This window comes from Streptomyces sp. SID13666, assembly GCF_010548325.1.
Lineage (GTDB): Bacteria > Actinomycetota > Actinomycetes > Streptomycetales > Streptomycetaceae > Actinacidiphila > Actinacidiphila fildesensis.
Genome location: NZ_JAAGLX010000004.1, coordinates 56,597 through 287,282 on the forward strand (window position 1 = coordinate 56,597; position 230,686 = coordinate 287,282).

Annotated in this window: 199 protein-coding genes, 3 tRNA genes, 5 pseudogenes and 1 riboswitch (2 of these 208 cut by a window edge); of the genes and pseudogenes, 87 read left to right on the forward strand and 120 right to left on the reverse strand. The window is 70.9% G+C overall.

Going from position 1 to position 230,686, the window contains the following annotated elements; translation table 11 throughout:
• From G3I60_RS09240 to G3I60_RS09280, 9 genes are all read right to left on the reverse strand, one after another.
• Positions 1-244, reverse strand: the 5' end (the start) of a protein-coding gene (locus tag G3I60_RS09240; RefSeq protein WP_164296790.1) for a transglycosylase family protein. 455 nt of this gene lie to the left of the window's left edge; 244 of the gene's 699 nt are visible here — the first part of the coding sequence; the start codon lies at positions 242-244; its stop codon lies off the left edge, out of view.
• Positions 245-248: 4 nt separating this feature from the next.
• A riboswitch (cyclic di-AMP (ydaO/yuaA leader) is annotated at positions 249-421 on the reverse strand.
• Positions 422-681: 260 nt separating this feature from the next.
• Positions 682-1,644: a transglycosylase family protein gene (locus G3I60_RS46335; RefSeq protein WP_164296792.1), complete on the reverse strand. Its 963-nt coding sequence runs from the start codon at positions 1,642-1,644 to the stop codon at positions 682-684.
• Between the two features lie 209 nt (positions 1,645-1,853).
• On the reverse strand, positions 1,854-3,167 hold the full coding sequence (locus G3I60_RS09250; protein WP_164296794.1) for a cytochrome P450: 1,314 nt from the start codon (positions 3,165-3,167) through the stop codon (positions 1,854-1,856).
• On the reverse strand, positions 3,160-3,861 hold the full coding sequence (locus G3I60_RS09255) for an endonuclease V (RefSeq protein WP_138356093.1): 702 nt from the start codon (positions 3,859-3,861) through the stop codon (positions 3,160-3,162). Before G3I60_RS09255 ends, G3I60_RS09250 begins: the two co-directional genes overlap by 8 nt.
• A 77-nt stretch (positions 3,862-3,938) precedes the next feature.
• Positions 3,939-4,910, reverse strand: coding sequence for a nucleoside triphosphate pyrophosphohydrolase (locus G3I60_RS09260; RefSeq protein WP_138356092.1), 972 nt, complete (start codon positions 4,908-4,910; stop codon positions 3,939-3,941).
• Positions 4,911-5,026: 116 nt separating this feature from the next.
• The gene (locus tag G3I60_RS09265; protein WP_164296796.1) at positions 5,027-5,668 is read right to left on the reverse strand and encodes a SurA N-terminal domain-containing protein; all 642 of its coding nucleotides are present in this window, start codon (positions 5,666-5,668) and stop codon (positions 5,027-5,029) included.
• A gap of 125 nt (positions 5,669-5,793) precedes the next feature.
• Entirely contained in the window at positions 5,794-6,510 is a 717-nt protein-coding gene (locus tag G3I60_RS09270; protein WP_164296798.1) for an HNH endonuclease family protein, read from the reverse strand.
• Between the two features lie 68 nt (positions 6,511-6,578).
• Positions 6,579-8,138, reverse strand: coding sequence for a serine/threonine-protein kinase (locus G3I60_RS09275; RefSeq protein WP_138356089.1), 1,560 nt, complete (start codon positions 8,136-8,138; stop codon positions 6,579-6,581).
• On the reverse strand, positions 8,135-8,782 hold the full coding sequence (locus G3I60_RS09280; protein ID WP_164606975.1) for a hypothetical protein: 648 nt from the start codon (positions 8,780-8,782) through the stop codon (positions 8,135-8,137). Before G3I60_RS09280 ends, G3I60_RS09275 begins: the two co-directional genes overlap by 4 nt.
• A gap of 306 nt (positions 8,783-9,088) precedes the next feature.
• Here G3I60_RS09280 and G3I60_RS09285 point away from each other — a divergent pair, with 306 nt between their 5' ends.
• Complete coding sequence (locus G3I60_RS09285) at positions 9,089-10,519, forward strand: DUF2079 domain-containing protein (protein WP_164296801.1); 1,431 nt, start codon at positions 9,089-9,091, stop codon at positions 10,517-10,519.
• Here G3I60_RS09285 and G3I60_RS09290 read toward each other — a convergent pair.
• The 5 genes from G3I60_RS09290 to G3I60_RS09310 form a co-directional block, all read right to left on the reverse strand.
• Positions 10,500-10,928, reverse strand: a complete 429-nt coding sequence (locus G3I60_RS09290) for a GtrA family protein (protein WP_164296803.1) — start codon at positions 10,926-10,928, stop codon at positions 10,500-10,502. The genes G3I60_RS09285 and G3I60_RS09290 overlap by 20 nt on opposite strands.
• Positions 10,928-11,941, reverse strand: a complete 1,014-nt coding sequence (locus tag G3I60_RS09295; protein ID WP_164296805.1) for a glycosyltransferase family 2 protein — start codon at positions 11,939-11,941, stop codon at positions 10,928-10,930. Before G3I60_RS09295 ends, G3I60_RS09290 begins: the two co-directional genes overlap by 1 nt.
• Before the next feature lie 164 nt (positions 11,942-12,105).
• Positions 12,106-15,639 carry a transcription-repair coupling factor gene (gene mfd / locus G3I60_RS09300; RefSeq protein ID WP_164296807.1) on the reverse strand — a complete coding sequence of 1,178 codons (3,534 nt, stop codon included), beginning with the start codon at positions 15,637-15,639 and terminating at the stop codon, positions 12,106-12,108.
• A 197-nt stretch (positions 15,640-15,836) separates the two neighbouring features.
• Positions 15,837-18,404 carry an ABC transporter permease gene (locus G3I60_RS09305; protein ID WP_164606977.1) on the reverse strand — a complete coding sequence of 856 codons (2,568 nt, stop codon included), beginning with the start codon at positions 18,402-18,404 and terminating at the stop codon, positions 15,837-15,839.
• A complete protein-coding gene (locus G3I60_RS09310; RefSeq protein WP_138356083.1) occupies positions 18,401-19,192 on the reverse strand; it encodes an ABC transporter ATP-binding protein in 792 nt (263 codons plus the stop codon). The genes G3I60_RS09305 and G3I60_RS09310 overlap by 4 nt, the downstream gene beginning before the upstream one ends.
• Positions 19,193-19,621: 429 nt before the next feature.
• Here G3I60_RS09310 and G3I60_RS09315 point away from each other — a divergent pair, with 429 nt between their 5' ends.
• Positions 19,622-21,097 (forward strand): MFS transporter, encoded by a 1,476-nt coding sequence (locus G3I60_RS09315; RefSeq protein ID WP_244809832.1) that lies wholly within the window; start codon positions 19,622-19,624, stop codon positions 21,095-21,097.
• A gap of 43 nt (positions 21,098-21,140) precedes the next feature.
• Here the strand turns inward: G3I60_RS09315 and G3I60_RS09320 are convergent, their stop codons facing one another.
• The 4 genes from G3I60_RS09320 to G3I60_RS09335 form a co-directional block, all read right to left on the reverse strand.
• Positions 21,141-22,064: a cellulose-binding protein gene (locus tag G3I60_RS09320; RefSeq protein ID WP_138356081.1), complete on the reverse strand. Its 924-nt coding sequence runs from the start codon at positions 22,062-22,064 to the stop codon at positions 21,141-21,143.
• Between the two features lie 185 nt (positions 22,065-22,249).
• Positions 22,250-24,871: an SUKH-4 family immunity protein gene (locus G3I60_RS09325; protein ID WP_164606979.1), complete on the reverse strand. Its 2,622-nt coding sequence runs from the start codon at positions 24,869-24,871 to the stop codon at positions 22,250-22,252.
• A gap of 8 nt (positions 24,872-24,879) precedes the next feature.
• Entirely contained in the window at positions 24,880-25,905 is a 1,026-nt protein-coding gene (locus G3I60_RS09330; protein WP_164294437.1) for an SMI1/KNR4 family protein, read from the reverse strand.
• A 79-nt stretch (positions 25,906-25,984) separates the two neighbouring features.
• On the reverse strand, positions 25,985-26,782 hold the full coding sequence (locus G3I60_RS09335) for a sensor domain-containing protein (protein WP_164294436.1): 798 nt from the start codon (positions 26,780-26,782) through the stop codon (positions 25,985-25,987).
• A 253-nt stretch (positions 26,783-27,035) separates the two neighbouring features.
• Between G3I60_RS09335 and G3I60_RS09340 the strand changes: the two genes are divergently transcribed.
• Positions 27,036-27,536 carry a YwqJ-related putative deaminase gene (locus G3I60_RS09340; RefSeq protein WP_138354676.1) on the forward strand — a complete coding sequence of 167 codons (501 nt, stop codon included), beginning with the start codon at positions 27,036-27,038 and terminating at the stop codon, positions 27,534-27,536.
• 59 nt (positions 27,537-27,595) lie between these two features.
• Positions 27,596-28,087: an SUKH-3 domain-containing protein gene (locus tag G3I60_RS09345; RefSeq protein WP_164294451.1), complete on the forward strand. Its 492-nt coding sequence runs from the start codon at positions 27,596-27,598 to the stop codon at positions 28,085-28,087.
• A 32-nt stretch (positions 28,088-28,119) separates the two neighbouring features.
• Here the strand turns inward: G3I60_RS09345 and G3I60_RS09350 are convergent, their stop codons facing one another.
• Positions 28,120-29,517 (reverse strand): histidine kinase, encoded by a 1,398-nt coding sequence (locus tag G3I60_RS09350; RefSeq protein WP_164294435.1) that lies wholly within the window; start codon positions 29,515-29,517, stop codon positions 28,120-28,122.
• 227 nt (positions 29,518-29,744) lie between these two features.
• On the opposite strand from G3I60_RS09350, the gene ppc reads away from it, so the two are divergent.
• Positions 29,745-32,474: a phosphoenolpyruvate carboxylase gene (gene ppc / locus G3I60_RS09355; protein WP_138354678.1), complete on the forward strand. Its 2,730-nt coding sequence runs from the start codon at positions 29,745-29,747 to the stop codon at positions 32,472-32,474.
• Between the two features lie 68 nt (positions 32,475-32,542).
• Here ppc and G3I60_RS09360 read toward each other — a convergent pair whose 3' ends face one another.
• Both G3I60_RS09360 and G3I60_RS09365 read right to left on the reverse strand, forming a co-directional pair.
• Positions 32,543-33,148 (reverse strand): TetR/AcrR family transcriptional regulator, encoded by a 606-nt coding sequence (locus G3I60_RS09360; protein WP_138354766.1) that lies wholly within the window; start codon positions 33,146-33,148, stop codon positions 32,543-32,545.
• A gap of 88 nt (positions 33,149-33,236) precedes the next feature.
• On the reverse strand, positions 33,237-34,220 hold the full coding sequence (locus G3I60_RS09365) for a fatty acid desaturase (RefSeq protein ID WP_164294434.1): 984 nt from the start codon (positions 34,218-34,220) through the stop codon (positions 33,237-33,239).
• 200 nt (positions 34,221-34,420) lie between these two features.
• On the opposite strand from G3I60_RS09365, the gene G3I60_RS09370 reads away from it, so the two are divergent.
• The 6 genes from G3I60_RS09370 to G3I60_RS09395 all read left to right on the forward strand — a co-directional run bounded on the left by G3I60_RS09370 (position 34,421) and on the right by G3I60_RS09395 (position 39,243).
• Positions 34,421-34,492, forward strand: a tRNA-Gln gene (locus G3I60_RS09370).
• Between the two features lie 110 nt (positions 34,493-34,602).
• Complete coding sequence (gene glmU, locus G3I60_RS09375) at positions 34,603-36,045, forward strand: bifunctional UDP-N-acetylglucosamine diphosphorylase/glucosamine-1-phosphate N-acetyltransferase GlmU (RefSeq protein WP_164294433.1); 1,443 nt, start codon at positions 34,603-34,605, stop codon at positions 36,043-36,045.
• 168 nt (positions 36,046-36,213) lie between these two features.
• Entirely contained in the window at positions 36,214-37,194 is a 981-nt protein-coding gene (locus tag G3I60_RS09380; protein WP_164294432.1) for a ribose-phosphate diphosphokinase, read from the forward strand.
• Positions 37,195-37,400: 206 nt separating this feature from the next.
• Positions 37,401-38,000: a 50S ribosomal protein L25/general stress protein Ctc gene (locus tag G3I60_RS09385; RefSeq protein WP_138354682.1), complete on the forward strand. Its 600-nt coding sequence runs from the start codon at positions 37,401-37,403 to the stop codon at positions 37,998-38,000.
• Between the two features lie 101 nt (positions 38,001-38,101).
• Positions 38,102-38,686, forward strand: coding sequence for an aminoacyl-tRNA hydrolase (pth, locus tag G3I60_RS09390; RefSeq protein WP_164294431.1), 585 nt, complete (start codon positions 38,102-38,104; stop codon positions 38,684-38,686).
• A 62-nt stretch (positions 38,687-38,748) separates the two neighbouring features.
• Positions 38,749-39,243: a hypothetical protein gene (locus G3I60_RS09395; RefSeq protein WP_164606981.1), complete on the forward strand. Its 495-nt coding sequence runs from the start codon at positions 38,749-38,751 to the stop codon at positions 39,241-39,243.
• A 23-nt stretch (positions 39,244-39,266) separates the two neighbouring features.
• Here the strand turns inward: G3I60_RS09395 and G3I60_RS09400 are convergent, their stop codons facing one another.
• Together G3I60_RS09400 and G3I60_RS09405 are read right to left on the reverse strand one after the other, a co-directional pair.
• Positions 39,267-39,632, reverse strand: coding sequence for a VOC family protein (locus G3I60_RS09400; protein ID WP_164294429.1), 366 nt, complete (start codon positions 39,630-39,632; stop codon positions 39,267-39,269).
• Positions 39,629-40,453, reverse strand: coding sequence for a trans-aconitate 2-methyltransferase (locus G3I60_RS09405; protein WP_164294428.1), 825 nt, complete (start codon positions 40,451-40,453; stop codon positions 39,629-39,631). Before G3I60_RS09405 ends, G3I60_RS09400 begins: the two co-directional genes overlap by 4 nt.
• A 112-nt stretch (positions 40,454-40,565) precedes the next feature.
• On the opposite strand from G3I60_RS09405, the gene G3I60_RS09410 reads away from it, so the two are divergent.
• Positions 40,566-41,063 (forward strand): MarR family winged helix-turn-helix transcriptional regulator, encoded by a 498-nt coding sequence (locus G3I60_RS09410; RefSeq protein ID WP_138354687.1) that lies wholly within the window; start codon positions 40,566-40,568, stop codon positions 41,061-41,063.
• On the opposite strand, the gene G3I60_RS09415 is transcribed toward G3I60_RS09410, so the two are convergent.
• The 7 genes from G3I60_RS09415 to G3I60_RS09445 form a co-directional block, all read right to left on the reverse strand.
• Positions 41,022-41,867: a response regulator transcription factor gene (locus tag G3I60_RS09415; RefSeq protein WP_244809204.1), complete on the reverse strand. Its 846-nt coding sequence runs from the start codon at positions 41,865-41,867 to the stop codon at positions 41,022-41,024. The two genes, G3I60_RS09410 and G3I60_RS09415, sit on opposite strands and share 42 nt — an antisense overlap.
• A 409-nt stretch (positions 41,868-42,276) precedes the next feature.
• Positions 42,277-43,419 carry a galactokinase gene (gene galK / locus G3I60_RS09420; RefSeq protein WP_164294427.1) on the reverse strand — a complete coding sequence of 381 codons (1,143 nt, stop codon included), beginning with the start codon at positions 43,417-43,419 and terminating at the stop codon, positions 42,277-42,279.
• Positions 43,416-44,402, reverse strand: a complete 987-nt coding sequence (galE, locus tag G3I60_RS09425) for a UDP-glucose 4-epimerase GalE (RefSeq protein WP_164294450.1) — start codon at positions 44,400-44,402, stop codon at positions 43,416-43,418. Before galE ends, galK begins: the two co-directional genes overlap by 4 nt.
• An 8-nt stretch (positions 44,403-44,410) precedes the next feature.
• The gene (galT, locus tag G3I60_RS09430; RefSeq protein ID WP_164294426.1) at positions 44,411-45,454 is read right to left on the reverse strand and encodes a galactose-1-phosphate uridylyltransferase; all 1,044 of its coding nucleotides are present in this window, start codon (positions 45,452-45,454) and stop codon (positions 44,411-44,413) included.
• 240 nt (positions 45,455-45,694) lie between these two features.
• Positions 45,695-46,381 carry a LuxR C-terminal-related transcriptional regulator gene (locus G3I60_RS09435; protein WP_164294425.1) on the reverse strand — a complete coding sequence of 229 codons (687 nt, stop codon included), beginning with the start codon at positions 46,379-46,381 and terminating at the stop codon, positions 45,695-45,697.
• A gap of 491 nt (positions 46,382-46,872) precedes the next feature.
• On the reverse strand, positions 46,873-48,627 hold the full coding sequence (locus G3I60_RS09440; protein WP_164294424.1) for a hypothetical protein: 1,755 nt from the start codon (positions 48,625-48,627) through the stop codon (positions 46,873-46,875).
• Positions 48,628-48,794: 167 nt separating this feature from the next.
• Positions 48,795-50,600 carry an ABC-F family ATP-binding cassette domain-containing protein gene (locus G3I60_RS09445; RefSeq protein WP_138354695.1) on the reverse strand — a complete coding sequence of 602 codons (1,806 nt, stop codon included), beginning with the start codon at positions 50,598-50,600 and terminating at the stop codon, positions 48,795-48,797.
• 281 nt (positions 50,601-50,881) lie between these two features.
• Here G3I60_RS09445 and G3I60_RS09450 point away from each other — a divergent pair, with 281 nt between their 5' ends.
• From G3I60_RS09450 to G3I60_RS09470, 5 genes are all read left to right on the forward strand, one after another.
• Positions 50,882-51,109 (forward strand): hypothetical protein, encoded by a 228-nt coding sequence (locus G3I60_RS09450; RefSeq protein ID WP_164294423.1) that lies wholly within the window; start codon positions 50,882-50,884, stop codon positions 51,107-51,109.
• The gene (locus tag G3I60_RS09455) at positions 51,087-51,611 is read left to right on the forward strand and encodes a DUF6879 family protein (protein WP_164606983.1); all 525 of its coding nucleotides are present in this window, start codon (positions 51,087-51,089) and stop codon (positions 51,609-51,611) included. The genes G3I60_RS09450 and G3I60_RS09455 overlap by 23 nt, the downstream gene beginning before the upstream one ends.
• Positions 51,612-51,624: 13 nt before the next feature.
• Positions 51,625-52,473: a helix-turn-helix transcriptional regulator gene (locus G3I60_RS09460; RefSeq protein WP_164294421.1), complete on the forward strand. Its 849-nt coding sequence runs from the start codon at positions 51,625-51,627 to the stop codon at positions 52,471-52,473.
• 313 nt (positions 52,474-52,786) lie between these two features.
• Entirely contained in the window at positions 52,787-53,914 is a 1,128-nt protein-coding gene (locus G3I60_RS09465; RefSeq protein ID WP_164294420.1) for a methyltransferase domain-containing protein, read from the forward strand.
• Between the two features lie 94 nt (positions 53,915-54,008).
• Positions 54,009-54,347: a hypothetical protein gene (locus tag G3I60_RS09470; RefSeq protein WP_164294419.1), complete on the forward strand. Its 339-nt coding sequence runs from the start codon at positions 54,009-54,011 to the stop codon at positions 54,345-54,347.
• Here the strand turns inward: G3I60_RS09470 and G3I60_RS09475 are convergent.
• On the reverse strand, positions 54,344-54,532 hold the full coding sequence (locus tag G3I60_RS09475; RefSeq protein WP_164294418.1) for a DUF397 domain-containing protein: 189 nt from the start codon (positions 54,530-54,532) through the stop codon (positions 54,344-54,346). The two genes, G3I60_RS09470 and G3I60_RS09475, sit on opposite strands and share 4 nt — an antisense overlap.
• A 12-nt stretch (positions 54,533-54,544) precedes the next feature.
• Positions 54,545-55,396, reverse strand: a complete 852-nt coding sequence (locus G3I60_RS09480; RefSeq protein WP_164294417.1) for a helix-turn-helix transcriptional regulator — start codon at positions 55,394-55,396, stop codon at positions 54,545-54,547.
• Positions 55,397-55,539: 143 nt separating this feature from the next.
• Between G3I60_RS09480 and G3I60_RS09485 the strand changes: the two genes are divergently transcribed.
• Genes G3I60_RS09485 through G3I60_RS09495 form a run of 3 tightly spaced genes read left to right on the forward strand, consistent with a single transcriptional unit; the run spans position 55,540 to position 56,587 of the window.
• Positions 55,540-55,998, forward strand: a complete 459-nt coding sequence (locus tag G3I60_RS09485; protein ID WP_164294416.1) for an ATP-binding protein — start codon at positions 55,540-55,542, stop codon at positions 55,996-55,998.
• A complete protein-coding gene (locus tag G3I60_RS09490) occupies positions 55,998-56,213 on the forward strand; it encodes a hypothetical protein (protein WP_164294415.1) in 216 nt (71 codons plus the stop codon). The genes G3I60_RS09485 and G3I60_RS09490 overlap by 1 nt, the downstream gene beginning before the upstream one ends.
• Before the next feature lie 53 nt (positions 56,214-56,266).
• Complete coding sequence (locus G3I60_RS09495) at positions 56,267-56,587, forward strand: hypothetical protein (RefSeq protein WP_164294414.1); 321 nt, start codon at positions 56,267-56,269, stop codon at positions 56,585-56,587.
• 7 nt (positions 56,588-56,594) lie between these two features.
• Here G3I60_RS09495 and G3I60_RS09500 read toward each other — a convergent pair whose 3' ends face one another.
• From G3I60_RS09500 to G3I60_RS09535, 8 genes are all read right to left on the reverse strand, one after another.
• The gene (locus G3I60_RS09500) at positions 56,595-57,002 is read right to left on the reverse strand and encodes an STAS domain-containing protein (RefSeq protein WP_164294413.1); all 408 of its coding nucleotides are present in this window, start codon (positions 57,000-57,002) and stop codon (positions 56,595-56,597) included.
• Positions 57,003-57,127: 125 nt separating this feature from the next.
• Positions 57,128-57,757: a hypothetical protein gene (locus G3I60_RS09505; protein ID WP_164294412.1), complete on the reverse strand. Its 630-nt coding sequence runs from the start codon at positions 57,755-57,757 to the stop codon at positions 57,128-57,130.
• The gene (locus G3I60_RS09510; protein ID WP_244809205.1) at positions 57,754-58,332 is read right to left on the reverse strand and encodes an RNA polymerase sigma factor; all 579 of its coding nucleotides are present in this window, start codon (positions 58,330-58,332) and stop codon (positions 57,754-57,756) included. Before G3I60_RS09510 ends, G3I60_RS09505 begins: the two co-directional genes overlap by 4 nt.
• 107 nt (positions 58,333-58,439) lie before the next feature.
• Positions 58,440-59,384 carry a 4-(cytidine 5'-diphospho)-2-C-methyl-D-erythritol kinase gene (locus G3I60_RS09515; protein ID WP_138354704.1) on the reverse strand — a complete coding sequence of 315 codons (945 nt, stop codon included), beginning with the start codon at positions 59,382-59,384 and terminating at the stop codon, positions 58,440-58,442.
• Complete coding sequence (rsmA, locus tag G3I60_RS09520; RefSeq protein ID WP_164294411.1) at positions 59,381-60,298, reverse strand: 16S rRNA (adenine(1518)-N(6)/adenine(1519)-N(6))-dimethyltransferase RsmA; 918 nt, start codon at positions 60,296-60,298, stop codon at positions 59,381-59,383. The genes G3I60_RS09515 and rsmA overlap by 4 nt, the downstream gene beginning before the upstream one ends.
• 74 nt (positions 60,299-60,372) lie before the next feature.
• Positions 60,373-61,782, reverse strand: coding sequence for a ubiquitin-like domain-containing protein (locus G3I60_RS09525; protein ID WP_343241053.1), 1,410 nt, complete (start codon positions 61,780-61,782; stop codon positions 60,373-60,375).
• A gap of 183 nt (positions 61,783-61,965) precedes the next feature.
• Positions 61,966-62,844, reverse strand: a complete 879-nt coding sequence (locus G3I60_RS09530) for a TatD family hydrolase (protein WP_164294409.1) — start codon at positions 62,842-62,844, stop codon at positions 61,966-61,968.
• A gap of 123 nt (positions 62,845-62,967) precedes the next feature.
• Positions 62,968-63,318 carry a hypothetical protein gene (locus G3I60_RS09535; protein WP_138354708.1) on the reverse strand — a complete coding sequence of 117 codons (351 nt, stop codon included), beginning with the start codon at positions 63,316-63,318 and terminating at the stop codon, positions 62,968-62,970.
• 215 nt (positions 63,319-63,533) lie between these two features.
• On the opposite strand from G3I60_RS09535, the gene G3I60_RS09540 reads away from it, so the two are divergent.
• Both G3I60_RS09540 and G3I60_RS09545 read left to right on the forward strand, forming a co-directional pair.
• A complete protein-coding gene (locus tag G3I60_RS09540; protein ID WP_164294408.1) occupies positions 63,534-64,298 on the forward strand; it encodes a TetR/AcrR family transcriptional regulator in 765 nt (254 codons plus the stop codon).
• A gap of 2 nt (positions 64,299-64,300) precedes the next feature.
• On the forward strand, positions 64,301-65,065 hold the full coding sequence (locus tag G3I60_RS09545; RefSeq protein WP_164294407.1) for a glucose 1-dehydrogenase: 765 nt from the start codon (positions 64,301-64,303) through the stop codon (positions 65,063-65,065).
• Positions 65,066-65,093: 28 nt separating this feature from the next.
• On the opposite strand, the gene rsmI is transcribed toward G3I60_RS09545, so the two are convergent.
• The gene (gene rsmI, locus G3I60_RS09550; RefSeq protein ID WP_138354711.1) at positions 65,094-65,996 is read right to left on the reverse strand and encodes a 16S rRNA (cytidine(1402)-2'-O)-methyltransferase; all 903 of its coding nucleotides are present in this window, start codon (positions 65,994-65,996) and stop codon (positions 65,094-65,096) included.
• Between the two features lie 329 nt (positions 65,997-66,325).
• Here rsmI and G3I60_RS09555 point away from each other — a divergent pair, with 329 nt between their 5' ends.
• A complete protein-coding gene (locus G3I60_RS09555) occupies positions 66,326-68,110 on the forward strand; it encodes a dolichyl-phosphate-mannose--protein mannosyltransferase (RefSeq protein ID WP_244809207.1) in 1,785 nt (594 codons plus the stop codon).
• A gap of 172 nt (positions 68,111-68,282) precedes the next feature.
• Complete coding sequence (locus tag G3I60_RS09560; RefSeq protein WP_164294406.1) at positions 68,283-69,902, forward strand: penicillin-binding transpeptidase domain-containing protein; 1,620 nt, start codon at positions 68,283-68,285, stop codon at positions 69,900-69,902.
• A gap of 109 nt (positions 69,903-70,011) precedes the next feature.
• Here G3I60_RS09560 and G3I60_RS09565 read toward each other — a convergent pair whose 3' ends face one another.
• From G3I60_RS09565 to G3I60_RS09590, 6 genes are all read right to left on the reverse strand, one after another.
• Positions 70,012-71,211, reverse strand: a complete 1,200-nt coding sequence (locus G3I60_RS09565; RefSeq protein ID WP_164294405.1) for a serine hydrolase domain-containing protein — start codon at positions 71,209-71,211, stop codon at positions 70,012-70,014.
• 236 nt (positions 71,212-71,447) lie between these two features.
• Entirely contained in the window at positions 71,448-73,256 is a 1,809-nt protein-coding gene (locus tag G3I60_RS09570; protein ID WP_164606985.1) for a glycoside hydrolase family 6 protein, read from the reverse strand.
• A 229-nt stretch (positions 73,257-73,485) separates the two neighbouring features.
• Positions 73,486-75,141 (reverse strand): FAD-binding dehydrogenase, encoded by a 1,656-nt coding sequence (locus tag G3I60_RS09575; protein WP_164294403.1) that lies wholly within the window; start codon positions 75,139-75,141, stop codon positions 73,486-73,488.
• A gap of 35 nt (positions 75,142-75,176) precedes the next feature.
• Positions 75,177-75,971 carry an energy-coupling factor ABC transporter ATP-binding protein gene (locus tag G3I60_RS09580; RefSeq protein WP_203672589.1) on the reverse strand — a complete coding sequence of 265 codons (795 nt, stop codon included), beginning with the start codon at positions 75,969-75,971 and terminating at the stop codon, positions 75,177-75,179.
• On the reverse strand, positions 75,968-76,732 hold the full coding sequence (gene cbiQ, locus G3I60_RS09585; protein ID WP_164294402.1) for a cobalt ECF transporter T component CbiQ: 765 nt from the start codon (positions 76,730-76,732) through the stop codon (positions 75,968-75,970). Before cbiQ ends, G3I60_RS09580 begins: the two co-directional genes overlap by 4 nt.
• A 2-nt stretch (positions 76,733-76,734) precedes the next feature.
• Positions 76,735-77,835 (reverse strand): energy-coupling factor ABC transporter permease, encoded by a 1,101-nt coding sequence (locus tag G3I60_RS09590; protein WP_164294401.1) that lies wholly within the window; start codon positions 77,833-77,835, stop codon positions 76,735-76,737.
• 136 nt (positions 77,836-77,971) lie between these two features.
• On the opposite strand from G3I60_RS09590, the gene G3I60_RS09595 reads away from it, so the two are divergent.
• Positions 77,972-81,424 (forward strand): S41 family peptidase, encoded by a 3,453-nt coding sequence (locus G3I60_RS09595; protein WP_164294400.1) that lies wholly within the window; start codon positions 77,972-77,974, stop codon positions 81,422-81,424.
• A gap of 101 nt (positions 81,425-81,525) precedes the next feature.
• On the opposite strand, the gene G3I60_RS09600 is transcribed toward G3I60_RS09595, so the two are convergent.
• The 4 genes from G3I60_RS09600 to G3I60_RS09615 all read right to left on the reverse strand — a co-directional run bounded on the left by G3I60_RS09600 (position 81,526) and on the right by G3I60_RS09615 (position 85,182).
• The gene (locus tag G3I60_RS09600; RefSeq protein WP_164294399.1) at positions 81,526-81,717 is read right to left on the reverse strand and encodes a hypothetical protein; all 192 of its coding nucleotides are present in this window, start codon (positions 81,715-81,717) and stop codon (positions 81,526-81,528) included.
• Between the two features lie 104 nt (positions 81,718-81,821).
• Positions 81,822-82,718: an SDR family oxidoreductase gene (locus G3I60_RS09605; protein WP_138354720.1), complete on the reverse strand. Its 897-nt coding sequence runs from the start codon at positions 82,716-82,718 to the stop codon at positions 81,822-81,824.
• On the reverse strand, positions 82,715-83,677 hold the full coding sequence (locus G3I60_RS09610) for an alpha/beta fold hydrolase (RefSeq protein WP_164294398.1): 963 nt from the start codon (positions 83,675-83,677) through the stop codon (positions 82,715-82,717). Before G3I60_RS09610 ends, G3I60_RS09605 begins: the two co-directional genes overlap by 4 nt.
• Positions 83,674-85,182 carry an NAD(P)/FAD-dependent oxidoreductase gene (locus G3I60_RS09615; protein WP_164294397.1) on the reverse strand — a complete coding sequence of 503 codons (1,509 nt, stop codon included), beginning with the start codon at positions 85,180-85,182 and terminating at the stop codon, positions 83,674-83,676. The genes G3I60_RS09610 and G3I60_RS09615 overlap by 4 nt, the downstream gene beginning before the upstream one ends.
• Before the next feature lie 253 nt (positions 85,183-85,435).
• On the opposite strand from G3I60_RS09615, the gene G3I60_RS09620 reads away from it, so the two are divergent.
• From G3I60_RS09620 to G3I60_RS09635, 4 genes are all read left to right on the forward strand, one after another.
• Entirely contained in the window at positions 85,436-86,200 is a 765-nt protein-coding gene (locus G3I60_RS09620; protein ID WP_164294449.1) for a MerR family transcriptional regulator, read from the forward strand.
• A gap of 126 nt (positions 86,201-86,326) precedes the next feature.
• Positions 86,327-88,375, forward strand: coding sequence for an MDR family MFS transporter (locus G3I60_RS09625; protein ID WP_164294396.1), 2,049 nt, complete (start codon positions 86,327-86,329; stop codon positions 88,373-88,375).
• A gap of 98 nt (positions 88,376-88,473) precedes the next feature.
• Positions 88,474-88,740 (forward strand): DUF2630 family protein, encoded by a 267-nt coding sequence (locus G3I60_RS09630; RefSeq protein WP_138354724.1) that lies wholly within the window; start codon positions 88,474-88,476, stop codon positions 88,738-88,740.
• Positions 88,737-89,174 carry a (4Fe-4S)-binding protein gene (locus tag G3I60_RS09635; RefSeq protein WP_138354725.1) on the forward strand — a complete coding sequence of 146 codons (438 nt, stop codon included), beginning with the start codon at positions 88,737-88,739 and terminating at the stop codon, positions 89,172-89,174. Before G3I60_RS09630 ends, G3I60_RS09635 begins: the two co-directional genes overlap by 4 nt.
• Before the next feature lie 126 nt (positions 89,175-89,300).
• On the opposite strand, the gene G3I60_RS09640 is transcribed toward G3I60_RS09635, so the two are convergent.
• Positions 89,301-90,137, reverse strand: a complete 837-nt coding sequence (locus G3I60_RS09640) for an isocitrate lyase/phosphoenolpyruvate mutase family protein (RefSeq protein WP_138354726.1) — start codon at positions 90,135-90,137, stop codon at positions 89,301-89,303.
• Between the two features lie 152 nt (positions 90,138-90,289).
• Here G3I60_RS09640 and G3I60_RS09645 point away from each other — a divergent pair, with 152 nt between their 5' ends.
• Positions 90,290-91,771, forward strand: a complete 1,482-nt coding sequence (locus tag G3I60_RS09645) for an AlkA N-terminal domain-containing protein (RefSeq protein WP_138354727.1) — start codon at positions 90,290-90,292, stop codon at positions 91,769-91,771.
• A complete protein-coding gene (locus G3I60_RS09650; RefSeq protein ID WP_138354728.1) occupies positions 91,771-92,271 on the forward strand; it encodes a methylated-DNA--[protein]-cysteine S-methyltransferase in 501 nt (166 codons plus the stop codon). The genes G3I60_RS09645 and G3I60_RS09650 overlap by 1 nt, the downstream gene beginning before the upstream one ends.
• A 35-nt stretch (positions 92,272-92,306) precedes the next feature.
• On the opposite strand, the gene G3I60_RS09655 is transcribed toward G3I60_RS09650, so the two are convergent.
• Entirely contained in the window at positions 92,307-93,839 is a 1,533-nt protein-coding gene (locus G3I60_RS09655) for a PLP-dependent aminotransferase family protein (RefSeq protein ID WP_239069671.1), read from the reverse strand.
• Between the two features lie 119 nt (positions 93,840-93,958).
• Here G3I60_RS09655 and G3I60_RS09660 point away from each other — a divergent pair, with 119 nt between their 5' ends.
• Positions 93,959-94,129, forward strand: coding sequence for a hypothetical protein (locus tag G3I60_RS09660; RefSeq protein WP_164294393.1), 171 nt, complete (start codon positions 93,959-93,961; stop codon positions 94,127-94,129).
• A gap of 168 nt (positions 94,130-94,297) precedes the next feature.
• Here the strand turns inward: G3I60_RS09660 and G3I60_RS09665 are convergent, their stop codons facing one another.
• The 3 genes from G3I60_RS09665 to G3I60_RS09675 form a co-directional block, all read right to left on the reverse strand.
• Entirely contained in the window at positions 94,298-96,550 is a 2,253-nt protein-coding gene (locus G3I60_RS09665; protein ID WP_164294392.1) for an MMPL family transporter, read from the reverse strand.
• A 167-nt stretch (positions 96,551-96,717) separates the two neighbouring features.
• Positions 96,718-97,314 (reverse strand): TetR/AcrR family transcriptional regulator, encoded by a 597-nt coding sequence (locus G3I60_RS09670; protein WP_138354730.1) that lies wholly within the window; start codon positions 97,312-97,314, stop codon positions 96,718-96,720.
• Positions 97,315-97,500: 186 nt separating this feature from the next.
• Positions 97,501-98,196 carry an alpha/beta fold hydrolase gene (locus G3I60_RS09675; protein ID WP_138354731.1) on the reverse strand — a complete coding sequence of 232 codons (696 nt, stop codon included), beginning with the start codon at positions 98,194-98,196 and terminating at the stop codon, positions 97,501-97,503.
• Positions 98,197-98,376: 180 nt separating this feature from the next.
• Between G3I60_RS09675 and G3I60_RS09680 the strand changes: the two genes are divergently transcribed.
• Positions 98,377-99,411, forward strand: a complete 1,035-nt coding sequence (locus tag G3I60_RS09680) for a LacI family DNA-binding transcriptional regulator (protein WP_164294391.1) — start codon at positions 98,377-98,379, stop codon at positions 99,409-99,411.
• A gap of 131 nt (positions 99,412-99,542) precedes the next feature.
• Here the strand turns inward: G3I60_RS09680 and G3I60_RS09685 are convergent.
• From G3I60_RS09685 to galU, 7 genes are all read right to left on the reverse strand, one after another.
• Positions 99,543-99,616, reverse strand: a tRNA-Ala gene (locus G3I60_RS09685).
• Positions 99,617-99,687: 71 nt separating this feature from the next.
• Positions 99,688-100,734, reverse strand: a complete 1,047-nt coding sequence (glpR, locus tag G3I60_RS09690; RefSeq protein ID WP_164294390.1) for a gephyrin-like molybdotransferase receptor GlpR — start codon at positions 100,732-100,734, stop codon at positions 99,688-99,690.
• A 117-nt stretch (positions 100,735-100,851) separates the two neighbouring features.
• A complete protein-coding gene (locus G3I60_RS09695; protein WP_203672665.1) occupies positions 100,852-101,472 on the reverse strand; it encodes a GNAT family N-acetyltransferase in 621 nt (206 codons plus the stop codon).
• On the reverse strand, positions 101,469-101,975 hold the full coding sequence (locus tag G3I60_RS09700) for a molybdenum cofactor biosynthesis protein B (RefSeq protein WP_164294389.1): 507 nt from the start codon (positions 101,973-101,975) through the stop codon (positions 101,469-101,471). The genes G3I60_RS09695 and G3I60_RS09700 overlap by 4 nt, the downstream gene beginning before the upstream one ends.
• Positions 101,972-102,454, reverse strand: coding sequence for a cyclic pyranopterin monophosphate synthase MoaC (moaC, locus tag G3I60_RS09705; protein WP_138354735.1), 483 nt, complete (start codon positions 102,452-102,454; stop codon positions 101,972-101,974). Before moaC ends, G3I60_RS09700 begins: the two co-directional genes overlap by 4 nt.
• A 118-nt stretch (positions 102,455-102,572) precedes the next feature.
• The gene (glp, locus tag G3I60_RS09710; RefSeq protein WP_164294388.1) at positions 102,573-103,856 is read right to left on the reverse strand and encodes a gephyrin-like molybdotransferase Glp; all 1,284 of its coding nucleotides are present in this window, start codon (positions 103,854-103,856) and stop codon (positions 102,573-102,575) included.
• Between the two features lie 5 nt (positions 103,857-103,861).
• A complete protein-coding gene (gene galU / locus G3I60_RS09715) occupies positions 103,862-104,770 on the reverse strand; it encodes a UTP--glucose-1-phosphate uridylyltransferase GalU (RefSeq protein WP_164294387.1) in 909 nt (302 codons plus the stop codon).
• An 81-nt stretch (positions 104,771-104,851) separates the two neighbouring features.
• Here galU and G3I60_RS09720 point away from each other — a divergent pair, with 81 nt between their 5' ends.
• Positions 104,852-105,445, forward strand: a complete 594-nt coding sequence (locus tag G3I60_RS09720) for a 5-formyltetrahydrofolate cyclo-ligase (RefSeq protein WP_138354738.1) — start codon at positions 104,852-104,854, stop codon at positions 105,443-105,445.
• A 7-nt stretch (positions 105,446-105,452) separates the two neighbouring features.
• Here G3I60_RS09720 and G3I60_RS09725 read toward each other — a convergent pair whose 3' ends face one another.
• On the reverse strand, positions 105,453-108,155 hold the full coding sequence (locus G3I60_RS09725) for a penicillin acylase family protein (RefSeq protein ID WP_164294386.1): 2,703 nt from the start codon (positions 108,153-108,155) through the stop codon (positions 105,453-105,455).
• A gap of 215 nt (positions 108,156-108,370) precedes the next feature.
• Between G3I60_RS09725 and G3I60_RS09730 the strand changes: the two genes are divergently transcribed.
• The 6 genes from G3I60_RS09730 (at position 108,371) to mscL (ending at position 114,057) form a co-directional block, all read left to right on the forward strand.
• Positions 108,371-109,828: a potassium/proton antiporter gene (locus tag G3I60_RS09730; protein WP_239069672.1), complete on the forward strand. Its 1,458-nt coding sequence runs from the start codon at positions 108,371-108,373 to the stop codon at positions 109,826-109,828.
• Positions 109,829-110,068: 240 nt separating this feature from the next.
• Positions 110,069-111,364 (forward strand): MFS transporter, encoded by a 1,296-nt coding sequence (locus tag G3I60_RS09735; protein ID WP_244809209.1) that lies wholly within the window; start codon positions 110,069-110,071, stop codon positions 111,362-111,364.
• Between the two features lie 66 nt (positions 111,365-111,430).
• Complete coding sequence (locus G3I60_RS09740; RefSeq protein WP_138354742.1) at positions 111,431-111,745, forward strand: FmdB family zinc ribbon protein; 315 nt, start codon at positions 111,431-111,433, stop codon at positions 111,743-111,745.
• A gap of 116 nt (positions 111,746-111,861) precedes the next feature.
• Positions 111,862-112,710, forward strand: a complete 849-nt coding sequence (locus tag G3I60_RS09745) for an S-methyl-5'-thioadenosine phosphorylase (protein WP_164294385.1) — start codon at positions 111,862-111,864, stop codon at positions 112,708-112,710.
• 324 nt (positions 112,711-113,034) lie between these two features.
• Positions 113,035-113,499 carry a hypothetical protein gene (locus G3I60_RS09750; protein WP_343241933.1) on the forward strand — a complete coding sequence of 155 codons (465 nt, stop codon included), beginning with the start codon at positions 113,035-113,037 and terminating at the stop codon, positions 113,497-113,499.
• 102 nt (positions 113,500-113,601) lie between these two features.
• A complete protein-coding gene (mscL, locus tag G3I60_RS09755) occupies positions 113,602-114,057 on the forward strand; it encodes a large conductance mechanosensitive channel protein MscL (protein WP_138354745.1) in 456 nt (151 codons plus the stop codon).
• 10 nt (positions 114,058-114,067) lie between these two features.
• Here mscL and G3I60_RS09760 read toward each other — a convergent pair whose 3' ends face one another.
• Both G3I60_RS09760 and G3I60_RS09765 read right to left on the reverse strand, forming a co-directional pair.
• Entirely contained in the window at positions 114,068-114,280 is a 213-nt protein-coding gene (locus G3I60_RS09760) for a hypothetical protein (RefSeq protein ID WP_138354746.1), read from the reverse strand.
• A 79-nt stretch (positions 114,281-114,359) separates the two neighbouring features.
• A pseudogene (locus G3I60_RS09765) lies at positions 114,360-114,710 on the reverse strand (hypothetical protein).
• A gap of 111 nt (positions 114,711-114,821) precedes the next feature.
• On the opposite strand from G3I60_RS09765, the gene G3I60_RS09770 reads away from it, so the two are divergent.
• Complete coding sequence (locus G3I60_RS09770) at positions 114,822-115,967, forward strand: PLP-dependent cysteine synthase family protein (protein WP_164294383.1); 1,146 nt, start codon at positions 114,822-114,824, stop codon at positions 115,965-115,967.
• Positions 115,968-115,994: 27 nt separating this feature from the next.
• Here the strand turns inward: G3I60_RS09770 and G3I60_RS09775 are convergent, their stop codons facing one another.
• A complete protein-coding gene (locus G3I60_RS09775) occupies positions 115,995-116,447 on the reverse strand; it encodes a group III truncated hemoglobin (protein ID WP_164294382.1) in 453 nt (150 codons plus the stop codon).
• 109 nt (positions 116,448-116,556) lie between these two features.
• Between G3I60_RS09775 and G3I60_RS09780 the strand changes: the two are divergent.
• Positions 116,557-116,772 (forward strand): annotated as a pseudogene (locus tag G3I60_RS09780) (low temperature requirement protein A); the annotation flags it as partial.
• A 474-nt stretch (positions 116,773-117,246) separates the two neighbouring features.
• On the opposite strand, the gene G3I60_RS09790 reads toward G3I60_RS09780, so the two are convergent.
• The 7 genes from G3I60_RS09790 to G3I60_RS09820 form a co-directional block, all read right to left on the reverse strand.
• Positions 117,247-118,155, reverse strand: a complete 909-nt coding sequence (locus tag G3I60_RS09790; RefSeq protein ID WP_164606992.1) for a radical SAM protein — start codon at positions 118,153-118,155, stop codon at positions 117,247-117,249.
• A gap of 436 nt (positions 118,156-118,591) precedes the next feature.
• Positions 118,592-118,786, reverse strand: coding sequence for a hypothetical protein (locus tag G3I60_RS09795; RefSeq protein ID WP_164606994.1), 195 nt, complete (start codon positions 118,784-118,786; stop codon positions 118,592-118,594).
• Between the two features lie 92 nt (positions 118,787-118,878).
• A complete protein-coding gene (locus tag G3I60_RS09800; RefSeq protein WP_164606996.1) occupies positions 118,879-119,733 on the reverse strand; it encodes a helix-turn-helix transcriptional regulator in 855 nt (284 codons plus the stop codon).
• A 6-nt stretch (positions 119,734-119,739) separates the two neighbouring features.
• Positions 119,740-120,258 carry a DUF6879 family protein gene (locus G3I60_RS09805; RefSeq protein WP_164606998.1) on the reverse strand — a complete coding sequence of 173 codons (519 nt, stop codon included), beginning with the start codon at positions 120,256-120,258 and terminating at the stop codon, positions 119,740-119,742.
• On the reverse strand, positions 120,239-120,502 hold the full coding sequence (locus tag G3I60_RS09810) for a hypothetical protein (protein ID WP_164607000.1): 264 nt from the start codon (positions 120,500-120,502) through the stop codon (positions 120,239-120,241). The genes G3I60_RS09805 and G3I60_RS09810 overlap by 20 nt, the downstream gene beginning before the upstream one ends.
• Before the next feature lie 1,179 nt (positions 120,503-121,681).
• Positions 121,682-123,106, reverse strand: a complete 1,425-nt coding sequence (locus tag G3I60_RS09815; RefSeq protein ID WP_164607002.1) for an HK97 family phage prohead protease — start codon at positions 123,104-123,106, stop codon at positions 121,682-121,684.
• Positions 123,107-123,997: 891 nt separating this feature from the next.
• Positions 123,998-125,692 carry a recombinase family protein gene (locus tag G3I60_RS09820; protein WP_164607004.1) on the reverse strand — a complete coding sequence of 565 codons (1,695 nt, stop codon included), beginning with the start codon at positions 125,690-125,692 and terminating at the stop codon, positions 123,998-124,000.
• A 164-nt stretch (positions 125,693-125,856) separates the two neighbouring features.
• Here G3I60_RS09820 and G3I60_RS09825 point away from each other — a divergent pair.
• Positions 125,857-126,822 (forward strand): annotated as a pseudogene (locus tag G3I60_RS09825) (low temperature requirement protein A); the annotation flags it as partial.
• 138 nt (positions 126,823-126,960) lie between these two features.
• A complete protein-coding gene (locus G3I60_RS09830; protein ID WP_203672593.1) occupies positions 126,961-127,710 on the forward strand; it encodes a VC0807 family protein in 750 nt (249 codons plus the stop codon).
• Positions 127,711-127,748: 38 nt separating this feature from the next.
• Here G3I60_RS09830 and G3I60_RS09835 read toward each other — a convergent pair whose 3' ends face one another.
• The 5 genes from G3I60_RS09835 to G3I60_RS09855 all read right to left on the reverse strand — a co-directional run bounded on the left by G3I60_RS09835 (position 127,749) and on the right by G3I60_RS09855 (position 133,813).
• Entirely contained in the window at positions 127,749-128,618 is an 870-nt protein-coding gene (locus tag G3I60_RS09835) for a VIT family protein (RefSeq protein ID WP_239069673.1), read from the reverse strand.
• A gap of 36 nt (positions 128,619-128,654) precedes the next feature.
• Entirely contained in the window at positions 128,655-130,730 is a 2,076-nt protein-coding gene (locus G3I60_RS09840) for a fructose-specific PTS transporter subunit EIIC (protein ID WP_164607009.1), read from the reverse strand.
• A gap of 145 nt (positions 130,731-130,875) precedes the next feature.
• Complete coding sequence (pfkB, locus tag G3I60_RS09845) at positions 130,876-131,820, reverse strand: 1-phosphofructokinase (RefSeq protein WP_164294371.1); 945 nt, start codon at positions 131,818-131,820, stop codon at positions 130,876-130,878.
• Entirely contained in the window at positions 131,817-132,578 is a 762-nt protein-coding gene (locus G3I60_RS09850) for a DeoR/GlpR family DNA-binding transcription regulator (RefSeq protein WP_138354773.1), read from the reverse strand. The genes pfkB and G3I60_RS09850 overlap by 4 nt, the downstream gene beginning before the upstream one ends.
• 239 nt (positions 132,579-132,817) lie before the next feature.
• Positions 132,818-133,813 carry an RNA polymerase sigma factor RpoD/SigA gene (locus tag G3I60_RS09855; RefSeq protein WP_138354754.1) on the reverse strand — a complete coding sequence of 332 codons (996 nt, stop codon included), beginning with the start codon at positions 133,811-133,813 and terminating at the stop codon, positions 132,818-132,820.
• A gap of 515 nt (positions 133,814-134,328) precedes the next feature.
• Here G3I60_RS09855 and G3I60_RS09860 point away from each other — a divergent pair.
• Both G3I60_RS09860 and G3I60_RS09865 read left to right on the forward strand, forming a co-directional pair.
• Positions 134,329-135,516: a questin oxidase family protein gene (locus G3I60_RS09860; protein ID WP_164607011.1), complete on the forward strand. Its 1,188-nt coding sequence runs from the start codon at positions 134,329-134,331 to the stop codon at positions 135,514-135,516.
• 138 nt (positions 135,517-135,654) lie between these two features.
• A complete protein-coding gene (locus G3I60_RS09865) occupies positions 135,655-136,278 on the forward strand; it encodes a hypothetical protein (RefSeq protein WP_164294369.1) in 624 nt (207 codons plus the stop codon).
• Positions 136,279-136,440: 162 nt separating this feature from the next.
• On the opposite strand, the gene G3I60_RS09870 is transcribed toward G3I60_RS09865, so the two are convergent.
• Together G3I60_RS09870 and G3I60_RS09875 are read right to left on the reverse strand one after the other, a co-directional pair.
• Positions 136,441-137,967 (reverse strand): MFS transporter, encoded by a 1,527-nt coding sequence (locus G3I60_RS09870; protein WP_138354757.1) that lies wholly within the window; start codon positions 137,965-137,967, stop codon positions 136,441-136,443.
• Between the two features lie 57 nt (positions 137,968-138,024).
• Positions 138,025-138,669 carry a TetR/AcrR family transcriptional regulator gene (locus G3I60_RS09875; protein ID WP_164294368.1) on the reverse strand — a complete coding sequence of 215 codons (645 nt, stop codon included), beginning with the start codon at positions 138,667-138,669 and terminating at the stop codon, positions 138,025-138,027.
• A gap of 225 nt (positions 138,670-138,894) precedes the next feature.
• Here G3I60_RS09875 and G3I60_RS09880 point away from each other — a divergent pair, with 225 nt between their 5' ends.
• Positions 138,895-139,377 (forward strand): MarR family winged helix-turn-helix transcriptional regulator, encoded by a 483-nt coding sequence (locus G3I60_RS09880; protein WP_164294367.1) that lies wholly within the window; start codon positions 138,895-138,897, stop codon positions 139,375-139,377.
• A gap of 83 nt (positions 139,378-139,460) precedes the next feature.
• On the opposite strand, the gene G3I60_RS09885 is transcribed toward G3I60_RS09880, so the two are convergent.
• Positions 139,461-139,877, reverse strand: coding sequence for an organic hydroperoxide resistance protein (locus G3I60_RS09885; protein ID WP_138354760.1), 417 nt, complete (start codon positions 139,875-139,877; stop codon positions 139,461-139,463).
• Positions 139,878-139,983: 106 nt separating this feature from the next.
• On the opposite strand from G3I60_RS09885, the gene G3I60_RS09890 reads away from it, so the two are divergent.
• The 5 genes from G3I60_RS09890 (at position 139,984) to G3I60_RS09910 (ending at position 147,874) form a co-directional block, all read left to right on the forward strand.
• Positions 139,984-140,469, forward strand: coding sequence for a MarR family winged helix-turn-helix transcriptional regulator (locus tag G3I60_RS09890; protein WP_164294366.1), 486 nt, complete (start codon positions 139,984-139,986; stop codon positions 140,467-140,469).
• 92 nt (positions 140,470-140,561) lie between these two features.
• A tRNA-Arg gene (locus G3I60_RS09895) sits at positions 140,562-140,634 on the forward strand.
• Between the two features lie 208 nt (positions 140,635-140,842).
• Positions 140,843-143,137, forward strand: coding sequence for a right-handed parallel beta-helix repeat-containing protein (locus G3I60_RS09900; RefSeq protein ID WP_164294352.1), 2,295 nt, complete (start codon positions 140,843-140,845; stop codon positions 143,135-143,137).
• 72 nt (positions 143,138-143,209) lie between these two features.
• A complete protein-coding gene (locus G3I60_RS09905) occupies positions 143,210-145,519 on the forward strand; it encodes a right-handed parallel beta-helix repeat-containing protein (RefSeq protein ID WP_164294351.1) in 2,310 nt (769 codons plus the stop codon).
• A gap of 3 nt (positions 145,520-145,522) precedes the next feature.
• A complete protein-coding gene (locus G3I60_RS09910) occupies positions 145,523-147,874 on the forward strand; it encodes a right-handed parallel beta-helix repeat-containing protein (RefSeq protein ID WP_164294350.1) in 2,352 nt (783 codons plus the stop codon).
• A 76-nt stretch (positions 147,875-147,950) separates the two neighbouring features.
• On the opposite strand, the gene G3I60_RS09915 is transcribed toward G3I60_RS09910, so the two are convergent.
• The 4 genes from G3I60_RS09915 to G3I60_RS44525 all read right to left on the reverse strand — a co-directional run bounded on the left by G3I60_RS09915 (position 147,951) and on the right by G3I60_RS44525 (position 149,683).
• A complete protein-coding gene (locus tag G3I60_RS09915) occupies positions 147,951-148,385 on the reverse strand; it encodes a PRC-barrel domain-containing protein (RefSeq protein ID WP_138359353.1) in 435 nt (144 codons plus the stop codon).
• On the reverse strand, positions 148,385-148,996 hold the full coding sequence (locus tag G3I60_RS09920; RefSeq protein ID WP_239069675.1) for a PRC-barrel domain-containing protein: 612 nt from the start codon (positions 148,994-148,996) through the stop codon (positions 148,385-148,387). The genes G3I60_RS09915 and G3I60_RS09920 overlap by 1 nt, the downstream gene beginning before the upstream one ends.
• Positions 148,993-149,148 carry a hypothetical protein gene (locus G3I60_RS44520; RefSeq protein ID WP_187144907.1) on the reverse strand — a complete coding sequence of 52 codons (156 nt, stop codon included), beginning with the start codon at positions 149,146-149,148 and terminating at the stop codon, positions 148,993-148,995. The genes G3I60_RS09920 and G3I60_RS44520 overlap by 4 nt, the downstream gene beginning before the upstream one ends.
• Before the next feature lie 130 nt (positions 149,149-149,278).
• Positions 149,279-149,683, reverse strand: a complete 405-nt coding sequence (locus tag G3I60_RS44525) for a hypothetical protein (protein ID WP_187144908.1) — start codon at positions 149,681-149,683, stop codon at positions 149,279-149,281.
• 197 nt (positions 149,684-149,880) lie between these two features.
• Here G3I60_RS44525 and G3I60_RS09930 point away from each other — a divergent pair, with 197 nt between their 5' ends.
• Genes G3I60_RS09930 through G3I60_RS09940 form a run of 3 tightly spaced genes read left to right on the forward strand, consistent with a single transcriptional unit; the run spans position 149,881 to position 152,604 of the window.
• Entirely contained in the window at positions 149,881-150,156 is a 276-nt protein-coding gene (locus tag G3I60_RS09930) for a heavy-metal-associated domain-containing protein (RefSeq protein ID WP_187145296.1), read from the forward strand.
• Complete coding sequence (locus G3I60_RS09935; protein ID WP_164294349.1) at positions 150,153-150,299, forward strand: hypothetical protein; 147 nt, start codon at positions 150,153-150,155, stop codon at positions 150,297-150,299. Before G3I60_RS09930 ends, G3I60_RS09935 begins: the two co-directional genes overlap by 4 nt.
• Positions 150,300-150,357: 58 nt before the next feature.
• Positions 150,358-152,604: a cation-translocating P-type ATPase gene (locus tag G3I60_RS09940; protein WP_164294439.1), complete on the forward strand. Its 2,247-nt coding sequence runs from the start codon at positions 150,358-150,360 to the stop codon at positions 152,602-152,604.
• A gap of 62 nt (positions 152,605-152,666) precedes the next feature.
• On the opposite strand, the gene G3I60_RS09945 is transcribed toward G3I60_RS09940, so the two are convergent.
• Complete coding sequence (locus tag G3I60_RS09945; RefSeq protein ID WP_138359345.1) at positions 152,667-153,080, reverse strand: SsgA family sporulation/cell division regulator; 414 nt, start codon at positions 153,078-153,080, stop codon at positions 152,667-152,669.
• 148 nt (positions 153,081-153,228) lie between these two features.
• Between G3I60_RS09945 and G3I60_RS09950 the strand changes: the two genes are divergently transcribed.
• Together G3I60_RS09950 and G3I60_RS09955 are read left to right on the forward strand one after the other, a co-directional pair.
• Entirely contained in the window at positions 153,229-154,452 is a 1,224-nt protein-coding gene (locus tag G3I60_RS09950) for a winged helix DNA-binding domain-containing protein (RefSeq protein WP_164607013.1), read from the forward strand.
• Between the two features lie 105 nt (positions 154,453-154,557).
• Positions 154,558-155,247 (forward strand): rhomboid-like protein, encoded by a 690-nt coding sequence (locus G3I60_RS09955; RefSeq protein WP_164294347.1) that lies wholly within the window; start codon positions 154,558-154,560, stop codon positions 155,245-155,247.
• On the opposite strand, the gene G3I60_RS46745 is transcribed toward G3I60_RS09955, so the two are convergent.
• Complete coding sequence (locus G3I60_RS46745) at positions 155,231-157,603, reverse strand: D-alanyl-D-alanine carboxypeptidase (protein ID WP_164294346.1); 2,373 nt, start codon at positions 157,601-157,603, stop codon at positions 155,231-155,233. The genes G3I60_RS09955 and G3I60_RS46745 overlap by 17 nt on opposite strands.
• 260 nt (positions 157,604-157,863) lie before the next feature.
• On the opposite strand from G3I60_RS46745, the gene G3I60_RS09965 reads away from it, so the two are divergent.
• The 3 genes from G3I60_RS09965 (at position 157,864) to G3I60_RS09975 (ending at position 160,244) form a co-directional block, all read left to right on the forward strand.
• A complete protein-coding gene (locus G3I60_RS09965; RefSeq protein WP_164294345.1) occupies positions 157,864-158,577 on the forward strand; it encodes a GPP34 family phosphoprotein in 714 nt (237 codons plus the stop codon).
• Between the two features lie 391 nt (positions 158,578-158,968).
• Positions 158,969-159,826, forward strand: coding sequence for a helix-turn-helix transcriptional regulator (locus G3I60_RS09970; RefSeq protein ID WP_138353592.1), 858 nt, complete (start codon positions 158,969-158,971; stop codon positions 159,824-159,826).
• A 208-nt stretch (positions 159,827-160,034) separates the two neighbouring features.
• Positions 160,035-160,244, forward strand: a complete 210-nt coding sequence (locus tag G3I60_RS09975) for a DUF397 domain-containing protein (RefSeq protein ID WP_138353591.1) — start codon at positions 160,035-160,037, stop codon at positions 160,242-160,244.
• Between the two features lie 112 nt (positions 160,245-160,356).
• Here G3I60_RS09975 and G3I60_RS09980 read toward each other — a convergent pair whose 3' ends face one another.
• Positions 160,357-161,196, reverse strand: coding sequence for a hypothetical protein (locus tag G3I60_RS09980; protein ID WP_164294344.1), 840 nt, complete (start codon positions 161,194-161,196; stop codon positions 160,357-160,359).
• A gap of 172 nt (positions 161,197-161,368) precedes the next feature.
• Between G3I60_RS09980 and G3I60_RS09985 the strand changes: the two genes are divergently transcribed.
• The 3 genes from G3I60_RS09985 (at position 161,369) to G3I60_RS09995 (ending at position 165,557) form a co-directional block, all read left to right on the forward strand.
• The gene (locus G3I60_RS09985; RefSeq protein ID WP_239069676.1) at positions 161,369-162,610 is read left to right on the forward strand and encodes a PLP-dependent aminotransferase family protein; all 1,242 of its coding nucleotides are present in this window, start codon (positions 161,369-161,371) and stop codon (positions 162,608-162,610) included.
• Between the two features lie 196 nt (positions 162,611-162,806).
• Positions 162,807-163,589, forward strand: a complete 783-nt coding sequence (locus G3I60_RS09990; protein WP_138353588.1) for an SDR family oxidoreductase — start codon at positions 162,807-162,809, stop codon at positions 163,587-163,589.
• A gap of 387 nt (positions 163,590-163,976) precedes the next feature.
• Positions 163,977-165,557 (forward strand): sodium:solute symporter family protein, encoded by a 1,581-nt coding sequence (locus G3I60_RS09995; RefSeq protein ID WP_164294343.1) that lies wholly within the window; start codon positions 163,977-163,979, stop codon positions 165,555-165,557.
• Positions 165,558-165,603: 46 nt separating this feature from the next.
• Here the strand turns inward: G3I60_RS09995 and G3I60_RS10000 are convergent, their stop codons facing one another.
• The 3 genes from G3I60_RS10000 to G3I60_RS10010 form a co-directional block, all read right to left on the reverse strand.
• The gene (locus G3I60_RS10000) at positions 165,604-166,707 is read right to left on the reverse strand and encodes an ADP-ribosylglycohydrolase family protein (protein WP_138353586.1); all 1,104 of its coding nucleotides are present in this window, start codon (positions 166,705-166,707) and stop codon (positions 165,604-165,606) included.
• Positions 166,708-166,917: 210 nt separating this feature from the next.
• On the reverse strand, positions 166,918-169,512 hold the full coding sequence (locus G3I60_RS10005) for a bifunctional FO biosynthesis protein CofGH (RefSeq protein WP_164294342.1): 2,595 nt from the start codon (positions 169,510-169,512) through the stop codon (positions 166,918-166,920).
• Between the two features lie 112 nt (positions 169,513-169,624).
• Positions 169,625-170,449, reverse strand: a complete 825-nt coding sequence (locus G3I60_RS10010; protein WP_164294341.1) for a TIGR03619 family F420-dependent LLM class oxidoreductase — start codon at positions 170,447-170,449, stop codon at positions 169,625-169,627.
• 164 nt (positions 170,450-170,613) lie between these two features.
• Between G3I60_RS10010 and G3I60_RS10015 the strand changes: the two genes are divergently transcribed.
• A complete protein-coding gene (locus G3I60_RS10015; RefSeq protein ID WP_164294340.1) occupies positions 170,614-172,173 on the forward strand; it encodes a CehA/McbA family metallohydrolase in 1,560 nt (519 codons plus the stop codon).
• A gap of 363 nt (positions 172,174-172,536) precedes the next feature.
• On the opposite strand, the gene G3I60_RS10020 is transcribed toward G3I60_RS10015, so the two are convergent.
• From G3I60_RS10020 to G3I60_RS10035, 4 genes are all read right to left on the reverse strand, one after another.
• Positions 172,537-174,276 (reverse strand): amidohydrolase family protein, encoded by a 1,740-nt coding sequence (locus tag G3I60_RS10020; protein WP_138353582.1) that lies wholly within the window; start codon positions 174,274-174,276, stop codon positions 172,537-172,539.
• A gap of 144 nt (positions 174,277-174,420) precedes the next feature.
• Positions 174,421-175,548: an LLM class flavin-dependent oxidoreductase gene (locus tag G3I60_RS10025; RefSeq protein WP_138353581.1), complete on the reverse strand. Its 1,128-nt coding sequence runs from the start codon at positions 175,546-175,548 to the stop codon at positions 174,421-174,423.
• Positions 175,549-175,652: 104 nt separating this feature from the next.
• Positions 175,653-176,435, reverse strand: a complete 783-nt coding sequence (locus tag G3I60_RS10030) for an SDR family NAD(P)-dependent oxidoreductase (protein WP_138353580.1) — start codon at positions 176,433-176,435, stop codon at positions 175,653-175,655.
• Between the two features lie 34 nt (positions 176,436-176,469).
• Positions 176,470-177,378, reverse strand: coding sequence for a TIGR03619 family F420-dependent LLM class oxidoreductase (locus tag G3I60_RS10035; protein ID WP_239069707.1), 909 nt, complete (start codon positions 177,376-177,378; stop codon positions 176,470-176,472).
• A gap of 299 nt (positions 177,379-177,677) precedes the next feature.
• Here G3I60_RS10035 and G3I60_RS10040 point away from each other — a divergent pair, with 299 nt between their 5' ends.
• Complete coding sequence (locus G3I60_RS10040) at positions 177,678-179,102, forward strand: FG-GAP and VCBS repeat-containing protein (protein WP_164294338.1); 1,425 nt, start codon at positions 177,678-177,680, stop codon at positions 179,100-179,102.
• A gap of 50 nt (positions 179,103-179,152) precedes the next feature.
• On the opposite strand, the gene G3I60_RS10045 is transcribed toward G3I60_RS10040, so the two are convergent.
• Both G3I60_RS10045 and G3I60_RS10050 read right to left on the reverse strand, forming a co-directional pair.
• A complete protein-coding gene (locus G3I60_RS10045) occupies positions 179,153-180,370 on the reverse strand; it encodes an amidohydrolase family protein (RefSeq protein ID WP_164294337.1) in 1,218 nt (405 codons plus the stop codon).
• Between the two features lie 249 nt (positions 180,371-180,619).
• Positions 180,620-181,285, reverse strand: a complete 666-nt coding sequence (locus G3I60_RS10050; RefSeq protein ID WP_232485314.1) for an AMP-binding protein — start codon at positions 181,283-181,285, stop codon at positions 180,620-180,622.
• A gap of 499 nt (positions 181,286-181,784) precedes the next feature.
• On the opposite strand from G3I60_RS10050, the gene G3I60_RS10055 reads away from it, so the two are divergent.
• Both G3I60_RS10055 and G3I60_RS10060 read left to right on the forward strand, forming a co-directional pair.
• Positions 181,785-184,715: a BTAD domain-containing putative transcriptional regulator gene (locus G3I60_RS10055; protein WP_138353575.1), complete on the forward strand. Its 2,931-nt coding sequence runs from the start codon at positions 181,785-181,787 to the stop codon at positions 184,713-184,715.
• Positions 184,716-184,867: 152 nt separating this feature from the next.
• Positions 184,868-185,032 (forward strand): hypothetical protein, encoded by a 165-nt coding sequence (locus G3I60_RS10060; protein ID WP_164294336.1) that lies wholly within the window; start codon positions 184,868-184,870, stop codon positions 185,030-185,032.
• Positions 185,033-185,457: 425 nt separating this feature from the next.
• Here the strand turns inward: G3I60_RS10060 and G3I60_RS10065 are convergent, their stop codons facing one another.
• Positions 185,458-187,032 carry a FadD3 family acyl-CoA ligase gene (locus G3I60_RS10065; protein ID WP_164607018.1) on the reverse strand — a complete coding sequence of 525 codons (1,575 nt, stop codon included), beginning with the start codon at positions 187,030-187,032 and terminating at the stop codon, positions 185,458-185,460.
• A 146-nt stretch (positions 187,033-187,178) separates the two neighbouring features.
• Here G3I60_RS10065 and G3I60_RS10070 point away from each other — a divergent pair, with 146 nt between their 5' ends.
• Genes G3I60_RS10070 through G3I60_RS10080 form a run of 3 tightly spaced genes read left to right on the forward strand, consistent with a single transcriptional unit; the run spans position 187,179 to position 189,599 of the window.
• On the forward strand, positions 187,179-188,330 hold the full coding sequence (locus G3I60_RS10070; protein WP_164294334.1) for a lipid-transfer protein: 1,152 nt from the start codon (positions 187,179-187,181) through the stop codon (positions 188,328-188,330).
• A 13-nt stretch (positions 188,331-188,343) separates the two neighbouring features.
• Positions 188,344-188,838: a Zn-ribbon domain-containing OB-fold protein gene (locus G3I60_RS10075; protein ID WP_138353572.1), complete on the forward strand. Its 495-nt coding sequence runs from the start codon at positions 188,344-188,346 to the stop codon at positions 188,836-188,838.
• Positions 188,835-189,599 (forward strand): enoyl-CoA hydratase/isomerase family protein, encoded by a 765-nt coding sequence (locus G3I60_RS10080; protein ID WP_164294333.1) that lies wholly within the window; start codon positions 188,835-188,837, stop codon positions 189,597-189,599. The genes G3I60_RS10075 and G3I60_RS10080 overlap by 4 nt, the downstream gene beginning before the upstream one ends.
• A 19-nt stretch (positions 189,600-189,618) precedes the next feature.
• On the opposite strand, the gene G3I60_RS10085 is transcribed toward G3I60_RS10080, so the two are convergent.
• Entirely contained in the window at positions 189,619-189,894 is a 276-nt protein-coding gene (locus G3I60_RS10085; RefSeq protein WP_138353570.1) for a hypothetical protein, read from the reverse strand.
• Between the two features lie 377 nt (positions 189,895-190,271).
• A complete protein-coding gene (locus tag G3I60_RS10095) occupies positions 190,272-190,823 on the reverse strand; it encodes a hypothetical protein (protein ID WP_203672597.1) in 552 nt (183 codons plus the stop codon).
• Positions 190,824-190,954: 131 nt separating this feature from the next.
• On the opposite strand from G3I60_RS10095, the gene G3I60_RS10100 reads away from it, so the two are divergent.
• On the forward strand, positions 190,955-191,551 hold the full coding sequence (locus G3I60_RS10100) for a hypothetical protein (RefSeq protein ID WP_203672599.1): 597 nt from the start codon (positions 190,955-190,957) through the stop codon (positions 191,549-191,551).
• Between the two features lie 158 nt (positions 191,552-191,709).
• On the opposite strand, the gene G3I60_RS10105 is transcribed toward G3I60_RS10100, so the two are convergent.
• Positions 191,710-194,217 (reverse strand): PQQ-binding-like beta-propeller repeat protein, encoded by a 2,508-nt coding sequence (locus tag G3I60_RS10105; protein WP_164294332.1) that lies wholly within the window; start codon positions 194,215-194,217, stop codon positions 191,710-191,712.
• 663 nt (positions 194,218-194,880) lie between these two features.
• Here G3I60_RS10105 and G3I60_RS10110 point away from each other — a divergent pair.
• Positions 194,881-195,528, forward strand: coding sequence for a TetR family transcriptional regulator (locus G3I60_RS10110; protein WP_138353567.1), 648 nt, complete (start codon positions 194,881-194,883; stop codon positions 195,526-195,528).
• Between the two features lie 164 nt (positions 195,529-195,692).
• Here G3I60_RS10110 and G3I60_RS10115 read toward each other — a convergent pair whose 3' ends face one another.
• Both G3I60_RS10115 and G3I60_RS10120 read right to left on the reverse strand, forming a co-directional pair.
• The gene (locus G3I60_RS10115; RefSeq protein WP_232485315.1) at positions 195,693-196,199 is read right to left on the reverse strand and encodes a nitroreductase family deazaflavin-dependent oxidoreductase; all 507 of its coding nucleotides are present in this window, start codon (positions 196,197-196,199) and stop codon (positions 195,693-195,695) included.
• On the reverse strand, positions 196,196-197,482 hold the full coding sequence (locus G3I60_RS10120; protein ID WP_164607020.1) for an acyl-CoA dehydrogenase family protein: 1,287 nt from the start codon (positions 197,480-197,482) through the stop codon (positions 196,196-196,198). Before G3I60_RS10120 ends, G3I60_RS10115 begins: the two co-directional genes overlap by 4 nt.
• Before the next feature lie 107 nt (positions 197,483-197,589).
• On the opposite strand from G3I60_RS10120, the gene G3I60_RS10125 reads away from it, so the two are divergent.
• The 4 genes and pseudogenes from G3I60_RS10125 to G3I60_RS10140 form a co-directional block, all read left to right on the forward strand.
• Positions 197,590-197,868: a hypothetical protein gene (locus G3I60_RS10125; protein ID WP_138353565.1), complete on the forward strand. Its 279-nt coding sequence runs from the start codon at positions 197,590-197,592 to the stop codon at positions 197,866-197,868.
• A gap of 95 nt (positions 197,869-197,963) precedes the next feature.
• Positions 197,964-199,133, forward strand: a complete 1,170-nt coding sequence (locus G3I60_RS10130) for an acetyl-CoA acetyltransferase (RefSeq protein ID WP_164607022.1) — start codon at positions 197,964-197,966, stop codon at positions 199,131-199,133.
• A 197-nt stretch (positions 199,134-199,330) separates the two neighbouring features.
• A complete protein-coding gene (locus G3I60_RS10135; protein WP_244809211.1) occupies positions 199,331-200,230 on the forward strand; it encodes a serine protease in 900 nt (299 codons plus the stop codon).
• A gap of 64 nt (positions 200,231-200,294) precedes the next feature.
• Positions 200,295-200,846, forward strand: a pseudogene (locus G3I60_RS10140) (NADPH-dependent F420 reductase); the annotation flags it as partial.
• Here G3I60_RS10140 and G3I60_RS10145 read toward each other — a convergent pair.
• Together G3I60_RS10145 and G3I60_RS10150 are read right to left on the reverse strand one after the other, a co-directional pair.
• Positions 200,840-201,319, reverse strand: a complete 480-nt coding sequence (locus tag G3I60_RS10145; RefSeq protein ID WP_164296021.1) for a Zn-ribbon domain-containing OB-fold protein — start codon at positions 201,317-201,319, stop codon at positions 200,840-200,842. The pseudogene G3I60_RS10140 and the gene G3I60_RS10145 overlap by 7 nt on opposite strands.
• The gene (locus G3I60_RS10150; protein ID WP_138353562.1) at positions 201,316-201,768 is read right to left on the reverse strand and encodes a DoxX family protein; all 453 of its coding nucleotides are present in this window, start codon (positions 201,766-201,768) and stop codon (positions 201,316-201,318) included. The genes G3I60_RS10145 and G3I60_RS10150 overlap by 4 nt, the downstream gene beginning before the upstream one ends.
• Positions 201,769-201,952: 184 nt before the next feature.
• Between G3I60_RS10150 and G3I60_RS10155 the strand changes: the two genes are divergently transcribed.
• From G3I60_RS10155 to G3I60_RS10170, 4 genes are all read left to right on the forward strand, one after another.
• Positions 201,953-203,221, forward strand: coding sequence for an NAD(P)/FAD-dependent oxidoreductase (locus tag G3I60_RS10155; protein ID WP_164296019.1), 1,269 nt, complete (start codon positions 201,953-201,955; stop codon positions 203,219-203,221).
• A 260-nt stretch (positions 203,222-203,481) separates the two neighbouring features.
• On the forward strand, positions 203,482-205,659 hold the full coding sequence (locus G3I60_RS10160) for an acetate--CoA ligase family protein (RefSeq protein ID WP_138353560.1): 2,178 nt from the start codon (positions 203,482-203,484) through the stop codon (positions 205,657-205,659).
• A gap of 109 nt (positions 205,660-205,768) precedes the next feature.
• Positions 205,769-206,614 carry an enoyl-CoA hydratase/isomerase family protein gene (locus G3I60_RS10165; RefSeq protein ID WP_164296018.1) on the forward strand — a complete coding sequence of 282 codons (846 nt, stop codon included), beginning with the start codon at positions 205,769-205,771 and terminating at the stop codon, positions 206,612-206,614.
• 206 nt (positions 206,615-206,820) lie between these two features.
• Positions 206,821-207,453, forward strand: coding sequence for a flavin reductase family protein (locus G3I60_RS10170; RefSeq protein WP_232485316.1), 633 nt, complete (start codon positions 206,821-206,823; stop codon positions 207,451-207,453).
• A 71-nt stretch (positions 207,454-207,524) separates the two neighbouring features.
• Here G3I60_RS10170 and G3I60_RS10175 read toward each other — a convergent pair whose 3' ends face one another.
• Complete coding sequence (locus G3I60_RS10175; protein ID WP_164607039.1) at positions 207,525-208,817, reverse strand: MFS transporter; 1,293 nt, start codon at positions 208,815-208,817, stop codon at positions 207,525-207,527.
• 166 nt (positions 208,818-208,983) lie between these two features.
• Here G3I60_RS10175 and G3I60_RS10180 point away from each other — a divergent pair, with 166 nt between their 5' ends.
• Positions 208,984-210,078, forward strand: a complete 1,095-nt coding sequence (locus tag G3I60_RS10180; RefSeq protein WP_164296016.1) for a GlxA family transcriptional regulator — start codon at positions 208,984-208,986, stop codon at positions 210,076-210,078.
• 110 nt (positions 210,079-210,188) lie between these two features.
• Here G3I60_RS10180 and G3I60_RS10185 read toward each other — a convergent pair whose 3' ends face one another.
• Genes G3I60_RS10185 through G3I60_RS10200 form a run of 4 tightly spaced genes read right to left on the reverse strand, consistent with a single transcriptional unit; the run spans position 210,189 to position 214,869 of the window.
• Positions 210,189-211,256 carry a Zn-dependent alcohol dehydrogenase gene (locus tag G3I60_RS10185; protein ID WP_138353557.1) on the reverse strand — a complete coding sequence of 356 codons (1,068 nt, stop codon included), beginning with the start codon at positions 211,254-211,256 and terminating at the stop codon, positions 210,189-210,191.
• A 32-nt stretch (positions 211,257-211,288) separates the two neighbouring features.
• The gene (locus tag G3I60_RS10190; RefSeq protein WP_164296015.1) at positions 211,289-212,767 is read right to left on the reverse strand and encodes an aldehyde dehydrogenase family protein; all 1,479 of its coding nucleotides are present in this window, start codon (positions 212,765-212,767) and stop codon (positions 211,289-211,291) included.
• Complete coding sequence (locus G3I60_RS10195) at positions 212,764-213,906, reverse strand: acyl-CoA dehydrogenase family protein (RefSeq protein ID WP_164296014.1); 1,143 nt, start codon at positions 213,904-213,906, stop codon at positions 212,764-212,766. The genes G3I60_RS10190 and G3I60_RS10195 overlap by 4 nt, the downstream gene beginning before the upstream one ends.
• A 54-nt stretch (positions 213,907-213,960) precedes the next feature.
• Complete coding sequence (locus G3I60_RS10200) at positions 213,961-214,869, reverse strand: SDR family oxidoreductase (protein WP_138353554.1); 909 nt, start codon at positions 214,867-214,869, stop codon at positions 213,961-213,963.
• 90 nt (positions 214,870-214,959) lie between these two features.
• Here G3I60_RS10200 and G3I60_RS10205 point away from each other — a divergent pair, with 90 nt between their 5' ends.
• Complete coding sequence (locus G3I60_RS10205) at positions 214,960-215,886, forward strand: cyclase family protein (RefSeq protein ID WP_164296012.1); 927 nt, start codon at positions 214,960-214,962, stop codon at positions 215,884-215,886.
• Positions 215,887-216,069: 183 nt separating this feature from the next.
• On the opposite strand, the pseudogene G3I60_RS10210 reads toward G3I60_RS10205, so the two are convergent.
• The 4 genes and pseudogenes from G3I60_RS10210 to G3I60_RS10225 all read right to left on the reverse strand — a co-directional run.
• Positions 216,070-216,477, reverse strand: a pseudogene (locus G3I60_RS10210) (ATP-binding protein); the annotation flags it as partial.
• 374 nt (positions 216,478-216,851) lie between these two features.
• Positions 216,852-217,955 carry an acyl-CoA dehydrogenase family protein gene (locus G3I60_RS10215; RefSeq protein WP_164296011.1) on the reverse strand — a complete coding sequence of 368 codons (1,104 nt, stop codon included), beginning with the start codon at positions 217,953-217,955 and terminating at the stop codon, positions 216,852-216,854.
• Positions 217,956-217,985: 30 nt separating this feature from the next.
• Positions 217,986-219,152 (reverse strand): acyl-CoA dehydrogenase, encoded by a 1,167-nt coding sequence (locus tag G3I60_RS10220; RefSeq protein WP_138353551.1) that lies wholly within the window; start codon positions 219,150-219,152, stop codon positions 217,986-217,988.
• Between the two features lie 7 nt (positions 219,153-219,159).
• A complete protein-coding gene (locus tag G3I60_RS10225; RefSeq protein ID WP_232485317.1) occupies positions 219,160-220,419 on the reverse strand; it encodes an amidohydrolase family protein in 1,260 nt (419 codons plus the stop codon).
• A gap of 164 nt (positions 220,420-220,583) precedes the next feature.
• Here G3I60_RS10225 and G3I60_RS10230 point away from each other — a divergent pair, with 164 nt between their 5' ends.
• Positions 220,584-222,260 (forward strand): class I adenylate-forming enzyme family protein, encoded by a 1,677-nt coding sequence (locus G3I60_RS10230; RefSeq protein ID WP_164296009.1) that lies wholly within the window; start codon positions 220,584-220,586, stop codon positions 222,258-222,260.
• A 236-nt stretch (positions 222,261-222,496) separates the two neighbouring features.
• Positions 222,497-223,702: a transcriptional regulator gene (locus G3I60_RS10235; protein WP_164296008.1), complete on the forward strand. Its 1,206-nt coding sequence runs from the start codon at positions 222,497-222,499 to the stop codon at positions 223,700-223,702.
• A gap of 76 nt (positions 223,703-223,778) precedes the next feature.
• On the opposite strand, the gene G3I60_RS10240 is transcribed toward G3I60_RS10235, so the two are convergent.
• Entirely contained in the window at positions 223,779-224,150 is a 372-nt protein-coding gene (locus tag G3I60_RS10240; RefSeq protein ID WP_138353549.1) for an STAS domain-containing protein, read from the reverse strand.
• Between the two features lie 312 nt (positions 224,151-224,462).
• Between G3I60_RS10240 and G3I60_RS10245 the strand changes: the two genes are divergently transcribed.
• Complete coding sequence (locus G3I60_RS10245) at positions 224,463-225,020, forward strand: sigma-70 family RNA polymerase sigma factor (RefSeq protein WP_138353548.1); 558 nt, start codon at positions 224,463-224,465, stop codon at positions 225,018-225,020.
• Positions 225,017-226,150: a maleylpyruvate isomerase family mycothiol-dependent enzyme gene (locus G3I60_RS10250; RefSeq protein WP_164296007.1), complete on the forward strand. Its 1,134-nt coding sequence runs from the start codon at positions 225,017-225,019 to the stop codon at positions 226,148-226,150. Before G3I60_RS10245 ends, G3I60_RS10250 begins: the two co-directional genes overlap by 4 nt.
• Positions 226,151-226,174: 24 nt before the next feature.
• Here the strand turns inward: G3I60_RS10250 and G3I60_RS10255 are convergent, their stop codons facing one another.
• From G3I60_RS10255 to G3I60_RS10270, 4 genes are all read right to left on the reverse strand, one after another.
• Complete coding sequence (locus G3I60_RS10255; protein WP_164296005.1) at positions 226,175-227,845, reverse strand: hypothetical protein; 1,671 nt, start codon at positions 227,843-227,845, stop codon at positions 226,175-226,177.
• A 164-nt stretch (positions 227,846-228,009) separates the two neighbouring features.
• Positions 228,010-228,960: a glycosyltransferase family 2 protein gene (locus G3I60_RS10260; RefSeq protein WP_164296004.1), complete on the reverse strand. Its 951-nt coding sequence runs from the start codon at positions 228,958-228,960 to the stop codon at positions 228,010-228,012.
• Positions 228,957-229,694: a glycosyltransferase family 2 protein gene (locus G3I60_RS10265; protein WP_164296003.1), complete on the reverse strand. Its 738-nt coding sequence runs from the start codon at positions 229,692-229,694 to the stop codon at positions 228,957-228,959. Before G3I60_RS10265 ends, G3I60_RS10260 begins: the two co-directional genes overlap by 4 nt.
• Positions 229,691-230,107 carry a DUF2304 domain-containing protein gene (locus G3I60_RS10270; protein ID WP_198357789.1) on the reverse strand — a complete coding sequence of 139 codons (417 nt, stop codon included), beginning with the start codon at positions 230,105-230,107 and terminating at the stop codon, positions 229,691-229,693. Before G3I60_RS10270 ends, G3I60_RS10265 begins: the two co-directional genes overlap by 4 nt.
• A 306-nt stretch (positions 230,108-230,413) precedes the next feature.
• Between G3I60_RS10270 and G3I60_RS10275 the strand changes: the two genes are divergently transcribed.
• A protein-coding gene (locus G3I60_RS10275; RefSeq protein WP_164296001.1) for a lipopolysaccharide biosynthesis protein crosses the window boundary here: on the forward strand, positions 230,414-230,686 show its start. It continues 1,053 nt past the right edge of the window; 273 of the gene's 1,326 nt are visible here — the first part of the coding sequence; it begins with the start codon at positions 230,414-230,416; its stop codon lies off the right edge, out of view.

Sequence of the window (230,686 nt, forward strand, 5' to 3'; positions counted from 1 at the left end):
CGTACGCGGTGCCGCCGGCGGCTTCCCAGCTGGACTGCGAGAACTGCAGGCCGCCGTAGTAGCCGTTACCGGTGTTGATCGACCAGTTGCCGCCGGACTCGCACTGGGCGACAGCGTCCCAGGTGGCGACCGAAGCGGCGGAGGCGCCGGTGGCACCCAGCAGCGGAACGGCGATCGCGGCGGTGGTGACACCGGCAATCGCGGCAATTCGGGTGAACTTGGACGGGCGACGGTGCTTAGCCATGGTTGTTCATCCTCACCGACGCCTACGAGGTCAGCTGTCGGGTTCGGGCGTGAGTTGCCCGGCTGCGCGGCTCTCGCCGTGCTGCTTCACCCCAAGCCGGTCCGTCCCCCACGAGTTCGGGGCCGGGCCGGCGGAAGACCTTGGGTCCCCCGCTCCTGCCTACGGCGCTTTCGCGTCGACTGTTCCCGTCGGTCGGCGGCAGGACTCGGCGATCCTGACCGGCGGGGCCCGCTGTGGCGAGCAGTACGACGTTAAACACACGATCCCGGCGAGGACAAACATCCCGGGGTCGTACAGCAACTCCCCCATCCGGCTGAGCGGACCCACAGAACCGCAGGTCGGAAGGGAGAAAAGCGGTGCAGTGCGAGCGAGCCGTCACAGCCGCCACGGAGACCCTTGTCACAAGGTCCGGGGTGCCGGGATCGTGTTGAGCGGTCTCAGAAGCTCAAGTCCAGGTGCTGCCCAGGGAGAATCAGGTCGGGATTGTCCCCAACAATCTGGTCATTTGCCCCATAAAGCGCCTTCCATCCACCCTGCAGATGATGGTCGGCGGCGATGTCGCAGAGGTTGTCGCCCGGCACGACGACGTAGTCGCCGTTGGCCGCCACGTCGCCCTGACCGGTGTTCTGATCACCGTTCAGACCGTCGGCGGCACCCGCGGACCGGTCGGCGTCGCGCGAGGCGCGGTCGGCGCTCTGCCCGTCGGAGGAGTCCGGCGATCCGGGCTTCGCGTGCTTGCCCGGGGTCTTGCCCGCGGCTCCCGGCGTGGTGTCCGCCAGGTCCGAGGAGGGGCTCGGGGCGGTCGGCGTGGTGGCCGGCGTGGTGCCGTCCGAAGGATCGGCCGTCGGGTCGGTCGTCGGAGTGCCGGTCGGCGTCGACGGAGTCGTCGGCGTGGTGGACGCCGGAGGAGTCGTCGGCGTCGTGGGCGCCGCGGGTGTCGTCGGCGTCGTGGTGGGCGCCGTCGGCTTCGTGGTGACCAGCGGGGGCAGGATCGAGCCCGGGTCGATCTTCGGCGGCGCTCCGCCGGTCACGAGTCCCGCGGGTCCCGAGCAACCGGGCCAGGCGTCCGGCCCGAGTTCCTTGAGCAGCGTCTCGGCCACGGCTATCTGCTGCGAGCGGCTCGCCAGGTCGGGGCGCTCGGCGTAGACCGTGCCGCCGTACTGCTCCCAGGTGTCCTCGGTGATGGACAGACCACCGTAGAAGCCGTTGCCGGGGTTGGCACTCCACATGCCGCCGCTCTCACATACCGCCACCTTGTCCCAGACCGTGGCATCGGCCGCCTGCGCGGCGCCCGCACCGAGCAACGGGAGTGCGATCCCCGCTCCGGTCGCCGCGACCACCACGATGGCGGTCGGGGCCTGGCGCGGTCGGCGGTGTCTGCCGTTCCCGGACTTCAGCATGCGGTCACCCTTCTCCAAAAAACATCGACTACGGTCCTGCGTCATCTTCGAGAAGCCTGCGATGACCGCAGAACGTAGCGGTGTTGACCATCGCATCACAAGTCGGTGTAGCGGGCATCACGCTGAGGTCACGGTCGATTTCAGCCCTTACCTCTTGTACGGGACATTTTTGACGTCCCGTCAGGGTTTAACAGTGTGAAAGGCTGGACTCAGGACGTCGATTCGAGGATTCCGGTTTCGGGGGTGAAACCCACCGGCAGCGTCCGCAGCCCGCGCATGATGAGGCCGCCGCGCCACCGCAGGTCGTCCGGCTCGGCCGCCAGCCGCAGGTCCGGGAGCCGGGTCAGCAGCGTCGCGAGCGCGGACTGCGCCTCCAGGCGGGCCAGCGGGGCGCCCAGGCAGTAGTGGATGCCGTGCCCGTAGCCGACGTGCTGGTTGTCGCGGCGCGCCAGGTCCAACGTGTCGGGTCCGTCGAACCGGTCGGGGTCGCGGTCGGCCGCCGCCAGCACCACCAGCACCGGCTCGCCCTCCCCGATCCGCTGCCCGCCGATCGTCAGCGACTGCGTCGCGAACCGCCACGTCGCCAGCTCGACCGGCCCGTCGTACCGCAGCAGTTCCTCCACCGCGGTCTCCAGGAGGTCCGTCTCACCACGGGCGATGGACGCCTGGAGCTGGGCGCGTTGCTCGGGATGGCGCAGCAGCGTGTACACGCCGTTACCGATCAAGTTGACCGTAGTTTCAAAACCAGCAAAAAGGAGGATGAAGGCCATCGCGGCGGCCTCGTTCTCCGACAGGTGCTCACCGTGGTCGCTCGCCTTGATGAGCCCGGAGATCAGATCGTCGCCGGGGTCCGCGCGCTTGCGGTGGATCAGCTCCAGCAGATACGCCCGCATCTTCTTCACCGACCGGGCGACGCCGCCGCGCGGGCCGCCGCCGTGGCGGATCATCATGCCCGCCCAGTCCCGGAAGTCGTCCTGGTCCTCGGGCGGGACGCCCAGCAGATCGCAGATCGTGTAGATGGGGAGCGGGAACGCGAACTCGTGGATGAGGTCCGCCTCCGACTTCACCGCGCCCGCCTCGTCCACCTGCAGACCGTCGATGAGCCGGTCGGTCAGCTCCTGCACCCGCGGTGCGAACTCCGCGATCCGGCGCGGGGTGAACGCCTTGGAGACGAGCCGCCGCAGCCGGGTGTGGTCCGGCGGATCGATGTTCAGCAGGTGCGTCATCAGATCCGCGCCGCGCTCGCCGGGGATGCCCACCTTGTTCTTGGCGTTGGCGCCCTCGCTGTGATGACCCCGGTTCTTGCTGAGCCGCGCGTCCGCCAGCGCCTGCCGCGCGTCCGCGTACCGCGTCACCAGCCAGGCGTCGACGCCGCTGGGGAGCGTGGTCCTGTGCACCGGCGAGTGCTCGCGCAGCCAGGCGTACGCCGGGTACGGATCGGCGGCGAACTCCCAGGTGAAGAGGGTGGGGGCGGGAGGGGTGGCGGGGGTGGGCGCGGGGGTTGCGGCAGTCTCGTCAGGCACCCCCTGACGCTAGCGCGTCCCGGCAGAGCCGATCGGCGAGCCGGGTCGTCTGCGGCAGCCGGTACTCCGGCGCCAGCGCGAGGACGTGCCGGCACGCGGTGTCCAGGTCGATGCGGTGCCCTGTCGACACATAGACCGGTTTGACGCCCCGCTGGGTGCGCAGCACGCGGCCCACGGTCTCCCCGTCGTCGACGAGCGGTACGAACGCCCCGCGTTCCGGGCCCAGCGCGGCCGGGTCGTGGCGTCCGGTGAACGGTGTCTTCGCGACCCCGGCGGTCGGAATGCCGGTGATCACCCCGAGGTGGCAGGCGAGGCCGAACCGCCGGGGGTGCGCCAGCCCGTGACCGTCGCAGACCAGCAGATCCGGGACGGTGCTCAGCTTGCGCAGCGCCTCGACCAGGGCGGGCAGCTCGCGGAACGCGAACAGCCCCGGGACATAAGGGAACGAGGTCTCGGCGACGGCTGTCGCCTGCTCCACCGGCGCGAGCGTCCGCGCGTCCAGTACGACGACGGCCGCGGCCACCCGGTCGCCCGTGCCGTTCCCGTCGCCCGCGTACGCGACGTCCAGCCCGGCGACGAAGCGCGGCTCGCGCGGGCCTGGCCCGCGATGGTCCGCCCGCGCCCGCAGCCGGTCCTGGATCTCCAGCGCCTGCGCCTCACCGGCGGGCCACTCGTGCGGCACATCAATCTGCATGGCAGAACGCTACGTTGCGGCCCGGAGCCCGGTCGCCCCGGTTTCCGCGCCGGACATCCCCTGCCTGCTCCGTCGGTCTATTCGGCTGCGCGCAGGGTGTCGCGGTAGCGGCGGGCGGCGGCCCGCAGCGCGGATTCCGGGTCGAGCCCGGCGGCGGTGGCCGCGGAGGCCAGTGCCAGCAGCAGGTCGCCGAGCGCCGTCTGGTCCGACGGCACCTCGACGCCGGCGGCGTCCGGCACCGGCAGCCCGGCCCTGCGCGCCCGGCCGCTGAGCTGCGCGGCCAGCGCGAGCGCCGGCTGCCCGACGGGCACCCCGTCCGTCACCGAGTCGCGCTGCTTCTCCACGGCCTTGAGCCGGACCCAGTTCGCCTGGACGGCCTCGGGGGTCTCGGCGACCTCGTCCCCGAAGATGTGCGGGTGCCGGTGGATCAGCTTGTCGACGATCGTGCCGGCGACGTCGTCTACCGAGAACGGCTCCTCCGCGTCCTCCTCTGCGATCCGGGAGTGGAAGACGACCTGCAGCAGTACGTCCCCGAGCTCCTCGCGCAGCGACTCCCGGTCGCCCTCCTCGATCGCCTCGACCAGTTCGTACATCTCCTCGATGCCGTACTTGGCGAGGTCCGTGTGGGTCTGCTCACGGGTCCACGGGCACTCCGCGCGGATCCGGTCCATGACCTGCACGAGATCGAGCAGCCGCGCGCCCGGCAGGTCGTACGAGCCGGGCAGCAGTTCCAGGTCCGGCATCGCGACCCGCCCCGACCCGCCGAGGCGGGCCAGTTCGTCGGTGACCGCGGGGTCGTTGTCGGCGGCCGGCAGATAGACGACGGTCCGCTCACCGGCGGTGGCGTCCACCAGTTCCCGCCCGGTCGGCGCCGCGTGCACGACGCGTACGCCCGCCTCCCGCAGATACGGAAGCTGCGGATGCCCGGGGTCGGCGCAGATGACCTGGTCGGCACCGCGCAGCAGTTCCCACGCGGGCCACGACAGCAGACCGGGTGCCACACGGTGGCTGGTGGTGAGCAGTACGAGGCGGCCTGGCGCGGGGGTCATCAAGTCATCCACCGCTCGAACCTACCCCGCCCCGCGCCCCTGCTCCGCCCCGTCCCGGGAGCGGACCCCCGGGTCCGGCCCCGGGCGGCCGGGGTGGGCCGGCCGCCCGGTCGAGGTCAGGCGCCCTGGACGGGGGCGGCCGCCACGGGGACGAGCCACGGTTCGTGGGTGGCGCCCAGGCGGGCGTTCTGGACGTCCCAGGTGCCGTAGCGGGGATTCACGTCGATCTTCATGTCCTTGCCGGTCTTGGCGAGCAGCTGGTTCAGGGCCGCGCTTCCGCCGTCGCTGCCGGGCTCGACGCCGAGACTGGAGATGATCTTGCCCGCCTCGACCTGCAGCCGGCAGAAGGCGTCGATGTCGGAGGGCGCGACGTTGTACTTCTCCAGCAGCGCGGGCGCCAGCGCGTCCGGCCCGCCGGACTGGGCCTCCAGCGCCGTCCGCATCTGCCCGACGTCGGAGCGGGTGACCGTGACCCCCGCGTCCTTGGCGACGCGGTCCAGCAGCCGGGTCACCACCATCGTGCCGAGCGTCTGGCTGGTCAGGTCGCTGCTGCCCTCGATGAGGGCCGCCGCCTGGGGCGACTTCTCCTGCGCGGTGCGGACCGCGTTGACCTTCGACTGGAGGTCCGAGACGGAGATCGTCTCGTTCTCCACCACTGCGGCGGCCCCCGCGTGCGGGGTGCCGCACGCGCTGATCACAGGGGTCATCGCCACGAGTGCGGCGGCGGCGAGCGAGACGGCGGTGCGTCGGCGGACCATGGTGCCTCCCGGCATGGGATCGAGCGGCGGTGCTTCGACCTTGCGAAGATCGAGGATATGGAGCGGACCGCTTCGATATCCAGCACTCCGCCGAACTGGGCCGTGTCCGGCCGAACCCGAACGGCTCAGCTGGTGGGCAGCTTCTCGTTCGGGCAGGTGTTCAGCTGCTTGCGCATCGCGTCCTTCTCGGCGGCGGTGACCCACACCCCGTACTTCTTCTTCACCGCGACCTGCCGCGCCACGTACGCGCACCGGTAGCCCTTGTTCGGCGGCAGCCACGTCGCGGTGTCGCCGTCGCCCTTGGAGCGGTTGGCGGACGCGTCGGCGGCGATGAGGTTCATCGGGTCGTTGGCGAACTGCACCCGCTTGTCGGTCGTCCACTGCCCGGCGCCCTTCTGCCAGGCGTCGGAGAGCGCGACCGCGTGGTCGATGTCGATCGTGCTCTTGCCCCGGGTGTAGGTGAGCTGCTGCCCGGTGTACGGGTCGTCCAGCTTCCCCGAGGTGACGACGCAGTCGCCGCCCTTCTCCACGCGGAACGTTTCCGCGGTGAGGTCGCGCTTCAGTATGTCGTCGCGCGTCCCGCAGCCGTTGTGGTCGGTGTCGACCCAGGACTTGCCGAACTTCTCCCGCGTGTAACCGGTCTTCGGCGCTCGTCCCTTGACGGTCAGGGAGTCGACGGCGGCCAGCGCGCTGCCGCCGGGAGCCGACTTCCCCGGTCCGTTGCCGTTGCCGTTCCCGGCACCGCCCGCGGTGTCGGCCTTGCAGCCCGCCGCGCCGAGCAGTCCGGCGACCGCCAGCCCGCAGAGGAGTATGTGTGGTGCCCGTGCCCCGCGTTTGACCATGCTCGCACCTTATGGCGTTGACAGCCCGGCGTCCGGAGCGGCCCGGTCGGACCACCCATCTGCTCGCCTCATGCCCGCACTTGGCCCAGCCATGCCAGGGTGCGGCGCAACTCGACGCAGAACGGATGGTGCGGTCCGTGCACGCGGTCGGCGTCGTAGAGGAGCCGTGCGAGCACCTCCCGGGCGGTGGCGCGGTCGCCGACGGAGAGCAGGAGGTTGCCGATCCGGCGGCGGATCTCCAGCGGGACGACCGGGTCGGTGGCCGCGTACCGCTCGAAGTACGGCAGCAGGGTGCGGTATTCGCCGAGGGCGGCGCCGGCCTCGCCGAGCTGTTCGAGGCACTGCGCCGCCTCGTAGCGGAACTGCAGGACCTGCCGGTCGGCCGGACCGCTCTGGGTGGCGAACTCGTCCGCCAGCCGCCGCAGTTCGGGGAACGCGCGGCGGAACTGGCCGTCCTCCATGAGCGTGGCGGCGTACTGCTTGCGCAGCATGCGCACGATCGGTGAGTGCTCGCCGTGCTTCGCGGCGGCGGCGGGCAGCACGCCCCCGAGGATGTCGACGGCCTGCGTGATGCGGCCCGCGTCGAGCAGCCGTCTGACCTCGTCGACCGCGGCGGCGATGTCCGGCCCCGCCGGCGGCGTCGGCGTGGTGGAAGGCGGCGTCGACGGCATGGCCGGCACCTGGACACCTTCCTGGCCGGTACCGGGCCGGTCCGGCCAGGGGGCGTGCGGGCGCAGGAACGGGCGGGTGGGGTCCATCGGCCCGGGCGGGCGCTGCGCGTGCGCGGTCCCGGCGGACGGGAGCATTGACGCGAGTTCACCGTAGACGCGCTGGGCGTCGGCGGGCCGGTGCTGCGGGTCCTTGGCGAGCAGCCGCAGGACGAGGGACTCCAGCGGCGCGGGCACCTCGGGCCGCAGCTGGCGCAGCGCGACCGGGGCCTCGTAGAGATGGCGGTGCAGGACGCCGAGCGCGGTGGAGCCGTGGAACGGGACGTTGCCGCTGAGCAGTTCGTGCAGGACCACCCCGAGCGCGTACAGGTCGGTGCGCGGTCCGACGGCGCCGCCCATCGCCTGTTCCGGCGCCATGTACGCGGGGCTGCCGATCGGGGTGCCGGTGTGGGTGAGGCGGGTGGTGTCGGTGTCCATGACGGACGCGACGCCGAGGTCGAGCACGACGACGGTGCCGTCGGGGCGCACCATCACATTGCTCGGCTTCAGGTCGCGGTGCACGATCGGCACCGCGTGGACGGCGGAGAGCGCCGCGCACAACTGGGCGGCGACCGCCACCGCCCAGGGCCACGGGTAGGGGTCGTGCTCGGCGAGGTGGTCCGCCAGGTCCTGGCCCTCGACGTGCTGCATGACGAGGTACAGCTCGTCGCCGTCGGTGCCCGCGTCATGGACGGTGACCAGGCCGGGGTGGTCGACCTGGGCGGTGACCCGGCACTCGCGGTCGAACCGCTGGCGCAGCTCGGCGACGTTCTCGCCGCCCGCGACCTTGTCGGGGCGCAGCAGCTTCACCGCGACCCGGCGGTCCAGTCGGCGGTCGTACGCCGTCCAGACCTGGCCCATGCCGCCCTGGCCGAGAACGGTGGCCAGCTCGTACCGCCCCGCGACGAGCCGGCCGTTCACCGGCCTTCTTCCTTGCGGAGGTAGTCACTCAGCTCGTCCAGCTCGGCGCGGACCTGGTCGATGCGCGGCGCGGGCGTGCCGGCCGGTCCCGGGGTCGGCGTCGCGGCCGGGTCCGGGGCCACCGGAGCGGTGGGAGCCGGGGTGGAGGTGGGGGTGTCCCGGTACGGGTTGTAGTCGGCGCGCGGGGTCGGCAGCTGCGTCTGGTGCACCTGCGGCTGCACCTGCCGGCGCGGCGGCTGCGGGGCGGCGTAGGGGAACTGCTGCTGCCCGTACGCCCTGGACGCGTTCTGCGCGTCCACCTCCCGGAAGTGCCGGATGTCGGAGACCAGGTAGTACACCGCCACCGCGATGGCCTGGATCACCAGGATGGAGACCACCGCGTTGTCCCGCGGGCTGTTCCTGTTGCCGCTCTCGCCGCTGTCGCCGCCGTTGCCGAGGAGCGCCACCAGTACGACGGTCAGGACGAAGCTGGCGCCGCAGAGCACCCAGTCCACGGCGTTGCGCCGGCGCAGCAGGGCGACGCGCAGCAGCGGCGCCCAGGCGAGCATTCCGCACGACAGCACCGCGAGCAGCACGAACAGGACTCGCAGCCCGGAACGTGTGCCGTCACTCGGCTGGGGCGGCACGATGCCTGGGCCGTTCATGGCTGCTCCTGAACAAAAGTCTCGGCTGGAAGAGCGAGCGTATCGGCAGGGGCGGACGAGCGGTCTGGCGATGCCACAACAATTCGGACCGGACCACACCCCGCACGAACACCGTGCACCCCCGCCACCGTCCGGCCGACGGTCCGGCCGCTGTCACCAAGAGCGACGCAGACTGCGATACGAGTGGTTGCGGTGACCGGAGAACGGCCGGCCGAACCACATACCCGCGCCACTCACGTATCTTTTCGTGGCGGGCGTGCACCGGCCGAGGGTGCCGCGCGTCTTCCCGTGCGAAAGGAACGCAGCATGGACATGGCTACCGCGGCCATCCCCGCCCAGCACGGGAACAGCTCCTCTCCCGGCAGCCGCTTGCAGCGCCTCTTCCGCCCCCGGCTCGACCCGTACTGGCTGGCCGGCGCGCTCTTCGTCGCGTACGCCACCCTGTCGGTGTGCCGGTTCCGGCGGATGGCGACGATGTCCTGGGACCTCGGGATCTTCGAGCAGGCGATCAAGTCCTATGCGCACTTCCAGGCGCCGGTCGCCGATCTCAAGGGCCCCGGGACCAATATCCTCGGCGATCACTTCAGCCCCATCACGGCCCTCGTCGCCCCCTTCTACCGGGTCTTTCCCACCCCGGTCACCCTCCTCGTGGTGCAGGCCTTCCTCTTCGCGCTCTCCGTCGTCCCGGTCACCCGGGTCGCTGCGCACTTCCTCGGCCGCGGCCGGGGGCTGGCCGTCGGTGTCGCCTACGGCCTGTCGTGGGGGGTGCAGCGGGCGATCGAGTTCGACTTCCACGAGATCGCCTTCGCCATGCCGATGCTCGCCTTCTCCCTGGAGGCCGTGCTGCGCAAGCGGTGGAAGACCGCCATGTGGTGGGCGCTGCCGCTGATCCTCGTCAAGGAGGACATGGGCGCGACCGTCGCCGCCATCGGTGTCGTCGTGCTGCTGCGGACCCGGCGCGAGGATCCGCGGACCGCGTCGTACGCGATCTGGCTCATCGGTTTCGGTATCGCCTTCGCCGCCATCGCCTTCGGCGTCCTCATCCCCGCCTTCAACAACAGCGGCGGCTACGACTACTGGAACAAGCTCGGCGGCAGCGGCGCGCCCGTCGCCGGCACCATTCCGCCGGACACCGCGCTGCGCACCCTGTTGTGGATCCTGCTGCCGACCAGCGGGCTGCTCGCGCTGCGCTCCCCGCTGCTGATCGCCGCGCTGCCCACCATCGGCTGGCGCTTCATCTCCCACGACGACCACTACTGGGGCCTGGACTGGCACTACAGCGCCGTGCTGATGCCCGTCGTCCTCCTCGCCCTCGTCGACGCCGTCAACGAGTCGCGCAACAGCCCGCGGGGCTGGCTGCGCTCCTACGCCTCGCAGGTGCCGGCCGCCGTGGCGGCCGCGGCCCTGGCGCTGAGCACCACCCTCCCGCTGGCGGATCTCACGCACACCGCCACGTACCAGCCCGGCGAACACGTCAAGGCCGTCGAGAAGCTGCTGCGGCAGATCCCGGACGGTGCGAGCGTCGAGGCCAACGTCGGGCCGATCAGCAGGCTCGTCAACCGCTGCACCGTCTACTGGGTCGGCGGGGCCAAGAACGTCGTCCCCGACTACATCGCGATCGACAACGGGGACGGCTGGGTCCCCGACCCGGTCGAGTACGCCCACCAGCTCCATCCGTCGGCGGCCTACACCCAGATCGCCAACAGCGAGGGCTACGTCATCCTGCGTCGCGCGTAGCCGGGGTGAGGGCGGGCTCCTGGGCGGGGGCCGGCTGCTCGCGGGTCAGCAGGATCCGCCGGGAGAGCAGGAACGTCACGGGGATCGCGGCGGCCGCCGCGATCAGCGGGGCGGGCTTCTCCCCCACCCCGCACCACTCCACCAGGACGTACATGCCGACCGAGGTGACGGTGAAGTTCGTCAGGTTGGTCAGCGGGAAGAACAGGAACTTCCGCCAGGTCGGCCGGGTCCGGTAGGTGAAGTACGTGTTGAGGAAGAACGAGCCGATCATGCTCAGCACGAACGCCACGACATACGCCGGGTAGTAGGGCATCCAGCGGTGCAGGAGCAGGTAGCAGCCGTAGAAGGTGCCGGTGTTCACCACACCCACCAGGCCGAAGCGCACCACCTGGAGGAGACGTACGGGCATCAGCGCCGGCCCTCCGACGCGGGCGCCGGGCGCTCCGCCAGCAGCGCCGCACCGCTGGCGGGGGCGCTGTCCGGGCCGCCGAAGGTGGCGGGCGGCACGTTGGTCTCCTTCACGAGGAAGTGCGGCCGCCGCTTGGACTCGTAGTAGATACGGCCGATGTACTCGCCCATCAGCCCCAGCATCATCATCTGCAGCCCGCCGAGCCCGACGATGGCGACGATCAGTGTCACATAGCCGGGCGCGGTCACCCCGCCGACCACCGCGGCGACCGTGACCCAGGCGGCGTACAGCCCGGCCAGGCCCGCCAGCGCGAGGCCGAGGTGGATCCCCATCCGCAGCGGGCGGTTGTTGAAGGAGATCAGCCCGTCGATCCCGTAGTTGAGCAGCGCCCCGAACCGCCACTTGGTCTCCCCCGCGGCGCGGGCGGCGTTGCGGTAGTCGAAGGTGACGGTGTCGAAGCCGATCCAGGAGAACAGCCCCTTGGAGAAGCGGTTGTACTCCGGCATCGACAGCAGCGCGTCGACCGCGCGGCGGGAGAGCAGCCGGAAGTCACCGACCCCGTCGGTCAGTTCGACGTCGACCCACTTGTTGACCATCCGGTAGTACAGCCGGCTCACGGTGCTGCGGACGAACTTGTCGCCCTCCCTGGTGCGGCGCGCTATCACCTGGTCGTGGCCGCGGCTGAACAGCTCCAGCATCCGCACGATCAGCTCCGGCGGATGCTGCAGATCGGCGTCCATCAGCACGACGGCGTCGCCGGTGGCCTCGCGGAGCCCCGCGAGCATGCCGGCCTCCTTGCCGAAGTTCCGGCTGAACGAGACGTACCGGGTGCTGCCCACATGCTGCTCGGCCAGGCGCCGCAGGCGTTCCAGCGTCGCGTCCGAGCTGCCGTCGTCCACGTAGCAGAGCTCGTACTCGACGGGGAGGAGGTCCAGGGTCTCCCGGATCTTCGCGTCGAAAAGCTCTACACCGGATTCCTCGTTGTAACAGGGAACGACAACGGACAGGCGCATGGATTCACTTTCCGTGGGATACACGGAAATGCTGCCCGCGGTACACGACCCCCGCGCGGCCGCCGCGCAAGGGCCACATGACGGCGATCTGAACGCCACGTGACTCACGGCGCGGCGGCGCCGGTTGTGTATCGGTTACCCCTCGGAAACCCGTCGGTCGGGTCTCAGTTGTCGAGAATCGTGGTCAGGAACTCCGACGTCCAGAGCAGGAGTTCCCGTCCGACGACCGGTGTGCCGCCGATCTTGGCGGTGGTCGGGCGCGGTACGAGGACCTGACGGGCCGCGTTCTTCAGGACCGTGCGCGGGTAGAGCCGGTTCAGCCGCAGTTCCTGCGACTCGCGCAGCTCGACCGGGCCGAACCGGACGTTGCTGCCCGCCAGGGTGATGTCGCTGACCCCGACCTTGCGGGCGAGCAGCCGCAGCCCGGCCACCAGCAGCAGGTTCTCCACCGGCTCCGGCAGCTTGCCGTATCGGTCGGTCAGCTCCTCGCGGACCGCGGTGATGTCCTCGTGGCTGTTGGCGGCGGCGATGGCGCGGTACGCCTGCAGGCGCAGCCGCTCCCCCGGTGCGTAGTCGTGCGGGACATGCGCGTCCACCGGCAGTTCGATCTTGACGTCGAGCAGTGTCTCGTCGGGCTCGCCGCCGTCCTCCAGGGCCGAGCGGTAGTCCGCGACCGCCTCGCCGACCATCCGGATGTAGAGGTCGAAGCCGACGCCCGCGATGTGCCCGGACTGCTCGCCGCCGAGCAGGTTGCCCGCCCCGCGGATCTCCAGGTCCTTCATCGCCACGTACATGCCCGCGCCCATCTCGGTGTGCTGCGCGATGGTCGCCAGCCGCTCGTGCGCGGTCTCGGTGAGCGGCTTCTCCGGCGGGTACAGGAAGTAGGCGTAGCCGCGCTCGCGTGACCGGCCGACGCGGCCGCGCAGCTGGTGCAGCTGCGAGAGACCGAAGTTGTCACCGCGCTCCACGATGAGGGTGTTCGCGTTGGAGATGTCGATGCCGGACTCCACGATCGTCGTGGAGACCAGCACGTCGAAGCGTTTCTCCCAGAAGTCGACGACGACCTGCTCCAGCGCGTTCTCGCCCATCTGCCCGTGCGCGGTGGCGATCCGCGCCTCCGGCACGATCTCGCGCAGCCGCGCCGCCGCCCGGTCGATCGACTCGACCCGGTTGTGGATGTAGAAGACCTGGCCCTCGCGCAGCAGTTCACGCCGGACCGCGGCGCCGATCTGCTTCTCCTCGTACGGTCCGACGAAGGTCAGCACCGGATGCCGCTCCTCCGGCGGGGTGGTGATCGTCGACATCTCGCGGATGCCGGTGACCGCCATCTCCAGCGTGCGGGGAATGGGGGTGGCGGACATCGTCAGCACGTCCACGTTGGCCCGCAGCTTCTTCAGCTGCTCCTTGTGCTCGACGCCGAACCGCTGCTCCTCGTCGACGATGACCAGGCCCAGGTCCTTGAACTTCGTCTCGGACGAGAACAGCCGGTGGGTGCCGATGACGACGTCGACCGTGCCGTCGCGCAGCCCCTCCAGGACGGCCTTGGCCTCGCTGTCGGACTGGAAGCGCGACAGCGCCTTCACCGTCACGGGGAACTGGGCGTAGCGCTCGGAGAAGGTCGTGAAGTGCTGCTGCACCAGCAGCGTGGTCGGGACCAGCACCGCGACCTGCTTGCTGTCCTGGACCGCCTTGAAGGCGGCGCGGACCGCGATCTCGGTCTTGCCGTAGCCGACGTCGCCGCAGATCAGCCGGTCCATCGGGACCGACTTCTCCATGTCCTCCTTGACCTCGGCGATGGTGGTCAGCTGGTCGGGCGTCTCCACGTACGGGAAGGCGTCCTCCAGCTCGCGCTGCCACGGGGTGTCGGGCCCGAAGGTGTAGCCGGGGGCCGCCATCCGCGCCGAGTAGAGCTTGATGAGGTCGGCGGCGATCTCCTTGACCGCCTTCTTGGCGCGCGCCTTGGTCTTCGTCCAGTCGGCGCCGCCGAGCCGGTGCAGCGTCGGGGCCTCGCCGCCGACGTACTTGGTGATCTGCTCCAGCTGGTCGGTCGGCACGAAGAGCCGGTCGCCGGGCTGTCCCTTCTTCGCCGGCGCGTACTCGACGAGCAGGTACTCGCGGGTGGCGCCCTGGACGGTGCGCTGCACCATCTCGACGTAGCGGCCCACGCCGTGCTGCTCGTGCACGATGTAGTCGCCGGGCTGCAGGGTCAGCGGGTCGATGGTCTTGCGGCGCCGCGACGGCATCCGCCCCATGTCCTTGGTGGAGGACTTCTGCCCGGTGAGGTCGGACTCCGTCAGCACGGCCAGCTTGAGCCCCGCGTCGATGAAGCCGTGCTCGATCGAACCGGTCGAGACATGGACGACGGACGGCTCCAGATCGGCCAGGTCCATGTCCAGGCGGGCCGCGATGCCCTCGCCGCCCAACACCTCCACGATGCGGGCGGCCGGGCCGTGGCCCTCGGTGACATAGACCGTGCGCCAGCCGTCGGCCAGCCAGCCCTTGGTGTCGGCGAGCGCGCGGGCGGTGTCCCCCCGGTACAGCTCGGGCGCGCGCATGCCCAGCTGCAGGGTGTCCTCGTCCAGCTCGGCATCCGCGGCGAACTGGCTGATCGACCACCAGGGCGTGCCCAGCTGCCGGGCGTGGTCACGCACATCGGCGATCGACCACAGCGAGGCCGCGCCCAGGTCCACCGGCGCCACCCCGCCACCGGCGGAGGCCGCCCAGGACGCCTCAAGGAACTCCTGCGACGTGGCGACCAGGTCGGAGGCGCGCGTCCTGACCCGCTCCGGGTCGCAGACGACCGTCATGCTCCCGGCCGGCAGCACGTCCAGCAGCAGCTCCATATCGTCCACCAGGACCGGAGCCAGCGATTCCATGCCCTCGACGGCGATGCCCTCGGCGATCTTGTCGAGCAGTTCGTTCAGCTCGGGGTGCCGGATCGCCAGCTCGGCCGCGCGCGCCCGCACCTCGTCGGTGAGCAGCAGCTCCCGGCACGGCGGTGCCCACAGGCCGTGCTCGGCGATCTCCAGCGAGCGCTGGTCGGCGACCTTGAAGTACCGGATCTCCTCGACGTCGTCGCCCCAGAACTCCACCCGCAGCGGGTGTTCCTCGGTCGGCGGGAAGACATCGAGGATCCCGCCGCGCACCGCGAACTCGCCACGCTTCTCGACCAGCTCCACCCGGGCGTACGCGGCGGCCGCCAGGCCGTCCACGACCTCGCCGAGATCCGCGCTCTGTCCGCTGCGCAGGGACACCGGCTCCAGCTCGCCCAGCCCCTTGACCTGCGGCTGCAGCACGGAACGGATCGGCGCGACGACGATCTTCACGGGCCCGGCCGTCGGGTCGTCCGCCCGCGGGTGTGCGAGCCTGCGCAGCACGGCGAGCCGGCGGCCGACGGTGTCGGAGCGCGGCGACAGCCGCTCGTGCGGCAGCGTCTCCCACGCCGGGTACTCCACGACGGAGTCCGGCGGCAGCAGCGACCGCAACGCCGCGACCAGGTCCTCGCTCTCCCGGCCGGTGGCCGTCACGGCCAGGACCGTACGGCCGGTGCGGGCGGCGAGGGCCGCCAGCACGAGCGGCCGGGCGGCGGCAGGCCCCACCAGGTCGACGTACGGGCGATTGCCGTCGGTACCGGCCTTGACCGCTTCGGCGAGGGCCGGATCGTTCACGACGACGTCGAGCAGACCGTTCAGACTCATGAAGGGGTTTCCGTCCCAGGGCTGGACAACGCGAACGCCCGACACGTCAAACGGGCCGGGGTTCTTCCAGCGTACGACGCCCCACCGACAGTCGCTGCCGCTCGATCACATGTGACGCACCGAGCGACGACAAACGGCGGCCCCGGAACGCGGGGGGTTGCGTTCCGGGGCCGCCTGGTAGGCAGTGGGGAGACTGCCTAGTCGGAGGCGATCGCGTTGAGCACGTTCATCCGGCCCGCCCGGAAGGCGGGGACCAGCGCGGCCACCAGGCCGACGAGGGCCGATCCGAAGAAGACGATGATGATCGTCCCCCACGGGATCTCCAGGACTCCGAAGCCCACGGTGGCCATCAGCCGCTGCGCCGAGATGCCCCAGCCCATGCCCAGGCCGAGGCCGACCAGGGCGCCGAAGAGGGCGATGACCACGGACTCCAGCCGGACCATCCGCCGCAGCTGGCGCCGCGACATTCCGATCGCCCGCATCAGGCCGATCTCACGGGTCCGCTCGACGACCGACAGGGCCAGCGTGTTCACGACGCCGAGGATGGCGACGACGATCGCGAGGCCGAGCAGCCCGTAGATCATGTAGAGCAGCTGGTTGACCTGGCTCTTGATGAGGTCCTTGTAGTCGGTCTGGTCCCGGACGGTGAGCTGCGGGTAGTCCTTGACCGCTTCCTTGAGGGACGCGGCCGCCTCCTTCGCCTGGCCGTCGACGGCCTTGGCGAACATGATCTGGTCGGGCGGGAACTTGTCGGCCGGCAGGAACCGCTTCGCGGTGGCGATGTTCGTGTACATCGCGCCCTTGTCGAACGTGGTGTCGTCCGACGTGATCGCGGCGACCTTCAGCTTCGCGGTCTCGCCGCCGACGAAGGCGACGGTCAGCTCGCTGCCGATCTTGATGCCGTGATCCGTGGCGAAGCCTTCGTTGACCGACATCGAGTTGTCGCCGTAGGCGTCGGACAGCTTGCCCTGGACGGCCTCGACGCGCAGGTCCCGCGCGTAGGTGGGGCTGGCGGCCGTCAGCTGCTTGGTGGAGACCTTGCCGTCCGGGGTGGTCAGCTTGGCGTTGGTGCCCGTGTAGTCGGTGACGTGCTCCAGGTGACCGGCCGAGTGGATGGCCTTGGCCAGCGAGGGGCTCAGCGGCTGCTGGTTGTCGGTCTGCAGGATGAAGTCCGCGCCGACCGACTTGTCGAGCTGGTCGGTGGCCGAGGCCACCATCGAGGTGCCGACCACGGACAGTCCGGCGACCAGCGCGAGGCCGATCATCAGCGCCGAGGCGGTGGCGCCGGTACGCCGCGGGTTGCGCAGCGCGTTGCGCTCCGCGAGGCGGCCGACCGGTCCGAAGAACCGCAGCGAGACGGTGCTGAGGGCGCGGACGAGCACGCCGGCCAGCAGCGGGCCGACGATCACGAAGCCGATCAGCGTGAGGAGCACGCCGAAGCCGAGGAACGAGGAGCCCTGGGACGCCTTGTCCGCCTTGCCCGCCGCGACCAGGGCGGCGCCGCCGGCCAGGGCCACCAGCACACCGATGGTGGCGCGGACCTTGCCGGCCTTGCCGTCCGCCGGAGTTCCGGCGTCCCGCATGGCGGCCATCGGGGAGATCTTGCCCGCCCGCCGGGCAGGCAGCGCGGCGGCCAGCATGGTGACGATGACGCCGATCCCCAGCCCGATGATCGGAGTGGCTGCCTTGATCGTCAGCTCGGAGGTGTCGAGGTGCATGCCGAGCTTGCCCATGAGCTTCATGAGCAGGACGGCGAGGCCGATGCCGCCGCCGATGCCGAGGATCGAGCCGGTCACGCCGAGCAGCAGTGCCTCGAACTGCACGGACTGGTTGATCTGCTTGCGGCTGGAGCCGATGGCCCGCATCAGGCCGATCTCGCGGGTCCGCTGGGCGACCAGCATCGAGAAGGTGTTGATGATGAGGAAGATGCCGACGATCACCGAGATGAAGGCGAAGCCGAGCATGACGTACTTCATCGGGTTCAGGAACGAACCGATGCTGTCCTTGGCCTCGGCGTTGGCCTCGGCGGCCGTCTGGATCTTGTAGTCGGTGCCGACCGCGGCCGTGACGTCCTTCTTCAGCTGCTCGTCGCTGACGCCGCTCTTGGCGGTCAGGCCGAAGTTCGTGAACGCGTCCGTGGTGCCGAGCAGCTTGCTCTGCGCGGTCGGGGTGTCGAGGTAGATGAGCGCGGCACCGGGGTTGGTGGTCTTGAAGGTCGCGATGCCGACGATCCGGGTGCTGAAGTCACCGGGGGTGGCGATGACCCGGAGCGAGTCGCCGATCTTCAGGTCCTTCTTGGCGGCGGTGTCGGCGTCGATCAGCGATTCGGTCGGGCCGCGCGGCGCGTGGCCGGAGGTGAGCTCCACCGACTTCTTGCTGTCGCGCTCGTCCCAGTTGATGGCGATGGTGGGCGCACCGGTCTTGGAGCCGACGTTCTCGTTCTTGCTGTTGACGACGGTGATCTTGTCGCTGACCACCTGCGTCTCGACCTGCTGCACCCCGGCGGTCTGCTGCAGCTTCGCCAGCAGCGAGGCCGGAACGGTCTCCGGCTTGCCGGTCTCCTGGGCGTCGTCGACCTTCTTGGCGCTGACCGAGACGTCCGACGCCGTGGAGGCGAAGAGCTTGTCGAAGGTCGCGGTCATGGTGTCGGTGAAGACGAGGGTGCCGCAGACGAACGCCACCGAAAGGAGCACGGCGACGGCGCTGAGCACCATCCGGCCCTTGTGCGCGACAAAGTTGCGCATCGATGTCTTGAAGACGGTCACGACACCCTCCCACGGGCGTCGAAGGACTTCATGCGCTCGAGAACGGAGTCGGCCGTCGGGTTCGCCATGTCGTCGACGATGCGGCCGTCGGCCAGGTAGATGACGCGGTCCGCGTAGGAGGCGGCGACCGGGTCGTGGGTCACGATGACGATGGTCTGGCCGAGCTCGTCGACCGAGCGGCGCAGGAAGCCCAGCACCTCGGCGCCGGCGCGCGAGTCCAGGTTTCCGGTCGGCTCGTCACCGAAGATGATCTCGGGGCGGGCGGCGAGGGCGCGGGCGACCGCGACACGCTGCTGCTGGCCACCGGAGAGCTGGTTCGGGCGGTGCTTGAGACGCCCGGCCAGGCCGACGGTCTCGATGACGCGGTCCAGCCACTCGCGGTCGGGCTTGCGGCCCGCGATGTCCATCGGCAGCGTGATGTTCTCCAGCGCGTTGAGCGTCGGGAGCAGGTTGAACGCCTGGAAGATGAAGCCGATCTGGTCCCGGCGGAGCTGGGTGAGCTTCTTGTCCTTCAGCTTGGTGATCTCCGTGTCACCGACCCAGATCTGTCCGCTGGTGACCGAGTCCAGGCCCGCCAGGCAGTGCATCAGGGTCGACTTGCCGGAACCGGACGGGCCCATGATCGCGGTGAAACCGCTGCGGGCGATGTCCACGTCCACCGCGTCCAGCGCGACCACGCGCGTGTCCTCGGTGGTGCCGTACGACTTGGTGACCTGACGTGCACGGGCGGCAACAGCCGAACGCTCTCCGCTGCCCCCGGACTTGGGAATCGTTACAGCCGTTGTCACTGCTATCTCCTGAAATCTCGTGTGTTTCGTCGGGCTCCTGCGGAACCTGGTGGTCCCTGTCCCGCGTTATCAGAGTGCTGGTCAGCCTGGGGTCGCGGCGATGGGGCAGGTCTCCGTCTTGCTGGTGGGGTTAGCCCCACCACGTCCCACTGATGACCCTAAGGAGCACCAGGCCTCCCGAACGTCCTCCGCCAGTACGAACATCGAGTAGGCGGAAGTGAGTACTTTCCCCTAAGGGTCGCCGACATCCAACCGTCCGCGACCTCGGGGTCGATGATCTGCCCTCACGCCACGTGAGGTGCAAGAACCTTGTTTCACCTGCGGCGATGCCGCCGATACCGGCTGTCGCGACCCCGGTCCCGCATGGAATGGTGCGGTGTACACACACTGCTGTGCACGCCAGGGGAGGGAGCCGCCGTGAGCGGTCCTGTGGAACGTACGGCCCGGTCATCGGCCGCGGCGGAGCCCGCGCGCCCACCCCGGCGCGGCCGGATCGTGGCCGCGCTGATGCTCGCCATGGCGCTCGCCGCGATGGACTCCACGATCATCTCGACGGCCGTCCCGCAGATCGTCGGCGACCTCGGCGGCCTCTCGGTGTTCTCCTGGCTCTTCTCCGGCTATCTGCTGGCCGTGACGGTGACGCTGCCGGTGTACGGCAAGCTCGCCGACACCTTCGGCCGCAAGCCGGTGCTGCTGGCCGGCATCGCGCTCTTCCTGCTCGGATCGCTGCTGTGCGCGGGCGCCTGGAACATGGCGAGCCTGATCGCCTTCCGGATCGTCCAGGGGCTGGGCGGCGGCGCGATCCAGGGCACTGTGCAGACCGTGGCCGCCGATCTGTACGGGCTGAAGGAACGCGGCCGCATACAGGCGGCGCTCTCCACCGTGTGGGCGGTCTCCGCCATCGCGGGACCGCTGGCCGGCGGCTTCCTCGCCGGATACGGCGACTGGCGCTGGATCTTCCTCATCAACCTGCCGGTCGGCGCGGCCGCCCTCGTCCTCATCCTCCGCCACCTGCACGAGAACATCACCCGCACCCGCCACCGCATCGACTGGCCCGGCGCGGTCGCGCTCTTCCTCGCCGGCGGGCTGCTGCTCCTCGCCCTCGTCCAGGGCGGCATCGCGTGGTCCTGGCTGTCCTGGCAGTCCCTCACCCTGTTCGCCGCCAGCGCCGTCTGCACCGCCGGCACGGTGGTGATCGAACGGCGCGCCGCCGAGCCGATCATCCCGGGCTGGGTGTGGCGGCGGCGGGTCATCGTCTCCGTGAACCTGGCGCTCGGCGCGCTCGGGCTGCTCATGATCGCGCCGACGGTCTTCCTGCCGACCTACGCCCAGACGGTCCTGGGGCTCGGGCCGGTCGCCGCCGGGTTCGTGCTGTCCGTCATGACGCTGAGCTGGCCGCTGTCGGCGGCCCTGAGCAGTCGCGTCTATCTGCGGATCGGCTTCCGCAACAGCGCCGTCATCGGCATGAGCTGCGCCACCGCGATCCTCGCCGCGTTCCCGCTGCTGCCCTACGGCGGGCCGGCCTGGCAGCCCGCGTTGCTGATGCTGCTGCTCGGCGGCGCGCTGGGGCTCTTCCAACTGCCGCTGATCGTCGGTGTGCAGTCCACTGTCGGGTGGGCGGAACGGGCGACGACGACCTCGTCGGTGCTCTTCTGCCGCCAGGTCGGGCAGAGCGTGGGCGCGGCGGTCTTCGGCGCCGTCGCCAACCACACGCTGGTGGCCCGGCTGGGCGCGGCGCCGGCTTCGCTGACGCCGCCGGGCGGGGCGGCCGAGCCGGTGCGCCGGGCGGTGGCGGCCGCGGTCGACCACGTCTACGTGGGCGCCGCGGCGGCGGCCGGGGCGGCCGTGCTGGTGCTGCTGTTCGTCGCCCCGCGCCGCTTCCCCGTCCTGACGGACGGGGACTGACGGACGGGGACCGACGGACGGGGACGGACGGCCGCCCGTTCCGCTACTCCGGGGCCGGGCCCGGTTCCGGGACCGAGGGATCGTCGTCGGGCAGCGGGCGGCCGGTGAGGGCCGCGAGGCTGCTGCGGACGTGGGCGAGGTGGGCGCGGATCTCCTCGCGGCGCTCCTCGTGCTCGCGCAGTTCCCGCTCGCTCTCGCGCCGGATGCGCTCCTCCCGCATGCGGGCCTCCGCGAGCAGGGCGGCCGCCCGGGCCTCGGCGTCCTCCTGCCCGTGCCGCGCGAACTCCTCGGCCTCGGCGCGCGCCGTCCTGGCGTCCTCGAAGCGGCGCTCCGCGTAGCCGGTCAGCTCGCCGATCCGGCTGTCGACGCCGGCCTCGCGCTCGGCCATCTCGTGCTCGAAGGCGTCCAGCCGCTCGCGCTGTTCCTTGTCGAGATCGGTGAGGGTGCGCGTGGTGTCCTGCCGGGTGGCCTCCAGGGCCTGCTCGGCCTCGCCGCGCACCAGGCCGGCCTCGGTCTGCGCTTCCGTGAGGATCTCGCCGGCGCGGCCGCGTGCCACGTCGAGCACCCGTCCTGCCTGGTCCTCCGCGACCGCGCGCCGCTCGGCGGCGGCGGCCCTGGCCTCGTCCTGGAGGGCGCGGCGGGCGGTCTCCGCGGCGTCGTGGGCGTACTGGATCTCGTTCTCGGCGCGCTCCCTGACCGCCGCGGCCTCTTCCTGCACGAGGCGCAGCAGTTCCTGCGCGCTCGCGCTCAGCGTCTCGTAACTCGCCGGGCCGAGCGCGTCGACGGATTCCCGCAGCGCCTTGGCCTCGGTGTCCATCTCGTTCGCGAGAACAGTGAGCCGGGCGGCCCGCTCCCAGGCCGCGTCGCGGTCCTCGGACAGTTCCTCGAGGAAGCGTTCGACCTGTTCCACCCGGTAGCCGCGCCCGCGAACGGTGTCGAAGCCGTGAGGTGTTGCCGTGCTGCTCATGCGCTGCCCCTCGCCGTCCTTCCGAACCGTACTCTGTAATCCATTTTTGTCGATATGTCCGAATTATGTATACCGCGACACTCCGACCTACCCCTACCCAACCCATCGCCCGTACATAGCGCGGCGGCCCGGGTCCGGATAATCCGGACCCGGGCCGCCCGGGGATCAGGACACAGCGGGGAGCGTCAGAGCAGGCCGTCCCACATCTGCTCGATCAGTACGGCCCACCAGTTGTCCGGCGAGGCGATCGCGGCCGGGTCCTGCGCCGCGAGCTGCGCCTGGAAGTCGACCGTCCAGCGGCCGGCCTGGTCGGGCGTGAGCCCGATCCGCAGCCGCCACATCCGCCCGAGCAGGGCGAGGCAGCGGGCGAACTCCGGCAGGCTGGAGTTCACGAACTGCGGCGGCACCGGCTGCCCGCCGGGGCCCGCTTCGAGCGGCACCGCGACGATGTGCGCGGTGCCGTACTGCACACACAGCTGGCGCCCGAAGTCATTGCCCATGACCAGGTACGAGCCCGCGTCCGAGGCCGGCTGCACCCCGCGCTCCTGCGCCAGTTCGGCGAGCGTCGGCACCGGGCGGCCCGGCTGGGCCTGCGCCCAGAAGAACGGCCCGAAGTCCACCGGCAGCCCGGCCCACATCAGGGTCTGCGCGACGATGTCCGGCACCCCCTGGCGGGAGACCGCACGCTGGTCGAACCGGAACAGGCCCTGCGGCCCGAACGCCTGCGCCAGCTCGTGGCCGATCCCCTCGAGCGGGATCGGCGGTACCCGCTGGACCTGGTTCGGGTCCGGCATCGGCACCCGCTGCGGCTGCGGCCGCGCCGGCGCCGACGCGACCTGGTGCAACTCGCCCTGGTGCGTCAGCAGATGCTGGACACCCTGCTGGCGCGAGGCGTGCTCGCGGCCGTACGGGGCCGTGTGGCTGATCCGCACCTGGGGCCAGGTCTCGCGGATCATCCGGGCGCAGTAGCCGCCTGGCAGATCGCACGCCTCCAGCTCCGTGTGCAGCTCCAGCACCTGCTGCGGCGGCACGTTGAGCGCGCGCAGCTCGTGCAGGATCTGCCACTCGGGGTGCGGAGTGCCCGGCGCCGAGCGGCGGATCAGCTGCTGCTGCGAACCGTCGTGCGCGCGGTAGCTCAGGACGGCCATGTAGCCGGGGCCGACCGTCGGCACACCGGCCGGCGGCTGCGGGTATCCGTAACCGCCGGGGGGCGGCGGGGCCGCGGCTCCGGGCGGCGGCGGTGGCGGCATGCCGGGACCGCCTGGACCACCAGGGCCACCGGGGTTCGGGCCGGCCAGCATCGTCGCTGCGTACGGGGCACCGGCACCGGGCCCGCCGGGGCCCGGCGGGGTCGGCGGAGCGCCGCGGCCACCGCCGGGGACACCGGGCGGGGGCGGCGGACCACCCGGGCCCGAACCACCGATCACACCGGGAGGAGGCGGCGGACCACCAGGACCACCGGGAGCACCCGGACCACCGACACCGGGACCCGCGAGCATCGTCGCCGCGTAGTTCACACCGCCGGAGGAGCCCTGGGCGGGCGGAGCGCCACGGCCACCACCGATGACACCGGGCGGGGGCGGCGGACCACCCGGGCCCGAACCACCGATCACACCGGGAGGAGGCGGCGGACCACCAGGACCACCGGGAGCACCCGGACCACCGACGCCAGGACCCGCGAGCATCGTCGCCGCGTAGTTCACACCGCCGGACGACGGCGGGCTGCCCGGGGTGCCGGGGGCACCGGGAGCGGCCGGGCCGGGGTCGTTCTGACCGCGCGCCGGCACCAGCTGCGTGGGCAGGTATCCCCCGCCGGCCGGAGCGCCGGGAGCACCCGGGGCTCCGGGCGCGTGGGGCCCGCTGGGCGGCGGCGGGGCGTCCGGGCTGCGCCGTCCGGGACCCGCGGACGGCACGCTGCCGCGCACCGCCTTCGCGGTCTCCGCGTCGGCGATGTCCGCTGCGGCGCTCCCCGAAGTGCCGGGGCCACCGGGTCCGCCCGGGGTCGCGAGACCCGCGGGCGGCGGCAGCGCCACGCCGGGACCTGACGGCGGCGGCAGGCCGGGACGGGCGTAACCGGGGCCCGGCGGCCGGCCGGGACCGCCGGCGCCGGGCGTCGCGGGCGCGATCGGGAAGCCGGCGCCCTCCGGCGGGGCGATGATCGTCGCGGGCAGCGAGCTGCCCTGCGGCATCAGTTCGGTCTTGGCCTCGGCGCCGGCCATCGACGGCGGGGTGTGCGCCTCGTCGGAGTCGGAGATCGGCGGGGCGAAGACCGTGGCGGGGATGGGGACGGAGACGGAGTCGTCCGGGGCACTGGTGGTGCGGCCGGACCAGGCCCCGGAGTCGATCTCGACGGACGCCTGGGACGGCACCGGCGCGGGGGCCGGCACGACCGGTGCGTCGGGGGCCGCGGCCGGAGCCGCGCCGGGGCGGCGGTCCGGGATGCCCATCTTGTCCGCCGCGTCCTGCAGCCACTGCGGTGGACTGATCAGGAAGGACGTCGCCTCCAGATCGAGCCGTTGGGGCGGCGTCGGCGGGGTGTCGTTCGGCACCGCGCCGTACTCCTCCTCGTAGCGGCGGATGACCTCGCCGACCGGCAGACCCGGCCACAGCGTGGCCTCTCCGCTGTCCCGCGCGATGACCAGCCGCACCTGTCCGTCATCGCTCGACGGACCGTCCTCGCGTGGCTCGGACCAGGCGACGAAGCCCAGGTCGAACTCCCGCACCCGCACCTCGCGGGCCTGGTACGCCGGGACGTCACCGTTGATCCACCGCTCGGCGCGCTCCTGCGCCTGCGCGAAAGTGACCATTCCCTGCTTCACCCCTCCACCGGGACGGCACTGGCGAAGCCACCGTCCACCATCAGGTTCGCCACTGTCTCCAACTCCGGCGGATTTCCCGCCAGCCGCAGCAGGAACGCGTCGAGCGAGTCACCGCACGGCAGCAGCAGCTCCGCGACCCGCTCCTGCGGGGACGACCAGTGGTCGCCGTCCCGCGCGTCGTCGTAGGCGCAGAACCAGACCGAGCCGGTGCTGTCGCCCTTGACCTTGACCGCGAGCACTCCGCCCTGGACGTAGCCGATGGCCAGGTAGTCCTTGGTGAAGTGGTCGCGCAGACATTTGTTGACGTACACGAGGTCGTTGACCGCGGCCTCGTCACGCACCGTGAAGAACGGCTGGTCCAGCAGCAGTCCCAGGTCCGGGTCGAGCGCGACCCCGGCCGGGGCGCAGCCGCCGGCCGCCTTCAGGAAGGTGCGGTAGGCGCCGGGGAGCCGGTAGCCCAGCTCCTCCTCGACGTCCAGGACCTGCTGCTCGGTGACCGCCACACCGCTCTGGTGGGGCGTCGCCTTGGGCAGCCCGAAGTGCACGGGGCGGGTCTCCTGGAGCGGGCGGGTGCCGCGCTTGGAGTGGTCGGCGGTCGAGACGGCGAGGCCGCCGTGGTGCCGCAGCAGGGCCTTGACCTCGACGGGGATCAGCTCCAGCCGCCGGGTGCCCGCGACGTGGTGCCAGGTCCAGCCGTGCGGGGTCGCGACGGGCGGCAGGCTGCCCCACAACTCGTGTCCCGCGGCGTGCATCGCGGCGTTGGCCGACACGTAATCGGTCAGCCGGAGCTCGTCCACGCCGAAGCCCTCGGGGGGTTCCGCGATCTCCGCCGCCGCTCTCGCGAACGCCGAGAAATCCGGGTAGCCGTCGTCGTCGACCCAGACACCCTGGGGGTGCCGGGCGGCGCGCACCGGGTCCGGGAAGTGCACGACCTGACCGGCGTAGGCCGCGTTCGGTGGCACGGTCCGTCCCCCGGTCCGGGGGCTGGGAGGTGCCCCCAGCCCTGGCCGACCTGTCGTCATGGCGGTTGCCCCCTGCTGCGTCTGGCTGATGAGCACAGCCTATGGGGTGTGGCAAGTTCGGCTTCCGCCCCCGTCCGGCTCAGCCGGCGGCCTCCGCGGCCTTCAGGTTCGTGTCCTGCTTGCGGGCGACGACGAGGGGCGGGTCGCCCGCCTGGCCGGTCCCCTTCACCGACAGATACGTGACGCTGGCGTCGCCGGTGCGCACGACGGTGACCAGTGCCGTGCCGCCCTCCTTGTCGCCGGTGTCCGCCATGACGTACGAGACGGCCTCGTCGCCCACGGTGACCGCGGGGCCCTTCCGGATCGCGAACGGGATCTTCTTGCCGGTGCCGTCGGTGGCCGTGAACGCGGTGCACTTGTCCAGCGCCTGCCGGATGTCGGCGACCATCTTCCCGGCCTCACCGGGGGCGTGGCTGGCGAGCAGCATCTGGGTCAGCTCGACGCCGGCCGGCAGATTGGCCGGGTCGATCTTGCCGACCGAGGCGCCGACGAACGCCTTGCGCGCGTACTTCGGCCGGGTGCTGGGCGGATCGGCGAGCGGCTGGCACTCGGGCTTGTCCGTCGTCATCACGTCGTCGGGGCTCATCGCCTCGTTCTTCGACGCCTCGATCTTGTAGCCGGGCACCTCGGTGTCCTTGACCAGCGCCGACCTCAACTGCGCTGCGGTCAGCGGCGCCTTGGCGGCCCCCGTCGAGGACCCGGCCGCGGACGTCGCGGGAGCCGTCGTCGCGCCGTCCTTGCCCTTCCCGTCGCCGCTCCCGCCGTCATCGCCGGAACAGGCGGCGGCCAGTGCCAGAACGGGCAGCACGGCGGCGGCCGTGACGGCTTGGCGGATACGGACATTGGTGCGAGTGGTGGTGCGGGACCGAGCGCGCATGCCGGCAACTCTCCCTCGTGGACGGAACGTTCCGCCCGCGAATGCGAGCTGCGGCCCATCCTTCCGGCCCATCTGCTGCCCCGTCCAAGCCGTTTCCACTCCGCCGACGATCCGTCACACCACGGTGACATGGGACACACAGGATGTTCCGCACACCGCACCCGACTTCCCCACCTCCTGACACCTTTGGCACTCTGAGTCTTGTAAACGGGGGATCGCCCGCTCCGGCGGGCGGACAGGAGGACGCACCACCATGCAGACAACGGACGCCGCGGATCCGCGGCTCACCTGGAGTGCCATGGGCGCCGACACCGCGGGGCCACCCGTTCTGCGGCACCGGCGGGACGGCATCCTGCCGGCCGTCGCCGCCGCGCTGTCCATCCGCGACGAGGTGCTGACCTGCACCGGGAGCAAGGCCGAGCAGGCACCGGCGCTGCATCCGATCGTCCAGGACTTCCTCGACACCCTGCCGGTCGCCCAGCGCGAGCGCTTCACCGGACGCTGTCCGGAGCCCGTGCTGCTCTCCCGGTTCCTCTCCGCGGTGGACGCCTCGCGCAGCAAGCGCGCGGCCCGCAAGCCGCTCACGCAGAGTGAGGCCCGTAAGGCATTGCGTGGCGCGCGGCTCACCGCCCGCCGTATACGTGAGGACGGTGACCCCGAGCACGGCTCGTACGCGCCGCCCTGCCGCTCCTGCGGGCCGCTGCTGGCGCATTTCGGCGTGCGGCCGGTCGACCCGTCGGCGGAGGCGGCGTGAGCGACCCGAACGCCCCGCGGGACCCGAACAGCGTGAACGGTGTGAACCACGCCGCCGGTATGCCGAGCTCCCCGAGCACCCGGTTCCCGGTCGGTGTGGACGCCGCCCTGCGGTCGGCCGGCTGGCAGCCCGGCCGCTGGGACATCAAGCAGGCCGAGGTGTGGGCGGACGCACTGCGGGCGCACTCCTCCCCCGCCGGGCACACGCACGCCGTCTCCCCGGCGGCCGTGGAGGCCTGGGCGGAGTTCGGCGGCCTCGCCATACCCGCCACCACCGGCCCCGGCCGGCAGATCGCGCCGACGCCGGTCCTGGTCAACCCGCTGCGCGGACTCCATCTCGCCAGGACCCTCGCCGACCTCGGCCGGGCGCTGGAGACCGAGGTGTCCCCGCTCGGCGAGGAGATGGGCTCGGGCTCGCTGCTCGCGATCGACGCGAACGGCCATGTCTACGCCATCGACCACACCGGGGACTGGTATCTCGGCGCCGACATCGACAGCGCCCTGACCACCCTGGTCGGCGGCGGCCGGCCGAACCGGCTGACCACCGCCTGACGGCTGCCCGGCACGCCCGCCCGGCCGTCCGCTCAGCCGGCGGCCGGCGGTCCGGTGGGCACCGCGACGACGGGCAGCGCCGGGATCATGGCGGAGACCCGGAAGCCGCCGGCCTCGGTGTGCCCGGCGACGAAGCCGCCGCCGAGCGCGGTGACGCGCTCCTTCATCCCGACGAGGCCGTGGCCGCCGCTGGGCAGTGCCGCGGCGGGTGAGCCGTCGGACGGGCCGTTCTCGACGCGGACGGCGACCTCGGCCTCCCGGTAGGCGAGCCGCACCTCGGTACCGGCGCCCGGGGCGTGCTTGTGAACGTTGGTGAGGGCCTCCTGGACGACGCGGTACGCGGTCCGCTCGACCTGGTCCTCGCACGCCCGGACCTCGCCCTCGACGGTCAGCTCGACGCGCATCCCCGCCGCGCGGGACTCCTCGACGAGCGCCTCCAGTTCGGCGAGGCACGGGCCGTCCGGCTGCCGGGCGCCGGCCTGCGGCCCGCTGCCCGCCCCGTCGGAAGGCCCGGCGGTCCGCGCCGCCCCGGAAGCGTTGCCGCTGCCCAGCTCCGTGAAGGCCAGGGTGCTCCCGGTGCCCGCGCCGTTCACCACCTGCGCCGTCCGCAGAACGCCGAGCATCTGGCGCAGCTCGTTGAGCGCCTGCCGCCCCATGTCCCCCAGCAGCTCCGCGCTCGCGGACGCCTTCTCCGGGTCCTTCAGGGCGACGGCCTTGAGCGCCGCCGCGTGCACCACCATCAGGCTCACCCGGTGCGCGACCACGTCGTGCATCTCCCGGGCGATCCGGGTCCGCTCGTCGGAACGGGCCCGTTCCGCCCGCTCCGTCGCCTTCTCGGCGAGCAGCGTCAGTTCCCGCTCCAGACCGTCGGCGCGCTCCCGCAGGCTCTCCACCAGCCGGCGCCGGGCCCGGACGTACAGCCCGAGCAGCACCGGCGGCGCGGTCAGCCCGAGGGCCATCAGGACCGAGGTGATCACGATGACCGGCATCGGGGTGTTGCTGTCCTGCCGCAGGCTGTCGCGCATCTGGATGAACGCGACGATCATCGTGCCGACCCCGCTCATCCCGGCCAGGGTGGCGGTGATGCGGCGCGGGACCTCGGAGGCCGCCAGCGTGTAGAGGCCGACGATGCCGAGCAGGAACCCGAGCTGCGCGGGGGTCACCGCGATGGCGATCAGGACGATCGCGATCGGCCAGCGGCGGCGCAACAGCAGCGACGCGCCGACGAGCAGCCCGAAGACGGCGCCGATGCCGGGCTCGATCCCGGCCTTCTCCGCGAAGGACGCCCCTTCGACAAAGCATTCGAGCGCCGACACAGCGGCCAGCGTCGCGTCGAGCACGAGGCTGCGCCGCCTCGGCCACCACCACGGGCCGGGCCGTGCCCGGCCCCCACCCCTGTCATCCGGTACGTGCGCCCCCGTCGTACTCATACGGTCCAGCCTAGGCCGTGTACCGCGCGGGCAGGGGTCCGGTGTCCTGGGGCGGCCAGGGGGGCGGCCGTCGGCGCATAGGGGTGTCCGCCAGATGGGCGGGGGCCGTGCCCCGCGGTGACCCGACCTATCCTGGTCGGGTCGGACAGCGCGGTCCGCCCCACTCCGCCCATCCACCGGCGGGGAGATCAGCCGTCGCCCATCCCCCTGCACTAGGAGCCGCACCTGTGAGCAGCGCCGACAACGCAACGGACAGCCCAGCCCTGCGCGCCGACATCCGCCGGCTGGGCGAACTCCTCGGCGGAACGCTCGTCCGCCAGGAGGGCCAGGAGCTACTCGACCTCGTCGAGAAGGTGCGGGCCCTGACCCGCTCCGACGGCGAGGCCGCCGCCGCCCTCCTCGGGAAGACGGACCTGCAGACCGCCGCGAAGCTGGTGCGGGCCTTCTCCACCTATTTCAACCTGGCGAACGTCACCGAGCAGGTGCACCGCGGCCGTGAGCTGCGCGCGCGCCGCGCCTCCGAGGGCGGTCTGCTCAGCCAGACGGCGGACCTGATGAAGGACGCCGACCCGGACCACGTCCGCGAGACCGTCAAGCACCTCAATGTGCGGCCGGTGTTCACCGCGCACCCGACCGAGGCGGCCCGCCGCAGCGTGCTGAACAAGCTGCGCCGCATCGCCGAGCTGCTCGACGCGCACCAGGACGGGACCGGCGACCGCCGCCGCGCCGACCTGCGGCTGGCCGAGAACATCGACCTGCTGTGGCAGACCGACGAGCTGCGCGTGGTGCGCCCGGAGCCCGCCGACGAGGCGCGCAACGCGATCTACTACCTCGACGAGCTGCACGCCGGGGCCGTCGGTGACGTCCTCGAGGACCTGTCGGCCGAGCTGGAGCGGGTCGGTGTGCCGCTGCCGCCCGAGACCCGCCCGCTGACCTTCGGCACCTGGATCGGCGGCGACCGCGACGGCAACCCGAACGTGACCCCCGAGGTCACCTGGGACGTCCTGATCCTGCAGCACGAGCACGGCATCACCGACGCCCTGGAACTGGTCGACTTCCTGCGCGGCGCGCTCTCCAACTCGATCCGCAACTGCGGCGCGACCCCGGAGCTGCTCACCTCGCTCGACGCCGACCTGGCGGCGCTTCCGGAGATCAGCCCGCGCTACAAGCGGCTGAACGCCGAGGAGCCGTACCGCCTCAAGGCCACGTGCGTCCGGCAGAAGCTCGTCAACACCCGCGAGCGGCTCGCCGCCGGCAGCGCGCACGTCGCGGGCCGCGACTACCTGGGCAGCGCGGAGCTGCTGCAGGACCTCGCGCTCATCCAGACCTCGCTGCGCGCCAACCGCGGTGAGCTGATGGCGGACGGCCGGATGGAACGCACCATCCGCACGCTCGCCGCCTTCGGGCTGCAGCTCGCCACGATGGACGTCCGCGAGCACGCGGACGCCCATCACCACGCACTCGGCCAGCTCTTCGACCGGCTCGGCGAGGAGTCCTGGCGGTACGCGGACATGCCGCGCGACTACCGGCGCAAGCTGCTCGCGAAGGAGCTGCGCTCCCGCCGTCCGCTGGCCGGCACCCCGGCCCCGCTGGACGCGGCCGGCGCGAAGACCCTCGGTGTCTTCCACACCATCCGCGAGGCGTTCGGGCGCTTCGGTCCCGAGGTCGTCGAGTCGTACATCATCTCGATGTGCCAGGGCGCGGACGATGTCTTCGCCGCGGCCGTGCTGGCCCGTGAGGCCGGTCTGATCGACCTGCACGGCGGCGTCGCTCAGATCGGCATCGTCCCGCTGCTGGAGACGACGGACGAGCTGAAGGAGGCGGACCGGATCCTCGACGAGATGCTCGCCGACCCGTCGTACCGCCGGCTGGTCTCGCTGCGCGGCGATGTGCAGGAGGTCATGCTCGGGTACTCCGACTCCTCCAAGTTCGGCGGTATCACCACCTCGCAGTGGGAGATCCACCGCGCCCAGCGCCGACTGCGCGATGTCGCGCACCGCTACGGCGTACGGCTGCGGCTCTTCCACGGCCGCGGCGGCACCGTCGGCCGTGGCGGCGGCCCCTCGCACACCGCGATCCTCGCGCAGCCGTGGGGCACGCTGGAGGGCGAGATCAAGGTGACCGAGCAGGGCGAGGTCATCTCCGACAAGTACCTGATCCCGTCGCTGGCCCGCGAGAACCTCGAACTGACCGTCGCGGCGACGCTGCAGGCCTCCGCGCTGCACACCTCGCCGCGCCAGTCCGACGAGGCGCTGGCCCGCTGGGACGCGGCGATGGACACCATCTCGGACGCGGCGCACAACGCGTACCGGCGCCTCGTCGAGGACCCGGACCTGCCGTCGTACTTCTTCGCCTCCACCCCGGTGGACCAGCTCGCCGAGCTGCACCTGGGCTCCCGTCCCTCCCGCCGTCCGGACTCCGGCGCGGGCCTGGACGGGCTGCGGGCCATCCCGTGGGTGTTCGGCTGGACGCAGTCCCGGCAGATCGTCCCGGGCTGGTTCGGCGTCGGCTCCGGGCTCAAGGCCGCGCGGGACGCCGGTCTCGGCTCCGTCATCGACGAGGCGCACGCCAACTGGCACTTCTTCCGCAACTTCCTGTCCAACGTCGAGATGACGCTGGCCAAGACGGATCTGCGGATCGCCCGGCACTACGTGGACACCCTGGTGCCCGACGAGCTGAAGCACGTCTTCGACACCATCGAGGCCGAGCACGCGCTCACCGTCCAGGAAGTGCTGCGGATCACCGGTGAGAAGGAGCTGCTGGCCGGCGACCCGGCGCTGGCGCAGACGTTCCACATCCGCGACCAGTACCTCGACCCGATCTCGTACCTCCAGGTCGCCCTGCTCTCGCGCCAGCGCGAGGCGGCCGCCCGGGGCGAGGAGGCGGACCCGCTGCTGTCACGTGCCCTGCTGCTGACCGTCAACGGTGTGGCGGCGGGTCTGCGCAACACCGGCTGACCCGGCACCGGGCACGGCACAGGACATGTGAAAGCCCCCGGACGCGACGTCCGGGGGCTTTCGCGTGCTCAGCTCTTGCGGTGCCCGATCAGGCGCGGCTTGGGCTCGATGCCCGACAGCCCGTTCCAGGACAGGTTCACCAGGTGGGCGGCGACCTCGGCCTTCTCGGGCCGCTGCGGCGCGTCGAGCCACCACTGGCCGGTCAGGGCCACCATCCCGACGAGCGCCTGGGCGTACATCGGCGCGAGCTTGGGTTCGAAGCCGCGGTTCTTGAACTCCATGCCGAGGATGTCCTCGACCTGGGTGGCGATATCGCTGATCAGGGACGCGAAGGTGCCGGTGGACTGCGCGACCGGCGAGTCCCGGACGAGGATCCGGAACCCGTCGGTGTACTGCTCGATGTAGTCGAGCAGCGCGAACGCCGCCTGTTCCAGAAGTTCCCTCGGATGGCCGCCGGTGAGAGCACTGGTGACCATGTCCAGGAGCCGGCGCATCTCGCGGTCGACCACGACGGCGTAGAGCCCTTCCTTGCCGCCGAAGTGCTCGTAGACCACCGGTTTGGACACCCCGGCCTTATGGGCGATCTCCTCGACCGAGGTGCCTTCGAAGCCGCGTTCGGCGAAGAGCGTGCGGCCGATGTCGAGCAGTTGCTCGCGGCGCTCCTTGCCCGTCATCCGTACCCGGCGCACGCGCCGAGCGTTCGTACCCGTCGTTCCGTTCGGGCCCTCGCCGCTCGTACTGCTGCCGTCGCTCACGCGTCAATCATGCCGCTTCACTGACGCTCTCCTTACGCCGGGCGGCGATCCGCTCCTTGCTGGGCCACCGGACGTCACTCGCCCAGCCGAGCTGTTCGCACCAGCGGATGATGCGGGCGCTGGAGTCGAGCTGGCCGCGCAGCACGCCGTGCCGGGCCGAGGTGGGCTCGGCGTGGTGCAGGTTGTGCCAGGACTCGCCGCAGGACAGCACGGCCAGCCACCACACGTTGCCGGACCGGTCACGGGACTTGAACGGGCGGTCGCCGACGGCGTGGCAGATCGAGTTGATCGACCAGGTGACGTGGTGGAGCAGGCCCACCCGGATGAGCGATCCCCAGAAGAACGCGGTGAACGCGCCGGTCCAGGTCATCGTCACCAGTCCGCCGACGAGCGGCGGGATCGCGAGCGAGACGAGGGTGAAGAGCAGGAACTGCCGGGAGATCATCCTGATCGCCGGGTCCTTCATCAGGTCCGGCGCGTACTTCTCCTGCGGGGTCCGCTCGGTGTCGAACATCCAGCCGATGTGGGCCCACCACAGGCCCTTCATGAGGGCCGGCACGGTCTCGCCGTAGCGCCACGGCGAGTGCGGGTCGCCGTCCGCGTCGGAGTACTTGTGGTGCTTGCGGTGGTCCGCGACCCAGCGCACGACCGGGCCCTCGACGGCCAGCGAACCGGCGACCGCGAGCGCGATCCGCAGCGGGCGCTTGGCCTTGAAGGCGCCGTGCGTGAAGTACCGGTGGAATCCGATGGTGATGCCGTGGCAGCCGATGTAGTACATGCCGACCATCAGACCGAGGTCCAGCCAGCTCATCCCCCAGCCCCAGGCCAGCGGGATCGCGGCGACGAGCGCCACGAAGGGGACACCGATGAAGGCGCCGAGGGTGATGCGCTCGGTCATCCCCTTGTTGTCGCCACCAAGGGTGGCGAGGGTTACGAATTGGCCGGGCCCGGGGTCTCGGGGCTCGGTGATCACGTCGGCCTGTGCGGTCATGAGGGTCCCTCACCGGGGGTGTATGGGGGGATTTACTACGGAACCGTAACCTACGGCGACGTAAGTATGTCAGCGTCGCGTCAGCAGGCAATAGGCCCGGAGGGCTGACGCCCTGTAGCTCGTGTACCCCGGAACCTCGTCGCGTTCACGTGGTCGCTTGCGGCATAGTAGGGACGCGCAGGCGCGCTCAGGCGCGTCGGTCCGCCGTGGTGTAATTGGCAGCACCGGGGCTTTTGGTGCCCTTTGTCCGGGTTCGAGTCCTGGCGGCGGAGCTTGTGGTAGCGGGTCCCGGTCTTCACGGCCGGGACCCGCCCGTGTTTCCCCGCCCATACCCCCCGGTATCCTGCGGGTGTCCGTCACCCAAAGCCGAGGAGCCCCTTCCGTGAGCCCCAACCGCCCGGCTGCTGTCGTCGTCCTCGCCGCGGGTGAGGGCACCCGCATGAAGTCGGCCCTCCCCAAGGTCCTGCACGCCATCTGCGGGCGCACCCTGGTCGGCCATGTCGTGGCCGCCTCGCGCGCGCTCGACCCGGAACACCTCGTCGTGGTCGTCGGCCACGCCCGCGAGCAGGTGGGCGCCCACCTCGCCGAGATCGACCCCGCCGCCCGCACCGCCGTGCAGGACCAGCAGCTCGGCACCGGGCACGCGGTCCGGATGGCGCTGGAGGCGCTGTCGGGCCAGGGCGTCGTCCTCGCCGGCACGGTCGTGATCACCTGCGGCGACACCCCGCTGCTGACCGCCGGAACGCTGCGCTCCCTGGTCGCGACGCACGAGGGCGACGGCAACGCCGTCACCGTGCTGTCCGCCGCGGTGCCGGACCCGGCCGGCTACGGCCGGATCGTGCGGGCCGCCGACGGCTCGGTGTCCGGGATCGTCGAGACCAAGGACGCCAACGAGGCCCAACTGGCCATCGCCGAGATCAACTCCGGGGTCTTCGCCTTCGACGCGCAGCTGCTCGCCGACGCGCTCGGCAAGGTCACGACGGACAACGCGCAGGGCGAGGAGTACCTCACGGACACCCTCGGCATCCTGCGCGAGGCCGGCCACCGGGTGGGTGCCGCGGTCGCCGCGGACCACCGCGAGATCGCCGGGATCAACAACCGGGTACAGCTCGCCGAGGCCCGCCGCACGCTCAACGACCGGCTGCTCAACGAGGCGATGCTGGCCGGCGCCACCATCGTCGACCCGGCCTCGACCTGGGTCGATGTGGCCGTCGAGTTCGCGCCCGACACCCTGGTGCTGCCCAACACCCAGCTGTACGGCGCCACCAGCCTGGCCACGGGCGCCGAGGTCGGCCCGAACTGCACGCTGACCGACACCACCGTGGGCGCGGGCGCCCAGGTGAGCAACACGGTCGCGCAGAGCGCCGAGATCGGCGAGCACGCCACCGTCGGCCCGTTCGCCTACCTGCGCCCCGGCACCCGGCTCGGCGCCAAGGCGAAGGCCGGCACCTACGTCGAGATGAAGAACGCGACGATCGGCGAGGGCACCAAGGTGCCGCACCTGAGTTACGTGGGCGACGCGACGATCGGCGAGTACACGAACATCGGCGCCGCGAGCGTCTTCGTGAACTACGACGGCGCGGTCAAGCACCACACGACGATCGGCAGCTACTGCAAGACCGGCTCCGACAACATGTTCGTGGCGCCGGTCACAGTCGGGGACGGCGCCTACACCGCCGCGGGCTCCGTGATCACCAAGGACGTACCGGCCGGTTCGCTGGCCGTAGCCCGTGGCCAGCAACGGAACATCGAGGGCTGGGTCGCCCGCAAGCGCCCCGGAAGCGCCGCCGCGGAGGCCGCCGAACGAGCCGGTCAGGGTGAGTAACGGCACTCCCGCCGGGTCACGACCCGCCCCGGCGGGGCGTACCGTAAGAGATGCACAGAATGCCGCAGGTTGACGTCCACAGGACGAACCCGCGAACTGAGTCTTAACTGAGTCTTCACGGGGGTTGCCCTCGAAACCCCCGTAGACCCGTACAACCAAGGAGACGGTGTGACCGGGCTCAAGACGACCGGTGAGAAGAAGCTGATGCTCTTCTCCGGACGCGCTCATCCGGAACTCGCGGAGGAGGTGGCCCACCAGCTCGGTGTCGACCTCGTCCCGACCAAGGCGTTCGACTTCGCGAACGGCGAGATCTACGTCCGCTTCGAGGAGTCCGCGCGCGGCAGCGACGCGTTCGTGATCCAGAGCCACACCGCTCCGATCAACAAGTGGATCATGGAACAGCTGATCATGATCGATGCGCTGAAGCGGGCCTCCGCCAAGCGCATCACCGTGATCCTGCCGTTCTACGGCTACGCCCGCCAGGACAAGAAGCACCGCGGCCGCGAGCCGATCTCGGCCCGGCTGATGGCCGACCTGTTCAAGACCGCGGGTGCCGACCGGCTGCTCGCCGTGGACCTGCACGCCTCGCAGATCCAGGGCTTCTTCGACGGCCCGGTGGACCACCTCATCGCCCTGCCGCTGCTGGCGGACTACGTGGGTGCCAAGGTCGACCGCTCCAAGCTCACCATCGTCTCCCCGGACGCCGGCCGCGTCCGCGTGGCCGACAACTGGTGCGACCGGCTCGGCGCCCCGCTGGCGATCGTCCACAAGCGCCGCGACCCCAACATCGCCAACCAGGTGACGGTCCACGAGGTCGTCGGTGACGTCAAGGGCCGCATCTGCGTGCTCGTCGACGACATGATCGACACCGGTGGCACCATCTGCGCTGCCGCGGACGCCCTGTTCGCGAACGGCGCCGAGGACGTCATCGTGGCGTCGACGCACGGTGTGCTCTCCGGCCCGGCCGCCGACCGGCTGAAGAACTCGCAGGTGAGCGAGTTCATCTTCACCAACTCGCTGCCGACCCCGGGCGAGCTGGAGCTGGACAAGATCACGGTGCTGTCGATCGCCCCGACGCTCGCCTCCGCGATCCGCGAGGTCTTCGAGGACGGCTCGGTCACCAGCCTCTTCGACGGCGCCGCGCACTGAACCACTGATCGATCAACGTCCGGTCCTGACCGGACGTTGATCGATTTCGTCAAGGCCTCCCCGCCGGGTAGACTCCTGGAGTTTGCTCGGCGAGGGAGGCTTTTTCGTCTCCGTTATCGGCGCGCTCCTCGTAAGTGGATCGGCCCCCGTCGTGGGCCGGGCGACATGTGTCCCAGCCAGTCGTCTCTTTACGAGGAGTGATTCTCATGTCCGCATCCGAGGTCAAGCTCAGCGCCGAGGTCCGCACCGAATTCGGCAAGGGTGCCGCCCGTCGTGCGCGCCGCGCCAACCTGGTCCCCGGTGTCGTCTACGGCCACGGCGCCACCCCGGTGCACGTGAACCTTCCGGGTCACGCGCTGCTGCTCGCGCTCCGCACCAAGAACGTCCTGATCAGCCTCGAGGTCGAGGGCGAGACCACCTTCGTGCTCCCCAAGGCCGTCCAGCGTGACGCCATCAAGGGCTTCCTCAAGCACGTCGACCTGCTCACCGTGAAGCGCGGCGAGAAGGTCAACGTCGAGGTGGCCGTGCACACCGAGGGCGAGCTCGCCCCGGGCGGCGGCCTGCTGGAGCACGTCCTCAACGCCCTCCCGGTCGAGGCCGAGGCCACCCACATCCCGACCTCCGTCTCCGTCTCCATCGAGGGCCTGGAGGCCGGCGCCGCCATCCTCGCGAAGGACATCACGCTGCCGGAAGGCACCGTGCTGACGATCGACGGCGACACCGTCGTCATCCAGATCGTCGCCCCGCAGGCCGAGGAGCCGGCGGACGAGTCCGCCACCCCGGCCGGCGAGACCACCGAGGCCTGATCCTCCTGGCCTCCGCTGTCCCGTACCGCCGTCCCGCTCCCACCGGAGCGGGGCGGCGGTTCGGGTTGCGACGTCAGTGGACTTGAATGGACGGCATGAGCATGAGCAGTTCACCCGCCCCCGAGGGGCCCTGGCTGGTGGCCGGGCTCGGCAACCCCGGCCCCGAGTACGCCGGCAACCGGCACAACATCGGCTTCATGGTGGCCGATCTGCTCGCGGAGCGGATCCGCAGCAAGTTCAAGACCCACAAGAGCCGCGCCCAGGTGGTCGAGGGCCGGATCGGCGGACAGCGGGTCGTGCTGGCGAAGCCGATGACGTTCATGAACCTCTCCGGCGGGCCCGTCACAGCACTGCGCGACTTCTACAAGGTGCCCACCGCGCAGATCATCGCCGTCCATGACGAACTGGACATCGACTACCCGACACTGCGGCTGAAACTGGGCGGTGGCGACAACGGCCACAACGGCCTGAAGTCGATCACCAAGTCGCTGGGTCCCGACTATCTGCGGGTGCGCTGCGGCATCGGACGGCCGCCGGGCCGGATGGATGTGGCGGCCTTCGTGCTCAAGGACTTCTCCTCGGCCGAGCGCAAGGAGCTGGACTGGTTCGTCGACCGCTCCGCCGACGCGGTCGAGGCATTGATCTCCGACGGCCTGGAGCGGGCCCAGAGTACGTACAACAGCTGACTCCGGCCGCCGTCGGCCGCGGCGGTTGACTCCATGGCGTGTCATGGCCAAAGATCGCCCGCATGGTCAAACGGAGCCGGTCCCGCCGGATGGCGGAGAGTGCCTGGGGCGTGCTGCTCGTCGGCAAGGCCGTGATCCTGTCGGCGGCGGTCGCCCTGCTGCTCGCCTCGGGTGTGTGGGTGTCCTGGGGGACTGCCCAGCACGTGATGCTCTCCAAGGGCCGCGAGCGCGGCACCATGACGGTGGCGGCCTGCGGCGACAAGACCTGCACCGGCCCCTTCGCCCCCGCCGGGGCCGCCACGGCGCGGCCCCGGGTCACCATCACCCGGTCCGTCACCCACCGCACCGGCGAGAAGCTCAAGGTCGCCGTGGAACCCGGCACCGACGACGTCGTACGCACCGGCTGGGCCGGCGTGCTGTACGCCTGGGTCCCGCTCGGCGGCGCCCTCCTGCTGGCCGCGCTGCTGCTCGCGGGGGGCCTGCGGATGCCCCGCAGCGCCTGGACGGCCGGCCTGGCGGGCGCGGCCCTGATGGTCGCCGCCTTCGCCCTGCTGTAGCGGGCGCCTGCGCGGCGCGCCGCTCAGGAGGGGTCGGGCTCCAGGAACTCCAGGCGGTTGCCGAACGGGTCGTCGGAGTAGAAGCGCCGGTGCCCCGGGAGGTTGTCGTCCCACACGACGGTCGCGCCGCGCTCCTCCAGCCGCCGGGCGTACGCGGTGATGCCGTCGACCCTGATGCCCGGATGCGCCTTCCTGGCCGGGCGGAAGCCCTCCTCGACCCCGATGTGGATCTGGGCCGCGCCGGAGCCGAACCAGCAGCCACCCCGGGCGGCGAGCACCGGCGGCTTGGGGAGTTCGGTCATGCCGAGGACGTCCCCGTAGAAGGCGCGCAGCGCGTCCTCGCTGCCGGGCGGTGCCGCGAGCTGTACGTGGTCGAGAGCGCTGATCACGCGGCCACCCCTGCCTTGCGCGCGACGACGAAGATCCGCCGGAACGGGAAGACGGTGCCGTGCGGACCGGCCGGATACGCCGTGCGCAGCAGCTCGCCGTACTCGGCGAGGAACTCCTCGCGGGCGGCGGCGTCGTTCCCGAGCGCGGTCAGCACGGGGCGCAGCGCGGTGCCCTTGGTCCATTCGAGCACCGGGTCGGGGCCCTGCAGATGGTGCAGGTACGTGGTCTCCCAGACGTCGGTCTCGCAGCCCAGGCAGCTCAGGCGCTGGAAGTACTCCTCGGGTTCGAGGGTGAGCACGCGGCGGTCGGCGCGGCCGCCCAGCCGGGCCCGCCACCTCGGGGACGCGCACAGCTCGGCGAGCAGCACATGGCTGGGAGCGTCGTAGTTGCCGGGGACCTGGAACGCGAGGGTGCCGCCGGGGGCCAGGTGGTCGAGCCAGTCGGGGAAGCGCTCCGCATGGCCCTCGACCCACTGCAGGGCGGCGTTGGCGATGATCAGGTCGTAGGTCTCGTCGGGAGCCCAGTGCGCGGCGTCGGCCGGCCGGAAGTCCAGCTGTCCGCCGCCGGGGGTCGGGCCGGCGTAGGCGCGGGCCGCGTCCAGCATCTCGGGCGAGTTGTCGAAGCCGGTGACGCGGGCGGCCGGCCAGCGGCCGCTCAGCAGCGTGGTGACATTGCCGGGACCACAGCCGATGTCCGCGATGCGCGGCGCCTGCCCCGGGAGGGCGGGCACCCGGGCGAGCAGTTCGTGGAAGGGGCGGGTGCGGTGGTCGGTGTGGTGCAGGTACTGCTGGGGGTCCCAGGCGGGTGCTGCTGCCGGCACGTTTCTGCCTCCCTGGCGGATCCGGTGGATCTGCTGACGTCCTCTACGGTGCCTCAATTTTTATCTTGACGTCAAGAGACTTCATATCGACAGAACCACTACACTGATCGTCATGGAGGACGAGGTCGACCGGCTGGTCGCTGCATGGCGCCGAGAGCGCCCCGACCTCGACGTGGAACCACTCGAGGTGCTCAGCCGCGTCAGCAGGCTGGCCCGGCACCTGGACCGGGCCCGGCGGCTCGCCTTCTCCGAGCACAGCCTGGAGCCGTGGGAGTTCGACGTGCTCACGTCGCTGCGCCGCACCGGCGACCCGTACCAGCTCTCCCCCGGGCAGCTGCTCACACAGACGCTGGTCACTTCCGGCACGATGACCAACCGGATCGACAGACTCGCCAAGAAGGGCCTGGTGGAACGGCTGCCGGACCCCTCGGACCGGCGCGGGGTGCTCGTCCGGCTCACCCCCGAGGGCCGCGAGCGCGCCGACCAGGCGCTGGCCGGGCTGCTCGCCCAGGAGCGGTCCATCCTCGGTGAACTGACGGACCGCCAGCGCGGCGACCTCGCGGCGCTGCTACGACAGCTGACCGCTCCGTTCGACAACATCCCCGGCTGACGGGACCAGTTCCACCGGTCCGACGCCGGCCCGGCGCGCCAGCGCGACCGCCGCCAGCGTCGAGTGCACGCCCAGCTTCCCCAGCACGTTCTGCATATGGGTGCGGACGGTGTGCGGGGACAGGAACAGCCGCTCGGCGACCGCCTTGCGGCCGAGCCCCGCCACCATGCAGCGCAGCACCTCCTGCTCGCGCGGCGTCAGCGACTCCACCAGCCGTTCGCTCTCGGTGCGGTGCCGGCGAGCCGCGGTCAGCTCCCGCAGCACGCCCGTGAGCAGCGCGGGCGGCAGATGCGTCTCGTCGCGCAGCACCCCGCGCATCACGGCCAGCAGCCGTGACAGGGAACAGTCCTTGGCGACCCAGCCGGAGGCACCCGCCTGCAGCGCGCGGGCCGCGCGCCGGGCGTCGTCCCGCTCGGCCAGCACCACGGTGCGCGTCGAGGGATGCTCGGCGCGGACCCGTTCCACCAGGCCGATCCCGTCGATCAGATGGTCCGGGATCGCGGGGGCGGCCGGGCCGCCCGGGTGGTCCGCCTGACGCGGCTCCGGCACGATCCGCGGCACCGCGGTCAGCGTTGCCGCGCCCACCGCGCCTCCCGGCGGGCGGAACACCGCACCGAGGTCGGCGTCCACCAACAGCACGTCGTACCTTCGGTTGTCGGCCACCGCGCGCTCCAGACAGCGCTGCGCGGCAGGGCCGCTGCCGGCTGCCGACACATCGACGTCCGGCTCCGCCGCGAGTGCGGCCGCCAGTGATTCGGCGAAGATCCGGTGGTCGTCGACGACGAGAACACGAATGCGTCCCACGGGCCCCACTCCCGGCATGTTGCTCTCCCCCACGGTTGGGGTTGCGATCGCATGGGATCCGGCGCCCGGAAACAGGATCTTCCGCCGCAGTACCGCACGACCGCCGTCGTGCCGCGCCTGCGGTACCCGTTCCGGGTGCCGAATCCTTGCGTCTCGCCCCCTGATGGCGCCGGCCCCCACCGGCGCTGTGTCAGAAGCGTAGGGGCCGGGGACGCCAATAGCGCCCGATTGGCAGAAGTCGGCCGGTAGCAGCGGATGCATTCGGCCAACACGCGGGGCGCGCGGGAACGTTGGTGCTTCGGGTCCCCCGCTCTTTCCGGCCGGCCGGGGTTTGGGACGCCGGAACGCCCGGACAGCCGGCCGGTGGCCCGGCCGGCCGGACGACACGTGGCGGGCTACCGGCGGCGGGCTACAGGCGGCGGGCGCCCGCCGACGGGACCGCTGTGAAGACCCGCGGCTCCCGGTAGCCGGCGGCGGCGAACGCCGAGACGACCGCCTCGGTGATCTTCTCCGCGGCGTCGCTCTCCGCGAGGACGATGGCCGAGCCGCCGAATCCGCCGCCCGTCATCCGCGCGCCCAGCGCGCCGGAGGCGTTCGCGGTGTCCACGACGAGGTCCAACTCGGCGCAGGAGATACGGAAGTCGTCGCGCAGCGAGACGTGGCCCGCCGTCAGAACCGCCCCGATGTCCCGGGTACGGCCGGCGTCCAGCAGCTCGATGACCTGCTCGACCCGGTGGTTCTCGGTGACGATGTGGCGGACGAGACCGAGGATCGTGTCGTCCTGACCGCCCGCGCGCAGCCGGTCGAGGGCCGCGGCCAGGCCGTCGTAGGGGATGTCGCGCAGCGCGGGGACCCCGAGGGCGGCGGCGCCGGCCTCGCACCCGGCACGGCGCTCGGCGTACGAGCCGTCGCTGTGCGCGTGCTTGACGCGGGTGTCCACGACGAGCAGCCGCATCCCCTCCGCGGCGAGGTCGAACGGCACCTGGCGCTGCGAGCCGTCGCGGGTGTCCACGAACAGGGCGTGGCCCGCGGTGCAGCAGGCGGACGCCGTCTGGTCCATGATGCCGGTGGGCGCTCCGACGTAGACGTTCTCGGCGCGCTGGCACAGCAGGGCCATCGCGGGCCGTTCCAGGCCGAGTTCGTGCAGGTCGTCGAGGGCGAGAGCGGTGACGACCTCCAGCGCGGCCGACGAGGACAGGCCGGCGCCGGTGGGGACCGTGCTCTCGTAGTGGATGTCGGCGCCGGTGAGCCGGTGGCCCGCCTCGCGCAGCGCCCACACCACACCCGCCGGATACGAGGCCCAGCCGTCGTCCCTGCCGGGTGTCAGCTCGTCGAGCCGCAGTTCGACGATGCCGCCGGGCATGTCGGCGGAGTGCAGCCGCAGCAGGCCGTCATCGCGGCGGGCGACGGTGGCCACGGTGGTGTGCGGCAGCGCGAACGGCATCACGAAGCCGTCGTTGTAGTCGGTGTGCTCACCGATCAGGTTCACCCGGCCGGGGGCGGCCCACACGCCCTCCGGAGCGGTGCCGAACACCTTCTCGAACACGGTCACTTGGCGGTCTCCTGGTTCTCCCCGCGCTGGGCGAACGCCCAGGCGTCCCGGACGATTTCGGCGAGATCCGGCCGGGACGGACGCCAGCCGAGGACCCGGCGGGCCCGGTCGGCGGAGGCGACGAGTACGGCCGGATCGCCGCCGCGGCGCGGGACGGTGACCTCGGGGACCGGGTGACCGGTGACCTGCCGGACGGTCTCGACGACCTGGCGGACGGAGAAGCCCTCGCCGTTGCCCAGGTTGCAGATCAGGTGCTCGCCCTCGGCGCCGGCGGCCAGCGCCAGCAGATGCGCCTGCGCGAGGTCGGCCACGTGGATGTAGTCGCGGACGCAGGTCCCGTCGGGCGTCGGATAGTCGTCGCCGTAGACGGAGATCGCCTCGCGGCGGCCCTGCGCGACCTGGAGGACCAACGGGATGAGGTGCGACTCGGGGTCGTGCCGCTCGCCGATCATCTCGCCGGAGAGCGAGCGGTACGCCCCGGCCACGTTGAAGTACCGCAGCGAGACGGCGGACAGCCCGTGCGCGGCGGTCTCGCCGGTGATCATGTGATCGACGGCGAGCTTGGTGGCACCGTACGGATTGGTCGGCGCGGTCGCGTCGTCCTCGGTGATCGGGACGGACGCCGGCTCCCCGTAGGTCGCGGCCGTGGAGGAGAAGACCAGCCGGCGGACCCCGCACTCGCGCATCGCGGCGAGCAGCTCCATGGTGCCCGCCACGTTGTTGCGCCAGTACTTGCCGGGGTCGGCGACCGACTCGCCGACCTGCGAGGAGGCGGCGAAGTGCAGCACGGCGTCGTAGGAGGAGTCGAGCACCTTGCCCGCGTCCTGGATCCGCCCCTCGACGAAGTCCGCGCCCGCCGGCACGCCCTCCCGGAAGCCCGTCGACAGGTCGTCCAGGACGGTGACCCGGTGGCCGGCTTCCAGCAGGTGTGCGGTGACGACGCTGCCGATGTAACCGGCGCCGCCGGTCACCAGGACCTTCATGGGGGTGCTCACTGGCTCGCTACCTCTCGCAGTCGCTGTGCCGCGGTTTCCGGGGGCACGTCGTTGATGAACACACTCATGCCGGATTCGGAACCCGCGAGAAACTTCAGCTTGCCGGAAGTGCGGCGGACGGTGAAAAGCTCAAGGTGCAACGCGAAGTCACACCGGTCGGCCGCCCCGAAGGGTGCCTGGTGCCAGCCCGCGATGTACGGCGTGCGCGGTTCGCCCTCCCCGAAGATCCGGTCGAAGCGCTTCAAGAGTTCCAGATAGACATGTGGGAACTCTGTGCGGGCGTCCTCGTCGAGCTGCAGCAGGTCCGGCACCCGGCGGTTCGGGTAGAGGTGCACCTCGTAGGGCCAGTGCGCCGCGTACGGGACGAACGCCGTCCAGTGCTCGCCCTCCAGCACGACACGGCGGCCGTCGGCACGCTCATCCGCGACTACGTCGTCGAAGAGGTTGCCGCCGGTGCGTTCCCGGTGCTCGGCCAGCGAGCGCAGCATCAGCTCGGTGCGCGGGGTGATGAACGGGTACGCGTAGATCTGTCCGTGCGGGTGGCCGAGGGTGACGCCGATCTCCTTGCCGCGGTTCTCGAAGCAGAAGACCTGTTCGACGCCGGGGAGTTGGGACAGCTCGGCGGTGCGGTCGGTCCAGGCGTCGAGCACCAGTCCGGCCTGCTCGGGGGTGAGGTCGGCGAACGAGGCGTCGTGGTCGGAGGTGAAGCAGACGACCTCGCAGCGGCCGGCGTCGCCCGCGAGGGAGGGGAAGCGGTTCTCGAAGACGGCGACGTCGTAGTCGGCGGCCGGGATCTCGCTGAGCCGGCCGTCGCGCGACGGGCACAGCGGGCACTCGTCGGCCGGCGGGTGGTAGATGCGGCCCTGCCGGTGGGAGGCGACGGCGACGGTGTCGCCCAGCAGCGGATCGCGACGCAGCTCGGCCGAGGTGGCGACGGCGTCCAGCAGGCGCCGGTCCACGGCGTCGCGCACCACGTCGTCACGGGAGTCGTAGTAGAGCAGCTCACGGCCGTCCGCCAGGCGGGTCGTCGTCTTCTTCACTCCGGAGACCCCTCATCAAACCTACTCAACATAACCGCGCACAATGAACCACAAAACAACAGTGACGTCAATGCACCAGCCAGGACCTGGCCAGATCGGTGAGTGAGGGCACGACGACATGCCGCTGCCCCCGCACAGGGCGCGGGGGCAGCGGTGCGTGGAGCATCGGCCTGTGGAGCGTCGACGGGTGGAGCATCGGACCGCGGGCAGGGGCTCGGGCCCCGGGCTACGGCGGCCCGGTCAGCCTCCGGAGGGGAAGCTCCCGGCCGTGACCCGGTCCAGCAGCCCGGTACGGGCCGCGAGCGCGGCGGCCTCCAGCCGGGAGCCGACGCCGAGTTTCATGAGCACCCGCTGCACATGGGTGCGCGCGGTGCTGGGGGCGATGCTCATCCCGGCGGCGATCAGCCGGGTGTCCTCACCCTCGGCGACCCGCATCAGGACCTCTATCTCGCGCGGTGTGAGCATCTGCAGCAGCCGGCTGCCCTCGTCGTCGGGCTCCTCCACCGGATTCAACAGCTCCGCGAACGCGCTCTGCAGCAGCTGCGGAGAGACCGCGACCTCACCGGCCCTGGCCTTCACCATGGCCCGCTCGACGCCCTCGATGCGCTCGTCCTGCCGCACATAGCCCGAGGCACCGGCCGCGAACGCCGCCGCGATACCGCGCGGGCTCGGCACCGGCCCGAGAACGACCACGGCCACCGCCGGCCGCTCGCGCTTGACCCGCGAGACGGTCTCGAACACCCCCGGATCGGCCGGGGACGACGTGCCGATCAGACACACCTCCGGCGACCTGCTCAGTACGAGATCCGCCGCCCCCGCCGCCGGCGAGGCTGCGGCGAGCACCCGGTGCCCGCGCAGTTTCAGTGCCGAGGCGAGCGCCTCCGCCAGCAGCCGGTGGTCGTCGATGACGACAAGACGTACGCCCATGTCGCGTTCCCCTATCCCCCTGAGGACCGATCGGGACCGGTCCCGGCGGCTCCACGTCCTGCCCCCACTTGTACGTAGCGCACGGCCCGCCCGTTGTCCCGGCGGTCGACCCACGGCGGGCCCGGGTCCAGGGCCTGTCCGGCCGATCACGAACGGCCCCTCCGCCGCCTGGCACGGCCCCTCGCGGCGTTGCCGAAACACCCATATACAACCGGTATGCGGGTGCTCCGGCGCCTTGCGAGGCACCGCACCAGACGACGTCTGGACCGCCCATGATCGGCCGGACAGGCCCTAGCCCCGGAAGCTACACGTTTGTTCGACGCGGCGCGCCCCTTACCGGTAAGAAGCACCCCTCAATTCCGAAATACCCGTCATTGATGGCCGGTTCACACCCGGGGCGTCTCATCGTGCACAGGACGGGCCCACAACGGGACAGGTGTCTCGTTATGGGCCCGTCAGTGCGGTACTGGGGGTTTACCCCGGCCGGTGGCTCAGCTGAAGTCCGCGATCACCAGCGCCGACAGCGAGTCCCGGGCGGAGACGGTGACGCCGGTGAGGAAGAAGTGCCCGTTGTGCAGCCACGTGTAGCGGTACGTGTCCAGGAACTCGTTCTCGGTCTTCTTCGTGTCGGCGCTGAACACCATGTACGGCGTGTTCTTCTGCGTCGTCGGGTCCATCGCGTAGAGCCCGCCGGGCTTGTCGTACCCCGACTCCTGGTACGCGATGACCTTGCCGTTCTCGATGCCGACCACGGTCGACTCGCCGGAGGCGGCCGGCTTGACGGTCCACAGGGGCTTGCCGGTCTTCAGGTCCACGGCCGCGATCTCGTTGGTCTGGCCGTAGGCGCCGCCGTCCGCCTTGTGCGACTTCGTCGGGGTGTAGAGCGTCGTGCCCTGGATGGCGAAGTTGAAGCAGGGGCCCTCACCGGCGATCCGGCAGTGGATCCCGTAGTTGCCCTGGTAGCCGCCGTTGCCCAGCGAGGTGTGGCCGACGAGCTTGCCGCCCTCCAGGTACATGAGGTCGGACATCAGGCTGTTGGTGGCGCCGATCCCGATGACCACCGGGTCGGTGGACACGATGCTGGAGAGCTCGGTGCCCGCCGAGACCTGCCAGGACCAGCTGGTCTTGTAGGTCGTGGTGTCGATGCCCCGGACGAAGACGTCCTTGCCGCACTCGACCGAGACGACGAGCTGCTTGCCGCCCGCGTAGCTCTTGTCCTGGCAGCTGGACGCCGGGTTGGGCGCCCAGATCTGCGCATGGGTGCTGAGCTTGTACCCGGCGTAGCCGTGCAGCCAGGAGATCGCCGCGACATCGCCGCTGACCGCGACCGTCGAGTAGAGGAAAGTGGAGCTGCTCGAACCCGGCGCGATGGGCAGCGGCACCTCCCAGAGCTTCGTGCCCTTGGAGATGTCGACGGCCATCAGCATCTCGCAGTTGGCGCCGAACTGGATCGCGACCCGGTTGTCGGAGACGTCGTCCGACGCCGGGCAGGACTTGCCGGTGATCGGGATCGACCACTTCTCCGCGCCGCCGCTGAGCGCGTACCCCTTCACGGAGTCCGGCAGCGTCTTGACGACGGTGTCGCCGCTGAACCAGGTGTTCGGCACCCGGGCGGTGATCTCGTCGACGGGCGGCCGCGTGGCGGTCTTGCTCCAGCCCACCTTGGCGTTGATGACGCCCGTCGGCTTGCCGTCGTTACCGCCGCTGGCGCCGCCGTTGGCACCGGCCGAGGTCTTGTCCGCGATCGGCTTCTTGTCGCCGTCGTCGCCCTTGGTCAGGAAGAACACGCCGCCACCGATGACCAGCACCGCGGCGACCACCGCGGCGACGATCACGACGATCTTGCTGTTGCCGCCGCCCTGACCGCCGCCCTGCGGCGGGTAGCCGCCGGGCTGGGTGTAGCCACCGGGCTGCGTGTAGACGGTCTGCGGGGCCTGGCCGGGCGGCTGCCCCTGCGCCGGGTAGCCGTACTGCGGCTGCGGCGGTTCGGGCTGCTGCGGCGCCGGCTGCGCGTACGGGTTCTGCCCCGGCGGGACCGGCTGCGCGTACGGGTTGTCCGGCACCTGGCCTGCGGGCGGGGCCGGCGGATACCCGTACGACTGCTGCGCGGGCGGCGGACCCTGCTGCGGGTAGCCGTACTGCGGCGCCTGCGGCGGCGGACCCTGCGGGGGCGGCGGAGGCGGCACAGCGCCCTCGGGCTTCCCGAAGTTGGGCGGGTTGCCGGGCGGCGGGGGCGGCTGCGTCATCAGCAGGTCCTCATTCAGGCAATACCAGTAAGGGTCAGGTAAGCGGGAGTTCTCTTTCTATCACTGCGTCCCTGCCGCCCCACCTGCCGGTCCACGACCGTTACGCGCCCGCTACAAGCCCCACACGCCGGGGCGCGCACGCCCCGGCGTCGACAGCTCCGGCTGCCCTACTCGTCGTCCGCCAGCTCCAGCCAGCGCATTTCCAGCTCGTCGCGCTCGTCGCGCAGCGCGCGCAGTTGCGTGTCCAACTTGGCGACGAGGTCGAAGTCCGTCGAGTTGTCCGCGATCTGCGTGTGCACCTTGGCCTCTTCCTGGCCGATGCGGTCGAGCCGGCGCTCGACCTTCTGCAGCTCCTTCTTCGCCGCCCGCTCGTCCCGCGACCCGGCGGCTCCCGCCGCCTTGCCCTTCGACACGACCGGCGCGGGCGCCGAGTCCGCCGCGATACGGCGGCGGCGCTCGAGGTACTCGTCGACCCCGCGCGGCAGCATCCGCAGCGTCGAGTCGCCGAGCAGTGCCCAGACGTTGTCGGTGGTGCGCTCCAGGAAGAACCGGTCGTGGCTGATGACCACCATCGAGCCGGGCCATCCGTCGAGGACGTCCTCCAGCTGCGTCAGCGTCTCGATGTCGAGGTCGTTGGTGGGCTCGTCGAGGAACAGCACGTTCGGCTCGTCCATTAGCAGCCGCAGGATCTGCAGCCGGCGCCGCTCACCACCCGACAGGTCACCGACCGGCGTCCACTGCTTCTCCTTCGAGAAGCCGAACTGCTCGCACAGCTGGCCCGCCGTCATCTCCTTGCCCTTGCCGAGGTCCACGCGCTGCCGCACGCTCTCCACGGCCTGCAGCACCCGCCACGTCGGGTCGACCTCGCTGACCTCCTGCGACAGATACGCGAGCTTCACCGTCTTGCCGACGACGATCTTCCCGGCGGGCGGCTGGTCGTCACCGTGCGAGTACGCGGCCTGCGCCAGCGCCCGCAGCAGCGACGTCTTGCCCGCGCCGTTCACCCCGACCAGGCCGATCCGGTCGCCCGGACCCAGCTGCCACGTCAGGTGCTTGAGCAGCACCTTGTCGCCGCCCTGGATCGTCACGTCCTCCAGCTCGAAGACGGTCTTGCCGAGCCGCGAGTTGGCGAACTTCATCAGCTCGGCACTGTCGCGCGGCGGCGGCACGTCCGCGATCAGCTCGTTCGCGGCCTCGATGCGGTAGCGCGGCTTGCTCGTCCGCGCCGGGGCGCCGCGGCGCAGCCACGCCAGCTCCTTGCGCATGAGGTTCTGCCGCTTGCCCTCTTCGGTGGCCGCCCGCCGGTCGCGCTCGGCCCGCGCGAAGACGTAGTCGCTGTAGCCGCCCTCGTACTCGTGCACGTCACCGCGCTGCACGTCCCACATCCGGGTGCAGACCTGGTCCAGGAACCACCGGTCGTGAGTGACGCAGACCAGCGCGGAGCGCCGGGTCTGCAGGTGCCCGGCCAGCCAGGCGATGCCCTCGACGTCGAGATGGTTGGTCGGCTCGTCGAGCACGACCAGGTCCTGCTCGTCGATCAGCAGCTTCGCCAGCGCGATCCGGCGCCGCTCACCACCGGACAGCGGCCCGATCACCGTGTCCAGCCCCTGTGGGAACCCCGGCAGGTCCAGCCCGCCGAACAGCCCGGTCAGCACATCGCGGATCTTCGCGTCCCCGAGCCACTCGTGGTCCGCCTTGTCCCCGACCACCTCGTGCCGGACGGTCGCCTTCGGGTCCAGGCTGTCGTGCTGCGTCAGCACCCCGAGCCGCAGCCCGCCCACATGCGTGACCCGCCCGGTGTCCGGCTCCTCCAGCTGCGCGAGCATCCGGATCAGGGTCGTCTTCCCGTCACCATTACGGCCGACGACCCCGATACGGTCGCCCTCCGAAACGCCGAGGGAAACACCGTCGAGCAGCGCCCGGGTGCCGTAGACCTTTCCTACGGCCTCGACGTTGACGAGGTTGACGGCCACTTTTACTCCATGCTGGTGCGGAACGATCGATCTCCCAGGGTAGTCGCCACCACCGACCACCCCCTCCGCCTGCTCCCCTTGCCGGGAGCGGCACACAACGTGCCGTCGTTGTCACCCGGTGTGACAATCCGCAGGCGGGAACGGGCCACTGCCCGGCCCCTGTTCCCTGCCGCGGCACCGAAGTCGATCGAGCAAGTTCCCGCAAGTTCCTGTCGCGCGCCGGTGGGCGCGGTGCAAGCTCGTTGGCAGCGATCTCATCCGGCTCGACAGCGGAGGACACCATGGCGTTACACCTGCTCGGCAAGGACCCGGAGAGCAAGTCCGGCGGCTCTCCCACCGTGTATCTCGATGACGAGACCGACAACTACCTGGTCCAGGGGTGGAAGGTGCTGGACCGGGAACGGCTGGCGGAACTGGACATCCCCGCCCACGAGACTGTCGTCGAGATCCCGCGGCGCATGGTCCAGTTCTTCCTGGAGGTGAAGAGTGACGAAGCCCCCAACATTTGAGGAACTGCTCGCCTCGGCACGTCACTCGGCCGTGCATCTGGAGATGCGCGACGGCTACATGACGTCGGACCCGGCCTATATCGCCTGGCAGAACGGGGTTCGCAGCGCGGATCAGGACAACGATCCCGAGTTCCGGGACTGGCTCACGTGGGTCCGGGAAGCAACGGATCGCGGCGTGGTGATCCGTCGAGCACGGGTCTTCTCCGTCCCGGAGTCGGACTACATCAAGTTCGAGCACCATGTCTCGGACGCGAACGTGAAGGCCGGCGAACAGATTCGCTGGCTCCCCCGTCGGCAGGCAACGGACATCGCCTTCCCCGGAAACGACTTCTGGGTGTTCGACAACGAACTGGTCCTCGTACTGCACTTCACGGGCGACGGTGAGAGCCCGGAGGACTGGATGGAGCTGACGACCGACCCGACGATCCTCAGCCTCTGCGAGAGCTCGTTCGAGGCGGTGTGGCAACGTGCCACCCCGCACGAGGAGTACCGGATCACCTGATCCGAACACTCCCGTGGCGACTTCTCCTTCCTCAGCCGTTCTCGATGCCCGGAGGGCTCTCGGGCGACGCCTTCGAGAGATCCGCAGACCGACCGGCCTGACGGCGCGGGCGTTCGCCGCCCGCGCCGGTTGGAGTGAGTCGAAGGCGTCGCGCATCGAGAACGGGAAGACCTCACCGTCGGACCCGGACCTCCTCACGTACGCCACCTTGTGCGGCGTGCCGGAGCTGTACGTGGACCTCGTTTCCACCCTGCACAACATCGAAGAGATGTATGTCGAGTGGCGTCGGCTCCAGAGCGACGGCCTGCGGCAGATTCAGCAGGCGCACGTCCCTCTGTACGAGCGCACCCGCCACTTCCGCGTGTACGAGCCCGGAGTCATTCCCGGGCTCCTGCAGACCGGCGACTACGCGCAGGCAATCATGAAACGCATCGTTTCCTTCTGGGACATTCCTGACGACACCGAGGCTGCGGCGAAGGTGCGCGTGGACAGACAGCGGGTCCTCCGTGAAGGGGACCGACGGTTCGCGTTCCTCGTCGAGGAGACAGCACTGTGGTCGCGCTTCGGCACTGCGGACGTGATGGCGGCCCAACTGGGGCACCTGCTCACCGTGGGTTCGCTGCCGCAGGTGAGTCTGGGCGTGATCCCTATGACGGCTGAGCGAACCATGTGGCCCCTTGAAGGCTTCTGGATTTTCGACAAGGACCAAGTGATCATCGAGCTGGCCACCGCCCAAGTGACGGTGAAGCAGCCGAGCGAAGTCGGTACGTACCTGCAGATGTTCGCCAAGCTTGCCGATATCGCCTGCTACGGCCAGCAGGCCCGGAACCTGATCGCGAAGGCCATCAGTTCACTCGGATGAACATCCGCAAGTCGGCGCAACTTCGTTGAGCGCCACTTTTTGCTGTCCCTAACGTCGTTGGCATCCGAAAGGGAAGGACAGCCATGCCCGTACCCCCGAAGCCGAAGCCACGGCCCCCCGACCCGGAGCCCATCCCCGTCAGCAGTGGCAAGTACCGACCGCCCAAACGACGTTAGCGAGGGAAGCGGCCATGGCGAAGCACGGTGACGGCAAAGGCGGGTCCGACGGGGACCGGAAGCAGTCCCCGAAGGAATCGGACGGCAGTTGGAACAAGCCGGTGACCGACCCGCCGAAGAAGAAGTGAGGCAGGCGGATGACGACACGGCAGCGCCTCGTGGAAATCCTTGAACACAAGGGCGCGCTGTCGCCGGAGTGGGCGGCGGCCGTCGCCGGCGTGGATCGGGCGCTGTTCGTTCCCGACACCTACCAGTACCGGGACAGCCTCATCGCGAAGAAGGACAGCCCGGAGAAATGGGCCCGGTACGTCTACGGCGACACGCCTCTGATCACCCAGGTGAACGACGGGAAATCCGTGGAAGGCGGGTACGAACTACCGACCTCCTCAACGTCCATGCCGTCCCTCATGCTCCAGATGCTCGGACTGCTGGAGGTCGGGAACGGTCATCACGTTCTGGAGGTGGGCACCGGCACGGGCTACAACGCCGCATGGCTCACCCATCGGCTCGGCGGCCGGCTGGTGACCTCGATCGAAATGGACGAAGGCGTGGCGGCGGAAGCCCGGAAGAACCTCCGCCGGGCGGGCCTGGCGCCCAGACTGATCCTCGGGGACGGGCTCTCCGGGGTGAAGGCCCACGCCCCCTTCGATCGGCTGATCTCCACCTGCTGCGTCCAGGAGATCCCGGGGGCCTGGGTTGAACAGACCCCCGAAGGCCGGATCGTCACCCCCTGGGGAAACGGTTACTTCTCCGCCTCCTTCGCGGTCCTCGACGTCTCGCACGGAGTGGCCACCGGCCGGTTCTCGGGATATCCGGCCTTCATGTGGGCTCGACAGCAGCGTCCCGGCTACGGGTACCTCGTGGATTACCTCCACCACGAGGGCGAGGGCACCAAGAGCCGAACGACGGTGCACCCGGAGTCCGTCCGGAACGACACGGACGCCCGCTTCGCCGTCGCCGTCCAGGTGTCCGGCTTGTGGTCGATGCTGTGCGCTGCCGACGACGGCAGCGACGAGTCGACCTTGTGGCTGCTCGCCGACGACCGGCGATCGTGGGCCTCCATCGAGTACGTACCCGGCGAAACGTCGTTCGAGGTGGATCAGTACGGCCCACGCCGCCTCTGGGACGAGGTCGGGACCGCCTACTCCTGGTGGTTGGAGAACGGCCGGCCGGAGCGCGACGCATTCGGCCTCACCGTGACGGAGACCGGCGGCCAGCAGGTCTGGCTACGCACGCCGGGAACGCCGGTCCCCACCGTCCGCTGACCGCACCCCGGGAATGCCGCAGGCGGGGCTACTCATCCCGGGGTGAGTAGCCCCGCTCATGCCGCCCGCCCGGTTGCGGCCTAGCGTCATCGATATGACCGCCCCCGTGAACACACCGGCCGCACGAACCCCGCTCCTACTGGTCCGCGGGCTGCTCGCGGTGCTGCTCGTCGTCGCCGGCCTGTTCACCTACCTGCTCGCGCCCATCTTCATCATGGCGAGCGACTCGTGCTTCCCGGACTCCCACGAGGGCATCTGCGACCCCGCCCGCCAGAACCTCATGGTCCTGCTCCCCCAGATCGCCGCCCCACTGATCGTGACGGCCGGCCTGTTCGGCACCCTCCGCCGCAACGGCACGGCGGTGGCCGCCACGTTGGGTTTGGCCCTGCTCCTGGTCGTCTGGATCATCAACGCGACACTGGCCTCGTCCTAGGGCCGGTCCGCCCCGGCCTTCAGGGCCTGGAGGAACGCGCGGAGCGCGGCGGGGGTGGTGTGGACGATCACATCGGGATCGTCGGATTCACGGAGGCGGATCGTTCCGTCGCAGGTGCGGGCGAGATAGAGGCAGTTTGATTCCTCGGGACTGTAAGAGGACTTCTGCCAGGACAATGTGGACACGTTCGCCGCCTTTCAGAGGCTCTGGGCGATGCTGTGGATCAGATCCCGCGATTTCTCCGGAGTGAGAGCGCCGCTGCTCATTCGGTCGAGCACCACTCGATACTTGGCGAGCTGCGTCTCCGCGTCCAGGAACTCGCAACCATGAGCGGTGTCCAGCTCGACGGTGTCCAGCAGCGGCACGGGGCCCGAGGCGTAGGTGATGGACTGGCCGGTGGAGACAAAGGCCCATTCGCCGAACGGGATCACTCGCACGACCACGTTCTCCTGCTCGCTCATCTCGATGAGGTGCTGCAGCTGCCGCCGCGCAACGTCCCGGCCACCCACGCCCATCCGCAGCGCGGCCTCGTGCACGATCGTGGCGTAGTGCGTCGGCCGGTCGCCGTACAGGATCGCCTGCCGCTTCATCCGGTACGAGATGTGGTGTTCGACGATGTGCGGCAGGAGCGGCGGAACTGCCTCCTGAAGCCCCGCGCGAGCATGATCCAGCGTCTGGAGCAGTCCCGGCATATGGATCACCACGGCCACCCGCATCGCCCTCGCGTGGTGCTCCATCTCCGCAAGGTCGAGCAGCCCGATGGGCAGAATGTCGCGGTACTCCTCCCACCAGCCGCGCTTCCGCTCTCCCGTCATGCCCACCAGCGCATCGACGAGAGCCGCGTCGGAACAGTCGTAGTTCCGCGCCAGTGTGCGAACGCGGTCGGCGCTCACGCCGAAACGGCTCGCCTCGATGTTGCTGATCTGCGCCTGGTTGGTGCCGAGCAGACGCCCCGCCTCGGTTGACGTCAGGCCCGCCCGCTCCCGCAGTTTGCGCAGCTCGGCTCCGAGTCGCAGTTGGCGCGCTGTCGGCGCGTTCCTGACCGGCATCCGCCGTCCCTCCGTAGCCGCGCGCAGCGCGGAGCAGTCACTCACACGAGCTAAATCCAAAGGTCTTTAGCCAGTTCCGCAAAATACCTTTACCGCCGCACTCTACGGTGTGACGCAGGCCACTCGACGAAGGCGGTTCCCCCATGCACAACGACAACAACGTAGCGGCGAACACGCCGCACCCCGACGACTTCTGGACGTACACCCTCCAACTCCCGCACGACGGCAGAGCCGTCCGCATCGCGCGGGCCACGGTGCGAGCCGTGCTGCTGGCGTACGGGATTCCGCAGGTCACCGACGTGGCCGAGCTGCTGGCGAGCGAGTTGGTGACCAACTCGCTGCTGTACTCCGACGGGCCGTCGTGGATCCGGCTGAGCAATCCGCGCACGACGCACGTACGGGTGGGTGTGTGGGACACCAACCCGACGATTCCGCCGCCGTTTCGCGGCGCACCGCATCCGCCCGGGCCGCCCGAGTGCGCCGAGCGGGGGCGGGGGCTGCTGCTCGTGCGGGAGTGCGCGGACCGGTGGGGCGGGTACGCGCTCGGCGAGGAAGTGTTCGGGGGGTGCGGGAAGTTGCTGTGGTTCGAGTTGGCCGCCTGATGGCGGAACCCGGCGATCCGCTCGTCGAGGCGGCCCTGCGGGTGACCGTCAGCGGGCTGGATCTCGCCGCGGCGGAACGGTTCGACCGCGAACTGAGCGCCGCGCGGCAGGAGGCGGAACAGACGGGCAGTGCCGCCGCGCTGGAATCCTTCCTGCACCGGTGGCGGGTGTTCATCGCGCTGCGGCGGCGCCCCGACGATGCGGGTGAGACCTGACACCGGTTCGAACTCGTGGCGTGACGTCAGGGCGAACCGCTACCGTGCCGCACGTGACGCACAGAGAGATCGTCGAGCAGGGTGTCCGGGTGCTGGGTGTGGCGGTCGTCTGTCTGTGCTCCCTCGTCGGGCTGACCGCCGTGTCGCTGATGGGCCTGTCCGCCGGGAACGAATGCGATCCGGGCGACCACGCCCTCTGCAACGGCTGGGGCAGGGACGTTCTGTCCCTCGGGCCGATGGTTGTCGCGCTGGCGGCAGCAGCCGTGGGCAGCTACGGCGCGATGTCCCGCCGCCCGTGGCGACCGGTCCTGTGGGTGATCGCGATGGCAGCGCAGTTCACGGTGTGGGCACTGGTGATGGAGCTTTACGGCTGAGGCTCCATCAGCTCGCTTCGCACCCTGGCCGGTTGGCCATCCCAAGGGAGGAGCGGGTGACGGCGATGGCGGGGGTCACGCCCGTCAGCCGCAGGATGGTGAGCATCCTGGTGTCGGTGCAGAGCAGGGTGAGGTCGCCGCCGCGGTCCACGGCTCGGCGCCAGGCCCGGCAGATGGGGCCGAGCCCGGCACTGTCGATGAAGGTCACCCCGCGCAGGTCGACAAGCACCGACGGAGCGCTGCGGGCGGTTGCCGCGTCCAGGTGCTGGTCGCTCTCGCCGGTGGTTGCGATGTCGATCTCGCCGTGGAACTCGACGACGGTCGTGCCCCGCACGTCCTGGCCGATGGTGCGGACCGCGGGACGCCGGAGGTGTCCGGGCGCCGCGCCATGGCCCGGATCGGATCCTGTTCGCATGGTGGCTGTGATGGCTGTGATCCTCTGCGGCTTCTCAGGTGCGGGGGATGCGGGCGCGGCCCCTTGTTCGGTGCGCGCCCCGTCCGGACCCGGTACGACCGGGTCCGGACAGGGCGGGACAGTCTCTAGCCCACGCCGATGCTGCTCTGGGAGGCGGGGAAGCAGCTGGGCTCGCCCGGGGACAGCATGACCTCCATGGAGTACATCTTGTCCGGGTGCAGGACTCCCTTGAGGGAGGGCTGCACCAGCACCAGGGAGTCCCCGTGCGGGATGGCGCTGGGCCGGATCACCATCACGCGTCCGTTCTTCGGATCCTGCGAGGAGACCGTCTCCAGGTTGGCGTTGTCGGTGCGGACCTTGGCGTGGCAGGACTCCGAGGCCCGCAGGACCACGGCCGGCACACCCAGGCTGCGCAGCGCCGCCTGGAGCCCGGACACCTCAGCGCCCGTCACCTGGATGCTGACGGTCCCGTCCTTGCGCGGAACCACCGTGTAGGCGGCGTTGCTCAGGACCGGCGCACCGCCCGGGACCTGGGTGGTGCTCTGGCCCGTTCCCGCTTGCGGGGTGTCGGTGGTACCGGCCGAGTGCGGGATCAGCATCACTGCGGTGGCGGCTGCGGCCAGTCCCAGCGCGGTGACCGCGATCCGCCGGGTGTGGCGCGGCCGCACCGGCACCGCCGCCACGGGCGGCAGGGCCGCGGCACGGGCGGTGAGCTCCTCGGCGAGCTGCTGCTGGAAGTGCACGGGGGTGGTCATGAGTGGGCCTCCGAGACAGCGTGCAGGGATGAGGTGGTCTTGGTGTCGACGCGCTGCAGGGCCATACGGGCGCGGTGCAGGCGCACCCGGGCGGCGGCCGAGCTGATGCCCAGGGCCTGCGCGGCCTCGCGGGTGGTGAGTCCGTCCAGGGCCACCAGGTCCAGCACCGCGCGCAGCGGCTCGGACAGGGCGGCGTGCCGCGCGGCCAGCTGCCGGGCGTCGCGGGCGGCGTCGATACGGCCCTCGATCGCGCTGACGTCCTCGTCGTCCAGCAGCCGACGGCCGGCGAGCTGGGCGGTGGCCTGCCGCTCGCGGGCACTGCCCCGGAAGTGGGCGGCCAGGACGTTGCGGGAGATGCCGTAGAGCCAGGCGACCGGTGCGCCGCGGCGGGCGTCGTAGGTGTGCGCTTGTTCGAGCGCCGTCAGGAAGATGTCGGCGGTCAGGTCCGCGGCCAGGTGCGGGCTGTCGGTGCGCCGGGTGACAAAACCGAGCACAGTGTCGAACTGCTGCTGGTAGAACACGGCGAACCCGACCGGATCACGCACGGGTGGCGCTGCTGAATGCTCCGCTTTCACGGACGACTCCTTGAACGGACGAGCAATGCCTTACATCTCTACTTGGCTCGGCCGCCCGAAAGCGTTACATGCCCCCTCCAGCACCGGCTGTTCCACACCTGGCAGCGTCAGGCGGGCAGGATCGTCGCCCCCGGGGCCGGGGACGTCGTGACCCGGGTCGTACGGCAGGTGCCGGAGGCCAGGACGGCCTCGGCGATCTTCTCGGCTTCTTCGGGGGTGGCCGCCAGGAAGGCGCACGTCGGGCCCGATCCGGAGACCAGGGCGGCCAGGGCGCCGGCCCCGGTGCCCGCGCGGAGGGTGTCGGCGAGGGCGGGGCGCAGGGAGAGGGCGGCGGGCTGGAGGTCGTTGCCCAGGGCGGCGGCCAGTGCGGCGGGGTCGCCGGAGGCGAGGGCTTCGAGCAGGGCCGGGGCCGGTTCGGGGTCCGCGATGTCGGCCGTGGTGGCGCCGGTGCCGGACGCTTCGCGCAGCCGGTCGCACTCGCGGTAGACGGCCGGAGTCGACAGACCGCCGTCCGCGACGGCGAAGACCCAGTGGAACGGTCCCCGCACGTCGAGCGGGGTGAGGATCTCGCCCCGGCCGCGTCCGAGCGCGGCGCCGCCGATCAGGTTGAACGGCACGTCGCTGCCCAGCTCGGCGCAGATGTCCAGGAGTTCGGCCTGCGGGGTGTGCAGTCCCCACAGGGCGTCGCAGGCGAGCAGTGCGCCCGCCCCGTCCGCGCTGCCGCCCGCCATGCCGCCCGCGACGGGGATGTCCTTGGCGATGTGGATGTGGACGGCGGGCTCGATGCCGTGCCGCGCGGCGAGCGCGACGGCGGCCCGGGCGGCCAGGTTCGTGCCGTCCAGGGGGATCTCCGCGGCGTCCGGGCCGGACGCCGTGATCCGCAGGCTGTCGGCGGGGGTGACGGTGACCTCGTCGTACAGGCCCACGGCGAGGAACACGTTCGCCAGGTCGTGGAAACCGTCGGGCCGCAGACCGCCGACGGCCAGCTGCGCGTTGACCTTGGCGGGGATCCGGACGGTGACGGAGGCGGACGCGGCGGCGGGCACGCTCACTGCTCGTCCTCCACCACGACGTCCGCGGCCGGCTTGCCCTCCGCCACGACGGCCACGGCCGGCTTGTGCTCGGCGATGGCCGCGAACTCCTCGACCGTCAGTGCCTCACCGCGCGCCTGCGGCGAGATGCCCGCCGCGACGAGCGCGGCCTCGGCGGCGGGAGCCGAGCCGGCCCAGCCGGCGAGCGCGGCCCGCAGGGTCTTGCGGCGCTGGGCGAAGGCCGCGTCGACGACGGCGAAGACCTCGCGCCGGGTGGCCGTGGTCGTCGGCGGCTCGTGGCGCACCAGCGCGACCAGACCGGAGTCGACGTTCGGCGCGGGCCAGAAGACGTTGCGGCCGATGGATCCGGCGCGCTTCACGTCCGCGTACCAGTTCGCCTTCACCGAGGGCACGCCGTAGACCTTGTTGCCGGGCTTGGCGGCCAGCCGGTCCGCGACCTCGGCCTGGACCATGACGAGGGTGCGTTCGATCGTCGGGAACGTCGCGAGCATGTGCAGCAGCACCGGCACCGCCACGTTGTACGGCAGATTCGCGACCAGCGCGGTCGGCGGCGGCCCCGGCAACTCCGTGACCTGCATCGCGTCGTTGTGCACCAGCGCGAACCGGTCGGCCCGGGAGGGCATCCGCGCCACGATGGTGGGGGTGAGCGCGCCCGCGAGCACGTCGTCGATCTCGATCGCCGTGACGCGGTCGGCCGCTTCCAGCAGCGCCAGCGTCAGCGATCCGAGGCCGGGTCCGACCTCGAGGACGGTGTCGTCCGGCAGGACGCCGGCCGTCCGCACGATGCGCCGCACCGTGTTCGCGTCGATGACGAAGTTCTGGCCCCGCTGCTTGGTGGGGCGTACGCCCAGCGCGGCGGCCAGTTCGCGGATGTCGGCGGGACCGAGGAGTGCGTCGGGCTCAGTGGTGCTCACGTACTCAGCGTACGGGCCCGGCAGCCGCCCTCGAGCCGTGCCCCGGCCGCGCGGACCGGCGGCCGGGCCACCGCTCAGCCGCCGAGCTTGCGCCCGCAGACCGGCCACGGGCTGGAGCCGCGCTGGATGTAGAGCCGTTTGGCGCGGAAGGTCTGTTCGCCCGCGGGGGCGTCCTGGGGGCGGCCGCTGCCGCCGAGGCTGTGCCAGGTCCGGGTGTCGAACTGGTAGAGGCCGCCGTAGGTGCCGGACGGGTCGACCGCGTGCGGGCGGCCGCCGGCCTCGCAGTGCGCGAGGCCCTGCCAGTTCAGGCCGTCGGCCCCGGCAACCGAGGTCGGCAGCGGTTTGGTGCCGATCCGGACGACCTGGGTGACGGGCTCCCTGACGATCTCGGAGCGGATGATCCTGGGCCGCTGCTTCACCCCGTTGATCGTCCGGAAGGCGTACGTGACGCGGCGGACACCCGCCTTGCCCGGAGTGTCGACGGCCTCGGTGCCGTGGAACAGCTTGGCGTCCTTGTGCTTCTCCGTGCGGAACCGCACCGGCTCCTCGCGCACCTCCTCGGTGCCGGAGATGCGCAGCACCGAGATGGTCTGGCCCTCGCGGGGGAAGCTCTCGGGGTCGACGGACGTCGTGTCCTGGTTCTGCAGGGTGATCCCGGACTGGGCGACGACCTCGCGGACGGTGGCGGCGTTGGTGCGTACCGTCCGCTCACGGCCGTCGGCGAGCAGCGTGACGGTCCGCTCGGTGCGTACGTCCAGGTCGAGGCCGTGCCGTCCGATGGACGAGCCGCGCGACGCGGACAGATGCGCGCCCTCGGCGCGGACGCCGAGCTCCCGCAGGGCCTCGTCGACGGTGTCCGCCGTGGTCCACAGCAGGCGGCGGTGGCCGTCGAGGGTGAGCGTGACGGGACGGCCGAAACGGACTTCGACCTGGTCGCCGTCGTGCAGCTCGGCCTGCGGGCCGGGCGCGACGAGGTCGTGCTCGCCCACGGTCACGCCTTGCTGCGCCAGCACCTCCCCGACATCGTCGGCGAAGGTGTGGAGGGTGCGCGGTTCGCCGTCGACGGTGAGCTGCACGTCCTTGTCACCGGCGAGGAACGCGACGGTCCCGCCCGCCAGGAACGCGACGACGAGCGCCTGCGGCAGCAGCTTGCGCAGGGAGTCGGGCCGGAAGTCGGGGCGGGAATCGCGCCGGGAACCTCCCACGGGAGAGGCCGCGGACGCCGGTTCCGGCCGTCTGCCGTTCCTGGCGGCGCGGCGCGCGGCGGTCCTGGCGCCGACCGGCGCTGCCGCGGGCGCCGGTTCCTGCTCCGGGATCAGCGGAAAGCAGCCGGTCGCCGCCGCCTCGTCGGCCCACGACGAGTTCGGTACGGCGTCCCAGTCGGACTGGTGCGGCAGCCGGGTGCCCGCGGCCTCCGGTTCGACCCCCGGCACGGGGGTCGCCGCACCGCGTGCTGCTCGGTGGGTGCCCTGCGCATTGCTCACGACGACTCCACAGGTCCGACGGTCCCCGATCCGGACCGGGACCCTAGCCCACGTTTCGTCACTCTCCAAAACCATCCGGGCACGCTGTGTCGTGATCACGCGTTTCGGGACGGGTGTCGGCCGGAGGGCCGACGGGGGGGCGACGGGGAGGCCTGCGGGGGCCGACGGGGATGGCGGCGGCCGTCAGTAGCCGAAGGCCCGCGCCGTGTTCGCCCCGATGGCGGACGCCAGCTCGTCCTCGGGGAGCCGCCTGGCCGCGGCCATCGCCCGCAGAGTGACCGGAATGAGGTACGGCGCGTTAGGCCGACCGCGGTACGGCACCGGGGTGAGGAAGGGCGCGTCCGTCTCGACCAGCAGGAGGTCGAGCGGGGCCACGGCGACGGCGTCCCGCAGGTCCTGGGCGGACTTGTAGGTGACGTTGCCGGCGAAGGACATGTAGTAGCCCTTGTCGGCGCAGATCCGGGCCATGGCGGCGTCGCCCGAGTAGCAGTGGAAGACGACGGTGTCGGGCGCGCCCTCCTCATCGAGGATGCGCAGCACGTCGGCGTGCGCCTCGCGGTCGTGGATGACGAGCGCCTTGCCGACGCCCTTCGCGATGTCGATGTGCCGGCGGAAGGAGTACTGCTGGGCCTCGACGCCTTCGGGGCCGGTGCGGAAGTAGTCGAGGCCGGTCTCGCCGACGCCGCGGACCTGGGGAAGCGCGGCGAGCGCGGCGATCCGGTCGAGGGCGTCCTGCAGGGCCTTGTCGCCGCCGGGGGTGCGGGCGCCCTGTCGGGACCAGCCGTCCGGATCGCCGTGGACGATCCGGGGCGCTTCGTTGGGGTGCAGGGCGACGGTGGCCCACACGTTCGGGTGCTGGGCGGCGGTGTCGGCCGCCCATTGCGAGCCCTTCAGGTCGCAGCCGACCTGGATGAGGGTGGTGACCCCGACGGAGGCGGCCTTGGCCAGAGCTTCCTCGACCGTTCCTTCCTGCATGTCGAGGTGGGTGTGCGAGTCGGCGACCGGGACCCGCAGCGGCTCGGGCACCGGCGGGGCCGCGGACTTCTCGTTCTTCGGGGACATGCCCCGATCCTATGGAGACCCGGGGAGCGGGCGGGACGGAGGCCGGGCGGACAGGGGGTCGGCCCTTACGGGCCCGGGGTCAGGCCGGCCGGGGATTCGGACGGGCCCGGCGTCAGACCGCTGTCAGGCCGTGTCGGCTTCTCCGTGCTTGCGGTGCAGCCGGTGCAGGAGGGACCAGTGGTGCGTGCGGTGCACGGCACGCTCGCCCGTGGGGGTGTTCCACAGCGACATCACATCGGAGACCTGACCCGACCGCATGATCCGCACCTTGTGCCCTCCGCAGTTCAGGCAGGTCGGGCGGGTGAGCGGGGACGGCACCTTCTCGCCGGCGGTCGTGTAGGTGACGAAGGGCTGACCCTTCGCGTCGACATGGTGCTCGATGTCGTACGACTGCTCCCAGCCGTGGCCGCAATTGAGGCACGCGAAGGCGTACGCCTCGGAGACGGTGGTGTCGGATCCGACGATCTCGCTCATGGCAGCTCCTGTTGCCCTCCGGACGAGGCGTCCGGAGCGGGTCTTCCCACTACCAGCGAACGCCTTTCCGGCCGATACCGCAGCAGGGGTATACGACTCTTGGGGCAGTTTTGGGCCGTAAGTGGGTAGTGCGCTACTTTGCTTTGCCCTCGTCCGAGTTTAGGCACGTGACGTACGTCACGACACTTAATAATGCTGTGCATTAACATGTTCCCATGGCGAGAACATCCGGACCCGAGACCCGCCGCAAACTGCTCCGCGCCGCCGGGGAACTCTTCGCCCTCAAGGGCGTCGACGGCGCGCTGACCCGCGACATCACCCGTCTCGCGGGCCAGTCCAACCCCTCCGCCGTGCAGTACCACTTCGGATCGCGGCAGGGCCTGCTCGACGCCGTCATGGCCGGCCGCCAGGACCGGACGGAAGCGGCGCTCGCACCACGGCTCGCCGAGCTGCTCGCGGGTCCGGCCCCGGGGCCGGACCCGCGGGAGGCCCCCGGGCCGGACCTGCGTGCGCTGGTCGCCGCGCTCGTCGACGCCGAGGCGACCGAGCTCGCCACCGACGGCGGACGGCACTGCCTGCTGATCTCCGCACAGCTCAGCCACGAGAGCGGGGTACGCACCCGCACCCCGCATCCGACGCTGGCCGGCACCGGCTACTGGCGGCTCATCTGCCTCATCGAGGACCGCCTCGACGGGCTGCCGGAACCCGTACGCCTGGAACGCCTCGACCTCGCGCTCACCCTGATCGGCGCGGCCCTGGGCGACCGGGCCCGCCAGTACCTCGACGGCACGCGGACCCTCACCGACGAGCCGCTGTTCCTCGCCGACCTCGTCGGCATGACCACCGCCATGCTGCGCGCGCCCGCACCCGAGACCGTCCCCGAGACCGCGCCCGTCCCCGAGACCGCGTCCGCACCCCGGACCGACCCCGAGACCGACGCCACTCCTCCAACGACGACCCCGACTCCACAGGGAGCTTGAAAATGAACGACCTGACCGGCAAGACCGTCATCATCACCGGCGCGGCCCGCGGCCTGGGGGCCGAGACCGCCCGTCAGGCGGTCGCGGCAGGCGCCAACGTCGTCCTGACCGACGTCCTGGAGGAGGACGGCAGGGCCACCGCCGCCGCGCTCGGCGACCGGGCCCGCTTCCTGCACCACGACGTCACGTCGGAAGAGGGTTGGGCGGCGGTCGCGGACTTCGCGGTCACCGAGTTCGGCGGCGTCGACGGCCTCGTCAACAACGCCGGGATAGCCGAGGGGAAGTTCATCGAGGACGCCTCCGTCGAATACTTCCGCAAGGTCCTCGACATCAACCTCACCGGCGTCTTCATCGGTATGAAGACCGTGATCCCCGCCATGAAGGAGCGCGGCGCGGGCTCGATCGTCAACATCTCGTCCGCCGCCGGGCTCATGGGCCTCGCCCTCACCGCGGGCTACGGCGCGTCCAAGTGGGGCGTGCGCGGCCTCACCAAGATCGGCGCGGTGGAGCTGGGCACCTCCCGCATCCGCGTCAACTCCGTCCACCCCGGTATGACGTACACGGCCATGACGGCGTCCGTCGGCATCCAGCGGGGCGAGGGCAACTTCCCGAACACCCCGATGGGCCGGGTCGGCGAGGCAGACGAGATCGCGGGCGCCGTGATCTTCCTGCTCTCGGACTCCGCCTCGTACGTGACGGGCGCCGAGCTCGCCGTGGACGGCGGCTGGACGGCCGGTCCGACGGTCAAGTACGTCATGGGTCAGTAGGACGGGGAGGCGCGCGGGGGTCCGGTTCTCAGGCCCCCGCAGGCGCTCCAGGCCCCTTCTCCGCCGCCTTGGCCGCGTTCTTCGCCGCCACCACCGCGTCGAAGACATCGCGCTTCGGCAGGCCGAGCTCCGCCGCCACGGCCACGATCGCCTCCTTGCGGCGCTCCCCGGCCTCCTCGCGCACCATCACCCGCCGCACCAGTTCGGCCGGGCCGAGGTCCGACGGCCCCCGCTCCGGGGCGCCCTCCACGACGACGGTGATCTCGCCGCGCACGCCCTCCGCCGCCCAGGCCGCCAGCTCCTTCAGCGGGCCGCGCTTGATCTCCTCGTACGTCTTCGTCAGCTCACGGCACACCGCCGCGCGCCGGTCGGGACCGAACGCCTCCGCCATCGCGGCCAGCGTGTCGTCGATCCGGTGCGGCGCCTCGAAATACACCAGGGTGCGACGGTCGTCGGCCACCTCGCGCAGCCGCGCCAGCCGCTCCCCCGCCTTGCGCGGCAGGAAGCCCTCGAAGCAGAACCGGTCGACGGGCAGCCCGGAGAGCGCCAGCGCCGTCAGCACCGCCGACGGGCCCGGCACCGCCGTGACCCTGATGCCCTTCTCCACGGCCGCCGCCACCAGCCGGTAGCCGGGGTCGGAGACCGACGGCATGCCCGCGTCGGTGACGAGCAGGACGCGGGCGCCGTTCTCCAGCGCCTCGACCAGCTCGGGGGTGCGGGCGCTCTCGTTGCCCTCGAAGTACGAGACGACCCGGCCGGTCGTGTGCACGCCGAGTCCCTGCGTCAGCCGGCGCAGCCGCCGGGTGTCCTCCGCGGCGATCACTTCCGCCGCGAGCAGTTCGGCGGCGAGGCGCGGTGGCGCGTCCTGGATGTCGCCGATGGGGGTCCCCGCCAGAACCAGTACGCCTACGCCTGCCGCTGAGCTAGTCACGGGTCCAGCTTCCCACCCGCCCGCCCTTTGCCCTCAATCGGCGGGCGGCCTGGGGGTGGGGGTGGAGTGGCCTCGAACGCCGGCCGGGCTGAAATAACGGGGTGGGACGCAGGCAGCCCTGACCGTGGCCGCCAAACGCCGGCCGGGCCGAACGGTCGCCTCGAACTCCCCCAGCCACCGCTGGGAGGTGCCCCCAGGGGCTGAACCGCTGACAGGAAACGCACAGGAAAGGGGAAAAGGGCGGCTTCCTGTCATCGGAGGGTGGGTTCGAGGGTGGAATCCGCATGCCCGGGACCCGAACCGGCATGCGACATCCCTACGATGGCCCGGTGACCAGTGACACCGCGACTCAGGCCGAGCGGGACGAGGGCCTCCTCCACCCGGAGCCGCAGCCCAGCGCATGGCAGCGACGGCTGCGCCGCTTCGGCTATACGGACCGGCCGCACGTGGACGTCCGCGACCGCCTCGTGGTGCCGTTCCCGGAGCCCGGGACCCGGCTCTGGGGTTCGCTGGGCCTGGGCCAGGCGGCGGCGTCGAGGGTGGCGCGGCTGACCGGATGGGGCGGTCCGCTGCTCGTGGCGCTGATGGCGGGCCTCATCCGCTTCTGGCACCTGGGCACCCCGCACGCGGTGATATTCGACGAGACGTACTACGCGAAGGACGCGTGGTCGCTGCTCAAGTTCGGCTACGAGGGCACCTGGACCGACGGCAAGATCTCCAATGCGCAGATCCTGGCCGATCCCCAGATCATCCCGCTGTCGCGCGATCCGGGCTATGTGGTGCACCCACCGGTCGGCAAGTGGGTCATCGCGGTCGGTGAGCAGCTGTTCGGCCTGAACCCGTTCGGCTGGCGGTTCATGGTCGCGCTGCTCGGCACCCTGTCGGTGCTGATGGTGTGCCGGATCGGCCGCCGGCTGTTCCGTTCCACCGCGCTGGGCTGCCTGGCCGGCCTCCTGCTGTCGGTGGACGGTCTGCACTACGTGATGAGCCGTACGGCGCTGCTCGACCTGGTCATCATGTTCTTCGCGCTGGCCGCGTTCGGCTGTCTGGTCGTGGACCGCGACTGGTCGCGGGCCCGGCTGGCGGCGGCTCTGCCGGTCGGCGAGGACGGTGTGGCGCGCCCGGACCGCCGGGTCGGGGACCGCGGCAGCATGGGCTGGCGGCCGTGGCGGCTCGCGGCCGGGCTGTTCCTGGGCCTGGCGTGCGCGAGCAAGTGGAACGGTCTGTACTTCCTGGCGGCTTTCGGGCTGATGACGATCCTGTGGGACGCCGGCTCGCGCCGGGTCGCCGGCGCCAGGCGCCCGTACGTGGCGGTGCTGCGCAAGGACACCGGCTGGGCGTTCCTGTCCGTCGTGGTCGTCGCCATCGGCACGTACCTGGTCTCGTGGACCGGCTGGTTCGTGACCAAGGGCGGCTACGGCCGGGACTGGGCGGCACACCGCAAGGGCCTGTCCCCCGACCACATCAAGCTGCCGCTGATCGGCCGGATCGACCTGCACCAGTTCGACATGACGTGGATGCCGGACGCGCTGCGCAGCCTGTGGCACTACGAGTTCCAGGTCTACCAGTTCAACATCGGCCTCTCCACGCCGCACATGTACCAGTCGAACCCGTGGAGTTGGATGGTCCTGGGCCGGCCCGTCTCCTACTTCTACGAGTCGCCGAAGAACGGCGAGGCCGGCTGCACCGCGGCCAAGGGCTGCGCCCGCGAGATCCTCGCCATCGGCACCCCCCTGCTGTGGTGGTCGGCCTGCTTCGCGCTGCTGTACCTGCTCTACCGCTGGGGTTTCCGCCGCGACTGGCGGGCGGGCGCGATCCTGTGCGCAGCGTTCGCCGGCTGGCTGCCCTGGATGATGTACCAGGACCGCACGATCTTCCTCTTCTACGCGGTCGCCTTCGTCCCCTACCTCTGCCTCGCCGTCGCGATGATGATCGGCGCGATCCTCGGCCCCCCGGGCTCCGACGAACGCCGCCGGATGTGGGGCGCGGTCGGCGCGGGCACACTCGTCCTGCTGATTGTCTGGAACTTCATCTACTTCTTCCCCATCTACACGGGGATGCCGATCTCGATGGACGCCTGGCGTGCCCGGATGTGGTTCGACTCCTGGATCTGACGCCGGAGGCCCCCTCGGGGCGGGTTGACCGGAGTGGCTGGTCCTGGGCGCTCGGTCCGCACCTGATATCGACGCGTGCCCGGAATGAGACCCCCTGCGTCACTGCGGTCACGTAAAGTGCGGTGAAGAGCGCTTTCTTTGAACGCGTTCAGTTCACGAGGGGGGACGGGAAATGCAGCGGGGTGCCAAGCTCGGCATAGTCGGTGGAGTGGTCGCCGGGATGCTCGGGGTCGCCGGGTACGGGGTCTACAACGTGCTGGACGCGCTCAACAGCGACAGCACGTCGTCGACGGGCAACGCCGGTTCGGCGAAGAGCACGCAGCCGCCGGACGCCAAGGAGATCACCGAGACCGCGGCCGACTTCCTGGCCGCCTGGGCCTCCGGGGACACCGCGAAGGCCGCGGGCCTCACGGACTCCGTGCAGACCGCCACCACCGCGCTGAGCGGGTACAAGGACAAGGCGCACGTCTCGGCCGTCAAGCTCACCCCGGGTACTCCCGTCGGCGCCAAGGTGCCGTTCAACGTGGCCGCCACCCTGTCGTTCCAGGGCAAGACCTCGCCGTGGGCGTACGACTCCGCCCTCACCGTCATCCGTGGCACGAGCGGCAAGCCCGTCGTGCAGTGGAAGGCCGCCGTCGTGCACCCGAAGCTCGCGGAAGGCGCGAGCCTTGAGACCGGTACCGCCAAGCAGCCGACGCTGGACTTCACCGACCGGCACGACAAGGTCCTCGATCCGGCCAAGTACCCGTCCCTGGGACGGTTCTTCACCCAGCTGCGGACCACCTACGCGTCCAAGGCGACCGGCGGCACACCCGGTGTCGAGACCTGGATCGACGGCGCGGACGGCGCCGTGACCGAGACGCTGCACGTCATCACCAAGGGCACCGGCAGCAAGTTCCCGACCACGCTGGACGCGGACATCCAGGCGGCCGCGGAGAAGGCCGTCCTGAAGCGGTCGGGGTCGGCCGTGACCGCGCTGGACGTGAACACCGGCGGGATCCTCGCCGTCGCCAACAACCCGGCGACCGGCACCAACCTGGCCTTCGGCCCGAATGCCGCACCCGGATCGACCTTCAAGGTCGTGACGGCGACGGCGCTGCTGAAGGCCGGGCTCACACCCAGCTCCAAGGTGCCGTGCAAGGCGCACGACAACATCGACAACGGCAAGATGTACAAGAACGTGGAGAAGGAGGGCAATGAGCAGGCCGACTTCGCCTGGGACTTCGCCAACTCCTGCAACACCGCCTTCATCTCGCAGGCCCACCGGGTCGCCGGCAACACCCTCCAGAGCACCGCGCACGACGTCTTCGGTCTCAACCAGAACTGGGAGATCGGCGTCAAGTCCGTCAACAGCAGCGTCCCCGGCGGCACGGGCGACGAGCTGACGTCGGAGATGATCGGCCAGGGCAAGATCACCGCGAGCCCGCTGGACATGGCGTCCGTCGCGGCCACCGCCAAGAACGGCAGCTTCCACCAGCCGCGGATCGTGGCCGCCGACCTCATCGCCGGCCGGCCCTCGATCAGCACCACTCCGCTCTCCCCGGGCGTCAAGCGCTCGCTGCAGCGGATGATGCAGCAGACCGCGCAGAGCGGCACCGCCGCCACCGCGATGAGCGGCGTCGGCGGCAACGTGGGCGCGAAGACCGGTTCCGCCGAGGACGGGGAGGGGCAGCCCAACGGCTGGTTCCTCGCCTATCGCGACGATGTCGCCGCGAGCGCCATCGTGCAGAACGGCGGCCACGGCGGCGACTCCGCCGGACCCATCGTCGCGGCCGTCCTCAAGGCCTCGTAAGCCACGTGCGACCGGCGGCCCCCACTAGGGCGTGTTGCGAAAGTCCCGCCTGGCCCACGACGCCTGGCACGCGCCCTCCGGGCGAACGGCGCTACTTTCGCAACGCGCCCTAGCGCAGCGCCGCCAGGCACTCCCGTACCGCCCGCAGCAGGGCCTGGGCGCGGGGGTCGGACGTGACGTTCTTCTGCATGCCGTTGGTGATGTAGCCGAAGCCGATACCGGCGTCCGGGTCCGCGAAGGCCAGCGGGCCGCCGCGGCCGGGGTGGCCGAACGAGGCGGGGCCGAGGAACGGGGAGGACGGGCCGTGCAGCATGTAGCCGAGGCCGAACCGGGTGTTGACGACGAGCACCTGGTCCGGCCCGTCGGACTCGACGGTGCGGGCGCCGGTGACGGTGGCCGGGGCGAAGAGCATCCTGCTCTCGGCGTCGCTCTCCCGGTACCCGTCCACGTTGCCTATCAGGGCCGCGTAGAAGCGGGCCAGTGAGCGGGCGGTGGCGATGCCGTTGGAGGCCGCCAGTTCACCGGCCCGGTAGGCCGGGTCGTTCTCGTCCGGGAGCGGGGTGATCGCGGCGAAGGCCCGGCGGGTGAGCGAGTCCGGGTTCGCGTAGGCGTCGTGGACCGACTGCTTGGGGCGGGCGCGCAGCCCGCTCGCGGCGGGCGCGGGCGGCGGCGGGACGTCGGCGATCCGCCCGACGCGGTGGGCCTCGCCGGGCGGCAGGCCCACCCACAGGTCCAGGCCGAGCGGCCGGGTGATCTCCTCGGCGATGTACCGGCCGAGGCTGCGCCCGGACGCCCGCTGGACGATCTCGCCGAGCAGCCAGCTGTAGGTCTGGGCGTGGTAGCCGTGGGTGGTGCCCGGCGCGAAGAGCGGGGCCTGCGCGGCGACGGCGCGGGGGCCGGACACCCCGTCGAGGGCCTGTTCCGGGGTGAGGGGCACATCGAGTGCGGGAACGCCTGCCCGGTGCGCGAGGACGTCCCGTACGGTCACCCGGTCCTTGCCCGCGGCCTTGAAGGCCGGCCAGTACGTACCGACGGGCGCGTCCAGGTCGAGTTGACCGCGCTGGTGGAGCAGGAGCAGGCAGGCCGCCGCCGGGCCCTTGGTGGCGGACCGGACGATCTGCGCGGTGTCCTCCTGCCAGGGCTCGTCACCGTCGGGGCCTGCCGTGCCCGCCCACAGGTCGACGACCTTGCGGCCGTCGCGGTAGAGGGCGAAGGCCGCGCCGCGGTCACCGCGCAGCTCGAAGTTGCGTGCGAACGCCTCGCGGACCGGCTCGAAGCCGTCCGTCACCGTCCCATGGACGTCCACCACCGTTGTCGCTCCCGCTCCGCGCCCGACATGAATCCGCACCCCCATGGTGCACGGCGCACCCCCACATCCCAACCCCGGCCTTCCCCGATACCTTCCAGGACCTTCCAGGACCTTCCGGGAACTTGTTGGGAGCGGGCATGAGCCGCGCCCCGCTCGCGGAATCCGAGCGGGGCGCGGCCGGGACCGAACGCAGGACCCGATGGCGGGGACCGGGAGCAGGCCCGGTCCTGGAGCGGTTACAGCGCCGGGTAGGCGTTCTTCATGAGCTCCTGGAACTGGGCGGAGAACCACTTGCCCGCCAGCGGCGAGTCCGGCAGCGCACCGCTCATGCTGTTGCCGTTGCGACCGTTGCCGGTGTAGGTCGGGTCACACATCCGGTCGAATCCCTTGCCCTCGTCGTTCGGGATCGCCGAGCTGGCACCGTCGGACTCACCCGGCGGCTTCACCCACACATAGGCGTCGATCCCGGCTGCGGGAGCCGCGGTCGGCCGTGCGCCGATACCGGCACCGGACTGGTTGCACCAGTTGCCGAGGTGGATACGGCGGTCGAGTCGGCCGCCGTTGACGTATGTGTCCACGGAGGTCGTCGCACCCGGTCCGGTGGGCCGGGCCGCGCCGCCCCAGCCGTTGCGGGAGGTGTCGATCAGCATGCCGAGACCGGAGTCGAAGCCGGTCGTCACCAGGAGGCTGCGCAGCGCCTGGGCGTAGCTCTGCTCGTCGACGTACTGGTTCCAGTCCACCCACTTCGACTGGCGCACGGAGGTGCCGTTCACGCTGTCGGTGATCTTGAAGAACGGCTCGGTCGTCGCGCCGTAGTTGGCGGTGTTGACGATGAAGCCCGCCACGTCGTTGACGGTGGCGCCGCCCGTTGTCGCGGCCTTCAGGAACTCCTGGGCGGCCGGGCCCAGGTTGGTGTCCCAGCCCAGCCAGCCGTGGTGCCCGGCGTCGATGTAGTTGTAGACGTTCGCGTACGCGCCGAGCCTGTGCAGCGCGTAGCCGACGCCGGCCTCGTAGTTGCCGTTGGCCTTCATCGTCGCGCACGCCTCGGTCGAGCCGGCGGTGCCACCCGCGTTGGTGACCAGGTTCGGCAGCGAGTCCGGCTCGACGATCGTGACGATGCGCAGCGCGGCGTAGGCCGGGTCGGCGATGATCGCGGCGATCGGGTCGATGTACTCGGCCTTGTAGCGGGCGAGCTCGGTCGCGCCGAGTTCGCCGTTGGAGGCGAGCGCCGCGCAGTCACGGCCCGGCAGGTCGTAGATGACCAGCTCGATGGTGAGCGGCTGTCCCGCGGCCTGGGTGACCGCCTTGTTCAGGTGGGCGCGCAGGCCCATGCCGCCGTTCACGCCGTTGATCGCGGCGATCCGGTCGAGCCATACGGCGGTCGACGTGTTGGCGATACGGCTGCCGCCGGCCTCGGCCGCGGCCTTCGCGGACCACTCGGGGTTGACGTAGCCCTTGGCGCCGGCATACGGGTTGTCGACCCGGGTGCCGGGCGGCGGGGTGGTGGGCGGGGTCGTCGGCGGCGTCGGGGGGGGAGTCGTCGGAGGGGTGGTCGGCGGGGTCGTGGGGGGTGTGGTCGAGCCGCCGTTGCAGGCGACGCCGTTGAGCGTGAAGGCGGTGGGGCTCGCGTTCGTGCCGCTGTAGGAGCCGTTGAAGCCGAAGTTCGTGGAGCCGCCGGTCGCCAGGGTCCCGTTGTACGACAGGTTCTTGGCAGTGACGGCGGCGGCGCTCTGCGCGATGTCCGCGTTCCAGCCCTGGGTGACCTTCTGGTTGCCGGCGAACGACCAGCCCAGCGTCCAAGAAGTGACCGCGGGCCCGGTGTTGGTGAGGGTCACCTGGGTGGTGAAGCCGGTGTCCCACTGGTTCTGCACCGTATACGCGACCGTGCATCCGGCCGCCGCGTCCGTGGCGGCCGAGGCGTTGGTGGCGGTGAACGCGGCCGCGGTCCCGCCCGCGGTGGCGATGAGGAGACCTGCGGCCAGCACGGCCGTACGGCGGTGTCGTGGCGGTGGTAGCTGGCGTGGCTGTTGCGCTGCGGCTCTCATGTGCGGACTACCTCCGGGGTGGGGGTGAGCTTTCAAGTCGTCGAGGGAGGTGGTGCGTTGATGCCTGTTGCGGTTACACGCTCTTAACGTGGGAGCGCTCCCATAGTTGAGCGTTGACCAAGTCCTGTCAACGCTTCGAACAGAACCGCCGTCAGCCGGAGACCCGGCCCGCGCTACGCGGCCGGCCCTACGCGATCACCCTTACGCGGTCGGCCCTACGCGATCACCCTTACGCCGTCGCCGCTGCCGCCGCCCGGCCCGCCGTGCGCCCGGAGAAGATGGAGCCGCCGAGGAACGTCCCCTCCAGCGAGCGGTAGCCGTGCATGCCCCCGCCGCCGAACCCGGCCGCCTCGCCCGCCGCGTACAGCCCGCCGAACGGTTCCCCGCCCGCCCGCAGCACCCGTCCGTCGAGGTCGGTCTCCAGTCCGCCGAGCGACTTGCGCGTCAGGATGTTCAGCCGGACGGCGATCAGCGGGCCCGCCTTCGGGTCCAGGATCCGGTGCGGCGACGCCGTGCGGATCAGCTTGTCGCCGAGGTAGTTGCGCGCTCCGCGCATCGCCATGACCTGGAGGTCCTTGGTGAACGTGTTGGCGATCTCCCGGTCCCGCGCCTCGATCTCGCGGCGCAGCGCGGTCTCGTCGATCAGCGCGTCCTTGGTGATCGCGTTCATCCCGCGGACCAGCGCCGGCAGATCGTTCTCGACCACGAAGTCGGGACCGTGCTTCTTGAAGGCCTCGACGGGTCCGGTCGCGCCCGGCAGCGCGCGCTTGAGGACCTCGCGCACGCTCTTGCCCGTCAGGTCCGGGTTCTGCTCGGATCCCGAGAGCGCGAACTCCTTCTCGATGATCTTCTGGGTGAGGACGAACCACGTGTAGTCGTAGCCCGTCGTCATGATGTGCTCCAGCGTCCCCAAAGTGTCGAACCCGGGGAACAGCGGCACCGGCAGCCGCTCGCCGCGCGCGTTCAGCCACAGCGACGACGGGCCCGGCAGGATCCGGATGCCGTGCCGCGCCCAGATCGGGTCCCAGTTCTCGATGCCCTCGGTGTAGTGCCACATCCGGTCGCCGTTGATCAGGTTCGCGCCTGCGGCACCGGCCGTGCCGAGCATCAGGCCGTCCACGTGCGCCGGGACGCCGGACAGCAGCTTCTCGGGGGGCGTGCCGAGCCTGGCGGGCCAGCTCTTCCGGACGAGGTCGTGGTTGCCGCCGATGCCTCCGGAGGTGACGATGACGGCCTGCGCCGTCAGGGTGAACGCCTCGAGCACCTCGCGCGAACTGGCCTCACCGCGCTGGGCGCCGTCGGCGACCAGGATCTCGCCGGTCACACCGTCCACCGTGCCGTCGGTCGTGTTCAACCCGGTCACCCGGTGCCGGAACCGCAGTTCGACGCGGCCCCGCGCGACCGCTTCGCGCACCTGGCGGACGAACGGCTCGATGATGCCGGGGCCGGTGCCCCAGGTGATGTGGAAGCGCGGCACCGAGTTGCCGGGGCCGGTCGCCAGGAAGCCGCCGCGTTCGGCCCAGCCCACCACCGGGAAGAACCGCACGCCGCGCTCGTGCAGCCAGGCGCGCTTCTCACCCGCGGCGAAGTCCACGTACGCCTCGGCCCACTTGCGCGGCCAGTGGTCCTCCGGGCGGTCGAAGCCCGCCGTGCCCATCCAGTCCTGGAGGGCCAGCTCCGGGCTGTCCTTGATGCGCATCCGGCGCTGCTCCGGCGAGTCGACCAGGAACAGCCCGCCGAACGACCAGAACGCCTGGCCGCCGAGCGACGCCTCGGGTTCCTGGTCCACCAGGATCACCTTGCGGCCGGCGGCGGCCAGCTCCGCTGTCGCCACCAGCCCGGAGAGCCCTGCTCCTACGACGATGACGTCCGCGTCCATTGCCATGGCGGTGCCCTCCGGGTTCGACGGTTGGGGGCACGTTACCTCGCGGTAGGGGCCGTCACCGAGCGGGGGTTGAAGCCGAAGGGGAGTTCGAGCCGGTGCGCCCGCATCAGGTCCTCGTCGCAGAGGAGTTCCTGGGTACGGCCGTCGGCGGTGATGACGCCGTCGCTGAGGACGACCGCGCGGGGGCAGAGCTCCAGGGCGTACGGAAGGTCGTGGGTGACCATCAGGACGGTGACGTCCAGCGAGCGGAGGATGTCGGCCAGCTCGCGGCGGGACGCGGGGTCGAGATTGGACGAGGGCTCGTCCAGGACCAGGATCTCCGGCCGCATCGCGAGCACCGTGGCCACGGCGACCCGGCGGCGCTGCCCGAAGGACAGGTGGTGCGGCGGGCGGGCCGCGAAGTCGGCCATCCCGACCTGGTCGAGGGCGGTCATGACGCGCGCTTCCAGCTCCGGGCCGCGCAGCCCCCCGGCGGCGGGCCCGAAGGCGACGTCCTCGCGGACGGTCGGCATGAAGAGCTGGTCGTCGGGGTCCTGGAAGACGATGCCGACCCGGCGGCGGATCTCGGCGAGGTGCTTCTTGCCGACGGGCAGCCCGCCGACGGTGACCGTGCCGGCGCCGCCGGTGAGGATCCCGTTGAGGTGCAGGACCAGGGTGGTCTTGCCCGCGCCGTTGGGCCCGAGCAGCGCCACCCGCTCACCGCGGGCGACGCTCAGGTCGACGCCGAAGAGCGCCTGGTGACCGTCGGGGTAGGCGAAGGCGAGGCCGCGGACGTCCAGCGAGGGCGGCATCGTGCCCGCGGCCGGGTCACGGGTCGGTTCGGTGATCATCTCAGCGTCCATCCTGTCAGGCAGACGGCCAGGGCCAGTACGGGGAGTACGGCGGCGTGCGACCACTGGGCGCGGGTGGCGGTGACGTCGTCGATGACGGGCATCGTGCCGGTGTAGCCGCGGCTGACCATGGCCAGGTGGACGCGTTCACCGCGTTCGTAGGAGCGGATGAACAGCGCGCCCGCGGACTTCGCGAGGACCGGCCAGTGCCGGACGCCGCGGGCCTGGAAGCCGCGCGACTCCCGGGCGATCCGCATCCGCCGCATCTCGTCGGTGATGACATCGCCGTAGCGGATCATGAAGGACGCGATCTGGACGAGGAGCGGCGGCAGCCGCAGCCGCTGGAGGCCGAGCAGCAGCTCGCGCAGCTCGGTGGTGGCGGCGAGCAGCACGGACGCGGCGACGCCGAGGGTGCCCTTGGCCAGTACGTTCCAGGCGCCCCACAGGCCGTTCTCGCTCAGCGACATCCCGAGGACGTGGACCTGCGGGCCGGTCGCGACGAACGGCAGCAGGACGGCGAAGGCCACGAACGGCACCTCGATGACGAGCCTGCGGAGCAGGAACGCGATCGGGACGCGGGCACGGAACGCGACGGCCACGAGCAGGACCGCGTACAGGCCGAAGGCCCACATCGCCTCGCGCGGGGTGGAGACCACGACGAGGACGAAGCCGAAGACGGCCGCGATCTTGCAGTGCGGGGGCATCCCGTGCACGGGCGAGTGCCCGTGCCGGTAGAGCCGGTGTGCGTGTCCCGCGCCCATCGTCAGGCCCCCTGGCCCTGGATCGGGTGGACGGTGTGCGTGCGGCGGCGCCGTACGACGATGAAGACGCCGGAGCCGACGGTCAGGGTCGCGCCGACTCCGATGACCCCGGCGAGGCCGCCCGACAGCCGGGCGTCGCCGACGTCCTTGACGCTGTAGCCCGCGAGCGGGGAGTCGTCGGTCGCGTGCGGCTTGGCCTTCTCGTCGATGCCCTTGTCGTGGGCGACCTTCTCCAGGCCGTCGGGGCTGGCGGAGGCGTAGTAGCTGACGCCGCCCGCGAGGGCGAGTGCCGCGATCAGGCCCGCGATCCAGACCGGCCGGTTGGAGCGGCCGGCGGGGGCCGGGGAGGTCACGACGGCGGCGGGCACCGGGGTGGCCACGGTCACGGCCGCCGGACGGGCCTCGCCCGGCACCAGCGGGGCGCCGGTCGGCGTGGTGCGCAGCTCCAGCGGCTTGCTCAGCCCCCGTGCCCCGTAGACCAGGTCGGGGCGGACGGCGACGACCGCGCCGACGGTGGCGGCGGTGATCGCGGCCTCGCCGATGCCGATCAGCACATGGACGCCGACCATCGCGGTGGCGACCTTGCCGATCGGCACGTCGGTGGTGCCGCCGAGCCAGTAGATCGTGGTGAACGCGACGGCGGCGGCCGGCACCGAGACGACCGCGGCGGCGAACGAGGCGACGGTGATGGAGGCCCGGCTGCGCGGCAGCACCTTCACCAGTCCGCGGAAGATCGCGTAGGCGACGACGGTCGTCACGATCGCCATGTCGGTGATGTTGGTGCCGAGCGCGGTGAGCCCGCCGTCCGCGAACAGGACGCCCTGCATCAGCAGGACCACGGACACGCACAGGACCCCCGTGAAGGGGCCGACGAGTATCGCCGCGAGCGCGCCGCCCAGCAGATGGCCGCTGGTGCCGGCGGCCACCGGGAAGTTCAGCATCTGCACGGCGAAGATGAAGGCGGCCACCAGGCCGGCGAGCGGCGCGGTGCGCTCGTCCAGCTCGCGGCGGGCGCCCCGCAGGCTGATCGCGACGGCCGCGACGGCCACGACACCGGTCGCCGCCGACACCGGGGTGTCGATGAATCCGTCGGGTACGTGCATGGGGGTCCCCTCGAGTACTGCCTGGTCAACCGTTCGATGATAGTGGCTACCTGCAATCGATGTGCAAGAGCGGTTCTGGTGCATCGGGAGCGCGTACGAGTTGCCCGCGCCCCCCATGCCCAGAACCATGGGGTAGGTGAGCGATGGCGCGTATCTCCGGTATCCGCATATTCATGGCGAACTGCTGTGCTTCGTCGCCGAGGACGATGTCTGGGTCGCACCGCTGGGGCGGCCGGGTGGCGTTCCCGGCCGGGCCTGGCGGGTCACGGCCGACCGCACGAGGGTCGGCTCGCCACGCTTCTCGCCGGACGGCTCCGCCATCGCCTTCACCTCGTGGCGCAGTCTGGACCCGGAGATCCACCTCGCCCCGGTGGACGGCGGCCCGGCCCGCCGGCTGACGTACTGGGGCAGCTTCGACACCCGGGTGTGCTCCTGGACGCCCGACGGGCAGGTCCTCGCGGTCTCCTCGCACGGCCAGCCGTTCTCGTACTTCTCCTGGGCCCACAGCGTGCCGACCGACGGCGGTCCCGGCGGCCGGCTGCCGTGGGGCCCGGTCTCGGACATCGCGGTGAGCGACGTCGCCGGGGAGCGCCACACGCTGCTGCTGAGCGGCACCCCGCCGCACGAGCCGCACGCCTGGAAGCGGTACCGGGGCGGGGCGACGGGGCGGCTGTGGCTGCACGGCGAGCGGCTGGTGCCGACGATCGACGGGCATCTGAACTCGCCGATGTTCGTGGGCGACCGTATTTGCTTCCTCTCCGACCACGAAGGCGTCGGCAATCTCTACTCGTGCGCTCCGGACGGTACGGACCTGCGCCGCCATACCGACCACGCGGACTTCTACGCCCGCAGCGCCTCGACCGACGGGGAGCGGGTCGTCTACCAGTGCGCGGGCGAGCTGTGGATCGTCGACGACCTCTCCCCCGGCGCCCGGCCCCGCAAGCTGGACGTCCGGCTGGGCGGCCCGCGCGCCGGCCGGCGGCCCTACCAGGTGCCGGCCGCGTCCAACCTGGACGGCCTGGCCTGCGACCGGACCGGTCGCGCCAGCGCGGTCTGCGTCCGCGGCAGCCTGTACTGGCTGACCCACCGGGACGGCCCGGCCCGCACCATCGCCGACGAGCCGGGCGCGCGCGTCCGGCTGCCCGAGATGCTCGGGGACACCGGCCGGATCGCCTTCGTCACGGACGCGGAGGGCGAGGACGGCATCGAGATCGCCCATCTGCCGGGCCGGGCCAGCCGTCCGGCGGTCCGCGCGGCGCTGGAGGGCCTCGACGAGGACGACGACGGCAACGCCCTGGACGAGGACGACGAGGCCGGGGAGACCGCCACTCCCCTGGACACCCCCGCGGTCTCCACCGGCACCGCCGGCCGCGCCGCCGTGACCGGCACCGGGCCCCGGCTCGGCGTCGGCGAGCTGGGCCGCGTACTGGAACTGGTCTCGTCCCCGGACGGCCGTACCCTCGCCGTCGCCGCGAACGACGGGCGGCTGCTGCTCGTCGCCACCGGCGAAAGGGGCGATGCGGGCGGAAACGGCGACGAGGACGACGGAGACGGCTTCGCGACCGACCCCGACCACGCGAGCAGCTCGTCCGGGACCGTGGCCGAGCTGATCAGGTCCACGAACGGCCCCGTGCGCGACCTCGCGTTCTCCCCCGACTCGGCCTGGCTGACCTGGTCGCACCCCGGGATCGGCCGGTCGCTGCGCTCGGTGAAGATCGCCAGACTCGCGGACCGCACGATCATCGACGTGACGAACGGCCGCTTCGAGGACGAGCAGCCGGTCTTCACCCTCGACGGCCGCTATCTGGCGTTCCTGTCGTGGCGCGGCTTCGACCCGGTCTACGACGTGCACACCGGCGATCTGTCGTTCCCGCTCGGCTGCCGCCCCTACCTCGTACCGCTGAACTCCGCGACGCCGTCACCGTTCGCGCTGCCCGTCGACGGCCGCCCGATCGGCGGCGGCCTGGACCCGGCGGAGAGCGGCGGGGACGGTCCGGTGGTGGTCGAGACGGAGGGGCTGGCGAGCCGTGTCACGCCGTTCCCGGTCCCGGCGTCCAAGTACTCGGCGCTGGAGCCGGTGCACGACGGCCTGGTGTGGCTGCGCTGGCCGATCTCCGGCGCGCTCGGCGAGACGTTCACCAACCCGACGGACCCGTCCGCGCGTCCGACCCTGGAGTACTTCAACCTGGGCAAGTCCAAGCGGACCGAGCTGGTCCACCACATGGACTGGTACGCGGTCAGCGGGGACGGCAAGCGGCTGGCGGTCTTCGACGAGGGCGATCTGGCCGTCCTTCCGGCCACCGAGCGCGGCGACGACGACTCGACGGTCTATGTCGACATGCGGCGGATCCTGCACGAGGTCGACCCGCCCTCCGAGTGGCAGCAGTCCTACGCCGAGGCCGGCCGGCTCATCCGGGACTACTTCTGGGCCCCCGACATGTGCGGCATCGACTGGCCCGCGATCCTGGACCAGTACCGTCCGCTGGTCGAACGGGTCGCCACCCCCGACGAGTTCGCCGATCTGCTGCGCGAGGTCCTCGGCGAACTGGGCACCTCGCACGCGTACGTCAGCCCCGCCCGCCGCAACGAGGGCCCGGCGCACTACCAGCGGCCGATCGGGCTGCTCGGCGCCAACTTCCAGCACAACAAGGACGGTACGTGGACGGTGGTGCGGATCCTGCCCGGTGAGTCCTCGGACTCCAAGGCCCGCTCCCCGCTGGCCGGCACCGGAATCCGCGAGGGCGCGGTGCTCACCCATATCGACGGGCGCCCCGTCGACCCGTGCGCGGGACCGTATCCGCTGCTCGCGGGCGCGGGCGGCACGACCGTGGAGCTGACGTTCACCCCGCCCGGCGAGGGGCATCCGCGCCGGGTCGCCGTCGTCCCGCTGATCGACGAACGGCCGCTGCGCTACCAGGACTGGGTCGCCAAACGGCGGGCCGTCGTACGGAATCTGAGCGGCGGCCGGTGCGGCTATCTGCACATCCCCGACATGGGCGGCTCCGGCTGGGCGCAGTTCAACCGCGATCTGCGGATGGAGGTCGCCTACGAGGCGCTCATCGTGGACGTACGGGGCAACGCGGGCGGGCACATCAGCGAACTCGTCGTCGAGAAGCTCACGCGCACCATCCTCGGCTGGGACCTGACCCGCAACGCTCAGCCCGTCTCGTACGCGAGCCAAGCGCCGCGCGGTCCGGTCGTCGCGCTCGCCGACGAAGCGACCTCATCCGACGGCGACATGATCACCGCCGCGTTCAAACTGCTGGGCCTCGGCCCGGTGGTGGGGCTGCGGACGTGGGGCGGCGTGGTCGGGATGACCGGCCGGCACAAGCTGGGGGACGGCACGGTGATCACGGTGCCGATGAACGCGGGCTGGTTCGACGCGTACGGGTGGGGCGTCGAGAACTACGGCGTCGACCCCGATGTCGAGTCCCTGCGCACCCCGTTGGACTGGGCGGAGGGGCGGCACGCCCAACTGGACGTGGCCGTCGACACGGCCCTCGCGCTGCTGGCCGAACACCCCGCCGTCACCCCGCCGGACCTCTCCGAGCGCCCGGACCGCCGCCGCCCGCCGCTGCCACCGCGCTGATCCGGACGCCGCCGCGGCAGCGGTCAGAAGGAGTCGGCACAACATGAAGGGGCGCACCCCTGACGGGTGCGCCCCTTCACCGTTCGCGCCGCGCAGGCGGACTAACTCCAGTTGTCCTGGGCGTCCTCGGCCGCGTCCCGGGCCTTGTCCTGGCCCATTTCGCGCATGTCGGCAGCCTTGTCGCGGGTCTCGTCCTCCATCTCGGCGGACTTGTCCTGCTGCTCGCCCATGGCCTCCTTGGCCTTGTTCGAGAGGTTGCCGGCCTTGTCCTTGAACTGGTCGAAAGCGCCCATGATCACTCCTCCTGGAGTTTGTGGGGATGGGGCCTCGACCAGACTGACACGGGTGGACATGCCTCGCATGTCGGGAGGAAATACCCAGGTCAGCTACCCTTTTGTCACCCTACGGAGCGTGATGACTGCGCTGCCTCGTCCGCCTCTCCGCCCCGTCCGACGAGCCCCCGCCGGGTGCCCGCCGTGGCGGCGAACCGCGGCTCGGCCCTGCGCATCTCCCGCTGCCCGAGCGCACCGCCGATGACCGACGGCAGATAGCCGCGCACCGACTGCATGCCACGCAGCCACCACTGCGCGTACACATGCGGCGAGCGCCGCTCGATCCCGGCCACGATCCGCTCGACGGCCGGCTCCAGCGGATACGTACGGTTCGCCGGCCAGGGCAGCTTGGCGCGCATGTGGCGCATGAGCTCGTCCTCGTCGGCGCCGCGCACCATGTCGGTGTCGGTCCAGCTCAGATACCCGACGCCGACCTTGACGCCCTTGTGGCCGACCTCGGCGCGCAGGCTGTGCGCGAACGACTCGACGCCCGCCTTGCTCGCGCAGTACGCGGTCATCATCGGGGCCGGGGTGATCGCCGCCAGCGACGCGATCTGCAGCAGATAGCCGCGCGAGGTGAGGAGCGCGGGCAGGAAGGCGCGGGCGGTGGTGACACTGCCCAGCAGGTTGACGTTGATGACCCGTTCGAACGCGACGGGGTCGGAGTCCAGGAACGGACCACCGGTCGCCACACCCGCGTTGGCGACCACGACGTCGATCCGCCCGAAGTGCTCCAGGATCTCGGCGGCGGCCCGCCGCATCGCCTCGAGGTCGGTGACATCGGCGACCCAGTGCGCCGCGCCGCCGCCGAGGCCCTCCGCCACCAGCTTGAGCTGGTCCGGCTCCAGGCCGACCAGCGCCAGCTTGGCACCGCGGCGGGCGAGCTTGCGCGCGAGCATCTCGCCCACCCCGCGGGCGGCGCCCGTGACCACCACGACCTGTCCGTTCAACGACTGGCTCATACCGTCTGCTCCTTCACGGAAAGGTTCTCCTGGACCGGCAGGTGGTCCCTGACCAGACCGCGGACGACGCCCGCGACCGCGGCCGTGCCTTCGATGGGTGTCATATGGCCGAGGCCTTCGAGTTCGGTCAGACCGACGCAGTGGGGCAGCGCGGCGGCCATGCCGCGCGCGTGCACCGGCGGGGTCAGCTTGTCAGCCGTGCCGACCAGGACAGCGGTCGGCGCGGTGATCCCGCGGAGCGCCGCGTCCAGGTCGAGTCCCGCCAGCACCCGTCCCCACGCGGAGCGCGGCCGGGTCCCGCAGGCATGCACGATACGGGCGGTCGCGGCGACCTGTTCCGGGGTCGAACCCGCCGCCATCACGCCGTACTTGAGCGCGGCGCGCGACATCCCGCTGACCGGCCCGAGCGGGGCGCGCGAGCCGAGCAGCAGCCGGTGGAAGCGGTCCCGGACCTTCTGGGAGCGGATCCGCTGCGGCAGCACCTGGGTCTCGGCGAGCAGCCGTCCGCTGCCGGTGCTGGCCAGCAGGGTGGCGGCCGTGCGGGAGCGGACGGCGGCGCGGCCGGAGGCGGCCATCAGCGTCATCCCGCCCATGGAGTGGCCGACCAGCACCGCCCGTTCCCCCTCGGGAACGACGGCCTGCAGCACCGCCGACAGATCGTCGGCCAGTACCCGTGTGCTGTAGCCGGTGCGATGCGGGGTGCCACTGCGGCCGTGTCCGCGCTGGTCGTAGGCGACCACCCGGAAGTCGGCCGCGAGGTCCCGGATCAGCGGCGCCCAGAAGATCGTGGAACAGGTCCAGCCGTGGATCAGGACGACGGTCGGCCGGTCGGCGGGCCCGTGCTCCTCGACGTGGATCCGGGTGCCGTCCGCCGAGTTCACGGCGAGCTCCCGGCGGGGAGCGGGGAGGGTGAACGGGCTGTCCGCCGCCGCTGCGCTCTTTGCGGTGATCCTGCTCATGACGCGGGCACCTCCACGGGCTCCACCGGCTCCGCCGTGCGCACGGGCGCCGGCACCAGGTCGTACTCTGCAAGCTTCAGTTCGCGGGTGGCCCGCCGGAATTCGGCCGTCGTGCCGGGCCAGGCCGTCGTGTTGCGGCCCTCGGCGTCCAGGTACCAGCTCTTGCAGCCGCCGGTGTTCCACACCGTCCGGGCGGTGCGCCGCTGCATCTCGGCGTTCCACGCCCTGACCGCCGCCGGCTTGGCGTCCAGCGCGGCCGCCCCGGTCCGCTCCAGGGTGCGCAGGTAGTCGGCGACGTAGTTGATGGACGACTCGATCATCAGGATCATCGAGCTGTTCCCGAGGCCGGTGTTGGGGCCGATGATCAGCAGCAGGTTCGGGAAGCCGTCGATCGTGGTGCCGCGCAGCGCCGCCATCCCGTCCTTCCAGTGCTCGGCCAGCGATCGGCCGCCGACGCCGGTGATCCGGTCGCCGATCGGCATGTCCGTCACATGGAAGCCGGTGCCGAAGACGATCGCGTCGACCTCGCGCTCGGTGCCGTCCGACGTGACGATCGTCGAGCCGCGCACCTCCTTGAGCGCCGAGGTGACCACCTCGGTGTTGGGCTGGGCGAGCGCCGGATAGTAGTCGTTGGAGAGCAGGATCCGCTTGCAGCCGATGGTGTAGTCCGGCGTCAGCTTCGCCCGCATCACCGGGTCCTTGATCGCGCGCCGCATGTGGTTCTTCGCGATCTGCTCGGTCGCCTTCATCAGCTGCGGGCGCTTGACGAACGCGCCGACCTGGAACTCCCTGATCAGCCAGAGCAGTCCGCGCCGCGCCTTCGCGGTGCCCGGCACCGTGCCGTGCAGCCACCGCTCGGCCTTGTTGATGCCACGGTCCATCCGCGGCATCACCCACGGCGGGGTGCGCTGCAGCACGGTCAGCGACTTCACCTGCGGCTGGATGGACGGCACGATCTGGATCGCGGAGGCGCCGGTGCCGACCATCGCGATGCGCTTGTCCTTGATGTCGAAGTCGTGGTCCCAGCGCGAGGAGTGGAAGACCGCGCCGGGGAACGTGTCGAGGCCCGGGATGTCCGGCAGCTTGGGGTCGGACAGCGGGCCGGTGGCGGAGACGACGACATCGGCCGTCAGGTCGCCCTGCGTGGTCCGTATGTGCCAGTGCTTGGCCTCGTCGTCCCAGCTCGCCTGGAGCACCTCGGAGTCGAACCGCAGATGCGGCCGCAGCCCGAAGGTGTCGGTGACCCGCTCCAGATAGGCGCGGATGTGCGGCTGTCCGGAGAACGTACGGGGCCAGTCCGCGTTCGGCGCGAAGGAGAACGAGTACAGGTGGGAGGGAACGTCGCAGGCGCATCCCGGGTAGCTGTTGTCCCGCCAGGTCCCGCCGACCGAGCCGGCGCGTTCGAGGATCACGAAGTCCGTGATGCCCTCCCGCCGCAGCCGGACGGCCGCGCCGAGCCCGCCGAACCCTGATCCGATCACCGCCACCCGCACGTGCTCAGCCATGGCGCCGCCTCCCTGCCTCAATCACGCCAGCAATCACTGGCACGATCCGTACGGTAGACCACTGAGGTTACCGGCGGTAGGGGTCAGGCCCACCCAAGACGAAACGGACCCCGGGCGGGGTGTGCGCACCCGCCCGGCACCCGCGCACCGGCCCCGGCGCGCTCCGGGGAGCGCATAGGCTGACGAGGTGGCCGAGGACGTGCAGGAGACCAGGGAGCAGCCCGAGGAGCGGAAGCCGGGGCAGGAATACCGGATGGAGGCACTGGCCGAGGCGGCCGGTATCCCCGTGCGCACCGTTCGCTTCTACCGCGAGCGCAAGCTCATCCCGCCACCGCGCCGCGAGGGCCGTATCGCCTGGTACAACGAGGCCCATCTCGCCCGGCTGCACACGATCGCCGCCCTCCTGGAGCGGGGCCACACCCTCGGCGGCATCGCCGAGCTGATCGGCGCGTGGGAGAACGGCCGGACCCTCGACGGCGTCGCCGAACTCCTGGGCCTGGAAGGCGCGTTGATCACGCCCTGGTCGGAGGAGACCCCGGTCAGGCTCACCCCCGAGGCCCTCGCCGACTACTTCGGCGAGGACGTCACCCCGGAGAACCTGACGACCGCCCTCGACATCGGCTACATCGCCGTCGACGGCGAGAACGTCGTCCACACCAGCCGCCGGCTGCTCGACGCGTCGGCCGCCCTGGTCCGCGAGGGCGTCCCGCTGGCCGCCGTTCTGGAGACGGGCCGCGCCGTACGCGTCCATGTGGACGCGCTCGCCGATCTGTTCACGGTGCTCATCCGCAAGCACGTGGTGGACGCCGCCGCCGTCGACCACCTGCCGCCGGGCGAGGTGACCCGGCTCGCCGAGGCGCTGGAACGGCTGCATCCGCTGGCCAAGAACGTGGTCGACGCGGAGCTGTCGCTGGCCATGGACCGGCGCGTCAGGACCGAGCTGGAGAGCTGGCTGCAGGACCACGCGGCGCCCGGGGCCGCACCCGGCCCGACCCCGCCGGCCACCCCCGCTCCATAAGCCGCACTTTCGGCCGCCCCGCTCCGACCGAAGAGCGGACCCGGCGGCCGTACCAGCGGTGGCGGAACCCGGCACCGCGTCCAATCCTGAGGGGGACCCGCCCCCTGCGCAGGAGGTACCGGCCCGATGACCACGCTCGCCGAGGCCGGACCCGCGACGGGACCGCCCACGGGCCCGTCCTCGCTCAGCCGCCGCCAGACCAACGTCGTCTTCGTGACGATCGTCCTCGGCATGCTGCTGGCGGCACTCGACCAGACCATCGTCTCCACCGCCCTGCCGACCATCGTCGCGGACCTCGGCGGCGCCGGTCACATGGCCTGGGTGGTGACCGCGTACCTCCTGGCCGAAACCGTCTCCACCGTCCTCGTCGGCAAGTTCGGTGACCTGTTCGGCCGAAAGATCGTCTTCCAGCTCAGCGCGGTCGTCTTCGTCGGCGGATCCGTCCTCGCGGGCGCCGCCAACGGCATGGGCATGCTGATCCTCGCCCGCGCGATCCAGGGCATCGGCGGCGGCGGTCTGATGGTGACCGCGATGGCCCTGATCGCCGACGTCATCCCGCTGCGCGAACGCGGCAAGTACCAGGGCGCGCTCGGTGCGGTCTTCGGCGTCACCACCGTGGTCGGCCCGACGCTCGGCGGGCTCTTCACCGACCACGCCTCCTGGCGCTGGTGCTTCTACGTCAACGTGCCCGTCGCCGTCGTCATGCTCGTGATGGCCGCGCGGACGATCCCCTCGGTCAAGGCCGCCACCCGCCCCACCATCGACTACCTGGGCATCGTGTTGGTGGCGCTCGGCGCCTCCGGTCTCGTGCTGGCCCTGGAGTGGGGCGGCAATGAGTACGCGTGGGGCTCGGCGACCATCATCGGCCTCTTCGTCGGCTCCGTCGTGGCGCTCACCGCGTTCGTCTTCGTGGAACTGCACGCCAAGGAACCGATGCTCCCCATGCATCTGTTCCGCAGCCCCGTCTTCACGATCTGCTCGGTGCTGAGCTTCATCGTCGGCTTCGCGATGCTGGGCGCTCTGACCTACCTGCCGACGTATCTGCAGTACGTGGACGGGGTGTCCGCGACGATGTCGGGCGTCCGCACGCTCCCCATGGTCGTCGGGCTGCTCGGCACCTCGATGCTCTCCGGCATCGTCGTCAGCCGCACCGGCCGGTACCGGATCTTCCCGATCGTCGGCACCGGCGTCATGGCCATCGGCCTGTACCTGATGTCCACCATGGGCCCGTCCACCGGCGTCTGGCTGGAATCCCTCTACATGCTCGTGCTCGGCCTCGGTATCGGGCTGGCCATGCAGGTGCTCACCATCGCCGTGCAGAACACCGTGCCCTACCACGAGCTGGGCTCCGCGACCTCGGGCGTCACATTCTTCCGGACCCTGGGCAGCGCCTTCGGCACCGCCATCTTCGGCACGCTCTACAGCAACCAGCTCGGGCCCAACCTCGAAAAGGCCTTCGCCCAGTCGCCCGGCATCAGCCCCGCCGCCGTACAGAGCCCGGCCGCCCTGCACGCGCTGCCCGCCGACCGCATCACCCATATCGTCGACGCCTACGCCGACACCGTGAACTACGTCTTCCAGTGGGTCGTACCGGTCGCCCTCGTCGGCTTCGTCGTCGCCTGGTTCCTCAAGGAGGTGCCGCTGCGCGACAGCGCCAGGGCCGGCGCCTCCGACATGGGTGACGCCTTCGCCGCCCCCAACTCCGCGGACGCCGACCGGCAGCTGGAGCGCTCCATCGCCCGCGTGATGCGCCGGGCCAAGGCCGAGGAGCCGGTCTCGCTGCGGATCCTCGCCGACTCGGGCAGCCACCTCACCCCCGGTCAGGCCTGGGCCCTCGGGCAGATCCACTGGCGCGGCAGACTCCAGGGCGGAGCCCGGCTCAGCACCGTCGCCAAGGCCCACCGGATGCCCGGAGAGGTCCTCGAACCGGCCTTCTCCAGGATCGCCCAGGCCGGCTACGCCGATTTCGACGGCGAGCAGCTCGCCATCACCGACTCCGGCCGGGCGCAGATCGACCTCCTCGCCGGAGCGTGGCGCCGCTGGCTCGACGAGCGCCTGGACGACTGGGACGTCGCGGATCCGGCCGACCGGGCGCGCCTCGACCGGGCCGTCGACGGCATCGCGCGCCGCCTCCTGGACGAGGAGGAGGCGCATCTCGAGCGCACCGCGCTGTGAACTGCGAAGGTGGAGAAAGAGCCGCAGGCACGGCAGCACCGCACCGCCTGATGACCGCACCGCCCGATCACCGCATCGCCGCATTGAGGAGGCACCCCATGGACCAGCCCGACGACACCAAGGCAGAACAGGCGATCCTCTCCAGGATCAAGGCCATGGTCGCGGACGAGAAGGCCCTGCGTGAGCAGCTGACCGACGGCAGTATCGACGTGGCCACCGAACAGGCCAGGCTCGGCGCCCTGGAACGCGAGCTCGACCAGTGCTGGGACCTGCTGCGCCAGCGCCGCGCCAAGGGCGAGGCCGGCGAGGACCCGGGCCAGGCCACCGTCCGGTCGGAAATCACCGTGGAGGGCTACACCTCATGACGGGAAGCGCCGAAGTGCCGATTCCCGAGGGGGCGAAGGCCTATCCGGGGGACGGCATCACGGTCACCTTCGAGGCCGGCCGCTGTCTGCACTCCGGTGAGTGCGTGCGCGGCCTCCCCGAGGTCTTCGACACCGCCAAGCGCCCGTGGATCCGGCCCGACCGCGCTCCCGCCGATCTCGTCGCGCAGGTCATCCGGCGCTGCCCCTCGGGCGCGCTGCAGTACCGGCTCGACGGCGGGCACCCTGAGGAGCCGACCCACCCGACCGAGATCAGCCGCTCCTCCTCCGGCGGCATCACCATCCGCGGCGACCTCGTCATCCATACGGACGGCGAGGCCAGGACCGAGACCCGCGCCGTCCTGTGCGGCTGCGGCGCCACGGGCCACGCGCCGTACTGCGACCGCACCGGCCCCTGCGGAACGGCGACCGGCTGACGGTCCGTTCCGCACGGTCCGTTCTGCACGGTCCGTTCCGCACGGGCCGTTCCGCACGGGCCGTTCCGCACGGGCCGTTCCGCACGGGCCGTTCCGCACGGGCCCGAGGGCCTGTCCGGCCAGGATTCAGGACGTGAACAACGCCTGCATCTCGCCGTATCCGGGCCCCTCCACCACCGGGGTGCAGGTGCCGTCCGTCAGGAACTCACGTGCCTCCTGCCGCACCACGCCGTACGCGGCCTCAGCCATCCGGCCGCCGATGCTGACGCGCGCCGCTCCGGCGCCGCCGAGTTCGGCGACGGACGGGCCGCCCGGTCCTGTGAGGATGTTGAGCGGGGCGGCGATGCCCTTCGCCAGTTCGGCGACGACCGCGAGATCGGTCACCCCGGGGACGAAGATCCCGTCCGCGCCCGCCTCGATGAAGGCGGCGGCACGGTCGAGCGCCACCCCGAGCCGCGACTCCGGCGCGCCGACGGCACCGAGGTAGACATCGGTGCGCGCGTTGATGAAGAGCGGGACGCCCGCCTCGTCCGCGGCCTTGCGGGCGGCGGCGATCCGTTCCACCTGCTCCGCGAGGGTGCGCAGCGGCTCGGGCCCGTTCACGAGCGCGTCCTCGATGTTGATGCCGGCCGCCCCGGCGGCGAGCACCCCGCGCACGGTCTCGGCGACACCGGCCGCGTCGTCCGCGAAACCGCTCTCGATATCGGCGGACACCGGCACGCCGACCCCTGCCGCGACCCGGCCGATGAGCGCGAGCGCCAGCTCGCGGGGCAGCCGGTCACCGTCGGCGTAGCCGAGGCTCCAGGCGACGCCGCAGCTGGTGGTGGCGACGGCTGCCGCCCCCGCCTCCTCGATGATCCGCGCGCTGGCGACGTCCCAGGCGTTGGCGAGGGCGAGCGGCCGGTCGGCGGTGTGCAGGGAGTGGAGGAGCTGGGCCTTGTCACGGAGGTTCGACGTAGTCATGGGGACAGTCCATCACCGCCCTGTGACATCGTCCGGCAGTTCTGCGACATCGACGTCGACATCCACGTCGCGGTGCGGAGGCCGGGCTACCCGCGAGCTACATGTCGGATTCTCGCTAGACCGGTGCCGTGACCCGGGGCGATGCTTGAGCCATGCACACCGACTTCGAGCGCTGCGTACGAGCCGTGCAGTCGAAGGACGCCCGGTTCGACGGATGGTTCTTCACCGCGGTGCTGACGACCAGGATCTACTGCCGGCCCAGCTGCCCCGTGGTGCCGCCCAAGGTCAGGAACATGAGCTTCTACCCGAGCGCGGCGGCCGCGCAACAGGCCGGCTTCCGGGCCTGCAAGCGCTGCCGGCCGGACGCGAGCCCGGGTTCGCCGCAGTGGAACGAGCGGGCGGACCTCGTGGCCCGGGCCATGCGGCTGATCGCGGACGGCGTCGTCGACCGGGACGGCGTCCCGGGGCTCGCCGCCCGGCTCGGCTACAGCACGCGGCAGGTGGAGCGGCAGCTGCTCGCCGAACTCGGCGCGGGGCCACTGGCGTTGGCGCGGGCACAGCGCGCGCAGACCGCCCGGCTGCTGATAGAGACGACGACGCTGCCGATGGGGGAATCCGCCTTCGCGGCGGGCTTCTCCAGCATCCGCACCTTCAACGACACCGTTCGCGAGGTCTTCGCCCTCTCCCCCACCGAACTGCGCGCCCGCGTCGCCAAGGGCCGCCCGGCCGCCACACCCGGCGAACTGTCGCTGCGGCTGCCCTTCCGGGCCCCGCTGTGCCCGGACAACCTCTTCGGACATCTGGCGGCGACGGCGGTGCCTGGCGTCGAGGAGTGGCGCGACGGCGCGTACCGCCGCACCCTGCGGCTGCCGCACGGCCCCGGCATCGTCAGCCTGCGCCCGCAGCCCGATCACATCGCGTGCCGGCTGCGCCTGACGGACCTGCGCGATCTGGCGCACGCCATCAGCCGCTGCCGGTGGACGCTGGACCTCGACGCGGACCCGGTCGCGGTCGACGCGCAGCTGGGCAAGGACCCGGTGCTGGCACCGCTGGTCGCCAAGGCACCGGGCCGCCGGGTGCCGAGGGTCGCGGACGGGCCGGAGTTCGCGGTGCGCGCGGTGCTCGGCCAGCAGATCTCGACGGCCGCCGCGCGGACGCACGCCGGACGGCTGGTGACGGCGTACGGCGAGCCCGTCGAGGATCCGGCGGGCGGGCTGACCCATCTGTTCCCCGACCCGGCGGCGCTGGCCGCCCTCGACCCGGCGGCGCTCGCCATGCCGCGGACCCGCCGCACCACCCTCACCACACTGGTCACCGCCCTGGCCGGTGGCGAACTCGACCTCGACGTCGGCAGCGACTGGCAGCGCGCCCGCGCGCAGCTCTCCGCGCTGCCGGGGTTCGGCCCGTGGACCGTCGAGTCGATCGCGATGCGCGCGCTCGGCGACCCGGACGCGTTCCTGGCGAGCGACCTCGGAATCCGCTTCGCCGCGAAGGAGTTGGGACTGCCCACCACCCCCGCCGCCCTCACCCGCCATGCCGCCGCCTGGGCGCCGTGGCGCGCCTACGCCGTCCAGTACCTGTGGGCGACCGGCGACCACGCCATCAACACCTTCCCCGTGAACGGAGCCGCGTGATGTCCACCCGCACCCACACCGTGACCGATTCCCCCTGCGGCCCGCTGACCCTCGTCGCCCTCGACGGAACCCTCTGCGGCCTGTACATGACGCAGCAGCGGCACCTCCCCGCCGAGGAGACCTTCGGCGACCGCGACGACTCCGCCTTCGGCGCCGTCGAGGAGCAGCTCACCGCCTACTTCGCCGGGGAGCTGACCGACTTCGACGTCCCCTTGACGCTGCTGGGCACCCCGTTCCAGCAGCGCGTCTGGTCCGCCCTGCGGGACATCCCGTACGGCGAGACCCGCTCCTACGGGCAGCTCGCCGACCTCCTCGGCAACGCCGGCGCCTCCCGCGCGGTCGGGCTCGCCAACGGCAAGAACCCGATCGGCATCATCGTCCCCTGCCACCGCGTCGTCGGCGCCGACGGCTCCCTGACCGGCTACGGGGGCGGCCTCGACCGCAAGCGCTACCTCCTCGCCTTCGAGAACGGCACCCACGAGCCGACGGCGCTGTTCTGACCCCGGACGCCCGCCGACTCGGGCGGCGGGGCCGGTCAGGCCATCCAGTGCGGGCGGCTCACCGCCGACGCCAGCGGCCGGCCCGCCGCGTCGTCCATCGCCAGCGCGACCCGCTGGACGGCCTCGTCCAGCGTGCCGCCCGGCAGCGTGAACGGCAGCCGCAGCCGGTGCTCGAACGTCCCCGGCTCCGCGCCGAAGCGTGATCCGCCCTCGATCCGCACCCCGTACCCGGCGGCCCGTTCCGCCAGCGCCGTGGCGACCGGCTCGCCGAGGTCCACCCACAGGGACAGGCCGCCCGGCGGGAGCCGCCAGCTCCACTCGGGGATGTCGCGGACGAGTGCGGCGACCAGCGCGCCACGCCGGTCGCGCGCCTCGGCGACGCGGGCCGCGACGAGTTCGTCCATGCGGCGCAGCAGCGGCAGCGCGACGAGCTGGTCGATCACCGAACCCGCCATGTCCATCGACACCCGGAGGCCGGCGAGTTCCGTCACGAGACGCGGGGTGGCACGCAGCCAGCCGATCCGCAGCCCGCCCCAGTGGCTCTTGCTCATCGAGCCGATGGTGATGACGTGATCGGCGCCGCCGCGTGCCGCGTGGGAGGCGAACGGCGCGGGCGGCGGCACGTCGATCGCGAGGTCGGTGATGGTCTCGTCGGCGACGAGCCACGTCGACGACCGCTGGGTGGCGCGGATCAGTTCGGCCCGCTGTGCGGGCGGCATGAGATTGCCGGTCGGGTTGTGGAAGTCCGGGATCATGTAGGCGAGGCGCGGCACCGCCTGGCGCAGGGTCGCCTCGATGATCTCCATGTCCCAGCCGTCGTCCGAGACGGCGACGGGCACGGTACGCAGCCGCGCGCGGCGGATGGAGTCGAGGGCGTTGGTGTAGGTGGGGTTCTCCACCAGCACCCGGTCGCCGGGACCGCAGAGCATCCCGACGGCCAGCCCCAGCGCCTGGAGGGCGCCGGAGGTGATGAGGATCTGGTCCGGCCGCGTCCTCAGTCCGCGGCGGGTGTACCGGTCGGCGACGGCGGCGCGCAGCTCCGGCAGGCCGTAGGGGTGGTATCCGGGGGTGTTCGCGTGCTGCGCCAGGAGCGGCGCGATCTCGGCGAGCGCGTCGGTCAGCACGTCCGAGGGCAGTCCGCCGACGGCGTTGGAGAGGTCGATCGCGCTCTCCGGCCGGGAGAGCCGGTCGAGTCCGGTGTGTCGGTGGCCTTCCGGAAGCACCGTCCAGGTCCCGGACCCGCGCCGGCTCTGGGCGTAGCCGCTCTCGCGCAGCAGGTCGTAGGCGGCGGTCACGGTGGCGCGGCTCAGCCCGAGGGTCGTCGCGAGCTCGCGTTCCGCTGGCAGTTTGACGCGCAGCGAGATGCGTCCGTCCAGGACGAGGGCGCGGATCGCCTGCGCCAGGCCCCGGTACACGGGCCGGTCCCCGGCCGCGGGACCCGTCAGATCGGGGAGCAGCGCGGCCAACTGCCTGCTGCCCAGCGGTATGCCGGAGGGCGCGTTCGTGGGCGAGCCCGGCGCCGGCGCCTGCGGTGTGCCCGCACTCTGGACGGTCCCCATGTCTGCCATGCCAATCTCCCGCGAATGGCCCTGCCCCGCAGGCCAATTCCCCCCAAGAATCGTTCAAGTGGCCCGCCGTGGCAAGGGCGGTACGGGCCCGGAACACGATGACGAGGGGGAATGTCCGGATGTCGAGGATCCTCACCGACAGCTATGAGCGGGAGCTCCAGCACCGGCACGAGCAGCGCAACACCACCGGTACGGGCCGGGCGTTCCACCGGTCGTTCCACCGGTGGATCGGCCAGGTCGGCCAGGTCGGCCTCCTGGTGCGGGCCAGGAGACAGCCGCGCGGCACGTAGCCGGCGGCACAGTGCCCGGGGGACACGGGGCTCCGCGGGTACGACACAGGGCCCGGCGATTCGCCGGGCCCTGTCCTGCGCGCCATCCCCCCGTCCCCACGGGGCGGGCGCGTCATGGGGCCGCCGTCGAGCTCTCCGCCAACCGGCGGCCCCAGCTGGTGTGCCGCGTCAGACGCGGCTCGGCTCCGGTGCCCGCTCGGGCGCGGAACCGGCGGCCTGCGCCGCCAGGTTCTTCTGGAGCTGCTCGCCCTCGACGTCGACGTTGGGCAGGGCCCGGTCGAGCCAGCGCGGCAGCCACCAGGCGGCCTTGCCGAGCAGGGCGAGGACCGCCGGGACGACGGCCATACGCACCACGAACGCGTCGAACGCGACGGCGATGGCGAGACCGAAGCCCATCATCTTGATCATCGATTCCGACGAGCCGATGAAGCCCGCGAAGACGCTGATCATGATGACCGCGGCCGCGGCGACCACCCGGGCGCCGTGCGTGAAGCCGGTGACGATCGCCTGTCCCGGCTTCTCGCCGTGCACGTACGCCTCACGCATCCGGGTGACGAGGAAGACCTCGTAGTCCATCGCGAGACCGAACACCACACCGATCATGAAGATCGGCATCATGCTCATGATCGGCCCGGTCTGCTCGACCCCGAGCAGGCTCGCGAGCCAGCCCCACTGGAAGACCGCGACGACGGCGCCGAGGGCCGCGACCACCGAGAGCAGGAAGCCGAGGGCCGCCTTCAGCGGTACCAGCACCGAGCGGAAGACCACCATCAGCAGCAGGAACGCCAGGCCGACGACGAGCGCCAGGTACGGCAGCAGCGCGTCGTTGAGCTTCTGCGACACATCGATGTTCATGGCCGTCGTGCCGGTGACCAGCGTCACGGCGCCCGTCTCGGACTTCAGCCCGGCCGCCTGGCCGCGGATGGTGTGGACCAGGTCCTCGGTCTCCAGGCCACTGGGCTTGGACTTCGGGACGACCGTCAGCATCGCGGTGTCGCCGGCCTTGTTGAACGCGGGCTCGGTGACCTTCTCGACGTCTCCCATCCCGGAGATGGTCCGGGAGATCTTGTCGAGAGCGGCCTTCGGGTCGTCGCTGTGCGCGGCGTCCACGGCGATCATCAGCGGGCCGTTGAAGCCGGGGCCGAAGCCGTCCGACAGCAGGTCGTACGCCTTGCGCTGCGTGGTGCTGACGGGCTGCGACCCGTCGTCCGGCAGGCCGAGCTCCAGGCTGGCCGCCGGGATGGCGATCGCGCCCAGGCCGAGCACACCCACCACCAGCACCCAGATCGGGCGGCGCAGGACGAACCTGGCCCAGCGGGTGCCCATGTTGGGCTTCTTCGCGGCGGAACCGGCCCCACCCGTGACGCCGTCGGAGGCGTCGTCCTTGATCCCCTTGAGGCCCTTGCGCACCTTGCGGCCGAGCACCCGGTGCTTGGCGAAGCCGAGCAGCGCCGGGATCAGGGTGAGAGCGATGAGGACCGCGATGGCGACCGTGCCGGCCGCCGCGAGGCCCATCTTGGTGAGCATCGGGATGTTGACGACGGCGAGGCCCGCGAGGGCGATCAGCACCGTGAGGCCCGCGAAGACCACCGCGGATCCGGCGGTGCCCACGGCCCGACCGGCAGCGTCCTCCGGTTCCCGGCCCTCGGTGAGTTCGTGCCGGAAGCGCGAGACGATGAAGAGCGCGTAGTCGATACCGACCGCGAGGCCGATCATCATCGCGAGGGTGGACGTGGAGCTGCCCAGGTCCAGGACGTTGGCGAGCGCGGTGATCGACGAGACACCGATGCCCACGCCGATGAGCGCGGTCAGCAGCGGCAGTCCCGCGGCGACCAGCGACCCGAAGGTGACCAGCAGAACGACCGCGGAGATACCGATACCGATGATCTCGGTGGCGCCGGTCTCGGGCATCGCCTGCAGCGCGTCACCGCCGATCTCGACGGTGAGCCCGGCGTCACGGCCGTGCTGCGCGGCGTCCTTGAGCGCCTCGCGGTCCGCGTCGGTCAGCTCCATCGAGGTGAGCTTGTACTTCACGGACGCGTAGGCGGTGCTGCCGTCCTTGCTGACGGCCTTCGACTCGAAGGGGTCGGCGACGGAGCTGACCTGCTTGCCGGTCTTCAGCTCCTTGACGACGTTCTCGACGGCGGCCTTCGGCGCGCCGACGTCCACCTTCTGCCCACCGGGGGCCGTGAACACCACCCGCGCGGAGGCACCGTTGGCGCTGGCGTCCGGGAAGCGCTGCTCCATCAGGTCGAAAGCCTTCTGGGCCTCCGTGCCGGGTATCGAGAAACTGCTCGACGTGGAAGTGGAGGCCGAGGCGGCGCCGACTCCGGCGAGTACCAGCAGAGCCACCCATGCGAGGGCCACATACCAGCGTCGCCTGAAGGCGAACCGGCCGAGTTTGTAAAGGAAAGTAGCCACGAGTCGCGGCGCTCCCGTCAGGTCGAGGAAAAAAGGGCGTACGGTGCCTGCCCGACGACGAGAGCGGCGTGTCAGGTGGGGCCTTGTTCCGGTGTGATCTTGTGCCGGTGGGGTCTTGTTCCGGTGGATCGGGCGGTGGGATCAGGCGGTTGATCCCACCGGTCGGATCAGGTCAGACGCAGGGCGGGGAGTACCACCGCGTCGATGTATCGGAAGGCGAATTCGGGGTCGGGTTCGACTCCCTCGATCAGCGGCCGCCCCATCGCGGCGCCGATCAGCATGTGCGGTACGAAATGCCTGGCGGGCACGTCGGCCGCCAGTTCGCCTCGTTCCACGGCACGTTGCAACATGCCGTCGAAGGCGGCCATTTCCGGTTCGATGAGCAGTTGCCGCAACGCCTGGAAGAGGTCCGGATTCTGATGTGCGGCCTGTCCGAGCGCCCGCATCAGTTCGTTGTCCCGCTTCGAGTCGCCCGTCGCGTCATGGCACCGCACCAGTTCGCGCAGGTCGCCCCGCACCGATCCGGTGTCGATGTCCTCGATCCGCACCGGCTTGGTGTGCCGCAGCGCGGTCGCCACCAGTTCGGGCTTGCCCTTCCACTGGCGGTAGAGCGTGGCCTTGCTGGAGCGGGTGCGCGAGGCGATCGCGTCCATGGTGAGCGCCTCGTAGCCCACCTCCCGCAGCATCTCGACCACCGCGGCGTAGAGCTCCTGCTCGCGTTCGGGCGTGAGCCTGGTGCGGCGTGCCGGGGCATCCGTCGACATCCTCGGCCTCCATCCAAACGAAACGGTTTCGTACAGCTGACTCCCAGAGAGTAGAACACCACCCATCGAAACGGAAACGTTTCGATGGGTGGTGTGGGTCACGTTGTCCGGCTTTACGGCCGGCGCGCCGCCCCTTACGCCCGGTTTGCCGCCCGCCGCGCCAAGACCGGAGGGACTTCGGACGGCTCAGATCCAGCCGTCCAGCGAACGAAAGAACCCGTCGAAGTCGTCGCGGTGGATGGTGTGGCCGGCGCCCACGACCGTACGGATCCCGAAGCCGCGCTCACTGAGCAGCCCCGCGTCGTCCGGGCCGATCAGGAAGCTGTTCTCGGCGAGCTGCACGAGCGACGGGACGGCGGGCTTCTGCGGCAGATAGCCGGTCAGCGGCCGGCCACCCAGGAAGGCGGCGGAGTCGGTGTCCCACAGCGCCAGGGTGGCGAGTTCCACCTCGATGTCCGCCTCCTCCCAGCGTGGGTTCAGGCCGGCGATCTGCTCCCGTGTGGCCCGGGCGAAGTGGACGAAGATCGCCGGGTCGACCTGCTGAGCGGGGTCCGCCGAGGCCCAGGCCGGGTCGGAGTAGACGGCCCGCGCCGGCGCGAGGCGCTCGGCGGCGAGCGACAGCGCCAGCCCACCCAGCGAGTGCCCGACCGCCAGCTCCGCGCCGCCCGGCAGCGTCTCGACGAGGTCCTCGGCGAACAGCTCGGGGCTGTACTCGCCGCGCGGGCTCTCACCGTGACCGCGCAGGTCCACGGCGATGACGCGGTAGCCCCGGTCCGCGAGCGCGGGACCGACCCGGCGCCAGGTGCGGTGGTCGGACATGATGCCGTGGACCAGGAGCGCGATCCGGTCGCCGGTGCCCCACTCGCGGGTGTTGAGCTTCATGGTGTTGATGCCTCTCCTGCTGTTGGGGTGCTGCCGGACTGCCGGGGGCTCCGACGGAGGGTTCGGTCCCATCTTCGGGCGCGGGGCGGTGACACCTGTCGCATGACACGTGTAACTATATGTGTAGCATCCACCCCGAACTCTCGGCCAGACCGGATCTCTGAAAAGATGCCGAGCGGAATGACACAGTCACCCGAGCCCACGAGCCCCCCGGCCACGCCGACCAGCACCGATGTCGCGCGCCTCGCCGGTGTGTCCCGCGCCACCGTCTCGTACGTCCTGAACGCCCAGGCCGCGGGCCGCGTCAGCACGCGGACCCAGGACCGGGTGCGCGCCGCCGCGGAAGAGCTCGGCTATGTGCCGCACGCCGCAGCCCGCACCCTGCGGGCCGGGCACTCCGGCCTCGTCCTGCTGACCACCCCGGCCACCCCGATCCCCAGGATCGGCGCGCTCTTCGGCGACTTCCTGATGGAACTGCAGGGCGCTCTGCACCAGCTCGGCTACACCAGCGTCTGGCACGGCCCCGTCGCGGGCGCCGGAGAGCAGGCCGCGCGCGCCTGGGCGGAACTGCGCCCGGCCGCCGTCCTCGCCCTGCCGGGCACCGGCCTGACCCCGTCCGCCGTCGAGCTGCTCAAGCGCTCGGGCACCCGCGCCGTGCTCACCCTCGGCATGCAGCCGGTGGCGGGCGCGCACGCCCTGCTCCTCGACCAGGAGATGCTCGGCGCCCGCGCCGGCACCCATCTGCTGGAGCGCGGCCGCCGCCGGATCGGCGTCATCATGCCGACCGAGTCGGGCCTCGACCTCTTCAGCGTTCCCCGCCTCGCCGGCGTCCGGGCGGCCGCCACCCTCGAGACCGGCACCCACGTCGAGCCGCTCACGCTGGACTGCACCGAGGAATCGGCGGCCGAACTCGCCGCCCGCTGGCCCCGGCTCGGCCTCGACTCCCTCTTCGCGTACAACGACGAGTACGCGATGCTCGTGATGCGCGCCTTCCAGGACGCCGGCCTGGCCATCCCCGGCGACCTCGCGATCGTCGGCGCCGACGACCTCCTCCTGGCCCGCCTGCTGCGCCCCCGCCTCACCAGCGTCCACTTCGACACCATCCCCACCGCCCGCATCGTGGGCCTGGTCGACCGCGCCATCCGCGAGCCGGAAACGGCCCCGGAGACCCACCAGTTGACCCGTGTCGTCGTAGCGGCCCGCGACTCCGGCTGACCCCCACCCGCCCCACGAACGCGCCCCACGGACCCGCCCAGCCGCCCCGCGCACCCCCGCAGGACCCCGGAATCACCCCGAACACCAAAAAGCCCCTGGCGGGTTTCCCCGCCAGGGGCTTCGAGCTGCGGTGGACCTGTGGGGATTTGAACCCCAGACCCCCTCGATGCGAACGAGGTGCGCTACCAGACTGCGCCACAGGCCCTTGCAACGAGGAAAACGATAGCACCCTCTCGGGGGTGGTTGTTAACGAGATCCTCGCTGGTCACCGATCGCTCACTCGTTGGCGGCGCGCGGCCGGTCCGGGTCGGCGTACTGGTCGAACAAGGGGGTGCGGGAACGGTCGCGGGAGCGGCGGCCGGTGGTGGGGCGCGGGAGCTCGCGCTGCGGCTCCGGCTCGGGGGCCGCGGCCGGGGCCGGCGTGGCCTGCGGGTGGCCCGGCGTGGTGCCGGAACGGGCCGAGCTCCAGTTGCCCGGCGCGGTGAAGTCGATGCCGCCCGGGGTGCGGGGCGCGACCGGCGCCGTGACGTACGTGGGCAGCGGCACCGGTACGGGGTCCCAGCCGTCGTCGGGGGCCGCGTGCTGCTCGCGCTGCTGCTGGTCCACCCACTCCGCGTGATCGGTCTGCTCGACCAGGGCCCGCCGGTCCGCGGTGCGCGGCGAGGTGGCGGGCTCGGGCTCATCGTCGAGGTCCGGCTCGTCGGCCGCCTGGGGGCGCGGGCGGTCGCGCAGCCGCACGGCGGCGTCGGCGGCCCGGCGCTGGTCGATCTTGACCTCGAAGCGGCGGCGCTCCTGGCGGCGCAGATGGCCGATGTAGAGGGTCAGCAGCGCGGCGGGCGCCGCCGGCGCCCACAGGAACGCGAGGCCGCCCACGGCGGCGACGATCGCGCCGACGGTGAAGGCCAGGAAGAGGAGCGTGGTGGTGCGGCGACGGCGCGCGAGGACCTTGGCCCGGGGGTTGTGCACCGGGCCGGAACGCTGCGCCTTCTGATGCGCGGGGACGGGGTGGTGCGCCGGGGCGGACTGCTGGGCCGGAACGGCCGCCGGGGCGGGTTTGATCTCGGTCGCGGGCACGGCGAGGCCCCGGACGTCCACCACGTCGTCGACGGAGTCCGGTGCATCGGCGGGCTGATCGCTCTCATCGCGCGCTTTCGCGACGCGACGCTCCATCCCCGCCCTTCCGGACAGCAGCCGGATGGCGGTGCTGAAGCGTTCCGTCGGACGCGCTTCGTTGAGCTCATCCTGCCTACGGAGCCACATCGGCACCAAGTAGGCAGCCCAGGCCCCGACGATGACTGCGTAGATGAGGCCACTACTGCTCACGGATTACACGGTAGGTGCCACGGAGACACGCCATACGCAATTCCGCACGGTGTGTCGCACGATCTGGCTGATATGCCGAGATTTTTTTGTGATTGGGTTCATTTTCGAACATTTATTTTATTTCTGCGGCGTTCCCGGCCTGGCCTGCCGCCATCGGTTGAGCAGCCCCTCCGGCACTTCCTCCGCCGTCAACGCGAACACCAAGTGGTCACGCCACGCACCGTCGATGTGGAGATAGCGCGGGCGCGGACCCTCTTCGCGAAATCCGAGTTTTTCCACCACCCGTCGGCTGGGGGTGTTCTCCGGCCGGATGCACACCTCGACCCGGTGCAGCCCGACATGGCGGAAACAGTGGTCGACGGCGAGCGCGACGGAGGTCGGCATGACGCCGCGTCCGGCGACCGACCGGTCGACCCAGTAGCCGACATGGGCGGAGCACATCGAGCCCCAGGTGATGCCGGCGACGGTCAACTGACCGGCCAGCCGCCCCTGGTACTCGATGACGAAGGGCAGCATGCGGCCCGCGTTCGCCTCCGACCGCAGATGGCGCACCATCTGACGGTACGTGGGGCGCTGGATGACATGGCCGGGCGGCGCGGGCGGCACGGTGGCCTCCCACGGCCGCAGCCAGTCGCGGTTACGGCGGTTGACCTCGCGCCAGGAGCGCTGGTCGCGCATCCGGATCGGGCGGAGGGTGATGTCACCGTCCACCAGCTCGGCCGGCCAGGACGCGTTCAGCTCGCCCCTCTTTTCTGGCCGGTGGGCCCGGATTGCGGGTGGTCGCCGCCGCGGATCTGGTCGACGGCGTGGACGAGGAGCGGGGCGAGCACGTCCAGGCCGTCCTTGACGCCACCGGTCGAGCCCGGAAGGTTCACCACCAGGGTGCCGCCGGCGACGCCCGCGACGCCACGGGACAGCACCGCGGTGGGCACCTTCTCCCGCCCGGCGGCACGGATCGCCTCGGCGATGCCGGGGATCTCGTAGTCCAGCACCTCGCGGGTGACCTCCGGAGTGCGGTCGGTGGGCGAGATCCCGGTCCCACCGGTGGTCACGACGACGTCGTAGGAGGCCGCCACTGCGTCGCGCAGGGCCTGCCCGACGGGCTCCCCGTCCGGGACCACCCGCGGGCCGTCGGTCTCGAAGCCGAGAGCCCGCAGCGCAGCGACGATCAGCGGTCCGCCGCGGTCCTCGTAGACACCCGCGGCGGCGCGGTTCGACGCGGTGACCGCCAGCGCCCTCATGGCCGCTGCCAGTCGCCGGACTTGCCGCCGGTCTTCGTCTCGACCCGCACGTCGGTGATGACGGCGGCCTTGTCCACGGCCTTGACCATGTCGATGACGGTCAGGGCCGCGACGGTGACGGCGGTGAGCGCCTCCATCTCGACCCCGGTGCGGTCGGTGGTCCGCACGGTCGCGGCGATCTCCACGGCCTCGTCGGTGACGGCGAGGTCGAGCGTCACCCCGGACAGCGCGAGCGGATGGCAGAGCGGGATCAGGTCCGGCGTCCGCTTGGCGCCCATGATGCCCGCGATGCGCGCGGTGGCAAGGGCGTCGCCCTTGGGAACGCCCTCACCGCGCAGCAGCTCGATCACGCGCGGGGCGACGAGTACCCGGCCGGTGGCGCGGGCCGTGCGGGCGGTGACGTCCTTGCCGGAGACGTCCACCATCCGGGCCGCACCGGCCTCGTCGATGTGGGTGAGGTGCTCTTGCGCGCTGCTCATCGTTCTCCCGGTCCGGTCCTCTGGGCAGCCACCGTACCGGGAGGGCGGATCAAAAGGGCCGCAGGGCCTTCAACGGGAGGGCCCGGTCGATACCGCACGGGACCTTTTTCACCACGCCCTAGTCCAGCCGGATCACGTCGACCTCCGCGCCCTTCTCCACGGAGGTGGTGTCCTCCGGGACGACGATCAGCGCGTTGGCGTGCGCGAGCGATCTGACCAGGTGGGACGCGGAGCCGCCGACGGGGGTCACCGTGCCGTTCGCGTACTTGCCGCGGAGGAACTGGCGCTTGCCCTCGGGCGACGACTCGATCGCCGTGTCGCAGAGCGCGCGCACGACCTCGCGGTGCACGGCGCCGGCGCCCATCAGCGTGCGGATCGCGGGGCGTACGAAGAGCTCGAAGGAGACATACGCGCTGACCGGGTTGCCGGGCAGGGCCAGCAGCGGGATGCGGTCGGGGCCGATCCGGCCGAAGCCCTGGGGCTTGCCGGGCTGCATGGCGAGCTTGCGGAAGTCGACACGGCTCTCGTCGTCCTCGATCGAGGCGAGCGCCTCCTTGACGACGTCGTACGCGCCGACGCTCACCCCACCGCTGGTGACGATGATGTCGGCCCGGATGAGCTGGTCCTCGATGGTGGCACGCAGTGTCTCGACGTCATCGGCGACGGCGCCGACCCGGTACGCGATGGCGCCCGCGTCCCGCGCGGCGGCGGTCAGCGCGAAGCTGTTGGAGTCGTGGATCCGGCCGGGGCTGAGCTCCTCGCCGGGCTGTACGAGCTCGCTGCCGGTCGACATCACCACGACGCGGGGGCGCGGGCGCACCCGGACGCTGCCGCGGCCGATGGCGGCGAGCAGCCCGATCTGCGGCGGGCCGAGGATCGTGCCGGCGGCCAGCGCCAGCTCCCCCGCGGCGACGTCGCTGCCGCGGGCCCTGACATACTGGCGCGCCTCGACGGGACGGTGCACCCGGACCTCGCCGCTGGCGCCGGCCGGGTCGGAGCTGTGCGACCGCATGGTGGTGGCCGGTCCGCCGCCGGTGCCGGCGTCGGTCCACTCCACGGGGACGACGGCCTCCGCGCCGGGCGGCAGCGGGGCGCCGGTCATGATGCGGGCGGCCTGGCCGGGGCCGACGGTGGGCAGATGGTCGCTGCCCGCCGCGACATCGCCGATGACGGTCAGGACCGCCGGGTGCGCGTCGGTGGCCCCGTCCGTGTCCGCGGTGCGGACCGCGTAGCCGTCCATCGAGCTGTTGTCGAAGGGCGGCAGCGCGACGGGGACGGTGACGTCCTCGACGAGGACGCAGCCCTGGGCGTCGAGGAGTTGCAACTCGATCGATTCCAGCGGGGACAACTGCCCGAGGATGTTGTCGAGGTGCTCGGAGACAGACCAGATTCGGTCAGCCACGGTGCTCAATCTTGCATCTCCTCAGTCACGTACGAGCGGAGCCAGGTCCGGAAGTCCGGGCCCAGGTCTTCACGTTCGCACGCGAGTCTGACAATGGCACGCAGATAGTCGGCGCGGTCACCGGTGTCGTAGCGGCGCCCGGTGAAGACCACGCCGTGGACCGGGCCGCCGTCGTCGTCGCGGTGGGACATCTCCCGCAGCGCGTCGGTGAGCTGGATCTCCCCGCCGCGGCCGGGCGGCGTCTTCTTGATCGCGTCGAACACCGCCGGGTCCAGCACGTACCGGCCGATGATCGCGTACGAGGACGGTGCCTCGTTCGTCGCGGGCTTCTCGACCAGGTCCGTCACCCGCACCACGTCGTGCTCGGCGGTGGGCACGATCGCCGCGCAGCCGTACAGGTGGATCTGCGCCGGGTCGACCTCCATCAGCGCGATGACGCTGCCGCCGAACCGCTCCTGGATGTCGATCATGCGTGACAGCAGCGGGTCCCGCGGGTCGATCAGGTCGTCACCCAGCAGCACCGCGAAGGGCTGGTCCCCCACATGCGGCTCCGCGCACAGCACCGCGTGCCCCAGACCCTTCGGGTCCCCCTGCCGCACGTAGTGCATCGTGGCCAGGTCGCTGGACTCCCGCACCCGCGCCAGCCGCGACTCGTCGCCCTTGCGGGTCAGCGCCTCTTCGAGCTCGTAGTTCCGGTCGAAGTGGTCCTCGAGCGCGCGCTTGTTCCGCCCGGTGATCATCAGCACGTCACTGAGGTTCGCCGCCCGCGCCTCCTCCACCACGTACTGGATCGCCGGCTTGTCGACGACCGGCAGCATCTCCTTGGGCGTGGCCTTGGTGGCCGGCAGGAACCGGGTACCGAGACCCGCCGCCGGGATGACGGCCTTGGTGATCCGAGTACGTGCTTGAGTCATGCCGTGCACCATAACCGCTGCGCGTGAGGTGAAGATGAAGTTCCGGTTGATAACGGCTGATAGGCGGCGGTAGTGCGGGGTATGAGCGACAACCACGGCACCAAGGGGGCGCTGCGCGCCGAGTTGCTGGGCGTCCGGCGCGGACGGACGCCGCAGGAGCGCGCGGCGGCGGCCCGCTCGCTGGCCGACCGGGTGGCCGACCTGCCCGAGGTCCGGGCGGCGGGCACCGTCGCCGCCTATGTGTCGATGGGCACGGAACCCGGCACCCGCGACCTGATCGACGCGCTGCGTGCCGCCGGCACCCGTGTGCTGCTTCCCGTACTGATGGCCGATAACGACCTGGACTGGGCGGAGTACGAGGGACCGCAGGCGCTGGAGCGCACGGACCGGGGGCTGTTCGAGCCGACCGGCGCGCGCCTGGGACCCGACGCGGTGACGCGGGCCCGGGTGGTGCTGCTGCCGGGGCTCGCGGTGGACGGGCGCGGGCTGCGGCTGGGCCGCGGCGGGGGCTCGTACGACCGCGTGCTGGCGCGGCTGGAGCGGGCGGGCGGGCGGCCGGCCCTCATGGTGCTGCTCTACGCGAACGAGGTGGTCGCCCGGGTCCCGAGGGAACCGCACGACCACCCCGTGCACTTCGCGGTCACCCCCGAGGGGATCCACCGCTTCACCCCCTGAAAGGGGGTTACGGCGTGAGCGCCATCTTGTCGTCCGTCGCGCCGTCCACCTTGGGTCTGGAGAAGACCCACGGCAGGAGCTCGCCCTTGGCCCACAGCGCCGTCTGGTCGGAGTAGTGCGCGTTGTACGCGTGCCCCGAGGCGCCGGTGAGGTTGATCCAGCGGGACTTGTCGAAGTCGTCGAGGTTGACGATCATGCGCATCGACGGCACCCAGACGACGTCGTAGCCGCCGGCCGCGTTCCAGCCCGTGGCGTTGACGGCCGCCTCGCCGCCGCCGAGCTGCCACGGGCCGCGGTTGAGCAGCCACTTCACCACGGCGGGGCCGCCGGTGCCCAGCGTCTGGTTCTTGAGTTCCAGCTTGTGCAGCCGGCCCCAGCTCCAGGTGTCGATGTCCTTGCCGAGCTTGGCGGTCAGCTCGTACCGCGCGTCCTGCATCGCCTGCCGGAGCAGCTGGTCCCGCGTGGTGTGCGCGGACGGCGCCGAGGTCTTGTCGAAGAACGCGGTCGGCGACATCGTCCACCAGGCGTTCTTCTCGTCCGGAAGGATCTTGCGGACCACCTCGAACCAGCGGTCGCCGCCGTCCGGCTGCGCCTGGTCGGCTTCGCGCTCACCGCACTCGTTGACGGTCTCGCTCTTGCCGTTGAGGTCGTCGACCGGGCCCGACCGGTCGACGGCCGGGACGCGCAGGCACTGGTCCTCGGGGCGCAGCTCCTTGGGCAGCTTGTTGCCGAAGGCGAGCTTGAGGGTGTTGCGCCAGACCGCGTTGAAGTAGGCGGCGGCCGCGGAGTCGGCGTCCTGGTTGAAGTCCCAGCCCTCCAGCAGCTGCTGGGCGTCGCGGACGTAGGAGTCCTTGACGTCGACCTTGAGCAGATAGGGCACCAGCAGCTTCGCGATCTCGCTGCTGCTGTCGGACTGCATGGACTGCATGTCGTCCATGGAGACCTTGCCGCCGTCCTTGATCTTGGACGCGATGAGGTCGTTGATGCGCTGGCTGCGGGCGCCGTAGCCCCAGTCCTTGGTCAGCATCGGGCCGTACTTGTCCTCGTCGATCACGGCCTGGTTGGCGGTGACGATGTAGCCGCGCGCCGGGTCTTCCTCCCAGGGCATGGACTTGAACGGGATGTACGTGTCCCAGCGGTAGCGCGAGTCCCAGCCGGGCGCGGGGTAGCGGCCGTCGCCGTTGGCGCGCACCGGGATCCTGCCCGGGGCCTGGTAGCCGATGTGGCCCTGCTTGTCGGCGTAGATCAGGTTCTGTGACGGGACCTCGAAGTCGGCCGCCGCGGCCCGGAACTGGGTGAAGTCCTGCGCCTTGTCGATCTCGAAGACCGCGTCCATGCTCTTGCCGGGGTCGAGTGCGGTCCACCGCAGGGCGACCGCGTAACCGCCGCTGCGGTCCGGGGCGGCGTCCTGGACGGGCGCGCTCTCGCCGACCTTGAGCAGTTCGTCGGAGCGGTCGGAGATGATCGGGCCGTTGTTGGTGGTGCGCACGACGATGTCGCGGTCGGCGCCGCCGGCGACCTTGATGGTCTCCTTGCGGGTCGTGAACGGCTTCTGCTTGCCGTCGTAGAGGTAGCTGTCCGCGGTGACCTTCTCCAGGTACAGGTCGGTCACGTCGGCGCCGAGGTTGGTCATCCCCCAGGCGATGTTCTGGTTGTGGCCGATGACGACACCGGGCATTCCGGAGAACGTGTAGCCGGCCACGTCGAACGGACAGGCCGTGCCGACGCTGCGGCAGTGCAGCCCCATCTGGTACCAGAGGGACGGCATCTGCGGTGCCAGGTGCGGGTCGTTGGCCAGCATCGGCTTGCCGGTGGTCGTGTACTTGCCGGAGACGACCCAGGAGTTGGAGCCGATGCCGTTGCCGGACGGGCCGAGCAGATTGGGCATCTGGTCGATGATCTCGGAGAGCCCGGAGAGCTGGCTGTTCAGGGCGCCGGCGGCGATCGGGGTGCCCCCGGCGCCGGCCGGTGTGTACTTCTTGGTGATCGGGTCGAGCTTGCCGCCGTCGACGATCGGCTGGTGCCGCTGGTACGGGTAGCCCGGGTAGAGCGACTCGATCTGGCTGCTGTCGAGCCGGCTCGTCATGAGCGCCCGGTCGATCTCCTCCTGCATGTTGCCACGCAGGTCCCAGGCCATGGCCTTGAGCCAGGCGACGGAGTCGACCGGGGTCCACTGCTCGGGCTTGTAGTCGTTGGAGAAGGACAGGGCCGCGTACTCGACGGACAGGCTCGCACCGCTGTGATCCTTCAGATACGCGTTGACGCCGTCCGAATAGGCCTGCAGGTACTTCTTGGTCGTCGCGTCGAGCTTGGTGTCGTACTCCTTCTGCGCGATGCCGCGCCAACCGAGCGTGCGGAGGAACGCGTCGGTCTCGACCTGTCCGGAGCCGAACATCTCCGACAGCCGGCCCGCGGTGAGGTGGCGTCGGACGTCCATCTCGTAGAACCGGTCCTGCGCCTGGACGAAGCCCTGGGCCCGGAACAGGTCCTCGGAGGTGTCCGCGTAGATCTGCGGGATGCCGTTGCCGTCACGCTCCACGTCGACCGGCGCGGTCAGGCCCTTGAGTTTCAGCGAACCGGTGGTCTCGGGGAACGAGGCCCGCACGGTGCTGACGCTCCAGTACGACCCGTATCCGATGCCCCCCACCAGCAGGACCACGAACGCGATCACAAAGAGGCGAAGGCGGCGGGACTTCTTCTTGGCGGGCATCTCTGTCCTTCGAGGGGCAGGGTGGACCGGGTGCTCTTGGTGCTGGATTGGTGCTGGAGCAACCATAGGCGCAGCGATCGGGGCACCCCTACGCGGAGTCATCGTTGACCGCGGAAGTTCAAGTACCGGTAAAATGTTAGGCAAGGCAATGAACTTCTCCCTGGCCTTCGAGGAAGGACCGCGCCCTGACTGTCCACCGTCTCAATGAACTCCTGTTGATCGGCGCCCTCGTGCTGCTCATCGCGGTGGTCGCCGTGCGACTGGCGTCCCGCAGCGGCCTGCCCACTCTGCTCATCTACCTCGGCATCGGCGTCGCGATCGGCCAGGACGGCCCGTTCGGCTTCACCTTCGACGACGTCCAGCTGACCCAGGTCCTGGGATATGCGGCACTTGTGGTGATTCTTGCCGAAGGTGGACTCGGCACGAAGTGGCAGGAGATCAAACCGGTGGTGCCCGCCGCCGCCGTGCTCTCGACGTTCGGCCTCATGCTGAGCGTCTTCATCACGGCGGGTGCGGCCCACTATCTGGTGGGGCTGGACTGGCGGCAGGCGCTCATCATCGGAGCGGTGGTGTCGTCCACGGACGCGGCGGCGGTGTTCTCGGTCCTGCGCAACGTGCCGCTGCCGAAACGAATCACCGGAGTTCTGGAAGCGGAATCCGGCTTCAACGACGCCCCGGTCGTCATCCTCGTGGTCGCCTTCTCCACCGCGGGACCCGTCGACCACTGGTACGTGCTCGTCGCGGAGATCGCCATGGAGCTGGCGATCGGCGCCGCGATCGGACTGGCGGTCGGCTGGCTCGGCGCCTACGCGTTGCGGCACATCGCCCTGCCCGCCTCCGGCCTCTACCCGATCGCGGTGATGGCCATCGCGGTCTTCGCCTACGCCGCCGGCGCGACGGCGCACGGCTCCGGATTCCTCGCCGTCTACATCGCCTCCCTGATACTGGGCAACGCGAAACTGCCACACCGGCCGGCCACCCGGGGCTTCGCCGAAGGGCTCGGCTGGATCGCGCAGATCGGCCTCTTCGTCCTGCTCGGACTGCTCGTCACCCCGCACGAACTCGGCGACGACATCCTGCCCGCACTGGTCATCGGCCTGATCCTGACCGCGGTGGCCAGACCGCTGTCGGTGACCGCGAGCCTGGCGCCGTTCAGCATCCCCTGGCGCGAGCAGGCGCTGATGTCCTGGGCCGGGCTGCGCGGCGCCGTGCCCATCGTGCTGGCCACCATCCCGATGGTCGCGGGCGTGCCCAACAGCCGCCGGATATTCAACATCGTCTTCATTCTGGTGATCGTCTACACGCTGGTGCAGGGCCCGACGCTGCCGTGGCTCGCCCGGCGGCTGCGCCTCGGCGTCCGCGACGGGGCGGCCGACCTGGGCATCGAGTCGGCGCCGCTGGAACGGCTGCGCGGCCACCTCCTCTCGGTGTCCATCCCGGAGGAGTCCCGGATGCACGGCGTGGAGGTCAACGAGCTGCGGCTGCCCGCCGGGGCGGCCGTCACGCTCGTCGTACGGGACGGGGCCAGCTTCGTACCGCTGCCGAACACGGTGCTGCGGCGCGGCGACGAGCTGCTGGTCGTCGCCACCGATCCGGTGCGGGACGCGGCGGAGCGGCGGCTGCGCGCGATCGGGAAGGGCGGCAAGCTCGCGAACTGGCTGGGCGAGGGGTGAGCGAGCCGGGGTGAGCGAGGTCTCAGGGGGAAATGGGTGGCACTCGGGGCGAATGGCACCGAGTGCCGCTAAGCTGGGCCGGTACGTCTTGACCACGTACGTGTTGAGTACACAGACCTCTGTCTGACGCAGAGCTGGCGCGACGGGACGACCACAGTCGTCCCGTGTCTTGCGCGAGCGGACAGCTCTCGGCGCCATCCGTGACGGATGCCGCTACCAGACAGCACAAAGGACCAAGCCGTGGCATCCACGGTGAACCAGCCGGACAGCCCCGCCACCAAGCGGCCCGGTTACGGACAACTTCTGCGCACACCCCGCGCCTGGACGTTCCTGCTGCCCGGGTTCGCGGCCCGGCAGCCCTTCGCGATGCTCACCATCGGCATCGTGCTGCTCGTCCAGAACACCACCGGCTCCTACGGCACGGCGGGCGCCGTCGCCGCGGTGACCGGTGTCTCCATGGCGATCTTCGCCCCGCAGAACGGCAAGCTCGCGGACCGTTTCGGACAGAGCGCCGTCCTGTTGCCGGGCGTCCTCGTGCACACGGCCTCCGTCATCCTGCTGACCGTGCTGGCCCTGTCGCACGCCCCCCTGTGGGCGCTGTTCGCGGCCGCCGTGCCGGCCGGCGCCTCAGTGCCGCAGATCGGACCGATGGTCCGGGCCCGCTGGGCGGCCAAGCTGGACGGTTCGCCCCTGATGTCGACCGCCGCGGCCTTCGAGTCCGTGACGGACGAGTTCACCTTCGTCATCGGCCCGGTGCTGGCCACCGCGCTGTGCACGGGAGTGCACCCGGCGGCCGGCCTGATCGCCGAGGCCACCCTCACCCTGGTCGGCGGCCTGTTCTTCGCCGCCCAGCGCAGCACCGCACCGGCGCCCAACAGGACCGTCGACGGCGTCCGCGCGAAGCACACCTCGGCGCTGACCATCCCGGGCGTCAGGGCGCTGGCCGTGGCCTTCCTCGGCATCGGCGCGGTCTTCGGCGGCATGCAGGTCGGCCTGACGTCCTTCACCGAGGAGATCGGCCGCCAGGGCATCGCGGGGCTGCTGTACGGCACCTTCGCGGCGGGCAACATGCTGGCCGGAGTCGTCTGCGGGGCCATCGCCTGGCGCCGCAGCCCGCAGGGCCGGCTGCTGATCGCGTACGCGGCGCTCGCACTGGCCTGCTCCGCACTGTGGGCCGTGCACTCGGTGCCGCTGCTCGGCGCGCTCGGCCTGCTCATCGGGCTGTGCATCGCCCCCGCCCTGATCACCGGCTACACCCTGGTCGAATCCCTGGTGCCGGCCACCTCCCGCACCGAGGCCTTCACCTGGCTGACCGGCTCGGTCGCGCTCGGCCAGGCCATCGCGGTCACGGCCGCCGGCCAGCTGGCCGACCGGGTCAGCGCGAGCGCCGCCTTCGTGGTGCCGCTGGCCGGTACGGCGCTGGCTCTGGCCACCCTCGTGGCGCTGCGCAAGCGGCTCAAACCACGCTCCGAGGGACGGATCGTCCAGGGTTCGACACGTGGGATGAGTCACCGCGTGCCGGTCACGGTGGACTGACGCGGCGGAATGCTGCACTATTGAATGTCGTTAGCACTCATCGAGTGAGAGTGCCAGGAGGATCAAGTGCCGACGTACCAGTACCAGTGCACCGAGTGCGGCGAGGGCCTCGAGGCGGTGCAGAAGTTCAGCGATGACGCTCTGACCGTTTGCCCGACCTGCAGCGGACGCCTGCGCAAGATCTTCTCGGCGGTCGGGGTCGTGTTCAAGGGTTCCGGTTTCTACCGGACCGACAGCCGTGGCTCGTCCTCGGCGAGCACCCCCGCGGCCAAGAGCAGCTCGGATGCGAAGCCTTCGACGACGTCCGCGCCGTCCTCGGCATCGTCCGGCAGCTCCTCATCCGGTTCGAGCAGCTCTTCCAGCGGGTCTTCCGCAGCCTGATCGCTGTGCACGTGTGAGCCCGCGAGCGAGTCGCAAGGCTTACGCGTCGAAGACGGACCCCGCCGATCCAGTCGGCGGGGTCCTCGTCGTATCCGGCCGCCGTTAGGGTGATCCGCATGGTGGAGATGAGCGGTGCGCGAGCCGATATAGGCGTCATTGGCGGGTCCGGTTTCTACTCGTTCCTCGAGGATGTGACCGAGATCACGGTCGAGACCCCCTACGGTCCGCCGAGCGACTCGCTCTTCCTCGGCGAAGTGGCCGGCCGGCGGGTGGCATTCCTGCCGCGGCACGGCCGCAAGCACCACTTGCCGCCGCACAAGATCAACTACCGGGCCAACCTGTGGGCGCTGCGCTCGGTCGGCGCGCGCCAGGTGCTCGGCCCGTGCGCGGTGGGCGGACTGCGCGCGGAGTTCGGCCCAGGCACCCTGCTGGTGCCCGACCAGCTCGTGGACCGCACGAAGTCCCGCGTCCAGACGTACTTCGACGGTGAGGTGCTGCCGGACGGCAGGCAGCCGAACGTCGTGCATGTCTCGCTGGCCGACCCGTACTGCCCGGTGGGCCGCCAGGTCGCGGTGGACACCGCGCGGGCGGGCGGCTGGGACGCGGTCGACGGCGGGACGCTGGTCGTCGTCGAGGGGCCCCGGTTCTCGACCCGGGCGGAGTCCCGGTGGCATGCGGCGCAGGGCTGGTCGGTGGTCGGCATGACCGGGCACCCCGAGGCGATCCTCGCGCGGGAACTCGGGCTCTGCTACACGTCCCTGACGCTGGTGACGGACCTGGACGCGGGCGCCGAGACGGGCGAGGGGGTCTCCCACGAGGAGGTCCTGGAGGTCTTCGCGGCGAACGTCGGCCGGATGCGGACCGTGCTGTTCGACGTGGTCGGCGGGCTGCCGCCGATCGCGGAGCGGAACTGCCTGTGCGTGGACCCGTGGGGCGGCCAGGACCCGGGGATCACGCTGCCGTAGGGCTGTGGGTGCGCGGGTTCGCGGATCTGCGGGTTCGGGATTTTCACCCGCGCGGGTGACGGAGTTTTCCACAACTGGTGAGTAATCCACAGGCCCGAGAGGGCCGTCAGCCGGGTGCGGGATCGTAGGGATCCCAGTCGCAGAGATCCCTAAGAGGCGGTGGTCGCCGTGCCCGCATTTCCCAATCCCTCTCCCTCTCCCGCCGCATCCCCTTCTCCTGCTCCCACTCCCCCGGATTCCTACGCGCTCCCGCGCTGCGTCGTGCCGTCCTTCCAGCCGATCCGGGCCGGTGGCGGGCGCGGGCGGATCCGGCTGTGGAGGCCGGTGCACCGCAAGCGCCGGGCCGTGGCCGCGGGGCTGGCGATGGCCGCCGCCGCGCTGGCGGCCATCGCCCCGCGCGCGGACTCCCAGGCACCACGCGGTGAACCACACGTACCCCCGGCGGCGACTGCCGCACAGGACGCCCGGGGCGCGCGGGCCATAGCATCCGGTCGCGATGCGACAGCAGCTCAGGACGTGCGCGACGCCCCGGACACGGTGCGGGCGCCGGTGCGGATCGCGGACGCGGCGGCGGTGCGGCTGTTACGGCCCGGCGACCGGGTGGACGTGCTGGCCGCCGACCGGGTGGTGGCCGTTGCGGCGCCGGTGGTGTCCGTGCCGGCGGACGGCGGCGAGGCGGCCGGACGCATCGGTGAGGGCGCGCTGATCGTGCTGGCGGTGCCGCGCCGGACGGCTGCTGCGATCATCGGCGCGGCAGCGTCAACTCCCCTGGCGGTGACGCTGTGTTGACTCACTCTTTCGTGTGTACGGATTGGACACCTCACTCCCGGAATGCCATAGGTTGCGGGCCTTGCTGTGCCGTCACCTGTGTGCGGGGAAAGAGAGAATTCAATGAGCGACGAGAAGACCGGGGTCCTGGGCGGCTTCAAGGAATTCCTGATGCGCGGGAACGTGATCGACCTGGCCGTCGCCGTCGTCATCGGTGCCGCGTTCACCAGCGTCGTGAGCTCCGTGGTCAAGGGCGTCATCAATCCCCTGGTCGGTGCGTTCGGCACCAAGGATCTGGAGCACTACCGGTCGTGCCTCAAGGGCCCGTGCGTGGTGAACGACGCGGGCGACGCGGTGAGCGGTATTCCGATCCTGTGGGGCTCGGTGCTCAGCGCGGTCCTCACGTTCGTGATCACTGCCGCGGTGGTCTATTTCCTGATGGTGCTGCCGATGTCCCGCTACCTGGCGAAGAAGGCAGCGCGGGCCCGGCAGGAGGCCGTGGTGCACGCGGAGGCGGAGGCCGCCGAGGTGGCGCTGCTGCGCGAGATCCGCGACGTCATGGTGTCCCAGCGCAGCTGAGCCACCTGGATCAGATGTGGTGCGGGGGCTTCTCGTCGAGGAAGCGGGCGAGGTCGTCGTTCCCGCCGCCCGACGGGCGCTCGCCCCAGCCCCCGTCCGTGTCGTCGGACGACTGCCGGCTGAGCGGGTCGTCGAAGACCAGCGCGGCGGCGGGGTCGCGCCGCGGCTTACCGGGCCGTGCTTCGGGCCGGGGGTCGGACTCGGGTGCGGGAGCGGTGCTCATGCCTCCAGGGTACGGCCGCGGGCCTGCCGGGCGGCTCCGCGTCCTCGCGCGCACCGGGCCGCCCCGCGCGGTCCTACGGTCATCGGTCCTTCGGGCCGAGCAGCCAGATACCGGGCACCACCAGGAAGGACACCCCGAGGAAGCCGGCGCACCACCAGGCGATGGACGTGTCGCCCCGCATCCACTCATTGACGGCGATGGACAGCGCTCACAGCTGGCCGATGACGACCGTGATCGCCGGCGCCGGCCGGGCGGAGAGCTTGGCGGAGCACTCCGGGTCCTGGTCGGTGCCGGCGCCGGGACCGGGGCCGGTGTGGCGCACCCGGGGGTCGCCGTAGCCGCTGGTCGGGCGGATCCGGGGGGAGCGCTCGCGCACCGGCCGGTTCAGCCGTGGCCGGTCGCTGCCGGGGTGGTAGGGCGCGTTGGCCACCTGATCGTTCCGCGAAGGTCACCGGCCGCGGCGGCCCAACGGCCCCCAAGCGTCAGCGGGGAGAAACCCCAAGCGCCGGTTTGGGACACCCCGCCAGCTATACCTGGGGCCATGGAACTCGACATCGACCGGCGTGACCCGGTGTACCGGAACTGGCTCAAGGACGCCGTCGGCAAGGTGCAGGCCGACGCCAACCGGTCCGCCGACACCCATCTGCTGTCGGTGCCGCTGCCGGCCGAGTGGGGCATCGACCTGTATCTGAAGGACGAGTCGACGCACCCGACCGGCTCGCTCAAGCACCGGCTGGCCCGCTCGCTGTTCCTGTACGGGCTGTGCAACGGCTGGATCCGCCCCGGGAAGCCGGTCATCGAGGCGTCCAGCGGCTCGACGGCGGTCTCCGAGGCGTACTTCGCGAAGCTGATCGGGGTGCCGTTCATCGCCGTGATGGCGAAGAGCACCGTGCGCTCCAAGATCGACCTGATCGAGTTCCACGGCGGCCGATGTCATCTCGTCGACGACCCCTGTGAGGTCTACGAGGTGGCGGTGCGGCTCGCGGCCGAATCGGGCGGCCACTACATGGACCAGTTCACGTACGCCGAGCGCGCCACCGACTGGCGCGGCAACAACAACATCGCCGACTCGATCTTCCGGCAGCTGGCGCTGGAGCGGCACCCCGTCCCGGCCTGGATCGTCGCGACCGCCGGCACCGGCGGAACGTCCGCCACCATCGCCCGCTTCGTCCACTACACCCAGCAGGACACCGGGGTCTGTGTCGCCGACCCGGAGAACTCCGCGTTCTTCCCCAGCTGGCAGTCGGACGACCCGGACGTCGTCACCGACCGCGGCTCCCGCATCGAGGGCATCGGCCGCCAGCGGGTGGAGCCGAGCTTCGTCCCCGGGGCGATCGACCGCATGATGCGGGTGCCGGACGCCGCGTCCGTCGCCTGTATCCGCGTGCTGGAACGGCTGCTGGGACGCAAGGCCGGCGCCTCCACCGGCACCGGCCTGTGGGCCGCCTTCCGGATCATCTCCGACATGCGGGCGGCCGGCGAACAGGGCAGCGTGGTGGGGCTGTTGTGCGACCCCGGCGAGCGGTACCTGGAGAAGTACTACTCGGACGAGTGGCTGGCCGCGCAGGGCATCGACATCGCCCCGTTCACCGCGCGGATCGAGCACTTCCTCACGACGGGCGAACTCAGCACCGTCGCGCCCAGCACCGTCGCGCCCGTCAGCGAGCACGCCGCGCAGGCCGTCTGACGCTCAGCGGGCCGGGGACCGGCGCCGTCAGGCCTCCGTGCGGAGCCGCACGGCGGCGAGCGGCACGAAGCCGGGGCCGGATCCCTCGGTGGAGGCGTCGGTCCCCGACAGCCGGCGCAGCATCGACAGGGCTATCCGTTCGCCCTGCGCCTTGGCGTGGTCCGCGTTGGGGCCCGCGTACAGCCCGTCGACGGAGGCGCGCCACAGCTGGACCCAGCGGCCGAAGTGCTCGGCGGTCATCGGCCGGGTGTCGTGCAGGGCGGCGTGCGGGGCGAAGGCGTTGCCGCTGTACTCGGCCGTCCGGAGCAGGGCGCGTTCCCAGAAGTCGGTGATCCTGGGGAGGTGGTCCTCGAGGTCGAGGCCCGCGATCTCGGTGAAGTACGGGCCGATCAGCCGGTCGGCAAGCGCCGCCTCGTAGAAGCGGCGCAGCAGCGTGCCGAGGTCGGCGCGGTCGGCGATGTCGGGCTTGGCAGTGACCATGGTCCTTCCAGGGTCCGTGTGGGGCGGACCGGCCGCCAGGGCCGAAAGACCCGGATACGGCAGCGTGCCATGGTGTTCCTCGCGCGGGTTCTGCCGCAAGGTGGCCTCCATGAGCAACCCCGCCGGCGCCGCGTTCCGCCGTATGACCGCCCGCAGCCGTGACGAGGCGCACCGGGCCTCGACCCCGCTCGAGCTCTTCTTCGACCTCTGCTTCGTGGTCGCCGTCGCCCAGGCGGGCGCCCGGCTGGTGCACGCGCTGGCCGCGGGCCATCCCGGCAACGGGGTCGTCGGCTATCTGCTGGTGTTCTTCGGTATCTGGTGGGCGTGAACCAACAGAGCAACAGGTTACCGCGAGGCGTCTGACCAGCGGTGATGAACGCAGAAAAGCCGCGCCCGTGCGCCACAGGGGCAGCACACGAGCGGGGCCGTTCTGGTCAGTACTGAGCGCTCCCAGGCGCGTCCTGCGCCCGCAGGTCACCTAGCCGCCGCTGGTACAGGGGTCCGGCCACGTGAGCCGCCCGTGCCTGACTCGGGGCCGACTGCTCGATCAGGTGATGGGCCACCGCCTTGAGATGCGCCGACCAGGCCAAGACGTGTTGTTGCGCGGTACGGCCGCACTCTTGGGGTTCGCCCGGCAGGCACAGCGGGAGCACCGGGCCAACCTTGTTCGCAGCGTGCCTGATGTACCCGGCAATGACGGTCCATTCTTCCTCGGTCCGCTGCACTGCGCTGGAGGTGGGCTCCGAATCCCACTTACCGAAGTCGTCCCCGTGATCATCCATTGGCGCGCTCCTGAGTCTCAAACCGGTGCGCCGATCGTAGCCGCGCCTGCCGCGCTGTCTGCCTCTTTCGGGTCGCAGTGCCCCACCGATGGAACACACGGGCCGCACGGACCGCACATTGGCAGAAACTGCGGGGGAGTACACGCCTGGACGCCTGCCCCGTGTACCGCTGCAATGTCGGCTGCAACGCCGTTCATCAGCGCCCCGCCCCAGATGTCGGCAATCGGCCTTTCCCGTACATTGCCGATGTTGAGGAATCGACCGAGGACGCATGGCCACACGTCGCCGGTCGGGCCGATGGCGCATTTCTCGCGGGCACAGTGGCCGCACAGATCCGCAATGGTCGGCGCGGCTCCGTTGCTTGCCCGTCCGAATGCGCGTGTCCGGTCTCCGCCGACTGTGGCGACACCGAGCGCCGTGAGGTCCTGCGCCGCTTCCTGGACACGTTGTCCGTCCCGCACGGCGACTACTCCGCCTCGCAGCGGGATACCGAGGTCCAACGCCTTTTGAACGTTGGCACGGGTCTTCTTGTGGGAACCCCGAAGTTGTGTCACCTGGTCGTGCTCTGCGGCAGCATCCGAGTAGTACGACGTAGCGAGCTTGACGCCGTGTTCCGCGAACGCGTCCCACAGTTCGGAGCGGATGTGGGTCATGTTCGAGAACACCTCGATACCGAGGCCGCGCCCATGGGCGTGCTTGATGAGTACAGGGAGACTCGGGTAGAGAGTCGGTTCACCGCCGATGAACTGGACATCGAGCGTGCCCATATCCGCAAGCTGATCAATCACGGTCAACCAGTCTTGAACCGTCATGCTGCCATGTGTTCCCTTGGGCCCGCTGTCGGCGTAGCAGTGCTCACAGAACTCGTTGCAGAGTCCCGTCACCTCTAGCCACGCGAATAAGAGTTGGTTTCGGGCAGCGCTCATCGAGACTCCTTGCGACCGTTGGTAGTTCGTGCCCCGCCCCTGCCGAGATTCCGAATGCGCGGGGGAACGAGTCCGGTTACGTCCGGCAGGGGCGGGAGATCAAAGGTGACCGGTAGCGGCCAGCGTCGGAATTGCCGCAACAAGTACGGCGACTGTGAAGACATACGCGGACCAGCCGAAGCGGCGGATATACCTCATGCGCTGCCCCGTAAGAGACAGTGTGGGCACCCCTTGGGGTGGAACAGGGATGGGGGATGCGTTGGGCCGGGGAGATAGACAACGCCTGAGGCAACGTCCAGCGCTCCGCCGTACTGCGTCCACCAACCGGCCGGGGAGCCCGCGTACGGGCCGTCAGGGTCATCTATGAGGCTGACTAACTCGGGGTCCGGGAGAGGCGGCGTACGGCGCTTGTGCGGCTCTACGGCAGGCGCGACCATCAGTGCGTGCCCTCTTGGTGTCGGCGCATCCTGACGTGGCAGTCGCTCACCCCGCTTGCGTCACCGTTCGCCTTGGCCCGGTCGCGCTCCATAGCGACGTTGTCGCACAGCGCGCACCCCGGTACCGGCTGCGGATCGCTGTCCAATCGGAGCGGGAGTTCCACGGGCTGTTCCTGCGTCGTCTGCGTCTTCATGATCGCCGCCGTCCCCTTGCGTGGTCCGATGCCACAACGCTAGGAACGGCAGCGCCAAAACTCACAGCCGATTGCGGACGATTGCGCGCGGATCACACGAGAGAGTTACGGGCCCTGGTGATCAACGCGCGGGCTTTGTTGCCGTAGACGGCCATGTCGGCCAGCGTCGCGAACGTATCCGCGTAGGCCGCTACCTCGCTGGGCTGCGTGATCGTGAGGTAGCCGGACACAAGCTCAACGCTCACTTGTGCCTTGTCGTAGATTCCGAAGCCCTCTACCGGCATACGGGCTCGCTCTAGCCGAGTGGGAACCACACCCAAACTCACGTGCGGCAACTCGCCGTCAACGAGGGAAGACAGACGCTCTAGCTGTTCCGCTTGAGTATCGGCGTCGCCGTATCCGCTCCTCAATACGGACTCCTCAATTAGGAATGCAAAGCGTCGTTGCCCCTCGTACAACACATGCTGACGTTCCATGCGGACGGCCACAGCTTCGGCAACGTCATCAATCGGAACCCGTCTCCGCTGCACAGCGCGCAATACGGCCTCGGTATAGCCGTGCGTCTGGACCAAGCCGGGCACAAGCCAGGATGAGTAAGCCCGGAACCAGCGGGTGCGCTCGAACAATGGTTGGACTGACTCCTGTGCCCGTTTGAGTCCTGTGCGCTCCATGCGACGCCATTCCACCCACATGCCTTCAACGGCACGCAGCCAGGCAATCAAGTCCTCTGCCTGACTCTCCGCGCCACACGCACGACACCACGCCCGAATATCGTCGGCACTGGGCTGCGCCTTGGCTGTCGAGATCCGGGACACCTTGGACGGATGCCAGCCGCACAGGGCGGCAAGGTCCTTGCCTTCAAGCCCGGCATCCCTAACCAACTCCCGAAGGCGGTTGGCAAGGGTTTGCCGGGCTTGCTGGACGCTAGATGACGCTGACTGGGGCATGGCTCACTAGACCGGCTCGTACTCCTCGTGAGGCGTCGCCCGACTCCACACCAAGTCAAAGGCGGACGCGACTAGTTGGACAACTTCCGGTTCGGTCCGCCATTCCCGATCAACGACTTCCCCGACGCCGGAGAAGTACGTGAACAACACCGACTCGCTGTCGAACATCCACAGGTCCGTACCCGGTAGCGGAATGTCAGCAGCCTTGCGGCGGGGAAGCCAGCGCACCAGTTCACCCGCTGCCACGTTTGCGAACGTCAGATCATGCTCATACCTGATGTAGTCCGTGGTCGGTTCCGAGATGATGCGGGCCCGACGCATGACAACCCCGCGCGCCGTTGTCTCTTGCGCTAGGTCGTGCCATGTGCCCCACCAATCCGGGAGCCTCGCAGGGTCCGAGTGGTACCGGTAGCCAGCACGCCAGCGCGCGAATTCCGGATCGTCGGGGGTGTAGCTATCACGCATTTCCAAGTGCACGGCAGAGTGCTGCGCCTTGGAGATCCCTTCACGTACGGGGAACTTCACTGTCGCTGTCCTCCGGTCGCGGGATGTACTTCAGCATCACAGCAGGAAGTCGAATCGTCGTCTCATGATCGGGTACGTCTGTGCTGTGACCAGGAATTGAACCGATCTCCTGGCACGCCTTCACCTCGTCGTCCGTGGCCTTGTACGACTGAATCAGCAGATCCCCCGTGTCGGTGTCCAGCCAGATTGTTGGTGAGTCGTCTACGGGCGTGTTCGGGATGATCCCTAGGAAACGCAAGCGCATGGCCTCTCCCTCTGTCGATCCAATTGCACTTGATTGCACGAGAGTTACCCATGCGGCGTAGTACGTCAAGGGTGCCTCTAGCCCGATGATATTGGCGTCGAGGATGAGGCGATCATCACTCTCCGTATAGCAGAGTCCGGCCGGCCGGAGGGTCAAATTTTCCTCCCAGAACCGGACACAAAGCCCGCAGGGTCCACCCGTTGATCACGCCATGTGATCAACGCAAGATGGCCCCGCACCTGCCCGCGACGAAGCGAGTAGGCGCGGGGCAGGGTTCAGCGGCAGCGACTGGTTCGCCAGTCTTCTGCCTTGCTTCGGGGCACGTTGACACCACCTTCCGAGGGCTTAACGACCTCTTACGGGTGCCTTTCTCGCATGCCCCAACCGTCCCCAAGCCAGCATTAGCAAGGGTTGGGGCGGTTGGGGGGCCGGGGTCCGGAGCTACACCTAGCGTGCGCATTGGGAGCTTGAGCCGGGATTGCCAGCGGTCCTATCTCCCGAACTTTCCGACCGCCCCGCCCCACCCCACCGCGCGCATCAAAGGCAGATGACTTTCTGGTTCTCATGCACTCTGCTCCTGCGGTAGAGGGCCGCGCCTTCAAGGATGGAGAGTCCATCGGTTCTTCCTGTCTCGCGCCAACAGCCGACGCACACCATTCGTATGTTGTGGCGCTCCCTCTGCCCACCTTCGCGGAGAGGCAACCCCCACGCCAAAACCAGGGCCGATACCGGGCCCTTTCCATCGCAGCTCTCGCAACGAAGGTGGATGCCACGTCGGCCAAAGCTCTCCATTCGGGCGGCTGACGCAATTAGCAGAGGCTCACGGCTGACATACCTAGGGTGGACAACCGCAATCCAGCACCTGAGCTTTTCCAGCATGCGCGCCCTAGTCAACGAGAAACACCCCCATCCAATGAAGTGCGCTCTGGCACTCCTTGCAAGCGAGTGACAGCCCCGATTTCTTACCGGCTGGGATTTTCACACCGCATCGCTTGCGCACCAACTCCGGCTCGACAATGTCCACTTGTTCCGGCGGGTAGTATCTGATCGGTTCGCCATCTTTAGAGCACCCTCCGACGATGCAGGGAAGGCAGTGCGGGTATCCCGCTTCCTCGGCTTTGCTAGCCGCACTTTCCAGGAAGGCCGATTCGCGATCCTGCCGTGCTGTTCGTTCTGCCATTACGGGCCCACCTTGAGAACCTGGACCCGTGCAAGGTCGGCAAGCACAACGGACGAAATGCGCGCACGCCCCGCGATAAACACACGGTCCCGCTTGAATGCCTCGGGCTCCCGCTCGGACTTTAGGACCTCAAGGTTCTTGCGCAGCGCGACGGCCACAGCCGAGAGGTCTGCGACGAGGACCGTGTTAGCGGGAATTCCGATCGTTCCGTCCGCCAGGTCAGGAATGCTAATCAGCTCAGGAAGTTCGCCGAGCTTGCTGCCGTCTACTCGCTTGCGGATAGCGGCAATTGAACTGGGCCGACCGATGATTGCGACAGCCTCACCGCGAGAGTCCTCAATCCGGGCGACGGCATCGGCAAGTTCATCAAATCCGATGGCGGCAACCGTGGTAGATGTTCCGTCCGCAATCATTCCCGTGATCGTCACGTCTCCGTCCGTTCCGCCATTAATCAGGATGTGGTCTATTCGTTGGCCGATGGCGGCGGCAAGGCTTGTGTTGATTGCTATTTCCGTGGGCGGAACGTCGGTAAGAACATCCTTGTCAATGCTCACCATGGCCGTAATCTTGACGGCCTGAAAATCGGGGGCGGTCACCTCGTTCTCAATGAATGTGGCCTTCTCGTTCCTAGCTTGGATTACAGCAGTGACCTTCGGAGCAATAGGAACGTAGCCGCGCTGCCGGGCAAAGGGGAAACTCACTACCTTTGCAATCAGCTTCGATCCCTTACCGGCAGCGGAAAGGATCGTGGGAGCGTACCCGGATGCTGTCGCGTCGACCCAGTCAGCGTCTCGGGTCTCAGCAAACGCCCGCCCAAATACCTTGACTTCGGCGCGAGAGCGGTCGGCATGCTCTGTCAGAACGCCCGAAACACCAGACGGATAGATTTCGCTCATGATGTCAGACTCCTTAGAAACGGCGATGCCTGCCCCGCGCATTGAGCGCACGGCCACGGACGTATCCGGGTAGGCGGGATTGAGGACCGGCCCTAGCTCGACAACTCGCATTCGCGTAACGGTACGGAAGGGTGTCCCGTCCGCCGCCTGCGACCACTCGTCATCCTCGACCGCGAACGTGAATGAGCATCCGGCTACGTCGCCACGCTTTACGAGTGCGTGAATATCGCGACCAGCAGCCGTATTAGGCAGATCGCATTCGAACCACACGCCGGTGCTGTCGGCGCCAAGGCGAAGGGTTCCAGCGGAACGACGGCCGAGATAGTTCTTTGAGTCATGGTCGAATGTACAGAGAACGTCGGTCGCGTCATTTTCCGGCTTCCAAGCGGCGGGGCTGATCTGTTCTATGAACGACGGGAATCCCATTGGCCGGGACGGCGAATTGAAAACGATTCCGTAGCCGCGCAGCGTCAGAACACTTCCTGCACTGCGCGCGGATAGAGCGCGCACAAGGGCGCGGGTTTCCATGGCTGTAGTCAAAGCGGCCCCCAAATAGAGAAAGCCCGGACCTCTCGCACGCTGTGGCAGCAGCATTCGCGAGAGATCCGGGCAAGTTCATAGGCGCACCGCCATGCGCAGAAAGGGGGCGAGTGCGGCGCGTGTCAACGAGGGCGTGTAGCGCGCTGACCTGGGAAGCAGTGCACCACGTGGTGCACTGGTCCGTTCAAGCGAAGCCCTCTAGCCCTCTGTCTGTGCGCGCACTCCTCTGCCCCACCCTTACTAGAGCGTGACGGTTGCCTGATTCTGGGACTTTGAAGTACGGCGGACATCATTCGGCGGAGTGACGCCGACCACTTGCGGTGAAGCGGTGAAACAAGGGTCTCTTTTGTATTCCTCGTGGGTTTCTTAAAGGACTACAAAAAAGACCTAAGTTTCACCGCTTCACCGCACTCACCCCCGCTGACGCTTCGTTCGGTAGGCAGCGCGGTCACGACAGGGCCGACCACAGAACCGCGCGGGCCTTCCCTTGCCACCGTACGCAACCGTTGACGGGCATTCGGGCCCCTGGCATGGCTTGCCGCCCGCCATGGCTTCAGCGGACCACAGGGCGCCTTGTATCAGCACGTGCGCCATGGCAGCTTTTTCCTGCTGTCCGCCCATGGCCTCCCATGCGGCGGTCTCGGCTGCCCGTAGCTTTCTGATGAGTTCGGCGAATTGCGTTGTATCCATGCTGGCTCCCTGTCGTATTTCGACGTAACTCCGTTTCTGCACGGCGTATACCGTCGTAATGGTTTGCTGGGCCGGTCGAGTTCTGCCGTGTTTCGCCATGCAAGTGAGAGAGAGTGTCCCGGTTACCTACCTTGGACATGCAGACGGCCCGCCACCGAGTAAGTCGGTAACGGGCCGTCGGCGAATGACTTAGGCAGCCTCGCCGTCCTGCTTTCGCTTCCTGCACTTCTCCACGTAGGAGAGGGCCGCATGAATATTTCGTGCATCGCTCTTGTCTCGCCACTCTGGAACGAGCCGCGCAGCAATCGGAGTCTTATCCCCGCGCGCCTTTGCAGGCAATACAGTCACGCTTTTGAGAGCCGCCTGTATCAGCGCCCGCCGTCCGTCGATTCCCGCCCCGTCCCAAAGGATCGACAAAGCCTCGCCGGACATCAATGGTGTCAGGTCGGGCGCCTTCCCCAATCGAGCGATTTCCGTCTTCAAGCCTGTGATCTGCGCGGCCAGGTCTCCGCGTAGCGTCTCGAATTGCGTTTCATCCATTCCACCCCCAAGGAAGAACTCCTTGTTGAGTTTGAGTTCGCGAGAAACGGCGTTATCCAAAGCCGCAGAGACTGCCTGCTTCCGCGCTTCCTTCGCTGGGTCTTGGTATGACAGCCATCGCTGAGCAATTGCCATGATAGTGGCGGACTCGGGCGGCAAGCTTAGAATGTGATTTGCCCAGAGCATTGCCATTGCGTCGTCTACGCGCCCACGCATTGTGGCTACTCCCTTACACACGGATGGGCCCTGATTGATGCGTGCAAGGCAACGATAATTCCTTCCGCCGTTACCCATTAGCCCTTTACAGTGCGGACAGCGGAGAGTGCCGGTCATGATGGTTACGGCTTTTCGCACGCCGCGTGTCCGATCACCGATGCTTGTACCCGGGCGGGAACGTCCGGAAATTATGGCTCTGATCTTTTCCCATTCGGCGAACGTTACAACTCCCTCTCCGGCCTGCACGGGGTGACCGTTCGGTCCTATTAGGGGTTCTCCTGCTCGGTGCCATTTGTCGATGGGAGAGCCGAAGTCGTCCACTTGACGTTCGCGGTTCGGGATGAGACCCGCCCAACTTGGAGACTGGGCAAGCTGAATTACTGTCTGCGCTCGCCACTTCTTGCCCTTGCGGGTAGGGATATTCCTCCTATTCAAGTCCTCGGCGATTTCGGCCGGAGTTACCATCTTGAGCAGCCGCTCGGCAATCAGAGGGCGGGCGTACTTGTACTCAGAGGGCTTCGCACGCAACTTTCCTGTTCCCTTTGGGCATTCCAAGCCGTACGGCGTTACGCCGCCTGGCCAGCGACCCTCCGCTTTATGTGCGTCTCCGCCGACTTTCGTCCAGTGTGCGATTTCGGCAGCTTGCTCGCGTGCCTGCTCACTCAGGATGGCAAGGACCATCCGCGAACCCTTGGAAGAATCGATCTTCTCAACGGTCATTACAATTCGCGCCCTACGCTGGTCGAACAGATCAAGAAGCGGACCTACCTGACCCATGCCACGTCGAGAAAGACGACTTGTCTTGTAGACGTACAGAGTTTTTGAGAGTCCGCTTATCACGGCGCCGGTTGCGCTGTCGAACTCTTCACGTCGGACGTGCGCCTTACTGGCCGAGCGCTGCTCAAACCAGATGTGCCTGACGCGCTTGCCTTCCGCAGTTGCATATCCAAGCATCTCGCGCACTTGCTGCCGGAGAGTCGAAAGGGTGTCTTTCTTCTTGCTTCGCCGCACGTACATTTCGGCGAGTTCAGCCGGAGTTCCGCTCGGCGCTTCCCACAGACCCAAGCGCTGTAGTTCGTCATCCTTGAACCCCATTGCGCGCAGGGTCGGGAGGTCACTGCGTTCCATGCTCATCCGCTCCTCGGAGGTGGCCGTCCCTTCCTCCGGAGCGCTTGGGTTTCCTGGCCAGCCCGCGTTGGCGTCGAGAACCTTTGAGGTCCCTTGACCGCTCGGAGCCGCCTGAAACCACGTTTCCGCAGGTCAGTGGCGGTGTTGCTCCGTTGGTCCACGGGTGGGCCTGGATGAACTTCTCCTGGTTCGCTTCCGCCTACGACACGGACGACGTGCTGTACCGGATCACCACGCTGGTGCAGATCACCGGCGTCCTCATCTTCGCCGCCGGCGTGCCGCGCGCCTTCGACGACAACGACTGGACGATCTCGGTGATCGGCTACTCGGTGATGCGGCTGGCGCTGGCCTCGCAGTGGCTGCGGGCCGCGCGCGGTGAGACCGGTGACGCGCGCAGCTGCGCGCTGCGGTACGCGTTCGGCGTCACCGTCTGCCAGTTCGGGTGGATCGGGCTGCTCTTCCTGCCCGACGGTGCGAAGGTGTGGGCGTTCCTCGGCCTGATCGTCGTCGAGCTGTCGGTGCCGCTGTTCGCCGAGCGCCGCCACCAGACGCCCTGGCACCCGCAGCACATCGCCGAGCGGTACGGCCTGTTCACCATCATCGTGCTCGGCGAGTCGATCGCGGCGGCGACCGTCGCGGTGCAGTCCGCGCTCGACGAGCACGAGGCGGTGGCCGAGCTGCTGCCGATCGCGGGCGGCGGGCTGCTGATCGTCTTCGCGGCCTGGTGGATCTACTTCGCCGTGCCCATCGAGGAGCACCTGGTCTCCAACCGCGAGGCGATCCCCTGGGGTTACGGCCACTACATCGTGTTCGTCTCCGCCGCGGCGATCGGCGCCGGCCTCGAAGTGGCCGTGGAGCAGAGCGTCGGGAAGGCGGAGATCTCGGTACGGGCCGCCTCCGCCGCGGTGACCGTGCCGACCGCCGTCCTGTTCTTCACCGTCTGGCTGCTGCACTCCCGGCACTACAAGAGCGGCCTCGCCCAGCAACTCGTCCTGCCGGTCGCCTCGTTGCTGGTCCTGGCCTGCACGTTCGCCGGGGAATCGGCGGTGCTGCTGGCCGGGGTGGTGTCGGCGCTGACCGTCGCGGTCGGGGTCACGCTGGCGCGTCGCAGCGTCTCCCCACAGGTCTGATCAAGGATGGGCAAAGTCCTTCCCACCGCATCCCCACGACCGTACGATCTGCCCCGACGACCAGCCTGACCAGGCATTACGGCGTTACGGCGGCGGGGCGCCACGGCGCCGCGGTGTCACGTCAAGGGGGAGCCGGAAATGATCAAGACGGATACGGCGGGCGGGCCGGGCCGCGGCAGAGCGATGCTGCTGAGCTGGGGCCCGACGGTGCTGTTCAGCATCATCCTGCCGTGGGTCACCTACGGGATGCTGACGGACCACGGTGTCGCGCAGGTTCCCGCACTGCTGATCATCTCCGGCTGGCCGGTGGTGGAGATGGTGGTGTACTTCGCGATCCACCGCCGCCTGGACGAGTTCAGCATCATGATCCTCGGAACGCTGCTGCTGAGCGCGGTCAGCGCGCTGGCCTACAACAGCACCAAGATGGTGTTCATCAAGGACTCGGCGCTGACCGGACTGCTCGGACTGGCCTTCCTGCTCAGCCTGTTCGCCAAGCGGCCGCTGATCTTCTACTTCGGCCGCAAGTTCGCGACCGACGGCACCGACGCGGGCGTCACGGCCTGGAACGGCCTGTGGGACAAGTACGCGGGCTTCCGCGCCACCCAGCGCATGCTGACGGTGGTGTGGGGCGTCACCTTCCTCGTGGAGTCCGGCATCCGCATCGCCCTGACGTACGTGCTCTCCACCGACACGATGGTGGGCGTCTCCGGCGTGCTGCCGTTCGTGTTCACCGCTGGGCTGGTCTTCTACACGATCCGCACCGGCAGGAAGGGCGAGGCCCGGCGGGTGGCCGCGGAAGCGGCGGAGGCCGCGGCGGCTCCGGCCGGCTCCGTCGGTCCGGCAGCTCCGGCCGGCTCCGTTGGTCCGGCAGCTCCGGCCGAAGCCTGATGGCCCCGCCACGGGTCTCATCGCATGGGAGAGTCGCGTCAGAGACCCGTGGCACCGAGCAGTGATCCTGCCGCGTACGTGACGGCCATCGCCGTCGCCCCGCCCGCCATGTTCCGCAGGACGGCGGGGCGGGCCGGCGCGCTGCCCAGCCGCGCGCTCTCCCAGCCGCACAGCGCGAGCGCGATCAGCACCGCCACCACCGTGACGGACAGCCGCAGCGGCGGGGGCAGCAGCACGATCGCCAGCAGCGGCAGGAGCGCCCCCGCGGTGAACGCGGCGAAGCTCGCGGCCGCCGCGTGCCACGGGTTGGTCAGTTCGTCGGGGTTGATGCCGAGCTCGACCCGGGCGTGCGCGCCGAGGGCGTCGCGTTCGGTGAGCTGCTCCGCGACCTCGCGGGCGAGTTCCCGGGTCAGCCCGCGGTCCTCCAGCAGACCGGTGAGCTCGGCGAGTTCCGCCTTCGGCTCGGTGGCCAGCTCCTCGCGCTCCATGGCCAGGGCGGCCTGCTCGGAGTCGCGCTGGGTGCTGACCGAGACGTACTCCCCTGCCGCCATCGACAGGGATCCGGCCAGCAGTCCGGCCAGCCCGGCGGTCAGGATCGCCGAACGGGAGTCGGTGGCCCCGGCCACGCCGACGACCAGCCCGGCCGTCGACACGACTCCGTCGTTGGCGCCCAGCACCCCCGCCCGCAGCCAGTTCAGCCGGCTCGCGAGCCCGCCCGCGTGGTGCGGCTCGCCGTGCTCCACCTCGCCGTGCTCCACCTCGCCGTGCTCCACCTCGCCGTGCTCCACCTCGCCGTGCTCCACCTCGCCCTGCTCCACCTCGCCCTGCTCCACCTCGCCCTGCTCCACGGGGCCGGCGCCGCCGTCCCGCTCACCGCTGTCCTCGCCGTTCTGCCCGCCGTCACTCATGCCGCGAGGGTCTCATTCCTGACCGCCCGCGGGCGGTCAGGCCGCGACCGGTGTCCTGGCGTCGTCCGGCACCGGCAGCGCCGCCTCGGGCGCGGCGGGCCTGCGCAGCCCCTTCAGCAGGACGACGAGGGCCGCGGTGACGACCGTGCCCGCCGCGACGGCGACCAGGTACAGCCACGGGTTGCCGATCAGCGGCACCACGAAGATGCCGCCGTGCGGGGCGCGCAGCGTGCAGCCGAAGGCCATCGACAGGGCGCCGGTGACCGCGCCGCCGACCATCGCCGACGGGATGACCCGTAGCGGGTCGGCCGCGGCGAACGGGATCGCGCCCTCGGTGATGAACGAAGCGCCGAGCACCCAGGCCGCCTTGCCGTTCTCGCGTTCCGTACGGGTGAAGAGCCGCCCCCGGACGGTCGTCGCCAGCGCCAGGCCCAGCGGCGGCACCATGCCCGCCGCCATCACGCACGCCATGACCTTCAGGCTGCCGTCGTTCGGGTCGGCCAGCCCGCCGACGGCGAAGGCGTACGCGACCTTGTTCAGCGGACCGCCCATGTCGAAGCACATCATCAGGCCGAGGACGACGCCGAGGATGATCGCGTTCGAGCCCGTCAGGCCGTTCAGCCAGTCGGTGAGCTGCTTCTGGAGCCAGGCGATCGGCTTGCCGACCACCAGGAACATCAGGAAGCCCACCACCGCCGAGGAGATCAGTGGAATCACCACGACCGGCATGATGCCGCGCAGCACCGGTGGGATCGCGATCCGCTGGATCGCCATGACGACGGTGCCCGCGAGCAGACCGGCCACCAGGCCGCCCAGGAAGCCCGCGTTGATCGTCAGCGCGATGGCGCCGCCGACGATGCCGGGGACCAGCCCCGGCCGGTCCACCATCCCGAACGCGATGTATCCGGCCAGGATCGGGACGAGGAACGTGAACGCGGTGTCGCCGATCTGGAAGAGCAGCGCCGCCCAGCTCGCGCCCTCGTTCCAGAGGAAGTGATCGGTGACGGAGGGCGCGGCGTTGATCTCGTAGCCGCCGATCGCGAAGGCGAGCGCGATCAGCAGCCCGCCCGCGGCGACGAACGGCACCATGTAACTGACGCCGGTCATCAGCCACTTGCGCAGCCGCGTGCCGAAGCCTTCGGCGGACTCGTCGGGTTCGCCGGCCGTTCCGAACGGCGCATCGCTGCCGTCGGCGCCCGCCGGGTGTGCCGCGGCCGTCACCTCGCCGCGTTCCGCCCTGCCCCGCGCCTCGGCGATGAGCTCCGGTGCGCGGCTGATGCCCGCCTTCACCCCGACGTCCACCGTCGGCTTCCCCGCGAAGCGCTCCTTGTCGCGGACCTCCACGTCATGGGCGAGGATCACCGCGTCCGCGGCCTCGATCGCCGCCTTCGGCAGCTTCTTGAAGCCGGCCGAGCCCTGGGTCTCCACGGTGATCTGCACACCGGCGTCCCGGGCGGCGTTCTCCAGGGACTCCGCCGCCATGTACGTGTGCGCGATGCCCGTCGGGCACGACGTCACCGCCACGACGCGGAACGGCCGCTCCTGCGGAACGCCTTCGGCTGCGGTTTCCGGTGCGGCTTCCGATGTTGCTTCCGGTGCGGCTTCCGGTGCGGTGACGGCCTGGGTGGCCGGCGGTATGACCTCCGGCTCCACGGTCGCGGGCTCCGCCACCGGCCCGCCCGCGATCAGGGCCGCGGCCGGCGCCGGGTCTTCGGCCGTGCGCAGGGCCGCGGTGAACTCCGGGTCCATGAGGCGGCGGGCGAGGGCCGACAGGATCGTCAGGTGGTCGGTGTCGGCACCGGCCGGTGCCGCGATGAGGAAGACGAGGTCGGCCGGGCCGTCCGGGGCGCCGAAGTCGATACCGGTGGCGCTGCGGCCGAACGCGAGGGTCGGCTCGGCGACATGCGCGCTGCGGCAGTGCGGGATCCCGATGCCGCCGTCGAGACCGGTCGGCATCTGGGCCTCGCGCGCGGCCACATCCGCGAGGAACCCCTCCAGATCGGTGACGCGTCCGGCGGCCACCATCCGCTCGGCGAGCGAACGTGCCGCCGCTTCCTTGCTGTCGGCGGCCAGGTCGAGATCGACCAGCTCCGCGGTGATCATGGCACTCATCGCGCGGCTCCATTGCTCGCGTCCCCGCCCGGCGGGCGGAACGGACTGTGGGTGGAACGGGGTGCTGCGGCCACCGGGCAGATCGGCTGCCCGGCGCCCGTCATACGGACGCCCGTTATGCAGGCGTCCGTAATGCCGGCGCCCCTCATGCCGGTTCCCGCAGCAGCCGGGAGAGGGGAACGTCCGCGGTCACGGTGACCGCCGACGGGTCGAGATCCGCCGGCGCCGGCATGACGCTGCCCGGCAGCTGCACGGCGGCCGCCCCATGGGCGACGGCCGAGGCGAGGGCCGCCTCCCCGTCGCCGCCCGCGCCGAGGAACCCCGCCAACGAGGCGTCCCCGGCCCCGACGTTGCTGCGGACCACCGCGACCCGCGCCTGCCCGAAGTACGTACCGGAGTCGTCGACGAGCAGCTGGCCGTCCGCGCCGAGGCTGGCCAGCACCGCCCGCGCGCCCAGGGCGCGCAGTTCTCCCGCCGCCTTCACCACGTCGCCGACCGTCGTGAGTGATCGGCCGACGGCCGCGGCCAGTTCCTCCGCGTTGGGCTTGACGACATCGGGGCGCATCACGAGCGCGGCGAGCAGCGAGGGACCCGAGGTGTCGAGGGCGACGCGGGCGCCGGCCCGGTGCGCGCGGGCGACGAGTTCGGCGTACCACTCGGGCGGCAGCCCGCGCGGGAGGCTGCCGCAGCAGGCGATCCAGCGGGCGTCGGCGGACCGGGTGCCGACCGCGTCGAGCAGTGCCTCCGACTCGGCGGCGGTGAGCGTGGGTCCGGCCGCGTTGAGCTTGGTCAGCGTCCCGTCCGGCTCGGCGACCGAGACGTTGACCCGGGTCGAGCCGGCGATGCCGACTCCCGCGACCTCGATGCCCTGCTCCCCCAGCAGCCGGCCGAGCAGCGCACCTTCGGGACCCCCGATCGGCAGCACGGCGACCGTGCGCCGCCCGGCGGCGGCCACCGCGCGCGAGACGTTGACGCCCTTGCCGCCGGGGTCGACCCGGTCGGCGGTGGCCCGCAGCACGGCCCCGCGCTCGAGCGCGGGGATCTCGTACGTACGGTCCAGGCTCGGATTCGGCGTGACGGTGACGATCATGCGCGTACTACTTCCGTGCCCGCGCTCTCGATCGCGCGGGCTGCTTCGGGGCTGAGTCCCTGGTCGGTGATGAGCAGGTCGACATGGGAGAGGTCTCCGAAGCGTGCGAAGTTCCGCTGTCCGTACTTCGAGGAGTCGGCGAGCAGCACGACGCGCCGCGCGGCGGCGATCATCGCCCGCTTCACGGCGGCTTCGGCGAGGTCGGGGGTGGTGAGCCCGCCCTCGGCGGAGAAGCCGTTCGCGGCGAGGAACAGCACGTCGGCGTGGATCTCGCTGTAGGCGCGCAGCGCCCACGCGTCCACCGCGGCGCGGGTGCGGTGCCGGAGCCGGCCGCCGACGAGGTGCAGGGTGAGGTCCGGGTACTCCGACAGGCGCGCGGCGATCGGCAGGGCGTGCGTCACGACGGTGAGCCGTGAGTCGAGCGGGAGGACGGCGGCGAGCCGGGCCGCGGTGCTGCCCGCGTCCATGACGACGCTGCCCTCGGCGGGCAGTTCGGCCAGCGCGGCGCGCGCGATCCGGTCCTTCTCGTCGGCCGCCGTCGCCTCGCGCTCGGCGAGGTCGGGCTCGAAGTCGAGGCGCCCGGCCGGTATGGCCCCGCCGTGCACGCGCTGGATCAGTCCGGCCCGGTCGAGTGCCTTGAGATCGCGGCGGATCGTCTCCGGCGTGACGTCGAACTCCTCGGCCAGCGAGGGGACGTCGACGCTTCCCAGATCGCGGGCCCGCCGCAGGATCTCTTGCTGCCGCTCCGGGGCGTACATGTGGTTTTGCCTCCGCCTCATGCCCGAGTGTGTTGCTATGCCGTCACCGTACGCACGGTTCGACCGAAAGTAAACACAAACAGGCATGCGGCGGATTCATTCGGACATAGGCGGGACGTCATGGCCAGGAAGGGGGCGATGGATCCCGGACCGGGGCCGGACATGGCCGAACCCCGGCGCGGGGGGGGGTTGCGCCGAGGTTCGGGTTCAGGGGCGGCGGGGACGGACCCCGCCGCGGGTCAGGCGGCCTCGTACTCCAGGCCCGTGTCGCGGGCCATGCGCTTGAGGTCTGCCAGGGCGTGCTTCTCGATCTGCCGGATGCGCTCACGCGTCAGGCCGTGCTGCTTGCCGACCTCGGTCAGCGTCCGCTCGCGGCCGTCCTCGATACCGTACCGGGACCGGATGATCGAAGCCGTGCGTTCGTCGAGTCGGCCGATGAGCTCTTCGAGCTCCTCGCGGCGCAGCATGACGAGGACGGACTGCTCGGGAGAGGCGGCGGCGCCGTCCTCCACGAGATCCCCGAACTCGGTCTCGCCGTCCGCGTCCACGGACATGTTCAGGCTGACCGGGTCACGGGCCCAGTCGAGCACGTCATGCACGCGGGACGGCGTCGAGTCCAGCTCGGCGGCGATCTCCTCGTGCTCCGGGTCGCGCCCGTGCTCACGGTTGAACTCCCGCTGCACACGCCGGATCCGGCCCAGCTCCTCCACCAGGTGGACGGGGAGCCGGATGGTGCGGGACTGGTCGGCGATGGAGCGCGTGATGGCCTGGCGGATCCACCAGGTCGCGTACGTGGAGAACTTGAAGCCCTTGGCGTAGTCGAACTTCTCGACGGCGCGCACCAGGCCCGCGTTCCCCTCCTGGATGAGGTCGAGCAGCGGAAGACCGCTGCGCGGGTAGCGGCGGGCGACCGCTACGACGAGGCGCAGATTGGAGCGGATGAAGACGTCCTTGGCGCGGTCGCCGATGGCGACCAGCGCCTCCAGCTCCTCGCGATCGGCACCGGCCCCGGCACCTTCGACGAGCTGGGAGTCACCGGAGAGTATGCGCTCGGCGTAGACGCCGGCCTCGATCTCCCGGGACAGTTCGACTTCCTGCGCAGCGTCGAGCAGCGGCGTACGAGCGATCTCGTCGAGGTACATACCGACGAGGTCGCGGTCTGCGGCTTCCCCGCCAACGGCGCGGACGCTGCTGCTCCCGCCTGCGGAACGACGGGCGACGGCACGGGTTGCCATGCGTGCTCCCTTGCGAAGGTTCGGTCGGGTGTCGGTTGGAGCGGGACTCTTGATGCTGCCCTTCGGCTGCCCGCTCTGATCTGGATAACGACTGGAATCCGGACACAATTCCCCTGTCGATCACTGATTTTCGCGATCTTGCAGTACCCTGTGCCGCCACACAGCGAGGCGCAGCGCTGTGGGTTGCCGGGAAGCCCAGGTCAGGGCCGGTCGCGGGGCGATCCGGGGCCTTGGCGGACCTCCACGGCCGCTGTGCCCGTGAGACGCCGCTCACATCCGTGGCCCGTGACCGGCATCCGGCGTCGGCATCCACTGGCACCGTCCGCCGTCACTGTCCGCTGTCGGGTCCCGCGCCCCGGGCTTCGCCGCCCGTGGCTGCTCTCCTACCCACAAGACGGCCCGTACCGCATATTGGTTGCCCAAACAGGCGAAGAAGCCCCGAACGACCCTGGTCCCCGGGACCTAGGTCCCCAGCCCGTTACGCCCCAATGGCACCCCGGCCTACCGTCGGCCCCATGGAACCCAGGCGTACGACCGACACGACCGGCGTCCTCGACGAGGCCCTCCAGCGACTGCACTCCACCGGCCCGGAATTCAACGGCTGGCTGACGAACCACGGCCCGATGGCCGTCGAGGCCCTGGTCCGGGGCGGCCACGCCGCCGAGGTCCACCGCTGGCTGGACTACTACCGCACCAAACTGGAGGATCCGCCGCGCCCCACCGAGCCGATCACCGCCGGCGGCTGGCAGGAGGCGCTCGGCGATCCGCGCAGGACCGCCGACTGGACGGAGTACTTCGTCCGCGAGACGAGCGAACGCCCGTGGCGCGACGTGCTGGCGCAGTGTTGGCCGCGGCTGCTTCCCGGGATCGCCGCCGGCGCCACCCATCCGGTGATCCGCGTCGGTCACGCCGTCCGCACCCTGCTCGCCGATGAGGCGGACAGGTCAGGCGGGGCAGGCAGGCCAGGCGGGTCAGGCGGGTCAGGCGGGTCAGGCGGGTCAGGCGGGTCAGGCGGGTCAGGCAGCAACGGGCAAGCGGTCGCGGCCGACGGCCCCCGGCTCGCCGAACTCGCCCACGGGCTCGGTTACTGGGCGGCCCGCAGCCTCCCGACACCCGGCCTCGCGCCGCTGTCCGGCACGGCCGCCCCGGCCGAGGCCCTGGACGGCGTCCCGCCGATAGCCGGCCAGGGGTCGGGGTACCGGGACGGCATCGCCCTGCTCGCCGACACCCCTGGCTGGACGGCGGCCAGCGCCTCGCTCCGCGCGCCCGCCACCCCGGACGAGGCCCGGGACCTGCTCGCCGAGCTGGTCAGGGCGGCCACGTACCGCTACGCCGCCTACGGCCACCAGAACCCGGTCATGCTGGTGCACGCCGCGACAGCGCCCAACGCCGTGCTGCGCACCCTCCCCGCGCTGCCGTCCGAACTGTGGGTGCCGAGCCTGGGCGCGGCCTGGGCGGCCGGCGCGGCCGTGACCGCGCTCTACTCGCCCACCGCGCCCACCCCCGCCGCCGGACTGCCCGAGCCCCCGGCCGGATCCGTGGCCGAGGCCTCCGAGGAACTCTTCGCGCGGGCGGCCCGGCACGGCGACGAGCACACGGTGAAGTTCGCCGACACCGCACTCGACGTGGCCGCCGCCACCGGCAGTACGGACGCTCTCGTGGCAGCCGTCCGGGCGACCGAGCTGATCGAGCCCGCCCTGTAACGGACCCCACGACCCCAGGATCCCATGCGCGGGCATGGCGGGGGTTCTCCGGAGTCCACTCCGGGCGCCCCCGCCTTTCGTTTACGCTCGACGGCGCCCAGCTCTCGCGCCCGATCAGCTGAACGGAAGCCACCCACCATGCTCGTACGCCGCCTCCTGATCGGATCGGCCGTCCTGGCCGGCACCGTCACCCTCGCCGCCTGCGGTTCCGGGGACGGCGGCGGCACGAAGCCCACTTCTCCCGCCTCCACCCCGGCCTCCGCCACCGCCGCCGCTCCCGTTCCCGTCACCGGCGGCGCGCCCTGGCCCGCGCCCGCGGACGCCTCCGCCCGCGCCAAGGTGGCCGGACTGCCGATGCTGGGCGCCGAGGGCCAGGTGCTGCACATCCACAGCCACGTGGACGTACTGGTCAACGGCAGGTCCCTGGTGGTGCCCGCCGACATCGGCATCGACCTGGAGCAGCAGAAGATCAGCCCGCTGCACACCCACGACACGACCGGCATCGTCCACATCGAGTCGCCGGTGCAGGCCGACTTCACCCTCGGCCAGTTCATGACCGAGTGGAACGTGCCGCTCACCAAGGACCGGCTCGGCCCTCTGAGGACCGGCGGCGGCAAGGAGCTGCACGTCTACGTCAACGGCAAGGAGCAGAGCGGCGATCCGGCCGCCGTCAAGCTCACCGCGCACGCGGAGATCGCCATCGTCTACGGCAAGCCCGGCACGGAGGTGCCGTCGGCCTACGCCTTCCCCGCGGGCGTCTGACCGTCGGAGAACCCTTGACGGCGCCCCTTTGACGGCGACCGTTCGACAGCCGGCACAGGAAGGGCCCCGCCTCCGGTTGTCCGGAGACGGGGCCCTTCCTGGTTCCGCGTACTGACTTACTGCGTACTACTGACTACTGCTGACCACGGGTGTGGATCCTGATCAGTGAACGATGACCGGGATCGGCAGGCCCTCGGCCATCTCGTCCTCCAGGCTCTGGCCCGAGACCTCGCTGCCGGGGACGCCCGTGTTGATGAACGTCGCCGCGATGAGGGCCGCGAGCACCAGTGCGCCGAAGGCCCACCAGATCGCCGTGGAGAAGCCGTGCACGGCCGCCTCGTTCGCGAAGCCCACCTTGCCGAGCTTCCCGGCGGAGGCCAGGTTGGACGCGGCCCACGTGGTGGTGGCGCTGGCGGCGATGGTGTTCAGCAGCGCGGTGCCGATGGAGCCACCGACCTGCTGCGAGGTGTTGACCATCGCGGAAGCGATTCCGGAGTCGCGCGGCTGGACGCCGTGCGTCGCCAGGCTCATGGCCGGCATGAAGGCCGAACCCATGCCGAGACCCATCAGGACCAGGCCCGGCAGGACGATGCCCGCGTAGTTCGGGGTGGTCGAGATCTGGGTGAGGATCAGCATGCCGACGGAGGCGACCAGGAAGCCCGGTGCCATCAGCATGCGCGGCGGCACACGGAGCATGAGCCGGGTGCCGACCTGCGTGGAACCGACGATCATGCCCGCGACCATGGGCAGGAACGCGAACCCGGACTTCATCGCCGAGTAGCCCAGGATGTTCTGCAGGTAGAACGTCAGGAACAGGAACAGACCGAACATGCCGATGATCGCGATACCGAGCGACAGGTAGACGCCGCCACGGTTGCGGTCGGAGATGACGCGCAGCGGGAGCAGTGGCGCCTTCGCGCGGCTCTCGTAGAACACGAACGCCGCGAGCAGCACGACGGACGCGATCAGCAGGGCGATCGTCTTGGTGGAGCTCCAGCCGTCCTCGGCCGCGACGGTGAAGCCGTAGACCAGGGAGACCAGACCCAGGGTGGAAAGGATCACGCCGGGGATGTCGAGGCGGTTCGGGTTACGCGAACCGGCCGGCTCGTGCACCACCAGGTAGGCGCCGATGGCGGCGACGACCGCGAAGGCGATGTTGACGAAGAGCGTCCAGCGCCAGTTCAGGAACTCGGTGAGGACACCGCCGAGGATCAGACCCACAGCGGCACCGGCACCGGCGATGGCACCGTAGACACCGAACGCCTTGGCACGTTCCTTGGCATCGGTGAACAGCACCGCGAGCAGCGACAGGGCGGCCGGCGCGAGCAGTGCGCCGAACGCACCCTGCAGGGCGCGGGCGCCGAGCAGCATGCCGGTGTTGACGGCCGCGCCACCGATCGCGGAGGCGGCGGCGAAGCCGAGCAGACCGACGATGAAGGCGTTCTTACGGCCGAACAGGTCGGAGATACGGCCACCGAAGAGCAGCAGTCCACCGAACGCGAGGCTGTAGGCCGTGATGACCCACTGCTTGTTGGCGTCGGAGATGCCGAGGTCCGTCTGGGCGGAGGGAAGGGCGATGTTCACGATGGTCGCGTCGAGCACGACCATCAGCTGAGCGATCGCGATGAATATGAGTGCTTTCCAGCGCCGGGGATCCGGCTGCAGTGTCTTGTCGGGCATAGCAGGCATAGCTGTACTCACTAAGGGTGCGGAGGGGCAGGAAATGGGGACGTTTGTGGGAATTCGTCAGCGCTGCTGCTGCAGGTCCTCCAACGTCACGGCGGCGCCCGGTAGCGCCGACCGCGCCGGGGCGCGCAGCCCATCGAGGAAGATCTGCAGGTGACGGTGCACGAACCGGTCCATGTCCATGCACGCCTTACCGGGCAGCGGTCGCGTGAGCTGCGTGATCGCAACCATCAGGTCACCGACGGCGATGTCGGTGCGGAGTTGGCCAGAGGTTCGCGCTCTGTCCATTATGTCCTCGATCGAGCGATTCAGCCGGTCACGAGCCGCGAAGATCGCCGGATCGTTCCCGTCGAAGGCCTCGGAGAGCATCGGGCACAGCGCGCCGACCCGGTCCTCCGCCGATTCGAAGACGAAGCGCCGCAGGGCCTCGAAGGCGTCGGGCTCCTGTGCGACCGCGGCCTCGGTCCGCTCGGTGATCCGCGCCATCACCGACAGGACCACCTCCCGGACGAGTTCGGCCCGGTCCGCGAAGTGCCGGTAGAGCGTGGCGTTGCCGACTCCGGCGCGGCGCGCGACCTCGTCCAGCGGGACCTCGGCCCCGTGCTCGACGAAGGCTTCGCGCGCGGCGGCGACGATCCGCTCCCGGTTGCGCGAGGCATCTGCCCGCAACCGGGGGGATCGCGATTTCACGGCGCTGCCGACCACCGGACACTCCTTCTGGCGAAAGGGGAAGGTGAAGCGGGGAATCAGTCCCCGCTTCGCTCTGACACCAGACTAAACGGGGAGATGGTCCCCGGATATTTCGGGTCCCCCGTGTGACCTGCGACACATCCCGGATCAACGTCCGCGACCAGGCAGCGAACGGCCGGTCGCGAGCCGTCCGGAGCGCCTTCCCGCACTTTCATTGAATCTTCAAGAAGTGGACGTAGGATGGACAGCATGAAATGGCTGACGGAAGAAGAGCAGGCCTCCTGGCGCGCGCATGTGCACGCCACGACGCTCCTGGAGGACCACCTCGACCGGCAGCTGCAGCGCGACGCCGGCATGCCGCACATGTACTACGCGCTGCTGACCACGCTCTCCGACGCCCCCACCCGCCGGATGCGGATGACCGAACTGGCGCAGCAGACGAAGATCACCCGCTCCCGGCTCTCGCACGCCGTCACCCGGCTGGAGAAGAACGGCTGGATCGCCCGCGAGGACTGCCCCTCCGACCGTCGCGGTCAGATGGCCGTGCTCACCGACGAAGGGTACGCGGTGCTGGTGCGGACCGCGCCAGGACACGTCACGGCCGTCCGCTCGGCGATCTTCGACCGGCTCACCCCCGAGCAGGTCCAGCAGCTCGGCGAGATCTCCCGCATCATCGCCGAGGGCCTGCAACCGGAAGGCGCCGACCTGCCCTGGCTGCGGTGAGCCAAGGCGGATCGGCGCCTGTCGGAAATCCAGGAGCGGGTCCGTGGGAACCGCTCGGTCATGCAACCGGCTGACTACGCCACCTACTCCACGACGATCTCGACGGTGATGTTCCCGCGGGTCGCCTTCGAGTACGGGCACACACCGTGCGCCTGCTCGACCAGCTTGCGGCCGATCTCGCCCTCCAGCTCCGCGGGCAGCTCCACGCGCAGCGTGACGGCGAGCTCGAAGCCGCCGTTCGCGGCATCGGCGCCTATGCCGACCTCGGCGGTCACCGAAACGTCCTTGGTGTCGACCTTCGCCTCACGCCCCACGAGCCCGAGCGCGCTGGAGAAGCACGCCGCGTAGCCGGCCGCGAAGAGCTGCTCGGGGTTGGTGCCCTTGCCGTTCCCGCCCAGGGCCGGCGGCATGGCCAGCTGCAGGTCCAGCTGACCGTCCGAGCTCACGGCCCGGCCGTCGCGTCCATTGGCCGTGGCCACAGCGGTGTACAGCGCACTCATCGGAACCATCCCTCTCCACACTTCACGGCCCGGTTGCCCCGGGCCGCGCTCAGCACTACTAGAGCACACAACTCAATTGTGCACAACTAAAGGGTACGCTGGTTACATGAGGACGACCGAAACGGCACCCGCCGAATACCTGCGACTGGACAACCAGATCTGCTTCGCGCTGCACGCGGCGTCCAGAGCGTTCGGCAGCCTCTACCGGACGGCGCTGCGCGACCTCGCCCTGACCTACCCCCAGTACCTGGTGATGCTGGTCCTGTGGGAACACGGCGAGCTGCCCGTCAAGAAGATCGGCGAGCATCTGCGCCTCGACTCCGGCACCCTCTCCCCGCTCCTGAAGCGCCTGGAGGCCGCAGGCCTGGTCCAGCGCGAGCGCAGCGCCCTCGACGAGCGCTCGGTCACCGTCCGCCTCACCACCGCGGGCGACGCCCTGCGCGAGCGCGCCCAGCGGGTCCCGGAACAGATCGCGACGGCCACCGGCCTCACCCTCACCGACCTGACCGACCTGCGCACGCGCCTCCACCACCTGACCACCACCCTGGACGCGGCCACCCCGGACCCGGCGGCCGACCCCGCCCCCGAGTAACCCGGCCGCCCGGCACCGCGGCCGTCCGACACCGCGGCCGCCGGGACCCGCCAGCGCCGGGCGCCCCGAATCCGCTAACCTGTCCTCACCCCGCCCCAGTAGCTCAGGGGATAGAGCACAGCTCTCCTAAAGCTGGTGTCGCAGGTTCGAATCCTGCCTGGGGCACACCATCCGCGAGGCCCTCCCGTCAGCACTGACGGGAGGGCCTTTCGCGTGGGCGGCGGAGTGGTCGGGATACCAATGGTGCCTGTGTGAACCGTGTGAAATGATCCGGCTCGGCCGACTGCCGAGGGTGGGGACTCCCGCCGAGTCGGCCGACGGGACATCCCGTTCACGCCCTTGGGGGGGCACTATCAAGACTCGTATCGGCGCCGTGACCGGCGCCGCACTCCTCGCCGCGCTCGCGATCCCTGCCGTAGGGCAGGTCAGCGCGAACGCGGCGACCACCGATCTCTATGTCAACAACGCCGCCGGCGCCCACTGCACGAACAGCGGCACCGGCACGCAGGCCGCACCCTTCTGCACCGTCCAGGCCGCGGCGGACGTCTCGCTGCCGGGCCAGACGGTGCACATCTCGCGGGGTGACTATCCGCAGAAGCTGAAGCTCACCAGGTCCGGCACCGCGGACGCGCCGATCACCTTCGTGCACACGACGGTCGACCGGGACGACTCCGACGACCGGGTGTCCATCGGCAACCCTGACGCTCCGACACCCGAGAACGGGCTGCTGGTCGCGGGGGCTCAGCACATCCGGGTCCAGAACCTGTCCATCACCGGCACCCTCGAGCCGATCCTCTTCGACCACGCGACCGACGTCTCGGTGACCCGGGCGAACACGTGGGGCGGCTATGAGGGCACCGCCGCGGTGCGCGTCAGCACCGGCTCCAGCAAGGTGACCATCGCGGGATCCCAGCTCGGTGGCAGCGACGGCCCCGGCGTCCTGGTCGACGAGGGCGCGACCGGCACGGTCGTCAGCACCAATCAGGTCGACACCCGGATCGTGGCGCTGGGCTCGCCCGGCACCGTCGTCGTCGGCAACACGGTGCAGTCGCACTGCAACGACGGGATCACCCTCGCCGGCGCCTCGACCGACGCGGTTGTCGAGAACAACGTGATCGACACGGGCGACACCGCCGACTACCCGACCAAGCCCTGCAAGGAAGGTGACTCGGACACCGGGCTGACCATCTCGGCGGCGGCAGCGTCGACCGCGAAGGTCGACTACAACGTCATCAGCCCGACCAGCGGCGGCCCGGCCTACGACTGGGCCGGCACGACGTACAAGGACCGGGCCGCCTTCACGACCGCGACCGGCCAGGGCACCCACGACTTCGTCGCCGATCCCACCATGCCGTACGACGGCAAGTCCCCGCAGATCGCCCCCTGGGTGGACTCGGCGGACGAGAACGCGCCCGGCGTCATCGACCTGGACGCCTGGGGCTGGCCGACGCTGGACGACCCGGTCGTGCCGAACACCGGTACCGGAAGCGGATTCCACGACCGCGGCGCGATGGAGTTCCAGAACTTCGGCGGCGTCTACACCCCGGCCGGCCCGACCCGCGTGCTCGACACCCGCGAGGGCGTCGGCACCGGCGGCGTCAAGGCGCCGGTCCACACCGGTTCCTCGGTCGACCTGCAGCTCGCCGGTGTCGCGGGCCTTCCGGCCACCGGCGTCCAGGCGGTGACGCTCAACGTCACCGTGGCCAAGCCCTCCAGCGGCGGATTCCTGACGGTGTTCCCGCACGGCGCGCAGCGCCCGACCGCGTCCAACCTCAACTGGACGCCGGGGACGACCATCGCCAACCTCGTCACGGTCCCCGTGGTCGACGGCAAGGTCTCCTTCTACGCCGGCGGCACCGCGGGCGCCGTCGATGTGATCGCCGACCTGGCCGGCTACTACAGCGCCAAGGGCAGCGTCTTCACCTCGGCAGGCCCGTCCCGGGTGCTCGACACCCGTGACGGCACCGGCACCGGCGGCGTCAAGGCCCCGGTCGCGCAGGGCGGCGCCGTCGACCTCCAGGTGGCCGGCGTCAAGGGCGTACCCGCGCAGGGCGTCACCGCGGTCACCCTGAACGTCACCGTGACGAACCCGGTCGGCGGCGGTTTCCTGACCGTCTACCCGCACGGCCAGGAGCGTCCGACCGCGTCGAACGTCAACTGGACCCCGGGCACGACCATCGCCAACCTCGTCACGGTCCCGGTGATCGACGGCAAGGTCTCGTTCTACGCCGGCGGTCCCACCGGAAGCGTCGACGTGATCGCCGATGTGGCCGGCTACTACAGCGCCAAGGGGTACAACACCTACCGGCCCGTCGGCCCCTGGCGGATCATGGACACCCGCTCCGACCAGTACGAGGAAGGCGAGCTGATCCGCAAGGCGGGGACCGTCGCCCCCGGCGCCACCCTGACCCTGTCGGCGCTGCCCGTTCCCGCCACCTCCGTCGTACTGAACGTCACCGTCACGCAGCCCGCGGCCGGCGGCTTCCTGACGGCCTACCCGGCCGGCGCGCAGCGTCCGCTTGCGTCGAACATCAACTGGACCCCGGGCCAGACGATTCCGAACCAGGTGGTCGTCCCGGTCGGGGCCAACGGCAAGGTCTCGTTCTACAACGGCAGCAAGGGTGCGGTGCACCTGGTGATCGACGTCTTCGGCTACCAGGCCCTCTAGGTCCTGCCGCGCTGATGCGGCCCCACCGCCTCCGGGCGGTGGGGCCGCTTTCGGCACTTCATCTCTTCGCCCATGGGGGGCATCATCAAGACGCGAACAGGCATGCTCAGCGCTGCCGTACTTCTCGGAGCCATCGCACTGCCGGCCGCCGGAGCACCGGGCGCCGCAGCCGTCCCGGCCAACATCTACGTGGACAACGCGGCCGCGGCCCACTGCTCGAACGCCGGCACCGGACTGCAGGACCAGCCGTTCTGCACCGTCCAGGCCGCGGCCGACGCCGCGCTGCCGGGCCAGACGGTGCACATCGCGACGGGGACGTACCCCGAGCAGGTCAGCATCACGAAGTCCGGTACGGCCGCGGCCCCGATCACCTTCACCGGCGATGTCTCCGAGTGGGGATCGATACAGGACGCCGCGATCATCGGCAGCTACGAAGCGACCGGGGGGACGGCGCGGGCGCTGTCCGTCACCAACGCCGAGCACATCAGGATCAAGGACCTCAACTACGACGCCGTCGACGAAGGCGTGCACGTCGAGGGCTCCAAGGACGTCTCCGTCATCAACGGCACGGTGGCCGGGGCCCAGTCGGTCGCGCTGCGCGTGACCGGAGCGTCCGAAGACGTCACGCTCGGGAAGTTCAACGTCTGGGCCAACTCCGGCGCCGGCGTCGCTGTCGAGGCCGGTGCCCGGCGCACCGTGGTGACCGGGAACAGCCTCAACGCGAACGTCAGGGGCATTTCGGTCACGGACGCGCCGAACACGGTCATCGTGGGCAACTCGGTCTACAGCCACTGCCAGGACGGCATCGTGCTGGCCGGTACGTCGCCGAACGCGACGATCGAGAACAACGTCGTCACGACGGACAACTATTCGGGAACCTCGGACGGCTGCTCCGCGACCACCCGGGTCATGGTCGAGGCCGCATCCGTGCCCGGTACCAAGACCGACTACAACGTCATCAACACGTCCAACGGCGAGCAGGCCTACAACTGGTCGGGTACCAAGTACGCCAACCGTGCGGCGTTCACCACCGCCACCGGACAGGGCGCACGGGACGTCTTCGCCGACCCGACCGTCCCCAACGAGGGCGACCGGCACGCCAAGCCGCTCCCGACGGTCGACTCGGCCGACGAGAACGCCCCGGGGATGCTCACCACCGACGTCTACAGGACAGCCGCGCTCGACGACCCGATCACGCCCAACACGGGTACGGGGTCGGGCTACCGGGACCGCGGTGCGGAGGAGATGGGGAACCTCGGCAGCGTGTACACGCCTGCCGGGCCGACCCGTGTCCTGGACACCCGTGACGGCACCGGCGCTCCCAAGGGGCTGCTGAACTCGTGGATGGACGTTCAGCTGGGCGGCAAGGCCGGCGTTCCGGCGGCCGGGGTCACCGCGGTGACCCTGAACGTCACCGTGACCGGTTCGACCGGCGCGGGCTATCTGAAGGTGTTCGCGGCCGGGACGGGGTCCTTGTCGTCGGTCCTCAACTGGACCGCGGGCGAGACCATCGCGAACCTGGTCACCGTGCCGGTCAGCGAGGACGGCAAGGTCACGTTCGAGTACTTCGGCGCCGGCATGGGCGCCCACGTGATCGCCGACGTGGAGGGCTACTACAGCGCCAAGGGCAGCGTCTTCCATGAGACCAGCCCGGCACGCGCCCTGGACACCCGCGACGGCACCGGCACCCCCAAGGGCGCCGTCAAGGCCGGCGGCACGGTAAACCTGCAGGTGACGGGGGCCAAGGGCGTACCGGCCAGTGGCGTGACGGCCGTGACCCTGAACGTCACGGTGACCGGCTCCACCGGTCAGGGGTTCCTCACGGTGTATCCGCACGGCCAGGCCCGCCCGACGGCGTCGAACATCAACTGGCCGGCCGGGAAGACCATCGCCAACCTGGTGACGGTCCCGGTCGTGGACGGCAAGGTCGCGCTCTACGTCGCGGGCGGCGGCAACACCACCCAGGTCATCGCCGACGTGGCCGGCTACTTCGACGCCACCGGGCACAACACCTACCGGAGCTACTTCACCGAGCGGCTCATGGACACCCGGGAGCCGACCACCGACGGCTGCACGGACAAGACGCGCCCGGCGTCCGCCATCCCCGCCGGCGGCACCCTCGAAATCACCAACTGCCTGCCCTGGGTCACGGGCCTGACGCTCAACGTCACCGTCACCCAGCCCGGCGCCGGCGGCTTCCTGACGGTGTACCCGTCGGGCCAGGCCCGTCCGCTCGCGTCCAACCTGAACTGGAACGCCGGGGAGACCATCCCCAACGCGGTCGTGGTGAAGGTGGGCAAGGGCGGCAAGGTCGCCTTCTACAACGGCAGCACGAAGCCGATCCACCTCGTGGTCGACCAATTCGGCTACCAGGCGGTCTGAGCCATGTCATACCTTTCAGCTTCTGGAGACACCATCAAGACACGCATCGGCGCCCTGACCGGCGCCCTCCTGCTCGGTGCGGTCGCGCTGCCCGCCCTCGGTACCGGGGGCGCGGCGGCGGCCGTCGTGAATCTGTACGTCAACAACGCAGCCGGTGCGCACTGCTCCAACGCCGGTCAGGGCACGCCGGCGCAGCCGTACTGCACCATCTCGGCCGCCGCCGCGAAGGTGCTGCCCGGCGAGACGGTGCATGTCGCCGAGGGCGACTACCCGGAGCAGGTCACCGTCACCCGCTCGGGCACGGCCGAGGCCCCGATCACCTTCACAGGAATGGGCGGGCCCGGCCAGTACCGCAACAACCCCACCACCGTGGGCGGCGGCCTGGGCAGCTCGAAGGCCCATGCGTTCCTGCTCTCCGGTGCGGAGCACATCCGGATTCTTGAGATGACGTTGTCCGCCAAGCAGGAGGCGGTACTGGTCAATGGCGGCTCCGACATCACGATCTCCCGCAACCAGCTCGCGGGCGGCCTGGCGGCGGGTGACGTAGCCAGCTGGCCCACTGTCCGGATCGCGGGGGCCGCATCATCGGTGCGGATCCTCCGGAACAACGAAATAACCAGGGACGGATTCGCCAAGATGGACCCCGGGGTCCAGGGCACGGTCATCGCCGGCAATCTGATCTTCAGCACCCACCTCACCGGCATTGTGGCCGACGCCGCACCCGGCACCGTGATCGTCGCCAACACCATCTCCGCCGGGTGCCAGGACGCGATCGGGCTGGCCGGTGCATCCACCGGCGCGGTCGTCGAGAACAACGTGATCTCGCATTCCGACACGGGCGAACAGCCCTGTGCGGGGGGCGGCACGGTCGCCGGTCTGCGCGTGGACACCGCGGCGACGAGCGGTACGAAGGTCGCCTACAACGCCTTCGACTCGAAGGACGACGGTCCCGCCTACAGTTGGGCCGACACGACGTACGACAACGTGTCCGCTTTCACCGCCGCCACGGGCCAGGGCGACCACGACCTCATCGGCGACGTCACGCTGGAGACCTGGGTGGGCGACTCCGGCGGAACGCCTTCCCCGCTCATCGACTCGGCGGACGAGAACGCGCCGGGTATGCCCACCACGGACCGTGTCGGGACCCGCGCCGTCGACGACCCGTGGGTCGCCGACACCGGCACCGGCTCCGGCCACCGGGATCGCGGGGCGATGGAACAGGACAACTTCGGTACGCGCTACACACCGATCGGCCCGGTCCGGGTCCTCGACACCCGTGACGGCACCGGCACCACCGGGGGTACCGTCCCGGCGGGCGGCACCGTCGAACTGCCGGTCGCCGGCCAGCACGGTGTGCCGGCGGACGGCGTCACGGCGGTGACCATGAACGTGACGGTCACCGAGCCGGTCGCGGGCGGCTTCCTCACCGTGTACCCGCACGGTGATGACCGGCCGACGGCGTCGAACCTGAACTGGACCCCGGGCCAGACGATTCCGAACCTGGTGACCGTGCAGGTGAAGGACGGCAAGGTGTCGTTCTACAACGGCAGCGCGGGAACCGTGCACGTGCTCGCCGACCTGCTCGGCTACTTCAGCACCACCGGAAGCGGCTTCACGCCGACCACGCCGTCCCGGCTCCTCGACACCCGGTCCGCGGTGGGCGCGCCCAAGGGCCCGCTGGGATCCGGTGCCACGGTTGACCTGCAGGTGGCCGGCGTCAAGGGCATCCCGGCCAGTGGCCTGACCTCAGTGACCTTGAACGTCACCGCGACCGAGCCCAAGAGCGGTGGCTTCCTGACGGTGTACCCGCACGGCACCGACCGTCCGACCGCTTCGAGCCTCAACTGGTCGAAGGGGCAGACGATCCCGAACCTGGTGACCGTTCCGGTCAAGGACGGCAAGGTGTCGTTCTACAACCACAGCGACGGTGTACAGGTGCTCGCGGACGTGACCGGCTACTTCACCGCGTCCGGCGGCGACAAGTTCCACGCCGTAGCACCGCACCGGGTGATCGACACCCGGGCACCGTGGTTCGCGGACGGTGTCGGTGAATGGATACCGGCCGCGCCGGTCGGCGGCCATCAGACCCAGGGCGTCCGGGACGTCGCTTACTCGAACGCTGAGGCAGTGTCCTTGAACGTCACGGTGACACAGGGCACCCAGATCGGCTTCATGACGGTCTACCCGCGGGACTCCGCCCGTCCGACCGTCTCCAACCTGAACTGGACGGCCGGGCAGACCATCGCGAATCAGGTGGTCGTCGCGAACAACGAAGCGGGCATGAACAGCTTCTACAACGCGAGTGCGGGCAGCGTCGAGCTCATCGCCGACCTCAACGGCTACTACGCCCCCTGATCCCCGGGAGCACACCACCGCGGCCCGGTCCCCGCTTCGGCGGGGGCCGGGCCGCGGTGCGTCGCGGGCGGGGTGGTCAGGGTTCGCGGAGGATCAGGGCGTAGGGGCCGAGACCCAGGACCCGTTTGCCGGGGTGGTCGCCGGTCGTGGTGCGGATGGTGAGGAGCGCGCCGGTGTCGGCGTCGAAGTCGACGTCGGAGACGGTGCCGAGGGCCTCGCCGCGTTCGTCGAGGACGCGTTTGCCCGGCAGGGAACGGTGCTTGTCGGCGAGAGGGGCCAGTTCGCCCGAGGGGGTGCCGAGGGTGGCGCCGGAGCGGACGATGACGGCGTCGGGTCCGATGGCGTGGATGTGCTCCCAGACGAGGGTGTCGCCGGAGCCGTCGGTCTTCTTGAGCCGCAGGGCCACGACGGAGGCCGTCGCCGGGTCGACGACGAAACCGTCGACGATGCCGACCGTGCGGGCCTCGGTGGCACTGACCACCTGGCGGCCGGCCGTTTCCGAGAAGAGCATCAGACCTCCGTTCCGCGGCGGGCGCGGTACGCCTGGACCGCCGCCGCGAACCCGGGAAGGTCGTCGGCGACGAACTCGGCCGCGGCCGCCGGGATGACCAGTGCCTCACCGGAGACCGCGGTGGTCTCGGAGAGCGGGATGAACACCTTGCGCCCCTGCCGGTCGAGGGCGTCCGAGGAGGCGATCTCGTAGCCCACGACGTGGGCCGTGGTGCCCTCGACGACCTCGACGACGACGTCGGAGATCCTGCCCAGGTCGGTGCCGCCGTCGGTCAGCACCCGCGAGCCGAGTACGTCGCCGCGGCCGGCGGAGCCGCGTTCCAGGACGTCGGCCCTGCTCTCGAAGACGCTCTCGTCCTTGATCATCACGGCGTCGTGGCCGAGCCCGTGCACCCCCGACCACGGCAGGCTGTGCCGCAGCGGTCCGGAGAGCAGGCCGCGGCCGCTCAGGGTGAAGCCGGCGATCCGGCCGGCCGTGCCGTCGAAGACGAGGTCCTTGACCTGCGCGACAGCCGCACCGGCCAGTGTCACGACCGGCCGCTTGGTGATCTCCGAGGCGAGCATCATCGCGGGAGAGGAAGCGGGCCCGGGCTCGTGCGTCGGCGCGGTCATTTCACGCGTCCCTTCCCGGCCCGCCGGCCGATGGCGCCGCGGCGTACCGCGATCACCCCACCGCTGCGGCGCCGTGCCTGCACGCCCGCCGCCGATCCGGCCAGTACCAGCAGGACCGCCACCACGACGACGATCCAGATCCACCAGTCCATCGCGCACCACTCCCCGCAGAATCGGCAGAATCCGTAGCCCTCTCCTCCCCTTCCCCGATCCCCCTCTCCCACTCGCGGGGAGCGGAGAAGGGGAGGGGAGATGAGGGACCTGGGTGGCGACGACCCGCGGTCAGCTGCCGAGCGCGTGCGGCGCGCGGTGCTTGCGCGGCTGCTGCAGCGGCATCTCCGGGGCGGAGGTCCGCGCCGGGTGGGCGTTGTCGGTGCGCTGCTGCTCGACCCGGGCGGCGAGGGCGTCGCGCTCGGCGGCCGCCACGGCCGCGTCGTTGCGCGCCTCCTTGAGCTTTACCGCCTTGCGGCGGCGCAGCGCGGCGCCTTCGCCCGCCATCAGCAGGCTCAGGCAGCCGACCAGGGCCAGGGCGAGGCCGGCGCAGAAGATGGAGAGCGAGTTCATCGTGATGAGGTCATGGCCCAGCAGGGCGACCGTGTAGTCGGGCCCGCCGCCCAGGTTGCCCGCGATCAATAGTCCCGTGAGTGTTCCGGTCGCGGCGAGAAGCACCAATCCCAGGAACAGCATCCGAGTCACCTCCGGTTGTCGAACGGTGGCCGAACGTGGCCGAATCCGTCGCTGCGGCGCCTACCCGGTGAGCGGCGGGCCTAACGACGCGCAGGGCCACAGCGGGTCCGGCTTCGCTTAATACCCTGGGGGGGTATATGGTGGTCACCAGTGGACGGCGACAGCCGTCACCGCACGAGACGCATGAGGAGAACGCCATGTCCTGCTGCTCCCCCGAGGGAACCTGCCACACCGACGGCGCGACCGACGAGTCGCAGGCCGCGGGCACCGTCGTGTACTCCGTCTCGGGCATGACCTGCGGCCACTGCGAGTCCGCGGTGACCAAGGAGCTCGCGACCGTCTCCGGCGTGACCGTCGTCAAGGTCGACGTCGCCACCGGGCTGGTCACCCTCGCGTCCGAGCAGCCGCTGGACGACGAGACGATCCGTGCCGCCGTCGACGAGGCGGGCTACGAACTGGTCGGCCGGGCGTGACCGCACCGGTCAGGCTGGGCGGCTATCTGCTGATCCTGCTGGTCGTCCTCGGCGCCGCGTTCGGCCTCGGCCGCGCGGTGCGGGGGGACGGCGGCGGACCGGCCGCCCCGGAACCGCGCCCGGCCTCGCACCAGGGCATGTAGGGCATGTCGGCCCCGTTCGAAGGACCGGCCCTGATCGAAGGAGTGGAGTGAAGTGGCGATGACCACGGCGGCTGCCGGCCGACAGGTGGAGCTGGAGATCGGTGGCATGACCTGCGCCTCCTGCGCGGCACGCATCGAGAAGAAGCTCAACCGGATGGACGGCGTCACCGCGACCGTCAACTACGCGACCGAGAAGGCCAAGGTCAGCTTTGACGGCGGCGTCGCCGTGGACGACCTCATCGCCACCGTCGAGGCGACCGGCTACAGCGCCGTGCTGCCCGCCCCTCCCGCTTCCGCCGGATCCGGTCCCGAGCAGTCCGCGCCCGACGAGCTCACGTCTTTGCGGCAGCGGCTGCTCACCGCGGTCGTGCTGGCCGTGCCGGTGATCGCGATGGCGATGGTGCCGGCGCTGCAGTTCGACAACTGGCAGTGGCTCTCGCTCACGCTCACCGCGCCCGTCGTCGTGTACGCGGCCTGGCCGTTCCACCAGGCCGCCTGGACGAATCTGCGACACGGTGCCGCGACCATGGACACGCTGATCTCGGTGGGCACGCTCGCCGCGTTCGGCTGGTCGCTGTGGGCGCTCTTCTTCGGCACGGCCGGCATGACCGGGATGAAGCACCCCTTCGAGTTCACGATCTCCCGCGGTGACGGCAGCGGCAACATCTACCTGGAGGCCGCCGCCGGGGTGACCGCGTTCATCCTGGCCGGCCGGTACTTCGAGGCCCGCTCGAAGCGGAAGGCCGGGGCGGCGCTCACGGCGCTGCTGCAGCTCGGGGCCAAGGACGTCGCCGTACTGCGGGACGGACGCGAAGTGCGCGTCCCCACCGGCGAGCTGACGGTCGGTGATCGGTTCGTCGTCCGCCCCGGCGAGAAGATCGCCACCGACGGCACCGTCCGCGAGGGCAACTCCGCCGTCGACGCCTCCATGCTGACGGGCGAGTCCGTACCGGTGGAGGTCGCCCCCGGCGACGGTGTCACCGGCGCCACGGTGAACGCGGGCGGCCGGATCGTCGTCGAAGCCACCCGGGTCGGCGCCGACACCCAACTCGCCCGGATGGCACGGCTCGTCGAGGACGCGCAGAACGGCAAGGCCGCCGTGCAGCGGCTGGCCGACCGGATCTCGGCGGTCTTCGTGCCCGTCGTGATCGCGCTCGCCGTCGCGACCCTCGGCTACTGGCTCGGCGTGGGCGAGGGCGCCTCCGCGGCCTTCACCGCCGCCGTCGCCGTACTGATCATCGCCTGCCCGTGCGCGCTGGGACTGGCGACGCCCACCGCCCTCATGGTCGGTACCGGACGCGGCGCCCAGCTCGGCATCCTCATCAAGGGCCCGGAGGTCCTGGAGTCCACCCGCGCGGTGGACACCATCGTCCTCGACAAGACCGGCACGGTGACCACCGGCGTCATGACGCTCACCGAGGTGCACGTCGCCGAGGGCGAGGACGAGAAGACCGTGCTGCGGCTGGCCGGCGCCCTGGAGCACGCCTCCGAGCACCCCATCGCCCGGGCCGTCGCGACCGCCGCCGAGGAGCGCACGGGCGGCCCGCTGCCGGTGCCCGAGGACTTCGCCAACGTCCCGGGGCTCGGGGTGCAGGGCGTCGTCGAAGGACACGCGGTGCTGGTCGGCCGCGAGAAGCTGCTGACCGAGTGGACCGCGTTCCTGCCCGCGGACCTGGTGGCCGCGAAGGACGCGGCCGAGGCCAAGGGCCGTACGGCGGTGGCCGTCGGCTGGGACGGGGCGGCCCGCGGGATCCTCGTCGTCGCCGACGCCGTCAAGCCGACGAGCGCGGAGGCCGTGACGCGGCTGCGCGCCCTCGGCCTCACCCCGATGCTGCTGACCGGCGACAACGAGGCGGTGGCGCGGGCGGTGGCCGAGGAGGTCGGGATCGCCGCCGACGATGTCATCGCCGAGGTCATGCCCGAGGACAAACTGGCCGTCATCAAGCGGCTGCAGGCCGAAGGCCGTTCCGTCGCGATGGTCGGCGACGGCGTGAACGACGCCGCCGCGCTCGCCCAGGCCGACCTGGGCCTGGCGATGGGCACCGGGACCGACGCCGCCATCGAGGCGGGCGATCTGACCCTCGTACGGGGCGACCTGCGGGTCGCGGCCGACGCCATCCGGCTGTCGCGCCGGACCCTCGGCACGATCAAGGTGAATCTCTTCTGGGCCTTCGGCTACAACGTGGCCGCCCTGCCGCTCGCCGCGGCCGGGCTGCTCAACCCGATGATCGCGGGCGCCGCCATGGCCTTCTCGTCCGTCTTCGTCGTCGGCAACAGCCTGCGCCTGCGCAGCTTCAAGGCCTGACCTCAAGGCCTGACTTCAGGGCCTGACTTCAGGGCCTGACTTCAGGGACTGATCCAGCGCGCCTACTCGTCCGCGAGGAGCGCCGCCAGGTCGGCTTCCAGGTCGATGTGGCGGAGCTCGTCGCCGGGCGGGACGGCCGTGTACGAGCGGGTGAGGAAGTCCTGGACGTCCTCGGTGTCGAGCTGGAGCAGGGCGATGCCCTCCGGCGAGGAGAGTTCGATCATCGTCCGCCGCTTCCCGCAGGGCCAGACGTGCACGTCGCCCTCGCCCGACGGCATCCGTAGTCCGGCCGCCAGCAGATCGCGGGCGAACGTCCAGGTGACGTCCAGGCCGTCGAGCGTCGCCGATGCCGGGAACGACATCCGCGCGGCCAGCGGGTCGTCGCACTGGTAGATCAGAGTCGCGGCGATGACGCGGTCCCCGGCCGGGGACGCGCAGAGCCGGGCCCGGAGGGTCTGGTCGATGACGGTCAGCATGAGGTGTCCCTCTCCCGCTGGGTAGTGTCCACTCCTCTCCAAGACAGGGAAATCGGGCCGGGGATTACGCGACTTCGGTCCCGATCGCTGTGATGTGCGCCACGTGCCGCTCGGGGCCGCTGTCAGAGGTGCGTGTGAGCATGGGGACATGACGGGCGACGGGGCGGTGCGGCGGATCGGCGGGGACGAGCGGCGGGCGCGGCTGGGGGTGCGGCATCGCCTGGCGCCGGGGCTGCGCGCGAAGTCCGCGGAGCAGGTCACCCGGTCGCTGGTGGCGCTGCACGCGACGGACGCGGCGACGGTCTATCTCTCCACGGCGGCCCGGCTCACCGAGCCCGGCTTCACGGATGTGGAACGGGCGCTGTACGAGGACGGTTCGCTGGTGCGGCTGCTGGCGATGCGGCGGACGATGTTCGTCGTCACTCTGGACTCCGCACCGGTGGTGTACGCGGCGGCGGCCCGCGCGATCGCCGTGAAGGAACGGGCCGGGTTGCTCAAGCACCTCGCGGAGGGCGGCGGCTGGGACGGCGCCTGGCTGTCGGAGGTCGAGGAGGCCGTGGTCGCCGCGCTGGCGGTGCACGGCGAGTCGACCGCCGCGCAGCTGGGCGGGTACGAACCGCGGCTGCGCGAGCAGGTGGTCATCGCGGCCGGAAAACCGTACGAGACCCGGCAGAACGTGGCGAGCCGCATCATCCGGGTGCTCGCGGCGGAGGGCAGGATCACCCGGCGCAGACCGGTGGGGTCGTGGACGAGCAGTCAGTTCCGGTGGGCGGTGGCCGAGCCGCTCTCCGAACCGCCCGCCGCCGAGGCGAAGGCCGCGCTGGCCCGTGACTGGCTGGCGGCGTACGGCCCCGGCACCGAGGCCGACCTCAAGTGGTGGACGGGCTGGACGCTGACGGACGTGCGCAAGGCGCTGGCCGCGGTCGGCGCCCAGCAGGTCGCGCTGGACGAGGGCACCGGCTACGTACTCCCCGGCGATGTGGAACCCGCGCCGGCCGCCGCGCCGTGGGCCGCCCTGCTGCCGGGTCTCGACCCGACGCCGATGGGCTGGCAGCAGCGGGGCTGGTTCCTGCCGGACGAACACCGGCCCGCGCTCTTCGACAAGACCGGGAACGTCGGACCGACGGTGTGGTGGGACGGGCAGGTAGTCGGCGGATGGGCGCAGCGCCCGGACGGGGAGATCGTGTGGCGGCTGCTGCCCGGACCCGGAAAGGGGTCGGGAAAGGGCGCGGGGAAGAGCTCGGGCAAGGGGCCCGGCAAGGAGGCGGTGGCGGCGATCGAGGCCGCGGCGGCGCGGCTCGGCGACTGGCTGGGGGACGTCCGGGTCACCCCGCGGTTCCGTACGCCGCTGGAGCGGGAACTGTCGGCCTGAGCGGACCGCGGGGGCCATGCGTGGCCCGGTGCCTTGCTGCCGTCCGGGGCGCGCCGGGAGTCATCAGAAGCCACTTATCGGACACATTCCGAGCACAATCCGAGCGTGGACACTTCCTGGCGGTCGCGCCTCACGTCGCTCCTGCGCGCCGTACGGTCCTACATCCGGAGCGCCCCCGGCACCTACATCTGGCTGGCCATCCTGTTCGTGACGACCGTCGTCATGCGCCATGTCTCGCCCTCCCAGCTGGACGAGCTGCTCGGCGAGCGGTCGACGAACCTGCACAACCTGTCGGAGGAACCGGTCAGGGCGCTGATCCGGAGCGCGCTGTGGATCAGCGGCGGCGGCTGGCTGTTCTACGCGTTCCTCTACACCGTCTTCCACGCCACCGCCGAGCGCTGGCTCGGCACCCTGCGCTGGCTGACCGTCGTCCTCATCGGCCATGTCGTGGCGACGTACATCAGCGAGGGCGTGCTGCTCTGGGCGATCCACCACGGCCGGGCGCCCGAGACCTCGGTCGACACCCTGGACGTGGGCGTGAGCTACGGCCTGGCGGTCGTCGAGGCCGTCCTGACGTACTTCCTCGTCCTCCGCTGGCGGTTCTTCTACGGCTTCTGCGTCCTGGGCTTCTACGGTCTCGCCCTGGTCCACGGCCGCACGTTCACCGACATCGGCCACTTCACCGCCGTGCTGCTCGGCTTCGCCTGCTACCCGCTGACACGAGGGCGGCCGGGTCACCTGGACCCGGCCGCCGTCTTCTCCCGTGCCGTCCGGCTGATCAGCCGAGACGGATGAGCTTGTCCCCGAAGGACGGCTCCTTGAGGTCCGACTGCAGTGCCACCGGCACCTTGGTCTCGCCCGTACCGCTGCCGAGGCTCAGCGTGCCGACCTCGGTCCCGGCCTTCGCCGAGTGCGGAACTCCGGACGTGCCGGCCGCCAGCTTCAGATCGGACTTCAGGCCCGACCAGCCGATCGCCGTCAGATCCTTGGTGGCGACCACCGGGGTCTTCCCGCCGAGACCGTCGTCCACATAGCCGACGACGTCGCCCTTCTTCACCACCACGGCCGAGGCGAGCGCGGCGCGCGCGCCCCTGACCAGCGTGTCGCTGGTGGACAGGGCGTACTTCAGCATGTCGTTGGGCGTCGAGCCCTTGCGCTGCTGCAGCACCACACCGAGGATCAGCCGCGGCTTGCCGTCGATGGTCTTCTGCGCCGCCCACATCAGGGCGCCGGCCGCCGGGGTGCTGGAGCCGGTCTTGATGCCGATGACGCCCGGGGTGTCCGTCAGCAGCCCGTTGTTGTTGTAGATCCTGGACACGCCGGGGATGTCGGCGTTCTCCATGGCCACCACGGAGCGGAAGACCTCGTTCTTCATGACCGTCCGCGCCAGCATCAGCTGGTCGACCGCCGTGCTCTTCGTCGTCTCCTCGAACCCGCTCGCCCCGGTGTACGTGGTGTTCTTCATGCCCAGGTCGGCGGCGGCCTTCTGCATCTTGACGACGAAAGCTTCCTGCGTGCCGGAGTCCCAGCGGGCCAGCGCGCGGGCGATGTTGTTGCCGGACGGAATCAGCAGCAGCTCCAGCATCTGCCGCTCGGTGAACTCCTGGCCGAGCTTGACCAGCACCCTGGACTCGTCGACCGACGCCGCCTCGTCCGCGGCGGTCTGGTCGATCTTGATCTTCGGGCCGGTCTCCTTCCCCTTGAGCGGGTGGTCGCGGAGGATCAGGTACGCGGTCATCACCTTCGTGACGCTCGCGATCGGCACCGGGGTCTGCGCGCCGCGCACACCCATGTTCCCGACGCCTTCGACCTCGACGACCGACTGGCCCATCACGGGCCACGGCAGCGACAGCGGACCGCCCTGGAAGGTGTACGAGGACGCCGAGGTCAGCGTCAGCGCCGGGGCCGGCAGCGGACGGAGCGACTGCGCGACCGCGACGGCGATCAGCAGCAGCACCACCAGCGGCGTCCAGATCTTGAACCGCCTGACCACCGTCCGCAGCTTCGTCTGGGGCGGCGGCGGAGTGTTCGTCAGCTCCGCCAGCAGCTTCAGCGGCTGCGCGGGCGCCGGCGGCAACGGCATCTGCCGGGTGCCCTGCGGGCCGGCCTCGGGCTGCGCGTCGGGCTGCGCGTCGGGAGCCTGGCCGAACGCGGACGGCTTCGGCGCCGGGGCCGAGGCCGAAGGGGTCGATGGGGCAGCGGGGGCGGACGGGGCAGCGGGGGCGGACGGGGTTGCCGGGGCGGCGGCTGCAGGGGCGGCCGGGCGCGCCGGACGCTCCACCTCCGGCCATGCGAGGGCGTACGGCGACGCTGACTGCTCCTGTGAGACCCGCGGGGGCTCCGCGGGGGATTGCGTGCGCGGCGCGGCCGGCACGTCCGCCGGGGCGCTCCTGGCGGCTTTCCACTCCGGCTTGCGGTCGGCAGGCTCGGCGGCGGGCGCGTGGACCGGCTCGGCCACCGGCTCCTGCGCCGGTTCTTCCACCGGTTCTTCCGCCGGCGCCTCCGCGGAAGCATCCCGGGGCTCGTCCTCGGGCTCGGCCGCCGGCTCGTCCGGGGTCTCGTCCTCGGGCGTGGCAGGCGCTCGGGGTGCGTCGGACGCTTCGGACGCGTCCTCAGCACCCACCGGCCTTGCGTCCTCGGGCTCGTCGGCCGCCTCGCCGACGGGCTCCTCGACGGACTCGTCAACAGGCTCGTCGGCCGCCGGCTCCGGTTCCGCAAGCGAATTCTCGGGAGTGTCCACGGCCGGAGAGACGGGCGCATCGGCAGGCGCTGCGTCATCCGTCCCGTCGTGCGCGTCCTCGGGGATCGTAGGTTCCGCGATGGCGTCGTCCGGACCGGGTACGTCGTCCGGCGTATCCGGACCAGTGCCGGATGCAGACGCGCCCGACTGGCGCGGCAGGCTCCCGCGGCCGCTGTCCGCGTCCTCGCCACCGGCCCCGCCGGTGGTCCCGGAGGACACCGGGTGATCTTCAGGACGGGGGTCCGTGCCGGAGCCCGGGTCGTCGGACAGGCCGCCGTGCTCCTCGCGCACGGCTTCAGGCACCACATTCGGCCCACGGAACACCGTCAGCCTCGGATCAAGCGCCTTCTTGTCGGCCGCCACCCCCGACGACTCCTGCTGCTGCTCCCTGCCGGGGGACTCGCCCGCCACGCAGACCTCCTCCACACATCGCGAGGGGCGGTCCCGTGCACGACGCACGACGCCCCATCTCACTCCACCAGTTTCCAGTTCCCGGCCTGGAAGCCCCTATCAGACCCGCCGGAACCATTCGCGGCCCGTCTGCGACACCACCGCTCACCCCCTAGACGAGAACGACATACCAGTCGGTTCCATCCCGAACACTCCAGGCGCTCTCGACAGATGAATGTGAGAGGCGTCACCCTGTCATTCATCCACGCGGGGAGGCATGGATGGGCAAGAGCCGCAGAACGATTCCGGAAGAGCTGTTGCTGCTCGCTCTGGACCCGACGACCGGGACCACAGCGCAGCCGCAGTCGCTCGACCTCGGCCTCGCCGGGGCACAGCTCGTCGAGCTGGCCCTGGCTGGACGGATAGCCCCTGATGGGGATCGTATCGCCGTGGTACACCCACGGCCGACAGGAGATCCGACACTGGACTCCGCGCTCGAGCTGCTGCGCCGTCGTGGCAGTCCGGTTCGCGCTGTCCACTGGATCGGCGGGCCCCGCCTGGGGCTGCGCCAGACGTATCTCGCGCATCTGGAGCGGTGCGGCATGGTGCATGCCGTAGCGGGACAGATGTGCGGGGTGCTGCCGACGACTCGCTACCAGGCGAGCGACAGCGAGGTCAGCCGGGACATCAGAGCCCGGCTCGACAACGCGATCCGCACCGGCGTCCCGCCGGACCCGCGGACCGCGGCTCTCGCTGCCCTCGCCCACGCGGTGGGCCTCGGCAAGCACCTGTATCCGGGGAACGAGGGCCGGTCATCGCGATCGCGCCTGCGGGACCTGATCAGATACGACCCGATGGGCGGTCTCGTCGCGCACGCCGTCATGGACGTGCAGAACGGCGCCGCGGCACAGCCGAAGCGGGCTCCCGTGCAGGGACGGCCCGCAGCGGTGGGGCCGGCCGGGCACAACAGCATGGCCCGGGCCGGAGCGCGATAGCGGCGCCCCGGAGCAGTGCGCGGGGCGAAGTTCGCAGTTCGCGGTACCCGGCAGATGAGCAGCACGCAGACAGCAGGGACGGCAGGCAAGGGCACGGTGTCCGGCGGCAGGGACCGGACACCGAAGGCCCGCCGTCCTCAGCGACCCTCCCCCGGCCCTCGGGCCCGGGGAAATCCAGGGAACCGCTACGACGCGCGGGGTGGGGCACCGGTCAACGCCGGTCCCCCACCCCGCGCGTTGCGTTTGCGCAGTTCGTACGACCAATCGCCAGCGCGGTGATGACCGGTAGTGGCAGGCTGCTGACCAGCAGTACGCACGCGGTAGGAAAAGCGTCACAAGTGCGGCAGAGAAGAAGTACGAGAAGTAGTCCGGAGCCGGAGGTGCACCACCCGTGGCGGCCAACGTTAATCCCACCGTCAGGCGACGCCGACTTGGATCGGAGTTGCGCAAACTCCGCGAGACCAAGGGGATGACCGCGGAGGAGGTGGCGGCCCGGCTGCTGGTCTCGCAGTCCAAGATCAGCAGGCTGGAGAACGGCCGCCGCAGCATCAGCCAGCGCGATGTCCGCGACCTGTGCGGCGTGTACGGCGTCGAGGACCAGAGAATCGTCGATTCCCTCATGCACATGGCGAAGGAATCCCGTCAGCAGGGCTGGTGGCACGCGTTCGGCGATGTGCCGTACAGCGTCTACATCGGCCTGGAGACCGAAGCGGAATCACTCCGGGTGTACGACTCGCTCGTAGTTCCGGGCCTTCTGCAGACCCGCAACTACGCCGAGGCGGTCATCGAGGGCACGCTGCCCGAGGCCACCCCCGAGCAGGTCGACAAGCGCATCGACATCCGGCTGCGGCGCCAGGAGCGGATCACCGACCCGGCCTCTCCGCTGCGGTTCTGGGTCGTCATGGACGAATCCGCGCTGCGCCGGGTGGTCGGCAGCAAGGACGTCATGCGCGAACAGCTCGAGTACCTCGTGCAGATGGGCTCACAGGCGCACGTCACCGTTCAGGTACTCCCGTACGAAGCCGGCGCACACCCCGGCATGTCGGGAAACTTCGCGATTCTCGAATTCCCGGACGCGACCGATTCCAGTGTGGTGTACATCGAAGGCGTGACCTCCGACCTGTATCTGGAGAAGCCGGTCGATGTCCACGGATACAGCGTGATGTACGAGCATCTCCGTGCACAGGCACTGAGTGCCGAAGCGAGCCGTCAGTTCATCGCGGACGCCGCGAAGGAATACGCGCGCTGAGACGAGTTGAGGGTCGGCGAACCGTCAACACGGCTCTCCGACCCACCCTGGACTGGGAAAGGCGGGAGAATACACCCCCGTCGGCTCAATACGGAAGAGTCACATGGAATATGCCATCCGGTCGAGTGAATAGACCCTGCGGTGGGTGATGTTGGCGAGTAGCTTCAGTCGCGTCAGAGCTGCACAACCAGAAAAGCTCGGAGCGATCATGGCAATTCAGCTGGGCAACACCAAGGCGTGGACCAAGTCCTCGCGTTCTCAGGGGAACGGCGCATGCGTGGAGGTGGCCTCACCCACCCTCAGCGCTGTCGCCGTCCGTGACTCCAAGGATCCCTACGGTCCGACCCTCGACTTCTCGCCGGAGTCCTGGGCAGCCTTCGTCACCGACGTCGGCCGGGGTTCGTACGACCTCGACTGACCCGGTGGGAGCAGCAGAACCGATCAGCAGTGCCGAAGAGCCCTCTCGTCCGGCCCGCCGTCCTGGCCGAGAGGGCCCACTGCGGGCCGTGAGAGGCCCGCACCCGGCTCCGCTAGCGGAGCCGGTCCACGTAGGTGTCCGTGCCGGGGACGGTGGGGACGAAGGGCGCTACCAGCTCGACGCGGCCCAGGCCGGAGGCGGCGACCTCGTCGTCCAGGCCGGTGAAATGGGCGTCCCACGCCTCGCGGGGATCCTGTTGCAGGAACCAGAGCAGCGTCAGACGGGTGTCGACCCCCTCGACCTGCTTCACGTACGTCATCCTGTCGCCGGGCAGCGGCGTCGGCTTGAAGATCGTCACCATCGCGGCCGGTGAGCCCGCGAGGCGCTTGGGCAGGTGCCGGGAGCGCAGCCACTCCAGCAGTTCCTCGCGCTGCTCGGCCGATTCGGCGTCGATGACCTCCACGACCAGCCCGGTGTAAGGGTGGTCGAGCGCGTGGAAGTCCCGGGGGCCGGCGGCGCCGTCGCGGTAGACGGTGGCGGAGTGGTCCTGGAAGGCCGTGAAGACATGGGTGCGGTCCTGGTAGACCCGGCCGTCCCGGTTGAGGCGCTTGTTGATGCCGACGGTCCACTTCATGTGGTCGTCGTAGCGGCCGGCGGTGACCCAGTAGGTGGAGATGTAGCAGCCCGCGGTGACGGGCTGGGCGACGGCGGACTTCTCCGGGTAGCGGAGCAGCTGCAGATCGCGGGTGGCGACCCAGCGGCGCCCGGCGTACATCCAGGGCATGGCCATCGCGCCCGCGATGAAGTGATCGTCCTCGTACCACCTGTTGTACGCGTACTCATGGCCCGGCAGGGGTTCCACCATGGTGATCAGGGCGTGCCCGACCCGCACCCCGTACGGCCCGACGGAGGCCAGCTCCGCGTACACCTCGCTGCGCGTCTCTTCTGTCATGCCTACAGGTGTAGCTGACGATACGTCAGATGGGGAGGGATCGGTCGCGACCGCGCGACGGATCCGGCCGCGCGGGCTTGCCTGCCGAGCGGCACGCCGTCGCGAACCCTGCTCCCGTTCGTATGTTGGTCAAATAGGTGGACACGCCACCGATTATTCGTAGGCTGCGCGCATGACGCGAATGCATCGAGCGAACCGAGCCGACGTCCCTGCCCTGGCCGCCCGCGCCGCTTCGGTCGGCGCGTCGCCGGTACGCGAGATCCTCGCGCTCACCGCGCGCCCCGAAGTGATCTCCTTCGCGGGCGGACTGCCGGCCCCCGAGCTCTTCGACGCCGAGGGGATCCGCGCCGCCTACGACCAGGTGCTCGCCGAGGCGCCCCAGCGCGTGCTCCAGTACTCCACCACCGAGGGCGACCCGGCGCTGCGCGGCGCCGTCGCCGCCCGGCTCGGGGCGCGCGGGCTCCCGACCGACGCGGACGACCTGCTCGTCACCGCCGGCTCCCAGCAGGGCCTGGCGCTCCTCGCCACCGCGCTGCTGGAGCCGGGCGACACCGTTCTCGTCGAGGACCCCACCTATCTGGCCGCGCTGCAGTGCTTCGGCTTCACGGGGGCGCGGGTGCTGCCGGTGCCGTCCGACGAGGACGGGATCGATCCCGCCGCGCTGGAGGAACTCGTCGTCCGCGAGCGGCCGAAACTGCTCTACCTGATCCCGAACTTCCAGAACCCCACCGGGCGTACGCTCCCGCTCGCCCGTCGGCAGGCGGTCGCCGAGGTCGCCGCACGGCACGGGCTGTGGATCGTCGAGGACGACCCGTACGGCGAGCTGCGGTTCGACGGGGAGCCCGTGCCGTGGATCGCCTCCCTGGAGGCGGCCGCCGACCGCACCGTCCTGCTGGGCTCGTTCTCCAAGATCATGGCGCCGGGCATGCGGCTCGGCTGGCTGCGGGCCCCGGAGGCGCTGCGGCGTGCCTGCGTCATCGCCAAGCAGGCCGCGGACCTGCACTCGTCCACCGTCGACCAGGCCGCGGCGGCGCGCTATCTCGCCGACCGCGACCTCGACGCCCATCTCCACCGCGTGCGCGGCGCGTACCGCCTGCGGCGCGACGCCCTGCTGGCCGGCCTGCCGGCCGCGCTCCCGGCGGGCAGCGCCTGGAACCGGCCCGACGGCGGGATGTTCCTGTGGGTCCGGCTGCCGGACGGCTTCGACGCCACCGCCCTGCTGCCGGTCGCCGTCGCGCACGATGTCGCGTACGTCCCCGGCGCCCCCTTCTACGCCGGCCCCGGCGACCCGGCCACCCTGCGCATGTCCTTCACGACGCACACCCCCACCGAGATCACGGAGGGCCTGCGGCGCCTCGCCAATGCCCTGACCGCAACGTCGGCACCTACGGTGCGCCGACCCGTCCGAACGTGAGGTGACCGGGGCCGGCTGGGGGCACCCCCGGCCGGAGGTTGGGGGACCGTAAACAGTCGATGTCGAAGCCCCGCCCCGGAGGACCCCGGCACCGGCACCCGCCCGGCGCGGGGGTGGCGTTCTGGTCGGCATGGCCCTAACCTGACGATCCGTCAGAACTGCTCGGGTCAGAACTGGAACCGCGCCGGAGGCACGCATGTTGCTGTCAGGAAAGACCGTGGTCGTATCCGGGGTCGGCGCCGGGCTCGGGCAGCGCGTGGCCGTCACCGCCGCGCGCGACGGCGCGAACGTGGTGCTCGGGGCGCGGACCGAGGCGCAGCTCGCGAAAGTGGCGGAGGAGATCGACCCCGAAGGGTCGAAGGTGGCGTGGCTCTCCACCGACATCGCCGAAGGCGACCAGTGCGAGGCGCTCGCGGCGCTGGCGGTCGAGCGGTTCGGCGGGATCGACGCGGTTGTGCATGTCGCCGCCATGGACGGCTACTTCGGCGGTCTGGAGGACGCGGACTTCGCCTCGTGGCAGCGGGTCCTGGACGTCAATCTGCTCGGCACCCTGCGGCTCACCAAGGCGTGCCTGCCGGCACTGAAGGCGCACGGCGGTTCGGTGGTGATCATCGGGACGCAGTCCGCGGTGGCGGCGCCCTCGCAGGTGCGGCAGGCGGCGTACGCGGCGTCCAAGGGCGCTCTGACGTCGGCCATGTACTCGGTGGCGCGCGAGCTGGGCCCGTACCGGATCCGGGTGAACACGGTGCTGCCCGGCTGGATGTGGGGCCCGCCGGTGCAGGCGTTCGTCCAGTTCTCGGCACACACCGAAGGCGTGTCCGAGGACGAGGTGCTGGGCCGGCTCACCGAGCGGATGGCGCTCCCGGAGCTGGCGACGGACGGGGACGTGGCGGAGGCCGCGGTCTTCCTGGCCTCCGACCGGGCTCGTGCGATCACCGGGCAGTCGCTGCTGGTGAACGCCGGCGAGCTGATGCGGTAGCACTCGGCGGCAACGCGGCCCGGCGTCCCTCCCGGACGCGGCGGACACGCAGCGGCAATCGGCGCGACCGGCCCCCTCCTCTCTCTACCGCGCGGGATCCCGTTCCCGCGCGGTACTTCGTCATGCCCCGCAGGACGTCCAGCGAAGTGCCCGCTCATCGTGTGTTCGCGGTCACGGTCACGACAATGCCAAGGAAGGTCAAGAACGAGTAAAATCGTTCGGCTTTCTGATTTCTGTTCAGACTCTTGAACGCAGAGACCCTTGACCGACCGCCCTGACAGGGGGTTCAATCCCGGAAGTCCCCACTCCCGCACGGGGGCACCCGCCGCAGCGAACGTCACAGCGAAGTGCGTTTCACGTTCACAAGGCGGACCCCCTGGAGGGGACATGAACAATCTCGACTGGGCCGTACTCATCGCCTACTTCGGCGTGATGATCGCGATCGGAGTCTGGTCGCACAAGCGCATCGACGATGTCGGCGACTACTTCACCGCCGGCGGCAAGATGCCCTGGTGGCTGGCGGGCATCTCGCACCACATGTCCGGTTACAGCGCGGTGATGTTCACCGGATACGCGGGCATCGCCTACAAGTACGGGGTGACGTCCTACGTCACCTGGTCCTTCCCGATCGCGATCGGGATCGCCATCGGCGCCAACCTGTTCGCGCCCCGGATCAGCCGGCTGCGCTCCCGGCTGCATGTCGCCTCGCCGCTCGAATACCTCAAGAACCGGTACAACCTCACCACCCAGCAGGCGCTCGCCTGGTCCGGTGTGCTGCTGAAGATCGTCGACGTGGGCGCCAAGTGGGCGGCCATCGCGACCCTGCTGTCGGTGTTCACCGGCGTCACGATCACCCAGGGCATCGTCATCACCGGCGCGATCACCGCCGTCTACTGCACCGTCGGCGGTCTGTGGGCCGACGCGCTCACCGAACTGGGGCAGTTCGTCATCCAGCTGCTGGCCGGTCTCGCCATGCTGGTGGCCGCCCTCAGCAAGATCGGCGGCATCAGCGGGATCTGGAACGTCTGGGACGACCCGAAGCTGCAGGGGCACACCAGCGGCACCGCGGGGCCGTACACGCTGATCTTCCTGCTGGCGTATCTGTTCATCAAGACCTTCGAGTACAACGGCGGCATGTGGAACCAGGCCCAGCGCTACATGGCCACCGCCAACGCCAAGGAGGCCGTCCGCTCGGCCCGGCTCTCCGCCGCCCTGTGGTTCATCTGGCCGCTGGTGCTCTTCTTCCCGATGTGGGTCTCCCCGCTGCTGGTGACCGCCAAGAAGCCCGACGGGTCGGACTCGTACGGCCTGATGGTCGAGCAACTGCTGCCGCACGGACTGCTGGGACTGGTCGTCGTCGGCTTCTTCTCGCACACCATGGCCATGTGCTCCTCCGACGCCAACGCCATCGCGGCCGTCGTCACGCGCGACATCGCCCCGGCGTTCTCCAAGACGGCACGGGCCTGGACCCAGCGCGCCGGACTGATCGCCGCGCGGCTCACCACGCTCGCCTTCCTCGGCCTGTCCATGGCGATCGCCACCCAGGTCAACTCGCCCACCTTCAAGGACATCATCACCATCGTCATCAAGTGGGTGGCGGGACTGATGGGGCCGATCGCCATCCCCTTCATGCTCGGCCTGCTGCGACCGTTCCGTAAGTCCGGGCCGACCGCCGCGCTCACCAGCTGGGCGATGGGTCTCCTGGCGTTCTACCTGCTCAACTACCCGGTCAATGACGCGATCGACGGCGGGGTGAACCTGGAGTACCAGATCTCGGTACCGCTCGCGGTCTCGCTCGTCCTGTACATCGTCATCGGCTTCATCAAGCCGGAGGACACCCCGGAGCGGGACGCGCTGCTGGAGAAGATCAACACGGACGGTGGCGGCGACAGCGGTTCCGCCGCGGCCGCGGCCGTCCCGGAGCCGGCCAAGCCGCAGGACACGGCGGCGGTCCCCGCCCACGACTGAGGCGGCGGCTACGAAACGTAAGGGCCGGTCCCGAGGGGACCGGTCCTTACGCGTTCGGGTAGCGCTCCAGCCAGGACGGTGACGACCCGGCCGGGCCGTGCAGCGCCGGGGCCTGTGTCATCTCCATCGCGAAGTCGTCGGCCAGCTGCAGGATCGTGCCGCGCCCCTCCAGCTCCGCTATCCACGACGGCGGCAGCGCCGTCTCGCCGTGCTGCGCGCCCAGCAGGTTGCCGCAGACCGAACCGGTCGAGTCGCTGTCCCCGCCGTGGTTCACCGCCAGCAGCAGGCCGTGCCGGACGTCCTCGGCGACGAGCGCGCAGTACACGCCGATCGCCAGCGCCTCCTCCGCCGTCCAGCCCTCCCCCAGCGACTCCACGCGCTCCGGTGACGGCATCCCCTGCCGGACGGCGCCCAGCGCCCGCTGCAGGGCGTCCGTGGTCTCCTGGTGGTCGGGGCGCGAGCCGAGCAGCGCCAGCGCGTGCTGCACGGCGCCGTCGAGCGCGTCGCCGCGCGCCAGCCCGTGCACGATGACGGCGAACGCGCCCGCGGCCAGCTGCCCGGTGGGGTGGCCGTGGGTCTGCGCCGCGCACTCGACCGCGAGCTGGAACACCAGCCCCGGCTCCCAGCCGACCAGCAGCCCGAACGGCGCCGAGCGCATCACCGTGCCACAGCCCTTGGAGTCGGGGTTCTTCGGATGCTCGACGGTGCCCATCCGGTCGTCTCCGAGCCCGTTCAGGCACGCCCGGCCGGGCGCGCGGCGCGCGTACAGCCACTCCTCGCGCGCCAGCCAGCCGGTGTCCTTGCGGCGCTCGTCGGGTCCCCAGTCGCTCTGGGTGGCCGCCCAGCGCAGATAGGCGCGGTGCACGTCGGTGGGCGGATGCCAGGCGCCGCTGTCGCGCCGCACCTGGGCCCGTATCAAGCCTTCCGTGGTGAAAAGGGTCATCTGGGTGTCGTCGGTGACCGTGCCCCGGCGGCCGAACGCCGGCACGAAGTCCGTGACGCCGTCCGGGCCGTGCTCCGCCCGGATCGCCTTCAGCGAGTCGAACTCGATGCCCGCGCCCAGCGCGTCGCCGATCGCCCCGCCGAGCAGGCAGCCGCGTACGCGGCTGCGGAAATCCTGCTGCTGCGCCCGTCCCCAAACCGCCGTCAAAGCGAGCCCCTTCGGTCAGCAGCTGTCAGTCGCAGCACGATAGTCGACATTGCCGCTCACGTCCCGTGTCCCCGACGGCACAGGGGGTGCACCGGCCAGGGCTCGTCGCACGCCCCCACGGCCCGTCGCACGCCCCCTGTCCGTACGCCGTCCGCCCCCATCACGGATGCCGTCCGTCCCCTCCACCGCCGTCCCCTCCACTGCCGACCCCTACGCGTCGAGCACCGGCAGCAGCTCCGGCAGATGGCCGTCGGAGGCGAGGCCCGCCGCCTGGCGCTCCGCGGAGACCTCGCCGTACAGGGTGGTGCGCTGACGGGACGGCCGGCCGGCCGATTCCGCGATGGCGACCAGGTCCTGGATCGACCGGTAGGAGCCGTAACTGGAGCCGGCCATCCGGGAGATGGTCTCCTCCATCAACGTGCCGCCCAGGTCGTTCGCCCCGGAGCGCAGCATCTCCGCCGCGCCCTCCGCGCCCAGCTTGACCCAACTCGTCTGGATGTTGGGGATATGGGTGTGCAGCAGCAGCCGGGCCATCGCCGTGACCGCCCGGTTGTCCCGCAGCGTCGGGCCGGGGCGGGCGATACCGGCCAGGTAGACGGGCGCGTTGGTGTGGATGAAGGGCAGCGTCACGAACTCCGTGAAGCCGCCGGTCTCCTGCTGGATCTCGGCGAGCAGCCGCAGATGGCCCAGCCAGTGGTGCGGCTGGTCCACATGCCCGTACATCATCGTGGAGGACGAGCGCAGGCCCAGTGAGTGCGCGGCCTTCACGACCTCCACCCACGTCGCCGTCGGCAGCTTGCCCTTGGTGAGGACCCAGCGCACCTCGTCGTCCAGGATCTCGGCGGCCGTGCCGGGGATCGAGTCGAGCCCGGCCTCCTGGGCCGCCGCCAGCCAGTCGCGGATCGACATGCCCGTACGCGTCGCCCCGTTGGCGACCTCCATCGGCGAGAAGGCGTGCACGTGCATGCCCGGCACGCGCTCCTTCACCGCCCGCGCGATGTCGAAGTACGCGGTGCCCGGCAGGTCCGGGTGGATACCGCCCTGCATGCACACCTCGGTCGCGCCGACCTCCCACGCCTGCTCGGCGCGGTCGGCGACCTGCGACAGGGACAGCGTGTACGCGTCCGCGTCGGTGCGGCGCTGCGCGAAGGCGCAGAACCGGCAGCCGGTGTAGCAGACGTTGGTGAAGTTGATGTTCCTGGTGACGATGTACGTGACCTCGTCGCCGACCGTGTCGCGCCGCACGTCGTCCGCGATCCGGCACAGCGCGTCCAGCGCCGGGCCGTCCGCGTGCAGCAGCGCGAGCGCCTGCTCGTCGGTGAGCTTCGTCGGATCGTCCGCGGCCGTCGCGAGCGCGGACCGTACGTCCCCGTCGACGCGGTCCGGCACCATGCCGGGCGCCGCCTGCTCGCGCAGCGACTCCCAGTCGCCGTACACGTCGTCGAAGTCGTCCCTGCGGTCGCCGGTGCGCCCGGTGGTGTCGATCGTCGCGTGCAGGTCGGTGCGGCCGGTGGCCGTGAACGCCTCGTCCGGCTCCTGCCAGAGCAGCCCGACGGGCTTCGCGTCCTCGTCCGCCAGCGCCGTTTCGGGGTCCGCGAGGGCCCGGACGTGCGGCAGCAGCCGCGGGTCGAGCCACGGCTCGCCGCGCTGGATGAACTCGGGGTAGATCGTGAGCCGCTCGCGCAGCGTGAACCCGGCGGCGGCGGTCCTCTCGGCCAGCTCGTCGATGTGCGGCCACGGGCGCTCGGGGTTGACGTGGTCGGGGGTCAGCGGGGACACCCCGCCCCAGTCGTCGATCCCCGCGTCGATGAACCGCGCGTACTCCCCGTCCACCAGGTTCGGCGGCGCCTGGACGCGGGCCGCCGGGCCGAGGAGCAGCCGGGCGACCGCGATCGCCGCCGCCAGCTCCTCCAGCTCCGCGTCCGGCATGCCGCGCATCGCCGTGTCCGGCTTGGCGCGGAAGTTCTGGATGATTACTTCCTGGATGCCGTGGTACTGGCGGGCGATCTTCCGTATCGCGAACAGCGATTCGGCGCGCTCCGCGTACGTCTCCCCGATCCCGATCAGGATGCCGGTGGTGAACGGGACGTTGGAGCGGCCGGCGTCCTCGAGGACCCGCAGCCGTACGGCCGGGTCCTTGTCGGGCGAGCCGTAGTGCGGGCCGCCGGGCTCGGACCAGAGCCGGGTCGCCGTCGTCTCCAGCATCATGCCCATCGACGGCGCGACCGGCTTGAGACGCTGCAGGTCCTGCCACGACAGAACGCCGGGGTTCAGGTGCGGCAGCAGTCCGGTCTCCTCCAGCACCCGGATCGCCATCGCGCGCACATACGCGAGCGTGTCGTCGTACCCGTGCGCGTCCAGCCACTCCCGCGCCTCGGGCCAGCGCTCCTCCGGACGGTCCCCGAGCGTGAACAGGGCCTCCTTGCAGCCCATTTCCGCGCCCTTGCGCGCGATGTCGAGGACCTCGTCGGGAGACAGGTACATCCCGTGCCCCTCGCGGCGCAGCTTGCCGGGCACCGTCACGAAGGTGCAGTAATGGCACTTGTCACGGCACAGCCGGGTCAGCGGGATGAAGACCTTCCGCGAGTACGTGATCACCCCGGGACGGCCGGCCGTCTCCAGGCCCGCGTCACGCACCCGGGCCGCGGTCGCGGACAGGTCCACCAGGTCGTCGCCACGTGCCTGCAGCAGCACCGCCGCCTCGGCGGTGTCCAGCGTGACTCCGTCGCGGGCACGCTTCAGCGCGCGCCGCATGCCGTTGGTAGTGGGGGTCGGCTCCTCGGGGCGGGACAGGCTCATGGTCATCTCCCGAGCATAGGTCGCTGCCCGGCACGCGGGGTCATGGCATTTGCTATGGCGTTGGCCACCCGGGGGGCGGTGTGGGTCGCAGGGACCGCGCGTGGTCGTACGGCGCGGGTCACAGGAACCGCGCGTAGTCGTCCAGCACGCGCAACACCTCGTCCTCGCCGGCCGGTGGCAGCTGGACCACGCACTCCTCGATGCCCAGCTCACCGAAGTGCGCGAGCTTTCCCTCGGTCGGGCGCACCGCCGACGGAACGATCTGCGGCCCGCCCGGTCCGCGGCCCGCCCCGTCCCACACCTCCCGCAGCCGCGGCAGCGCGTCGGCGAGGCCGCCGCCCCCGATCGGCATCCAGCCGTCCGCGTAGTCCGCGATGTGTCCGAACAGTTTCGGCCCGGCGGCCCCGCCGACCAGCGTCCGCAGCGGACCCACCGGCTTCGGATGGGCCTGGCTCGCCGCCACCGACGCGAACTCCCCCGCGTACGCCGTCGGCTCGGGCGCCCACAGCGCCCGCATCACCCGCATCCGGTCCCGTACGAGATCGCGCCGCCGCGCCCACTCCACTCCGTGGTCCGCCGCCTCCTCCACGTTCCAGCCGAAACCCACCCCGAGCGTGAACCGCCCGCCCGAGAGGTGGTCGAGCGTCGCGATCTGCTTCGCCAGCACGATCGGATCGTGCTGCGCGACCAGCGTGATGGCGGTCCCCAGCGCGATCCGCCGGGTGGCCGCCGCGGCGGCCGCGAGCGCGGTGAACGGGTCGAACGTCCGCCCGTACTCGCGCGGCAGCGGCTCCCCCATCGGCGCCGGCGTGGTCCTGGCCACCGGAATGTGCGTGTGCTCCGGCAGGAACAGCCCGGCGAACCCGCGCTGCTCCAGTTCCTCGGCGAGGCGCACGGGGCCGATGGTCTCGTCGGTCAGGAAGATCGTGGTGTTGATCCGCACGGGCAACCTCCGGTTGAGGGTGGAGTCGAACTTCGTTCAGCTACGTGTGCGTTTGCATGCGATCCGGTCATCCGCCGGCCGCTCGCCGTTCCGGCCTCCGACGCTCCGGAGTAGAACAGTTCGCTGCGGAACCTCCCACCCCTCTCGCCCAGGAGGCACGACGGATGGAACGACGCGAAGTTCTCAAGTTCACAGCGCTCGCGGGAGCCACCGGAGTGTTTACGCTGGCTCCTGTGAGCTTCGCTGGAGCCGAGCCCGCGGGCGCGGGTGCGCAGGACAGCGCCCCCGCGGCCGAGGAGACCCGTACCGTCACCGGGCATCTGCCCACGGGTGTGGCGGACTTCGTCTACCTGCCCGTGAACGTGCCGCACGGCGTCCGTGAGATCGCCGTCTCGTACACCTACGACCGGCCGGCCGTGCCCGTCGGAACCGTCGGCAACGCCTGCGACATCGGCATCTTCGACCAGCACGGCACCGCGCTCGGCGGCAAGGGCTTCCGCGGCTGGTCCGGCGGCGCCCGCACCGCATTCACGATCAGCGCCGAGCAGGCCACGCCGGGGTATCTCGCGGGACCGGTCTCTCCCGGCACCTGGAACGTCGTCCTCGGGCCGTACACCGTCGCGCCACAGGGGCTGGACTACTCCGTCACCATCACCCTGCGCTACGGCCCGCGGGGCACCACCCCGGCGCCCACCTACCCGCCGCAGCACGCCAAGGGGCGCGGCCGCGCCTGGTACCGCGGCGACTGCCATCTGCACACCGTCCACTCCGACGGGCAGCGCACCCCGGCCGAGGTCACCGCCGCCGCGCGCGCCGCCGGACTCGACTTCATCAACACCAGCGAGCACAACACCACGTCCGCGCACTCCGTCTACGGGCCGCTCGCCGGCGACGACCTGCTCGTCCTCACCGGCGAGGAGATCACCACCCGCAACGGCCACTACCTGGCCATCGGCACGGACCCCGGCGTCTGGTTCGACTGGCGCTACCGCGCCCGCGACGACGCGTACGCGCGGTTCGCGCGCAAGATCCGTGGGGCGGGCGGCCTGGTGGTGCCGGCCCATCCGTACGGGATCTTCCCCGCCAGCCAGTGGAAGTTCGGCTACGACCAGGCGGACGCCATCGAGGTCTGGAACGGCCCCTGGGGCCCCGACGACGAGCTCTCCCTCAACACCTGGGACAACCTCCTCACGGCGTCCACCCGCGGCGACGGTCACTGGATCCCCGCCATGGGCAACTCGGACGCCCACCGCGAGCCGCAGGTCGTCGGCCTCCCCCAGACGGTCGTCCTCGCGGACGGCCTTGACCGTGCGGCTCTGCTCGCGGGAATCCGCGCGGGGCGCAGCTGGCTCGCGGAGTCGTCCGACGTCCAGCTCGCCTTCACGGCCACCGGGCCGCATGGGGAGCATGCGGGGATCGGGGAGCGGCTGGTGGTGGGGGCGGAGGACGTCGTGACGGTGCGGCTGGAGGTGTCGGGGGTGCCGGGGGTGCCGGTTGGGGGCGGGGTGTTCGGGGCGCAGGTGCGGTTGATGACGGACGAGGGCCAGATGTTCGCCACGCAGCTTGCTCCCTCCGGGACGGGTTCCGTTGAGTGGCGGACGACGGCGTCGCTGGCGGCGTACGTCCGGGCGGAGGTGCGGCATCCGGTTACTGACGGTGGGGTGAGTGGGCTTCCGGGGGCGGTTGCTGCGCTGACGAATCCGATGTGGCTGGACGTTCGGTAGGGGTCGGGGGCCGGGCCCTCCGGGGGAGGGGTCCGGAATCGTATATTTACGGGCCTGGCGGCCCACAAATACACGGCAGCATTTCGGACCCCTCCCCCTGCGGCCCCGTCCCCCTCACGTCACAACCGGAGCACTGATGCGGGTGCCGATACCCGTGCATCGGGTCCGTCCCCCGCCCCTTCACGTCCGCGGGTGCGGGGGCGGGTGCGCCACCGCCTCCGGATCCCTTGCGCCCGCGTCGAGTCTGCGGGCGGGTGCCGACGCTCGTGCATCTGTGCCGGTATCGGGCGGGTGGCTGGGGAAAGCCCGCCGCAGGCGCAACGGTGGGGCGGGCGCCGACGTACCGCACCCCGTCAGTCCCCGTTACACCGTGTGGACGGATGCCGTGTCGCGGCCCGACCGCAAGACCGTTCCGGGGACGGCGCCGGTGATTTCGTCGTCTCTGATCGTCTCGACGCCGTTGACCCGTACGGAGACGATGCCGATCGCGCGCGAGTCGAGTCGGGGGCTGTTGCCCGGGAGGTCGTGGACGAGGGTGGCGATGCCGGCGTCGATGCGGGTGGGGTCGAAGAGGACGAGGTCGGCGTAGTAGCCCTCGGTCACCCGGCCTCGGCCGCGGAGGCCGAAGAGCTGGGCGGGGTCGTCGGTGAGCATGCGGACGGCCTGTTCCAGGGGGACCAGGCGGCGGCCACGGAGGCAGTCGCCGAGGAAGCGGGTGGTGTACGGGGCGCCGCACATGCGGTCGAGGTGGGCGCCCGCGTCGGAGCCGCCGAGCATGACGTCCTCGTGTTCCCAGGTGCGGGCGCGGAGCGCCCAGCTGTCCGGGTCGTTGTCGGTGGGCATCGGCCACAGGACGGTCCGCATGTCGTCGTTGGCGCAGATCTCGACGATGGTCTCGAACGCCTCCTGGCCGCGTTCGGCGGCGATGTCCTTGACGACGCGGCCGCTGACGCCGGTGTTGGCCTCGGAGTAGGTGTCGCCGATGACGTAGCGGCCGAAGTTGGCGAGGCGGCGGAAGACGCCGGCTTCGGGGCTGTTGGCGCTGCGGAGCATTTCGGCGCGGACGGCGGGGTCGCGGAGTTTCGCGATGCGTTCGGGGATGGGGAGGTTGAGGATCTCGCCCCAGCCGGGGATGAGGTTGAGGGCGCAGAACGTGCCGAGGGACATGTTCATCGGCGTGAGGATCGGCATGGTGAGGGCGACGATGCGGCCGCCGGCCTTGCGGGCGCGTTCTGAGGCGGCGAGCTGGCGGGGGACGCGGGCCGGGACAGCGGCGTCGATGGTGAGGACGTTCCAGTTGAGGGGGCGTCCGGCGGCGGCGCTCATGTCGACGAAGAGGTCGATCTCCTCGTCCGCGAACTGGTCGAGGCAGCCGGCGACGATCGCCTCGATCTGGGTGCCCTCGTGTTCGCCGACGGCGCGGGACAGGGCGATGAGTTCGTCGCGGCCGGCGTGCCGGGAGGCGACGGGTCGGCCGTCGCCGTCGGAGTGGGTGGAGGACTGGGTGGTGGACAGTCCCCAGCCGCCGGCGGCCATGGATTCGTGGAAGAGCTGGAGCATCTGCTCCAGCTGCTTCCCGGTCGGCTGTCCGCCGACGGCGTCCGGGCCCATGACGTGCCGGCGGAGCGCGCAGTGGCCGACCATGAAGCCGGCGTTGACGGCGATCCGGCCTTCGAGGGCGTCGAGGTACTCGCCGAAGGAGGACCAGGTCCAGTCGACGCCCTCCTCCAGGGCCTTGAGGGACATGCCCTCGACCTTGGACATCATGCGGCGCGTGTAGTCGGCGTCCTCGGGGCGGGCGGGGTTGAGCGGGGCCAGGGTGAAGCCACAGTTGCCGCCCGCGATGGTGGTGACGCCGTGGTTCATGGACGGGGTGGCGAAGGGGTCCCAGAACAGCTGGGCGTCGTAGTGGGTGTGGGGGTCGACGAAGCCGGGGGTCAGGACGAGGCCGGTGGCGTCCTCTTCGGTCCTGGCGGGCTCCGTGACGGTGCCGGGTTCGGCGATGGTGGCGATCTTGCCGCCGCGCAGACCGACATCGGCGGTGTACGCGGGGGCTCCCGTGCCGTCCACCACGGTGGCGCCCTTGATCAGGTGGTCAAGCATGGTCGATCTCACCTCTCCGGGTTGTGAAGTCGTGCGGGCGTGGTTGCGCCTCCGGTCCGGACAGGTCGGCAGACCGCTGCCGTATGACGCCCTGTCCCGGCCGGAGGCGCGGGGCGGCGGTCCGGGAAGACGCCGCCCCCGCTTCTACTGGCCCGCCGCCTGGCGGAACCGGGTGGTGCGGTGCACCGGGTCCGTGTCGATCTTCGGGATGACGTGCTCACCGATGAGCTTGATCGTGTTCATCGTGTCCTCGTACGAGATCCCGATCGGCAGCCCGAAGGAGAGCTGGTCGGCGCCGGCCTGCTCCCAGCGCTTGCACTGCGCGGTGACCTCGTCCGGGTCGCCGCAGATCATCAGCTCCTCGGCGATGAGGAGTTCGATGATCTCCTCGCTGTACTCGGGAAGCAGTTCCGGCCACTCGGGGATGCCCTCGGGCCGGGGGAAGGTGTCGTGGTAGCGGAAGACCAGCGACTGCAGCCGGTTGAGGCCGCCCTTGGCGGCGATCTCGACGGCCTTGGCGTGCGTCTCCGCGCAGATGGCGGTGGACGTCACCATGACGTTGTCGTTGACGAAGTCGCCGATCGGCTCGGCCTCCTGGATGCCGTTCTTGTACTGCTCCAGCACCCACTCCATGTCGGAGACCTTCTGGACGCTGAAGCCGAGTACGCCGAGGCCCTTCTTGGCGGCCATCGCGTACGAGGAGGGCGATCCGGCGGCGTACCACATGGCCGGGTGCGACTTCCCGTACGGCTTGGGGAAGATCTTGCGCGGCGGCAGTGACCAGTGCTTCCCCTGGAACCCGACGTACTCGTCCTGGAGCCACATCTTGGGGAACTCGGCGATGGTCTCTTCCCAGATCTCCTTGGTGTGGTTCATGTCGGTGATGCCCGGCATGAACCCCAGGATCTCGTGGCTGCCCGCGCCGCGTCCCGAGCCGAACTCGAACCGGCCCTCGGAGAGGTGGTCGAGCATCGCGACCTTCTCGGCGACCTTCACCGGGTGGTTGACGGGGGCGAGCGGGTTGAAGATGCCGGATCCGAGGTGGATGCGCTCGGTGGCGTGGGCGAGGTAGCCGAGGAAGACCTCGTTCGCCGACAGGTGCGAGTACTCCTCCAGGAAGTGGTGCTCGGAGGCCCAGGCGTACTTGAAGCCGGACTTGTCCGCCTGGATGACGTACTCGGTCTCCTCCAGCAGCACCTTGTGCTCCGCCTGGGGGTCGACCGCGGAGCGCGCGACAGGCACATATCCCTGTACAAAGAGCCCGAATTCCAAGGAGGTTCACCGTCCTAAAGTTTTCTGACACTCCGTCAGATACGAACGACTCTGGCACCGCCTCGGCGGAGCGTCAATAGCTGATGATGTGTCAGATTCAGCGACTAGAAGACCGAGACCCCGGCGAGCCAGCCACCGTCGATCACGAATGGCTGCCCCGTGATGTACGACGAGTCATCGCTGGTCAGGAACAGTGCGAGCTTCGCCACCTCGGCCGGCTGACCGATCCGGCCCAGCGGTACGAGCTTCTTGTAGAACTCGTCCAGCGCGGCCGTGGACTCCGCCGGGTCCGCCTCCGGATCGAGCTGGGAGGGGTTGGACATGGGGGTGTCGATGGCGCCGGGGCACATCGCGTTCACCCGGATCCCCTTGGGCGCGCCCTCCATCGCGGCCACCCGCGTCATCCCGACGATCGCGGCCTTCGTGGCGGCGTACGACGTCAGCAGCGCCATACCGGTCAGCGCGGTGTACGAGGCGGTGTTGACGATCGTGCCGCCGCCGGCCGCCTCGATGGCGGGGATCGCCGCCCGCATCCCGAGGAACGCGCCGACCTGGTTGACCTGTACCACCAGCTGGTACTCCTCCAGCGGGGTGCTCGCCAGCTCGTTGAAGCGCAGGATGCCCGCGTTGTTGACCAGGCCGTCGAGCCGGCCGAAGGCCTCCGTCGTCGCGGCGACGGCCGCTGCCCAGTCCTCCTCGCGGCTCACGTCCAGATGGACGTAGCGGGCGCTGTCCCCTATCTCCTTGGCCAGCGCCTCGCCCTGCTCGTCGAGCACATCCGCGAGGACGACGTTCGCCCCCTCGGCGGCGAACAGCCGCGCCTCCTGCTCGCCCTGCCCGCGCGACGCGCCGGTGATCAGCACCACGCGCCCGTCCAGCTTGCCCATGTGTGTCCCCTTACTCGTTGAGGTGCGGAGCGACCTACTCGTCGAGGTGCGGCGCGACATCGGAGGCGAACGCCTCCATCTGCTCGATCAGCTCGGCCCTGCTACGGCTGCGGAACCGGACCTGGATCTGCCCGACCCCCATCGCCCGGTACTCCCGCAGGCTCGCCGCGAGCGCGTCCGGCTTGCCGTGCAGCGTGCGCCGCCCGACCTCCCATGCCGGCGCCCCGACGTACAGCGGCTCGGCGATGGTGCCGATCTCGATCGGCGTGGTGACGCCCGCCTGCTCGCGCAGTTCCCGGATCCGGGCGATCTGCTGGGGCAACTTGTCGCGCGGGTCGCCCTGCGGCAGCCACCCGTCGCCCCGGACGGCGGCCCGGCGCACCGCGGCGGGCGACGACCCGCCGACCCAGATCGGCGGCCCGCCCGGCCGGGCGGGGCGGGGGCGCTGCCCGAGGCCGCTGAAGTCGAAGAACTCCCCGTGGTGCTCGGGGAACTCCTCGGCGAACGCCGCCCGCAGCGCGTCGATCGTCTCGTCCAGCACGGGGCCGCGCCGCGCGAAGACGGCGCCGACCGCGTCGAACTCCTCCGCCACATGACCCGCCCCGACCCCGAGGATCAGCCGGCCTCCGGAGAGGTGGTCGAGCGTCGCGTACGCCTTGGCGGTGACCAGGGGGTGGCGCAGGCCGACGACGGCGACATGGCTGAGCAGCCGGACGTTCGTCGTGACGGCGGCGAGGTAGGCGAGGGTCGCCACCGGGTCGTACCAGGTGGTGCTCATCGCGTCGGCCAGGCGTCGCGGGATCGCGACGTGGTCGCACGAGGCGATGTAGTCGAACCCGGACCGGTCGGCGGCCCGGGCGATCTCGACGAGGTCGGCGGGGCCGGCCTGTCGTTCCCACGGCTCGGCGTACATCGTGCTCAGCGACTGGACGGGCAGTTGCATCCCGTAACGCACGGCGCGGCTCTCCCTTGGTCGACGGGGCGGGCCTGCGGCCCGGGCTTCGCGGCCCATCGTCGTATCTGACGGTGTGTCAGTAAAGGGGTACGCGGGGTTTTCTGGGCCGGCCTGCCGTCGCCGGCGTCGCACAACGACCCGTTGCCCACGTCGTACGACCGGCCGCCGCCCGCGTCGTACGGGCGCCCGGCGCCCGCGTCGTACAACCGTCCGCACCTTTCGGCAGTCGGACACGTAACACCATGACCAGAAGGACCAGTACTCACACCAGACAACAGGAGCACCACATGCGGCACCGGATATCACCCATCGCCGCAGTCGTGCTGCTGGCCGGCATCGCGGGCTGCTCCGGCACCGACGCGCCCACCTCCGTGCACACCCCTCCAGCCGCCAAGGCGGCCGGGGGCCCGCGTGCCGACTTCAACGGCGACGGGTACAACGACGTGGCCGTCGGCATGTCCGGTCCGGTGATCAACCCCGACCTCCTCACCAACAAGCCCGGTGCGGTCGTCGTGACTTACGGCGGCAAGAACGGGCTGGACGCCGCCCACAGCACTGTCGTCAACCATGAGACCGCCCACGTTCCCAGCGGCGCCTTCGGCGGCGCCATGACCTACGGCGACCTCGACAACGACGGCTACACGGACCTGATCGTCGGCAACGCCATCGTGTGGGGTGGCGCCGACGGCCTGTCCGGCGGCACACCGTTCAAGGTGCCAGACCACACGAAGGGCGGCTCGGTGAGCGCGTCCAGCCTGGCGGTCGGCGACTTCAACGGCGACGGCAAGGCCGAACTCGCCGCCTTCTCCTCCCGCGACGACAGCGCGGACGTATGGATCTTCGCGGGCGGCTTCACCCACATGGGCCCCGGCCCCGGCGTCTATAAAATGCCGTCCGGACTTCACGGTGTGCAACTCAACGGCGCGGACCTCCTGGCGGGTGACCTCACCGGAGACCACATCAGCGACCTGGTGATCGAAACCACCCGGTACACCGACGACGACACGCCCCCGAGTAACACCTTCTACCAGGGCTCCAAGAACGGCCTGGCCAAGGCATCGGGCAGTCCCCTCGCCCCGGGACACACCATCGCGGTCGGCGACATCAACCGTGACGGCTACGGCGACCTCGCCATCGGCGACTCCTCCAGCCACCAGTTCGACGGCCAGGAGGGCCGCGGCGGCTTCGTCACCGTCACCTACGGCAGCAAAGACGGTCCCGGCCACGGCCGCCCCGACCAGGTCATCAGCAAGGACACCCCCGGCCTCCCCGGCCCCGCTCCCGCCGGCCCGTTCGCCGACAGCGTCGCCCTCGGCGACGTCAACGGCGACGGTTTCGCCGACCTCGCCATCGGCGACGGGGCACAGCCCTTCGGGGCGACCATCAATGCCGGGAGGGTCATGGTCCTGCGCGGCTCGGCGGCCGGCATCACCACCACCGGCGGCCAGTACTTCACCCAGGAGACTCCCGGCATCCCCGGTGACAGCGTCACCAGGGACCGTTTCGGGGAGAGTCTGCTCCTCACCGACGTCAACAACGACGGCAAGGCCGACCTCACCGTATGCGGGCACGAGGACGACAGGAACCGGGGTTCCTCCTGGAACCTCCTCGGCACCGCAGAGGGCCTCAGCGCCACCGGTGCCCAGCGCTTCGGGCCGGCCGACTTCCACCTGCCCGACTACCGGAACTTCTGCGAATCCTCCACCGGCTGACACCTCGGGTACTGCGCTGCTCGGGCAGCGCAAGTACCCGAGGGTCTGCCTCAGCCCGCCCAGAGGCCGTCCGGGGTGAGGCCGAGGAGGTCGATCGCGTTGCCTCGGACGATGCGGTCGACGACGTCCGGGGCCAGATGCCCCATCTGTGCCTCGCCGACCTCCTTCGACTTGGGCCACGTGGAGTCGGAGTGCGGGTAGTCCGTCTCGTAGAGCACGTTGGGCACGCCGATGGCGTCGAGGTTCTTCAGTCCGAAGGCGTCGTCGAAGAAGCACCCGTAGACGTGCTCGGCGAACAGCTCGGACGGCGGCCGGAACACCTTGTCGGCCACGCCGCCCCAGGCCCGGTTCTCCTCCCAGACCACGTTCGCGCGCTCCAGGATGTACGGGATCCAGCCGATCTGGCCCTCCGCGTACATGATCCTGAGGTTCGGGAAGCGCTCGAACTTGCCCGACATCAGCCAGTCGACCATCGAGAAGCAGCAGTTGGCAAAGGTGATCGTCGAACCCACCGCGGGCGGCGCGTCCGCCGAGGTGGAGGGCATCCTGCTGGACGAGCCGATGTGCATCGCGATGACGGTGCCGGTCTCATCGCAGGCCCGCAGGAACGGGTCCCACGCGTCGGTGTGGATGGAGGGCAGCCCCAGGTGCGGCGGGATCTCCGAGAAACAGACGGCCCGCACACCGCGCGCCGCGTTCCTGCGCACCTCGGCCGCCGCCAGCTCGGCGTCCCAGAGCGGGACGAGGGTGAGCGGTATGAGGCGCCCGTGCGCGTCAGGGCCGCACCACTCCTCCACCATCCAGTCGTTGTACGCCCGCACCCCGAGCAGCCCCAGCTCCCGGTCCTTGGCCTCGGTGAACGTCTGGCCGCAGAACCGCGGGAAGGTCGGGAAGCAGAGCGCGGACTGGACGTGGTTGACGTCCATGTCGACCAGCCGCTCGGGCACGCTGAAGGACCCCGGACGCATCTGCTCGTAGGTGATCACCTCGAGCTTGATCTCGTCGCGGGAGTAACCGACGGCGGTGTCGAGGCGGGTCAGCGGCCGGTGCAGATCCTCGTAGATCCACCAGTCGCCGATCGGCCCGTCGTCACCCGGCTGCCCCATGACAGGGGCGAACTTGCCTCCCATGAAGGTCATTTCCTTCAGAGGGGCGCGGACGACGCGCGGGCCGATGTCGTGGTACTTGGACGGGAGCCGGTCCCGCCAGACGTTGGGGGGCTCAACCGTGTGGTCGTCCACCGAGATGATCTTCGGGAAGGTCTCCATGACCACCACGGTAGCGCCGATCTGACGATCCGTCAGCTACGTGAGCGGCCTGAAACACACTCCCACCCGCACGCCGGCGGGCGGTGACGTGAGGGGGCCGGGTCCGCAGGGGTGGGTTTCGAAATGCTGCCGAGCTATTTGTGGGCCGCTGGGGGCACCCCCGGCCGAAGGTTGGGGGACCGTAAATAGTCGATTTCGAAACCCACCCCGGAGGACCCGGCCCCCGCACCCCCCACCAACCCGCGCGCGCTACAACGCCACATGCGTAGGAAGCAGAATCCGCCACACCGCGTCCTCCACCCCGTGCACCGCCGCGATCCACCCCACGTTCTCCTCCTCCGTCCCCAGCCGCACCGCCTGCGCCAGTTCCGCCACCACATCCGCCAGGTCCCCGTGCCCCATCGCCGGCTCCAGCCGGCCGCCCGCGGGCCCGTCGTCCAGGTAGCGCTGGTAGCCCGGCGCGGTGCGCAGGACGCCCACCGGGCGCCAGCTCTCGGCCAGGCTCCACACCGGCTCACCGCCGACGAGGGTGCCGTCCGCCTCCACCACCTGCGTACGGGACCGGTCCACCGCCAGCGCGGTCCAGCCGTCGCCACCCGTCAGTACCGCGGCCGGCGCGCAGCGCTCGACGCAGCGGGCCACCGCCGACGTCACGCCCGGCGCGGGCAGCACGAGCGGTACCGCCGTCATCCCCGCGTAGAGGCAGCCGAAGAACGCCCCCGCGAGATCGGCCCCTTCGGGGTAGGCGAGCAGCACCCGGCTGCCGGGCGGCAGCAACTGCCCCAGCCGCGCGGCCACCGCCCGTGCCCGGCGGTCCAACTCCCGGTAGCTGCACCCGGCGGTGCCCGCCGTGGCGCCGTCGGGGAACGGCAGCACCGGCACCGACTGCGGTGCCCACGCCGCCCGTCGCCGCAACCACGGTCCGGGCAGCCGGTCGACGGCCGCCAGGCCCCTGGCTCCGCTCCGGGGGCGAGATCCGGACCCCGGACCATGGCCGGAACCCGACCCTGACCCCGAACCCGGTCCTGAACCGCTTCCCGAACCGGATCCGGTCCCGGAACCGGATCCGGACCCGCCTCTTGTCACCGCCACCGGTACACATTGTGAACACATGACTGACCTCTCACCTCCCTCGCACCAGGAAACACACCGGCACCACCGAAATTCACACAGCACAATCCGCGGGCAGACACAGACGGAACCTCAAATTCAGCACAACTTTCCCCGTAACGCCGGGTCGGGCCCCAGCACGGGGTGACCCCGGCCCTCCGACACGGCAAACTGGCACGGGACGGGGGGCTGAGCGATCGGCCCCACCCGTCATGCGGACACTGTTCCGGTACGCGATGAACGATAGATATACGCGCGTCGTGCCGATTGACACCGCATCGGCCGGCACGCCTCAGGGGGCAGCATGGACAGCGCGACAGGGCCCGACCGGGGACTGCGGTTCGCAGTTCTCGGTCCGGTACGGGCATGGCGCGACGACCAGCCGATCGTCACCGGGTCGCCGCAGCAGCGGGCGCTCCTGGCCGCGTTGCTGCTGCGCGGCGGTCGGACCGCGACCGCATCCGAACTCCTCGACGCCCTGTGGGGCGAGACGGCACCCACCACCGCGCTGGCCGCGCTGCGCTCGTACGCGTTCCGGCTGCGCAAGGCGCTCGGCGCCGACGCGCTCGTCACCGAATCCGGTGGCTACGCCCTGCATGTGGCGCCCGACGGGCTGGACTTCGCCGCGGCGGAGCGGCTCGCCGCCGAGGCCGAGAAGGCCCGGGGCGCGGGCGACCCGGTCCGGGCCCGCGAGTTGCTCGCGACGGCGCTGGGCATGTGGAACGGCGAACCGCTGGCCGGACTGCCCGGCCCGTACGCGGAGGCCCAGCGCAACCGGCTGGAGGAGTGGCGGCTCACCGTCACCGAGACCCGCCTGGAGCTGGACCTGGAACTGGCCGCGCACGCCGAGGCCGTCTCCGAACTGACCGCGCTCTCCGCCGAGCAGCCGCTGCGCGAACGGCTGCGCTGCCTGCTGATGCTCGCGCTCTACCGCAGCGGCCGGCAGGCCGAGGCGCTCGGTGTGTACGCCGACACCCGCCGGCTGCTCGCCGACGAACTGGGCGTCGACCCCTGCGCCGAGCTCAGCGAACTCCACCAGCGGATCCTGGAGGCCGATCCGGGCCTGGCCGCCCCCGCCGGGCCCGGCGCGCACACCGCCGAGGTGGTCCGGCCGGCCCAGCTTCCCGCGACCGTCGCCGACTTCACCGGCCGCGCCGCCTTCGTCCGGGAACTCGGCGCCCAGCTCACCGAGGCCGACAAGGGCGTCATGGCCGTCTCCGCGCTGGCCGGCATCGGCGGCGTCGGCAAGACCACCCTCGCCGTCCATGTCGCCCACGCCGCCCGCGAGGCCTTCCCCGACGGGCAGCTCTACGTCGATCTGCAGGGCACCGACGCCAGGCCCGCGGAACCCGAAGCCGTCCTCGGCTCGTTCCTGCGGGCGCTGGGCCTGTCCGACAGCGCGATCCCCGACTCGCTCGCGGACCGCGCCGCGCTCTACCGCTCCACCCTGGACGGCCGCCGGGTGCTGGCGCTGCTCGACAACGCCCATGACGCCGCCCAGGTCCGGCCGCTGCTGCCCGGCACGCCCGGCTGCGCCGCGCTGATCACGAGCCGGGTCCGGATGGTCGACCTCGCGGGCGCGCATCTCGTCGACCTGGACGTGATGAGCCCCGAGGAGGCGCTGCAGCTCTTCACCCGGATCGTCGGCGAGGAGCGCGTCACCAGCGAGCGCCAGTCCGCGCTCGACGTCGTCGCCGCCTGCGGTTTCCTGCCGCTCGCCATCCGTATCGCCGCCTCCCGGCTGGCCGCGCGCCGCACCTGGACCGTCGCCGTCCTGGCCCGCAAGCTCGCCGACCAGCGCCGCCGCCTCGATGAACTGCGCGCCGGCGACCTGGCCGTCAAGGCCACCTTCGAACTCGGCTACGGCCAGCTCGAACCGCTCCAGGCCCGCGCGTTCCGCCTGCTGTCGCTGCCCGACGGCCCGGACATCTCGCTGGACGCGGCCGCCGCCGTCCTGGACATGGACCCGTACTCGACCGAGGAACTGCTCGAAGCCCTCGTCGACATCAGCCTCATCGAGTCCGCCGCCCCGGCCCGCTACCGCTTCCACGACCTGCTGCGGCTGTACGCCCGCGAGTGCGCCGACCGCGACGAGACCGACGAGGCCCGCTGCCGGGCCTTGTCCCGGCTGCTCGACTTCTACCTCTCCTCCGCCGCGTGCGCGTACGAGCTGGAGAACCCCGGCGACCGCGTCCTCGACCACCTCGCCCCGACCGAACGGACCGGCCTGGCCTTCGGCACCCGCGAAGAGGCCCTGGAATGGCTCTTCTCCGAGGCCCAGGGCCTGCTCGCCGCCGTGCAGCAGGCCGCCGGCGGCGGCTGCGAGGGCCCGATGCGGCGCGCGGTCGACCTGCTGTGGGCGGCCCAGGACCTGATGGAGTCGGGCGTCTACGCGCGGCAGTACGAGCAGGGTGTGCAGGCGCTGGTGACGACGGCGGGCGACTGCGCCGAGCATCTGGTCGAGGGCCGGGCCCGCGTCCTCCTCGGCCAACTCCACCGGCTGTCCGGGCAGTTCGTGGCCGCGGACATGGAGGCGCAGCGCTCCTTCATCCTGGGCATGGCCGCCGAGGACCCGCTGACCCGCAGCTACGCCCTCAACCTGCGCGGCGGGATCGCCCTGCAGGGCCACCGCTTCGACGAGTGCGCCGAGTACCACAGCAACGCGCTGGAAGCGTTCCGCGAGGACGGCAACCGGCACGGCGAGGCCGCCGCGCTCAGCAACCTCTCCCGGGCCCAGCTGGAGCTGGGCGACACCGACGCCGCGGTGTCCGCCACCGAGCAGGTCGTGGCGATCTACCGCGGACTGGGCGCCGGCTTCCGGCTCGGCAACGGCCTGTACGCCATGGGCATCGCCCTCACCACGACCGACCGGCTCGACGAGGCGACCGTCTGCCTGACCGAGGCCCTGGGCATCTTCCACGAAGCGCGGCAGCGGTTCTGGGAGGGCATGACGCTCTTCCGGCTCTCCAAGGTCCACCTGGCGGGCGGCCAGTGGCGCCAGTCCGCGTCCCACGCCGAGCAGGCCCTCGTCATCCTCCGCGAGGTCGGCGGCGAATGGCGCACCGCGAACGCCCTCACTGTCCTGGGGCGAGCCCTCGCCGGCTTCGGCCAGACCATCCGCGCCCGCGCCTGCTGGCACGACGCCCTCGGCATCTTCACGGCGCTCGGATCCCCCGAGGCGGACGAGGTCCGACGGCTCATCGACGACCGGTCGTCCCCCGCCGTTGCCATATAATCGCAGGTCACCTCAATCAACGTGCTCGTTTATCTGTTGATTATCTCGGGATGCCAGGATTCCATTCATTGCACGAGCTACCCACCCGGTGGCGCACGGGGGTCGCCACCGGGTGGGTGCAACACAGGACCGACAAAACCTGGGGAGTCCATATGACCACCGAGATCCCGAAGCCAAAGAACGACGGCGGCACGGTCAAGCCGGACAACTGGCACAACGACAGCACGACGGAGCCCATCCCCGACGTCCTCCTCGCCGACGGTGGCCCCGAGACCAAGCCCGACAACTGGCACAACGACTCCGAGCCCGCCAAGTAACAGGCCGGGCCGGCGAATCGGGCCCCGCCCGCTCGGGGGAGCGCCAGGGGTGACCGGGGGAACCACAAAGCACGGGGAAGCACGGGGAAGCACGGGGGAACGCTCAGGAGCTCGGGGGAGCTCAGGAGCGAACGGGCTCGGGGGAGCCCATGGTCCGGGGGGACCGCACGGGAGAAGCTCAGGGGTTCGGGGGAACTCAGGAGTGCACGGGGCTCGGGGGAGCCCACTGGTGAACGGGTCCGGGGGGACCCGGCACGAATCCGGAGTCCGGGGGGACTCAGCGGAACGATCGGGACCGCACAGGGGGAACGCGAGAGACCGACCATGGCGTGGAGGGGGCGCCGTGGCCGGTCTCTCTTCCTGTGCGGGACCGGCTCTACCGCCGCGAGGGGAGCGGTCGACGTCCGCTTCGCACTTTTGCCCGGCTACGCGGGCGGCGTCCGCGTAGCCCCCCGCAGCTCCGCCTTCATCACTTTGCCGCTCGCGTTCCGCGGCAGTTCCGTCAGGAAGTTCACTTCCCTCGGGACCTTGTAGTTGGCCATTTCGCGGCGGGACCAGGCGATGAGGTCGTCCGCGGAGAGGGTGGAGTCGCGGCGGCGGATGACGTAGGCCTTGCCCACCTCGCCGAGGCGGGGGTCGGGGATGCCGATGACGGCGGCGTCCGTGACGTCGGGGTGGTGGCGCAGGGCCTGTTCTATCTCGGCGGGGTAGGCGTTGAATCCGCCGACGATGAACATGTCCTTGATGCGGTCGGTGATGCGCAGGTTGCCGTCGGCGTCCATGACGCCGACGTCGCCGGTGTGGAGCCAGCCGTCGGCGTCGATCGCGCGGTCCGTCTCGTCGGGGTCCTCGAAATAGCCGCGCATGACGTTGTAGCCGCGGACCAGGACCTCGCCGGGTTCGCCGGGCCCTGCGGACAGGACGCGTACCTCGGTGTCGGGGATGGCGCGCCCCGATGTGGAGGCGATGACTTCGGCGGGGTCGCCCTGGCGGCACATCGTGACCGTGCCGCCGGCCTCGGTGAGGCCGTACGCCGTCAGGACGGTGGCGATCTTCAGCTCGGAGCGCAGCCGTTCCACGAGTTCGAGCGGGACGACGGCGGCGCCGGTGACGACGAGGCGCAACGCGCTCAGGTCGTGCTTGGCGCGGGCCGGGTGGTCGAGGATCGACTGGTGGAGGGTGGGCGGGCCGGGGAGGACGCTGATGCGTTCCGCGGCGATGTTGGCGAGCGCGGTGTCGACGTTGAAGACGGGCTGGGGCACCATCGTGGCGCCGCGCATGAGGCAGGCGATGATGCCCGCCTTGTAGCCGAAGGTGTGGAAGAACGGGTTGATGATCAGGTAGCGGTCGCCCTCGGTCAGGCCGGCCAGTTCGCTCCAGACGCTGTAGACGCGCAGCGTCTGGGCGTGGCTGATGACGGCGCCCTTGGGGTGGCCCGTGGTCCCGGAGGTGAACGTGATGTCCGAGGGGTCGTCCGGGCGCAGCGAGTCCGCCCGGCGGCGCACCGCCTCGCGGGAGACCGTCCCGCCGCCCGCCAGGAAGTCCCGCCAGGTGCGGTAGCCCTCGGGGGCGGTGTCGGAGAGGACGACGACCTCTTGCAGGTGCGGCAGTTCGGCGTCGGCGCGGCGCAGCGAGGCCACGTAGGACCTGCCGAGGAAGGTGCCGGTGACGAAGAGCAGTCTGGCGCGGGTCCGTTCCAGGACGTAGGCCGCCTCGGCGCCCTTGAAGCGGGTGTTGAGGGGGACGAGGACGCCGCCCGCGGACACGGCGCCGAGCGCCGCGACGATCCAGTCGAGCGTGTTGGGCGCCCAGATGGCGACGCGGTCGCCGGCTTCGACGCCCGCCGCGATCGTGCCGGCGGCGGCCCGCTCGACGCGCTCACCCAGCTCCGCGTAGCTGATGCGGGTCCGGCCGTCGACGACCGCCTCGCGGTCGCCGTACTGTCGTACCGCCGCTCGTACCAGCCCCGGGATGCTGCCCCAGTCCAGGTCACCGCGCATGATGCTCCCCTCAACGGGCTTACCGACTGCCTGACCACCGCTACCAGAATACCCGGATACCTCTGACCCAGCACTACCTGACTACCCGTCAGATTAGCGGTACCCTGACTGGCTGTCAGCAGTGATGACCATGCCGGGAGGTGTCCGTGAGCGCTGCCCTGAAGGACGCGACAGCGATCGTGGGAATAGGCCAGACCCCGTTCGCCAAGAACCTTGTGGAGTCCGAACGCGCCCTGGCCTGCCGCGCGATCATCGCGGCACTCGACGACGCCGGGATAGCACCCGCCGAGGTCGACGGCTTCGCCTCCTACACGATGGAGGAGACCGACGAGGTCGAGGTGGCGAAGGCCATCGGCGCCGGGGACGTCACCTTCTTCTCCAAGGTCGGGTACGGCGGTGGCGGCTCCTGCGCGACGGTGGCGCACCTCGCGGCGGCCGTCGCCACCGGGCAGGCGACCGTGGGCGTGGCCTGGCGGTCCCGCAAACGCGGCAGCGGCAAACGTCCCTGGACCAACACCGCGGTGCAGCTCCCCACCCCCGGCCAGTGGACCCGCCCCTTCGGGCTGCTGCGCCCCGCCGACGAGATCGGGATGCTCGCCCGCCGCTACATGCACGAGTTCGGCGCGACCCGCGACCATCTCTTCAACGTCGCCCTCGCCTGCCGCAACCGCGCCAACCAGAACCCCGCCGCGATGATGTACGAGCGCCCGCTGACCCGCGAGATGTACATGACGTCCCGCTGGATCAGTGAACCGCTCTGCCTCTTCGACAACTGCCTGGAGACCGACGGGGCCCTGGCCTGCGTCGTCGTCAGCGCCGAGCGCGCCCGCGACTGCCGCCGCAAGCCCGTCTACGTGCACTCCGCCGCCCAGGGCCTGCCCGCCCAGCACCACGGCATGGTCAACTACTGGAACGACGACCCGCTGACCGGCCCGTCCTGGGCCACCGCGCGCCATCTGTGGAAGAACTCCGACCTCACCCCCGAGGACGTCGACGTCGCCCAGATCTACGACGCGTTCACCCCGCTCATCCCGCTCTCCCTGGAGGGCTACGGCTTCTGCGGCCGCGGCGAGGGCGCCGCGTTCACCGAGGGCGGCGCCCTGGAGATCGGTGGCCGGCTCCCTATCAACACCGGCGGCGGCGGGCTCAGCGAGGCGTACGTCCACGGCTTCAACCTCATCAACGAGGGCGTCAAGCAACTGCGCGGCGACTCCACCGCCCAGGTCCCCGACGCCGCGACCTGCCTGGTCACGGCGGGCGAGGGCGTACCGACATCCGCGCTGCTGCTGCGAAGCTGAGGAGCTGACCGCCATGACCGCCCTGCCCACCGAGCCCGCCAGGACCGTCGAGTCCGCCACCGCCACGACCGGCGACGGCCTGCTGCTGCCCGTGCCCGACGACGACGGCGCGCCCTTCTGGGAGTACGCCCGCCGTGGCGAGCTGCGCGTCCAGGCGTGCGCCGCCTGCGGCGTCCTGCGCTTCCCGCCGCGCCCCTGCTGCCCGCACTGCCAGTCCTTCGACAGCGAGTGGCGGCGGATGAGCGGCCGCGGCCGCATCTGGTCGTACGTCTTCCCGCACCCGCCGCTGCTGCCCGCCTACGCGGAACAGGCGCCGTACAACGCGATCGTCGTGGAGCTGCTGGACGCCCCGCGGATCCGTCTGGTCGGCAACCTCGTCACGTCGGCCGACGCCCCGCTCGACTCCGTCGATCCGTCGAGGCTCCGCATCGGCGCCGGGGTGAAGGTCGCCTTCCACGCGATGGCGGACGGCGTCACCGTGCCGCGCTGGCTGCTGGAGCGGCCATGAGCGTCACCTGTACGTCGAAGGACGGCGTCGCCGTCGTCACCCTGGACCGCCCGCGGCGCCTCAACGCGATCGACCTCGACACCGTCACCGAACTCACCGCCTTGTGGCGGGAGTTCCGGATGACCGACGACGTCCGCGCGATCGTCCTCACCGGCGCCGGCGACAAGGCGTTCTGCACCGGGATCGACCGCTCCGTCGACGTCCCGCAGCCGCCGTCCCCGTATTCCATCGACGATCCGCTGCTGCGCCTTGGCCCCAAGTCCAACGACCTGTGGAAGCCGGTCGTCGCGGCCGTCAACGGCATGGCCTGCGGCGGCGCCTTCTATCTCCTGGGCGAGGCCGAGTTCGTCATCGCCGCCGAGCACGCCACCTTCTTCGACCCGCACACGACGTACGGCATGGTCAGCGCCTACGAGTCCGTCCTCATGGCGCAGCGCATGCCGTACGGCGAGGTCATGCGGATGTCGCTGATGGGCACGGCGGAGCGGGTCGGCGCGCGACGGGCCTACGAGACCGGTCTCGTGTCGGAGGTCGTCCCGGCGGACGAGCTGCTCGACGCGGCCCTGCGCGCCGCCGGCGTCATCGCCTCCTACCCGACGGAGGCGGTCCAGGGCACGGTCCGCGCCGTCTGGTCCGCCCGCGAGGCGGCCCGCGCGCACGCACTGGCGCAGGCCCCGCACCTCATCGCGCTCGGGAACCTGCCGCCGGAACGTCAGGCGGGACTGTTCACGTCGCGCAGCGGAGAGTTCCGGGTGCGCTGACGGTCACCCACCCATGAGCTCAGCTGCGGTTGGCGCTCGCGATGACGCAGTCGGTCCACTCCCCGCTCGCGACGCCCGAGTCGAGCGTCCCGATGGCGTCGACCGTCTTCGTCGAGCGGGCCTTCACCAGGGTGCGGGCCAGGGTGGAGCTGCCGATCTGCACGCCCTGCGCGTTCTTCAGGCGCACCACGGCGGAGAAGTAGTACGACTTGGTGCCCCGGCTGTTGTCGATCCGCAGCTGCGACGTGGGCCGCGCGGCGCTGGAACCGGAGCCGTGGCACTGCACGACGGACACCTGGTCGATCGCGGCCGGCAGCCCCGTCGGACTGGCCGAACCGGAGGACGTCGGCGAGCTGGTGCTCCGGCGGTAGGTGCTGGTGGACTGCGGTCGCGGGCTGTAGGTCGAATCAGAAGTGGAACCAGAACTCGAGCCCGAGCCGGAACTGGAGCCGGAACTGGAACTGGAGCCGGAGTTCGAGCTCGAGGAACCGCTGCTGCTGTGACTGCTGCTGCAACCGCCCCCCTTGCTGTGGCTCTTGCTCTTGCTCTTGCTCCCGCTGAAACCGGTGAGCGAAAGAACGACGACGGCGAGTACCGCGACAAGGCGCAGTTGACGGAGCTGCAAGGCTGACCATCCCCAGTGGTTGGCAGGAGCGCGTCAGGCTAGCAGCCTCATCGCCCCGCCCGGAGCGCCGCGATCCGCGGCGCCCGGCTCTTCGGCGAGTCCAGGCTGAAGCTGCGGGCGTCGCCCAACTGGTCACGGACGCATGCCTCCGCCGACGCGACGGCGGCCCGCAGTTCCGCGTCCCGCGGCACCCACGGCTGCCGGACGATCTCCTGCGCCTCCGTGTCGAACTCCCACAGCCCGACCGGCCGCCCCCGGTCAACGATCATGTGCGCGGGCGAGTCCGACAGGGCGCCCAGCGCCTTCGGCCCGGTGAGGTCCGGGCGCCGCGCGTCCGCCGGATCGAGCAGCCGCCCGAAGTCGCGGTGCAGCAGATGGATCCCGTCGATGCCCGCGACCAGCGCGTACGAGGGGTCCTTCGGCACGGTGAACCGCGCGTACTCCGCCGCCGTCCCCTCCGTCCACAGCGGGCCGGGCTCGACCTGCGGTCCCGGCCCGCGCGTGGAGCCCCAGATACGGCCCGGACCCGCCCACGGACCGCGCCCACCCGGTACGCCCCAACGTCCCGGCCGCGTCGTCCGCAGCCACCGACCCGTCAAGACCCTGACGGTGCGACCACCAAGCGCGCAGCTTCCCGATGTCCATGCGGCAGCGTCTGCCCCGCGTGGCGAGCTCACGCCGACCGGCATAGCGTGGGCCACACGGGGGCGCCGAGATTGGACGACGCACGATGATCCGCAACGTCTTCGGGTCCCTCATCGCCCTCATCGGAGCGGCGGCCGCCGTCTGGAGCCCCTTCCGTGCCTGGTACGACGGCCGTCACGGCTCCGAGATCCGCATCGAAGACCTCTTCGACGGGATCACCACCGACCGGGCCGCCGTCATGGGCTCCCTGTTCCTCCCCATGCTCTTCGCCACCCTGATCACCCTCCTGGGGATCCTGCTGCGCTCCCGGCTCCTCGTCGCCTTCTCCGGTGTCCTGGTCCTCGGCTTCACCATCCTGTGGATGGTCCGCCAGGGACTGGCCGCCGGCTCCCTCACCGCGGGCGGCAACGGCCTCGGCATCGGCGTGGCGAACGCCCTCGGCGGCGGCATCCTGCTCCTGATCGGCGCCGCCACCATGTCCGGCCGCCACCACCCGCACTACGGCACCCCACCACCCCACCCCATCGACACCGTCGCCCCCGTCGAGCCCGTGGAAGCTCCCCCCACCTGGCCGGCCCCGCCCGAGACCCCACCCGAACCGGCCGAACCCCCACTCGAGGACACCCGGACAGCGACCTGGATCCCACCGGAGCACCGACCGACACCGGAACGTCCGGACTAGGACGGCAGGGGTTGGAACGCGAGGTGCCCGGGGCCGGAGGGGTGGGGGTTCGAAATGCTGCCGAGCTATTTGTGGGCCGCCAGGCCCGTAAATAGTCGATTGCGAACCGCCGCCCCGCAGGACCCCGGGCACCGGAACCACGAACAAACCCGCAACCGCTAAGGCCGCCTCGCAGCAGCGCCCGTTCCCTTCACCGCGTCCAGTGCGTAGACGCAGCGGTCCTTGCTGCACGCGTACACGACCCCGTCCGCCGCCACCGGCGACCCCGTGATCTCGCCGCCCGTTTCGAGCTTCCAGCGCAGCTGGCCGCCCCCGGCGTCCACCGTGTACAGGCAGTGGTCCTTCGAGCCGAAGTGGACGCGTCCGTCCGCCACGACCGGCGATCCGACGATCTCGCCCTGGGCGGCGAAGCGCCACTTCGGATTGCCGGTGACGGCGTCGAGCGTGTAGAGCGCGCTGCCCGCGCCCAGGAGCACGTCGCCGCCGGCGACGAGCACCGGTTCGAGGGACTGCCGGGGCTCCGTGGCGACGCGCCAGCGGTCGCGGCCGGTGTGCGGGTCGAGGGCGTAGACCGTGCCGAGGTGGTCGGCGATGTAGATGCCGCCGCCCGCCGCGCCGGCGCCCGGAACGTGGGCCGGCGGCCCGAACATGACGGCGGGGGCGTCGAAGCGCCAGCGCTCCGCCCCGGACCTGGCGTCGAGGGCGAGGACACGCGTGCCCGCGGTGACGTAGACGATGCCGTCGGCCACGACCGGCCGCGTCGGGACGCTGCCGGTCGCGCCGGGGACGCCGGACGCCCCGACCGGGTAGGACCAGCGCTCGGCGCCGGACCCGGCGTCGATGGCGTAGAAGCGGCCGCCGCCCTGGAAGTAGACGGTGCCGGCGGCGATCGAGGGCCCCGACTCGGGGGACTCGAACTCGGTCTGCGCGCCGCCGCGCTCCCAGCGCAGCAGTCCGCGGTCGGCGTCCCAGGCCTGGACGCCGCCGCCCCGCGTGCCGGTGACGACCGTGCCGTGTTCGGCGCGCAGCGAGTAGATCCAGCCCTCGACGCCGGTGCGCCAGAGGTCGCCGCCGTCGGCCGTGTCGAGGGCGTAGAGGCTCGGTCCGTCGGAGGCGTGGATGCGGCCGTCGGCGACGGCCATCGTCCAGGCGACGTCGCGGGTCTTGAACTGCCGCCGCCCGCTGGCGATGTCGAGCGCGTGCACCTCGAAGGAGGTGACGTACAGGCGCCCGTCGGAGACGACGGGCGTGCCCCACACGTCGTTGGACATACGGAAGCGCCAGGGCCGCCACTCCCCCGGCGGGGCCGGCGGCAGGGGCTGCTGCACGGGGAGCGCGCCGGGCCCGTTGGCCCGGTGGGAGCCACCGCGCCGCACCCAGTCCGTGCCGGGGGCGCCCTCCGGCGGTCGCGCACCGTGGTCGGCGTCCGCGACGCGCAGGCCCGGCCCTATCGGAGCGGAACCGGCCAGCCGGACGGGCCCATGGGTGTGCGGCTCGGCCACGGAACCACCGCGCCCGCCGACCGGCGCGTTCAGACCACCGGCGTTCCGACCACCAGGGTTCGGACCGCCCGCGTTCAGACCACCGGGGCCGTTGTTCAGCCCGCCGGGACCGTTGAAACCACCGGGACCGTTCAGCCCACCGGCGCCGCCGGGGCCCTGTCGGCCGTCCACACCGTGCCGGCCGTGCCCGACCGGTTCGGGGTCGGGGGTGCGCGGCGGCACGGGAGGCCGTGGCGGCGGTGCGGTGCCGGCGTTGACGGCGACGGCCGGCCGCCCGCTGCGGCGCTGCTCTATCAGCGCGACCGCCCCGGGCGGCAGCCACGCGGACGCCGTACCCGTGTCGTCGCTGCCGGTGGAGAACAGATGCGGGGCGAGCTGGGCCTGGAGCTCCGCGGGCGTGGGCCGCTGGTCGGCTTCCATCCGCATGCAGGACTCGATGAGGGGCCGCAGCTCGCTGGGCAGACCCGCCAGGTCCGGGCCTTCGCGGAGCAGCATGAAGACCGTCTCGACGGGGTTCGCGCCGTGGAAGGGGGCGTGCCCCGTCGCGGCGAACACCAGCGTCGAGCCGAGCGAGAACACGTCGCTGGCGCCGCGCACGCTGCGCGAGTCGCGGGCCTGCTCGGGCGACATGTAGGCGGGGGTGCCGACGGCGACGTTCGTCATGGTCAGCCGGGTGTTGGACACCCCGCTGGCGATACCGAAGTCGATCACCCGGGGCCCGTCCTCGACGACCAGGACGTTGGACGGCTTCATGTCACGGTGCACGAGCCCCGCGCCGTGGATGGACTGCAGCGCCTCGGCGACGCCGGCGGCGAGCCAGCGGACGGCCTGGGCGGGCATCGGCCCGGCCTCGTTGATGATCTCTTCGAGGGAGGGGGCGGGGACGTACGCGGTGGCCAGCCATGGCACGGCCGCGCGCGCGTCCGCGTCCACGACGGCGGCCGTGTAGAAGCCGCTGACCGCGCGGGCCGCCTCGACCTCACGGCTGAAGCGGACCCGGAACAGCTGGTCCTCGGCGAGCTCGGCGCGCACCGTCTTGATCGCGACCCGGCGGCCGGAGGCCGACCTGGCGAGATAGACCAGCCCCATGCCGCCGGCACCGAGCCGGGCCAGCACCTCGAAAGGGCCGATCCGTCGCGGGTCGTGCTGCGTCAGCTGCTCCACCGGTGCCCGTCCCTCCCCGTGGGGTGTTCCCCATATGGAAGCTGATTCTTCCTGGCGAAGGGTCCAGTTGCGAACCCGGGGGCGTAACGACACGACATCTGTCGATTCTGTCGGTACGGACCCCCGGTCCTGACCGCTGTGAACAGAGGGCTGACCGGAGCCGGAAGCGACCCGGGACCGGGCCCGAACCGGGCCGGAACCAGGCAAAACCCGGGCCGGGGCTCCGTGGGGCGGGCTGTCGCGCCGTCCACGGCGGACCGGAGTGCGGCCGGCCGCGAACCGACTCATCAAAGAAGTCGGGACGGCGTGTCGCGGGCCCTGTTCGTCACGCCAAGGACGGCGAATACGGCACTTCAGCCACTATTCGAACATATGCGCCCTTCCTGGGCCCCGCAGAGCACTGCCCACAGAAGTTATCCACAGGCTGTTGATAAGATGATTCGCTCGAATGGCGGACCGGGGACAGACCGGAGGCGGACCGGGGACGGTCAGGCGCGGCAGCGCCGGGGACGACCGGAAAGCCTGCCGGACCAACGTCCCCCGCATCGCATCCGACGCCGTCGGGACCGCATTCGACGCAGTCGGGACCGCACCCGGAATCCGGTCGAACCCATTTGCACGAGGCCGAATCGCGCGCTGATCACCCGCCGGTAAACTGACGGCATGACAGGACAAGTTCGCACCGTCGACGGCCGTGTTGCCGGTCGTCGAGGTCAGGCGACGCGGCAGAAGCTGCTCGACTGCCTCGGCGAGATGCTCAGCACCTCGCCGTACCGGGACGTCAAGGTCATTGACGTGGCCCGGATGGCGGGCACCTCCCCCGCAACGTTCTACCAGTACTTCCCCGACGTCGAGGGCGCGGTCCTCGAACTCGCCGAGGAAATGGCCAAGGAAGGAGCGAGCCTCACCGACCTGGTCGCCGGACGCTCCTGGATCGGCAAGTCCGGCGCCCTGGCGGCGGAGGAACTGGTCGACGGCTTCCTCTCCTTCTGGCGGAAGAACGACGCGATTCTGCGCGTCGTCGACCTCGGAGCGGCAGAAGGGGACAAGCGGTTCTACAAGATCCGCATGAAGATCCTCAACGCCGTCACCAACTCGCTCACGGATTCCATCAAGGATCTGCAGAGCAAGGGCAAGGTCGACAAGGAGGTCAGCCCGGCCGCCATGGCCGGCTCGCTGGTCGCCATGCTGGCCGCCGTCGCGTCGCACCAGAAGGGGTTCACCAGCTGGGGCGTCAAACAGGCCGAGTTGAAGCCGAACCTCGCACTGCTGGTGCATCTCGGCGTCACCGGAAAGAAGCCCGTCAAGTAACTCATCAGGCCCCAAGCGGCCCTTGGCGCGCTCCTGTTCATGTGTCCATCCGTCCTGCCACGTCACGCCCAACGCGGGCGCCGTCCGGTCCTCGGGGGAGGTAGCCGGTACGGCGCCCGCGTCTTCGTGCGTGCGGATGCCATGGCTCGATACGTCGTCGGTGGTCAGTCCGCCGCCGGTTCCTCACCGCGCGGTACGAGACGGAAGAGCCGGATCTGCCGGTCCACGCGTGCCGCGTAGGACGCGTAGGGCGGCCAGAACTTCAGGACCGCCGCCCAGGCCGCCTCGCGCTCGGCCCCTTCGAGGAGCCGGGCGACGACGAGCAGGTCCTTCCCCTTCCAGTTGATCTCCGCATCCGGATGCCTGATCAGATTGCCGGTCCACGCCGGGTGGTCGGTCCGCCCGAAGTTGCTGCCGATGAGGACGAACGTGCCGCCGTCCTCGGGCATGCACGCCAACGGCGTACGGCGCGGCTGCCCGCTCTTCGCGCCGGTCGCCGTCAGGACGACGCCGGGCAGCATCTGGGCGCTGAGCAGCACCTTTCCCTTCGTCAGCCGGTGCACCACCTTGTCCATGGCCGGGACGACGTACGGCGCGACCTTCGCGAAGCCGCGGGTGGACGACACCTTCTGGACGAGTGGCTTCGAACGTTCCATCAGCGTCTTCTTCATGCCGCGCTCCCGGCGGCCGTCGACTCAGCGGATGGTTCCACGATCGGAGCGGCCGGAACGGCCGGAGCCGTCGCAACCACGGGAACCACGGGAACCGCCGGCCCGAAGAGCCCCGCCCGGTCCGCGGCGCGGGCGCGCAGCAGGTGTACCGGGCCGAAGAGCAGCTCGTCGGACGCGGCGCGCTTGAAGTACAGGTGCGCGTGGTGCTCCCAGGTGAAGCCGACGCCGCCGTGCAACTGGATCGCCTCACCCGCGACGGACCGCAGGGCCTCCAGGGCTTGTGCGAGCGCGAGCGGCCCGGCGACCGGCAGGTCGCCCTCGGAGGCGGCGGCCGCCCAGGCGGCGTAGTAGGCGGCGGAGCGCGCCGCCTGGACCTGGACGTAGAGGTCGGCGAGCCGGTGCTTGACCGCCTGGAAGGAGCCGACGGGACGTCCGAACTGCTCTCTGACCTGCACGTACTCCACGGTTGAGGCGAGCGCCTGGTCCGCGGCGCCGACCGCCTCCGCGGCGAGCGCGGCGGCGGCGAGTTCACCTGCCCGGGCGAGCGCGGGCCCCGGGTCGGCCGCTTCGTCGCCGCCGAGCGGCACGGCGGCGACGTCGCGCAGCTCGATGCGGGCCTCGGGGCGGGTCTCGTCGAGCGCGGTGAGGCGGGTGCGTACGACGCCGGCCGCGTCGCCGTCGACGAGGAAGAGCCGGGTGCGGGCGGCCGCGTAGCCGCCCGCGTGGGCGGCGACGAGCAGCAGGCCTGCGCTGTGCCCGCCCAGTACCTGGTCGGCCTGCCCGTAGAGCCGCCAGCCGGCCCCGTCCGGATCCTGGCGGGCCTGGATGCCGCCGGCGCGGCCGCCGCCCGCCCAGCTGCCGTCGTTCGGGCCGGTCAGGCCCAGGGCCGTGCCGAGCCCGCCCGGCAGCGCGAGCGCCACCGTGACGGCGCCGGCGGCGATCCTGGGCAGCAGGTCGGCGCGCTGCTGCTCGGTGCCGAGGTCGGCGATGAGCGGAGCGGCCAGCACCGCGGTGCTGAACAGGGGCGACGGCAGCAGCGTGCGGCCCGCCTCCTCGCAGGCCAGCACCAGTTCGGTCGGCCCGCAACCGGCGCCGCCGTACTCCGTCGGCAGCCCGAGTCCCGGCAGGCCGAGCTGTTCGGCGAGCTGGCGCCACAGGGGCTCGTCGTATCCCGCGGTGGTACCGACCGCGGCCTTGACCTCGTCCGGCCCGCAGCGTTTCTGCAGTACCTCTCGCAGGGTGCGCCGGATCTCGTCCTGCTCCTCGGTGAACGCGGCATCCATCGGCGGGCTCCTCACAGGCTAATCTGACGGTCCGTCATCTTAGGGAGCGGCAGTCCAGATGCACAGGGCCGGGGAGCACCCATTCCCGACCGGGCATGATGTCCGGCATGAGCCAGAACTCCAGCCAGGACGGCAAGACCCCGCGCCCGAAGCCGCAGCGCCCGCGCAGCACCACGCTGCGCTTCCTCTCCCCAGGGCCGGACACGTCGACGACACAGCTCAAGGTCTACATCGCGATCTGGGCCGCGCTGCTGGTCCTGTGGATCAGCGCACAGTTCTGGATGAGCGACATCTCGGGCTTCCAGCGGGTGCTGTACATCCTGCTCGCGCTCGTCGCCCTGACGCAGATGTCCTCGGCCGCCGCCCAGCTGCGCAAGAGGCGCTGAGGCACCACCCCCTCTCGCCTCCCTCTCGCCCCTCTCGCCACCCCCTCGCCGCATCCCCTGTTCCGGGCTTCCGAATCTGATGTACCGTCAGATTCATGGCTGTTGCTGCTCGCAAGGTCGCCGTCGTCGGCGTGGCGCTGTCCGACTGCGGACGGGTCGACGAGGCCACCCCGTACGCCCTCCACGCCCAGGCCGCCCGCCGGGCGCTGGCCGACTCCGGGCTCGACCGGTCGGTCGTCGACGGCCTCGCCTCGGCCGGTCTCGGGATCCTCGCGCCCGTCGAGGTCGCCGAATACCTCGGCCTGCGCCCCACCTGGGTGGATTCCACCGCCGTCGGCGGCTCCACCTGGGAGGTCATGGCCGCGCACGCCGCCGAGGCGATAGCCGCCGGCCACGCCAACGCCGTCCTGCTCGTCTACGGCTCCACCGCGCGCGCCGACATCAAGGCGAAGCGGCGCACCGCGAACCTCTCCTTCGGGGCCCGCGGACCGCTGCAGTTCGAGGTCCCGTACGGCCACACCCTGATCTCCAAGTACGCGATGGCCGCGCGCCGCCACATGCACCAGTACGGCACGACGCTGGAGCAGCTCGCCGAGGTCGCCGTGCAGGCCCGCTCCAACGCCGCCCGCAACCCCGACGCGATGTACCGCACCCCGATCACCGTCAACGAGGTGCTGTCCGGGCCGATGATCGCCGACCCGTTCACCAAGCTGCACTGCTGCATCCGCTCCGACGGCGGCGGCGCGGTGCTGCTGGCCGCCGAGGAGTACGTGGCGGACACGGCGAAGACCCCCGTCTGGATCCTCGGCTCGGGCACCTCGGTCTCGCACACCACGATGTCCGAGTGGGAGGACTTCACGGTCTCCCCTGCGGCGGTCTCGGGCCGGCTCGCCTTCGAGCGGGCCGGGGTGACCCCCGCCGACATCGACCTCGCCGAGATCTACGACGCCTTCACGTACATGACGCTCGTGACGCTGGAGGACCTCGGTTTCTGCGCCAAGGGCGAGGGCGGCGCCTTCGTCGAGAAGGGCCGGCTCACGATCGACGGCGATCTGCCCGTCAACACCGACGGTGGCGGCCTGTCCGCCTGCCACCCCGGGATGCGCGGTCTGTTCCTGCTCATCGAGGCCGTCCGGCAGCTGCGCGGCGAGGCGGGCGACCGGCAGGTGCGCAAGTCCGGCGGACGGCTGCCACGGCTGGCCGTCGCCTCCGGGACCGGCGGCTGGTTCTGCTCCTCGGGAACGGTGATCCTCGAACGCGGCTAGGGCGTGCGGTGGCCGGGCCGGACGGAGTGGCCGGACCGGGAGCATTTGTCCCGTCGGTCAGGTTGTAGCGTCGGTCGGATTGCCTCGCCGGTTGGAAGAATCATGAAGATCGAAGATCACGAAAGGCCTCTTCGCGGCGGGCGTGAGTACGCTGGCCCGGTCAGTGGATCTACCGGCGGCCCGGAGAGGGGTATCGCGTGGTCAAGCGCTTCGCCCTGCCCCTGGCCTGCACTCTCGTGCTGACCGCCGCCGCGCTGTGGACGCCGTGGGCCAGCCCGCAGCCCAGCGCCCGGGAGGGCTGGACGAACCAGGCCGCGGCCCAGTTCTGGACCCCGGAGCGGATGGCGAACGCCATGCCGCAGACCGCTCCGTTCGGGCCGGAGGAGCTGCCCCTCCCCAACGCGAACGTCAGCACCACCATCGCCCCGGCCGGGGCCGCCCGGCACATCAGCGGTATCCCGACCGTCGGCGTGCTCTTCTCCGTCGACGAGTCGGCCGAGGCCCACTTCTGCTCGGCGAGCGTCGTCCACAGCCCGTCCCGCAGCCTCCTGCTGACCGCCGCGCACTGCGAGGCGGGCACGGACGTCGTCTTCGTCCCCGACTACGTCAAGGGCTCGAAGACCCAGCCGTACGGGACCTGGGCCGTCGACCAAGTCTTCACCGACCCGCGGTGGGCGGACTACGACACCGGCTCCGACTACGACTTCGCCTTCGCGCGGGTGAAGAAGAACGACCAGGGCCGGAGCATCGAGGACATCACCGGCGCCAACGTCCTGGCCCGGACACCCGGCTGGACCAACAAGGTCACCGTGATCGGCTACCCCGGCGAGGCCTTCGACCCGACGGGCCGGGCGATCAGCTGCACGACGGCCACCTCCCGGCTGTCCGGCCTGCGCCAGCTGCAGATGGACTGCGGTGGCTACTACGACGGCACGTCCGGCAGCCCCTGGCTGCTGGACTTCGACCCGAAGACGAAGACCGGCAAGGTCATCGGCCTGGTGGGCGGCCTGGACGGCGGCGGCCCGGACGACAGCGTCTCGTACAGCCCGCTCTTCGAGGACGCCCTCTTCACGCTCTACCGGACGGCGGGCGGCTGAGGGACCTGCCCGGCGCCCGCCGGCTGGTCGGCCAGGGTCGTCCCGTGTTCCGGCCGGACACGACAGTGTGGTCGGGGCGCGCGACGCGGGCAGGGCAGCCGCCCTCGCGGCCCGGCTCGGCGCCTGCGCAGGCACGCTCGCGGACGCCGCCGAGCACGGTGAGACGGTGCTCGCCGCGCTTCCGCACGCCGCGATGAGCGACGTGATCACATCGCTCGCCGACCCGCTCGCGGGACGAGCGGTGATCGACTGCTCGAACCCGATCGTTCCGGGGCCCGACGGCCTCGTACTCACCACCGACGGCGGCCCGTCCGCGGGCCGCCGGATCGCGGCCGCGGCACCCGGCGCACACGTGGTCAAGGCGTTCAACCTGTGCGCTGCCGGGGTGTGGGCCGCACCCACGGAAGGCCTGGCCGTCCCCCTGTGCGGGGACGACGCGAACGCCCTCGCCCTGGTGCGCACCCTCGTGACCGACCTGCGCGCGGTCCCCCTGGACGCGGGCGGCCTGGACCGCGCCGGCTACCTGGAGGCCACCGCCGCGTTCGTGATCGGCATATGGTTCGCCGGCGGCGACCCACGCACGGTCCTGCCACCCCTGGAACACTCAACTCACTGAGCAGGCAGCGGGGTACCGGAGGCAGGAGATGCATCGGGTGCGGCGGGTGCGAAGACGGCGACGGCCGGAGCGTGGGAACTAGCCGGTGCCTCCGGGTTGGCTTCTTCGGTGCGGAACCGTACGTGCAGGTCCATGCCGATCCGCAGGGCGGACGCTTCGCAGTCGACGACCTCCGTCATCATCCGCGGGCCCTCGGCGAGATCGACGACGGCGGCGACGTACGGCACCCGGGTGCCGAAGGGCGGCAGGTCGTTGAGGTGGACGACCGACCAGGTGTAGAGCGTGGCGCGGCCGCTCGCCTGCTCCCAGGCGACGTCCTCGCTCCAGCAGGACGGGCAGAACTCGCGCGGATAGTGGTGCGCGGTCCCGCAGGCGGCGCAGCGCCGGATCAGCAGCCGGCCGTCGGCGGCGGCCTCCCAGTACGGGCGGGTGAAGGCGTCGATGTCGGGAAGGTCGAAGCGCTGCGCCGTCACAGGAACAGCCCCCACAGGTTGTCGAGCGACCAGGCCTGCCAGCTCATCGCGAAGAGCGCGACGAGCGATATCAGCGCCATCATGGCGTTCTGGCCCTGCTCGGCCCAGTCGTGGATCATCAGGACGAGATAGAGCAGGTTGAGGAGCAGCCCGCCGACGAGCGCCACCGGTGTCAGCAGGCCGACCGTCAGACCCAGCCCGAGCGCCAGCTCGGCGTACACGACGATGTACGCCATCAGCTTGGGCCGTGGCGCGACGACGGTGGTGAAGCCGCCCTGCACAAAGCTCCAGCGGTGTTTGTCCGCGACGCTCTTGGCCCAGGCGATGCCGGTGCCGCGCTCGAACCAGCCCTTCTTGTCCTTGTGCCGCCAGCTCTCCAGCCACCACAGACCGAGGCCTATGCGCAGCACGGCGAGCCATTCGGCTCCGGTGAGCCAGATCGTCTGCATCGTGGGCCTCCCTCTCGAAATCTGACGGTACGTCAGTTCATCGGATGGAGACTGATCCGCGCAAGAGTCCGGCGCCAAACGCTCTCGGATTGATCGCTTCCGGGACTACTCTCACTCCCGCGCCACCTGTCACCTTCCGGTACGTCCCTCCGACAGCCACTCCGCCAGGCCCCGGGAGCACCTCATGGTCGACCACCCCACCTCCTCCGTCCCGCCGGCCTCCCCCGCGCCCGCCGCGGCCACCGCCTCCCCCGACGCGATCGTCATCGGCGCGGGACCCGGCGGCCTCGCCGCGGCGGCGGCGCTGAGCCGGCGTGGCGTCCGGACGCTCGTACTGGAGCGGTCGGACGCGGTCGCCGCGTCCTGGCGCGGCCACTACGACCGGCTGCATCTGCACACCACGCGACGACTGTCCGGCCTGCCCGGCTTCGCCATCCCGCGCGCGTACGGACGCTGGGTCGGCCGCGACGACGTCATCCGCTACCTGGAGCGCTACACCGCGCACCACCGGATCGACGTCGCCACCGGCATCGAGGTGTCCCGGATCGACCGCGTCGACGGCGCCCACATCGCCGCGGGCAGCCCTGGAGGAGCCGCCGGGCGCGGCGGCAAGGGCAGCGGAACGGGCGGTGGCACGTGGCAGCTGCCCGCCACCGGCGGACGGCTGCTCACCGCCTCCGTCGTCGTGGTCGCCACCGGCACCAACCACGTGCCCCACCTCCCGGACTGGCCCGGCCGCGACAGTTTCTCCGGCGAGCTGCTGCACGCCGCCCACTACCGCAACGCCCAGCCCTACGCGGGCCGCGACGTGCTCGTCGTCGGCGTCGGCAACACCGGCGCCGAGATCGCCGTCGACCTCATCGAAGCAGACGCCGCCCGCGTGCGGATCGCCGTCCGGACGCCGCCGCACATCCTGCGCCGCACCACGGCCGGATGGCCCGCCCAGGCCACCGGCATCCTCTGCCGCCGGCTGCCGACCGCGGTCGTCGACCGGGTCGCCCCGTACGTGGAGCGGCTCAGCGTCCCCGACCTGTCCGCCTACGGACTCGCCCGCCCCACCACCGGCCTCTACTCCCGCGTGCGCGACGACGGAGCCATCCCGGTACAGGACGTCGGCCTGATCGACGCGATCCAGGCACGGCGGGTGGAACCCGTCGCCGCCGTGGAGAGCTTCGACGGCGACAAGGTCGTGCTGGCCGACGGTTCGAGCATCGGCCCGGAGGTCGTCATCGCCGCCACGGGATACCGGCGCGGCCTCGAACCCCTCGTCGGCCACCTGGGCGTCCTCGACAGCGACGGCCGCCCCGTCGTGCACGGCCCGCACACCCCGCCGGGCGCTCCCGGCCTCTACTTCACCGGCTTCACCAACCCCATCAGCGGCATGTTCCGCGAACTCGCCATCGACGCCCGGCGTATCGCCCGCGCGGCCGCCCGAACCTCCCGGCGGCCGTGACCGGCCGCTGTCCGATCCGTTCTCGTACGTACCCCTTCCTCCCCCGTCCGCCCCGGACCCCGCTCTGGCCGTTTCCGGCCAAAGAAGCCACCGATCGGGTTCGCCGGGGTCCGTTCGCGCGCCCAAAACCCCCTGAATAGCTGCCCAGTTGGCCTCCTTCACATCTTTCACATGCCCGCACTGTTCCTGACACGTCGTCAGTTCAGTAATCTGACTATGCGTCAGTTCTGTATACCTTCGAGCAGGAGCGGGCGAGACCGATGCTTGGATCGACATACAGCACCCGCAGCCCCGGCCCCGGGCCCGCCGCACGCGGCGCGTCCGACACCGACGTCGGTGGCCGTCCGCTGCACAACACCGTCCCGGACCTCGACCGGTTCTTCCGGCCGGAGACCGTGGCGGTGGTCGGCGCGTCCGACACGGAAGGACGGCCGAACACCGGCATCACCAGACAGCTCATCGCCTGGTCGCAGCGGGTCGGGGCCCGGCTCTTCCCGGTCAACCCCGGCCGCGAGACCGTCTTCGACCTGCCCTGCTATGCCTCGGTGACGGATCTGCCGGAGACCGTGGACCTCGCGGTGCTCCTCGTCGGTGACCCCCTTCCCGTCATCGAGCAGTTGGGCGAGGCCAAGGTCCGGTTCGCCGTCGCCTTCGCCTCCGGATTCGCCGAGACCGGTGAGGAGGGCGCCGCCGCGCAGACCCGGCTCGCCGAGGTCGTCGCCGCCTCCGGCATGCGGCTGCTCGGCCCGAACACCAACCTCAACGCCTTCGAGAAGTTCCGCGAGGACCTGACCGGGCCGGCCATCGCGCTGATCACCCAGTCGGGCCACCAGGGCCGGCCCCTCTACACGCTGCAGGAACTGGGCATCCGCATCAGCCACTGGGCACCCACCGGCAACGAGGCGGACCTCGAAACCGCCGACTTCATCTCGTACTTCGCCGAGCAGCCCGAGGTCGGGGCCATCGCCGCGTATGTGGAAGGGCTCAGGGACGGCCGCTCGTTCACCCTCGCCGCCGACCGCGCGGCCCGCAACAAGGTGCCGGTGGTGATGGTGAAGGTCGGCCGCACCGAGACCGGCGCCCGCATGGCCGCCTCCCACACCGGCAAGCTGACCGGCTCCGACGCCGTCGTCGACGCGGCCTTCAAGCAGTTCGGCGTCATCCGCGTCGACGGACTCGACCAGCTCCAGGACACGGCGACCCTGCTCGCCCGGGCCAAGCCGCCCACCGCGGACGGCGTCGTCGTCTATTCCATATCCGGCGGCACCGGAGCCCACTTCTCCGACCTCGCCACCGCCGCCGGACTCGACATCCCGCGCCTGTCCGACGAGAAGCAGACCGAACTCCACCAGTGGATCCCCGACTACCTCAACGTCGCGAACCCCATCGACAACGGCGGTCACCCGGTGGGCGACTGGCGTGGCCGGAAGATCATCGACGCGATCCTCGCCGACCCGTCCGTCGGCGTCCTCATCTGTCCGATCACCGGTCCGTTCCCACCCATGAGCGACAAGCTCGCGCAGGACCTGGCCGACGCGGCGGAGAGCACGGACAAGCTGGTGTGCGTGGTGTGGGGCTCGCCGCTGGGCACCGAGGACGCCTACCGCACCACGCTCCTCGGCTCGTCCCGGCTCGCGACCTTCCGCACCTTCGGCAACTGCATCAGCGCCGTCAAGTCCTACCTCGACCACCACCACTTCGCCGCCGCCTACCGCTCCCCCTTCGACGACGCCCCCCGCACCCGCTCCTCCTCGGCCCGCAAGGCGCAGGCCCTGATGCGCGCGGGCCACCAGCTCAGCGAGCACGCGGCGAAGCAGATGCTGCGCGCGTACGGGATCCGGGTGCCGCGCGAGCAGCTGGTCACCAGCGCGGCCGGATCCGTCCGGGCCGCGGGCCTGGTGGGCTACCCCGTCGTCATGAAGGCGTCCGGCGCGCAGCTCGGTCACAAGACCGAACTCGGCCTGGTCAAGATCGGTCTGACCTCCGCGAGCCAGGTCCGCGACGCCTATCGCGACCTGACCGACATCGCCCGCTACGAGGGTGTGGAACTCGACGGCATCCTCGTCTGCCAGATGGTCGAACGCGGCGTCGAGATGGTCGTCGGCGTCACCCACGACCCCCTCTTCGGCCCGACCGTCACCGTCGGCCTCGGCGGGGTCCTCGTCGAGATCCTCGCCGACGCCGCCGTCCGCGTACCGCCGTTCGGCGAGGACATGGCCCGCGACATGCTCGGCGAACTGCGCGGCCACCGGCTGCTCGAAGGGGTCAGGGGGGCGCCCCCGGCCGACGTCGACGCGCTCGTCGACGTCGTCATGCGCGTACAGCGGATGGCGATGGAACTCGGCGGCGATCTCTCCGAACTCGACATCAACCCGCTGATGGTGCTGCCGCGCGGCCAGGGTGCGGTGGCGCTCGACGCACTCGCGGTCTGCCGGTGAGCGGCCTGCCGGTGAGCCGTCCGCCGGTGTCCTGTCTGCCGGTGTCCTGTCTGCCGGTAAGCGGTCCGATCCGCCCTCAGCCCTACGTACAAATAGGAGCCACTCCCCCATGACGCCCACCCCCCGTGAAGATTCCGTCGACCCGATCAGTCCGATCGATCCGGTTGATTCATTGGTACTTCACGCCACTGACAACGGCGTCTCATGGATCACTCTCAACCGCCCAGAAGCGATGAACGCCGTCACCTGGGACCAGCGCGAACGCATCATCGCGCTGCTCGACGCGGCGTCCGCCGACCCCGCCGTCCGGGCGGTTGTCATCACCGCCACCGGCCGCGCGTTCTGCGCGGGAGCCGACCTCAGCGGCGGCGCGGCCGCGCCCGGCGAGCGCGTCGCGGGCGATGTCGCCCGGACGATCCGGCGCGGCGCGCAGCGCCTCGTCTCCGCCGTCCTGGACTGCGAGAAGCCGGTGATCGCGGCGGTCAACGGCACCGCGGCCGGCATCGGCGCGCACCTCGCCTTCGCCTGCGACCTCGTCCTCGCCTCCGACTGCGCGAAGTTCATCGAGGTCTTCGTCCGCCGCGGCCTCGTGCCCGACGGAGGCGGGGCGTATCTGCTCCCGCGGCTCATCGGCCCGCAGCGCGCGAAGGAGCTCATGTTCTTCGGCGACGACCTCCCGGCCGCCGCCGCGGAACGCCTCGGTCTCGTCAACCGCGTCGTCCCCGCCGAGGACCTGGAGAAGACCGCCCGCGAATGGGCCGAACGCCTCGCCGCCGGCCCGACCCGTTCCCTCGCCCTGACCAAGCAACTGGTCAACGCCTCACTGGACGCCGACCGTTCGACGGCCTTCGCCGCGGAGGCGGCCGCCCAGGAGATCAACATGACGACGGACGACGCCCAGGAAGGCGTCCGGAGCTTCGTGGAGCGCAGGTCCCCGGAGTTCGGGGGGCGGTGACGGCGGGGCGGTCCCGGCAGCGATCGGTATGCACCAGAGCCACCACGTACGCCCCTGACGTCCGGCCGCCCACGCGGAGAGCGCGAGGACCGGCAGCACGTGCAGGACCGCGCCGCTGATCGCGAGGAGTTCGAGAAGAGGGGGCACGATCCGCCGCCGGGTCCCCCTTCCCATCTGACGAACCGTCAGGTTCAATGGTCGATGTGATGGGACACGCAGGGATGGCGGCCACCGCCGTCCGGTACCTCAGGTCGGTAGGGGCCGCCACGACGGCGGGGCCCGTGGAACCGCTGCCGCGCCCGGACTTGCGGGCCGTGGGGCCGGACGAACGGGCGCCGGTCGATCCGGCGGTGTTCCGGAAGGTGCTGGGTACGTTCGCGTCCGGGGTGACGATCGTCACCGCTCCCGGGGCGGAGGGCCCGACGGGGTTCGCGTGCCAGTCGTTCGCGTCGCTGTCGCTCGATCCGCCACTGGTCGCGTTCATGGTGGCGCGTACGTCCACGACCTGGCCGAAGATCGCGCGCGCCGGTGTCTTCTGCGTCAACATCCTCAGCGACGAACAGGGCACCCTGTGCCGTGGCTTCGCCGTGAGCGGGGCGGACAAGTTCGCGGGGGTCGACTGGACGCCGGCGCCCGTCACCGGGTCGCCGCGGCTGGCGGGCATACCCGCGTGGATCGACTGCACGATCCACGCGGTGCACACCGGTGGCGACCACTTGATCGTCGTCGGCCGGGTCAACGAACTCGGCTGCGCGGAGCCCGATGACGCGGACGGGACCACGCCCGAGGCCGGGCCACTGCTCTTCTACCGTGGACGTTTCGGCCGGTTCGCCCAGTAGTTGACGTCACCCTGTAGTCAACACAGCGGGTCGAGCCAGGACGCTCGGTGCACGTCGTCGCACGCACCCACTCACGCCGCCGCTATGGCCGGGATTCCCGTCGAGCGCCCCCGCCGGATGACCAGGACCATCAGCGCGGCGACCGCGCACAGCGCGCCCGAGCTGTACCAGACGAGGTCGTACGAGCCGAAGGCGTCCCGCGCGACGCCGCCCAGGAAGGCCACGACGGCGGCACCTATCTGGTGTGCGGCCAGGACCCAGCCGAAGACGATGGCGCTGTCGTCGCCGTAGTACTCACGGCAGAGGGCGATGGTCGGCGGGACGGTGGCGACCCAGTCGAGGCCGTAGAAGACGATGAAGACGATCATCGGCGGGTGCACCGTGTTGGCCATCAGCTGGGGCAGGAACATCAACGACAAGCCGCGCATCCCGTAGTAGACGGCGAGCAGCCGGCGCGGCTCGAAGCGGTCGGTGAACCAGACGGAGGCGATGGTTCCGGCGATGTCGAAGACGCCGATGACGGCGAGCAGTGACGCGGCGGCCGTGACCGGCATGCCGTGGTCGTGGGCGGCCGGTACGAAGTGGGTTCTGATCAGGCCGTTCGTGGAGGCTCCGCAGATCGCGAAGGATCCGGCGAGCAGCCAGAAGGGGCCCGTACGGGCGGCGACGGACAGTGCCTTGAGCGCCCGCCGGGCGGCTCCGCGCACCGGGGCCGGCTTGGCGGTGAACTCCGGCGCCCCGTAGGCCGACAGGCCGACGTCCGCGGGGTGGTCGCGCAGCAGCAGCCAGACGAACGGGACGACGGCGAGCGCCGAGAGGGCGACGGTCGCGGCGGCGGGCCGCCAGCCGTGCTGCTCGACGATCCAGGACAGCAGCGGCAGGAAGACCAGCTGTCCGGCCGCGCCGGCCGCCGTCAGGATGCCGGTCACCAGTCCACGGCGGGTGACGAACCACCGGTTGGCGACGGTGGCGGCGAAGGCGAGCGCCATGCACCCGCTGCCGGTGCCGACGAGGATGCCCCAGCACAGGATCAGCTGCCAGGTCTGCGTCATGAAGATGGTGAGGCCGGCGCCGAGCGCGATGGTGGTGAGCGCGGCGGCGACGACACGGCGGATGCCGAATCGATCCATCAGGGCGGCGGCGAACGGTGCGGTGATCCCGTACAGCGCGAGGTTGATGGAGACGGCGAAGCCGATCATGCCGCGTGACCAGCCGAATTCCGCGTGCAAGGGCTCGATCAGCAGCCCGGGCAGGGAGGCGAACGCGGCCGCGCCGATGATCGTCACGAAGGTGACGGCCGCCACGAACCAGGCACGGTGAACCCTCGACCGCCGGCCGGGAACGGGCACCGCGCCGGCCGATATCCCGGCGTCCGGCGCCTCGGGGACCGGAACGTCCTGTGCCTCGGAGACCGGAACGTCCTGCGGATTCTGCGTCGGGGCTTGAGGTGTCTGCGTCACACGATCAGCTTCGGGCCTGCTTCAACACTGAACGAGTGGCCGGATGGTCATGATGTGAAAGAATCGGGCCATGACGACTCCGGACCAGGCCGGGAAGCAGCACACCGGAACGCGCACCGGAACGCGAGAGACGGCGTTCCGGCATCAGGACCGGCACCGGGTGGCGGTCCTGGTCATGCCCGGCGTGATCCCCTTCGAGCTGGGGATCCCCGCCCGGATCTTCGGCGGCGCCCGCACCCAGGAGGGTCGCAACCTCTACGAGGTCGTGACCTGCTCGGCCGTGCCGGGGCTCGTCCAGACCGACGCGGACTTCCCGATCCTCGTCGAGAACGGGCCCGAGGTCCTGGAAGCGGCCGACACCGTCGTCGTCCCCGCCACGCACGAGCTCGACGACATCTACGTCTCGGGCCGGCTGAGCGGCCCGCTGGCCGCCGCCTTCGCGCGCATCAGGCCCGGCACCCGCGTCGTGTCGATCTGCACGGGCAGCTATCTGCTGGCCGCCGCGGGGCTGCTGGACGGCCGGCCCGCCACCACCCACTGGGACAGCGCCGACCACTTCCAGCGGCTCTTTCCGCAGGTCAAGGTCGATCCCGACGTGCTCTACATCGACGACGGCGACATCCTCACCTCGGCCGGCGTCGCCTCCGGAATCGATCTCTGCCTGCACATCGTCCGCCGCGACCACGGAACGGCCATCGCGAACGCCGTCGCCCGCCGCACCGTCGTCCCCCCGCACCGCGACGGCGGCCAGGCGCAGTACATCCAGCGGCCGCTCCCCGAACCGCAGCTGGCCAGCACCACGGCCGCCCGCGCCTGGGCGCTGGGCAGGCTCGACCGGCCGCTCACGCTGCGCGAACTCGCCGAGCGCGAGTCGATGAGCGTACGGACCTTCACCCGGCGGTTCCGTGAGGAGGTGGGGATCAGCCCCGGGCAGTGGCTCGTGCAGCAGCGCGTCGAACGCGCCCGCCATCTGCTGGAGTCCAGCGATCTGAGCGTCGACCAGGTCGCGCACCGGGCCGGATTCGGTACGGCGACCTCCATGCGGCAGCACCTGCACGCGGCGCTGGGCGTCTCACCGTCCGCCTACCGCCGCACCTTCAACGCCAACGCAAACGCAAACGCAAACAACGCCACGGCCACACCCGCCGCCGCACCCACCGCCTGAACCGACCGATCCCACCTCCGGCCGACCCCACCTCCGACGCCCGGATCGGCAACGACGTCGCCGGGCTGGCGGAAGGTGGGTGACTCCTGGGCTCCCGCCCGTTCGGACCGTCAGAAGGTGAGCACCCCCCGTGCCACCCGGCCGTGGTGGGCGTCGTCGGCGGCCTTCGCGAAGTCCTCGACGGGGTAGGTCTCGGTGACCAGTTCGTCGAGCAGCAGCCTGCCCTGGCGGTAGAGCTCGGCGTAGAGCGCGATGTCGCGCTGTGGGCGGGACGAACCGTAGCGGCAGCCCAGGATGGACTTGTCCAGATACATGGACGACACCAGGAAGCTCGCTTCGGCGTCGGCCGGCGGAACGCCCAGCAGGACGGCCTGGCCGTGCCGGTCGAGCAGGTCGATGGCCTGGCGGATGAGTTTGACGTTGCCGACGCACTCGAAGGTGTGGTCGGCGCCGGTCGGCAGCAGCTCGCGGACGGCCGCGACGGTGTCGTCCACGGCGGACGCGTCGATGAAGTCGGTGGCGCCGAACTGCCGTGCCACGTCCCCCTTGGCGGGGTTGGCGTCCACGGCGACGATCCGGGTGGCGCCCGCTATCCGGCACCCCTGGAGGACGTTGAGGCCGATTCCGCCGGTGCCGATGACGACGACCGTGTCGCCGCGGTCGACCTTGGCGCGGTTGAGCGCGGCGCCGACGCCCGTCAGGACGCCGCAGCCGATCAGGGCGGCGGACGTGAAGGGGATCTCCTTCGGGATCTTGACCGCCTGGACCGCCTTGACCACGGTCTTCTCCGCGAAGGCCGAGTTCGAGGCGAAGTTGAACAGGTCCTTGCCCTGCCGGGAGAAGGGCCTGCCCGGGTAGCCGATCGCCTTGCGGCACATGGTCGGGCGGCCGCGGTCGCACTGCGCGCAGGTGCCGCAGTTGGCGAGGGTCGACAGCGACACGTGGTCGCCGGGTTCGACATGGGTGACCCCGGGGCCGACCGCCTCGACGATGCCGGCGCCCTCGTGGCCGAGGACCACGGGGACGGGGAACGGGATCGTGCCGTCGATGACGGACAGATCGCTGTGGCACAGGCCCGCGGCCTGGATGGCGACCAGCACCTCGCCGGGGCCGGGGCCGCGGACCTCCAGGTCGTCGACCACCTGGGGCTGTGTGCCGTCGAAAATGACGCCTCTCATGAACTGTCCTGTTCCCTCAAGGGCCTTCGGTTTCAGGAAGGCCAGACGACCGATTGGAGTTCGCTGTACGCGTGCAGTCCGAACGAGCCGCCGTCCCGGCCGACCCCGCTCTCCTTGAAGCCGCCGAACGGCGTCTCGGGGTGGCGCTGAACCGTGTTGATGCCGACGTTGCCGCTGCGCAGACGGGCGGCGAGCGCCCAGGCGCGGCCCGCGTCGTCGGAGAAGACGTAGTCGTAGAGCCCGTACGGGGTGCCGTTGGCGATCTCGACGGCCTCGTCCTCGGTGTCGTAGGCGAGGGCGACGACGACCGGGCCGAAGAGTTCCTCCTGGGCGACGGTCATGTCGGGGGTGACGTCGGCGATGAGGGTGGGGGCGACGTAGAAGCCGGGCTTGAGGTCGGGGCGTTCGCCGCCGGTGACGACGCGGGCGCCCTGGGCGCGGGCGCCCGCGATGTACGCCTCGACGCGATCACGCTGGGCAGCACTGATGAGCGGGCCGACGACGGTCGAGTTATCCACAGGGTCCCCGGTGGTCAGCGCTCCGGCGTACTGTGCAAGGGCGGTGATCACCTGCTCGTACTGGTCGCGGTGGACCAGTACGCGGGTGGGCGCCGTGCAGATCTGACCGCTGTGGAAGGCCCAGGTGGAGGCGACCGCCCCGACCGCCGCCTTGAGGACCGCTCCACCCGATTCCGGCAGGACGATCGCCGCACCCTTGCCGCCGAGTTCCATCAGCGTGCGCTTCAGCGTCCGGCCGGACGCTGAAGCGATCGCCTTCCCGACCGCCGTCGACCCGGTGAAGCTGATCATGTCGACGCCCGGGTGCGCGACGAGTGCCTCGCCCGCCGCCGCACCCGATCCGGCGACCACGTTGAACACGCCGTCGGGCAGGCCCGCCTCCTTGAAGATCTCACCGAGCAGCAGGCAGGTCAGCGGGTCCTGCGGGGCGGGCTTGGCCACCACCGTGTTGCCCATCGCCAGGGCGGGGGCGACCTTTCCCGCGAGGTTGGCGAGCGGGAAGTTGTACGAGGTGACGCAGCCGACGACGCCGACCGGGCGGCGTACGGCGGCGGCGCCGATCAGTCCACCGGGTGCGAGAGGAGAGGCTTTGACGGGTTGTGGAGCGAGCGGGATGACATCGGGTTCGACCGCGCCGCGGGCGTAGCGGCGGAAGCGGTCGGCGGCCGGCGGGAGTTGCAGGGCGGAGGCGACGCGCGCGGTGGCGCCGGTCTCGGCCTGGAGGAGGGGGACGAGTTCGGCGGCGCGGGCGGAGATCGCGTCGGCTATCCGGTCGAGGACGGCAGCACGTTCGCGTGGGTCGGTGCGCGACCAGCCGTCGAAGGCGGCGCGGGCCGCCCGGACGGCCGCGTCGACGTCGGCGGCGGTCGCTTCGGGGGCGTGCCCGACGGTTTCCTCGGTGGCCGGATTGATGATCGCGTAGTGGCCCTGGGCGGGCTCGTGCCACTGCCCGTTGATCCAGTGCGCGTAGGTCGGGGGTACAGGTCGGCTCATGGCCGCGGCTCCTTCGGGAGGCCGAGCACCCGCTCGGCGATGATGTTGCGCTGGATCTCGTCCGAGCCGCCGTAGATCGTGTCGGCACGGCTGAAGAGGAACATCCGCTGCAGCGTGTCGAGTTCGTAGGGCCGGGACGGGGTCCAGGCGGTGGGGCCGGTGGCGGCCGCCGGGCCCCGGACCGCCATGGCCAGTTCGCCGAGCCGCTGGTGCCAGCCGCCCCAGAGCAGCTTGGCGACGCTGGGGGCGCCGGGCGAGTCGGTGCCCAGGGTGCGCAGGGCGTTCCAGCGCATCGTTCTGAGCTCGGCCCACTGGCGGACGATCCGGGCCCGCAGGACGGGTTCGGTGTCGGCGCCGGTGGTCCGGGCGAGGTCGGTGATCTCGCGCAGTTCCTGCTCGAAGCCGATCTGCTGGACGAGGGTGGACACCCCGCGCTCGTAGCCGAGCAGGGACATGGCGACGGTCCAGCCGCCGCCCTCCGTTCCGATGAGGTGGTCGGCTGACGCGTGCGCCGCGTCGAAGAAGACCTCGTTGAACTCGGCGTCGCCCGACATCTGGCGGATCGGCCGGACCTCGATCCGGCCGGGCTGGTCCATCGGCACCAGCAGGAAGCTGAGGCCGTGGTGCCGGCGGGAGCCGGGTTCGGTGCGGGCCAGGACGAAGCACCAGTCGGCGTCCTGGGCGAGCGACGTCCAGATCTTCTGGCCGGTGATCCGGTAGCCGCCGCCGTCGTCCCGGACCGCCGCGGTGCGGATCCCGGCCAGGTCGGATCCGGCGTCCGGTTCGCTGTAGCCCTGGCACCACAGTTCCTCGCCGCGGGCTATCGAAGGAAGGAAGCGGTCCCGCTGCGCGGGGGTGCCGTGGGCGAGGAGGGTGGGTGCGAGCAGGTTCTCGCCGATGTGGCCGGACCGGCCGGGGGCGCCGGATCTCGCGTACTCCTCACCCCAGACGACCTGCTGGGCGAGGGTCGCCCGGCGGTTGCCGTAGTCCCCGGTCCAGCCGAGCCCTATCCAGCCGGCCGCACCGAGGGTGCGCTCCCAGCCGCGCCCGCCCGCCGGCCACCCGTCACGGTGTTCGGCGAGCCAGGCCCGCGCCTGGGCGCGGAAGGATTCGGCCTCCGGGCCGAACGTAAAGTCCACGGATCCTCCGTCATCGGGCCGATCATGAAGAGCCGGACGGTCGTCAGACACGGCCTAGGCGTTGGGCCGCTCGGCGGCGGCCGCTGCCGCGCGCATCGCCTCCAGTTGTTCGAGCATCGGCATCGGGTCGACGCCGATGGTTCCGGGCAGGACGTCCGCGATGCGTTCCGGCGTCCAGGGCCCGTCGCCCCAGGCCGACCGCAGTTCCCGCGGCTGCGCCCAGACGGCGATCTTCGGTCCGGCGACGGTGTAGACCTGCCCGGTGATGGCGGAGGCGCGCTCGGAGAGCAGGAAGACGACCATGGCGGCCACGTCCTCCGGTTCGCCGATCTCCTTCAGCTCCATGGGCACGTTGGCGGACATGCGGGTGCGGGCGACCGGGGCGACGCAGTTCGCCGTCACCCCGTACTTGTTGAGGCCGAGTGCGGCGCTGCGCACCAGCGAGATGATGCCGCCCTTCGCCGCCGAGTAGTTCGGCTGCGAGACGCTGCCCTGGTGGTTTCCGCTGGTGAAGCCGATCAGGGTGCCGGCTCCCTGCTTGCGCATGACCGCGGACGCGGCCCGGAAGACGGTGAAGGTGCCTTTCAGGTGGGTGGCGATGACCGGGTCCCACTCCTCCTCGGCCATGTTGAAGAGCATCCGTTCGCGCAGGATGCCGGCCACGCACACGACGCCGTCGATGCGCCCGTACGTCTCGACGGCCGTGGTGACGATGCGCGCGCCGCCCGCCATCGTCGACACGTCGTCGGCGACGGCGACGGCTTCACCGCCCGCCGCCTGGATCTCCTTGACGACCGACTCCGCGATCTCGCTCGCCGGTTCGCTCGCGCCGTCGATCGAGACCCCGTAGTCGTTGACGACGACCTTGGCCCCCTCGGCGGCACAGGCGAGCGCGACCGCGCGCCCGATGCCACGCCCGGCACCCGTAACAGCGACGACTTTTCCGGTCAGGAAGTTGCCCACGTCCCGCCCCTTCTCATGGTTTCTGACGGACCGTTAGATTCTAGGAGTGAGTACACACCCCAGCACAAGCCCTACGACCAGGAGGCCGCTGTGACGCTTCCCGCCGAGTTCCACGACATCGCCAAACGGATCAACAACTGGGGGCGGTGGGGCGAGGGCGACGAGATCGGCACGCTGAACCTGATCACCGACGAAGTGGTGCGCATCGCGGCCGGGACCGTACGCAGTGGCCGGCGCGTCCCGCTGGCCCTGCCGCTGCAGCAGGACGGGGTGCAGACCGGCATGATCCCCGGCCGGGTCAACCCGCTGCGCACCATGGTCGCGCTCAACCTGGAGATGTTCGGCCCGGGAACCATCGCCACCAGCGACGACGCCGTCACCATGGGCCTGCAGGCGGCCACCCACTGGGACGGCCTGACCCATGTCTCGCACTCCGGAAAGATCTACAACGGCCGTCCCGCCGACTCCGTCACCGCGCACGGCGGCGCCGCCTTCAGCGGCATCGAGAAGGTGACGACCCTGGTCTCACGCGGCGTGCTGCTCGACGTGGCCGCGGCCCGGAAGCTGGACCGGCTGCCCGGCGACCACGCGGTCACCCCCGAGGACCTGGAGGCGGCCGAGGAGCTGGCGGGGACCACGGTGCGCGCCGGGGACATCGTGCTGGTCCGCACCGGTCAGATGCGCTCCTACCTGGGCGGCGACAAGCACGGCTACGCCTTCCCGTCCCCCGGGTTGTCCATCAGGACGCCGGAGTGGTTCCACGCGCGTGATGTGGCGGCGGTCGCCAACGACACGCTCACCTTCGAGATCTTCCCGCCGGAGATCGAGAACCTCTGGCTGCCGGTGCACGGACTCGATCTCGTGGAAATGGGGATGCTGCAGGGCCAGAACTGGAACCTGGAGGAGTTGTCAGAGGCCTGCGCCGAGGCGGGGCGGTACGAGTTCTTCCTGGATGCCACGCCCGAGCCCTTCGTGGGCGGGGCAGGCAGTCCGGTCGCACCGGTCGCAGTGCTCTAGGCGCTTCAGGCTGATCCGCTGCTCGGCGAGGGTCCGGTCGGCGAGGGTCCGGTCGGTCAGGGTCCGGTCGGCGAGAGGGGTCCGGTCCGTGAGGGCCGGGGGCCGGTCGGCGGCCCGGTGTCCAGCGCTCTGGCGCTCACCGGGCCGCTGGTCCACGGTCTCCAGACAGGCGATCCGCTCGGCGCGGTCCACCTCGCACCAGATCCGCTTGCCGGCTCCTTCGGGCTGCCAGCCCCACCGGTCGGCCAGCCCGTCCACCAGCTCCAGACCGCGGCCCCCGGTCTCGTCCCGGTGCGCGTGCCGCGGGGTGGGCGGGCGGGCGCTGGTGTCCGCCACCTCGACCCGGACCGTCGAGTCAGAGGTGCCCGAGGCATCCGAGGTGTCCGGGAAGAGCATCCGCAGCACCGCCGGACAGCCGGTGTGCACGACCGCGTTCGTCACGAGCTCGGAGATCAGCAGAATCAGCGTCTCGGCGAGCGGTTCGTCGGCCCCTATGCCGGAGCCCAGAAGCCGTGAGCGCGCCCATCGCCTGGCCCGGCCCACTTCCGCGGGATCCGCGCCGACCTCGAGCTGAACCTGAAGCACCTGCACCGCTCACACCATCCGAACCGGCGGACACATCGCCTCGCGCCACAGCGGAGTCACCGTACGTGACATCCATGTAGCACAGCATGATTGACCTACAGTCACCCCAACAAGCGCTTCGGGCATATTCCAGCGCAAAGGAGTACGCGTACCGCATACTGTGCGAAGCACATTTGGGGGCGTGTGGGGAGGATTCGAACATCCAGGCGTCCCAGGCGCGGCGCCCGCCCGGCTCCGCCGGGCGGCGACCACTCGGCGCCTCTGTACCTCTCGCACTCGATGGAGCGTACCCGAGCCGGACGCCGACTCCGGTCCGTCACGAGTAACGCGTAGGACACAACCCGATATCAACGCAGCGTCACTGATCATTCACGCGGCCTTCACTGGAGCAGTTCCCCCGCCAGCTCTTCCTCGTGGCGCTCCGTGTCCCCCCGCCCGGCGGCGAGCACCCAGGACCGCTTGATGTGGAGGTGTACGTCGGCCTCCCAGGTGAAGCCCATCCCTCCGAAGACCTGCAGGCAGTCACGTGCGTTGCGGGAGGCCGCGTCGTCGGCGAGCAGCCGCGCCGCGGCCGTTTCGAAGCCGTCGCCGGACACCGCCGCCGCGTAGACGGCCGTGCGGGCCATCTCCAGCCGTACGAGCATGTCCGCACACAGGTGCTTCACCGCCTGGAACGCCCCGATCGGCCGCCCGAACTGCTCGCGTTGCCGGGCGTGTTGCACGGCCATCGCGAGGGTCCTTCCGGCGCTGCCGACCTGCAGGGCCGCGGTCAGCAGCGCGGCTTCCCGCCGCAGCAGGACCGGGTCGGCGCCCGCGAGGACCGGGTCGGCGCCCGCGGAAGCAGCTTCGACGCCCGCGCCGCCGTCGAGTGCGCGGGCCGGGGGCAGAACGCTGCCGGGCAGGTGAAGGGGGGTGAGGGGGTCGACGGAACGGATCTCCGCCGCCGGATATCCGTCCGCGGCGAAAAGCCCGACGCCCGTCCCGCCGAGCTCCCCGGACCCGACCTGGGACCCGGGCTCTCCGGCCCCGAGCTCCCCCAGCGCCAGGACGGCGTCCGCGGCGCCCAGGTGGCCGACCGGGGCGGGCGGCAGCGCCAGGGCCACCAGCAGCTCCCCCGCCGCCGCGCCCGCCGCCACCGGCCCGGTCAGATGGGTCGCCGCCAGATGCGTACCGACCAGCGGCCCCGGCAGCAGGACGCGGCCGGCCTCCTCGAAGACGAGCACGGCCTCGGGCAGCCCGAGGCCCACCCCGCCGTCCGCCTCCGGCAGCCTGAGGGCGAAGAACCCGGCCTCCCCCAGCTCACGCCACAGCACCCGGTCGACCACCGGCGGGCCTCCCACCACGGAGGCACCGCCTGAGCCGGTCTCCAGGGCGTCGCCCGCGTCGACCGCCGCGCGCAGCGCCTCGCGAGGGAACCGCCCGGCGAGCAGCTCCCGCACACCCGTCCGCAATGCCTCTTGATCTTCTGTCGGTTGGAAATCCACGGTCGGCCCCCGCTCCTCGGCCCTCGGCCCTCAGCCCTTCGGGAGGCCGAGGATGCGCTCGGCCACGATGTTCTTCTGGATCTGCGATGTGCCGGCGGCGATCGTGTACGAGAGCGACGACAGCCGCTCCGCCGTCCACGGATGCCCGGTGTCCTGCGCGAGCGGCCCCAGAACCTCGGCGGCCGTGTCGTAGAGCTCCTGCCGGGCGTGCGAGTAGCGCAGCTTGAAGACCGACCCACCGGTCCCGGGCACGCCCGTGCCGCCCGCCCGCAGCGAGCGCTCCGCCTCGCTGACGTTCCACTGGGTGAGCCGCCACAGGACGGAGAACTCGGCCGCGAGCCGGCCCAGCCCGCGCCGCAGCGCCGGATCGTCCCAGCTGCCGTTGGCCTTGGCGGCGCGCGCGACCTCGCCCAGGACGCGGCGGCAGGCGACGACCTCGCCGACGAAGGCGGTGCCGCGTTCGAAGGAGAGGGTGACCATGGTGACGCGCCAGCCGTCGTTCTCCTCCCCCACCCGGTTCTCGACCGGCACCCGCACCTCGTCGAGGAACATCTCGGCGAACTCCGTCGACCCCGCGAGGGTGCGCAGCGGCCGTACCGTGACGCCCGGGGCGTCCATCGGCATCGCGAGCCAGGAGATGCCGCGGTGCTTGGGCGCCTGCGGATCGGTGCGGACCAGCAGTTCGCACCAGTCCGCGACCTCCGCGTGCGAGGTCCAGATCTTCGAGCCGGTCACCACGTACGCGTCGCCGTCGCGCACCGCGCGGGTCCGCAGCGAGGCCAGGTCGGAGCCGGCGCCGGGTTCGCTGAACCCCTGGCACCACACCTCGTCGCCGCGCAGCACCGGCGGCAGCCAGCGCCGCCGCTGCTCGTCGGTGCCTTCGGCGGCGATGGTGGGCCCGGCGTGCAGCAGCCCGACGAAGTTGGCGCCCACGTAGGGCGCGCCCGCCTTCTCCGTCTCCTCCAGGAAGATCAGGTGCTGCACCGGCGTCGCGCCCCGCCCGCCGGCGTCGACCGGCCAGTGCAGGCCCGCGTAGCCCGCGTCGTACAGCATCCGCTGCCAGCCGGCGTCGTACGCACGCCGCCCCGGCCAGTCGCGCGGGTCCGGCCGGGGCGGCAGCTTGGGCAGTACGTCGCCGAGCCAGGACCGCAGTCCGGCCCGGAACTCCTCCTGCTCCGCGGTGTACGTCAGATCCACGCTCGCCTCACCTACCGGATCCGCCGGCCGCGGGCGCGGGCGCGGGGCTCTGCCGTGCGAAGGACGAGAGGTCGAGACCGCGGTCGAAGTCGAGATCGAGCATCCGGATCGCGTTGCCGCGCATGAGCTTGTAGACGGTCTCGTCGTCGAGCCCCTTCATATGGTCCTCGGCGACCGCCTTGGTGTGCGGGAAGGTCGAGTCCACATGCGGGTAGTCCGTCTCGAAGGTCGCGTTGTCGCGGCCGACGACGTCCAGCGACGCGACCCCGTGCTTGTCGCGGAAGAAGCAGCAGAAGATCTGCCGGTAGTAGTACGTCGACGGCGGCTCGGGGATGATGTCGCGCACCCCGCCCCAGGCCCGGTGCTCCTCCCAGACGGTGTCGGCGCGCTCCAGGGCGTACGGGATCCAGCCCATCTGGCCCTCGCTGTAGGCGAGTTTGAGCGTCGGGAACTTGACGAGGACCCCGCTGAAGAGGAAGTCCATCATCGAGGCCATCGCGTTGTTGAAGCTGAGCGCGGCCTGGACGGCGGGCGGCGCGTCCGGGGAGGCGGCGGGCATCTGCGAGGACGAGCCGATGTGCATGTTCACTACCGTGCCGGTCTCCTGGCACACCGCGAAGAAGGGGTCCCAGTAGCCGGAGTGGATGCTCGGCAGGCCCAGGTGCGTCGGGATCTCGCTGAACGTGACGGCCTTGACGCCGCGGGCGGCGTTGCGGCGGATCTCGGCCACGGCCAGGTCGATGTCCCAGAGCGGGATGATGCACAGCGGGATGAGCCGGCCGCCGCTGTCACCGCACCACTCGTCCACCATCCAGTCGTTGTAGGCGCGCACGCAGGCGAGCGCGACCTCCTTGTCGTGCGCCTCGGAGAACGTCTGCCCGCAGAACCGCGGGAAGGTCGGGAAGCAGAGTGACGCCTCGACATGGTTGAGGTCCATGTCCGCCAGGCGTTCCTTCGGGTCCCAGCAGCCGCGGCGCATCTCGGCGCGGGTGATGCCCTCCAGGGTCATGTCGTCGCGGTCGAAGCCGACGGCGGCGATGTTCCGCTTGTACGGGAACTTGAGGTCCTCGTAGATCCACCAGTCGGTGGGCGGTCCGTCCGGGTCCATCGTGATCTGGTACTTCCCGGCGACGTACGCCAGCTCACCGATACCGGCGGTCAGCGGCTTCGGACCGCGGTCGCGGTACTTGGCCGGCAGCCACTTCTCGAAGAGGTGCGCGGGTTCGATGACATGGTCGTCGACGCTGATGATCCTGGGCAGTTCCATCGGCCTCTCCCTGCAGATCTGATGGATCGTCAGATTTAGAGTACGCACGCACGCACGTCGCGTCCATCGGCGTCACACCCCTGGACCGGCGGGGTCGCTCCGCATACGCTGCGGCCAGGATCTGACGCTACGTCAGGTGTGGTGACGGTACGGAGGAGACCGGCATGGACCCGACGCGGGAGAGCGGCACGGCCCCGACGCAGACCGGATCGGCCCCGGCACAGGGGACGGGCACGGCCCCGGCACAAGGGACCGGCACGGTCGCGGCGCAGGAGACCCCGACTGCCGTCGCAGCGGCCCTCGGTGCATCGTCAACCCTCTGGGCGCTCGCCGCCCGCCGCGCCGAGCTCACCCCCGACGCCCCCGTCCTCCTCGACACCGACGGCCGCCGGATCACCTTCGGCCAGCTGTGCCACCAGGCCGAACGCGTCGCCGCCGGCCTCCACGACCTCGGCGTCCGGCCCGGCAGCCGGTTCGCCTGGCAGCTGCCCACCCGGATCGAGACGGTGCTGCTGACCTTCGCCCTCGCCCGGCTCGGCGCCGTGCAGACCCCGCTCATCCCCTTCTACCGGGACCGCGAGGTCGGCTACGCGCTGCGCGAGGCCGGGGCGGAGTTCTTCGCGATACCCGGCGAGTGGCGCGGCTACGACTACGCGGCGATGGCCGACCGCCTCGCGCCGCGGCTGTCCCGGCCGCCGCTCCTGCTCACCACCTACGACCGGCTCCCCGACGGCGATCCGGCCGTGCTGCCGGAACCGCCCGCCGACGGCACCTCGGTCCGCTGGATCTACTGGACCTCCGGCACCACCTCCGACCCCAAGGGCGTGCTGCACACCGACCGCAGCCTCATCGCCGCCGGCGGCTGCCTCGCCCACGCGCTGCGCCTCACCCCCGACGACGTCGGCTCCATGGCCTTCCCCTACGCCCATGTCGCCGGACCCGACTACACCGTGATGCTGCTGCTCTACGGCTTTCCCGCGCTGCTCCTCGAGCACTTCGCGCTGCCCGCCTCGCTCGACGCCTACCGGGAGCACGGCGTCACGGTCGCCGGCGGCAGCACCGTCTTCTACTCGATGTTCCTGGCCGAGCAGCGCAAGGACCCCACCGCCAAGCTCATTCCCGGCCTGCGGCTGCTCGCGGGCGGCGGCGCGCCCATGCCGCCCGAGCTGTACTACGAGGTCACCCGCGAGATGGGCTGCCAACTCACCCACGGCTACGGCATGACCGAGGTCCCCATGATCACCATGGGCGCCCCCGACGACACCCCCGACCACCTCGCGACCACCGAGGGGCGCCCCCCGGCGGCCATGGAGATCCGCATCACGGACTCCGACGGCAAGCCGCTGCCCGCCGGCACCGACGGTGAGGTCAGGCTGCGCGGCGAGGCCGTCTGCCAGGGTTATCTGCATGCCGCCCAGACCGCCGAGGTCTTCGACCCGGACGGCTTCCTCATCACCGGCGACCTCGGCCGGCTCACCCCGGACGGCTATCTCGTCCTCACCGGCCGGCTCAAGGACATCATCATCCGCAAGGGCGAGAACATCTCCGCCCAGGAGATCGAGGACCTGCTCTACGAGCACCCCGCCGTCGCCGACGCGGCCGTCGTCGGACTGCCCGACCCCGAGCGCGGTGAACGGGTCTGCGCCGTCGTGGAACAGCCCGCCGGAGCGCCGCCGATCACTCTCGCGGACATCACCGGATATCTACGGGAGCACGGGCTGTCCGCCCACAAGCTGCCGGAACAACTGGAGATCGTGGACGCCCTGCCGCGCAACGACGTGCTGCGCAAGGTGCTGAAGTTCAAGCTGCGGGAGCGCTTCGGCGGCACCCGCCCCTCCTAGGCCGCGCCCCTCAGGAGACGCGGGACCCAGCAGAAACCCGCGGGAACACCGGGACGACCGGGACCAATGGGGCCACTGGCACCGTAAGGACTAGCGGGCCGTGACAGCCGCGGCCGGGCATGCCGCAACAGCCGCTAGTCTGCGTCTGCTGACCACGTAACTTCCGGGACGCGTCGCCGAGTTGACGCGCGCAGGACGTCCGGCCGCGTGGCGCGACCAGGTCTTGGGAGGCGGACGTGGCGGACGCTACGGACAGTGCGGTTGCGGCGCAGAGCGGTCCGCGGGACCGCCGGCCGGGCCGCGCGCAGGCGCAGGTGCACGCGGCGCGCCGGCTGGGCGAGGCCAGGATCGCGCTGGCCGCGGGCGACGCGGCCGGCGCGGCGGACCGGTTCCGCGCGGCGCTCGCCACCGCCGGGGACCACGAGCTCGCGGACGAGCAGGTCTCGGCCCTGCTCGGGCTGGGCGACTGCGCCCTCGAGAGCGGGGAACTCACCGTCGCCCGCGAGCACTTCGAGGCCGTGGAGAAGCTGCTGGCCGGTGAGCCGCTGCCGCGCCGGGCCGCCGCGATCCGCGGCCGGGCGGTCTCCCATCTGCTCGCGGGTGAACTGCGCTACGCCTGCTACCTGCTGGAGAGCGCGATCGACGGACTGCACGCCGCCGGAACCCAGGACCCGGACGCGCTGCTGCTCCTCCACACCGCCGTCATCGCCCCGTACATGGACATGGGCGCCCACGCCCGCGCCGCCCAGGCCGCCGAGCTCGCCCTCGCACTCGCCCCCAGCGCCACCGATCCCGCACTGGTCGCCGGAATGCACCGCAGTGTGGCCCGCACCCTCATCGCCGAGGGCCGGATCACCGAGGCCGACGCCTCGCTCGCCAAGGCACAGGAGCTGTACCAGCGCCTGGGATTCCGCTCCGACCTGGCTAAATGTCATTGGATGCGCGGGTATGTACACGCCCAGGACGGCAATCTGGAACACGCGGAACGTGAACTGCGGCTCGCCCGCGACATGCTGGCGGCACAGCAGTCCGTGCTCTTCACCGATCAGGTGGAGGTGGAACTCGCCGACGTGCTGCGCCGGCGCGGCAGTCACACCGAGGCGGGCGAACTGCTCGCCCGGCTGCTCGACCGCATCGGTCCCGAGCGCGGCGCCATCCACGCGGCCGGCGCCCACCGGCTGCTCGGTCTGATCGCGCAGGAGGACGCCGAACTCGACGCCGCCGAGGAGCACTACGTCAACGCCCTGTCCCTGCTGGAACGCGCCGGCGCCGCCGGCGATCTCGCCGATCTCTGCCGGCTGCTGGGCGATCTGCTGCGCAGTACCGGGCGGGTCGAGGCCGCCCTGGACGCCTATCGCACCGGCCTCGGCCACCGTGCCGCGATCGGCACCACCACACTGGGCCCGGCTCCGGCGAAGCCCACCAGACCACCGGCGTACTGAGACCGCCCGCGACATCCGGTGCGGACCAGGGCGTGTTGCGAAAGTCCCGCCTGGCCCACGGCGTCTGGCACGCGCCCTAGGCGGATATCGGCCGGGCCGAGTCGTCGGTCGCGGAAGCGAGGTCCGGATAGACGTCGAAGAGGCGGCGGACGCCGAGGGCGGCGAGCACCCGGTTCACATGGGACCCGTCGTCGGCGGCGCCCTGGTCCGGCAGCACGATACGGAGCCGGCCCGCGCACGAACGCATCAGTCGGCGCGCGGCGATCAGCACACCCACTCCGCTGGAGTCGCAGAAGCGCACCTCCGCGAGATCGAGGACCACGCTGCGCCGCCCGTCGGCGACCGCCTCGTGCACGTGCTGGCGAACGGTGGGGGAGGTCAGGAGGTCCATCTCGCCCGTGACGATCACCACGGCCCAGCCGTCCTGCTCGACCTGCGTTACTTCCACTGAGACTCACCTCGCGACGTCGCTGGGAGCAGCCCGGCCACCCTGGCGGTCCGCGGAGGCCCGGAAGGCCGCTCCTCGGGGAATTGCGACAGCGTCATCATGTGAACCCTATGCCCGGAATCCCGCACAGCCGAGCAGTACCGCGGTCACACCCGCATAACACATCGCCAGAAGCGGTCCGATACGGCGGCAGGATGGCGCAAAGGGGCGTACGCCGTCGTAGGTGGCGGTTACATTCGAACTGACGAGGCCGGGCAGGTCCGGCAGGACGACGCGGCCGGCGGAACGCCGGCGGCGAGGGGAGAGGTTCGCATGGCGACACCGGCACCACCCCGCTGGGACCGCAAGATGCAGCAGCGTCTGGCCCGCGGGGAGGAAGCCGCGCTCGGCGAGCTGTACGACCGGTACGCGTCGCTGGTGCACAGCCTCGCCCACCGCGTGCTGGACGACGACGAGGCCGCGAACCACATCACCCGCGAGGTCTTCGGCTTCCTCTGGGAGAACCCCGACGCCTACGACCCGAGGCGCGGCTCGCTGCGCTCCTGGATCGCCGCGCTCACCCAGCGCCGGGCCGTGCAGCGACTGCGCCATGCGGAGAACCGCGGCCGGAGCAGCCAGGACGAGGTCGAGGCGAAGGTCCGCGAGGCCAATACCGCCGCCCGCGCCGACTTCATCGTCACCTCCATGCCGGCCCCGTTGCGCGACGCCCTCGAACTGGCCTACTTCCGGCGGCGCGACTACCGGCAGACCGCCGCCGACCTGGGCGTCACCGAGGACGAGGCCCGGCGCCGGCTGCGCCTGGGCCTGCAGCTGCTGTCCACCGCGATGGCACCCGCCGCGCCCGCGGGTCTCGACGGGTGGCAGCGGTGACCGCCGGGACGACGGGCCCCGGGCCGGACCGCGGACGGCTCCCCCCGTACGACCACAGCACCCTCAAGTCCCTGCTCGGGGCCTGGGCGCTGGCCGCCTGCTCACGCGAGGAGTCGCTCGCGGTCGAGGTGCACCTCACGGACTGCGCGTCCTGCGCGGACGAGGCGCTGCGGCTGCGCGACGCCGTCGGCCTGCTGCACCAGGAGGAGACGCTCGACCTTGATCCGCTGCTGCGGTCCCGGGTGTTGTCGGGTTGTCTCGACCGCCGCCCGGCGCGCATTCCGGTGCCCGACTGGGCGGGTCCGTACGACGCGGAGTCCGCCCGGCTGGACGCGCTGCTGCGCGATCTCGGCGACGGCTACTGGGACGCGCCCGTCGAGCTGCGCTGGTACGAGGACAAGCGGGTGGCCCGTGAGGTCTCCGTCGCGCAGGTCATCGGCCATCTCTGCGCGGTGGACGGCCTGGTCGCGTCCGCGCTCGGGCTGCCCATCGACGAGCTGCCGTTCGATCCCGCGCAGCGCACCGAGAGTTACTGGGCCACGGCGCGGAACGTGCCGGGCGCCCCGTTGCGTGCCCGGTGGCGCGAGCAGAGCCAGACGCTGGTGCGCACGGTGTCCTTCGCCGGGCACGGGACCGCCGGACTGGACGTCGGATACGGCGCGTTCACGCTGCCGCTGCGGGACGCGTTCCTCGACCGGGCCTTCGAGTGCTGGATACACGCCTGGGACATCGCCGAGGCCGTCGACTACCCGTACGACCCTCCGGCGCCGCGCAACCTCAACCGCATGATCGACCTGGCGGCCCGGATGCTGCCCACCGCCATCGCGGGGCGCCGCCGGGCCGGACTCACGGCCTCCCCGGCCCGGCTCACCGCCGCGGGCTCGCCCGGCAGGTCGGTGCATCTGGAGGTCGAGGGCCAGGGCGGGGGGAACTGGTACATCGCCCTGGACTCGCCCGGAGCGCCGGCCACCGCCGAGGAGGCGGTGGCCCATGTCGCGCTCGACAGCGTCGAGTTCTGCCAGCTGGCCGCGGGTCATCTGGAGCCCGAGCGGATAGCGGTGGGCCAGGACGGGGACCGCGACGTCATCCGCGATGTGCTCTTCGCCGCCGCGTCACTGTCGAGGCTGTGACGCGGCGGCAGCTCCCCGCTCCTGCTACTTCTTCAAGTGGTCCAGCCAGGGGTGCTTCCGCGGAACGCACGCCTTCGGGTTGGTGTAGGCCGGGCACTTGCCGTCCAGCTTCGGCGTGATGTGCGCCAGCATCGACCGGTACGCGGGGTACAGGCCGGGCCCCGGCATGTACTTGTTGGCGATGGCGGAACCCGACATCCCGAACAGCAGCAGCAGACAGGCGAGCACCCCGGCGTGCAGCGGCAGACGGGCCCGGAGACCACTCCTGGCGCCGCCGGCCGTGCCCGCGGAAGCGGACGAAGCAGCCGGTGTCAGCTTGGGGAGCTTGATCCGCTTGAGTCGCTGCACCCCGAGATAGATGGAGAATCCGCACAGCACGAGCAGGCAGTACATGATCTGCCACGACGTGCGCGGCCACAGCTGTACGGCGTTGTCCCGGTACATGTGCGAGGCGTACCACAGGCGCATCACCCAGGCGCTGGCCATGCAGGTGGCGGCGACGATGACCACGGACCGCCTGGCGCCCAGGATGAGCGAGACGCCGAGGCCGATCGCGAGCAGGATGGCGAAGAGCCCGACGCCGCCCAGCTCTCCCAGCGGCGGCCACTGGTCCGGCTTGCCGTTCTGCACCCAGAGCCAGATGGAGAAGTAGCCGGGGTCGGTGTCGGTGTCGACGTACATGTACCGGTCGACGTTGTCCGTCGACATCAGCAGGAGCTTGGAGAGGGTCCAGCCGGCCACGGCCAGGAAGACGAACGCGGTCGAGCCGAGCAGGATCAGCGCCCGCTTCGGGCCGGCCTTCCAGGGGAAGTACGCGAGCGTGAGCACGACCATGCCGGCCGCCGACCAGACGAACCATCCTGAATAGAGCAGGAAGTCCAGGCCGATCAGCAGCCCGAGCCCGGCTCCCACCGCGATCAGGCGCCTCGGTTCGGTGACCGGACTGCGCCGCAGTGCGCTCAGCAGCAGCGCCAGCGCCGGGATGAAGATGAAGAGCGACAGGTTGCCGTAGGGCTTGTACGGGTCGATCAGCGGGAGGGTGGGGACGACACCGATGATCAACGCCCACACCGGGCGCAGTATGGTCCGCCACATCAGATAGGCCAGCGGGCCGATGAGCGCGACGGTGACCAGCGAGAGCGTCTTGAGCGCGTAGCCGGTGTTGCCGTTGTAGAAGAGCTTGGCCCAGGCGGCGAGCAGGTAGATGTACAGCGGCGGGTACCCGGAATCGTCCGGGATGCCGTGCCCGGTGGCCACCGAGTGGGCGTACTTCTGGATGACCGAGGAGTCCGAGATCACACCGTTGATGGGCCACGGGGTGCCGTGCAGCGCCACCGCGACGCCGCCCGCGATCAGCCCGGTGAACAGGCCGGCGGTCGCCGCACAGGCCAGCCGTACCGCCCAGGTGTAGTGGACCGGCCGGCCGAAGCGCTGCACCAGCAGCACGGCGACGACGATCGCGATGGCGATGACCATGAACGGGAGCAGCATGGCGGCGAGGCCGCTGACCTGTCCCGGGCGCTTCATCGGGTTGACGTGGATGGTCGCGCTGTACAGCAGCAGCAGCGCGGCGGCGGTCATGGCCACACCCGCCTCGGCGAGCAGTCCCACCCACCGGCGCCCGCCGGGGGCCGCGGCTTGATCGCCCGGGTCCCTCCGGATCAGATTCCGCGGCCGCCAGTTCAACGTCGTCATCAAAGCTCCCGTAACTTGTCGGCCACCCCCCTGGCGGTTGGTGGCCAACGGCTGCCGCACTCGCGTCGATCTAGATCGGGGTCGAGGATATCGGACAGCCTGTCCGCCCCCGCGTCGCCATCGGGCCGGGGACCCGGTCCCCGGCCCCACCTGCCAGGCGTTGGTCAGGCACTGCCGGCGCGGCCACCACCGATGGGCCCGAACGCGTGCCGGAGCATCGCGCGGGTACTTCCCTTCGGTCCGCGGCGGGCCGTGGCCGGCAGCAGGGTGACCGCGTGCAGCCGTGAGGACCAGTACCGGCGCGAGGCCTTCGCGGCACGGTTCCAGCCGTGGGCCGTCAGCCGGTCGGAGGTCTCCAGGAAGAACCGCCGCGCCTCGTCGAAGCGGTCCCCCGAGAGGGCCTTCGCGGACGACTCACTGACGGCATGCCTGCGGTACTGGAAGGCCACGGTGTCCGTGACGACCATGGAGGCCCCGTCGAGCAGCAGGTCGACGACGAGCGCCAGGTCCTGGATCACCCCGAGGTCGGCCCGGAAGCGGAACTTGCGCATCGCTTCGGTCCGCCAGCAGATGGAGGGGAAGTAGAGCCAGTTGCCGCGCAGCAGGCTCACGGCCAGGTCCTCGCCGCTGAGCGTGAGGGGGCGCGCGCCCTTCGGCGCGTAGAGCCGGTCCTTGGTGGTGTCCGCGAGCGTCCTGGACGGCCGGCCCTCGCCGTCGATGACGTCGACGCCGGGCTGCACCATGGTCGCCTTCGGCTCATGGTCCAGGGCGGTGCGGACGGTGCGCAGATAGTTGGGCAGCAGCAGGTCGTCGCAGCCCATGAGGACGGTGTGCTCGCCCTCCGACAGCTCCACGCACCGGTTGAAGTTCCCGGTCACCCCGAGGTTCTGCTCGTTGCGGAGATAGCGGACGCGGTCGTCGGCGAGGGCGGCGAACCACTCCGGTACGCCCGCCTCCTTGCCGTCGTCGACCACGGTGAGCCGCCAGTCGTCCCCGTCCTGGGCCAGCACGCTGCGGACGGCGTCCTGCATGACGGCGACATCGCCGTAGTACGGCATCAGGATGTGGAAGCGGAGTCCGGCGGAGCCGCCGCCGGACGGATCCTGGTCCGTCATACCGAGACCATCGTGTGCGGGGCCTGGGACGGCACCCGCCGGATCAGCGCGAGCAGCAGGACCAGGCCCGCGCGGGCCAGGTAGACCATCGCGCGCAGCGGCGAGTGGCTCGGCTTGCCGGTGGTGCGCGGCCGCATCGCGACCGGGACCTGCCGGACGGTGTAACCGCAGCGGATCGCGCCGACGGTGCTCTCCACCGTGTCGCCGAGGTACTCCACCGGGTACCAGCCGGCGAAGAACTCGATCAGGTCGCGGTTGCAGGCGCGGAAGCCGGAGGTGGCGTCGGTCAGCCGGGTGCCGGCCAGCTTGGACATGACGCCGGACAGCAGTCGCATCGCCCAGCGGCGCGGGCCGCGGGCCTGGTAGTCGCCCTCGCCGCCGAAGCGGGCGCCGACGACCAGGTCGGCGTTGTCGAGCTCGCGCAGCAGGGCCGGCACATAGCTCGGGTCGTGCTGGCCGTCGGCGTCGATCTGGATCGCGACGTCGTAGTTGTACTCCAGCGCGTAGCGGTAGCCCAGCCGCATGGCGCCGCCGACGCCGAGGTTGTACGGCAGGCGGGCGACGATCGCGCCCTCCGCCGCGGCGACCTTGGCCGTGCGGTCGGTGGAACCGTCGTCCACGACGAGGATGTCCGCGTCGGGCAGTTCCTTGTTGATCTCACCCAGGGTCGTCGCCAGCCCGGCGTCCTCGTTCCACGCCGGCACGATCACCAGTACCCGTCGGCCATCGATCATGCCCGGGCCTCGCGATCATCCGTAGTGGTGGTGGCAGTGGTGCTGTCGGTGCCGGTGTCGCCGTCGATGACCGGCTTCACCGCGTTGGCGGGCATCGGGTCGGCGGTCTGCGCCAAGTGCGCCCGGATCAGGGCCACTTCCTCGGCCAGGGTGCGCGTCTCGGCTTCGAGACGGCTGGACTCCCAGCTCAGGTGCAGTGTGACGAGCAGCACAAGGACGAAGCCGGCGAAGAGCACCAGGCTCACGCCGGAGGCGACGCCGAGCTTGTTGGCGATCGAGTCGAGCCAGGTCGGGAAGAAACCGAGCGGAGCGATGATCAGGCCGATGAGCAGCCACAGGGCCGCATACTTCTCGCGCAGTTGCTGGCGACGCAACAGCTCGACGATGCATCCGAGCACCGCCAAGCCGGTCACCGAGGTAAGTACGGACAATTGCACGATTCAGCCGTCTTTCCGGTCGGAGTACGAGGCTGCCGCGTCATACCGACGTCGGCTGACGTCCAGGGAATGACCGGCTACCGGGCAGAGGGCGAAGAAGACGTCCCGCCAACCCGCGACTGGGTGGCGACGTCACACACGCTGCCGGACACGGCGCTCATGGTACCCCTTGGCCACAAGAGCCGAAAGCCGGGTGGACGCCCAAGCCCGGGGTCTCCCGGCCGCTCGGGGAGCCGGTCCGGCGAGTACCTGTCATGTCCCCCGGGGTATTCTTGCCGCCACATGAAGTCGCCCACAGCACTCCTGCGCACGCTCCCTTCCGGAACCCTTCTCGTCGGGGCCGGGGTGGCGGCGAACGCCGGCGCCTCCTACATCTTCCTGGCCCTGGCCGGCCGGACGCTCGGCCATGACGACATGGCCCAGATCTCCGTCCTGTGGTCGGTGATCGCCTTCGCGGGCATCGGGCTGTTCTTCCCCGTCGAGCAGGAACTGACCCGGGTGGTGGCCGCGCGGACCGCCGCGGGACTGGGCGCGGGGCCCGCCATCCGGCGCGGG

Coding starts and splice junctions, on each gene's coding strand:
- G3I60_RS10120 (WP_164607020.1), bottom strand. CDS start 197,482: ATGGATGCCGCGTTCACCGAGGAGCAGGACGAGATCCGGCGCACCCTG.
- G3I60_RS09295 (WP_164296805.1), bottom strand. CDS start 11,941: ATGCGCCTGTCCGTTGTCGTTCCCTGTTACAACGAGGAATCCGGTGTA.
- G3I60_RS44525 (WP_187144908.1), bottom strand. CDS start 149,683: ATGCTGTTCCTGGGATTGGTGCTTCTCGCCGCGACCGGAACACTCACG.
- pfkB (WP_164294371.1), bottom strand. CDS start 131,820: ATGATCGTCACCGTCACGCCGAATCCGAGCCTGGACCGTACGTACGAG.
- G3I60_RS10265 (WP_164296003.1), bottom strand. CDS start 229,694: ATGATCGATGGCCGACGGGTACTGGTGATCGTGCCGGCGTGGAACGAG.
- G3I60_RS10225 (WP_232485317.1), bottom strand. CDS start 220,419: ATGGAACTGCCCAGGATCATCAGCGTCGACGACCATGTCATCGAACCC.
- G3I60_RS09340 (WP_138354676.1), top strand. CDS start 27,036: ATGCAGACAACGGACGCCGCGGATCCGCGGCTCACCTGGAGTGCCATG.
- G3I60_RS10100 (WP_203672599.1), top strand. CDS start 190,955: ATGATCCGCAACGTCTTCGGGTCCCTCATCGCCCTCATCGGAGCGGCG.
- G3I60_RS09385 (WP_138354682.1), top strand. CDS start 37,401: ATGTCCGCATCCGAGGTCAAGCTCAGCGCCGAGGTCCGCACCGAATTC.
- G3I60_RS09990 (WP_138353588.1), top strand. CDS start 162,807: ATGTTGCTGTCAGGAAAGACCGTGGTCGTATCCGGGGTCGGCGCCGGG.
- G3I60_RS09865 (WP_164294369.1), top strand. CDS start 135,655: ATGCTCGTACGCCGCCTCCTGATCGGATCGGCCGTCCTGGCCGGCACC.
- G3I60_RS09910 (WP_164294350.1), top strand. CDS start 145,523: ATGTCATACCTTTCAGCTTCTGGAGACACCATCAAGACACGCATCGGC.
- G3I60_RS09870 (WP_138354757.1), bottom strand. CDS start 137,967: ATGCCTGCTATGCCCGACAAGACACTGCAGCCGGATCCCCGGCGCTGG.
- G3I60_RS10045 (WP_164294337.1), bottom strand. CDS start 180,370: ATGGAGACCTTCCCGAAGATCATCTCGGTGGACGACCACACGGTTGAG.
- G3I60_RS09645 (WP_138354727.1), top strand. CDS start 90,290: ATGCACACCGACTTCGAGCGCTGCGTACGAGCCGTGCAGTCGAAGGAC.
- G3I60_RS09580 (WP_203672589.1), bottom strand. CDS start 75,971: ATGATCACCGAACCGACCCGTGACCCGGCCGCGGGCACGATGCCGCCC.
- G3I60_RS09330 (WP_164294437.1), bottom strand. CDS start 25,905: ATGACGACAGGTCGGCCAGGGCTGGGGGCACCTCCCAGCCCCCGGACC.
- G3I60_RS09590 (WP_164294401.1), bottom strand. CDS start 77,835: ATGCACGTACCCGACGGATTCATCGACACCCCGGTGTCGGCGGCGACC.
- G3I60_RS09965 (WP_164294345.1), top strand. CDS start 157,864: ATGGGCAAGAGCCGCAGAACGATTCCGGAAGAGCTGTTGCTGCTCGCT.
- G3I60_RS09640 (WP_138354726.1), bottom strand. CDS start 90,137: ATGACTACGTCGAACCTCCGTGACAAGGCCCAGCTCCTCCACTCCCTG.
- galE (WP_164294450.1), bottom strand. CDS start 44,402: ATGAAGGTCCTGGTGACCGGCGGCGCCGGTTACATCGGCAGCGTCGTC.
- G3I60_RS10160 (WP_138353560.1), top strand. CDS start 203,482: ATGCTTGGATCGACATACAGCACCCGCAGCCCCGGCCCCGGGCCCGCC.
- G3I60_RS09775 (WP_164294382.1), bottom strand. CDS start 116,447: ATGGTCACTGCCAAGCCCGACATCGCCGACCGCGCCGACCTCGGCACG.
- G3I60_RS09625 (WP_164294396.1), top strand. CDS start 86,327: ATGACCACGCTCGCCGAGGCCGGACCCGCGACGGGACCGCCCACGGGC.
- G3I60_RS10170 (WP_232485316.1), top strand. CDS start 206,821: ATGGGACACGCAGGGATGGCGGCCACCGCCGTCCGGTACCTCAGGTCG.
- G3I60_RS09575 (WP_164294403.1), bottom strand. CDS start 75,141: ATGGCAATGGACGCGGACGTCATCGTCGTAGGAGCAGGGCTCTCCGGG.
- G3I60_RS10130 (WP_164607022.1), top strand. CDS start 197,964: ATGGCTGTTGCTGCTCGCAAGGTCGCCGTCGTCGGCGTGGCGCTGTCC.
- G3I60_RS10155 (WP_164296019.1), top strand. CDS start 201,953: ATGGTCGACCACCCCACCTCCTCCGTCCCGCCGGCCTCCCCCGCGCCC.
- G3I60_RS10230 (WP_164296009.1), top strand. CDS start 220,584: ATGGACCCGACGCGGGAGAGCGGCACGGCCCCGACGCAGACCGGATCG.
- G3I60_RS09255 (WP_138356093.1), bottom strand. CDS start 3,861: ATGCAGATTGATGTGCCGCACGAGTGGCCCGCCGGTGAGGCGCAGGCG.
- pth (WP_164294431.1), top strand. CDS start 38,102: ATGAGCAGTTCACCCGCCCCCGAGGGGCCCTGGCTGGTGGCCGGGCTC.
- G3I60_RS10185 (WP_138353557.1), bottom strand. CDS start 211,256: ATGAGAGGCGTCATTTTCGACGGCACACAGCCCCAGGTGGTCGACGAC.
- G3I60_RS09490 (WP_164294415.1), top strand. CDS start 55,998: ATGGCGGAACCCGGCGATCCGCTCGTCGAGGCGGCCCTGCGGGTGACC.
- G3I60_RS09615 (WP_164294397.1), bottom strand. CDS start 85,182: ATGGCTGAGCACGTGCGGGTGGCGGTGATCGGATCAGGGTTCGGCGGG.
- G3I60_RS09530 (WP_164294409.1), bottom strand. CDS start 62,844: ATGTCCCCGAAGAACGAGAAGTCCGCGGCCCCGCCGGTGCCCGAGCCG.
- G3I60_RS09620 (WP_164294449.1), top strand. CDS start 85,436: ATGGAGGCACTGGCCGAGGCGGCCGGTATCCCCGTGCGCACCGTTCGC.
- mscL (WP_138354745.1), top strand. CDS start 113,602: ATGAGCGACGAGAAGACCGGGGTCCTGGGCGGCTTCAAGGAATTCCTG.
- G3I60_RS09725 (WP_164294386.1), bottom strand. CDS start 108,155: ATGCCCGCCAAGAAGAAGTCCCGCCGCCTTCGCCTCTTTGTGATCGCG.
- G3I60_RS10165 (WP_164296018.1), top strand. CDS start 205,769: ATGACGCCCACCCCCCGTGAAGATTCCGTCGACCCGATCAGTCCGATC.
- G3I60_RS09395 (WP_164606981.1), top strand. CDS start 38,749: ATGGTCAAACGGAGCCGGTCCCGCCGGATGGCGGAGAGTGCCTGGGGC.
- G3I60_RS09815 (WP_164607002.1), bottom strand. CDS start 123,106: ATGGAAACCCGCGCCCTTGTGCGCGCTCTATCCGCGCGCAGTGCAGGA.
- G3I60_RS09860 (WP_164607011.1), top strand. CDS start 134,329: ATGGAACCCAGGCGTACGACCGACACGACCGGCGTCCTCGACGAGGCC.
- G3I60_RS09450 (WP_164294423.1), top strand. CDS start 50,882: ATGGCGTTACACCTGCTCGGCAAGGACCCGGAGAGCAAGTCCGGCGGC.
- G3I60_RS09720 (WP_138354738.1), top strand. CDS start 104,852: ATGAGCGACAACCACGGCACCAAGGGGGCGCTGCGCGCCGAGTTGCTG.
- G3I60_RS09535 (WP_138354708.1), bottom strand. CDS start 63,318: ATGAGCGAGATCGTCGGATCCGACACCACCGTCTCCGAGGCGTACGCC.
- G3I60_RS09700 (WP_164294389.1), bottom strand. CDS start 101,975: ATGAGGGCGCTGGCGGTCACCGCGTCGAACCGCGCCGCCGCGGGTGTC.
- G3I60_RS09480 (WP_164294417.1), bottom strand. CDS start 55,396: ATGCCGGTCAGGAACGCGCCGACAGCGCGCCAACTGCGACTCGGAGCC.
- G3I60_RS09980 (WP_164294344.1), bottom strand. CDS start 161,196: ATGACAGAAGAGACGCGCAGCGAGGTGTACGCGGAGCTGGCCTCCGTC.
- G3I60_RS09890 (WP_164294366.1), top strand. CDS start 139,984: ATGAGGACGACCGAAACGGCACCCGCCGAATACCTGCGACTGGACAAC.
- moaC (WP_138354735.1), bottom strand. CDS start 102,454: ATGAGCAGCGCGCAAGAGCACCTCACCCACATCGACGAGGCCGGTGCG.
- G3I60_RS10260 (WP_164296004.1), bottom strand. CDS start 228,960: ATGACGGACCAGGATCCGTCCGGCGGCGGCTCCGCCGGACTCCGCTTC.
- G3I60_RS46335 (WP_164296792.1), bottom strand. CDS start 1,644: ATGCTGAAGTCCGGGAACGGCAGACACCGCCGACCGCGCCAGGCCCCG.
- G3I60_RS10115 (WP_232485315.1), bottom strand. CDS start 196,199: ATGAAGAAGACGCTGATGGAACGTTCGAAGCCACTCGTCCAGAAGGTG.
- G3I60_RS09435 (WP_164294425.1), bottom strand. CDS start 46,381: ATGGGCGTACGTCTTGTCGTCATCGACGACCACCGGCTGCTGGCGGAG.
- G3I60_RS09975 (WP_138353591.1), top strand. CDS start 160,035: ATGGCAATTCAGCTGGGCAACACCAAGGCGTGGACCAAGTCCTCGCGT.
- mfd (WP_164296807.1), bottom strand. CDS start 15,639: ATGAGTCTGAACGGTCTGCTCGACGTCGTCGTGAACGATCCGGCCCTC.
- G3I60_RS09630 (WP_138354724.1), top strand. CDS start 88,474: ATGGACCAGCCCGACGACACCAAGGCAGAACAGGCGATCCTCTCCAGG.
- G3I60_RS10035 (WP_239069707.1), bottom strand. CDS start 177,378: ATGCAACTGCCCGTCCAGTCGCTGAGCACGATGTACGCCGAGCCGTGG.
- G3I60_RS09675 (WP_138354731.1), bottom strand. CDS start 98,196: ATGAAGCTCAACACCCGCGAGTGGGGCACCGGCGACCGGATCGCGCTC.
- G3I60_RS09260 (WP_138356092.1), bottom strand. CDS start 4,910: ATGACCCCCGCGCCAGGCCGCCTCGTACTGCTCACCACCAGCCACCGT.
- G3I60_RS09800 (WP_164606996.1), bottom strand. CDS start 119,733: ATGCCCCAGTCAGCGTCATCTAGCGTCCAGCAAGCCCGGCAAACCCTT.
- G3I60_RS10055 (WP_138353575.1), top strand. CDS start 181,785: ATGGACAGCGCGACAGGGCCCGACCGGGGACTGCGGTTCGCAGTTCTC.
- G3I60_RS09350 (WP_164294435.1), bottom strand. CDS start 29,517: ATGAGTACGACGGGGGCGCACGTACCGGATGACAGGGGTGGGGGCCGG.
- G3I60_RS10110 (WP_138353567.1), top strand. CDS start 194,881: ATGACAGGACAAGTTCGCACCGTCGACGGCCGTGTTGCCGGTCGTCGA.
- G3I60_RS09545 (WP_164294407.1), top strand. CDS start 64,301: ATGAACGACCTGACCGGCAAGACCGTCATCATCACCGGCGCGGCCCGC.
- G3I60_RS10020 (WP_138353582.1), bottom strand. CDS start 174,276: ATGCTTGACCACCTGATCAAGGGCGCCACCGTGGTGGACGGCACGGGA.
- G3I60_RS09285 (WP_164296801.1), top strand. CDS start 9,089: ATGGACATGGCTACCGCGGCCATCCCCGCCCAGCACGGGAACAGCTCC.
- G3I60_RS09995 (WP_164294343.1), top strand. CDS start 163,977: ATGAACAATCTCGACTGGGCCGTACTCATCGCCTACTTCGGCGTGATG.
- G3I60_RS09840 (WP_164607009.1), bottom strand. CDS start 130,730: ATGAGTGCCATGATCACCGCGGAGCTGGTCGATCTCGACCTGGCCGCC.
- G3I60_RS09610 (WP_164294398.1), bottom strand. CDS start 83,677: ATGAGCAGGATCACCGCAAAGAGCGCAGCGGCGGCGGACAGCCCGTTC.
- G3I60_RS10245 (WP_138353548.1), top strand. CDS start 224,463: ATGGCGACACCGGCACCACCCCGCTGGGACCGCAAGATGCAGCAGCGT.
- G3I60_RS09265 (WP_164296796.1), bottom strand. CDS start 5,668: ATGGTCCGCCGACGCACCGCCGTCTCGCTCGCCGCCGCCGCACTCGTG.
- G3I60_RS09485 (WP_164294416.1), top strand. CDS start 55,540: ATGCACAACGACAACAACGTAGCGGCGAACACGCCGCACCCCGACGAC.
- G3I60_RS09835 (WP_239069673.1), bottom strand. CDS start 128,618: ATGAGTGACGGCGGGCAGAACGGCGAGGACAGCGGTGAGCGGGACGGC.
- G3I60_RS09345 (WP_164294451.1), top strand. CDS start 27,596: ATGCCGAGCTCCCCGAGCACCCGGTTCCCGGTCGGTGTGGACGCCGCC.
- G3I60_RS09605 (WP_138354720.1), bottom strand. CDS start 82,718: ATGAGCCAGTCGTTGAACGGACAGGTCGTGGTGGTCACGGGCGCCGCC.
- G3I60_RS09660 (WP_164294393.1), top strand. CDS start 93,959: ATGTCGAGGATCCTCACCGACAGCTATGAGCGGGAGCTCCAGCACCGG.
- G3I60_RS10255 (WP_164296005.1), bottom strand. CDS start 227,845: ATGACGACGTTGAACTGGCGGCCGCGGAATCTGATCCGGAGGGACCCG.
- G3I60_RS09855 (WP_138354754.1), bottom strand. CDS start 133,813: ATGGCAACCCGTGCCGTCGCCCGTCGTTCCGCAGGCGGGAGCAGCAGC.
- G3I60_RS09505 (WP_164294412.1), bottom strand. CDS start 57,757: ATGACCACCCCCGTGCACTTCCAGCAGCAGCTCGCCGAGGAGCTCACC.
- G3I60_RS10040 (WP_164294338.1), top strand. CDS start 177,678: ATGCGGCACCGGATATCACCCATCGCCGCAGTCGTGCTGCTGGCCGGC.
- G3I60_RS09560 (WP_164294406.1), top strand. CDS start 68,283: ATGCAGCGGGGTGCCAAGCTCGGCATAGTCGGTGGAGTGGTCGCCGGG.
- G3I60_RS10080 (WP_164294333.1), top strand. CDS start 188,835: ATGAGCGTCACCTGTACGTCGAAGGACGGCGTCGCCGTCGTCACCCTG.
- G3I60_RS09325 (WP_164606979.1), bottom strand. CDS start 24,871: ATGGTCACTTTCGCGCAGGCGCAGGAGCGCGCCGAGCGGTGGATCAAC.
- G3I60_RS09440 (WP_164294424.1), bottom strand. CDS start 48,627: ATGACGCAGCCGCCCCCGCCGCCCGGCAACCCGCCCAACTTCGGGAAG.
- G3I60_RS09360 (WP_138354766.1), bottom strand. CDS start 33,148: ATGACGGGCAAGGAGCGCCGCGAGCAACTGCTCGACATCGGCCGCACG.
- G3I60_RS10075 (WP_138353572.1), top strand. CDS start 188,344: ATGACCGCCCTGCCCACCGAGCCCGCCAGGACCGTCGAGTCCGCCACC.
- G3I60_RS09290 (WP_164296803.1), bottom strand. CDS start 10,928: ATGCCCGTACGTCTCCTCCAGGTGGTGCGCTTCGGCCTGGTGGGTGTG.
- G3I60_RS09470 (WP_164294419.1), top strand. CDS start 54,009: ATGACCGCCCCCGTGAACACACCGGCCGCACGAACCCCGCTCCTACTG.
- G3I60_RS09930 (WP_187145296.1), top strand. CDS start 149,881: ATGTCCTGCTGCTCCCCCGAGGGAACCTGCCACACCGACGGCGCGACC.
- G3I60_RS09820 (WP_164607004.1), bottom strand. CDS start 125,692: ATGGAACGCAGTGACCTCCCGACCCTGCGCGCAATGGGGTTCAAGGAT.
- G3I60_RS09540 (WP_164294408.1), top strand. CDS start 63,534: ATGGCGAGAACATCCGGACCCGAGACCCGCCGCAAACTGCTCCGCGCC.
- G3I60_RS10150 (WP_138353562.1), bottom strand. CDS start 201,768: ATGCAGACGATCTGGCTCACCGGAGCCGAATGGCTCGCCGTGCTGCGC.
- G3I60_RS09270 (WP_164296798.1), bottom strand. CDS start 6,510: ATGGTCAAACGCGGGGCACGGGCACCACACATACTCCTCTGCGGGCTG.
- G3I60_RS09365 (WP_164294434.1), bottom strand. CDS start 34,220: ATGACCGCACAGGCCGACGTGATCACCGAGCCCCGAGACCCCGGGCCC.
- G3I60_RS10065 (WP_164607018.1), bottom strand. CDS start 187,032: ATGCGCGGTGACCTGGACTGGGGCAGCATCCCGGGGCTGGTACGAGCG.
- G3I60_RS09920 (WP_239069675.1), bottom strand. CDS start 148,996: ATGACCGCGCCGACGCACGAGCCCGGGCCCGCTTCCTCTCCCGCGATG.
- G3I60_RS10125 (WP_138353565.1), top strand. CDS start 197,590: ATGAGCCAGAACTCCAGCCAGGACGGCAAGACCCCGCGCCCGAAGCCG.
- G3I60_RS09985 (WP_239069676.1), top strand. CDS start 161,369: ATGACGCGAATGCATCGAGCGAACCGAGCCGACGTCCCTGCCCTGGCC.
- G3I60_RS09650 (WP_138354728.1), top strand. CDS start 91,771: ATGTCCACCCGCACCCACACCGTGACCGATTCCCCCTGCGGCCCGCTG.
- G3I60_RS09680 (WP_164294391.1), top strand. CDS start 98,377: ATGACACAGTCACCCGAGCCCACGAGCCCCCCGGCCACGCCGACCAGC.
- cbiQ (WP_164294402.1), bottom strand. CDS start 76,732: ATGGGCGCGGGACACGCACACCGGCTCTACCGGCACGGGCACTCGCCC.
- G3I60_RS09790 (WP_164606992.1), bottom strand. CDS start 118,155: ATGAGCGCTGCCCGAAACCAACTCTTATTCGCGTGGCTAGAGGTGACG.
- G3I60_RS09570 (WP_164606985.1), bottom strand. CDS start 73,256: ATGAGAGCCGCAGCGCAACAGCCACGCCAGCTACCACCGCCACGACAC.
- G3I60_RS09905 (WP_164294351.1), top strand. CDS start 143,210: ATGGGGGGCATCATCAAGACGCGAACAGGCATGCTCAGCGCTGCCGTA.
- G3I60_RS09945 (WP_138359345.1), bottom strand. CDS start 153,080: ATGCTGACCGTCATCGACCAGACCCTCCGGGCCCGGCTCTGCGCGTCC.
- G3I60_RS09830 (WP_203672593.1), top strand. CDS start 126,961: ATGATCAAGACGGATACGGCGGGCGGGCCGGGCCGCGGCAGAGCGATG.
- G3I60_RS10190 (WP_164296015.1), bottom strand. CDS start 212,767: ATGAGCCGACCTGTACCCCCGACCTACGCGCACTGGATCAACGGGCAG.
- G3I60_RS09795 (WP_164606994.1), bottom strand. CDS start 118,786: ATGAAGACGCAGACGACGCAGGAACAGCCCGTGGAACTCCCGCTCCGA.
- G3I60_RS09280 (WP_164606975.1), bottom strand. CDS start 8,782: ATGAACGGCCCAGGCATCGTGCCGCCCCAGCCGAGTGACGGCACACGT.
- G3I60_RS09760 (WP_138354746.1), bottom strand. CDS start 114,280: ATGAGCACCGCTCCCGCACCCGAGTCCGACCCCCGGCCCGAAGCACGG.
- G3I60_RS09770 (WP_164294383.1), top strand. CDS start 114,822: ATGGAACTCGACATCGACCGGCGTGACCCGGTGTACCGGAACTGGCTC.
- G3I60_RS09670 (WP_138354730.1), bottom strand. CDS start 97,314: ATGTCGACGGATGCCCCGGCACGCCGCACCAGGCTCACGCCCGAACGC.
- galU (WP_164294387.1), bottom strand. CDS start 104,770: ATGACTCAAGCACGTACTCGGATCACCAAGGCCGTCATCCCGGCGGCG.
- G3I60_RS09635 (WP_138354725.1), top strand. CDS start 88,737: ATGACGGGAAGCGCCGAAGTGCCGATTCCCGAGGGGGCGAAGGCCTAT.
- G3I60_RS09500 (WP_164294413.1), bottom strand. CDS start 57,002: ATGCGAACAGGATCCGATCCGGGCCATGGCGCGGCGCCCGGACACCTC.
- G3I60_RS09940 (WP_164294439.1), top strand. CDS start 150,358: ATGACCACGGCGGCTGCCGGCCGACAGGTGGAGCTGGAGATCGGTGGC.
- G3I60_RS09850 (WP_138354773.1), bottom strand. CDS start 132,578: ATGTACGCCCCGGAGCGGCAGCAAGAGATCCTGCGGCGGGCCCGCGAT.
- G3I60_RS09885 (WP_138354760.1), bottom strand. CDS start 139,877: ATGAGTGCGCTGTACACCGCTGTGGCCACGGCCAATGGACGCGACGGC.
- G3I60_RS44520 (WP_187144907.1), bottom strand. CDS start 149,148: ATGGACTGGTGGATCTGGATCGTCGTCGTGGTGGCGGTCCTGCTGGTA.
- G3I60_RS10030 (WP_138353580.1), bottom strand. CDS start 176,435: ATGGGCAAGCTGGACGGGCGCGTGGTGCTGATCACCGGCGCGTCGCGC.
- G3I60_RS10005 (WP_164294342.1), bottom strand. CDS start 169,512: ATGACCATGAGCCTGTCCCGCCCCGAGGAGCCGACCCCCACTACCAAC.
- G3I60_RS09745 (WP_164294385.1), top strand. CDS start 111,862: ATGGTGGAGATGAGCGGTGCGCGAGCCGATATAGGCGTCATTGGCGGG.
- G3I60_RS09950 (WP_164607013.1), top strand. CDS start 153,229: ATGACGGGCGACGGGGCGGTGCGGCGGATCGGCGGGGACGAGCGGCGG.
- G3I60_RS10015 (WP_164294340.1), top strand. CDS start 170,614: ATGGAACGACGCGAAGTTCTCAAGTTCACAGCGCTCGCGGGAGCCACC.
- G3I60_RS09915 (WP_138359353.1), bottom strand. CDS start 148,385: ATGCTCTTCTCGGAAACGGCCGGCCGCCAGGTGGTCAGTGCCACCGAG.
- G3I60_RS10060 (WP_164294336.1), top strand. CDS start 184,868: ATGACCACCGAGATCCCGAAGCCAAAGAACGACGGCGGCACGGTCAAG.
- G3I60_RS09335 (WP_164294436.1), bottom strand. CDS start 26,782: ATGCGCGCTCGGTCCCGCACCACCACTCGCACCAATGTCCGTATCCGC.
- G3I60_RS09465 (WP_164294420.1), top strand. CDS start 52,787: ATGACGACACGGCAGCGCCTCGTGGAAATCCTTGAACACAAGGGCGCG.
- G3I60_RS09880 (WP_164294367.1), top strand. CDS start 138,895: ATGGACAGCATGAAATGGCTGACGGAAGAAGAGCAGGCCTCCTGGCGC.
- G3I60_RS09320 (WP_138356081.1), bottom strand. CDS start 22,064: ATGAGCAGCACGGCAACACCTCACGGCTTCGACACCGTTCGCGGGCGC.
- G3I60_RS09810 (WP_164607000.1), bottom strand. CDS start 120,502: ATGCGCTTGCGTTTCCTAGGGATCATCCCGAACACGCCCGTAGACGAC.
- G3I60_RS09410 (WP_138354687.1), top strand. CDS start 40,566: ATGGAGGACGAGGTCGACCGGCTGGTCGCTGCATGGCGCCGAGAGCGC.
- G3I60_RS09655 (WP_239069671.1), bottom strand. CDS start 93,839: ATGGCAGACATGGGGACCGTCCAGAGTGCGGGCACACCGCAGGCGCCG.
- G3I60_RS09600 (WP_164294399.1), bottom strand. CDS start 81,717: ATGGGCGCTTTCGACCAGTTCAAGGACAAGGCCGGCAACCTCTCGAAC.
- G3I60_RS10180 (WP_164296016.1), top strand. CDS start 208,984: ATGACGACTCCGGACCAGGCCGGGAAGCAGCACACCGGAACGCGCACC.